Source organism: Antarctobacter sediminis (assembly GCF_019218285.1).
In the GTDB taxonomy this organism is placed as follows: Bacteria; Pseudomonadota; Alphaproteobacteria; order Rhodobacterales; family Rhodobacteraceae; genus Antarctobacter; species Antarctobacter sediminis.
The window spans coordinates 1,184,680-1,409,718 of record NZ_JAHUZG010000001.1; the positions used below are offsets into that span (position 1 = coordinate 1,184,680).

Consider the following 225,039-nt stretch of genomic DNA (forward strand, 5'->3'; position numbering starts at 1 on the left):
GTTGCACATGGGCCGCCAGTTGCCGTGCCGCGTGACGCCGCTTGGCCGCGTCGAGAAAGTGGAAATGCACATTGTAGACCCGGAAGGCGCGCTGGCCTTGGCCGGGGGCGGAAAACTCGGCCCAAGAGGCATAATACAGCCAGAAGCCACGGCGCTGGCGGTCCCGGGCCACGACCTCGGGCGCGTCGTAGAAGAACCAGCCGTGATCCAGCAGGCGCAGTCGGTCCTGCCGGTAGAAGATCGGCTGCCGCGTGGGGAAACTGCGCCAGTCGCCCGTCGCCGCCAGCCCGTACCCCGGGTTGCGCGCCAACAGCCAGTCACGCGCAAGGTTCACGTCGCGGTTTTCGTCCGGGCCGATGCTGACCATTTCCTGAAAGGCGATCAGGTCCGCGCCAGCCTCTTTGAACACCGCGTCAAGCGCGTGTTTGCGGCTGTGCCAATCGGCCACCGACCAAGGGCCGCGCGCCTCGGTCATGCGAATGAAATGGACGTTATGGCTGGCCACGCGCAGGGCATCGGGGGCGGGTCGCGGCAGAGATACGGGCCGCGCGCATCCCGCCAGCAGGGCGGCCATCAGCATCAGCAAGACAGCCGCGTGGCGCATTCCCTCTCTCCGTTCAGTAACCGCTGTCGGTGGTCAGCACGAAATGGCCCGGGCTGACCTCGTTGTATTCCGAGGGTGCCGGTTCATAGCCCACCGGGTGGATCGGCGAGGGAATCGGTTTGAAGTTCAGATCCTTTTCCGACTTGCGCTGGCGCGGGTCGGCGATGGGAACCGCCTTCATCAGGGCGCGGGTATAGGGGTGCTGCGGATCTTCGAAAACCGCGCGGCGCGGGCCAAGTTCGACGATGCGGCCAAGGTACATGACCCCGACCCTGTGGCTGACCCGTTCGACTACCGCCATGTCGTGACTGATGAAGAGATAACCCAACCCAAGGTCCGATTGCAGTTCCATCATCAGGTTGATGACCTGCGCCTGCACCGAAACATCCAGCGCCGAGACGGCCTCGTCTGCCACGATCAGCCGGGGCCGCAGCGCCAGCGCGCGGGCGATGGCGATCCGCTGCCGCTGACCGCCCGAAAGTTCATGCGGATAGCGGCGCATGAAGCTGCGCGGCAATTCCACCCGGTCGAACAGTTCTGCCACGTGGTCATGAACCGCACTGCCGGTGTCGATGCCGTAATTGTGGATCGGTTCGGCCACCTGATCGGCAAGCTGCAACTGCGGGTTCAGCGAGGCAAAAGGATCCTGAAAAATCATCTGCATGTCGCGCCGCGCCTCGCGCAGCCCGCTGGGCGACAGGGCCATGACATCGGTTCCGCCAAGGTCGATCTTGCCCTTGAGCGGTTCGACCAGCCGCAGGATCGACCGCCCGGCCGAGGATTTGCCACACCCCGATTCGCCGACAAGGCTGAGCGTCTGGCCCTTGTTGAGCGTGAAGGAGACATCTTCGACCGCATGGACATTGGCCACCGTGCGACGGAAGAAACCGCCCTTGACCGGAAACCGCGTGGTCAGCCCCTCGACCCGGAGCAGCGGTTCATCGGTGCCGGGGATCGGTGCGATCTTCTGATCGTCGCGGCCCACCAGTTTCATCGGTTCGGGCAGGTCCGTGCCCGTCATCTCGCCCAGCTTGGGCACCGCCGCCAACAGCGCCTGTGTATAAGGATGCTGCGGGTTTTCGAAGATCTCTTCGACCGTGCCTTCCTCGACCTTGTTGCCGCGGAACATGACGACAACGCGGTCGGCCATCTGGGCCACGACGGCCATGTCGTGGGTGATGAACATCACCGCCGTACCGGTTTCGCGTTTCAGGCGATCCATCAGTGCAAGGATTTCCGCCTGAATCGTCACGTCCAGCGCAGTGGTCGGTTCATCAGCGATCAACAGGCGCGGCTTGCAGGCCATGGCCATGGCGATCACCACCCGTTGACGCATCCCGCCAGAAAGTTCGTGCGGATATTGTTTCAGGCGCCGCTCCGGTTCGGGGATGCGCACCTCGCGCAGCAATTCGATGGCGCGGGCCTCTGCCTGTTTTCTGGACATGCCGCGATGCACGCGCAGGCCCTCGGTCAGCTGCCGGCCCACGGAAAAGACAGGGTTCAGCGCGGTCATCGGCTCTTGGAAGATCATGCCGATCTCATTGCCGCGAATGTCGCGCATGTGTTTCTGATCCATGGTGCGCAGGTCGACCTGCCCGCCCTCCTTGCGGTCGAACAACAACCGTCCGCCCGCAATATCGCCGCCGCCATATTCCACCAGCCGCATCAGCGACAGCGAGGACACCGATTTGCCCGAGCCGGATTCGCCCACCACGCAAACGGTTTCCCCCGGTCCGATGTCGAAACTGACATCTTCCACGCCCACCACCGGGCCATCCTTGGTCTGGAACTCGACCCGCAGTTTCTCGATCCGGGCGATGGGCCCGGCGGTCGCGGTGTTCGGTGCACTGTCCAGCATATGCGCTCCCCTTCGTCTTGGGGGATGAGGCTAGGGGCTGCGGGAAGCCCCTGTAAAGACCTGCCGTGCTTTTACGCTAGGCAATGCTTGCTTTTTGCGCAGCGTCACGCTTCGATGGGGTCAGAGTGGGGGGAACAGATCAACTTTGCCCGGTTCGGTATTGAAATCGCCGGGACGAGTGTCCGACCATCCCACCGAAACCAAAAAGGACCGGGGCTTACCTGGTCCACCCAACATGGAGAATTAGCATGAAGCTCAAGACCCTGATGCTCGGGGCCGTTGCCACGTTTGCACTGGCTCCCGCCGCTTTTGCCGAGCGGGCGTCGGACGGCGACGTCAAGATCCTGTATTGGCAGGCACCGTCGATCCTGAACCCGTTCCTGTCGGGCGGCACCAAGGACGTTGAATCCTCGTCCATGATCATCGAACCGCTGGCGCGCTACAACGAAAAGGGCGAACTGGTGCCCTGGCTGGTGGACGAAGTGCCAACCGTGGCCAATGGCGGCGTCTCCGAGGATCTGACCACCATCACCTGGAAAATCACCCCGGGTCTGAAATGGTCGGACGGGTCGGATTTCACCTCCGAGGACGTGAAGTTCACCTATGAATATTGCACCCACCCCGAAGGCGGCTGCGCCCAGTTGACCAAGTTCGAAGGTGTGAAATCCGTCGAAACCCCGGATGCGCTGACCGTCGTGGTCACCTTCGAAGGCGCGACCCCGAACCCCTATGGCCCCTTTGTGGGCGGTGAAAGCCCGATCCTTCAGAAGGCCCAGTTCGAAAGCTGTGTCGGCGCAGCGGCCTCGACCTGCACCGAGCAGAACTTTGGCCCCATCGGCACAGGCCCCTTTGTCGTCACCGAGTTCAAGCCGAACGACGTGATCACCATGAAGGCCAACGACAACTATCGTGACCCGGCCAAGCCGGCCTTTGCCACCGTGACCTTCAAGGGCGGCGGTTCGGCGGCTGCGGCGGGCACAGCCGTGATGGAAACCGGCGAATTCGATTACGCCTGGAACCTTCAGCTGGCGCCCGATGTCATCGCCAAGATGGAAGAAGGCGGCAAGGGTGTGCCGGTCGCAGGCTTTGGCCCGCTGCTGGAACGCATCATGCTGAACAACACCAACCCCGATCCGGCGCTTGGCCCGGACGAACGCTCGGTCGTGCGCCCGCACCCCTTCCTTGGCGATCCGGCGGTCTACAAGGCGATGTCCATGGCCATCGACCGTCCGCTGCTGGTGGAAATCGGCTATGGTCAGGCCGGCAAGATCGGCTGTTCCTGGGTCCCCGCACCCGAAGCCTTTGCCTCGACCTTCGATGGCTGCGACGTGCAGGATCTTGAAGGTGCCAAGGCGCTGCTGGACGCGGCGGGCATCGTCGACACCGATGGCGACGGCGTGCGTGAAAAGGACGGCGTGCCGCTGTCGATCGTTTACCAAACCTCCGTCAACGCCGTCCGTCAGGACTTCCAGGCGCTGATCAAGGACTGGTGGGAACAGATCGGCATGGAAGTCGAGCTGCGCTCGATCGACGCCTCGGTCTTCTTCGGTGGGGACGCCGGTTCGCCCGACACCTTCCAGAAGTTCTATGCCGACGTGGAAATGTACGCCAACACCTTCAACGGCACCGACCCGCAGGCCTACCTGGGCAACGGTCTGTGCGACAAGGCTCCGCGTCCGGAAACCCAGTGGCAGGGTGAAAACATCAGCCGCTTCTGCATGGAAGAATACGATGCCCTGCACAAGAAGCTGTCGGAAACCGCGGATATGGCGGAACGCCAGCGCATCGGCCGCGAGCTGAGCGCCATGGCGATCGAAAACGGCGCGATGATCCCGCTGGTTCACCGCGGCCGTCTTTCGGCGCATTCCAACAGCCTTGGCGGCGTTGTCCTGAACGTCTGGGACTCCGAGCTGTGGAACGTTGCCGACTGGTACCGGATCGACTGATCGCGTGACAGCCGGGGCGCGCCCGTCGCGCCCCTTCCGCAGGCCGGACCCACTCCGGCCCGGCCTGCCCCCGGCCCCAAGCCGCAATAATCAGAGGCGCTAGATGCTCTCCTATGCGACGCGACGTCTGATCCTTTCGATCCCGACGCTTCTCTTCATCAGTTTCGTCATTTTCATGCTGCTTCAGCTCGCCCCCGGCGATCCCATGGCGCAGGTTCCGCTGACCGTTCCGCCGGAAGTGAAACAGAAGATGCGCGAGGCGCTTGGCCTGGGCGAACCGCCGTTGGTCCAATACTGGAAATGGCTGGTTCAGGTCTTCTGGACGGAACCCAAGGTCTTTATCGACTGGGCCTTTGGCACGAACATGACAGAGGGCGCGCAGCGCGTGATCTCTTGGCAGACCCGTTCGCCGGTCATGGACATCATCATCCAGCGCATTCCCCAGACGCTGTGGGTGGTGGGCACCGCCTATGTGGTGGCCATCCTGATCGCCATTCCGGTCGGGGTTTATTCGGCCTACAGGCAGTATTCGGTCTTTGATCAGGCGGGCACCTTCGTGACGATGATCGGGTTCTCGATCCCGCCCTTCTTCACCGGTCCGCTGCTGATCGTGATCTTTTCGGTCCAGCTTGGCTGGTTCCCCTCGATCTACGACACCACGCATCAGGTCACCGACTGGGCCAGCTTCAAGGTGCAGCTTTTGCAGATGGTCATGCCGGTGATGGTCCTGGCCTTGCAGATCACCGCGCAGCTCAGCCGCTACATGCGCGCCTCGATGCTGGACAACCTCAATCAGGACTATGTGCGCACCGCCCGCGCCAAGGGCCTGAGCGAAGCCATCGTCGTCAACGTCCACGTGGTCCGCAATTCGATGATCCCGGTGGTCACGGTGATCGCGCTGGGGATCCCGTCGATCTTTGGCGGCGCAATCATCACCGAAAACGTGTTCAAGGTGAACGGGATCGGCCAGTTGCTGATCACCGCGCTTTTTGCCAACGATCTGCCGATGGTCATGACGCTGACCTTCATCTTTGCCGTGCTGATCGTGCTCTTCAACCTGATCGCCGACATCCTCTACGGCCTGCTTGACCCGAGGATCCGCTATGACTGAGACAAACGCATCCATTCAGGCCATCGAGGCGCTTCAGGACAAGGGCCCGTCGAAACCGCCCCGCTCTCGCGGGAGGGACGTCTGGGACCAATTCCGCAAGCACAAGGGCGCGATGTTCGGCCTTGGTTTCCTGATCTTCATCACGCTGGCGGTGCTGGTGGGGCCGTGGCTCTATCAGGTGGATCCGCAAAAGATCGACATCCGCAACAAGGATTATCGCCCGATTTACGTGGCACTCTGGGATTCCGATGCCAAGACCGGGTGGATCAAGCCCTTCGGCTCGGACCAGCTGGGCCGGGATCAGCTGGCGCAGATGATCGCCGGGGGCCGCGCCTCGATGGCGGTGGGCTGGGCTGCGATGATCCTCAGCCTTGTGATCGGCACGGCGGTCGGCGTCATGGCCGGCTATTTCAAAAAGCTGGACGGCATCCTGATGCGGACGACGGACCTGTTCCTGTCGCTGCCGATCCTGCCGCTGCTCTTGCTGGCCGTGACATTGTTCCGACAACCGCTAAGGGCGAATTTCGGGCCAGAGGGCGGGATGTTCATCCTGATCGTCACCATGATCGCCATCACGTCATGGATGCCCACGGCGCGGATTGTGCGCGGCGACATCCTTGCCATCAAGGAACGCGAGTTCGTGCTGGCGGCGCGGTCCATCGGCACCACGCAGGGCAAGATCATCCGGCGGCACCTGCTGCCCAACGTGCTGTCTCCGATCATGGTCTCGGCGGCGCTGGGTCTGGCCACGGCGATCATCACGGAATCGGCGCTGAGCTTCCTTGGCGTCGGCTTTCCGTCGGACTTCCCCACCTGGGGCAAGATGCTGGCCGACGCGGTGGTGCGGATGGAGGAATTCCCCGAACGCGTCCTGCTGCCCGGCATCGCCATCTCGCTGACCGTCTTGTCGGTGAACTACCTCGGCGACGGTTTGCGCGACGCGCTGGATCCGCGCATTCGCGGCCGCTGAACACTCCCCCGCCCGGTGCCCGCGCAGGGCATCGGGCGCGGTTCGGGCCTTGGCCCTACCCTTCTCCCGTGCATCGACATCCCGCCAAAACCCGTGCCGCACGGGCCTTGTCGGCCATGATGGTAAAAAAAGGATAAGCCGCCCGCGGCCCGGCCCACGCCCCGAACAGGCGCATGGCCCGACGCAAGGCGTGTGGTCAGGTTGTTCCACTCCCAAACCCTGTTTCGGAAAAGCGTTCCGGCAGGACTCCGCACCCCTAAAGAACCAGTGCTTGCAAGCCGGCAACTTCGCCCTCATTTGGAAAAAAATTCCTGAATCGCGGAGTCTGCCATGTTTGAAACCCTCGGCTTTGAAGAGCTGACCGCCCCGCAGGTGGTGGTCTGGTTCGCCCTGATCCTTGGCGCGGTCTTCGGCCTGCTGGCCGAGCGCACGCGGTTCTGTTTCCGGCGCGGGCTGGTGGGCGAAGATCGACGCGCCGCCATGGGCGTCTGGCTGACTGCGCTGGCCGTGGCCGTTCTGGGCACCCAAGGCGCGGTGGCGATGGAATGGATCACCTTCGAGGATCACCGGTTCTTCGCCCCTGACCTGCCGATTGCCGCGATCCTCGTGGGCGGTGCGCTGTTCGGCGCCGGCATGGTGCTGACACGCGGATGCGTCTCGCGGCTGACGGTGCTGACCGGCTCCGGCAACCTGCGGGCGCTGACGGTGCTGGCGGTCTTTGCCGTGGTCGCCCATGCCACGCTGAAAGGCGTGCTGGCACCGCTGCGCGTGACGCTTGCGGAAACCACCGTTCCGCTGGGCGACAACGTCAGCCTTGCCGCCCTGCCCGGTGGCGCGACGCTCTGGGCGGCAGTGATCGCCCTTGCCGCGCTGGCATTTGCGCTGCGCTCGGGCAACCGCTGGCAGGCGCTGGTGGGCGGCGCGCTGATCGGCGCGCTGGTGCCCTTGGGTTGGGTCGGTACCGGCTTTATCCTCTACGATGATTTCGACCCGATCGCGATGGAAAGCCTCGCCTTCACCTCGACCTGGGCCGATACACTGTTCTTCACCGTCGCTTCCACCTCGATCCCGGCGAACTTTGGCGTGGGTCTCGTGGGAGGCGTGCTGCTGGGCGCCTTGCTCTCTTCGCTGGCGGCGCGCCGCTTCCAGTGGCAGAGCTTTACCAGTCCGGCCGAAACCGGTCGCTACCTTGCCGGGGCCGCTCTGATGGGCGTGGGCGGTGTGCTGGCCGGTGGCTGCACCGTGGGCGCGGGTCTCTCGGGCGTGCCGACCCTCTCGGTCGCGGCCCTTCTGGCGCTGGCCGCCATCGCCGCCGGCGGCCTGCTAACCAACGCGCTGCTGACTGCGGCCCCGCGTGGGGCCGCACTGCAACCGGCCGAGTAACACAAACGCCCCCCAAGACAAACGGCCCCGGATTTCCGGGGCCGTTTTCCTTTTCCCCACAGGGCCCTGTCCCTCGGAGGACCAGTGCTCCCTTCGGGCCAACCCCGCCCCTCCTCGCACCTCTTGGGCTCCGCCCGTTGCCCGCTCAATCTGTCCCCCGGACAGATTGCCACCTTCGGTGGACCGGTGCTCCCTTCGGGCCAGGGCTCCGCCCCTTCGCACCTCAATCTGTCCCCCGGACAGATTGCCACCTTCGGTGGACCGGTGCTCAGCCATGTTCCCCGGAGCCATCTCTCGCTTGAGGCCGATCAGGGCCAGACCGGGGCGCGATGCAAGGAGGCGCAGCCCCACGCATCGCGTGGCTTGTCCTTGCATCGGGGCACGGTCTGGCCCAGGCCCTCAGAAAAGCGAGGGTTGGGTCCGGGGATCATGGCGCGCCTGTTCCCTGGTGAATCCCGAAGCAGCAAACGGCGCCGAAGGCGCCGCGCAAAGGGCCGGCGGGCGGGCGCCTTTGCGGCAAAGCCGCAAACAGTCCCGTCCCGCCGGGCCCCTTACAAATCCGGGCCCGTGCCTTCGACGTGGTGGCGGATCCGGCGGATCATCAGCCAGACAATCAACACCACGGGCAGCGTGACCAGCGCCGTCATCATGCCTTTGCTCATCGCCATCAGTTCCGCCACCGGGTACAAAAGGTATCCCGCCAAAGAGACCGCGTAATAGCTGATCGCCACCACCGACAGGCCCTCGACCGTCTTTTGCAGCTGCAACTGCAACTCTGCCCGCCGGTCCATGCTTTCCAGCAATTGCTGGTTCTGCGCCGACCGGCCAACCTCAACCCGGGTGCGCAACAGATCCGCGGCGCGGGTGGCCCGGTTGGTCATGCTCTCCAGCCGCAACTCGGCGCTCTTGACCGTGCGCATGGCCGGATCGTAACGCCGCATCATGAATTCCGAGAAGGTCTGCCGCCCCTGGAACCGTTCCTCCCGCAAGACTTCGATCCGCTGACCGACGATGGCCTCATAGGCCCCTGTCGCGCCCAGGCGAAAGGACATCCGCGCCGACAGGCTTTCCAGCTCGGCCGAGACCTTGAGCAGCGATTTCAGCGTGCTTTCCTCCTGCCCTTCCTCATCGGTCATGACCTGCATCAACCGCGTCAGCTCGTTGTCGATCTGCCCCATGCGGGCCGAGATCTCACGCACGCGGGTGAACCCCAGCATCGACATGGCCTTGTAGGTCTCGATCTCGCACAGGCGCTGCACGATACGTCCAATGCGCCGCTGGCCGATGCCTTCGCGGGTAAAGACGGCAAAGCGCTGATGGCCGGCCGGGTCGATGCGGAAATCCCCGGCGATGACCGCATCGCCGTCGATCACCTCGCTGACCGCGATGCTTTCGGGCACCAGCCAGTCATTGAGTTGACGGCTGATCGTGGCGTCATCTCCCTCGGCGCGGGTGTCGATCCGCAACATGGCCGATGTCACACGCACGCCGGGTGCGCGGGCCAGCCAGTCTGCCGGGAAAACGTCAAAATCCATCGGGTCAAAGGGCCGCTCACCCAGACCGGGAAGAAACACCGTGTAGGTCACAAATTCGGTGTGCTGTTCCCATTTCAGGCGGTACTGGCCAATCTGCCCCTGATAATGCGTGGCCCCCGGTTGCGGATGCGGGGCTTCGTGACGGTCCAGAAGATCGGTCAGATGGGCCAGATCGGCGCTGCGATCGCGTGAGGCCGCGTCCCGCGGTTGTTTGATCGCCAGATAGATCGCCCGGCAAGGCGCCGTCAGCGACGGAAAGGGACGCGCGTGCAGTTCATTTGCCAGCTTGTAGCGCAGCGGGTGGTCCTGGATCGGGGGCATGGGCGTGGGCTCCGGCGTGTCGGGCGCAACATCTTATGCTGCGACTGCAAAGTAAAGGGCAAATAACTTGCCTTTTCAACATCTTACGGGGATACCACCGTATACCGACAGGTTTCCCAGCCGAATCATGTGGTTGCCCCTTACGTAGGGGAATAGGTGGTGAAGCTTTCGTAGGCCTTGCGGGGCCCCTGCACCCGCCAACGCACCCGCCAGACCGGCCAATCGGTGAAGTCATAGGCCCCGTCATATTGATCCGGCGGGCACCAATGGCCAACCTCGCCGCCGCCGGGCGGCACGTTGTGGAACAGGCGCCCGTCTTCGAAATACACCGTCAGATCCGGACCCCAGCGATAGCACCGTTCGGCCAGAAACGGCCCCTGCCCGGCCAGCATGAACTGGCCTTTTTCGGAATAGACCGCGCCTTCGGGAACTGCGCGCCAGTTGGCGCTGCCGTCAAAGCGCCCCTCGGTGCCGTCATCCTGTCGGATCTCGCGCGCGACGGACCATGTCCCGATGAAGTCTCGTAATTCTTTGCCTGGCACGCCTGCCCCCTGTCGACGGCCCCCAGAATCGCGAAAGACGGCACCCCGGTCAAGGGCACCGTCCGGCCTGTGTCAGCAGCGTTCGGGTCAGACCGCCGTCACACCCCAGCCCTGAAAGATTCCGCGGACCTTGGGCGTCAGGAACCCCTTGCCGCTGGCATATTGCGGCAGGCTGAAGGACGATCCGGCGTTGACTTCGACAACCACGGGACCGTCATCGGTGATGCAGATATCGGTGCTCTGATACTTGAGCGGTGTGTGCAGTTCAGTCACCCGCGCGTTCACCTCCAGCACCCGATCCCAATGCGGCAGGGTCTCGCCCACCAGAGGGGCGTCGGTTTCGGGGTGGGTCTTTAGCTCTTTCAGGCCGGGACCGTCATGGGCCACCAGCCGCAGCACCTGGCCGGTTTCCGGGTCGATGTTGCACAGCAGGTTGCCGGGACGCCAGAAATTGTCCGCAAGGTTGCGCGAGGTGGGCAATTTCAAAACTGCGGAGGGCACGTACAAACCGTCGTCGCTCAACATGCTGACCATGCGGACCGTGGCCGCGGCGCTGGTGAACTGACGGATGAACGCGCAGTTTTCGACCACCTCTTGCAGCAGGAACGCGTCCTTGCCGATCACATGTTCAAAGAACTTGTGATAGGTCATGCCGCCCTGTTCGCGCAGGTAGACCATCTCTTGGTCCGCGTTTTCGATCATAAAGACGCCGACGCTCATCAGCCCGCGGTTGTGCTTGCCGAACAGGGGCAGTTCGACGCCGCCCAGCAGGAAGTCACGCAGATCCTCCGCCGACCGCAGCACCGTGCCGCCGGCGTATCGCCGTGTGCCGGGATCGACGATGGCGCGGGTCTGGGGGGCGGCGATGCCGTCCTCGGCCAATACGCGGCCGCTGAGCCACTTGTCCTCGGTCACGGCAAACCACGAGGTGTCATTGCACTGGTGGATGACATCGTTCTGGACACGGGCCCCGACAAAGGCTTCCCGGGCCTCGCCCTGGATCGCCTTGTCGAAGAGGCCGAACTTGACGTATTCGTCGAAAAAGATGCGCGCCTTGCCGCGTTTCGCCCGCATCATCTCCAGCGCGATACCGGCCGGGTTACGGCCGCTCTGCCGCGACGCATGCAGGATCAGACCCGACACATTGGCGTCCAGCTTTTTGGACCATTGTGCGCGGTCACGCTGAACGATGGAGGTGGGGCTTGCGACGGCTGTGGTCATTGAACTGCTCCGAATTTTATCTTCTTTCCTTCGAAGTGCTGCCGAATTGAGGCAAATCCTTGGCGCAGTCAGAACAATTTTCGGATAAATCGCGTTTTCGTTTCCGATCAGGGGACAATTTTGCACCGACAATTCGTCGCGACAGTCCATGTCGCATTGTAGCGCGGCCTGTCCTTGCCTATGAGCGGGCTGATCAAGAGTCACCGCAAGAGGCTGCCCATGATCCCCCGCTATTCCCGCCCCGAGATGGTCGCCATCTGGAGCCCCGAGACCAAGTTCCGCATCTGGTACGAGATCGAGGCCCATGCCTGCGACGCGCAGGCCGAGCTGGGCGTGATCCCCAAGGAAAACGCCGAGGCCGTGTGGAAGGCCAAGGACGTGGAGTTCGACATCGACCGCATCGATGAAATCGAACGCGAGACCAAGCACGACGTCATCGCCTTCCTGACCCACCTCGCCGAACATGTCGGCAGCGACGAGGCGCGCTTCGTCCACCAGGGCATGACCTCTTCGGACGTGCTGGACACCTGTTTCAACGTGCAACTGGTGCGCGCCAGCGACATTCTGATCAAGGATCTCGAAGGCCTGCTGGAGGCGCTGAAGCGCCGCGCTTACGAACACAAGGACACGGTCCGCATCGGGCGCAGCCACGGCATCCACGCCGAACCCACCACCATGGGCCTGACCTTCGCGCGCTTCTACGCCGAGATGGACCGCAACCTGTCGCGGATGCGCGATGCGCGGGCAGAGATCGCAACAGGCGCGATTTCCGGCGCCGTGGGCACCTTCGCCAACATCGACCCGGCGGTCGAGGAACATGTCTGCGACAAGCTGGGCCTTGTGCCCGAACCGATCAGCACGCAGGTCATCCCGCGTGACCGCCACGCCGCCTTTTTCGCCACGCTGGGCGTGATCGCCTCGTCGATTGAAAACGTCGCGGTGGAAATCCGCCACATGCAGCGCACCGAGGTGCTGGAAGCGGCGGAATTCTTCTCGATGGGGCAAAAGGGTTCGTCCGCCATGCCGCACAAGAAGAACCCGGTGCTGACCGAGAACCTGACCGGCCTTGCCCGCCTTGTGCGCATGGCCGTGGTGCCGGCCATGGAAAACGTGGCTCTCTGGCACGAGCGCGACATCTCGCACAGCTCGGTCGAACGCAACATCGGCCCCGATGCGACGATCACGCTGGATTTCGCGCTGGCGCGCCTGACCTCGGTGATCGACAAACTGCTGGTCTATCCGCAGAACATGCTGGACAACATGAACAAGTTCCCCGGGCTGGTCATGTCGCAGCGTGTGCTGCTGGCCCTGACGCAGGCCGGTGTCAGCCGCGAGGACGCCTATCGGCTGGTGCAGCGCAACGCCATGAAGGTCTGGGATCACCGCACCGATTTCCGCGAGGAACTGCTGGCCGACGAAGAGGTGCGCGCCGCGCTCTCCGAGGAAGAGATCAACGAGAAATTCGACCTTGGCTATCACACCAAGCATGTCGACACGATCTTTGCCCGCGTTTTTGGCGACTGAGTGACACGGCCCGCCAAACAGGCGGGCCGGTTCGCATTGCCGGTGGCGGGGGCCTCCGCCGCAAGTTTGTTTTTGTCGTGTTCCTGTTGCGTGCTACCTTTCCGGGTATTCGCAACAGGAGGACTTTGAAGATGACGCTGAAGACCATTCTTGCCGCGGCCGCAATTGCCCTCTCTCCGGCGCTGGCGATCGCAGCCTGCTTTGACCATACCGAACAGGCCATGAGCTGTGCCGACGGCATGACCTACGACACCGAAAAGAAAGCCTGCGTGCTGGTGGCAAGCTGATCCACCTGCGCCCCGCATGCACAATTGGTCACACGACCCGGGCGGCCCTCTGCGGCTGCCCGTTTTTATTCGCGATTATGCGCGGCTATCGGGCGCGGCGGTGCTCCCCGGCCCCATCGGCCATGTCAGACAAGGCCAGCAGCATCTGTTCCAGCTTGTCGAGTTCATCCTGCGCCTGTTGCGGATCGCGCCGGGACAGCCGCGCGCGGGCCATGCGCAACGTTCGCAGCATCCGAGACACCGCCGGCGCAAGATCGGTGCTGATGCGGTCGCTGAAATCGCTGACCAGTTGCGCCGCCTCGCTGTCCTTGAGGATCCGGCGCTGGGACAGAAAAGCGCCGGTCATATCCCAGATCGACCGCGCCGAGAGATGATCCTTGGACAGCGCCGCCACGGACCCGTCCAGTTGCCGCGGATCGTCATTGGTCACCACACAGATCATCGTGTCCGATAGTCGGCGGTCGGCGCGCAGTTCGCGGGCAAATTCCGATCCCAGCCCGTCAGGCATGCGGTTGTCGATCAGGATCAGGTCAGCCCGCCCCTGATCCAGAAAGGCCCGTGCCTCGGCCAGAGTGGCGCATTCATACATCCGCAGCCCCGGCCGTTCGCGGCTGACGCAGCGTTTGATCATGTTACGGTCAAACGTATCGTCATCGACCACAAGACAGGTCGCAACCGCCTGCTCTGCCCCCGGGTCCTGCATCATGGTCCGCATCCGTCCATCTTTTGCATCCTTGCCGGTCAGGCTGCGCGCCCACGATTGACGGGCGCTTAACCTGTCGGGGAAATTTAGCAACAATTGCAGATATTTCGCACCGCCTTTCCGGGCATCAGGCTTAACGGGCCGGAAACCTTGTCGCGCTAACCCTGTCTTCAATACCCAACAACATGGTCGGAAAGAAACGCATGTCTGCCCTCGCTGCCCTGCCTGCTCCTGCCGCCGCCGTTCCCGGTGGCAAGCCGCGTCTCAGCCGCAAGGCCAAGGCCGCCATCATCGTTCAGTTCCTGCTGAACGAAGGGGCCGATGTCCCGCTGTCCGCCTTGCCGGATGAATATCAGGCCGAGCTGACCATGCTTTTGGGCAACATGCGTTACGTCGACCGCGAAACCCTGAACGCCGTGGTCGAGGAGTTCTCGAACGAACTGGAATCGGTCGGCCTGTCCTTTCCCGGTGACATGGCGGGCGCGCTGTCCGCGCTGGATGGCAAGATCAACCCCCACACCGCGATGCGCCTGCGCAAAGAGGCCGGCGTCCGCCAGACCGGCGATCCCTGGGCCCGGATCAACGCGCTGGACATCGACCGGATCAAGGATCTGGTGATGTCCGAAAGCACGGAAATCGCCGCCGTCATGATGTCCAAGATCGACGTGGGCAAGGCCGCGCAGGTGCTGGCGAAACTGCCCGGCGACAAGGCACGGCGGATTTCCTACGCGGTGTCGATGACAACCGGTGTCACCCCTGATGCGGTGGACCGGATCGGCCTGTCGCTGGCCGCGCAGGTGGATGCCGAGCCGCCCAAGGCCTTCAAGGCACGGCCCGACGAACGGCTGGGCGCGATCCTCAATTATTCGAACACCAATGTCCGCGAAGAGCTGTTGCAGAACCTCGAACAAGAGGATGCCGTCTTTGCCGAGGCGGTGCGAAAGGCGATCTTTACCTTCGCCAACATCCCGGAACGGCTGAACCCGATTGATGTGCCCAAGATCACGCGCGACGTGGCCCCCGACATGCTGGCCATGGCGATGGCGGCGGCGGGGAATGGCGCCCCCGAAGAACAGAAAGCGGTCGAATTCCTCTACGACAACATGTCAAAACGCCTTGGAGAAAACATCCGCGAAGAGGCCGCGGCACTGGGTGAGGTCAAGGCCAAACCCGGGGAGCGGGCCATGGCCGCGGTGGTCGGCGCGATCCGAGATCTTGTCTCGGTCGGCGAAATCGAACTGGTCAACCCGGACGAAGAATAGGCGCGCCGCTTGCCGCGCCGCCGGTCGGGGCGTACATAACCCCCGGACCACAGCGGACAGCGGGCGTGACGAACAAAGGCAAGACAAAAGAGCAGAAACCCCGCGTGGACTGGCAGGATCGGGCAACCGACCGCGCCATCCGCGCACTGATCTGGTGCGCCCTGCGCCTGCCCCTGCGGGTGCGACTGGGCCTGATGGGCGGGATGATGGCGCGCGTGGTGGCCCCGCTGGCGGGCTGGCAGGCGCGCGCCATGGCGAACCTTGGCCACATCTGGTCCGACATGCCCGAGGACGAACGCCGCCGGATCGCCCGCAAGGTGGCCGACAACGCCGGCCGCACCATGATCGAAAACTACGATCCGCAAGGCCTGCTGGCCCGGATGAAGGACGCGCCCATCACCGGCCCCGGCCTGCCCGCGATCGAAGCCGCCCGGGCCGAGGGGCGCCCCATCCTCTTTGTCACCGGGCATTACGGCAATTTCGAAGCGCCGCGCGCGGCGCTGGTGGCGCGGGGCTGGCGGATTGGCGGGCTGTATCGGCCCATGGCCAACCCCTATTTCAACAGCCACTATGCGGCCAACATGCACGCGCTCAGCGATCCGGTCTTTGAACAGGGGCGGCGTGGCACCATGGGCTTGCTCAAACACATCAAGGCGGGCGGCATGGGCGTGCTGCTGTTCGACGTCTACGACAGCGCCGGGCTTCCCATCGACTTTATGGGGCAACCCGCGCCGACACTGACCTCGGCGGCCGAAATCGCCCTGAGGACCGGTGCGCTGATGGTGCCGTTCTTCGGCATCCGCCGGGCCGATGGCATCAGCTTTGACGCGATTTTCGAAGAGCCGATCCCCGAGGCCCCGCCCGAGGACATGATGCGCAGCCTCACCGAAAGGCTGGAGGCACGAATCGAGGACGATCCCTCACAGTGGTTCTGGATTCACCGCCGCTGGAAACCCAAGCGCCAGATGAAACGTCAGCGCAAGCGCGCCGCCGCCACGATGTGACCGTTCTTGGGGTCCTGCACCAGCACGACCACGGGCGCGCCCTCCCCCACCTTGACGCGGCCTTCGTAGGGGGCCTGACCGTCCCAACGTGTCACCACCGTCCAATCGCGGGCGATATTGGTATAGGTCAGCGTCTGCCCGGCGTTTTCGCCCCGCGTGATCGCGACCTTCTGCGCCGGATCATAGCGCACCACGTGAATGTCGCAGGGGCGCAGGGCGTCCAGTGCCGTGGCCTTGATTACGATGTCATCCCCGTCGCGGGTGACGGCCAGATCCACATGCGACGGTTTCGCCGCATGTTTGCTGATCAACTTGGACAGTTTCATGGGGCGCGAGCCGACAACGTCATCCTCGCCGTTCACCACCATCTGAGGCGTGTAGATCCGTTTCCAGCCGCCGGTGCGGGCGTAGTTTTTTTGCCGCAGCGTAAAGGCACGCTGGGCAAAGGCATCTTTCCAACCGATGTAATCCCAGTAATCCACATGCAGCGCCAGCGCGATCACATCGTCCCGTTCACTGAGTTCGGCAAGGATCGCGTCGGCGGGCGGGCAGGAGGAACACCCCTGCGAGGTGAAGAGTTCGACCACAACCGGCGATTCCTGGGCGCCGACCGCCCCTGCCAGCGCGATCCAGCCCGCCGCCAAAACTCCCGCAATTCCCCGCATCCAGTCCGTGCCTTTGTCAGTTCATCCCCTCACTCGTCTACCCAAGCCTGTTCTTCAACGCCAATCAAGGTTTTGGGAGATAACGTGACAGTTTTCGCACGGCGCCAGCCCACGATCGACCGGCCGCCGTCACTTTATGCCAGCGTCGCATCTCCGGCCACGCGCCGCCTGCGCGGCCCCGAAGGACAAGCATCGGCAGCAGGCCGCGCCAAAGCGGGGTGAAAATTGTGTGCAACGGTATACAAAAACGACGCACCCCCCTTGATTGACTCACCTGCTTTCGGCAAGAGGGGGCCAAGAACCCAATTCGTCACCCCATCGGAGGCATTGCCCATGACCATCACCGTAGGCCATGACAGCGCGGGCACGCGCAAGACGCTCGAGGCCGGCGGCCAGACCGTCGCCTATTACTCGATCCCGGCAGCCGAGGCCGCGGGCCTTGGCGATTTCTCGAAACTGCCCGCCGCGCTGAAGGTGGTGCTGGAGAACATGCTGCGCTTCGAGGACGGCAAGACCGTCACCGTCGACGACATCAAGGCTTTCAGCGACTGGGCCAAGAACGGCGGCAAAGGCGACCGTGAACTGGCCTATCGCCCCGCACGCGTTCTGATGCAGGACTTCACCGGCGTTCCCGCCGTGGTCGACCTTGCCGCGATGCGCGACGGCATCAAGGCGCTTGGCGGCGACGCGCAAAAGATCAACCCGTTGAACCCGGTCGATCTGGTCATCGACCACTCGGTCATGATCGACGAATTCGGCAACCCGCGCGCCTTCCAGATGAACGTGGACCGCGAGTATGAGCGCAACATGGAGCGTTACACGTTCCTCAAGTGGGGCCAGACCGCGTTCAACAACTTCCGCGTGGTTCCCCCGGGCACCGGCATCTGTCACCAGGTGAACCTGGAATACCTCAGCCAGACCGTCTGGACCGATGAGGACCAGAACGGCGAAACCGTCGCCTATCCCGACACGCTGGTCGGCACCGACAGCCACACCACCATGGTCAACGGCGCGGCCGTTCTGGGCTGGGGTGTGGGCGGCATCGAGGCCGAGGCCGCGATGCTGGGTCAGCCGATCTCGATGCTGATCCCCGAGGTCATCGGCTTCAAGCTGACCGGCGCCATGGTCGAAGGCACCACCGGCACCGACCTTGTGCTGAAGGTCGTGGAAATGCTGCGCGCCAAGGGCGTTGTCGGAAAGTTCGTGGAATTCTACGGCGAAGGCCTGGACAAGCTGCCGCTGGCAGACCGTGCCACCATCGCCAACATGGCCCCGGAATACGGCGCCACCTGCGGCTTCTTCCCGATTGACGGCGAAACCCTGCGTTACCTGCGCAACACCGGCCGTGACGAGGCGCGCATCGCGCTGGTCGAAGCCTATGCCAAGGAAAACGGCTTCTGGCGCGGCGACGATTACGCCCCGGTCTACACCGACACGCTGGAACTGGACATGGGCACGATCGTTCCGGCGATCTCGGGCCCCAAGCGTCCGCAGGACTACGTTGCCCTGACCGCCGCCGCCCCCGCCTTTGAAAAGGTCGTGGCCGATTTCCGTGGCATCGACATCTCGGGCGACGCCAAGGACATGGCAGCCGAAGGCCCCGCCACCGCCAAGCCCGTCAACATCCACAAGACCGCCAAGGTCGAGGGTGAAGACTATGAACTGCGCGACGGCTCGGTTGTGATCGCTTCGATCACCTCCTGCACCAACACCTCGAACCCCTACGTGATGATCGGCGCGGGCCTTGTGGCACGCAAGGCCGCGGCCCTTGGCCTGACCCGCAAACCCTGGGTCAAGACCTCGCTGGCACCGGGGTCGCAGGTTGTGTCCGCCTACCTCGAGGCCGCTGGCCTGCAAGAAGATCTGGACAAGGTCGGCTTCAACCTCGTGGGTTACGGCTGCACCACCTGCATCGGCAACTCGGGTCCGCTCCAGCCGGAGATCTCGAAGTCGATCAACGATAACGACCTGATCGCCACCTCGGTCCTGTCGGGCAACCGCAACTTCGAAGGCCGGATTTCGCCGGACGTGCGCGCCAACTATCTGGCGTCGCCGCCGCTGGTCGTGGTCTATGCGCTGGCCGGTGACATGAACATCGACATCACCTCCGAGCCGATCGCCCAGACGCCGGACGGCAAGGACGTCTATCTGAAAGACATCTGGCCGACCACGCAGGAAGTTGCGGATCTGGTCGAACAGACCGTCACCCGCGAGGCGTTCCAGTCCAAATATGCCGACGTCTTCAAGGGCGACGAGAAATGGCAGGGCGTCGAAGTTCCGCAGCAGGAAGTCTATGACTGGCCGGCGACCTCGACCTACATCCAGAACCCGCCCTACTTCCAGGGGATGGGCAAGGAAAAGGGTGAGATCACCAATATCGAAGGCGCCCGCGTCCTCGCCCTGCTGGGTGACATGATCACCACCGACCACATCTCGCCGGCCGGTTCCTTCAAGGAAACCACACCCGCCGGTCAGTATCTGGTCGAGCGTCAGGTTCCGGTGCGCGAGTTCAACTCCTACGGGTCGCGCCGCGGCAACCACGAAGTCATGATGCGCGGCACCTTTGCCAACATCCGCATCAAGAACGAGATGCTGGACGGCGTCGAAGGTGGCTACACCAAGGGCCCCGACGGCAACCAGACCTCGATCTACGATGCCGCGATGGCCTACAAGGACGCCGGCACCCCGCTGGTGATCTTCGGCGGCGAACAGTACGGCGCGGGCTCCTCGCGTGACTGGGCGGCCAAGGGCACGGCGCTTCTGGGCGTCAAGGCGGTCATCGCTGAATCCTTCGAGCGGATCCACCGGTCCAACCTCGTCGGCATGGGCGTCATCCCCTTCGAGTTCACCGGCGGCGATACCCGCAAATCGCTGGGCCTGAAGGGTGACGAAAGCGTGTCGATCTCCGGTCTGGACACCGTGCAGCCGCTGCAAGAGGTGCCCTGCACCATCACCTACGCGGATGGAACGTCGAAAGAGATCACGCTGAAATGCCGGATCGATACCGCCATCGAGGTGGAATACATCGAGCACGGCGGCGTTCTGCACTACGTGCTGCGCAACCTCGCGGCCTCCTGAGACCGCATGTGACCCCGAGCCGGGCTTGACCCGGCTCCTCCAAAGCGCCCCTTCGCGGGGCGCTTTTTCTTTGTCCGCGCCCCTGCGGATCAGGAAACAGGCAGCGATCCGCCTCTTGATTGGGCACCCACGCCGATTTCCGCGCAAATGCCTCTCATTGCGGGTTTTCCTGACCTGCGCGACGGATCTTTCCCCGTGTATTTCATCCTCGTGGCCCCATGTCATAGGTCACAAAGAGACACGAGGCAGAGTCATGAAAACACTTACCGTTATCCAGGCCGCCGTCCTGTTGATGCTGGCCGTGATCGGTGCCTACGCCGGGCAGGACACGACCGCACCGGATTGCGCGAAAACCGCCGCCGCGATGGAAAGCTGCGACCTCTGACAGGCCGCAGCTTGCCGGGCGATCAGCCTTCGTCGGGCAGTGCAGGCAGGCTGCGCAGATACATGATGACCGCCGCGAGGTCATCCGAACTCATCTGCGCAAGGTAACCATAGGGCATGGGCGGCATCATCGGCGCCCCGCCGGGTCGCATGCCCTTGGTGATCATATCCGCCAGTTCCGCGTCCGTGTAACCCGCCAGACCGTCTTCGTGGCTTGTGAGGTTCGACGCCACCGAAGTGCCCCAGGGGCCGTGGAATTCGAACCCGCCCGCGCCAAGTCGACTGTCCAGCATCGGGCCTTTCTCTCCCATCGGCGTATGGCATTCCATGCAATGGGCCACCGGCCCGGCAAGATAGGCACCATAGGCCACGCTGACCCCCTGTTCGGGATGCGGCACGCTTTCGACCGGCGGGCCATAGGCAGGCGGCAGCGGGATGTTATAGCTGCTCTGCCCCGGATCATTGTCGACGGCCGGAACGCTGCGCAGGTACAGGACCATGCTCATCACATCGTCATCCGACAGGCCACGATACATGGCAAAGGGCATTGGCGGGCCGATCAACGATCCGTCCGGGCGCAGCCCTTCACGGATCGCCCGCACCAGTTCAGCATCCGTCCAATCGGCAATGGCGCCCGCCGGGGTGATATTCGGCGCAATGGCGGTAAAGGCGGGGTTCTTTTCAACCAGCCGTCCGCCAAGGTTCTGCGCCATGACCGGGCCATCCGGTCCCATCGGTGTATGGCAGTTTCCACACCCCGCCGGCCCTTCGACAAGATAGCGGCCCCGGTCAAGGCTGGGTTCGGCCTGCACAGCCGCGCCAGTCAAGGCCAGCGCCGCGCAAAGCGTTGTCAATCTGGGGATCATATCCCTCTCCCTGAGAAATCTTTTTGTTGAACCACTTGTTCACTGGCACCTGCCGCCAGTGTAGCGCGATTCAAACCGGTCTCTCAGGGAAATCTTTTTGTCCGCGTCAGCGCGTCAGCGCCCCAGCGCCTCGTTCAGCTTCGGGACAAAGCGCTGTTCATAATCCGAGCCCACCAGCGGACCAACGAATTTGAACAGAACGGTGCCGTCCCCGTCGAGGATGAAGGTTTCCGGCGGCGCGGTCACCCCCCAGTCAATGGCCGTGCGCCCGGCGGGATCAAAAGCCACCGCCATGAAGGGATTGCCGTCGTCGGCCAGGTACTTCGTGGCGTTGCCGGCCTGATCCTTCATGTTCACGCCGATGATGCGCACACCTTCTGCCTGCATCTTGAGAAGCACGGGATGTTCGACACGGCACGGCGGACACCAGCTGGCCCAGAAATTGACCAGCGTCACCTCGCCCGAGGTCAGCATCTCGGGTGTGACGGCGGCATAACCCGGCAGCGCGGCATCGGTCATTGCGGGGGCCGGTTTGCCGTCGAATACGGATTCCAGCCGGTCGGGATCTTCCCGCCCAAGGCCCAGATAGGCCAGTAGGCCAAAGGCCGCAAAGATCAGCGGCGGTGCCACCATGAGAGGGGACAGCTTAGCCATTCTTCTGACGCTCCTCTATGCGTTCCAGTTCGGCTCGGATCCGGCGGGACCGCCAGACGCTGGCCACGATCAGCACCACCAGCAACAGCAACGACACCGCGTATGAGGACAGCACCGTGCCCGCGTATTTGCCAAGTTCCGGCATCATGCCATGCGCTCCCGTGCCAGCAGGGCACGCGCGCGGCGCGCCCGGATTTCCGTCTGCGTCCGCAACAGCACCAGTGCGATGAACAACAGCACAAAGCCGATGCCGGAGACCATGAGCGGCATGAAATAGACGTTCGACACTTTCTCGGTCGTGTCTGTCCCGGTCACCGCCCCGGCCCGCAGCACCGAGGACCCCTGGTGCAGACCCTGGTTCCAGAATTGCACCGCATAGCGCGACAGCAGTGCAAAGACCGATCCGACAAGGCACAGGATCGAGGTCAGGTCGGCGGCGGTATCGTCATTCTCGATCGCCTCCCACAGGGCCATGTAGCCGAGGTAGAACAGGAACAGGATCAGAAAGACGGTCAGGCGCGGATCCCATGCCCACCATGTGCCCCACATCGGCTGCCCCCAGATCGCACCGGTCACCAGCCCGATCAGCGTCATGACCGCACCGATAGGCGCAGCAGCGCGGGCCGCCAGCGCGCTGACATGATGGCGGCGCACGATCCAGATCAACGAGGCGATCAACATCATCATCCATGCATTGATCGCCATCATGGCCGCGGGCACATGCAGGTAGATGATCTTGACAGTCGACCCTTGCCGGAAATCATCCGGCGTAAAGAAGAACCCCCAGACCAGCCCGGTGACAAGGCAGATCACCGCGGCAACCGACACCCAGGGCAAAAGCTTGTCCGCGGTGCGGATGAACTTGACCGGATTGGCGTATTCCCAGATCGACATAGGTCCTTGGCCTCCCTTTCCAGCGGTTACAGCGCAAATATCGCGCGGGTGCAATACGTCACCCCGGCGCGCTCACCGCAGGTTGATCCGCAGGACGGCGGCGCTGGCAAAGGGCAACAGCGCCGCAACCCCGAAACTGATCCCCGCCAGCATCAATAGCGGCGTTTGAACAGCCAGCCCCTCGGCCCCGCGCCGCGCCACCTCGGCCCCAAAAATCAGCGTCGGCACGTAGAGCGGCAGCACCAGCAGCGACATCAGCAGACCGCCCCGTTTCAGGCCTACGGTCAGCGCCGCGCCAAAGGTGCCGATCACCGACAGCGCCGGCGTGCCAAGCGCGAGACTGATGAACAGCCACAGATAACCCGGTCCGGCAAGGTTCAGCAGCACTCCAAGCAAGGGCGCAGCAAGAACCAGCGGCAGCCCGGTGGTGATCCAGTGGGCCAGCGCCTTGATGCTGACGATGCCTTCCATCGGCAGGGGCGCGGTGGCCAGCAGGTCCAGCGAGCCGTCCTCCCAGTCCAGCGCAAAGATCCGGTCCAGCGACAGCAGGCAGGCCAGCAGCGCACCGATCCAGAGAATGCCCGGCGCGATGCGGGTCAGCAGATCGGTCTGCGGGCCGACCCCGAAAGGCACCAGAACGGTCACGATCAGGAAAAACGCCAGCCCAAGGCCAAAGCCGCCGCCCGCGCGCACCGCAAGGCGCAGGTCACGTGTCAGCAGCGCGATCACAGGAAAGCCTCGTCCTGAATGGCGGCCCGCGGCGTTGCGCGAAAAGGGGCGATGTCCAGCACCTCTGCCTCGATCCCAAGATCGATATGCGTCGCCATCAGCGCCGATCCCCCCTGCCCCAGATGCCGCCGCACCGCCTCGGCGAACAAGGCGACCGACGCCGTATCCAGCGACACCGTCGGCTCGTCCAGCACCCAGACAGGCCGCCCCGTCACCATCAGACGCGCCAGCCCAAGCCGCCGTTTCTGCCCCGCGGACAATGTGCCGGCCAGCCGGTCTTGCAGTGCGGTCAGGTTGAAATCACGCAAGGCATCGTCAATGCCGCTGGTACCAAAGACCTGTGCCCAGAAATGCAGGTTCTCGCTGACACTGAGCATGGATTTCAGCCCGTCGGCATGGGCCGCATAGGCGATACGTTCGCCCGCGCCGGAAATCTCTCCGGCCAGCGCCGGTTGCAGCCCGGCTACTGTCCGCAAAAGCGTGGTCTTGCCCGCGCCATTGGGGCCACGCAGAACCAGTGCCCGCCCCGGCGTCAGCGCGAAACCGACCCCTTCAAGCACCGGCACACCGCCGCGCGCCACCGTCAGATCCTTGACCGTCAAATCCATGTCTTGCGGCTTAGCGCAGGCGGCGCGCCCGCAAAAGCCCCAAGCGTCTGCCGCGACGCGATGCCCTGATGCTGTGTCAGACCGGCAGCGCCGCAAGGGCGACGCGACGCCCTTCGCTCAACAGCACATTGTAGGTGCGGCATGCCGAAGGCGAGTTCATCGCCTCGACGCCCAGCCCCGCCTCTTCGAGACGATCACGCAACCCCGAGGGCAGATGCGCCGTCTCGGCCCCTGTGCCGACAAAGACCACGTCGACCAGACCGGCCATGCTCAGCAGACTATCGGAATCTTCCAGCCCGCCCCAATCGGCGCGGCCCTTGTCCCAGACCAGAAGCGGCCCCTGATGCACTTCTCCGCCAACGCGGAAGAACCCCGGGCCATAGCCGTCCACCGGCACGGCATCGTCATATGTGATCTCGTTCAGTCGCATGGCGCGCTTTTACCGCCAGACCGGCAGCGCCGACAAGGCCGATGTGGCGATCAGCACATAGGCCGCCACGCGGTAGGCCGCTTCCCATTCGGGGCGGAACAACCGGGCGCCCAGCCAGTTGCCCAACATGTTCGGCACCGACAGCGCCAGCCCCAGCCAGAGGAACTCGGTCATGAAACGGCCCATGGCCGCCATATAGCCCATCAGCAGCAGGTCATAGGCCAACAGGAACAGCAGGATCGTTGCCCGGATCGTGGCAACCGGCAGTGGCCGGGACATGTAGAACAGGATCACCGGCGGTCCGGGCAGACCGGCCATGCCCCCCAGCAACCCGGCCAAGCCGCCGATTCCACCGACCATGCCGCGGCTTATCCGTCCGCGATAGCGCAGGCCAAGCGACAGCACCGCCAGCATTGCCAATGCCAACAGCGCAACTCCAATGCGAAAGATCTCGGGCGCGATCCGGGTCAGGACCCACATGCCCAGCGGCAACACAAGAGCGCATCCAAGGACCAGTCTGCCCAGATCGCCCTTTTCGACCGCTGCCCAGGCCCGGCGCAGAATCGGCGCGGGACCAAAGAGGTCCATCACGGTCATTGTCAGGATGGCACCGAATGGCGGCAAGAGTTGCGCCGCCACCGGCAAAAATACAAGGCCCGAGCCAAAGCCGGTGAACCCGCGCACCAGCCCCGCTGCAAGCCCTGCAAGGATCAACCAGCCAATCCCCTCGATCCCGAGGAGACTGGCCAGAAAATCAGGCATCGATGTCGCCGAACTGATTGCCGGTCGTATCGCTGGGCTTGGACCAGTCGCGCTTTACGCCGAGGCGCAACAGCATGGTCGAGGCCACGAAGATCGACGAATAGGTGCCGACGATCACGCCCCAGATCATTGCAAACACAAAGCCCCGGATCACGTCGCCACCCAGCACGAACAGCGCGATCAGCGCCAGCAGCGTGGTGACCGAGGTCATGAAGGTCCGGCTGAGCGTCTCGTTGATCGAGAGGTTCAGCACCTCCTTGAGGTCCTTGGACTTGTACTTGATCAGGTTCTCGCGCACCCGGTCAAAGACAACCACGGTATCGTTCAGCGAATAGCCGACGATGGTCAGAAGCGCGGCAATGATGGCAAGGTCGAACTTGATACCCACCTCGGAAAACACACCGATGGTCAGCACCACGTCATGCACCAGCGCGACGACCGCCCCCAGCGCAAACTGCCATTCGAACCGCAGCCAGATGTAGATCAGCACCGCCCCGATGGCGAGCGCGACGGCGATGGCCGCCGTGCGGATCAACTCTCCCGAAACCTTGGGACCGACGGATTCGACCGAGACGAACTTGATGTCCGGCGCGATCTCTGCCAGCGCAACCCGCGCCTGTTCGATGACCTCGACGCTGACGGCCTCTTCGCCGTCCTGCGCGCCGATGCGGATCATCGCCACGTTCTGATCGTCGCGGAAATTCGGGTCAAAGACCTCGGAGATCACAACGTCGCCCAGTTCCAGTGCGGCCAGCGCATCCCGATAGGCGCCCACATCCACGGTCTGCGCGCTTTCGGTCCGGATCGTGGTGCCGCCACGAAAGTCGATGCCATAGTTCAGCCCGCGCAGGCCAAAGCTGGCCAGCGCAAGCACGATCAGAAGGGCCGAGATACCCAGCCACAGCACCGGTTTGGAAAAGAAATCGAAATTGGTCTGTTGGGGAACCAGCTTCAGGCGCATGTCAGACCTCGATCGTTTTCGGACGGCGGCGTTCGAACCATGTGACGATCAGCAGCCGCGTGACGAAGATCGCCGTAAAGACGGAAGTCAGGATGCCGAAGCCCAGCGTAACCGCAAAGCCGCGCACCGGACCCGAGCCCATGACATAAAGGATGACCGCCGTGATGAAGGTGGTGATGTTGGCGTCGATGATCGCCGAGAGCGCTTTTTCATAGCCCAGCTCGATGGCCCGCGCCGGCCCGCGCGCGGTGCGCAGTTCCTCGCGGATCCGTTCAAAGATCAGCACGTTGGCGTCAACGGCCATACCCACGGTCAGAACGATCCCCGCGATCCCCGGAAGGGTCAGCGTTGCGCCGATCAGCGACAGCAGGCCAAAGATCATGCCGATGTTCAGGATCAGGGCGATATTGGCGAAGATGCCAAACAGGCCATAGCTGAGCGCCATAAAGACCAGCACCGCCACAAAGGCCACGATGGTCGCGATCTTGCCGGCGTCGATGCTGTCCTGCCCCAGTTCCGGGCCGATGGTCCGCTCTTCGAGGAAGACCATCTTGGCCGGCAGCGCACCGGCGCGCAGCAGAACCGCAAGACGGGTCGATTCCTCGACCGTGAAGTTGCCGGTGATGATGCCGGAACCGCCCGCGATATGGGCCTGAATGACCGGGGCCGAGATCACCTCGCCGTCAAGCACGATGGCAAAGGGCGAACCGATATTGTTGGCGGTGTAATCGCCAAACTTGCGCGCGCCCGAGGGGTTGAAGTTGAAGTTCACCGCCGGACGGCCGTTCTGGTCGAAACTGGGCTGCGCGTTGGTCAGCTGTTCACCAGTGACCACGGGAGCCTGTTCGAGGATGTAGAACACCCCGTCCTGATCGCCTGCGGGCAGGATCTCGTTGCCGACGCCCGGACGTTCGGTTCCGTCCGAGGTGCGGCTGACCACCGGCTGAAAGGTCAGCTGGGCCGTGGTGCCGATAATCGCCTTGAGTTCGGCGGCGGACCCGATGCCCGGCACCTGAATCAGGATGCGGTCAAAGCCCTGACGCTGGATCGTCGGCTCGCGCGTGCCAACCTCGTCGATCCGGCGGCGAATGATCTCGAGGCTTTGCTGCATGGTGCGGTCGTCCATGGCATTGCGCTCTGCCTCGGACAGGGTGACGACAATCTCATCGTCTTCGGACCGCACTTCGAGATCGGTGGAACCGGCCCCGGTCAGCGAGACCACGGGCTGCGCCAGACCGCGCACCAGTTCGATGGCGCGGTCCATGCCGCCGGGTTCCGAAATCCTGACGCGCAGTTCGCCCTGTGTCGACGACGGTTGCAGGCGGATCGTGCCCACGGTGTCGCGCGCGTCGCGCAGCACGTCACGGACCTCGGGCCAGAGCGCCTCCATCCGGGCCTGATAGACTTCGTCCACCTGAACCTCGGCCAGAAGATGCGCGCCGCCGCGCAGGTCGAGCCCGAGGTTCACCAGCCCCGAGGGCAGGAACGACGGCCATTCGGCGGCAAGATCCCGGTTCTCGGAGGTGTCGAACCCCGCTTCGATGGCCTTGACGGCATCGTTATGGGTTTCGACCCGGCTGTAGAAGGCGTTGGGCAGGGCGAGCAGCAGGCCGACAACGACGGTCGCCCAGATCAGCACGCGTTTCCAGAGATCGACCTGCAACATGAAGGATCAGCTTTCGGCCGGTTCGGTCTTGGACAGGACCTGCGCAATGGTCGACTTGACCACGCGGACCTTGACGCCCTCGGCCACTTCGACCTCGATTTCCTTGTCGTCCTTCACCTTGACGACCTTGCCGATCAGCCCGCCCTGGGTGACGACCTGGTCACCGCGGCGCAGCGCGCTGACCATGTTCTGGTGTTCCTTCATCTTCTTCTGCTGCGGACGGATCAGCAGGAAATACATGATCGCGAAGATCAGAATAAGCGGAAGAAACTGGCCGACGGCTTCCATAGGGACGATGCTCCTGTTCAGAGAGAGCGGGGCACCCCCCGCGAAATTGCGCGGAACCTATGCGCGGCGCGGGCCAGATGCAAGGCAAGGCCATGGCCCTGCGCCGATTTGTTCGGCTTTGCAGGGCTGGAGGCCGTGGCCTGGCCGGTTCCGGTGCCGGGCCTTGCCCGCCCCTGCCCCGCGCCCTAGGGTTTTGCCTGCGAACAGGGCCCAACCGGAAAGGCCCCCAAATGCTGCGCCTGCTGCTGCTTGTTGTCTTGTTGTTTCCCTTCGCGGTCCATGCCGACGAGCCCGCCATCGGACGGCTGAACACCGCTGGCTATCGCATGTCGGAAATGTGCACCGCCACGCTGATCGCCCCGGCGCTGGCCCTGACGGCCGCCCATTGTGTCACCCGCCCCGAGGACGGCTATCTGAAACGGATCGCGGACATGGTCTTTGTCGCGGGCTGGAACGGAAGCGAACACAGCGGCGCCGCCCGCATCAAAGAGGTGCGCGTCCACCCCAGGGCCTATGCCGGCGGCCGGTTCGACCTGCGCCACGACATCGCCCTGATCGAACTGGAAGACCCGCTGCCCCCGGCGCCCCAGCGCATCGGCAGCGCAATCCTGCCCGGTCCGCTGGAACTGTTGGGCTATCGCCGTTCGCGCCCGCATCGGCTGACAGTGACGCCCCTGTGCTACGGTGCCGAGGCCGGTGGCCTCTGGCGGATCGGCTGCCGCGTCGAACCGGGGCAGAGCGGCGGCCCCGTCATGGCAGGCGAAGGCAGTGCGCGGCGGCTGGTCGCGGTGATCGTCGCCGTCACCCGCGACGAAGAGGCGCTGGCGGTTCCGGTGGATGCATGGGTTCGGCAACAGTTCGCAGGCCAGCCATGAGAAGGCGCCGCATCCCGCCCGGTCCCCCTACCGTCCTGTGAAAAGATGGGGCATAACCGCCCCGACTCGTTCAATGATTGGAGAAAGTGATGCACGACATCCGCGCCATCCGTGAAAATCCCGAAGCCTGGGATGCGGCCCTCTCGCGCCGCGGGGTGGAGGCGATGTCGTCACAGATCCTCGATCTGGACAAGGCACGCCGCGCCGCCATCACCGCCGCCGAAGAGGCGCAGGCGGAACAGAACCGCGCCTCCAAGGACGTGGGCAAGGCCAAGGCCAGCGGCGACGAGGCCGAATTCGAACGCCTGCGCGCGCTGGTCGCCGCGAAAAAGGCCGAAGTGGCCGAGATGCAGGACAAGGCCAAGACACTGGACACCCAGTTGACCGACCTGCTGATGGGCGTGCCGAACCTGCCGCTGGATGACATCCCCGACGGCGCGGACGAAAACGACAACGTGGAAATCCGCCGCTGGGGCAGCCCGCGCACCTTCGATTTCACTCCGAAAGAGCACTATGATCTCGACGGCGTGAAACCGGGCATGGACTTCGAAGTGGCGGCCAAACTGTCGGGTTCGCGTTTCGTGGTGCTGTCGGGCGGGGTGGCGCGCATCCACCGCGCGCTGGCGCAGTTCATGCTGGACACCCATACCGAAGAACATGGCCTTGCCGAAACATGGACCCCGGTGCTTGTGCGCCCGGAAATGATGTATGGCACCGGCCAGTTGCCCAAATTCGGCGAAGACAGCTATGAAACCACCAACGGCTGGTGGCTGATCCCCACCTCCGAGGTGACGCTGACCAATATCGTCAACGGTCTGACGGTCGAGCAATCCTACCTGCCGCGCCGCTATACCGCGCATTCGCAATGTTTCCGCTCCGAGGCGGGCAGCGCGGGCCGCGACACCGCCGGGATGCTGCGCCAGCACCAGTTCGAAAAGGTCGAGATGGTCACCGTCTGCCACCCGGACGAGGCGCTGGCCGAACATGACCGGATGACCAAATGCGCCGAGGCGATCCTTGAAAAGCTGGGCCTGCCCTATCGCACCGTGGTGCTGTGCACCGGCGACATGGGCTTTGGCGCGCAAAAGACCCATGACATCGAGGTCTGGCTGCCCGGTCAGGACAGCTACCGCGAGATCTCGTCGGTCTCGACCTGCGGCACATTCCAGGCGCGGCGCATGAACGCGCGGTTCAAACCCGCCGAAGGCGGCAAGCCCGGCTTTCTCGCCACGCTGAACGGATCGGGCCTTGCGGTGGGCCGCTGCCTGATCGCCGTTCTGGAAAACGGCCAGCAGGCGGATGGCTCGGTCGACCTGCCCGAGGCGCTGCACCCTTACCTGCGCGGCAAGACGCGGCTCTCGGCCGAGGGTGTATTGGAATGACCCGCCTCTGGGCCCTGTTCTGCTTTGTCGCGGCGCTGGCCTTTGCGGCCTCGCCCTGGCTGGCGCCGGGGTTCAACGGCTTCGAGCCTTCGCAATTTCCCGTCGTGATCGAAAACCCGCCGGTGCAACCGGCGGGCTATGCCTTTGCGATCTGGGGCCTGATCTATGTCTGGCTGATCATCGGCACCGGCTTCGGCCTGCTGCGTCGGGGCGATGACATCGACTGGGCGCCCATGCGCCCACCACTGCTGATCAGCCTTGCGGTGGGGACGGTCTGGCTGCCGGTGGCACAGGTTTCCCCGGTATTGGCGGTTGTGCTGATCTGGGTGATGCTGATCACCGCGCTGGTGGCACTCTGGCGGGCGGGCGATACTGACCGCTGGCTGCAACAGGGGCCGGTGGCGGTCTACGCAGGCTGGCTGACCGCGGCGTCTTGCGTCGGCACCGGCGTGGTGATCGGCGGTTATGGCTGGCTGCTGCCGACACCGGCGGCGCTGGTGTCGCTGGCCGCCTGCATGGCGCTGGCGCTGATCATGCAATACCGCCTGCACCGCGCGCCGGAATACGGCATGACAGTGATCTGGGCACTGGTGGGGGTCGTCGTTTCGAACTGGCAGCCCTTTAACGCCGCGGTGACCGGGCTGGCACTGCTTGGCATGATCGCAATTCTTGGCGTGCGTGGCACGGACACGGAATAAGGCGGCGCTGGACAGGGCCGGGCGCGCGCCCTAGGCTTTCCGCCATTCCAACGCCAAGGATTTTCACATGCGCGCCCTGATTTTCTCTGCCTGCCTTCTGGCCTCCCCGCTCGTCGCACAGGAAAGCCTGCAACTCGAAGGCAGCCCGGACCTCGCGGGCCACTACCGTGTCGACGGACGCAACCCCGACGGATCCGCCTATAGCGGAACCGTGGACCTCCGCGAAGACGGCGGCCAATATGCCGTCACCTGGACCATCGCCGGCCAGGTCTATCGCGGCACCGGTCGGCTACAGGGACGCCTGCTGACGGTGGATTGGCAAGGTGACAGCGACCCCGTCTTCTACGTTCTGATGCCGGATGGCGACCTGCACGGCACATGGGCCGACGGTCGCGGCCTTGACCGCCTGGAACGCGCGAACTGATCCGGCCCAGCCATTCCATCCCCGGCGCTCCGCCCTCTTCACGCCCCGATCTCTCCGGCCGACCGGTGCTCAGCCATTGTTCCCTGGTGAATTCCGAAGCGAAAAACGGCGCCAGGGGCGCCGCTTTCCTTTCCAGATCTTCAGTCCTTTTTCGACTGCAATTTGCCGAGATGCTTCTTCAGCGCACCGGCATTTTTCTTCTTGCGCCCCTTGTAGGGGTTGCGATCCCCCTGCCCGCGCATAGTCAGGCGAATAGGCGTTCCGGGCATGTCAAAGTCTTCGCGCAGCCCGTTCACCAGATAGCGCGAATAGCTCTCGGGCAGCTTGTCGGGATGCGAGCACATCACCACGAAACCCGGCGGGCGCGTCTTGGCCTGCGTCATGTAACGCAGCTTGATCCGGCGGCCCTGCGGCGCGGGGGGCGGATGCCTCTGCACCATACCCTCCAGCCAACGGTTCAATTGCGCCGTGGGCACGCGGCGGTTCCACACATCGTAGGCCTGCATCACGGCGGCCTGCAAACGGTCCAGCCCCTTGCCCGTCCGGGCGGAGATTGTCACCAAAGGCGCACCGCGCAATTGCGGCAGAACATGTTCGAACTGCTCGCGCAGCCATTTCAGCTTGTCCTGCTTCTGGTCCTCGATATCCCATTTGTTGACCGCGACCACAACGGCGCGGCCCTCGCGCTCGGCCAGATCGGCGATCTTGAGATCCTGCGTCTCGAACGGGATCGCGGCATCCAGCAGAACGATCACAACCTCGGCGAATTTCACCGCGCGGATGCCGTCGGACACCGACAGCTTTTCCAGTTTTTCCTGAACCTTGGCGCGCCGACGCATCCCGGCTGTGTCAAAGATGCGCATCGGCACCCCGCCCCAGTCCATCTGGACGGAAATCGCATCGCGCGTGATCCCCGCCTCCGGTCCGGTCAGCAGGCGATCTTCGCCAAGAATGGCATTGACCAGGGTCGATTTGCCCGCGTTGGGACGGCCCACAACGGCGATCTGCAAAGGCTTGTCAGCGGTTGGCATCCGCACGGCGCCATCATCGCCTTCCTCGGCCTCTTCCTCGGTCAGCGAGACCTCGGTTTCCGGTGCCTCGGCGGCGGCCCGTTCGGCAAAACCCTCGGACAACGGCACAAGCGCGGAATAAAGCTCGTTCATGCCCTCGCCATGTTCGGCCGACAGGCGCAGCGGCTCACCCAGACCCAGCGCATAGGCTTCGATCACACCGGCATCCGCCGCCGATCCTTCGGCCTTGTTGGCGGCAAGGATGACGTGTTTGGCCCGCTTGCGAAGGATCTCGGCAAAAACCTGATCGTCGGGCAGAATCCCGGCCCGCGCATCGACAAGGAACAGGCAGATATCTGCTTCGTCCACGGCGCGTTCGGTCAGGCGGCGCATACGGGCCGGCAGGCTCTCATCCGTCTCGTTTTCCAGACCGGCGGTGTCGATCACGGTAAACCGCAAATCGCCCAGCCGCGCCTCGCCCTCGCGCAGGTCACGTGTGACGCCCGGCTGGTCATCGACCAGCGCAAGACGCCGCCCGACAAGACGGTTGAACAGGGTCGACTTGCCCACGTTGGGGCGACCGACGATGGCGAGAGAGAAACTCATGTCCCGGCTCCAAAGATCAAGAGCGCCGCTTAGCGCATTTCGGAACAGGGATAAAGGGGGCGCGCCCACCTGTGCCGCGGGTTTCCGGACCCTGCCCTTTCGCGGTTGCCCAAACCCCGAGACCAAGGCCGTCAGGCCGCCGGGCCGAGGATCCTGCGCGCGCCGAAGGCGCGCACAATCGGATCACGCCAGATCAGCGATAGGCGTGCAGGACGCCTTTGCGCGACACGACATAAAGCGTGCCATTGGCCACGATCGGCCGCGTCGTGGCCCCGCCGGCGATGTCGATTTGCTGCAACAGGCTGCCATCGGCGGGATTGAACGCGCGAATCTTGCCGTCCGAACTGGTGACGATCAGCCGTCCGCCCGCAAGAACCGGACCGTGGTTGGCAAACGAGCCGTCACGGCGGCGGTTCGGGTTCCGTGTCGGACGATATCCCGGCAGGTCCCGCGACCAGATTTCCTGACCGGTGTCCGCGTCCAGCCGCACCAGCTGGTTCAGGTCAGACACGAAAAAGACCGAATCACCTGCGGGCCACATCGGCCCCAGGGCGCCCTTCTTGGCGGTCCAGATCCGGTCGCCGTTGTAGATCGACAGCGCTACGACACGGCCCGAGTGGTTGCCGGCATAGACGCGGTCGCCCGCGATTACGGGATCGCCGGTCACGTCGTTGATGCCCGCCAGAGTGACCCCTGTGCGCCGTCCCAGAAGCTCCGCGTTCCAGACTTGCAATCCGCCTTGGCGGAACGCGCCGGACACAGCGCCCGACCCGAAGGCAAAAACCACATATTTGTCGTTGATCGCCGGGGCGGGTGCCCCCGCGATATTGTTGAAATCCTGCGCGCCGTCGAATTGCCAGCGGACGCGACCATCCTTGCTTTCAATCGCCCAGGCCGTGCTGTCGCCGGACACCACATAAACCAGCCCGTCGCGATAGCTGGGCGCGCCGGTGGCCGTGTTGTTCAGATCCTGTTCCCAAAAGACATTGCCCGTGGCCGGGTCCAGCGCGGTCAGCTTGCCGAAACCGGAGGACACGAACAGCTTGCCATCCCCATAGGCAAGCCCGCCGCCCTGTCCTTCGGGAGCCTTGTCACGTTGGGGAATCAGGGCCGCGCTCCACAGTGTCTGGCCCGATGTCGAGGTCGCCCGCACTTGATGGTTGGCGTCCATGGTAAAGATACGCCCGCCAGCCACGATCGGGTCCGCGTTCAGCCGGGTCTTGCGTCCGTCGCCCGCCCCGATCGACACCGCGAACAAAGGCGACAGCGACTGGCCAAGGGCCGCGTTGGCCACCCGTGCCATCGGCGAGACCGGGCTTTGCGCCCAATCCTGGTTGGCCACGGCGGCAGGCGCGCTGAAAGCGCGGGCCTGCGGACCCGCGGCCTCGGCGACCGGGGCCGCGTCGTCCACGTAATCGCCGCTCAGCACGTCACGCACATTCAGGCGTTCGCCCGGCAGGATCTGCTCGCGCTCCGTACAACCGGCCAGCGCCACCGCGGCCAGCGAAATCAGCAGAGAGGTCTTACGCAGCATCCGAATGCCCCTTTCGTCACCATACGGGGCCCTGCCCCCCGCCGTGTGCCCCGACAATACGGGCTCAGTTGCCGGGCGCGTCGCCGCCCAGTGCCACAATCAATTGCGAAGCGCGGCGCCGCAAGCCCTGTGTCGCCTCGGCATCCTCGACCAGCGCCTCGAGTCGCGTCAATGCCGCGTCGCGGTCGCCGGTTTCGATCTCGATCAGCGCCAGTTGTTCCTCGGCCAGCAGGCGCAGCGGTTGGCCGGCCACGGCCAACGCCTCGAACCCGCTGCGGCGCTCCTCGACCGGCAACACCCCGCTGCCGCGGGTCAGCGCCTTGTAGCTGGCGATCTGGCGATAGATGGCGGGGATCTCGGTGTTGTCGGCCACCGCCTGCAAGCGGGCCACGGCGGCGGCATCGTCGCCCTCGGTGCCCTGCTCCGCCGCGGTCAGCATCGACAGAATCGCCGTGCCCGCCGTGGTCGGCGGTTCGATTGCGCCCAGCGCCTCGATCCGCTTGGGCGCATCCTCGGCGTCCAGCGCGTCAAGAATGCTGTCGCCAAAGGCCTGCGCCCGGGATTCGGCGGCGGCGATGCGCCATTCGCGGTAGGCGGTGCCCCCCACGATCAGCAGCACGATCAGCACGCCCACCCAGCCCCACTTGCGCAGGGTCGCATAAAGACGGTCGCGTTTGACCTCTTCGGTCACCTCGTCGATGAAACTGTCGGCGTCGCTCAAACGGGCCCCCTCCGGTTGGTTTTCCCCCTCTTACATGTCCCGTCCTGCGGTGCCAAGGCGCGATGGCATTCGGGTTTTCATGACCCCCGGGGGGCCAACGACGGGCGGCGGGACTTTTCCCGCCCGCCCTATTTTCGTGAAACTCCCATGAAATTGCCGAAAAAGCGCCGTTTTGCGGCGCAAATGCCGGAGGTACGCTTGAAGCTCCCCTTGGTGCCGCCTAAAACTGAACCAAACTGTTCAGCATGGGCGCATCCCGACTCTGCGGATCAAGGTGTGGCTCGGCACATAAGTATTTGACGACACGCGGCGGGCGATTGCCCGGCGCCCAAGGGATGAAGAATATGCGCATCATGTCGATCCTGACGGCCTGTCTTGTGGCAGCCGTGCTTTACGCGGTGGTGATGGAACGGGACCGGCTGCTTGGCTTTGCCCGTGACACCTCTCCCGCCGCGCAGGTGGACGATCCCGCCGCCGACCCGGATGCGGCAGAGGGTGCAGCGCCGGTGGCCGAAGCCGCAGAGCCTGCGGTGATCCCCGAGGGCGCGGTACGTGTCATGGCAAAACGTTCGGTTGCGCAGGTCGTCGACAGCGAAGTCATCCTGCGCGGCGAAACCGAGGCCGTGCGTCAGGTCGAGGTGCGGGCGGAAACCTCGGGCAAGATCGTGTCTGAACCGCTGCGTAAGGGCGCTCTGGTCGAAGCCGGGCAGCTTTTGTGTGAAATCGATCCCGGCACCCGGGGGGTCAGCCTGCAAGAGGCACAGGCCCGACTGGCCGAAGCCAAGGCCCGCCTGCCCGAGGCCAAGGCCCGTCTGGCCGAGGCCAAGGCGCAACTGCCCGCCGCCGAGGCACGCATCCTTGAAGCCGAGGCCGCGGTGCCTGCCGCCGAGGCACGGCTGGCCGAGGCCAAGGCTGGCGTGCCCGCCGCCGAGGCCCTTCTGGCCGAAGCCAAGGCCCGCATTCCCGAAAACGATGCCCGTCTGGTCGAGGCCGAGGCCCGCGTCCCCGAAGCCGAAGCGCGGCTGGCCGAGGCCAAGGCCGCGGTCCCCGCCGCCGAGGCCCGACTGAAAGAGGCCGAGGCAGGCGTCCCCGCCGCCGAGGCCGCCCTAGTCACCGCCGAGGCCCGCATCCCCGAGGCCAAGGCCCGCGTGAAACAGGCAGAGGCGCAGGTGCGCGAGGCCGAGATCAATCTGCGCGCGTCGCAGGAACTGGCCCGTGACGGCTTTGCCGCCCAGACCCGGCTGGCCGGGGCAGAAGCGGCCCATGAAACGGCCTTGGCTGCCGTGCAGACCGCGCAACTTGGCCTGAAATCCGCCACCTCGGGCATTGAGGCGGCCAAATCGCAGTTGCAAGGCGCGCTGGCCGCAGTGCAAACCGCCAAAAGCCAGGTCGCGACCGCCAGGGCCGCAGTTCAGGCCGCCGAAAGCGGCATCAGCAACGCCCGCGCCGGGGTGATTTCGGCCAAGGCCCAGATCCAGAACGCGCTTGCCGGCGTGCGCACCGCCGAAAGCCAATTGCAGGGCGCAAAGGCTGCTGTGGCCTCGGCTCTGTCGGCGGTCGAGGGTGCCAAGGCCGCTGTGATCTCGGCCAAGTCGCAACTGGAAGGCGCGCTGGCCGGTGTGCAATCCGCCAAGACCGGCGAGGAAGGCGCGCTGAGCGCGATCCAGTCCGCCGAGGCCGCCGTCGCCGCAGCCGCCAAGGAGATCGAGCGGCTCAAGGTCCACGCGCCTTTCGCCGGCCTTCTGGAAACCGACACCGCCGAACTGGGCGCGCTGATGCAACCCGGATCGGCCTGCGCCACCGTGATCCAGCTCAACCCGATCAAGATCGTCGGCTACGTGCCCGAAACCACCGTTGCGCGCGTGGATCTGGGGGCCCGTGCCGGTGCCCGCCTGACCAACGGACGCATCGTCGAGGGCAAGGTCAGCTTTGTCTCGCGCAGCGCCGATCCCCTGACGCGGACCTTTGCGGTGGAACTGACCGTCGACAACGCGGATCTGACCATCCGCGACGGCGAAACCGCCGAGATCGCCATCGAGGCCGAAGGCGCCAAGGCGCACTTCCTGTCGCAATCGACTCTGACGCTGAACGACGAGGGCAAGCTGGGCGTGCGCACCGTGACCGATCAGGACAGCGTGCAATGGATGGACGTGTCGATCCTGCGCGATACCCGTGACGGGGTATGGATCACCGGCTTGCCGGACGAGGTCGACGTCATCACCGTCGGACAGGAATATGTCACCAACGGCGTGACCGTGGTGCCGAGTTACGAGGACATCATCCAATGACCGGCATCATCGACTGGGCCGCCGAACGCGCCCGCATGATCATCGCCTTTATCGTGCTCAGCCTTGTGGCTGGGGCCTATTCCTATCTCTCGCTGCCCAAAGAGGGCGAACCGGACATCGAGATCCCGGCGCTCTTCGTGTCGGTCCCCTTCCCCGGCATCTCTGCCGCCGATGCGGAAAAGCTGTTGGTCAAACCGATGGAGACCGAGCTTTCGGATCTGGACGGGCTGAAGAAAATGAACGCCACCGCCGCCGAAGGCTATGCCGGTCTGGCGCTGGAGTTCGAATTCGGCTGGGACAAGACCAAGATCATCGCCGACGTGCGCGACGGCATGAACAACGCCGAGGCAGAGTTCCCCGAAGGCGCCGAGAAGTATTCAATCAACGAGATCAACTTTTCCGAGTTTCCGATCCTGATCGTCAACCTCTCGGGACCTGTTCCCGAACGCACGCTGAACAAGATCGCCAAGGATCTTCAGGACCGGCTGGAGGCGCTGGATTCCGTGTTGGAGGCCGGGATCGCGGGCAACCGCGACGAAATGCTGGAAGTGGTGATCGATCCGTTGCGGCTGGAAAGCTACAACGTCACCGCCGACGAGTTGATCCGCGTCGTCCAGAACAACAACCAGCTGATCGCCGCAGGCGAGGTCGAAACCAACAACGGCACCTTCGCGGTCAAGATTCCGTCCAGCTTTGACGATCCCCGCGATGTCTATGAACTGCCGGTCAAGGTGAACGGCGACCGCGTGGTGACGCTGGGCGATCTGGCCACCATCAACCTGACCTTCGAGGACCGGCGTGGCACCGCGCGGTTCAACGGCGAACAGACCGTCGCCTTGCAGGTGGTCAAGCGCAAGGGCTTTAACATCATCGACACGGTGGCGCAGGTACAGGCCACGCTGACGGTGGCGCAGGATAGCTGGCCCGACGAGTTGCGGGCGGTGCTGGACGTGGGCACCTCGAACGACCAGAGCCGGCAGGTCGCCAGCATGGTCAGCCAGCTCGAAGGCTCGGTTCTGACGGCCATCGCGCTGGTGATGATCGTGGTTCTGGCCAGCCTTGGCCTGCGGCCCGCGTTGCTGGTGGGCTTTGCGATCCCCACCTCTTTCCTGCTGTGTTTCGTGCTGCTGGCGCTGATGGGTGTAACGATCTCGAACATCGTGATGTTCGGCCTGATCCTTGCGGTCGGGATGCTGGTCGACGGCGCAATCGTGGTTGTCGAATATGCCGACAAGCGGATTTCCGAAGGCACCGGCCCGATGCACGCCTATGTCGAGGCCGCGCACCGCATGTTCTGGCCGGTGGTCTCTTCTACGGCGACGACGCTATGCGCCTTCCTGCCCATGCTGTTCTGGCCCGGCGTCGCGGGCGAGTTCATGGGCATGCTGCCGATCACGCTGATCTTTGTTCTTTCGGCCAGCCTTGTCGTGGCGCTGATCTATCTTCCGGTCATGGGCGGCGTTTCGGGCCGCTTTTCACGCAATGTGCACCGCGCCGGCAACTGGCTGCGCGCGCGCCTGCACTGGAGCTTGCGGATCCTGTTGGTGCCGGTCGCGATCCTTGGCCTGTTCATCGGCGCGATGCTGGTGCTCAACCCCGCCTATCTTGGTCCCACCGAGGCCGAAGGCTGGAGCGCGCATCTGCCCGGGGTGATCCTTTTTGTGCTGTTCGCGGTGATTTCCTCGGTTGCAATGGATGCAGTCGAAATCCGCCGCAAGCCGCGCAAGGTCGAACGCAGCAACCGGCGCAATTTCTTTGGCTGGGTGATCAAGGGCATCGCGGGCAACCCGATCATGCCGCTGGTGACCGTGGCCGCCGTGATCTTTTTCGTGATCAACGTCTTTGCCTACTACGGTGAAAACAACAACGGTGTGGATTTCTTTGTCGAAAGCGAACCGGAACAGGCCATCGTCTATGTCCGGGCGCGCGGCAACCTCAGCCTCGCGGAAAAGGACGCGCTGGTAAAACGCGCCGAGGAAATCGTGTTGACCCATCCCGGGATCCTGAACGCCTTTTCCTTTGCGGGCGAAGGCGGGCTGGACAACAACACCGGCGGCGCGATGGCCCCCAAGGACACCATCGGACAGGTGCAGTTCGAAACCATCCCGTGGGACGGGCGCCCGGCCTATGCACGTGAAACCGGTATCCCGCTGGCCAAACTGGACGGCGACGTGATCTTGGATGACCTGACCGAAAAGCTTGAACGCATTCCGGGCGTCGAGATCGAGATCCTCGCCCAGGCCCGCGGACCGGCCAGCGCCAAACCTGTCCACCTGCGCCTGCGCGGCGACGACTGGGATGCCCTTTTGGCCGGGGCGGCCGCCGTGCGCAACAAGTTCGACAGCACCCCCGGTCTGACCCTGATCGAGGACACGCGCCCCCTGCCCGGCATCGACTGGGAAATCGACGTGGACGTGGAAAAGGCAGGCCGCTACGGCGCCAATGTCGCCACCGTGGGCGCCATGGTGCAGCTGGTTACGCGCGGTGTGCTGCTGGACAGCTATACGCCGCAAGGGTCCGACGACGAGATCGAGATCCGCGTGCGCCTGCCCGAACAGGACCGGGTGCTGTCAACCCTCGACAGCCTCAAGGTGCGGACCACCGACGGGCTGGTGCCCCTGTCGAATTTCATCACGCGCCGACCCGTCGCCAAACTGGCCGAGATCGAACGCATCGACCAGACGCGCTTTTTCGACGTCAAGGCGGGTGTGCAGGAAAGCCTGATGGAAATCGGCTGGGACGTGACCACGACGGACCCCGACGGAACAGTGACCACGGAATTCGTGCCGCTGCTGACCGGGGTGGAAATGGACCCCGAGCAAAGTGACGTGACAACCGCCGGCTGGCAGCATGACTTCGGTCGCTCGGCGCATTTCGAATGGCTGATGGGACCGAACATCCGCTACTTTGACGAGGTCCGCTGGCTGACCGATGAAAGCCCCGACGCGATCCTGGCCAAGGCGGGCAGCGACGGCATATCGGACCTGCGGGTCGTGCCGGTAACGGGCAGTGAACGGATCGCCGTGCTGACCGACTGGCTGGAAACCGATCCCCTGCCCGCGGGGTTGGAATGGGAATGGACCGGCGACCAGGAAGACCAGGAAGAAAGCCAGGCCTTTCTGCAATCCGCCTTTGGCGGGGCGCTGTTCCTGATGTTCATCATCCTGCTGGCGCAGTTCAACAGCTTTTACAACGCGGTGCTGGTGCTGTTGGCGGTTATCCTGTCAACCACGGGTGTGCTGATCGGGATGCTGGTTCTGGACCAGTATTTCTCGGTCATCATGACCGGCACCGGGATCGTGGCCCTGGCCGGGATCGTGGTGAACAACAACATCGTGCTGATCGACACGTATCAGGAATACTCGCGCTACATGCCGCGGATCGAGGCGATCACCCGCACGGCACAGGACCGTCTGCGTCCCGTGCTGTTGACCACGATCACCACGATGGCCGGTCTTGCGCCGATGATGCTGGGGCTCAGCCTTGATTTCTTCGGCGGCGGCTATTCCATCGACAGCCCGACGGCCCTGTGGTGGAAAAACCTTGCCACGGCAGTGGTCTTTGGTCTGGGCATCGCCACCATGCTGACGCTGGTCTTTACCCCGGCGATGCTGGCGATCCGGGTCTGGTTCACCACCTACGTGCTGTGGATCGCCCGCCTGCTGGCGCGGCTCAGCTTTGGTCGCGGCAGCCGGGCGGCGCGCGACTGGGCGCTGAACCGGGCCGCAAAACAGGTCAAAGCGCCCGAGATCATCTGGGAGGACGAGCCCGTATCGACAATGGAACTGAGCCCGGAACTGCGCGCGGCGGAATAAGCGGACAGGCGGCGGGGCACTTGCCCCCCGCGTGCCTGCCCGCCGGGTCAAGGCTTGCGATTTCGGCGGCAGCGTTCCGAGCAATACCGGACTTCCCTCCAGACGCGCGCCCATTTCCGGCGCCACGCAAAAGGGCGTCCGCATGTGACGCAGGTCTTGCTGGGCAGATCCTGTTTGCGAGGCTTGCGTGGCATCAGAAATCAAAGCTTTGTTGGCGGTCGTCGGATCGTGAGGCAGCCTTTGGGGCACGATCATTCACGAAATGGCGCTGCGGATCCTTGCGCGAAGCGTGCTTGCGGATGACTCTTTGTGACTCGGCCCTGAACCCGGTGTCCTTGCGCAAGCTCCAGATGGTCTCCCGCGCCCTGCGCGCCGCATCGGCGACATCGACGATGGGTTCCGGATAATCCACCGCTACGTCCCAGCGCCATGGCTCTTGCAACAGGGCATCAGGCACGTCCGCCAGTTCGGGGCACCAGCGCCGGGTGAAGGCTCCTGTCGGGTCCTGCTCGCGCCCCTGTTTGACCGGGTTGTAGATCCTTGGCGTATTGATGCCCGTGGTGCCCGATTGCATCTGGCACTGGCTCCAATGGATGCCCGGTTCGTAATCGGTGAACAGGCGGGCAAGGTGCAGGCCCGTGCGCTGCCATGGCAGCCAGAGGTGGTAGGAGGCAAAGCTCATCAGCATGGCCCGCATCCGAAAGTTCAGCCACCCGGTGGCTGTCAGCGACCGCATGCAGGCATCGACAAAGGGCACGCCGGTTTCCCCGCTTTCCCACGCCGCAAGGCGGGCGGCATCGGGTTCGGCCGGGCGCAGACCGCGACAGGCGCGGTGCATCTCGACCCGGTCAAGATCCGGTTCGTCTTCGAGTTTCTGGATGAAATGGTCGCGCCAGGCCAGCCGCGATTGCAAGCTGTTCAGGCTGCCGGACCATCCATCCCGGGGTGCCGGCGCGCCCCCGGCGCGCCGCGCGCGTTGCCGCGCCGCCGTCCGTGCCGCCACTTGGCGCGGGGACAGAACCCCCAGCGCAAGATAGGGCGACAGGCGCGAACAGGCCTCCGCCCCGGTGAGCGGAGAGGACATCTGTCGGCGATAATGTTGCCCGCGTGTTGTCAGGAAAGAAGTCAGCAGAGCCTCGGCCTGATCACGGCCACCTCGCTGGCGGGCCGGGCACGTGTCAGGCGCAAGACCCAGCGCCGCAGCCGTGGGAACCGGTTGCGACGGCACCGCCACCGGAGGCAGATGCGCCGGCGCGGCCACGGGCGCTCTCGCCATGACCGCGTTGCGATGACGGGACCAGTGATCACGGTCATGGTGCCCGCGGCGGATCGCGCTGTGGGGCATCTCTTCCCATGTCACACCCTGCCCGGCGGCCCAACCCGCCACCGCACGATCGCGCGCAAAGCTCCAACCGGTGCCGGTTTCCTGCGTGCTGACCATGCGCCGGGCGCCGGTTTCCTGACGCAGCGCCTCAAGCTGGTCGACCGCCGCGCCATGGCGGATCACCAGATCACTGCCCAACGCACGCAGATCCCGGCGCAGCTGCATCAGCGTTTCGAAAAGGAAGGCATAGTGCCGGCCCGCGCTTTCAGGCTGTGCCCAAAGCCCCGGTTCGACGACATAAACCGGCACCGGCGCGCCCAATGCGCAGGCGCGGGCCAAGGCAGGATTGTCCGCCAGTCTCAGATCGCGTTTCAGCCACAGAAGGATCGGTTCCATGCCCCAGAGCTAGAACAAGCCCCCCGCCGGAAAAGGGCCTAGCCACAGCGTTCGGCCTCCATCCGTTCATAGAAATCCGCCAGCCGTTGACCGCGTTCGTGGCGAAACCGGCCCGCCTCTTGCAGCGCGGCGATGCGATCCAGCCGGAACATGCGGAAATCCTCACGCAGCTCACACCAGGCAACCAGTGTCCAGGCCGGTGCCCAGAACCAAAGCCCCAGCGGACGCACGATGCGCGTGGTCCCCTGCCCTGCCTCGTCGCGATATTCCAGCTGTAGCCGCTCGCGCCGGTCGACGGCGCTTTCGATGGCATCGATGCAGGCGCGCAGATCGTCCGTCACCCCAAGCCCCAGCGAATGCACCTGCACCGCGCGGGCCCGGGCGCGGGCATCTTCGGGCAGAACCGCGTCGATCTTGGCCAGCGCCTCTTCGGCGGCGCGCGCCATGGTCGCCCCGCCCCAAGCGCGCACCAGCCGCGCCCCCGCCACCAACGCCACGATCTCGTCCTTGTCGAACATCAGCGGCGGCAGATCGAACCCTTCCTGCAAGACGTAGCCGAACCCGGCCTCGCCATCGATCGGAACGCCGGTGGATTGCAGATCGGCAATGTCGCGATAGATCGTCCGCTGTGAGACTTCGAGCCTGTCGGCAAGCTGTGCCGCCGTGGTGCGCCGACCGCCCCGCAGGGCCTGAACGATCTGGAACAGGCGGTCGGCGCGACGCATCAGCGGGTCTCGAAAAAGCCGACGGAATTGCCGTCGAGGTCCAGCGCATAGAAGAACCGGCCTGCCGGGATCTCGATCACCGGAGAGACAACCTTGCCGCCTGCGGCCTCGACCCGTTTCATGGTGTCCTCCGCCGTCCCCGGAGCGGCCAGATGGATCGTCGGGCCGGTGCCATCACCGGCGGGTTTGCCGGGATACAGGTGCCCGGCCACGCCGTTGCCCGTGTCCAGCGGTTTGAACATCGCCATCGGGTTCGGGCCACTGGTGTCCAGTTCCAGCCCCGCATCCGTCACGGCATTGTAGAAGGCCATGGATTTTTCCATGTCGGTCACCGGGATTTCGGCCCAGACGGTGAAATTTTCAGGTACGTAGGTCATCGTGTCATCTCCATGAGTAAGCGATGATCCCTGTTTCGCACAGCCCTGCTGACAGCGTTTTGTCAGCAGGATGTCAGGGGGACCGCTTGCAGGTGGCGCGCGCCCTGCTACACCTTGGCCAAGCCCGAGATGGAGAGCCAGATGAAAGACGCCGCGCCCAAGACGATCTACCTCAAGGATTACACGCCTTTCGGCTGGCAGGTCAGCGATGTGCACCTGACCTTCCGCCTTGCACCACAGGCCACGCGGGTGATCGCCAAGATCCATTTCGCCCCCAACCCCGAGGCCCCCGCGCAAGAGTTCTTTCTGCACGGCGAAGAGGTCAAGCTGATCCGCGCCGCCATCGACGGGGCCGAGGTCACGCCCGACGTCACGCCCGAGGGCCTGCGCTGTGATGTGCCCGAGGGGCCGTTCCTTTGGGAATGCGAGGTCGAAATCGCCCCCGAAGGCAACACCGCGCTGGAAGGCCTGTACATGTCCAGCGGCATGTATTGCACTCAGTGCGAGGCCGAAGGCTTTCGCAAGATCACCTTCTACCCCGACCGCCCCGACGTGATGAGCGTCTTTACCGTGCGGGTCGAAGGCGATCTGCCGGTGCTGCTGTCCAACGGCAACCTTGTCGAAAAGGGCGACGGCTTTGCCGTGTGGCACGATCCCTGGCCCAAACCGGCCTATCTGTTCGCGCTGGTCGCGGGCGACCTGGTGAACCACCCCGACAGCTTTACCACGATGAACGGCCGCAAGGTCGAATTGAACATCTGGGTCCGCCCCGGTGACGAAGGCAAATGCGCCTTTGGCATGGAGGCGCTGAAGAAATCGATGAAATGGGACGAAGATGTCTATGGCCGGGAATACGACCTGGACATTTTCAACATCGTGGCCGTCGATGATTTCAACATGGGCGCGATGGAGAACAAGGGGCTGAACATCTTCAATTCGTCCTGTGTCCTTGCCTCGCCCGAAACCTCGACCGATGCCAATTTCGAACGTATCGAGGCGATCATCGCGCATGAGTATTTCCACAACTGGACCGGCAACCGCATCACCTGCCGCGACTGGTTCCAGCTGTGTCTCAAGGAAGGGCTGACCGTCTTCCGCGATCAGCAATTCACGGCGGACGTGCGCTCGGCCCCGGTGGCGCGGATCGACAATGTTTCGATGTTGCGCGGTCGCCAGTTCCCCGAGGATCAAGGCCCGCTGTCGCACCCCGTGCGGCCCGAGAGCTTTCAGGAAATCAACAACTTCTATACCGCCACCGTCTATGAGAAAGGCGCCGAGGTGATCGGCATGCTGAAACGTTTGGTGGGCGATGCGGATTACGCCAAGGCGCTGGATCTGTATTTCGACCGCCACGATGGCGATGCGGCCACGATCGAGGATTGGCTCAAGGTTTTCGAGGATGCCACGGGCCGCGACCTGTCGCAGTTCAAACGCTGGTACAGCCAGTCCGGTACGCCCCGGGTCGAAGTCACCGAAGATTGGGCCGATGGCGCCTATACGCTGACCTTCAAACAGCACACGCCGCCCACGCCGGGACAAGACAGCAAGCAGCCACAGGTGATCCCCATGGCCGTGGGCCTGTTGAACCCCAACGGCGACGAGATCGTGGCGACCCGCGTTCTGGAGATCACCGAGGCCGAGCAGAGCTTTGCCTTTGACGGGTTGGCCGCGCGCCCGGTGCCGTCGATCAACCGCGAGTTTTCCGCCCCAGTGGTGCTGGAACGCCAGCAAAGCCGCGAGGAACGCGCCTTTCTGCTGGCCCATGACACCGATCCTTTCAACCGCTGGGAGGCCTCGCGCCTGCTGGCCCGGGAAAGCCTGATCGCCATGATCACCGAAGGTGCCGGCCCGGACGAGGCATGGTTGGACGGGTTGGAACAGTTGCTGCGCGACCGGGAGCTTGATCCCGCTTTCCGCGCGATGATGATGGGCACGCCCACGGATTCGGAACTGGCACAGGTGCTGTTCGAACGCGGCGTGACACCGGATCCCGATGCCATCCACGCCGCCAAGGAAACGCTGGCGCAGGTCAAGGCCGAACGCTGGGCAAACCTGTTGCCCGGCCTCGCCGCCGAAGGCAGCGTCGATGCGCCCTACCGCCCGGATGCGGAACAATCGGGCCGCCGCGCTCTGGGCGGGGCCGTATTGGCGCTGACCTCGCGTCTGGATGGCGGCAAGGCCGCGCAGGCGCAATTCGACAGTGCCGACAACATGACCTTGCAACTGAATGCGCTGGGACAGCTGGTGCGCGTGGGCAAGGATGCCGAAGCCCTCGCCGCCTTCGAGACGCAATGGCGCAATGACCGGCTGGTGATGGACAAATGGTTCGGCCTGCAAGTTGCTGCCACCGCGCCCGAAAACGTCGTGCCCAGAGCGGAGGCCTTGACTGGCCACGCCGATTTTGACTGGAAGAACCCCAATCGCTTCCGTGCGGTCATGGGTTCGCTGGCGATGAACCATGCGGGTTTTCACCGCAAGGACGGCGCGGGGTATCGCTTGCTGACGGACTGGCTGATCCGGCTGGACGATCTCAACCCGCAGACCACCGCGCGGATGTGTTCCTCGTTCCAGACGTGGAAACGCTATGACGCGGATCGACAGGACCTGATCCGCGCCCAGCTGGAACGGCTGCGGGACAAGCCCCGGCTCAGCCGCGATACCGGGGAAATGGTGGGGCGGATACTGGGGGCGTAACAGAGGATCGCGCCTGGCGCTTGCCGCCCGGCGCGAAACCGCGATAGCGTGTCGCCGATGATTTTTCCGGAGCCGTCCATGCCCAGATCGAACCGCCCCCGTGGCCCCAAGCCCGCCCGGTGCCCTGCCCCTGTGCGAGGCTGGACATGAACGGCGTTCTGATCGTCACCGGAGCCAGCGCCGGGATCGGCGCGGCCACCGCCCGCATGGCCGCCTTTTCCGGCTGGCAACGGATTGTCGTGCATTACGGCAAGGACAAGGACGGCGCTGAGACAACCGCCGCCATGGTCGAAAGCATGGGCGCGCAGGCCTATCTGGTGCAGGCCGATGTGGCCAAACCCAAGGCCATCGAAAAGATGTTCGCAAAGCTGCGCGATCTGAAACCGGGCCCGGTTGGGCTGGTGAACAATGCGGGCATCGTATCCCCTCATGGCAGCATCGCGGACCTGACGCCGGATCGCGTGGAAAAGGTTTTTTCCGTCAATGTGTTCGGCGCGATCGAGGTGGCACGCCAATCGGTCATGCTGATGCGCGAATGGAACCAGGGCGGATCCATCGTGAATGTTTCATCCGCGGCCGCGCGGTTGGGTTCGGCCAATCAATATGTCGATTATGCCGCCACCAAGGGGGCCATCGACACTTTTACCGTGGGCCTTGCCGATGAACTGGCCCCGGAAGGGATCCGCGTCAACGGCATCCGCCCCGGCCTGATCGAAACCGACATCCACGCCAAGGGCGGCGAACCCGACCGTCTGGACCGGCTGGCACCATCGACACCGATGGGCCGGGCCGGAACCGCCGAGGAATGCGCCGAAGCCATCCTGTGGCTGCTGTCGGAACGGGCCTCTTACGTGACCCGGTCGATCCTCGATGTGGCAGGCGGGCGGTGACCCCGCTGGAACACGCGTCCACGGGGCGCAGCCTGCGCGCCTTTCTTGTGCTGATGCTGGTCTGGCTGGCCGCGCTGACACTGTGGTTCGCGCTTCACGCGTCGGTCTGGGTGGTCAGTTTGCTGATCGCCGCCAGCCTTCCGGCGCTGATCGACTTTGCCACCGGGCGCCGCGCATGGTTGCGGTTGGATGATAAAATGCTGCGCTGGGGATCGGGCGGCGCGGAGGGCGAAGTGGCGCTGGCACGGATCGACCACATCCGCTTTGAAACGCGACTCGATTTCTCGATCCGGGCGCGACTGGTGCTGGATGACGGCCGCCGGATCGCCCTGCCGCAGGATTCGCTGCCGCCTCATCCGCGGCTTCAGGACGCGGCCGAAGCGCGCGGTATCAAGACTGAGCGCCACCATTTCGGCCTGATCTGACCGACGTCTTAGCGACTTTCAAGATATTGAATAAAAACAGAATAACCTGCGAAACAGCAGATGTCTGACGGCACCCGAAACTGCATGTCCCCCGACGGCCACCGCCGTTGGCGCGGCATTTTTGACACGGACCGATGGCAAGCCATCGCCGAGACCATATGTCAGAGAGGTGCACCCGCCGAGACTGTGGTGTAGACTGTCAATCGAAACGGCGCGCCCGTCATGGAAGTGTCACGAAATTATGATCTTGGGGCTAGAATGAAAGACCGCATCGACCCGCTGATCGCCGAGCGCGCGCCCTGGCTGTTCTCGACCTCGCCTTTGGTCCGCCCTGTCCGCGCGGTGCTGGACCGGATGCTGGGATATGAGAAAACGATTGAAGTCGGCACGCTGGTCAAGGACATGTCCGCCGACCAGATCATGATGGTCATGGCCGAGATGCTGGCCAAGGATCTGGAAGTTTCGGGGCTGGAGAACCTGCCTCGGCAAGGCCCTGCGCTGATCGTTGCGAACCACCCGACCGGCATCGCCGACGGCATCATGCTGCATCACGCCTTGGGCCGGGTCCGCCGTGACACCTATTATTTCGCCAACCACGACATCATGCGCGTCCTGCCACAATACGGCGAGATGATCGCCCCAGTGGAATGGCGCAAGGAAAAACGCAGCCATGGCAAGACCCGCGAAACCATGGCCTATACGCGCAAGGCCGTGGACGAAGGCCGCCTTGGCGTGATCTTCCCCTCGGGGCGTCTTGCCAAACGGCGCGGACTGTCGCTGCATGAACGGCCATGGATGGCCAGCGCGGCCATGATTGCACGCAAGTTCGACCTGCCGGTGATCCCTGTGCATATCCGCGCACGCAACTCGGTGCTGTTTTATCTTTTTGACCTGCTGCACCCGACGCTGCGCGACATCACGCTGTTTCACGAAACACTCAACAAGGCCCGCCAGCCCTATCGCATCACATTGGGTGAGGCGATTTCACCCAAGGCGCTGCCTGCGAAGTCCGAGGAAGGCATCGAAATGCTGCGCCGGGCGACACTGGCCCTTGGCGGTCCAAAGGCCCCGGCCGTTTCGCTGGTCGACGCCACGCGCCGGCCCAGTTGGCTGAAGGCCTGAACAGGGCCCGCATTTCAGGGAAGAGCCATTTCGGGGATGAACAAAGAGGCGCGCCAGTGGCGCGCTTTTTCGCGTTCAGGCCCGCCAGCAAACAGGCCCGTGGCAGTTACGCGCATCCTCCAATGCGCTGATTGATGCCCAATCGCGTATCGACCCCGGTCAAGGGCACGCCGCATTCGGCGCGGCATAGCCCCCTTGACCGCGCCCGCGCCCCGCACCTCTTTCCGGCATCAGCAACGGGCGACCCTGGGAAACAGGCATCTTGACCGGCAGGTTGGATCTCAGCCCTCGGACAGAGGCGCGGCGGTCTTTTCGGCGTCGGGGCCAAGGTCGGTGGGGCGCAGCACAGGACGCAACGAACGCGCAAGGCCGGTGCAATATTTCTGCGAACGGGTCCATTGCATGATGTCCTCACGCTTGCGGCGGGAATGGAACGGCCCCCAATCCGCAGCGACGCCGCGCATGCCCTTGCTGATGACCTTGTCGCGCGGCACCGTGACCGCCATGATCCGCAGCGCGCAAGAAAGGTTGTCCTCGGGATCCTTGAGCGCAGCCCCGTTGCGCGCCTTGCATTGATAGAACCGCGCGGTGGGCGGATAGATCTGTACCAGCCCGTACCAGCGCCCGCCGCCCCCGACGGCCCCGGGGCGATGGGTGCTTTCGTGCCATGCCAGTGCCGAGATCAGCCCGACCCAGAAAGCCTCGCGTTGCGCGCGGCCCGCGCTTGGATAGGCCGGGCAATAGTCGGCTATGTCGCGCGGCACGAGGTCGGGCAGCATGTCGGCCTGTGCGCGCAGGCCTTGGAGCACGGCAAGGCTCCAGCTGCGGCTACCCTTGATATTGTCCCAGCGCGCCTTGGGCACCACGATCTTTTTGCGCGCCTTGGGTCGCAGCGACGTGGCCACGGCAAGATCAGAGGTTTCGATCACCGGCGGCGTGATCGGCACCGGCGCGGGCACGGCAATGGCTCCGGCGGGATCCGGATTGGCAAGGCTGGCTTGTGCCAGCAAGGCGAGGCCGCAAAACAAGAGCGCAGATATCTTCATTTGGCGCGAAATTTCGCGCAAGGCCCGAAACGATGCAAGCCGGGTGGCTGCGGCACGGGCCGGACGACGCCGAAACACCAGCAAAACATTGCCCGATGACCATTCGTGGCGGTGCATTGTTCTCGGGGCCGCAACATCTTGTCAGCGGATAATCACCAAAGCCCGGTGAGCGCCGGCAGAAAGCCAGCGCAATTCCCGCAAGCCGCCGGAATTTGGCCTCGAATCGCGGGCAGATTGGGGCCTATGACCCTGCGTGACCTGTTACCCAGCATGCGCCACCTGAGCGCCCGAATTTCGCCCCGCCGCCCGCGCCTTTCCGTGGTGGCCGGGCAGCCCGTCGATACGCCGCCATCCCCGGCCCTGCCGCCGCAGGTCCAGATCCCCGTGGCCACAACAGAAGCCGGCGCGGAAGCCGCCGAGACTTTGCGCGCGCGCGGTCAGTTCCTTGCCCGTCAGGAGGACTGGGAGCAGTTGGCCGTCGAAATCACCCGCGCAGAACAGGCACGTGCGCTGACACCCGGCCTGCACTCACAGGCAGCCCTGATGAGCGAGGGGGCACGGCGCGACATTTCAGAGGCGATCCGGGACGCTGTCGCGCGCGGAGAGCCGCGCATGGTGCAGGCGGCCATAGCCTCCCTGGAACCGTTGCTGAATGACTATCCCGGCTGCCCGGTCATTGCCCAGATCGTCGCGATGGCGCATGTGGATGCGGCCCGTGCATGGCGTGAGGCCGATACCGCTGACCGGCACGAAGCCTATGCACGCCACATGGCGGCGGCGGCCCGGCTGAACGACCGTTTCGACCCTTTCGAACATGACATGCCGCTTTGGGCGGCGGTGCGCTGCGCCGTGCTGGAGGCCGATCCGCATCCGCAGGCCCGCGTCGCCGATGATTTCGAGGACCTGATCGACCTGGACCCCGGTAACCCGCATCACCTGTTGGCGTTTGGCTGCGCCCTGCGCCCGACCCGCTTTGGCAGTTGGGAAATGCTGGACACCCAGGCGCGGCGCGTGGCGGCACGAACGGCGGACGTCTGGGGCTGCGGCGGCTATGCCTGGGTCTATTTCGGGGCGCTGGGGACGGATGCCGGGGCTTTCGGCCGGCTGGACGCCGAGCTTTTCGCCGAGGGTCTGCATGACATCCTCACCCGGCATCCATCGCAGGACATGGCCAACCGGCTGGCAGCCCTGACCGGCCATACGCTGGGCGGCCCGACCGAAGCGGGCAGCGCAAGGCGTCGCGTGGCCGATTGCCTTGGCTGGATCGCGCAGGACCACCTGCGCGAAATCCACCCGCTGATCTGGGCCGGTGTTCCGGCGCGCAACCATGTCGACCTTTTGGACCGCCGTGACGCAGATCCGCAGCGCGTCGGACGGGCCCGGGCGCTTTCGGCACTTGGAGAGTTCTATGCGCCACTGCTGGACGGCGGACGGCGGCTTGTCTTTGGTCCCGAAGGGATGCGGATGCAGGGGAACAGCTGAACATCAGGTCTTTTGGCAAGACATTCCCGACTTTGTCCGACGCAAAACGCCTGCTAGCCTGCCCGGACGACGGAATTGACGGGAACCGAATTGATGCAGCGCCTTCTTTTGCTTTTGGCCCTTTCCCTGCTTTCGACCGCTTCGGCGCGCATGGCTGGCGCGCAGGGGGTGGCGGATTGTCCTTTCGGGTTCTCGGTCAACGCGGAATCCTCGGCGCTTCAGGCGCTGGTGGAAAAGGCGGCGGGCAAAGGCGGGTTCTGGCTGTCGATTGCCGAGGCACCGCCGGATGTGCGCCGGATCGCCCGCCATGTCGGGCGGTTGCAGGTCTGCCTGACCACGCCGGACGGCAAGCCCCGCACGATCGCGCGCGGGGGCCAAACCGTCACGTTGAACTCCCCCTTTGTCACGAATTGCACCGCGACGCTGCTGCCAGAGAACCGGCTGTTGACCAATCATCATTGCTATTACGATCCCGATCTTGTGCGGGCGGGTTTCAGCATCGTCCAAGAGGCGCGGGTCAATTTTGAATACACCTCTCGGGATCTGACCGAACTGGTGCGGACCTACCGCGTGGCCCCCCGCGAGCTGGCCGTCAACCAACAGGTTGATGCGCTGGTCTTGCAGGTGATCGGGGACGCCAACAGCGATCTTGGCGGCCATTTCCCGCTGCGCATGACCACCAGCGTGGCGCCTTTGCAGGAACTGGTGATGATCCATCACCCGGGCGCGCAGCCGCAACAGTATTCCACCGGCACCTGCAAGGTGCACCGGCGACAGACCGAGGTGGATGGCCGCGTTTCCGCCCTGCGTCATACCTGTGAAACCACTGGCGGATCTTCGGGGGCGCTGTTGCTGGATGCACGGACGCTGTCGGTTGTGGCCCTGCACAATCAGGGCGGGCTGCGTTCGTCCGGGGATGGGTTCAATGGCGGCCACAAGATCGCCTCGGTGAACAAGGCGCTGGATCTCGGCTTTACCGAGGCCGCCGCGACCCCCGGGCCGGGCCCGGAATTTGCCGCGAACCGTGCACTGGCCGACGCGCTGCTGGTGGCCGATCTGGCCGACCGGCTGGCGGCGCTGCGCGCGGTGGAAGCCCGGTTTGCCGGGACAGAGATCGGCGAAAAAGCCCGCACCGCCGCCGCCCGTACCGAAGCCGCGCTGAGGCAATCGCGCGAAGCCGAGGAAACCGTGCGGCGGCAACAGGCGCTGGATGCGCTGGCCGCGGCGCTGGAATTGCCCGAGCGCCCCGACCGGATCGCCGCGCTGGAAGCCGTTGAGGCGCAATTCCCCGCCACCGGGGCCGCGCAGCGCGCCGAACAGGTGCTGCTGCGCGAACGCGCCGCGGCCGAACGCGAACAGGCCGACCGCAAACGCGCCGAGGCCGAAGCCGCCGCCAAGGCCGATGCCGACCGTCTGGCCGACGCGCGGCAAGCCCTGACAGAGGCCCTGCTGATCACCAGCCCCGAAGCCCGCCGTAGCGCCCTGCAAGCGGTTGTCACTGCTTTCGCCGCAACACCTGCCGCAGAACGGGCCGCCGAAGCGCTGGACCGGCTAGAGACCAGCCTGCGCGACCGCGCCCGCACCGATGCCGATGCGGAACGGCTGGCTTCGGCCCGGCAGGCCCTGACAGAAGCCCTGCTGATCCCCGAGCCCGAGGCCAAGCGCAGCGCGCTGGAAGCGGTGATTGCCGACTTCGAAGCCACCCCGGCGGCCTTGCGGGCGGGCGAGGCGCTGGACCACCTTGCGACCACGCTGCAAGAACGCGCCCGCGCTGAGGCGGTTCGGGTCGAACAGGCCGCCATGGCCGCCTTGACCGAGGCGCTTCTGATCCCTGACCGCAGCGCGCGCGAGACCGCGCTTGGGTCCGTGACCGCCGATTTCCCGGACACCGAAGCCGCCCGCAGGGCCGCGCTGGCGCTGGATCAATTGGCCGCCGCCCCTCTCCCCAAGGCTCTGGACCGCGCGGCGGTGATCCAGCAGGCGCGGTTGCGCTGTGCCCTGCGCGCCGCCAGCCCCTTTGACCCCGACCGCCCTGATACCCTGCCCGGAATCGCGCTGGAACGGATCGAAGCGGAACAGGCCATTGCCGCCTGTTCTGCCCTGGACACGCAGATCGACGGTTCACCTGCCACAGGCTTTGCCCTTGCCCGCGCCTACGAGGCCAAGGGCGATTTCGCCGAGGCACTGGGGTATTACCGGCTTGCCCATGCCGCCGGATACACTGCGGCAACAACCGCCCTTGGCCGTTTTGCCCGCGACGGGCTGGGCATGGAGGCCGATATAGAACAGGCCATCGGGTTCCTTGAAACCTCTGCCGAGTCCGGCGACCCGGTGGCGATGACCTTTCTTGCGACGATCTATGAACGTGACGGCGGCGCGGTCCTGCGGGACTTTGCCACCGCGCGGCGTTATCTGGATCAGGCGGTGGCACTGAACCATCCGCACGCGCTGTTCGCCAAGGCCGAGGCCTATCGGAACGGATCGCTATATCAAAAAGACCTGCCCAAGGCGCTGGACTTCTACCGGCAGGCATCCGCCGCGGGGGACATGCGCGCCACCTACGAAGAGGCGATGATCTACTGGCGCGGCGAAAACGGCGTCATCGAGGCCGACAAGCAGCGCGCGCTGGACCTGTTGATGCAGGCGGCAGAGGCCGGAAACCTCAGCGCTCAACACCGCATCGGCAACACCTATCTTTATGGTCTGAACGCAAAGGTGGCCGGGGCCGATATCGCGCCGGACTTCGTCAAGGCCAAGCGGTGGTTGGCCCAAGCGGCCGAAAACGGATTTGTTCAGGCGCAGATGCAACTGGGCAAGATCTTTGCCCAGGGGTCTTACGGGGTCGAAAAAGATCCCGCCGAGGCGCTGCACTGGTACGAAATGGCCGCCAAACAGGATTTTGTGCGTGGCCTCGTAGAAGCCGCTCGGCTGTATGAAACCGGCACCGGAACCGAAAAAGACCCAAGACAGGCCGCGGCCTATTGGTTCCGCACGATGGAACTGCGCGCCAATGTCGCCCGACAGCGCCCGGACCCTTGGGATCGTGACACCGCGCGCGAGTTGCAGCGCCTGTTGCGCGATGCCGGCGTCTATCGCGGCGGGCTGGACGGCGCGATTGGTCCCGGATCGATCGACGCGATGAAATCCCTGATCGGTCGTTATTCGCGCAACATCACCTATTTCAAGCCGGGTGTGCGCATTCCGGTTCAGCACGCGGGCTGGCTTTGTCAGTGCTGACCGTAGCCTGACTTGCCCTTGCGCGCGGGCTGAATTAGACCCATCGGGAACGCCTGCACGCCAAGGAGCCGCCATGCTGGATCTGAGCTTTGAGACCCCCAAACCCAAGGTGATCGCCGGGGCCAAGCACGATTGGGAACTGGTCATCGGGATGGAGGTCCACGCACAGGTGGCCTCGGAAGCCAAGCTCTTTTCCGGGGCTTCGACCAAGTTCGGCGCCGAGCCGAATTCCAACGTGTCTTTCGTTGACGCGGCCATGCCCGGCATGTTGCCCGTCATCAACGAATATTGCATCGAACAGGCGGTGCGCACCGGTCTGGGCCTGAAGGCCGAGATCAACCTTGTCAGCGCCTTTGACCGCAAGAACTATTTCTACCCCGACCTGCCGCAGGGCTACCAGATTTCGCAGCTGTATCACCCGCTGGTCGGCGAAGGCGAAATCATCGTCGACATGGAACCGGGCATCGCCCGCAAGGTGCGCATCGAACGCATCCACGTCGAACAGGACGCGGGCAAGTCGATCCATGACATGGACCCGCACATGTCCTTCGTCGACCTGAACCGGACCGGCGTCGCGCTGATGGAGATTGTCAGCCGCCCCGACATCCGCGGCCCCGAAGAGGCCGCCGCCTATATCGCCAAGCTGCGCCAGATCCTGCGCTACCTCGGCACTTGTGACGGCAACATGCAGAACGGCAACCTGCGCGCGGACGTGAACGTTTCGGTCTGTCTGCCCGGACAGTACGAGAAATACCAGGAAACGCAGGATTTCGGCCATTTGGGCACGCGCTGCGAGATCAAGAACATGAACTCGATGCGCTTTATCCAGCAGGCCATCGACTATGAGGCCAAGCGCCAGATCGCCATTCTGGAAGCAGGCGGCAAGATCGATCAGGAAACCCGCCTGTACGATCCCGACAAGGGCGAAACCCGGTCGATGCGCTCCAAGGAAGAGGCGCATGATTACCGCTACTTCCCCTGCCCTGACCTCTTGCCGCTGGAAATCGAACAGGGCTGGGTGGATGACATCGCCAACACTCTGCCGGAGCTGCCGGACGAAAAGAAAGCGCGGTTCGTCAAGGATTTCGGCCTGTCCGAATATGACGCCAGCGTGCTGACCGCCGAAGTGGTGAACGCCGCCTATTTCGAAGAGGTCGTGACAGCCGCCGGTGATGGCAAGCTTTCGGCCAACTGGGTCATCAACGAACTGTTCGGTCGTTTGAAAAAGGATGATACCGACATCACCGACAGCCCGGTATCGCCGGCGCAACTGGCCGGGATCATCAAACTGATCAAATCGGACGCCATCAGCGGCAAGATCGCCAAGGACCTGTTCGAGATCGTCTATACCGAAGGCGGCGACCCGGAACAGATCGTCGAAGACCGCGGCATGAAACAGGTGACCGACACTGGCGCCATCGAAACCGCCGTGGACGAGATCATCGCCGCCAACCCGGCGCAGGTCGAAAAGGCCAAGCAGAACCCGAAACTTGCGGGTTGGTTCGTGGGTCAGGTCATGAAGGCCACCGGCGGCAAGGCCAACCCCAAGGCTGTGAACGAAATCATCAGCGCCAAGCTGGGTCTCTGACGGGACGGCCTATAAAGGCGCCTCCGACGCTCTCGGAAACCGGGCCGGTTGCAGCAACCGGCCCGTTTTCTTTTGTCCCCGCACCCCGTTCGGCCCAAGGGGTATGGAATCCCTGACTGCCGTTGCGTCACCCGAAAATGTTAACGTTCTGTTACCGGGAGTTGATACTCACCCGATAGCGCCAGCATTGATCGGTGTGACACGCAAATGATTGTAAACGGGGGGTTTCATCCGTTTGTTCATAGAATGTCGGGGCGTGGTCCAGCAGGACCCGCCCCTTTTTCCTGCGCCTATCCGTCAAGGTCCAGCGACAGCGCGTGGATGGCACTTACGAGGTCCGGCCCCAATGCCTTGTGAACCGCACGGTGCCGTGCGATCCGGCTTTGCCCCGCCAGTTCCGGCGCCCGCAACACCACGTGGAAATGGCTTTCGCCGCTGCCGTCGTCACCGCCATGGCCAGCGTGGCGGGCGCTGTCGTTGCGAATTTCAAGATGGCTTGGCTGAAAGGCTGTCTCCAGCTTCACCCGGATTTCTTCGGCTCGCGACATTTTTCGCAGGACCCCCTGTAACTCGTTCCGCGATAGTCTATGCTCCGGTGTCCGAGTCGAGAAGAGGTCCGAGATGAGCAAACCTGATCCCTTCGGTTTCGACATGTCCGTAAAGTCCGCGAAAAAGAAAAACCCGCGTGGACGCAAGGGCATGACCGGCGCGCAGGAGACATCCACGCGCATTTGTGACCATGAAGGTTGTGAGGAACCGGGCAAATTCCGTGCGCCCAAGGCGCCTGACGTGCTGGATGATTTCTATTGGTTCTGCAAAGAGCACGTCCGCGAATACAACGCCAAGTGGTCGTTCTTTGACGGCAAGACCGAGGCCGAGATGAACGCCCAGGAATCGGCGGACAAGGTCTGGGAGCGCAAGACCAAGGACTGGCGTGACCCCGAGGCAAAGGCCTGGGCCCGGTTGGGGATCGAAGATCCACACCAGGTGCTGGGCGACAAGGCCACGCGCAACCCCGGGCGCAACAAGGGCGGTGGCGGCCGCAAACTGCCCCCGACCGAGCGCAAGGCGCTGGAGATCCTCGATGCCAAGGACAATATGACCAAGGCCGAGATCCGAAAGGTCTACAAGTCGTTGATCAAGGTGCTGCACCCTGACATGAACGGCGGAGACCGAAGCCAGGAAGAACAATTGCAGCAGGTGGTCTGGGCCTGGGACCAGATCAAGGACAGCCGCAGCTTTAAATGACAAAGACGGGCACGGGTCATTCCCCTGCCCGTTTTTCTTTTGTGGGCCGTATCCCTAGGGATCACCCGCATCAATAAACCTAAAGTTGCACAAAAGCGTAGACATACAACCTGACGTGACTTAACGTCAGAAATGGGATTAATTCCTGGTCCCATTTACCCCCCACTCACGGGAACGGGCGCCCGCCATGGTCAGGCTGGGCGCCCGTTGTCCCGTCAGGCGGGGCGGAACTTCAGGCTGACGCCGTTGATACAATGGCGTTTTCCGGTCGGCGGCGGGCCATCGTCAAAGATATGCCCAAGGTGCGATCCGCAGCGGCGACAGTGGCATTCTGTCCGTGTATAGAACAGCTTGCGGTCCGCCTTGGTTTCCACCGCACGCGGCAAGGCCTGGTAAAAGGACGGCCAGCCGGTGCCGCTGTCGAATTTGGTGTCCGAGGCATAAAGCGGCAGATCACAGCCCTTGCACAGAAAGGTGCCTTTGCGCTTTTCGTTGTTCAGTGGCGAGGTAAAGGCGCGTTCCGTCGCCTCTTCGCGCATGACGCGATATTCCGCATCCGTCAGCATGGCCCGCCATTCCGCCTTGCTGCGCGTGACTTCAAATTTGCCACCTGCGGCGGTGGCGCGTCCCGCCAGAAAGGACAAGGCAATACCGGCACTCAGAAAATGACGTCGGTTCATCGGGACCTCCTCCCATGATCGGTTCAAGGATGCGTGCCCCGAGGCACGGGGGCAAGCGCGGGGCACGCACGATTGCGCGAGCGGCACTGGGGACCGGCAGCGCGCAATCGCCTCTGGCACAGGTCTTACTGCTTGGGCAGCAGAACCCGGTCGATCACATGGATGACGCCGTTCGACTGTTTGACATCCGCGATCGTCACCGTAGCGACGCGACCGTTTTCATCGGTCAGCGTGATTTCGTCGCCGTCCATCTTGGCCTGAAGCGTGCAGCCGCCCACGGTGGGCACCGGATGCATGCCGCCATCATCGGCGATCATGCCCGCAATGGCATCCGACATGGCATTGGCCGACACCACGTGGCAGGTCAGGATCTGGGTCAGCTGCGCCTTGGCTTCGGGCTGCAACAGCGCATCAAGGCTTTCTTTCTTGATCATGCCAAAGGCTTTGTTGGTCGGCGCAAAGACGGTGAACGGCCCCTCACCCGACAGGGTTTCAACAAGGCCAGCGGCCTTGACCGCGGCGACAAGCGTCGTGTGATCGGCCGAATTCACGGCGTTTTCGACAATGGTCTTGTCCGCGAACATCGGCGCGCCCCCGACCATCGGATTGCCGGTATCGGTCGCAGCGAATGCGGGAACCGTGGCAGTCAGCGTTGCAAGGATGGCGAACGGCTTGAGCGTTTTCATTTGGGTGTCCTTCCCCTGTTGTCGTCGTTTCAGGGCCTGCACCGTTTCGGCGCGGCTGTTTACAACCACGAGCGGGTCTCGGGAAAGTTTCGGGTTTTTCCATCACCCTTCGATCACGGATACGCGAGCAGCAATCAAGCGCGCCTTTGATGGCCCGTATGTCGTTTTCGGGGGCCACAGTCGCTGGCCGCTGCGGTAAAGGAGGGCGCAAACCCAAGGAGCGCGCATGTTTCTTTCCGTCTTCGAAATGTTCAAGGTCGGCATCGGGCCGTCATCTTCGCATACCATGGGCCCGATGGTGGCCGCCGCGCGTTTCCTTGACAGGCTGCGGGCAGCCCCGTTTGCCGTGCATGGTCTCAGGGCGTCGCTGCATGGGTCGCTGGCCTTTACCGGCGTCGGCCATGCCACGGACCGGGCCACGGTTCTGGGGCTGGCCGGCTTTGTCCCGGAAACCTACGACCATGCCAAGGCCGAGGCCACGCTGGATGAAATCCGCAAGACCCATCGGGTGACCCCGTCGGGCCTGCCGCCACTGGTCTTTGATCCCACGACCGATCTTGTCTTTGACTTTGAACAGGCGCTGCCCGGCCATGCCAACGGTATGATCCTGCGGGCGACTGACGCGCAGGGCGACGTGATCCTGCAAGAAACCTATTATTCGGTCGGCGGCGGCTTTGTCCTGACCGAGGCCGAACTGGCCGCGGGCAAGGACACGGATGAGGGCGCACCCGTCCCCTTCCCCTTCAAGACCGCTGCGGAAATGCTTGAAATGGCAAAGACTTCGGGGCGCAGCATCGCGGCGATGAAACAGGCAAACGAGGTCTCTCGCGGCTGCGCCGACAGTCTGGACAAGGGCGTTGCCCGGATCTGGGAGGTGATGGAAAACTGCATCGACCGGGGTCTGGAAAACGAAGGCGTGCTGCCCGGCGGATTGAACGTCAAACGCCGGGCCAAGGGCATTCATGATCAACTGCTGGCGGAACGGGGCATGAATCTGAGCGCGCCGCATACGATCAATGACTGGATGAGCGTCTACGCCATGGCAGTGAACGAGGAAAACGCCGCCGGTGGCCAGGTGGTGACAGCGCCGACCAATGGGGCGGCGGGCGTCGTGCCTGCGGTGATCCGATATTGGCTGGACCATGTGCCCGGTGCCAGCCGTTCGCGCATCCCGGAATTCCTGCTGACCGCCGCCGCGATCGGTGGGCTGGTGAAATATAACGCCTCGATCTCGGGGGCCGAGGCGGGGTGCCAGGCCGAGGTCGGCAGCGCCAGCGCAATGGCGGCCGCCGGGCTGTGCGCCGTCATGGGCGGAACACCGGAGCAGGTTGAAAACGCAGCGGAAATTGCGCTGGAACATCACCTTGGCATGACTTGCGACCCGGTCAAGGGGCTGGTTCAGGTTCCCTGTATCGAACGCAACGGGTTGGGCGCGATCAAGGCGGTGTCGGCGGCATCCCTGTCGCTGCGAGGCGACGGCACGCATCTTGTGCCGCTGGACGCCTGCATCGAAACCATGCGCCAGACCGGCCATGACATGAGCGAAAAATACAAGGAAACCTCATTGGGCGGGCTGGCAGTCAACGTCCCCAATTGCTGAGGCTGTGCCGGGCATTGCCCGGCGCGGATCGGCCCCCTTCGGATCGGCCCCCTTGGGTCAGGTGGTAACGCTGACCAGCATGAATTTGGCGCCCTGTCCGCGATCCGTGACCAGCCGCACCTCGCCATGTTCACGATAGCGTAGCGCGTCGCCTGCACCCAGATTATAGCCGGATCCGTCAAGATTTACATGCAGATAGCCGCTTAGCAGGATCAGGTGATGTTCCTGCCCGACAACCTCGGGCGAGTCCTGCACCATTTCGGAATTGGGGGTCATCTTGCATTCGACCACCTCCCCGGCAAGCGCCGCCGCCGCCGGTGAAACGAACCGCTTGGCCAGACCGGTTTCGCCATCCCGCCAGACCGCCTGTTCATCGCGGGTCACATGCGCGGAAAACCCGTCCTCGATCATGGCAAAGAGGCGCGACAGGGTCATTTCATGCGCCGCCGCCAGACGCGAAAGAACATCCGCCGAAGGACTGACCTCGGCATTTTCCAATCGCGACAGCGCCGCGCGACTGACACCGCTGGCAGCGGCAAGTTGATCCAGCGTCCAGCCACGGGCAGCCCGTAGCGCCGACAGGCGCCCGGCGAGGCGGACCGTCAGATCGCTTTTCATTACTATCCCCCCGGGAAACTATCCCGTATCTCGAATTAGATACAGATTCCCGCACAAACGCAAGTTTCGCGCCTGTTCCCGATGCAGGGAATTTTCCGAAGTTTCGCCGCCAGATCAGCAAGCTTAAGGCGCTTCAAAGGGTTTTTCGACGGGATTTCAGTACGAAATCAACCGTTCTTCATGTGCCCGCTCAGGCGTTCCAGCGGATCTCTCCCAAAGTGGCGATGTCGTAGCCGCCCAACCGTTCCGCCTGCTCGCGCAGAACATCCCCGCGGCAAAAGTCCAAAAGCGCCTGAACCGGCGCCTCGAAATAGTCGCGGCGGTCGATCAAGAGGTCGAAACATTCTTCGACAAGCGGCAGGAACCGCAGGCCAAAATCCCGGGCCAGCGTTTCCAGCCCAAAGGTGGCATCGGCCTCGCCCCGCGCGACAGCCTGCACCGCCTCTGTTTCGGTGCGCGACACCGGGGTAAGCGACAGGTCGGCATCGCCCAGCCCCGCGTCCCCGGCAAGGTGCCGGAACAGGGACGCCGTGCCGGATAGCGGCTGACGCGGTGCAAAACGTCGCCCCTTGAGATCCTCCAGACGCTCGATGCGCTCTTCGTCCGGGCGCAGGACAAGGCCGCGACGGCGGCGCGCAAAGCTGACCAGAACCGCGTCCGCACTGTCGGCCACGCTGGGCAGGTTCCAAAGGTCATCGCCGGCATGATAGACATGCAGCCCGCAGGCCACGCCCTCGCGCGCATGGAACCGCTGTAACCCGTCCAGCGATCCGTCGAAATAGGTGGCAAGGTTGCACCTGCTTTCCCGCACCGCCCAGTCCAACAGGGGATCATGGCTGCCCAGCAGGATCGGTGGGCGCGGGTCGGCCTGCCGCGTCCCGGTGGTGTGTTCCGCAATCCAAGCCCGGATTTCGCGTTCGGGGAACAGCAATTTGCCCGTCGCCCGCGAACAGGGCACGTCACCCGAGGCGGCGAGATCATAGATCTTGCGCTCTTTCAGCCGCAGCAATTCGGCAAGTTCGGCAACGGTGAGAAATTCGGGCATCGGGTCACGGGGTCAGCGAAGGTCCTGACCCCGTGACCTAACTTATTGCGGCGCGTTGGGGAAGAACAGTTGCTGACCGTCCACCGCGTAGGCCGCAATCGCGGCTTGCCCGTCCGCGGACAGCAGCCAATCGGCAAAGCCCTGCGCGGCCTCGATCTTGACCGAGGGGCATTTCTCGGGGTTCACCGGGATCACTCCGTACTGGTTGAACAGATCCGCATCCCCCTGAACGACGATCTGGTAATCCTGCTTGTTCTTGAAGCTGATCCAGGTTGCACGGTCGGTCATGACATAGGCCCCCATACCGATACCCGCGTTCAGCGTCGCGCCCATGCCGGACCCGGTTTCCCGATACCAATCCCCGGATGCGCTGGCCGGATCGACCGAGGTCGCCCCCCAGAGCGCACGCTCCTTCTTGTGCGTGCCCGAGTCATCGCCGCGCGACGCAAACAGCGCCTGCGCCGCCGCGATCTTTTCCAGCGCCGGCTGGATGTCGTCCATACCCGCAACACCGGCCGGGTCCGAGGCCGGGCCAACGATGATAAAATCGTTATACATCAGATCCGTGCGCAGCGTGCCATACCCGTCGGCGACAAAGCTTTCCTCGGCCGGTTTCGCATGCACCAGCAGGACGTCACCGTCACAGTTGCGCGCGTTGCGGATCGCCTGACCGGTGCCCACGGCAACCACGTTGACCTCGGTGCCGGTGGCTGCGGTGAAGATCGGCAAAAGGTGATCATAGAGGCCCGAATTCGCGGTCGAGGTGGTCGACTGCACGATGATGCTTTCGGCCATTGCGGACACGGGGAAAGAGACGGCGCAAAGCAGCGCCGCCAGCGTCAGCGGTTTCATGGAAAAGGTCCTTCCGGTCTGGTTGTTATGTCATGGAAATCAAAGCACGAGCCCACCCGAGACAAAGGCGCGCGCGGCCGGGGTGCGTTGCTTGGCAAAGAAACGGGTGGCCGGCCCCTGCTCGGCGACACGGCCACCGTGCAGAAAGACGACCTCATCCGCCAGACGACGCGCCTGACCGATGTCATGGGTGACAAGGATCACGCGGGTGCCTTGCTGAACGGCTTTGCGGATGATGTCCTCGATCCGGTAGACAGAGGTCGGGTCAAGGCTGGCTGTGGGTTCGTCAAGGAACAGCACCTCGGGATCGGTGGCCAGCGCACGGGCCAGTGCAAGGCGCTGTGCCTCGCCCCCCGACAGCAGGCGCGCGGGTTGCCGCGCCTTATGCGCCAGCCCGACGTGTTCCAGCAACTCGGTACGACGCGCCCGCGGACGCCGGCGCGATTTCAACACGAAATCCACGTTGGCCGCCACCGAACGGCGCAACAAGACCGGTTTCTGAAACACCAGAGCCTGCCGCGCGATGGCCTGCGCCGGGGATGTGCCGTTCCAATCCACCGTTCCGGACGTCGGTTGAAGAAGCCCGTGCAACAGCCTGAGAAGCTGTGTTTTCCCCGCCCCATTCGGCCCCAGAAGCACAGTGCAGCCAGTCTGTCCCAGTGTCAGGTTCAGCCCGTCAAGGATACGCCGACCGCCAAGATCCAGCGTCAGCCCCTCGACCCGGAGCGGCAAGAGGTTCGAGGCCGGAACAGCGCCCCGCGTCAGGGCTTCGGGTCCGTGGATGATGGCTTCACGCATAGGCTTGTCTCGTGGCGGTCAGGCGCAGGCTGTACACAAGGGCATTGACGCCAAGGGCGATGATCATCAGCACGATGCCCAACCCCAGCGCCAGCGGCAGGTCGCCCTTGGATGTCTCCAGCGCGATGGCGGTGGTCATGACCCGGGTCAGATGGTCGATATTGCCGCCGACGATCATGACCGCGCCCACCTCGGCCACGGCACGGCCAAACCCGGCCAGTGCAACGGTCATCAGCGCATAACGCGCGTCCCACAGCAACGCCTGTACGGTCTGACGCGCGCTCAGGCAGAGCGAGCGGAAGTGATCGGCATATTCGGCATGCATGTCTTCGATAACCTGCCGCGACAGGGCGGCAACGATCGGGGCAATCAAGATGGTCTGAGCGATGATCATCGCCGTGGGCGTATAAAGCAGGCTCAGAAAGCCCAGCGGACCGGCGCGCGACAGGTGCAGATAAACGATCAGCCCCACCACCACCGGCGGCAGTCCCATCAGCGCATTCATGAGGACCAGAACCGCCCCCCGCCCGGCAAAGCGCGTGGTCGCGATCAATGCGCCCAGCGGCAGACCGATGGCACAGGCTGCCAGCGTCGCCGACAGGCTGACGCGCAGCGACAGACCCACGATCTCAAGCAGGTCGGCATCGCCCGAGAGGACGAGCATCATCGCAACGCCCAGTGCTTCCCCCATTCGATCCCTGCACCCTTATGCAAAATTTCCGGGACCAAGGCCCCTCCCTGGTGGCAGGGTATGAAATGCAGCCCGCTGTTCGCAAGTGAAATTGCGGGACAGAATGACCCTTTTTGCAAAAACATGTGGCAAGAGGTGGGTCAAACTGACCCGCCCTGCCCGAAAAAAATACATGATTATGCACAATTTAGGATCGGGCACGGAAAGGCACCGCGCGGGGTCACTCCCCCCAGCTGGCCACTTTGCGATCCACGGTCTTGCGCGAAACCCCCAATCGCCTTGCCGCCTCGGCGCGATTGCCCCCCGACAGCTCCAGCACGTGCATAATGTGGCGCTGCATCACAAGATCGAGGTTTTCGATCGCCTGCACCCCGGTCACGGATCCGCTGCCTGCGAATTCATCCGGGAAATTTCCAAGGATTATGGACCGTTCCACGAGATTGCGCAGTTCGCGCACATTGCCCGGCCACGGATAGCGGCTAAGCTTCATCAACGTTTCATCGTCCAGTTTCAGCGCCGGAAGCCCCAGTGCCGTCGAAAAATGCCCGATGAACAGCGCCGCCAGTTCGACAATATCCTCGGATCGTTCGCGCAACGGCGGCATCTCGATCCGCAGGATATTGATGCGGTGATACAGGTCGGCACGGAACCGTCCTTCGGCCACTGCCTTGTCCAGATCCGTGTTGGTCGCAAAGGTCAGGCGCAGGTTCAGCGGCATCTCGCGTTCGGCCCCGATGGGGCGCACGCGCTGATCTTCCAGCACGCGCAGTAGCGCGGCTTGCAGGGTTTCCGACATCTGCGCCACCTCGTCGAGGAAGAGCGTTCCGCCATCGGCCAGCATGAACAGACCGGGGCGCAGGCGGTCGCCTTCGACCTCGCCAAACAGTTCGGCGGCGATGCGGTCCGGTGCAATGGCCGCACAGTTGACGGCAACGAAAGGCCGGTCAGACCGCCCGCCCATCTGGTGCAGGGTGCGGGCCGCCAGCTCCTTGCCCGTGCCGGTTGCGCCAGTGAACAGCACCGGTGTCGGCAGCGGCGCCAGCTTTTCCAGCATGGCCCGCACCGCCTGCATCGGCGCTGAACGTCCCAGAAGGCGGGTTTCTCCTTCGGCCCCCAACGCATGACGCAGCAGCCGGTTGTCCCGCCGCAAGGCGCCGCGGTCCAGCGTCCGGGCCACGGCACCGACCAGTTGATTGGCGCGAAAGGGTTTCAGGACAAAATCGCTGACACCGGCGCGCAACGCGGCGATGGCTGTTTCCAGATCCGCATAGGCCGTGATCAGCACGGTTTCGGAATACAGCCCCTTGCGGCGCTGTTCCGTCACCCAGTCTATGCCGGATCCGCCCGGCATCTTGTTGTCGACCACGATCACGTCGAACTGTGCCTCGTCCAACCGTTCGGTCGCCTCACGGGCCGAGCCGGCCTCGGCCACGCGGCGCACGCGCGGCCCAAGCGTTTTGGCCAGGAAATTACGCATCCCCGGTTCGTCATCCACCACAAGCACCGAAGCGCCCGCGAGGGTCTGACCGTAGTCGTCCAGTGGTGTCATGAAGGTCAGTCTACCCGGTGCCGCGGCTCAGTCGAGCCGGACATTGGCACCGCTGTTGCGGTCCGCCGACGAAAAGCCCAGTTCGTTCAGTCCGTACCAGGCGCCGACGGCCAGCAGGATCATCGCGGTAAACCCCGCGAGCATGGCTTTCATTTCGTGTCTCCTTGCGTTGCAGATTTGAGGAAGGCGATCAGATCCGCCCTGTCCGAGGGCTGGGCGATCACCTGCATCGGCATCTTTGATCCCGGTATGTAATGATCAGGCCCCTCGTCGAAAAGCGCATCAATGGTCTGATCCGTCCATGTGAATTCCGCCGATTTCAGCGTGTCCGAGTAACCGTATCCGGGCAAGCTGCCTGCCTTGCGGCCAAAGACACCGAACAGGGTCGGCCCGGCACGGCGCGACGGGCCCTTTGTCAGTGCATGGCAGATCGAACATTTGCGCATGAACTGGCGTTCGCCGTTCGACATGGTGGCCGGGTCTCGCAGAAAGCTGCGCTGGCCCGAACCGTCGGGCGCGTCCAGTTCATCCAGCAGCGCAACAGGCCAAGCATAAACCACATCGTCCAGCCCACCGGCATAGATCGTCTGCCCATCCGGCGAAAAAGCCAGCGCCCAGACCGGCCCGTGCCGCATCGCGCGGAAGTCGCGGGTGATGCGCCACGCCCCTGTGTCCACCATCATGATGTAGCCATGCCCATCCCCCACGGCCAGTTGCCCCGTGGGCGCGTGCCATGCCAGCGCAAGGATCGGTCGCCGGTCCAGCGTGAAATCCGCGATCTGCGCGCCGGTCTCTGCGTCGATCACCCGTGTGCCGCCATCCACCGCACCATAGGCGATCCAGCCGTCCCCGACGCTCAGCCGGTTGATGCCAAATCCATGTTCGACCAGAGGCAGCGGTGCGCCCCCCTTTTGCAGGTCGTATTGCCACAGCACCCCCTTGGAGGTCGCCGCGTACAGATGGCGTCCATCCGCGGAAAAGCCGAGCGCGTTCACGCCCGCTCCGGGATAGGCCAGTTCGCCCTCGCGTCCTGCCGGGATCAGCGGCCACAGGCGGATGCTTCCGTCCCAACTGCCGCTGGCGACAAAACCGCCGTCAGGCGAGACGGCAAGCGATGTGACCTTGCCCTTGTGCCGCCCCAGCAACCGTTTGACTGGTTGCCATTGCCGGACGGCGAAATCGTCCCCCCCGGACACCAGCGCACCGCCCGCGCCCCATGTCAGCGCCGTTACCGCAGCGTCATGACCTTCCAGCCAATCGGCCTGCCGCCCGGACCACAGCCCCAGCGAGTTGTCGAAACTGGCGCTGGTCACCGCCCCCCCCGGTGCGATGGCCAGCGCCATGATCGGGCCGCCATGGCCCTTGAGCGTGGTGAACTCCTCCGCCGATGCGGGCGGCACCAGCAGCCCAAGGAACAAGAGGAGCGCGGCGGCCCGCATCATTCCGCCGGGGTGGCCCCGGCATCCGGGGTCTTGCCAGCCTTGGCGTCGCGCGCCTTGACCTCGTCCAGCCAGATCGAGTGGTGCTGATGCGCCCATGCCTCGTCGACCTCGCCCGAGCCCATGGCGTCGAACGCGCCCTCCATCCCGATCGAGCCGATGTAGATATGCGCGATGATGATGGCCATGAACAGGAAGGCCACGATGGCGTGCCATGCCTGCGCCAGCTGCATTTCCTCTTGCGGTGCAAGATCGGTCGGCAGCACGCCGAATCCGATCCACTGCGGCAGGCCGGTGTCGTTCAGGATCGCAAAGGTCTTGGCAAACAGCGGCAATTCAAAGGGAAACAACAGCGAAAGCCCCGAAAGCGAGATCGACACACCCAGCAGGATGACCGACCAGAAGATGATCTTCTGACCGCCGTTGAACTTCTTGGCCGGGGGGTGGTTCTTGCCGATGATGCCGCCCGCCTGCTTGAACCAGGTGATGTCGGTGCGGTCGGGAATATTGTGCCAGACCCACATGACGAACACCATCGTCAGGCCCAGCATGAAGGGCCACGCAAGGTTGTTGTGAATGAATTTCGACGCGATCAGCAGTTGTGAGTTCACCTCTGGCCCCAGTGTCGGCAGGATCACGAACCGGCCGAAAAGCACCAGCAGCCCGCTGAGGCCCAACAGCACGAAAGACCCCGCCAATAGCCAATGGGCAAACCGTTCGATCGCCTGAAAGCGAGTCACCGTGCGGCCCGTCATGGGTTCGTCGACCCTGATCCGGCCACGGAACAGGAAGAACAGCACCAAGGCGCCGATGGTGCCCAGCAGCAGCCAGCCGCCATAGGGTGCCAAGGTATTCTTGCGGAAGCTGTACCAACTCATACCGCCGTCCTGCACCAGCACCTTTGCGACCTCGCCACCGGCAGAAACCTTGATGTCCGCCGCATCATAGCGCAGCGCGCGCCAGAGGTCAGGATCAGAGGCACCGCCCACCGGGCCAAGCTGTCCGGGCAGGCCTGCGGCCGCCTCGGGGGCGCCGAATTCGCGCCGGAAACTGAGATCAACCTTCTCGCCACGCTGGCGTGCAAGGATGTCTTCCAATGTCTGCGCGCCGCCGGTGGCCTTGCGCGCCTCGGCCAGCACATCCGGATCGGGGCCCGACACGGCGGGCGGCTTGAAGAAGAAGGCAAGCGCCGCAAGCGCGGCCACCAGAACCATGAACCAACCGAAACCGCTGGATCGTTTTGACATGACTGTCCCCGTCGAAGAGTCACGCCGGGGGCACGGCGTCCGAAAGCGCGGCACCGAATACCCAAGGCGTCATGAAGCTGCATCGGCGAGAGGCCCGGACATGCCGGGCCCCTGCCCTGATGAAAAAGGATAGGGCGGGACAAGGCCCCGCCCAGCGGGCTCAGCCGCCTTTCTGGTCGTAGGCGGTGCCCCAACCCCAGGCGCCCGAGCCAAAGCCGCGCGCTACGACGCGTTCGCGGTAGATGGCCGAGACAACGTCGCCGTCACCGGCCAGCAGCGCCTTGGTCGAGCACATTTCGGCGCAGATGGGCAGTTTGCCCTCGGCGATCCGGTTGCGCCCGTATTTGGCGAACTCGGCGGTGGAATGCGTTTCTTCCGGGCCACCGGCGCAGAAGGTGCATTTGTCCATCTTGCCGCGCGAACCGAAGTTGCCCGCCTGCGGGAACTGCGGCGCGCCGAAGGGGCACGCATAGAAGCAATAGCCGCAACCGATGCAAAGATCCTTGGAGTGCAGGACCACGCCTTCTTCGGTCTGGTAGAAGCAATCCACCGGGCAGACGGCCATGCAGGGCGCATCCGAACAGTGCATGCAGGCGACCGAGATCGACCGTTCACCCGGAGAGCCGTCCTGGATCGTCACCACCCGTCGGCGGTTGATCCCCCACGGCACCTCGTGCTCGTTCTTGCAAGCCGTGACACAGGCGTTGCATTCGATGCAGCGCTCGGCGTCACAGAGGAATTTGGATCGTGCCATGTCTGTTTCTCCTTACGCTGCGGTGATCTTGCAGAGAGTACATTTCGTCTCCTGCATCTGGGTGACCGAGTCGTAGCCGTAGGTCTGTGCGGTGTTGGTGCTTTCGCCCAGAACGTAGGGGTCCGCGCCATCCGGGTACTTGGACCGCTGGTCCTCGCCCTGGAAATGACCGCCAAAGTGGAACGGCATGAAGGCAACGCCTTCGCCGACCCGTGGTGTGACCATGGCCATGACCTTGACCTTGCCGCCTTCCGGGCCTTCGACCCAGACATCTGCACCGTCACGGATGCCAAGGTTGTTGGCGTCGCGCGGGTTCACCTCGACGAACATGGTCTGCTGAAGTTCCGCAAGCCATGGGTTCGACCGGGTTTCGTCCCCGCCGCCCTCGTATTCGACCAGACGGCCGGAGGTGAGGATGATCGGGTAATCCTGGCTGAAGTCCTGCTTCTGGATCGACGCATACATGGTCGGCAGACGATAGAACTTGCGGTCCTCGTAGGTCGGATAATCGGCCACAAGGTCGCGACGGTTGGTGTACAGCGGTTCGCGGTGGATCGGCACCGGGTCCGGGAAGGTCCAGACAACCGCACGGGCCTTGGCGTTGCCGAAGGGGGCGCAGCCATGTTTGATCGCAACCCGCTGGATGCCGCCCGAAAGGTCGGTTTTCCAATTGGTCTTGGGCCCGGCGACACCGTCGATCACGGCGCGCTCTTCCTCGGTCAGGTCACCGTCCCAGCCAAGATCCATGAGCATCTGCATGGTGAATTCCGGGTATCCGTCCTGGATCTCCGAACCCACCGAATAGACGCCGTCCGCCAGAAGGTTGTCGCCATTGCGTTCCACCCCGAAACGGGCGCGGAAGGTCAGGCCGCCCTCGGCAACAGGCTTGGACATGTCGTAGAGGTTCGGCGTGCCCGGGTGCTTCATGTCCGCAGTGCCCCAGCATGGCCACGGCATACCGTAGTAATCGCCATCCGCCGGGCCACCCACGGCTTGCAGCGTGGTACGGTCGAAGGTGTGCTGGTTTTCCATGTGCAGCTTGATGCGTTCCGGCGACTGGCCGGTATAGCCCACGGTCCACATGCCCCGGTTGATCTCGCGCAGCGTGTCTTCGATGTTCGGCGTGATGCCGTCATCTTCCAACGCGATGTTGCGGAACAACCGGTCGTGAAAGCCGAATTTCTGCGCGAACAGGCCGATGATCTCGTGATCGGGCTTGGATTCGAACAGCGGCTTGACCACCTGCTGACGCCACTGGATCGAACGGTTGGATGCCGTGACCGACCCATAGGTTTCGAACTGGGTCGACGCCGGAAGCAGGTAGACGCCATCCTCGCGGTCATGCAGCACGGCAGAGACGGTGGGGAACGGGTCGATCACGACCAGCATGTCCAGCATCTCCATCGCCTTTTTCATCTCGACCATACGGGTCTGAGAGTTCGGCGCATGCCCCCACAGGACCATGGCGCGGACCTTGTCCGGGTTGTCCATGTTGGCAGGGTCTTCAAGAACACCGTCGATCCAGCGCGACACCGGGATGCCGGTCTCGAACATCAGGTTCTTTTCCTTGCCGTCGGCACCGGTGGTCTTGGCGAACTGACCTTCAAGCCAGTCGAAATCCTCGTCCCAGACGCGCGCCCAGTGCTGCCAGGACCCTTTGGCAAGGCCATAGTAGCCGGGCAGCGTGTGCGACAGCACGCCAAGGTCGGTTGCCCCCTGCACGTTGTCGTGGCCGCGGAAGATGTTGGTGCCGCCGCCAGAGGTGCCCATGTTGCCCAGCGCCAGTTGCAGGATGCAGTAGGCACGGGTGTTGTTGTTGCCGTTGGTGTGCTGCGTGCCACCCATGCACCAGATCACCGTGCCGGGACGGTTGTTGGCCATGGTGCGCGCCACGCGGCGCAGCTGGCTGCCGGGAGTGCCGGTGACACGCTCGACCTCTTCGGGCGTCCACTTGGCCACTTCTTCCTTGATCTGGTCCATGCCCCAGACACGGGTGCGGATGAACTCCTTGTCCTCCCAGCCGTTCTCGAAGATGTGCCAGAGAATACCCCAGACCAGCGCAACATCGGTGCCCGGACGGAAGCGGACATATTCATCGGCATGGGCCGCGGTACGGGTAAAGCGCGGATCGCAGACGATCAGCGGGGCGTTGTTCATCTCCTTGGCGCGCAACACGTGCAGGAGCGAGACGGGGTGCGCCTCGGCCGGGTTGCCACCGATGATAAAGATGGCCTTGGAGTTGTGCATGTCGTTGTAGCTGTTGGTCATGGCGCCGTAGCCCCATGTGTTCGCAACACCCGCAACGGTGGTCGAGTGACAGATCCGGGCCTGGTGGTCGACGTTGTTCGTACCCCAGTAGGCAGCGAACTTGCGGAACAGGTAGGCCTGTTCGTTGTTATGCTTCGCCGAACCCAGCCAGTAAACGGAGTCAGGTCCGCTTTCGTCGCGGATCTTCATCATGCCGTCACCGATCTCGGTGATCGCCTGCTCCCACGAGATACGGACCCATTCGCCGTTCTCTTTCTTCATCGGGTACTTCAGGCGGCGTTCGCCATGGGCGTGTTCGCGGACCGAGGCCCCCTTGGCGCAATGGGCGCCCAGGTTGAACGGGCTGTCCCAACCGGGCTCCTGCCCGATCCAGACGCCATCGCTGACTTCGGCAACCACGGTGCAGCCCACAGAACAATGGGTGCAGACTGATTTCTTGAGCTCGACCGCGCCAAGGGCGGCGGCAGAGGCGGCGCTGGCCGGTTTCACGGTGCCGCCGGTGGCGGCAATGGCGGCGATGCCACCGATGGCCAGACCAGAGCCGCGCAGGAACGCGCGGCGGTCAACCGAGGCATTGGCGGCCTCGGAAAGGATACTTGTCCGCTGGGGGCGTCGCGCAACCCCGTTGGTCTTTTTCCTAAGCATGGTTCTCTCTCCCTGACGCGCCTGTTTGACGGGCGCAGGACTGTGACGATGGCCTTGGGCAGTCGGGCGTCACGCAACCAGTCGCCTTTGGCCGTTGGATGCCTCGTCCGGAAATTCCGGGCGCTGCGGCGCGCTTCAGAAGCGCGCGGTCTCGTAAAAGGCGCGGGTGTGCGCGGTGTCCTGCATCTTTTCCGATGTCAGGTCGGGCTCCGCCGGGCCGGCTTCGGCGGCGGTGCCGCTGGCGATGGCCACAGCGGCCGCAGGGGCCGATACGCTTGCCAGCTTGAGGAAAGTCCGGCGCGAAGCCTGGGTTTCCTGGGTCATGAAAGTCTCTCCTTTCACGGGTTGAGGGAGGATCGCTCCTCCCGGGGACAGGTGCGCGCCGGGGCGCCCACCCTGCGAAACACGGATCACCGGGCGCTCATGCGGAAGGCCTCGGCCTCGATCTCCATGAACAGCCGCCCGACGGTGCCGACCGGGGCGTAGAAGACCGAGTTCTTGGCGGTTTCGAGATCCGAGAAGAAATGCCCGGCCCAGGGACCGATGTGCTTGTTGAAGAACTGTTTCTGCGTTTCGAGGCTGGCGGGCGCGCCAAAACGGCCCACGATCATCGCGCCCGTCATCTCCATCAGACTGGCGATGTTGTCCTCGGGTTCAAAGACGTTGTCCGCCCGTTCCAACCCTTGCCGCGCCATGTCCTGCCGCAGGACGGCCAGCGGCTTTTCGTTCAGGAAACCGGTGAGATAATAGCTGGCATAGGGCAACAGTTCGCCCCGGCCCAGCCCGATGAACAGCTTGTTGTACTCGCTGCTCACCGTCTTGGGTTTGCTGACCTTGCCCAACTTGGCCAGCGTACCGATGGCCTGCCCCATCTCGGTATCATCGCCAGAAAGCCCCGCCGTCTGCGCCAGCAGCATCTCGTCCGGCGGCCCCGATAGCAGCAGCCCGAGGAAATTATAGAGATCGGCGCGCAGGCGGTCCTCTTCGGCGATCTGGCGGGTCTCGGCTGTATTGGTCATCTGGTCCTTGTCCGTCGTCATGTGGCGGTCTCAAAGCGAAAGCGCATCCGGCGCGATGCGGAGGCGGGGGCCTCTGGTTCGGTCGGCGCGCCGATCTCGGCCAAAGGCCCCGGCTCGGGGGCCGGGGCAGGTCCCGCTGCGCCGGGATCTGCCGTATCGGGGGGCGCGCCCCGGACTTGATCCGGGGCCTCATCGGCGGTCTGCGCGGTGCCTTCCGCCTCTGAGGCCTCCGCCTCGGGGGGTTCTGCGTCCCGGGCAGCAGCAGCGCGCGCCTCGGCTTCGGCCTGTTCAGCGGCCTTGTCGAACATGCCCTTGCCAACCTGATAAACGGTTTGCAGCTTCTCGACCGCCAGCGCCGCATCGGTGAAATCCTCACCGTAATCGACCAGACCGTCCACATTCGCCAGCACCGGGTTCAGCCGCCAAAGGCGGCGCAGCGCGCGGGTCCGCAGGCGTTGTGGCACCACCGAACGCAGCAGTTCCTGCACCTGCGCCGGATCCGTCATGTCCTCCGGCGCGGGCAGGCCAAGCTCCTCAAGAACCTCGTCATCGCTCTGTTCTTCGATGGCCGCGGCCTCGGCTGCGCGCGCCTCGGCAACCTGCGCCAGCGCTTCGGCCTGTTGCTCTGCCGCGACCGCCGCGCGCCGGCGCGACCAGAAATTCCCGCGCGTGTCGCTCAATGCATCCGCCTCCGCTGTTGCGCGGGCGAGGCATAGACGTCCTCCAGCTTGCCGATGCGCGGATCGCCCACACCATCCTGTTCAAGGTCGATGCGCTTCTTGTCGCGCTTGCGCTTGATAAAGACCTGCTCCTCGTGGAAGGCCTCGACGAAGTCGGCCACCATGGCAAAGAGCGCTGGCGGCATCGGCACCTTTTCGATGATCTCTTCGCCACTGTCGGCGTAGTCCTGTGCCTCGTAGGGCGAGGCGGTGACAGTCAGCACCTGCAAGGGGCAGTCCCCCTCACCTTCTTCACGCAGGATCACGTAGACACTGGGCACCTGCGCGCTCAACTCGTGCAGGTAGGCCTCGGTGTCGGCCCCGTGCAATTCCATCGGGTACGTGGCGGCGTGGTACTCGGTGACCTCGTCTTCGGATCGCATCACGCGCCAGTCGGCAGGTCCGGCCCCCGGCAGCACGGCCGAGGCCGTCCATACCCATTTGGCCCAGCGCGTCACGCCAGGGGCCCGCCGCATCACGATGCCTAGCGGCACGGTCCGGTACGCCTTCGGGTTATGGATCACAGTGTCTCTCCTTTCGTGGATTAAGCGACAGCAGGGCCCCGGGACGAAAGCGAAAAACGGCATACGACGGCATTCAAGGTCCGGATCGGACATTTTGGGCAGGTCACGACAGGGCGCTGCGCGGCCTCGGACGAATTGTCCAACCTGACTATTTTTATTGGAAAAGCCGTGCTGCACCTGCCACCGAATCAGCCGCATTGCAGCATTGAAATTTACGCCCCGCTGGTCCGATCCGGGACCTCGTTATCCGGTTGTGAAGGGCGGCGAATCGTGGCTAGGCTTTGCCCGCATGACGCCGAACGGGCGTCGTCAACCGGGCTTTGAAGGAAGGGCGAAACCATGGTCAAGTCGTTGATAACATGTGACTGTCTTGGCACACAGCAGATCGAGTCGCAGGCCCTGTCCGACACCACCGGCCTAGAGGTCCTGCCCCCCTGTTCAGCCCTCTGCACCCGGCAGATCGACCGCGCCGCGGCGGCCCTTGAACAGGGTGACACAATTTTTTGCTGCTCACAGGAGTCGCGCGTCTTCGAGGCCCTTGCCGAGGAAATGGGCCTGCCCGCCCCGCCGGTAATGGATCTGCGCGACCGCGCCGGGTGGAGCGCCGATACCGCCTCGGCAGTACCCAAAATGTCCGCCCTGATCGCCGAGGGGCTGCTGCCGGCGGCCCCGGAAAAGACGGTGGATGTGATCTCGGAAGGGCTGTGCCTGATCCTTGGCGCACCCGAAATCGCCCTGCCCGCCGCCGAACAGCTTGCCCCACACCTAGGCGTCACAGTGCTGTTGCCCGAAGGGGCCGACGTGCCGGACAGCCGCGCCTTTGACGTCATCACCGGCCGGCTGCGGCAGGCGCAAGGCGCGCTGGGTCAGTTCAAGGTGACCATCGACGCCTTGCGGCAAGTCGAGCCCGGCGGGCGCGGCGCGCTGACCCTGACCGAACCGCGCGACGGCGGGGTTTCGGATTGCGATGTGATCCTCGACCTGCGCGGAGGGCCCCCGCTGTTCCCGGCACATGAAAAGCGCGAAGGCTATTTGCGCGCCGAACCGGGCCACGCGCCTGCCGTGGCGGCGGCGGTCATGGCGGCCTCACACCTTGTAGGCACTTTCGAAAAGCCGCTTTACGTGCGGACCGAGGCCCTGCTTTGTGCGCATTCCCGCGCCGGTCAGACCGGCTGTTCGCGTTGTCTGGACCTTTGCCCCACCGGGGCGATCTCGCCGGATGGCGACCACGTGACGGTGGACCCGATGATCTGTGCGGGCTGTGGTGCCTGTTCGGCGGTCTGCCCCTCGGGCGCGATCAGCTATGACGCACCGCCGGTGGATCACACGCTGCGCCGGGTACAGACATTGGCCAAGGCCTACCTTGACGCGGGCGGCACCGCGCCGCGCCTGCTGGTGCATGACAGCCACGGGGCCGAGATGCTGCGCCTGTCGGCCCGGCACGGGCGCGGCTTGCCGCGCGACGTGATCCCGATGGAGCTGCCCGCCCTTGGCGCATTTGGCCATGCCGAGGCGGTGGCGGCGCTGGCGGCTGGTTTCGCTTCGGTCACGTTGCTGCCCGGCCCGGCCACCGACCGCGACGCGCTGGCCGCGCAACTGGCGCTGGCCTCTGCCATCGGAGGCGCGGCGCGCGTGGTGCTGTTGGACACGACCGACCCGGATGCCATGTCAGACGCGCTGTACGATGAAACGGCCCCTGCCCCGGTGGCCCAGCCCGTGCGCCCTCTGGGCACCCGGCGACAGGTCACGCGTCAGGCCGCCCGCGCCCTGCACGGGGCAGAGGCAACGCTGCCCCTGCCCGCAGGCGCGCCTTATGGGGCCGTGCTGGTGGACACGGATGCCTGCACGCTCTGCCTGTCCTGCGTGTCGCTCTGCCCCTCGGGCGCGCTTGGCGACAACCCGGACCTGCCGCAACTGCGTTTCCAAGAGGACGCCTGCCTGCAATGCGGCATCTGCGCGACCATCTGCCCGGAAAAGGCGATCAGCCTCGAACCTCGTCTCGACCTGACCGAAACGGCCCTGTCGCAGCAGGTTCTGAACGAGGAAGAACCCTTTGCCTGTGTCGACTGCGGAACGCTCTTCGGGTCGAAATCCACCATCGAACGGATCACCGAAAAACTGACCGGCCACGCCATGTTTCAGGACGAAAGCAAGCTGCGCATGATCCAGATGTGCGACGATTGCCGCGTCAAGGCGCAGATGGGTGCCGCGGACAACCCCTTTGCCGTGGGCGACCGGCCCAAGGTGCGCACGACCGACGACTACCTGTCAAAGCGGCGCGATCATTGACCGGGTCCGGCCCCAGCCTATTGATGCTGCAACGGCGCGCCGAGGTCGGCGGCCTGCAAGGCCGCGACATAGGCCACGATGGCCTCGACCTCTTCCAGTGTCATCCGGACCGGCGCGATGGGCGACGGGCGGTTTTCAGGAAAGGGCAAGGTCAACCCGTCCACCACGGTAAAGGCCGGGTGCGGGTTCAGCACGTAAAAGGCATAGAACCGCTCTTCCCAGTCGGGAAGCGCGCGCAGCACCATGAAACTGGGGGTCGATCCGATGCCAAAGCCGCGCGTCGCCTCGTCGATGACGTGGCAACGGATGCATTTGGCGCGGCTGATCCTGTGCCCCAGCTTGGCGTCGCCGTCGATCTCGACCGCCTCGACAACCGCCTCGACCTCAGGGGGCGGACCGAACAGCGCGGTGCCCTCGGGCGCAAAGCTGGCCACGGTATTGGCCCCCACCTCCGAGAGCAGCCAGTCCGCGAGTCGGCCGGTCCCCGCGTGGTCGGGCGAGGCAACCGACATGTGCCAGACCGCCCTTGGCCCGGCAAAGAGCGGCTTGCCCGTCTCGCCCAGCGTGATATCCGCCTTGGACGGGTCATCGACAAGCGTGACGCGAACGCGCGTCTTGAGCGTGAAGCGCGGCAGGATATGTTTCAGCAGGCCGGTGTCAACCAAGGCCTGCGGCGCGTGCAATTGCACCGGACGCGGGCCATCCTGGGCGGCAAGCGACAGGGGAACAAGCGACAGGCCGATGGCCAGTCCGCAAGAGATGAACGAAAGGCGCAGGGTCATCGGGTCATGCTAGGCCCCCGCCCCGCCAAAGGTCAAATGAAAGGAACCAGACCATGAGCGACGATTTCAACATGTCGATGCGCAAGTTTCTGAAGCAGGTCGGCGTGACCTCGCAGCAGGCCATCGAAGAGGCGATGCGCGGTGCGGAAACCGCCGGCAAGAGCTATGAGGTCAAAGCGGTGGTCACGATCCCCGAACTGGGTCTGACCCATGAGATCACCGGCGAGATCAAGGGACAGGAATGAGCCAGATGACCATCGGGCGCGAAACCGTTCTGGAGGCGCTGAAGGCGATCAAGGACCCGGTGGCCGGCAGCGACATCGTCGCCAGCGGCGTCATGCGGGCCTTGAACGTGGATGGCGGCACCGTTCGTTTTGTCATGGAAATCGCCCCGCAGCACGCCAAGGCCTATGAGGCCGTCAAGGCCGAGGCCGAGGCGAAACTGGGCGCATTGGATGGCGTCGAAAAGGTTGCCATCGTGCTGACCGGCCATTCGGAAAAGGCCCCGCCAGACCTTGGCATGAAGAAAAAGGCCGAACCGCAGGGACCACAGAAGATCCCCGGCGTGGATCACATCATCGCCATCGCCAGCGGCAAGGGCGGTGTTGGCAAATCGACCGTATCGTCGAACCTTGCCTGCGCGCTGGCCGCGCAGGGCCGCCGCGTGGGCCTATTGGATGCCGATGTCTACGGGCCCTCGCAGCCGCGTATGCTGGGCGTGTCCGGTCGGCCCGCCTCGCCCGACGGCAAGACCATCCTGCCGCTGCGCAATCACGGCGTCACCATGATGTCCATCGGCCTGATGACGAATGAGGATCAGGCCGTGGTCTGGCGCGGGCCGATGTTGATGGGCGCGCTGCAACAGATGATGATGCAGGTGCAATGGGGCGCACTGGACGTGCTGCTGGTCGATCTGCCGCCGGGCACTGGCGACGTGCAGATGACCCTGTCGCAAAAGGCCCATGTGGACGGCGCCATCGTGGTCAGCACACCGCAGGACGTGGCCTTGCTGGACGCGCGCAAGGGCATCGACATGTTCAGGCAGCTAAATGTCCCGATCCTTGGTATGATCGAAAACATGAGCACGCATATCTGTTCCAACTGCGGACATGAGGAACATGTCTTTGGGCACGGCGGTGTCGCCGCCGAGGCCGCCAAGCTGGGTGTTCCCCTGTTGGCCGAAGTGCCGCTGGATCTTCAGATCCGGCTTGCCTCGGACGGTGGTGCGCCCATCGTCACCAGCCAACCGGACAGCCCGCAGGCACAGGCCTTCCACGCCGTCGCAAGCGCGCTGGTGGCACGAGGCGTCGCATGAGCAAGATCGCCGAACCGCTGACCTTCCCCCCCGCCATGAGCGGCGAAGAGGTGGGCGGCGATCCCTTCGATGGCGCGGTGATGCGCGCCATCCGGGGCTGTGACGCGGGACTGGTCTGTTACCGCGTTGCCGCCGACCGCATGGGCGCGGCTCTGGTGATGACGCCCGAGGTCCCGCTGGCCAAGGCGATGACCATGCTGCCCCTCTGCGGCGTGGGTTTTCAGAACGCGCTTGGCGCGCTGGCCCCGCCCGAGGTAGCGGTTCACCTTGCATGGGCCGGGGGCATCCTGATCAACGGCGCGGCCTGCGGTGCCTTCCGTTCCTGTGCCTCGGCGCAGGAGGAATCCGACGTGCCCGACTGGCTGGTGGTGGGCTTTGACCTGCCGCTGACGCTGGCCTCGGTGCCCGGCGACGTACCCGACCAGACCGCGCTGTACGAAGAAGGCTGCGCAGACGTACAACCCGAACGGTTGATCGAAGCATGGGCGCGGCACACGCTGAACTGGATCGCGCGTTGGGAATCCGAAGGCGCGAAACCGCTGCATACCGAATGGCGCGGATTGGCCCACGGACTGGGCGAAACCGTGGTGCAGGACGGCTGGTCCGGCACATTCCTTGGTGTCGACGAAGACTTTGGCATGCTGCTGCGCGATGCCGAGACAACCCATCTTATCCCGCTGACCCACCTGCTGGAGGAAGCGCCATGAAACTGGCTCGCGCCATCCATTTCGACGAAAGCGACATGAACGTCTTTGCCAGCCCGGCCCGCACCGGCGAATGGTGCATATCGGGCGGGTTCGAGTTTTCCAACTGGACCGAGGGCGACCTTGCCGGCAAGGCCCGCCAGGCCTTTGCCAACGGTTGGCTGGGGCTGGAAACCGGCGGACGTGTGACCTTTGTCGCCGTGACCGAAGCGGAACCCGCCGAAGTCGAAACCCTGACCGACCTTCTGGCCCGGCATTTCGTCACCTATTACGGTGCGCCCTCGGTCGAGGCCGCCCGCCCGGTCGCCGCCGAAGAGATCTCGCACATGGCCGATCTTTGCGAGGATCACCCCGCCAATACCCTGCTGACCGTCGCGCGCGAACTGACCGACTCTGGCGTGCGCGAGGCTTTCCGCGTGATCGAGGCACAGGCCGCCGGGCTTGAGCAATTCGCGATCCATGGGTCGCTCGACGACTGATCGGGCCCGGCGGGCGCTGCGGCGCGCGCCCTCGGTGCGCCTGCGCCTGCTGGTGCTGGCGCTGGCCCCCTTGACGGTGCTCATGCCGCTCTTGCTGATCCTTGGCATGACGCGCTGGACCGCCGATTACGACGCGCTGCTGATCGGAAACGTGGAATCCGACCTGCGCATTGCCGAACAATATCTTGCGCGGATCATGGAGACCACGGGAGAGGAGCTGCGCGGGGTGTCGGAAAGCGCCGAGTTCGGCCGTGTGCTGGACGGCGCGCCGCACCTGCTGAACAGCTATCTCGCGGAAAAACGCGAGGTTCTGGCGCTGGATTTCCTCTATTACCTGCCCGAAGAGGCCGCGCTTGGCGATCCCTCGCGCTGGCCAGTGATCGTGGCCGGGCTGAACGGCACGCCAGCCACCGAGATCGACATCTTCTCGGGTCAGGATCTTGCGGCCTTTCCGGGGCGTCTGGATACCATCGCCCGCATTCCCCTGATCGAGACAGAGGCCGCCGTTCCCACCGAACGCACCGCCGAGGATCGCGGCATGGTGGTGCATTCGGCGGCCCCGGTTCAGCTGGATGGCCACACCGGCGTGCTGGTCGGCGGGATTCTTTTGAACCGCAACCTGCAATTCATCGATACGATCAACGCGCTGGTCTATCTCAACGCCGTCACCGGCGGCGAACGGCAGGGCACCGCCACGCTGTTTCTTGACGATGTGCGGGTCTCGACCAACGTGCGGCTGTTCGAAGATGTGCGCGCCTTGGGCACACGGGTGTCTGCCGTGGTCCGTCAGGCCGTGTTGGGCGACGGGCAGACGTGGCTCGACCGCGCTTTCGTGGTCAATGACTGGTACATCTCGGGGTATCTGCCGCTGACCGACAGTTTTGGCGAGCGGGTCGGAATGCTTTACGTCGGCTTTCTGGAGGCCCCGTTTACCGCGGCCAAGCGGCGCGCCGTCCTGTGGATGCTGGCCGCCTTCGTCGGAGTTCTGGTGCTGTCGGCCCCGCTGTTCCTGACCATGGCGCGCGGAATCTTTGCCCCGCTGGAGCGCATCAACCAGACCATGCGCCGGGTGGGCCGCGGCGACCTGTCGGCGCGTTATGGCGATGTCGGCGCACGGGACGAAATCGGTCAGGTCGCGGCGCATCTGGACGACCTACTGGGACAGGTGCAGGACCGCGATGCCCGCCTGCGCGCTTGGGCGGACGAACTGAACCAGCGGGTCGAGGAACGCACCGCCGAACTGCGCGAGGCCAATGCCAAGCTGGAAGAAACCTATCGCCAGTTGGTGATGAACGAGAAACTGGCCTCGATCGGTGAAATCACCGCCGGTGTCGCGCATGAGATCAACAACCCCGTGGCGGTGATTCAGGGCAATGTCGACGTGATCCGCGAAACGCTGGGCGCTCGGGCCGAACCGGTCAGGACCGAACTGGATCTGGTTGACCGGCAAGTGGCGCGCATTGCCGCCATGGTGGGCAAGCTGTTGCAATTCGCCCGTCCCGGCGAGTTTCACGGCTACGAGGACGTGGTGTCTCTGACGCCGCTCGTCTCGGATTGCCTGCTGCTGGTGGAACATGTGCTGTCGAAAAGCGCCATCACCGTGGAAACCCGGCTGGAGGACGCGCCCGAGGTCCGCGCCGACCCCGGCGAAATGCAGCAGGTCATCATCAATCTGATCATGAACGCGCTGCAAGCCATGGGACATGACGGGAAACTGACGCTTGGCCTGTCGGCCGAAACCCGTAACGGGCGGCCGGGTGTCTGCCTGAGTGTGCAGGACAGCGGCCCGGGCCTGTCCGAAGGCATGGCCGAGGCGGTCTTTGATCCGTTTTTCACCACCAAGCAGGGCGAAGGCACCGGGCTGGGTCTGTCGATTTCGCAAACGCTGGTGCAACGTGCCGGCGGGCTGATTTCGGCCGGGAATGCGCCCGAGGGCGGCGCGCTGTTCCGCGTCTGGCTGCCTGCGGCGTGACCCCTGCCCGCGCCGATTCCATCGAAAACGCGCCTTGCTGCCCAAGCCCTGCCATCTTCGCATGGCCCAGTGACCGGGCAAACCACCCGGTGACGACCCGATGACCACTCAGGATGCCCCGCCCCTCGCGCCCCCGGGCGCAGGCCACGCCGGCCCGGCGCTGGCGGCGGATCTGCGCAGCCTGACCGCCTTTCGCTTTTTCGCGGCCTTCTGGGTGTTCCTTTTCCACGTCAAGGCCCGCACGGGCGCGGACGGCGGTCTGTTCTGGGACATCGTGGAAAACGGTGCCCGCGGGGTGGATTTCTTTTTCATCCTCTCGGGTTTCATCATCCTGCATGTGTACGAACGCCAGATTGCCGAGGGTCGGTTTTCGCTGCGCCGTTTCATGGTCAAACGGCTGGCCCGGATCTATCCGCTGCACCTTGTGATGCTGTTGCTTTTCCTTGCACTGGCTGTCGCGGGCGGCCACGGCCATGACGGCGCGCTTGCTTCGGTTTTGCTGGTACATGCCTGGGCCGTGACGGACGGGCTGGTGCTGAACGGGCCAAGCTGGACGATTTCGGCCGAGTTCTTTGCCTACCTGTTGTTCGGGCTGCTGGCGGTGCGGGTCTATCCGACGTGGCTGCTATGCCTTGCCTTCGCGGCCAGCGCGCTGGCGGTGCATCTTTTCGCGGTATCGCTGGGCAAGACCGCCTTTCTGCACCTGACATGGGATTTCGGGGCCCTGCGTATCCTGCCGCTGTTCGTGCTGGGCATGATCCTGCGCCGGGTGGCCCCCGGCGTATCGCCTTCGCTCGCGCTGGGGGCCGGACTGGTGGGGGTGCTGACCCTGCCGGTAATTGTGGCGCAAAGCGATCCGGGCTATGAATTGCTGCTGCCCTTCTGCCTGCTGATCGTGGCGGGGGCCTGCCTGTCGCGCGCCGCATGGTTGCCCACCAACAGCCGCGTCATGGTCTACCTGGGCGAGATTTCCTATTCCACCTACATGATCCATGTCTTTGTAATCGTGCTGTGTTACGACCTGCTGCCCAAGCTGGGGATCCCTGCGCCGGGCTGGCCCATTGTCGGGCTGGTGGTGCTGGCAGGGTCCGTATTGGGCTATCACCTTGTCGAACGTCCGGCCCGCGATTGGCTGAACCGTTTCGCCTGAGCCCCGCTTTACCCACCTCCTGAACACCTCGCCGCAAAATCCGATTATTTTTGTCGGATTGACAAACCCTACTAAAAAAGTCAGCTTAAAGCCATCCTAGCCAGCCCGGTCGAATCCGGGCCAAGCCAACCCTGCAATCCGGCACGCGGAGACCCAAGATGCTGAACGCCAGCGACACCGCCGCAGATCACCGGACCCCGGGCGAAGGCGACCGGCGGCCGGCCCCGATCGGCTTTTCAACCCTGTTCCAGATCGAACGCCTGTTCGACCGGCTCGAAGGCAAGACCGGGGGGCGGACATGGGACTGAACAGCCTGCCACACACCGCCGACGCCGAGCCGCTGCCCGTCTATGACGCCCGCGACCTGACCGAGGGCGGAGACCTTGCCCGCATCCGGCTGGCCGACCAGTTGTATGTCCTGCGCATCACCCGCGCCGGCAAACTGATCCTCACGAAATGAGCGGTATGGTCCAGAGAGGCGGTGCGCCCGTCGGCCATCTGTCGGACCTTGGTCCGGTCGAAACCGGCGCGGTCCTCTACCTGCGCCTGTGGAACGACGGCGCTGCCGCCCGGGCCGAGGTATGGAACGACTTTGCCCGCCACCTTGGGTCGGAACAGGGACGGCAGGCCCTTGGCGCCTTTGAATCGCTTTGCGATCTCTGTGCCCGCCATGGCCGCCGCCCGCTGATGCGCCACCATGTGACCTGCAAATGCCTTGGCGCCGACGAAAGCTGTTTCGCCACGCTGATCGGCTACGCCAGCGAAGGCGCGCGCGAAGACGCCCAGCTGCTGGCCATGACACTGGTGCGGCCCGACATGGCCGGAATGCTGGCCGGTCTGGCCGAGGATTTCGGGCTGGCCCTGCGCCGGATGACCGCCATGGCCCCGCGCAGGACGGCCCCCACCCATCCCCATAACAAAACACTGCACTAGCAAACGCCAAAAGGACCAAAGACAGTGAAACGCAAGACAACCCTGACCGCCGCAACCAGCGTGCTGGCCCTGACACTGGGCACCGCCGCCTTTGCCGAGGTCAACAAGGCCGACGTTCTGGACACCTACGCCGACATCGCCGAAGCGGTCTATAGCGACAGCCTGATCGCCGCCCAGCGCCTGCAAACCGCGGTTGACGCCCTGATCGCCGCCCCCTCGGCCGAAACCCTTCAGGCCGCGAAAACCGCATGGCTCGCCGCCCGCGTGCCCTATCAGCAATCCGAGGTCTTTCGTTTTGGCAATGCCATCGTCGACGACTGGGAAGGCAAGGTGAACGCATGGCCGCTGGACGAAGGCCTGATCGACTATGTCGACATGACCTATGGCGGCCCCAGCGACGAAAACGCGCTGGCGGTGCTGAACGTCGTCGCCTCGCCCGCGCTGAGCATTTCGGGCGCCACCGTGGACGCGACCGAAATCACCCCGGCGCTGCTGGCAGAAACGCTGCACGAGGCCGACGGGGTCGAGGCCAATGTGGCCACCGGCTATCACGCGATCGAATTCCTGCTTTGGGGGCAGGATCTGAACGGCCATGCCCCGGGCGCAGGCAACCGCCCCTGGACCGATTACGCGCAGGGCGATGCCTGCACGGGCGGCAATTGTGACCGCCGTGGCGATTACCTCAAGGCGGCGACCGACCTGCTGGTCTCGGACCTTGAATGGATGGCCGCGCAATGGGCCGAGGGCGGCGAGGCCCGCACAACCCTGCTGGCGGACGAACCCGCCGGGATCACCGCGATCCTGACCGGCATGGGGTCGCTTTCCTACGGCGAACAGGCAGGCGAACGGATGCGCCTTGGCCTGATGCTGAACGACCCCGAAGAAGAGCACGACTGCTTTTCCGACAATACCCACAACAGCCATTACTACGACGGGCTGGGCATCCAGAACGTCTATCTTGGCGAATACGTCCGGATCGACGGCGCGCTGGTCTCGGGGCCTTCGCTGTCGGACCTCGTTGCCGAAACCGATGCCGCCCTCGATGCCGAAATGAAGGGCAAGCTGGCACATACCATGATGGCGCTTGGCCGGATCAAATCCGCCGCCGAGGCGGGCTTTGCCTATGACATGATGCTGGAACGCGGCTCTGCCGCCGGCGAGGCGCTGGTCATGGGCGGCGTCAACGGCCTAATCGACCAGACCCGCAGCATCGAACGCGTGGTCGCCGTGCTGGGCGCCAATGGCATCGTCATCGAAGGCTCGGACAGTCTCGACGACCCCGACGCCGTTTTCCACTAAACCCCGAAAAGGTCCGCCGCCATGATCGTCTGTCATTGCCAGAACATCACCGATCACGACATTCATTCCGCCATCGACTGGATGCGGGCGGCGGACCCCTCTACGCTCATCACACCGGGCAAGATCTATCACGCGCTGGGAAAGGCCGCCGATTGTGGCGGCTGTATGCCGCTGTTTCTTGGCACCATGCGCAAGAACCCGAACCTGGAAGTCCCCATGCACCTCCGTACCCTTCGGGACGGAGCAACACAGGAAACCCGACCATGCAAGGTGATCTCAAAGTCATCGACTACCTGAACCGCGCCCTGCGCAGCGAATTGACCGCGATCAGCCAGTATTGGCTGCACTACAAGCTGCAAGAGGACTGGGGCCTTGGCCACATGGCCAAGAAAAGCCGCGAGGAAAGCATCGAAGAGATGAACCACGCGGACAAGCTGATTGCGCGGATCATCTTTCTCGAAGGGCACCCGAACCTTCAGAAACTGGACCCGCTGCGCATCGGTCAGACGCCCAAGGAAACGCTGGAATGCGACCTTGCCGCCGAACAGGAAGCGCGCGAGATGTACAAGGAAGCCCGGGAATATTGCCACGAGGTCGGCGACCACGTGACCAAGTTCCTGTTCGACGAACTGCTGGCCGATGAAGAAGGCCACATCGACTTTCTCGAAACGCAACTTGACCTGCTGGAACGTGTCGGCCCGCAGAACTATGCCCACCTCAATGCATCGAAAATGGATGAAGCCGAATAACTTCGCCCTTCTGGCCGTTTTCATCGGGCCCGCCGCCTTGGCGGGCCCTTTGGATGAACCGCATCTGACCATCGCCCCGCGCACCCCGGCAGAGACCGCGCGGATTGCCCGTGTCATGGCCCCGCCCAAGGATTTCGACGCCCCCGAACCGTTCGAGGCGAAACCAGCAGGCAGCGCCACGGTGCGGGTGACCCCCGATGCCAATGCATTTTCCCTGCCGTCTGCCAGTCTGGATTTCGAGGGTGAACTGACCTTCAAGGTCGGCAACGGCATGTTCCGCAAGATCTGGGTCTCGGCTCCCTCGTCGACGCTGGCCTCGGACGGGCTGGGGCCGCTGTTCAACGCGCGGTCCTGCCAGCGGTGCCACATCAAGGACGGGCGCGGCCACCCGCCCGCAGGACCGGCGGACAAGGCGATTTCCATGTTTCTGCGCGTTTCGGTGCCCGGCGGACCGGATGACCAGATCCCCCAGATCGAGGACTATATCGCAACCGCGCCGGAACCGACCTACGGTGGCCAGATGCAGGATTTCGCCCTGCCCGGTCATGCGCCCGAATACCGCTTGCAGATCACTTACGAAGACATCGCTGTGCCGCTTTCAGGTGGTGAAACCGCCTATCTGCGCAAACCCACCTATGCCGCCGCAGATCTTGGCCACGGCCCGTTGCACCCGGATGCGATGCTCAGCCCGCGCGTGGCGCCGCAGATGATCGGCCTTGGCCTGCTCGAGTCGATTCCGGCGGCCGATATCCTTGCGCTGGCCGATCCCGAAGACGCCGATGGCGACGGGATTTCCGGGCGTGCCAATATCGTCTGGTCGGTGGAATACGACATGCCGCTTCTCGGGCGCTTTGGCCACAAGGCCGGGATGCCGACGATCCGCGAACAGACCGCCGCCGCCTTTGCCGGTGACATTGGCATTTCCACGCCGCTTTTTCCGGCGGCTGCGGGGGATTGCACGGCGCGCCAGCCGGATTGCCTTGCCGCGCCGCATGGCGACGGCGATGCCCGCGTGACCGAGGTCGACGCCGAGGGACTGGACCTGACAAGTTTCTACAGCCGCAATCTTGGCGTGCCTGCGCGGCGGCGGGTCGACGATGCACAGGTTCTGCGCGGCAAACAGGTTTTTCACGCCACCGGCTGCACCGCCTGCCATCAGCCGAAATTCGTCACTCACCGGATGCCCGACCGACCCGAACACAGTTTCCAACTGATCTGGCCCTACACGGACATGTTGCTGCACGACATGGGCGAAGGACTGGCCGACAACCGCCCCGAAGCCCGTGCCACCGGCCGCGAATGGCGCACCGCGCCGCTATGGGGGATCGGTTTGACGCGGCAGGTGTCGGGGCATACGACCTTCCTGCACGATGGTCGCGCGCGTTCGCTGCTTGAGGCGATCCTCTGGCACGGTGGCGAGGCCCAGCCCCACCGCGACGCCGTGATCGACATGCCGCCGCCTGATCGCCAAGCCCTGATAGCCTTCCTCGAAAGCCTGTGACCATGCGTTTTTGCCTGACCGCCCTCATCCTTGCCGCAACCCCTGCGCTTGCCGCCGGCCCCGATGTTGGCGCCATCGTCGATGGCCACGTTCTACCGCGTTACCGGACCCTTGTCAGCGAAAGCGCCGAACTGGCCCGCATCGCGCAAAGCCATTGCGCCGCGGACAGCACCGAACTGCGCGCCGCCTATTCCGATGCCTTCGACGCTTGGATCTCGGTCAGTCACCTGCGCTTTGGCCCTTCTGAACAGGGCGATCTTGCCTTTGCGCTGGCCTTTTGGCCGGACAGCCGGGGATCGACGCCCAAGGCATTGGCCCAGTTGATCCGGGACGAGGATCCGGTGGCCGCCAGTCCCGACAGCTATCGGGACGTGTCGATCGCCGCGCGCGGGTTCTATGCGATGGAATATCTGCTGTACGATCCGCAGGTTTCGACCGCTGGCAGCGACAGCTACCGCTGTCAACTGGTGCAGGTGCTTGGCGCGGACATCGCGGCAACCTCTGCGGCGATCCTCGACGGGTGGGAAACCGGCTATGCCGAGCTGATGCGCCACCCCGGCAACGAGACCTATCGCTCTGACGAGGAGGCGGCCAAGCAGTTGTTCACCGCGCTCGCCACCGGGCTGGAATTCACCGAGGACACGCGCATGGGCCGCCCGATGGGCAGCTATGACAAGCCGCGCCCGATGCGGGCCGAGGCGCGCCGGTCCGGCCGGTCGCTGCATCACGTCCTCCTGTCGCTGCAATCCCTGCGCGACCTTGGCGCGCGTCTTTCGGGCGATGACCCCGCGCTGGACCGCGCCTTTGCCATCGCGCTGGAGCGGGCCGAGGGACTGGACGATCCGGTCTTTGCCGGAGTTGCCGACCCGCAGGGGCGCATCCGTATCGAGGCGCTGCGCCAGCGCATTGCCGAGGTGCGCGAGGTCGTGACACAGGATCTTGGCCCCCGGCTGGGCATCGCCGCCGGGTTCAACTCGCTGGACGGAGACTGAGATGGCAAACCGCAGGCATTTCCTTGCCGGGCTTCTGGCCGCCAGCGCCTGTCCGCAGCCCACATGGGCCAATGCGGGCGGCCCTGCCTTTCTATCGGCTGCGATGACGCGGGATGGTCGCTATCAGCTGTGCGGCCTTGGCGCGGACGGCCAGATCACCTTTGCCATTCCGTTGCCTGACAGGGGCCATGCCGCCGCTGCCCATCCCGAACGCCCGCTGGCGGTGGGTTTTGCGCGGCGTCCCGGGCGGTTTGCCGTGGTGCTGGATTGCGCCACGGGTCAGGAGATCGCCCGGTTCGACGCGCCCGAGGGCAGGCATTTCTACGGTCACGGGGCGTTTTCCCCCGACGGCACCCGCCTGTTCACCGCCGAGAATGACTTTGACGCGGCACGCGGTGTGATCGGCATCTGGTCGCTGGAGGACGGCGGTCAGAGGATCGGCGAATTCGACAGCCACGGCACCGGACCGCATGACATCAAACTGATGCCCGACGGCAAAACGCTGGTTGTCGCCAATGGCGGGATCGAAACCCACCCGGACTCGGGCCGGGTCAAGCTGAACATCCCGGTCATGGCCCCCTCGCTGGCCTTCCTTGGCCTCGACGGCCGGCTGCTGGATCAGCAACGCCTTGACCGCAGCCTGCACAAGAACTCGATCCGCCATCTTGCGGTCGGTCCCGACGGTACGGTGGGCTTTGCGATGCAATGGCAGGGCGACCTGTCCCAGTCACCGCCCCTGCTGGGCCTGACACGACTGGGCCAGACGCCCCGCCTGCTGACCGCGCCGCCGGACCAACAAGCCCGGATGCAGGGCTACGCAGGCAGCATCGCGCTGTCACCCCACCGCCAAGAGGTGGCCATCACGTCGCCCCGCGGGGGGCTGGCGCAGGTCTTTGACACGGCCAGCGGTCTGCTCAGGCGCAGCATCCACATGCCGGACGTCTGCGGCATCGCCGCACGTGACGGGGATTTCCTGCTGACGGCAGGCACGGGAGAGGTCAGGGGCACGCGGACCGCGACCCATGACCTGCACTGGGACAACCACCTGATCCCGGTCTGACTACAGCGCCATCTCTGGCACGACCCCGTCATGCAGCAGTGTTGCCTCGGTGGCGGCAAGGATTTCGTCCAGCGTTACACCGGGGCCACGCTCCAGCAGGTGCAGCCCGTCCTCGCGCGGTTTGATCACCGCAAGTTCGGTGACGATCAGATCGACCCGTCGCGCCGCCGTCAGCGGCAGCGTACATTCACGCACGATCTTGGGCGCACCCTTGGCCGTATGCACCATCGAGACAATCACCCGTTTGGCCCCGGCCACAAGATCCATCGCCCCGCCCATGCCCGGCACCATCTTGCCCGGCACCATCCAGTTGGCCAGAAACCCGCGTTCATCCACCTGCAAGCCGCCCAGCACTGTCATATCCAGATGCCCGCCACGGATCAGGCCAAAGCTCATGGCGCTGTCGATCGAGGCCGCGCCCGGAACTGCCGTGACAAAGCCGCCGCCGGCATCGGTCAGGTCCGGATCCTCCATGCCTTCGGGCGGGCGCGCGCCCAAACCGATCACGCCGTTCTCGGCCTGGAAAAAGACACCGGCATCACGGTCGACAAACCCCGCCACCAGCGAAGGCAAGCCGATCCCGAGGTTGACCAGCGACCCCGGCGTGACCTCCTGTGCCACGCGGCGCGCGATGATTTCCTTGGCATCCATTATTGCGCCCTCCGCTCCAGCAGGTGATCAACCAACACGCCCGGTGTCTTGACCGCATCGGGCGGGATCATCCCAACGGGAACGATGCCCTGCGGCTCGGCGATCACCGTTTCGGCGGCCAGCGCCATGATCGGATTGAAGTTATGCGCCGTCAGCGCGTATTCGAGGTTGCCCACGTAATCCGCCTGATGCGCCGCGATCAGCGCGAAATCGCCCCGGATCGGCTTTTCCAGCAGGAAATCGCGCCCGTCCACCGTGACGACCTGCTTGCCCTCGGCCACGGCGGTGCCGACACCCGTGGGGGTCAGCACGCCACCCAGACCGACGCCGCCCGCCCGGATGCGTTCGACAAGCGTGCCCTGCGGCACAAGGTCGACCTCGATCTCTCCGGCGATCATCTGGGCCTGCGTTTCCGGGTTCAGCCCGATGTGCGAGGCGATGACACGGCGCACGGCCCGCGCGGTGATCAGATGACCGATCCCCTTGCCCGGCATCGCCGTGTCATTGGCCACCACCGTCAGGTCGCGCGCGCCCCGCGCCACCAGCGCCTTGATCAGGCGGATGGGGGTGCCCACCGCCATGAACCCGCCGATCAACAAGGTCGCCCCGTCCGGGATCAACGCCGCCGCATCTTCGGGGCAGATTGCATGTTTCATGTCAGGTCTCCGATCTCCTGCATCGCCGCCCGCGCGATCACCAGTTCCTCGTTGGTCGGTATGACCAGAACCCGCACCCGCGACATCTCGGTGCTGATGACCGTATCATTGGCAGCGTTGCGGTCGTCGTCCAGTTCGATCCCGACCCAATGCAGCCCGCGACAGACCTGCGCGCGGATCGAAGCGGCGTTTTCACCGATGCCCCCGGTAAAGACCACCGCGTCCAGCCCTTCCAGCGCGGCGGCCAGCCCACCCAGCTCGCGCCGGATGCGGAAACAGAAATAGTCGATGGCCTGCCGCGCGCCCGGCGCGTCCGAGGCCAGCAGCGTCCGCATGTCGCTGCTGATCCCGGACAGGCCCAGCAGACCCGATTTCCGGTACAGCAGATCCGAGATCTCCTCAGCCTTCATGCCTTCGCTCTGCATCAGGTACAGCACCGCGCCGGGATCAAGCTGTCCGCTGCGCGTGCCCATGGGCAACCCGTCCAGCGCCGAAAACCCCATGGACGAGGCAATCGACCGCCCCGCCGACAGCCCGCACATCGACGCGCCATTGCCAAGATGCGCCACCACCACACGGCCTGCGTGCAAGGTTGGCGCCATCTCGGCCAGCTTTCCGGCGATGTAGTCATAACTCAGCCCGTGAAAGCCGTAGCGCCGCACGCCCTTGTCGTAATAGGCGCGCGGCAGGGCGAAAGTGTCGTTCACAAACGGGTGGTTGCGGTGAAACCCGGTGTCGAAACAGGCCACTTGCCGCGCCTCGGGAAAGGCTTTCAGCGCGGCGCGTATCCCGGCTAGGTTATGCGGCTGGTGCAGCGGCGCAAACGGCTCCAGCTTTTCCAGCGCGTGCAGGACCTCGGGGGTGATGCGCGTTGGTTCGGCATAGTCCATGCCCCCATGGACAACACGATGCCCCACGGCGGCGATCCGGGCATCGGGGAAACGGCCGGTTATTTCGTGCAGAACGGCGGCCAAAGCGCCCGCGTGGTCGGCGGCGGCATGGTCGGGCAGCGCGGTGTCCACCAGATGCGTGCCCGCCCCGTCCCTGAGGTGCAGAACCGCCGCGCCGCCGATCCGTTCCACCTGACCGCCCGCCATCAACCCCGGGTGCCGCCCCCGGAACAGGCCAAATTTCAACGAGGACGAACCCGCGTTCAAAACCAGTGCGTGGCTCATCCCCTGCCCCCCGTGATGCGGGCGTGATGCAAGGCCGCCACCGCGCAGGAGGCCAGCCGCGACATGTCATCGTCGGCCCGGCTGTTGAGGATGATCGGCACCCGCGCGCCCAACACCAGCCCGGCACCTTCGGCGTGGCTGATATAGGTCAGCTGCTTGGCCAGCATGTTGCCCGCGTCGATATTCGGCACCACCAGCACCTCGGCGCGGCCCGCCACGGGCGAGGCGATCCCCTTGGTGCGTGCGGCAGCGATATCGACCGCATTGTCCATCGCCAAGGGTCCGTCCACCAGCCCGCCGGTGATCTGCTTGCGGTCGGCCATTTTCGACAAGAGCGCCGCATCGACCGAAGACGGAATGTCCGGGTTCACCGTTTCGACCGCCGAGAGCACCCCGACCTTGGGTTCCTCGATCCCGATGCTGATGGCGATGTCGATGGCGTTTTGCACGATGTCCATCTTGGTCTTGAGGTCCGGCGCGATGTTGATCGCCGCGTCCGTCACCAACAAGGGATGCGCCAGCCCCGGCACATCCATGACAAAGACATGGGTGAACCGCCGCCCGGCGCGCAGGCCCGCCTGTTTGTCCAGCGCGGCGCGCAGCAGGTCATCCGTGTGCAGGTGCCCCTTCATCAGCGCCCCCGCGCGCCCCTCGTGCACCAGCGCCACCGCCTTGCGGGCGGCTTGGGCGTGGTTCGGTTCGGCGATGATCTCGACCCCGGCAAGATCGCGGCCAAGTTCCGCGGCGGTGGCGGCGATCTTGTCCGGGCACCCCACAAGGATCGGCGTGATCAGCGTGTGGTCCCGCGCCAAAAGCGCCCCGCCCAGCGAGTTCGGCTCCTCGGGCGCGACCACAGCCGTCACCAAGGGGGGCAAGGGCGCGGCCTTGACCAGCAGTTTTTCGAAATGGCGGTGCCGCTGCACGATCAACCCGGGCAGGTCATGGCTGGAATAGCTGACCTTGCGGCGCGGTGCCTCGACCTCGGCTACACCGGACAGGATCAACACGCCGTCGGCGGGGCGCGTGACCTCGGTTGCCAGCGTGACGATACCCGTCTGTTCGTTACGGTCGGTGACGGTTACGCGGCTTTCCAGTTCGTCCCCCGCATGAGCCCGGTTGTGAAAGGAAAAGCTTTGCGAGTGATACAACGTCCCTGCCCCGGGCAGCATGTTGCCCAAGACGGCCGAGATCAGCGAACCGACGAACATCCCCGGCGCCACAGCCTCGGGCGTGCCGTCCCCGTCGCCATCGACGTTGAAAACATGCATCGGGTTATGATTGCCCGAGACATTGGCAAAGACGATCAGGTCATCCTGCGTGCACAGCCGCCGCAACGAGGCCGTGTCCCCCGGCTGCAATTCGTCGAACACCTTGTTTTCGATCTTCATGGCATCGGGTCCTTCGTTCCGTTTCGCGCGGCGGCGGGTCTGCCGACATCAGAGCCTGCGGTCTTGACGGCTTTGTGACAATGGCTGCGGCGCATTGTCCAAACGGCGCAGCCGGTTCCGCCCCGGTGAACCCTGCCCCGTTCCGCTCCGCCTTGATGCGGATCAAACCGGCACCCGTGGCACCGGCCTGACCTTGGGGCAGGCCACGCCCGCCCACCGGCCTATCGGCTGGCCATTGCGCCCGCCCCGGTCCAATCTGCGCGTAACCCCGTCATCGGGGCAACCGCAGGACAAGGATCTGGGAATTGACCGCAACCCACTGCCCGCCATCTTTCACCGTCACCCGACCCACCACATGACCGGGGCCGATATCCTTGTGATCGGCGGCGGCATGGCAGGCGTCAGCGTCGCCGCCCGCATGGCAGCCGAGGCGCGGGTTGCCCTGCTGGAGGCCGAAGCGAACCTTGGTTATCACGCCACGGGACGTTCGGCGGCGATTTTCATCCGCAATTACGGCAATGCCACATTGCGCGCCCTGAACGCGCATTCCGTCCCTTTTTTCGAAGCCCCGGACGAAATCGACGAAGCGCCCCTGCTGACCCCGCGCGGCGAGCTGTTGCTGGCTGGCGAAGACGAGATGCCGGCGCTGGAATCCTATGCGCAGGGCGCCGAGGGGCTGGAGCGACTGACCGCATCCCAAGCGCAAGACCTGGTGCCGATCCTGCGACCGGACCGCATCGCCGCCGCGATTTACGAATCCGACGCACAGGACATAGACGTGGACCGCATGTTGCAGGGCTTTGCCCGGTTGCTGCGGGCACGCGGCGGACAGATCCGCACCGGTGCCCGGATAACGGCCATGTCCCGCGACAAGGGCCTGTGGACCGTAGAAACCGATCAGGGCCGCTTTGCCGCGCCGATCGTCGTCAATGCGGCGGGCGCATGGGCCAGCCCGGTGGCCCGCATGGCCGGGGCGCTGCCGATCCCGGTCACGCCCTGCCGACGCTCGGCCGCGCTGTTGCCTGCGCCCGAGGCAATGGACGGCGGACGCTGGCCCCTGTTCGGCTCTGTCAGCGAGACATGGTACGCCAAGCCCGACGCCGGTCGCCTGATGGTCAGTCCCGCCGACGAGGACCCGGTCGAACCGCAGGACGCATGGGCCGATGACATGGTGCTGGCCGAGGGACTGCACCGATACGAACAGGCGGTGACCGTACCTGTCACGCGGGTCGAACGCAGTTGGGCGGGATTGCGCAGCTTTGCCCCCGACCGCACGCCCGTCGTGGGCCCTGACCCGCTGGCCGAAGGCTTTTTCTGGCTTGCCGGTCAGGGCGGCTATGGCATCCAGACCGCGCCCGCGCTGTCGCGGATCGCGGCAGAGATCTGTCTGGGCCGGACGGATGACGGCCTGGCACCGCTGGCCGCCGCGCTCTCTCCGGCGCGCTTTGCCTGAACGGCTATTTGCCCCAGTTCAGGGCAACAAGATCAAGCTCACCGGCCAGTTGCAGCAGGCGTTCACGCGTGCGCGCCGTCATCGGTTTCAGAGGGTGGCGCACGTGGTCCGATCCGATCACGCCGCCCTCTTTCATCACCACCTTGCAGGCGCGCAACCCGCACTGGCGGTTTTCGTGGTTGATCAGCGGCAGGCAGCGGGTCCATTGCGCCAGCGCCGTCTGTTTGTCCCCCGCCAGATAGCTGCGGATGATGACGCCGATCTGGTCGCATTGCAGCCCCGAGGTCATCGTCCCGGTACAGCCCGCATCCAGATCCGCCAACAAGGTCGCCGCTTCTTCGCCATCGAAGGGACCGACCACATGTTCGCCGCCCGCCTCGATCAGCGCCGCCAGCTTGTCGGCGGCAAAGGGCATTTCCATCTTGAAATAGCTGACGTTTTCCAGCTCGCGCGCCATGCGCGCCAACAGCGGAACCGACATCTGGCAGCCTGACAGCGGCGCGTCCTGCACCATGATCGGGATCGAAATCGCATCGGACACGGCGCGGAACTGTTCATAGATGCCCGCCTCGGACGGGACCAGCCCGACACCATGATAGGGCGGCATCATCATGACCATCGACGCGCCCAGCGCCTGCGCCGCCTTGGCCCTTTCGACCACGATCCCGGTGTAGAAATGACTGATCGTGACGATCACCGGCACCCGGCCCGCCACATGCTCCAGACTGATCCGCATCAGACGCGCCCGCTCCTCGTCGGACAGCACGAACTGTTCCGAATAATTGGCAAGAATGCAGATCGCATCGACACCCTGGTCGATGATGCAGTCCAGAACGCGGCGCATCCCTTCTTCGTCGACCCGGCCATCATCGTGGAAGGGGGTCGGGGCAACGGGCAGGATACCGGTCAGCGGCGTTTTCATGGCGGGTCCTTTCAGGGCGTCGGTTCGTTCAGTCAACAAAGGGGGCGGTCAGCACACGCCGCCCCAGCAGAAATGCATCGGCCACATGTCGCAGCGGCGAAAGATCGGTGTCGCTTTGGCCGCTGGCGACCAGCTCTGCCATGCGGGCGTAAAGGCGCGGGTATTCGCCCGTCAGCGCCGGGCCGTCGGCGCTTTGCTCCACACCGTCCACGACCATGCGCGCCCCGCCGTCATGCAGCGCCAGCACGCCCTGATCGGTTTCGACCTCGATGCTCCATGTCTGGTCGCCTTCTTGCCGCCAGTCAAAGACAGCGCTGACATCGGCACCGCCGGGATGGGCAAAGCGCAGCGCCGCCGCGATCGGCCCCTGCTTGTTTTCCGGCACCTCCAGCGTGGCCTCTGTCAGGTGGATCGGGTCGGGCAGGATCTCGGTCACGATGGACAGCGCGTTGATGCCGGGATCAAAGACCCCAAGACCACCCGGTTCCCAGATCCAGTCCTGCCCGGGATGCCAGCGGCGCACGTCTTCTTTCCAGATGACGGACAGGCGGCGCAGGGTCTTGTCCGCCAGCCAGGCCTTGGCCGGGGCCACCATGGCCGCCTCGCGCGAATGCCACGTGGCGAACAGCGACACCCGCTGCGCCCGCGCCATTTCGCTCAGCCGGTGACATTCGGACAGCGACGCGCCGGGCGGTTTTTCCAGCATCACGTGACGGCCCGCCGCGATGGCCGAGGCGGCATAGTCAAAGCGCGGCACCGGCGGCAGGCAAAGCGAAACCACGCGAATGTCGCTGCGCCGCTCCAGCATCTCGGCGAAATCGGTATAGCTTTCGACACCGTCCACACGGCCCCGGCGCGACACGGTGGCTGCCAGAGACCAGTCCGGCGAACCGGCAATGGCCGGGACATGCTGATCGACGGCGATCTTGCCGATGCCAACAAGTGCAATTTCCATCAATGCGAGTCCTTTCCGACGGGTGCCCCCCGGCACCCCTTTAGAAAATCGAGATCGGCGCCGGTGTCGGCGCCCTGAACATGCTGCTGGTGCAACCATGCATAGCCGCTGCGGGCTTGTTCGTGTACCGGCGTCCAATCCGCCAGTCGCGCCGCCAGTTCATTGTCCGAAATGTCGAGGTGCAGACGGCGCGCAGGCACGTCGACCTCGATCATGTCGCCACTGCGCACCACCGCCAGCGGCCCACCCGCCGCTGCCTCGGGCGAGGTGTGCAGGATCACCGTGCCGTAGGCGGTGCCCGACATGCGCGCGTCGGAGATGCGGATCATGTCCTTGATCCCTTTCTTCAACACCTTGGGCGGCAGACCCATGTTGCCCACCTCGGCCATGCCGGGATAGCCCTTGGGGCCGCAGTTCTTGAGCACCATGATGCAGGTTTCGTCGATGTCCAAAGCATCGTCATTGATCCGCGCCTTGTAGTCGTCGATGTCCTCGAAGACGACGGCGCGGCCCCGGTGCTGCATCAGCTGCGGCGAGGCGGCAGAGGGTTTCAGCACCGCCCCCTTGGGCGCGAGGTTGCCCTTGAGAACCGCGATCCCGCCCTGCACGGTCAGCGGCCTGTCAACCGGCAGGATCACCTCTTCGTTCCAGTTCTTGGCGTCCTTGACCTCGTCCCAGATGGTCGTGCCCGATACGGTCAGGGCCTCCTTGTGCAGCTTGCCGCCCTCGCCCAGCCGTTTCAGCACCACGGGCAGCCCGCCTGCGTAGAAGAATTCTTCCATCAGGTAATCGCCCGAGGGCTGAAGGTTGAGGATCGTCGCCACGTCGCGGCCACAGCGGTCCCAGTCATCCAGAGTGATGTCGACACCCACACGGCCCGCGATGGCCAGCAGATGGACTACCGTATTGGTGGATCCGCCCACAGCGCCATTGGTGCGGATCGCGTTTTCAAAGGCATCACGGGTCAGGATGTCCGAAGGTTTGAGATCATCCTTGACCATCTGCACGATCCGCCGCCCGGTCAGTTGCGCCATGACACGGCGCCGCGCGTCCACCGCCGGGATCGCCGCATTGCCGGACAGGGCCATGCCCAGCGCCTCGCACATCGAGGCCATGCTGGACGCGGTGCCCATGGTGTTGCAGGTGCCCGAGGACCGTGTGACCGCCGCCTCGGCATCCAGAAACTCCTGCTGGGTCATCTCGCCGGCCTTCACCGCTTCGGAAAAGCGCCACAGATGCGTGCCCGCGCCCACCCGTTCGCCCTGAAACCAGCCGTTCAGCATCGGCCCGCCGGTCACGACGATAGACGGCAGATCGCAAGAGGCCGCCGCCATCAAAAGCGAGGGCGTGGTCTTGTCACAACCCACCATCAGCACGCAGCCATCCATGGGCTGACCACGGATCTGTTCCTCGATCGACAGGGCGGCGAGGTTGCGGAACATCATCGCCGTGGGGCGAAAGGTGTTTTCCGAGGCGCTGAAAACAGGCACTTCGACCGGAAAGCCGCCTGCCTCCCAGACGCCCGCCTTCACCTTTTCCGCCAGTTCGCGCAGGTGCCCGTTGCAAGGGGTCAGTTCGGACCATGTGTTCAGGATGCCGATCACCGGACGCCCATCGAACAGGTCGTCCGGATAGCCCTGGTTCTTGAGCCAGCCGCGATGATAGATCACGTCCTTGGTGCTGCCACCGTACCATTCCTGACTGCGCAGCTTGCGCGGCCACCGGGCGGGTTTGAACGCCATCCGCTTGCCTCCCTTATGGTCAGATGCGCCGGAATCCGCGCCCTACGTGCTTGCGCAGGGCGCGCATTCGCTGTGCACCATCACCCCTGTTTCGATTTGTTGTAGACGTCGAAGATCACCGCGGCGAGCAGGACCAGCCCCTTGATCATCTGCTGATAGTCGATGCCAATGCCAAGGATCGACATGCCGTTGTTCAGCACACCCATCAGGAAGGCGCCGACCACGGCGCCGACGATCTTGCCCACCCCGCCCGACATGGACGCACCACCGATAAAGACCGCCGCGATCACGTCCAGTTCCAGAGCAAACCCCGCCTTGGGCGTGGCCGAATTCAGGCGCGCGGCAAAGACCATGCCCGCGATCCCTGCCAGCACCCCCATGTTGACGAAGGCAAGGAAGGTCAGCCGTTCCGTCTTGATTCCCGACAGCTTGGCCGCCTTTTCGTTGCCGCCCAGCGCATAGATCCGCCGCCCGGTCACCGTGCGTTCGGTGAAGAAGGCATAGATGATCGTCAGCACACCCATGGTGATCAGCACGTTGGGCAGACCGCGAAAGGTGGACAGCTTGAACAGGATAAAGATCAACGCGACCGAAATGATGCCGATGCGGGCAAGGAAAAAGGCCTGCGGTTCTCCGGCCATGCCATAGGCCTTGTTCTGGGCGCGGGCCTTGAGTTCCATCCAGACAATCAGTGCCGCCGCCACGATCCCGGTGCCCAGCGCCAGAACATTCACGCGCTTTTGCCCCAGCAGGTTCGCCACGCTGTCGCCTACCCCTTTCGGAAAGAGGTCGGGTACAAACCCATTCGCCAGCATCTGGAATTCACGCGGGAACGGGCCCAGCGACTGTCCTTCAAGCAGCCAGAGCGAGGCTCCGCGGAACACCAGCATTCCTGCCAGCGTCACGATGAAAGACGGGATCCTCCAGTAGGCGATCCAATAGCCCTGCGCCGCGCCGATCAGCCCGCCCGCCACAAGGCATGTGACCATGGTGACGCCGGTGGATTGTTCCCACTCCACGATCATCACCGCCGCCAGCGCGCCAATGAACCCCATGACCGACCCGACCGAAAGGTCGATATTGCCCGAGACGATGACGATCAGCATCCCCAGCGCCATGATGACGATATAACTGTTCTGCAACAGCAGGTTGGTCACGTTCACCGGCTTCAGCAGCGTGCCGTTCGTCACCACCTGGAAAAAGACCATGATCGCGATCAGCGCGAAAAGCAGCCCGTATTCCCGAAGGTGCCGGACAAGGTATTCACCGATCCCCTGCTTTTCGGGCGCCTCGGCCCCGTGTTCTGCAAAGTCCATCAAGAGGCCCCCTATTCGGTCACGATGAGCGACATGATGCGCTCCTGACTGGCGTCTTCGGCGCTCAACTCGCCCACGAAAGCGCCTTCGTTCATCACGTAGATACGGTCACACATGCCCAGCAGTTCGGGCATTTCAGACGAGATCATCAGCACGCCTTTGCCCTGCGCAGAGAGGTCGTTGATGATTCCGTAGATTTCGAACTTCGCGCCCACGTCGATGCCGCGCGTGGGCTCGTCAAGGATCAGCACCTCGGGTTTGGCGAAAAGCCATTTCGACAGGACGACCTTTTGCTGGTTGCCGCCCGAGAGGTTCATGACCTTCTGGAAAACACCCGGCGTGCGGATGTTCAGGGCGCGGCGGTAGTCCTCGGCCACCCGCGTTTCGGCCCCTTCGTTCAGAACCTGCCCGCGCGAGACCTCTTCGAGGTTGGCCATGGTGATGTTGCGCTGGATCGTTTCTTCAAGGATCAGGCCCAGCGATTTGCGGTCCTCGGTCACATAGGCCAGCCCGGCGTCGATGGCGCGGCTGACGGTGCTGACATCCGCCGGCGCGCCGCCGATGCGGACCGTGCCGCTGATGTTGCGTCCATAGGACCGGCCGAACAGGCTCATGGCCAGTTCGGTGCGCCCCGCCCCCATCAGCCCGGCGATGCCCACGACCTCGCCTGCGCGGACCGTCAGGTCAACGTCCCGGATCACCTGCCGGTCGCCGTGCAGCGGATGCCAGACGTTCCAGCCTTCGACCTCCATCAGCAGATCGCCCGCCCGCCGTTCCCGCGCCGGATAGCGGTTGGCCATGTCGCGGCCCACCATGTCACGCACGATGCGGGCCTCGGTGATCTCTTGCGTGCCCGCCTGCATGGTTGACACGGTGGTGCCGTCGCGGATCACCGTCACCGTATCGGCCACGCGGCGCACCTCGTTCAGCTTGTGGCTGATGATGATCTGCGTGACGCCCTGCGCCTTGAGTTCCAGCATCAGGTCCAGCAGTGCCTGACTGTCTGCCTCGGACAGCGCCGCCGTCGGTTCGTCGAGGATCAGCAGGCGCACTTCCTTGGACAACGCCTTGGCGATCTCGACAAGCTGTTGCTTGCCCACCCCCAGCTTGTCGACCAGCGTGCTGGGCGGTTCTTTCAAGCCGACCTTGCGCAGCAATTCCTCGGTGCGCCGGTTGGTTTCGCGCCAGTTGATGACACCACCGCGGGCCCGTTCATTGCCCAGAAACAGGTTCTCGGCAATCGACAGCAGCGGCACCAGCGCCAGTTCCTGATGGATGATGATGACGCCCTGCGCCTCGGAGTCCGAGATATTGCCGAATTCCGCCAGCGCGCCGTCATAGTGGATTTCGCCGTCGTAGCTGCCCGCCGGATAGACGCCAGAGAGCACTTTCATCAGGGTCGATTTCCCGGCGCCGTTCTCACCGACCAGCGCGTGGATCTCGCCTTCTTTCACTGTCAGGTTGACCGTGTCCAGCGCCTTGACCCCAGGAAACTCCTTGGTGATCCCGCGCATTTCCAGAAGCGCCGTCATCGCCTCTCCCAATCCCATGCGTGCCAAGGACCGCCCGCCAGATGCGACAGCGGACGGCCCCCGGGAGACACCTGCCTTACTTGACCTGATCCATCGTGTAGTATCCGGATCCGATGATCACATCTTCCCAGTTGGAGAGATCGACCGAAACCGGCTCCAGCAGGTAGGACGGCACCACCTTGACGCCATTGTCATAGGTCGTGGTGTCGTTGATCTCGGGCTCGCCACCTTTCAGCAGCGCCTCGACCATGCCCACGGTCACGCGCGCCAGTTCGCGGGTGTCCTTGAAGACGGTGGAATACTGTTCGCCCGCCAGCATGGATTTGACCGACCGGATTTCGGCATCCTGCCCGGTGACGATCGGCATTTTCAGATCGCCCGAGCCATAGCCCACGCCCTTGAGCGACGAGATGATGCCAATGGACAAACCGTCATAGGGGGCCAGAACGCCATGCACCTGCTTGTCGGTGTAATGGGCGGACAACAGGTTATCCATCCGCGCCTGCGCCACCGCGCCATCCCAGCGCAGGGTGCCGACGGTGTCCATGCCCATCTGGCCCGACACGATGTTGATGGTGCCCGCGTCAATCAGCGGTTGCAGCACCGACATGGCCCCGTCGTAGAAGAAATAGGCGTTGTTGTCGTCGGGCGAGCCGCCGAACAGTTCAACGTTGTACGGGCCGTCCCCGAAACGTTCCTTCAACCCGTCCACAAGGCTCGACGCCTGCTGCACCCCCACCTTGAAGTTGTCGAAGGTGGCGTAATAGCTGACATATTCGCTGTCCCGGATCAGCCGGTCATAGGCGATCACGTGAATGTCGGCGTAATAGGCGTTTTCCAGCGCGCTCGACAGGGTGGTGCCGTCGATGGCGGCAATCACCAGAACGTCGACCCCGTTGGTGATCATGTTCTCGATCTGCGCCAGCTGGTTGGGAATATCATCCTCGGCATATTGCAGGATGGTGTCATAGCCGGCTGCCTTGAACTGGGCCACCATGGATTCACCGTCCGAGATCCAACGCGACGAGGATTTGGTCGGCATGGCAATACCGACGGTTTCGGCCCAGGCGCCATGGCACGACAGCGCCAGTGCCGCCGAAGCGAGCAGAAGTTTCGTTTTCATGTGTAGCCTCCCAAGGTCGGCGCCTGCCCTCCCCGGCGGCGCCTGAACGATGTTGCGGATCCAGCGGACCCGCCCAAAACCTATGAAAGATGCACATACCTGTAAAATTCTGATATGCGCATTTCACATACCGTTTTTGATAAGAGGCCGGGAATGGACATTGCCCGCAGGATCAAACCCGCGCATCTGGACCTGATCTTGCGGATCGCGGAATCCCGACAGTTGCAGCTGGCCGCGCAGGCCATGGCGATCTCACAGCCCGCCGCCTCGCGCATCCTGGCCGAGATCGAGACCAATATCGGCAGTCCGCTGTTCACCCGTCACCCCAAAGGAATGGAAGTCACCGCCGCCGGGGCCGCCTTTGTGCGTCATGCGCGGGTGATTCTGTCCGAGGTTCACACGCTGGAACATGAGCTGCGGCACCTGCAATCCGGTGCGCTTGGAGAGGTGCGGGTCGGCTCTGTCACCGGTCCCACGGTCGGCTGCCTGATGCCGGCGGTGCAGGCGGTTCTGCGCGACAGCCCCGAATTGGAAATCAGCGTCGATGTCGCGCCGTCACGCCTGTTGATCCGCGATCTGGAGGAAGGGCGCTATGATTTCGTACTGGGCCGCATTCCGCCCGGACACGACAGCCTGCTGTTCCACGTTCACCCCGCCCGGACCGAAGACGTGGCCCTGCTGATCCATGCGACGCATCCGCTGGCCGGGCAGCGCGACGTCGAGATGCAGGCGTTGACGGGCTTTCCCTGGGTCATGCAGGAACGCGGGATGCCGATCCGGCAAGCTGTCGAAGAGGCTTTTCACACCGAAGGCGTGCCGATCCCTTCGCGCATCCTCAACAGTTCCTCGCTTCTGGTGGCGCTGTCCCAACTGGCACGGGCCGAGGCGATCGTGCCGCAGACCAACGAGGTCAAGGGCTTGCTGACACATTCCGACATCGGAGCCAACCTGACCGCGCTGCATCTGCGCCGCCCGATCGTGGTGCCGCCCTATTTCGTCCTGCGCGACGGCAGCCGCAAACTCTCGCGCGCCGCCGAACGCCTGCTGAACGAGGTGCTTAGCCGGCTGTAAGGCCGCGACATGCCCCGAAACGGGGAAAGCATCTGATTTTCCGGAGAGAATGGTGCGGTCGAGAAGACTCGAACTTCCACGGGAGTTACCCCACAGCGACCTCAACGCTGCGCGTCTACCAATTCCGCCACGACCGCACTGTCTTGACTTGGTGGGAGGCTCTCTAGCGAAGCCCGAAGCGGATGTGAAGAGGAAAAAACACCAAGGCGCAGTTTCTTCTGTCCGGGCACCCGTGCTGGACAATTCCCCCGCCGTCGTGGCATTCCCCGACATCGGAACAAGGAGGCGGGGCACTCTCCCGGTGGCGCCATGGAATGGAAGATCAGCGACGGGTTGACCAGCTACGAAGAGGCGCTGGCCTTCATGGAAGACCGCGCCGCCGCCATCGCAGAGGGCCGCGCCGAAGATTGCATCTGGCTGCTGGAACATCCGCCTTTGTACACCGCCGGCACCTCGGCCAAGGTCGAAGACCTGAAGGATCCCGACCGCTTTCCCGTTTACCCCTCCAAGCGCGGCGGGCAGTATACCTATCACGGCCCCGGCCAGCGGGTGGTCTATGTCATGATGGACGTCGCCAAGCGCGGGCGCGATGTGCGCTGTTTCGTTCAGGACCTTGAAAAATGGGTGATCGCGACGCTGGCGCAGTTCAACCTGACCGGACACATCCGCGAAGGGCGCGTCGGTGTCTGGATCGAACGGCCCGACCGTCCGCCCCTGCCCGATGGCCGCGTGGCCGAGGACAAGATCGCCGCCATAGGCATCCGCCTGCGCAAATGGGTCAGCTTTCACGGCATCTCGATCAATGTCGAACCCGACCTGAGCCACTTTGACGGGATCGTGCCTTGCGGCATCACCGATTACGGCGTGACCTCTCTGGTGGATCTGGGACTGCCGGTGACCATGGATGATCTGGACGTGGCGCTGCGGGCAACCTTTGACGAGGTCATGCTGGCCCCCGCCTGTGGCGACACGGCGGGCTGACCCCGCCCCGGCGCCAAACCGGCGCCAAACCGGCCACGAACGAAAAGGGGCAAGGACCGTTGTCCTCGCCCCAGGGGGCAGATGAAATTTCCCCCGCGCTTGCCTTAAATGGTCTGGTACTTGCAAAACATTCCGCAGTCCGGCGTCGGGTGGTGGCGTGCGCCGGACCGGTTGTCTCAGAGCTTGCCGGAAAAGACGTGGAACAGGATGTCTTCGCGGGCGATGCCGCGTCGGGTCAATTCCGCATCCGACAGGGACCGCAGGGCCTCGATCCGGGCGGTGCGCTGACGATAGCGACGATCAAAGGGCGTTTCGAACACGCGGGCGATCCGCTGACGCAGGCTGGCGCGGTTGGACACGAAGTTGTTGTCGAAATAGGCCATTTTGCTCTCCCCCCATCGGGAACTGGTGTTTGGCAGATGAGCCAAATCTAGGCAAAGCGCGCCGGCGTCATAAGTCGGGCATTCATGACCGTCAGGGAATCCCGACCTCTGTCCATGCCGCCGGAGACACGAAAAAAGGGGGGCGCACTCACAACGCCCCCCTTCTACAATCATGGAAAGAATACTGGGCCGAGGCCCGACAAAGATCTTGGTGATAAAAACCGTGACCGCGTAACGCGGTGTTGCGATCTCAGGCCTTGCCCGAGAAGACGTGAAGCAGGATGTCCTCGCGGGCGATGCCCCGCGCAGCGAGTTCGCCGTCCGACAGGGCGCGCAGCGCCTCGATCCGGGCGGTGCGTTGCTGATAGCGACGGTCGAAAGGCGTTTCGAACAGGCGCGCAATCCGCTGGCGCAAAGTGACGCGGTTGGAAATCAGGTTGCTGTCGAAGTAGGCCATCGTGTTCCCTCCCCGGGACGTGGTGTCGTCGTCGTTGAACAGAAATTAGCCAAAGCCGCGGCGCGCCACAGGTCCGGAAAGCCCGACCTAAGGTATTCCCGACCCGGGGCTGTCAAAGCCGGCGGACCATCCCACGCCCGATACAAGCCTCTGCGACAAAAAGGTTTGATCTGCGTCAAATCCGGCCATTGCCGCCCATGGGGTCACATTCTAGAACGTGAAAGGAACTTTGGGCGCGGACGGATTCCCGATCCGTGCCCTCTGCATAGGATCAGCAGGAGGCAAACAATGGCAGATGCAGCCATTCACGGCCACGAGCACGAAGACAACCGCGGGTTCTTTACCCGCTGGTTCATGTCGACGAACCACAAGGACATCGGGATTCTGTACCTGATCGTCTCGGCGCTCGCGGGCTTCATTTCGGTGGCTTTCACCGTCTACATGCGGCTCGAGCTCATGGAGCCGGGCGTGCAGTACATGTGCATGGAAGGGATGCGCATGTTCCCGACCGCGGTCGAGAACTGTACCCCCAACGGGCACCTCTGGAACGTGTTGATCACCGGCCACGGCATCCTGATGATGTTCTTTGTCGTGATCCCGGCGCTGTTCGGCGGTTTCGGCAACTATTTCATGCCCTTGCAGATCGGCGCGCCGGACATGGCCTTCCCGCGCATGAACAACCTGTCGTTCTGGCTGTATGTTGCCGGCACCACGCTGGCGGTTTGCTCGGTCTTTGCTCCGGGCGGCAATGGCCAGCTTGGATCGGGTGTGGGCTGGGTGCTTTATCCGCCGCTGTCGGTCAACGAAGCCGGCATGTCGATGGATCTGGCGATCTTCGCGGTCCACGTATCGGGTGCCTCGTCGATCCTTGGCGCGATCAACATGATCACCACCTTCCTGAACATGCGGACCCCGGGCATGACCCTGTTCAAGGTCCCGCTGTTCTCCTGGGCGATCTTTGTCACCTCGTGGCTGATCCTGTTGTCGCTGCCCGTTCTGGCCGGCGCGATCACCATGCTGCTGACCGACCGTAACTTTGGCACCACCTTCTTCGACCCCGCAGGTGGCGGTGACCCGATCCTGTACCAGCACATCCTGTGGTTCTTCGGCCACCCCGAAGTGTACATCGTGATCGTCCCCGGCTTTGGCATCATCAGCCACGTCGTCGCGACCTTCTCGCGCAAACCGATCTTCGGCTACCTGCCGATGGTCTGGGCGATCATCGCCATTGGCGCGCTGGGTTTCGTCGTCTGGGCGCACCACATGTACACCGTCGGCATGTCGCTGACCCAGCAGAGCTACTTCATGCTGGCCACCATGGTGATCGCGGTCCCAACTGGGGTGAAGGTCTTCTCGTGGATCGCCACGATGTGGGGCGGCTCGATCGAGTTCAAGACACCCATGCTCTGGGCCTTCGGCTTCCTGTTCCTCTTCACCGTCGGCGGCGTGACCGGCGTGGTGCTGAGCCAGGCAGGCGTGGACCGTGCCTACCATGACACCTACTACGTGGTCGCACACTTCCACTACGTGATGTCGCTGGGTGCCGTGTTCGCGATCTTCGCGGGGATCTACTTCTACTTCCCCAAGATGACCGGCCGCATGTACTCGGAATTCTGGGGCAAGATCCACTTCTGGACGATGTTCATCGGTGCGAACCTGACCTTCTTCCCGCAGCACTTCCTGGGTCGTCAGGGTATGCCGCGCCGCTACATCGACTACCCCGAGGCCTTTGCCACCTGGAACTATGTCTCCAGCTGGGGTGCCCTGATCTCCTTCGCGTCCTTCGTGCTGTTCTTTGGCATCATCATCCACGCCGTCACCCGTGGCGCCCGCGTCACCGCGGCGAACCCGTGGAACGAATATGCCGACACGCTGGAATGGACCCTGCCCTCGCCGCCGCCCGAACACACCTTCGAGCAGCTGCCGAAGCAGGAAGACTGGGACAAGGGCCACGCGCACTAAGCGCAACGGTCTGATCAAAACCAGAAAGGCCCCGTTCACGCGGGGCCTTTTTTCATGCAAAGGGGAGCACATGATATTTTACTACACCCTGCTATTCGCCTTTGGCATTATCCCCTGCGCGCTCTTCCGGCATCGCTGGCCGCATGTCCTGGTGTTCTGGACAGTGGGCGTTTCGCTGGTTCTGGCGGGTCTGTTGCTCATGGGGGCACCGATCGTCCCGCAATTTATCGTCGACGGCGGCTTGATCGTTCCACAGGATACCGCGCTGCTGCAACCGGTCCTCATGCGCAACGCCATGCTGACCGTGGCCGGTGCCGCGATCTACGTGGGACTGGCACAGTTTCAGGCCCTGCGCATGCCACATGCGCTCGCGCTTTTGTTGCTCGGCACGCTTTACATGCTGACGCAACATGACCTTTTGTTTGGCGACGGCATCACGATATTCACCGGTTTTCCGCCGGAATTGCAGGACGGGTTCGGCGAGGACTTCGCCCAACGTATTGCCGAACAGACCGCCAAACAGGCTCAGGCAACCCGCATCATCGGCTTTATCGGAGTTGCCGCGTTCCTTGGCCTTGCCGCCTATCAGCTTTGGCTGCGCCTGACCCGCGGGCCAGCGGGACACTGACCCCGAACCTGGCCACGACCTGCGGAAAGCTCGCGCGCCGCGCGCTGGTCACTCGCGCCATTCATAGACATACCGGTAGCACCCCAGCGGTTGCAGGACATAGGTGATCTGGAACCGTCCGTCCTTGAACCGGCTGCCAGCAGGCGGTTCGAAGATACCGCTCCAACTGGCGGAATGCGCCTGATTATAGGCAGTGCCGATAAAGCCATCGGGCCTGTCCTTGACGATCTTGACCGTGCCGCTGGATCCCTTGGCACAGCTTTCGCCCTCGGTCCCGTAATAGGGCATCAGGCCGCCGTGCCCCCAGTTCGCGGAATACTCCCCGGTGACGCTGGCCGACAGGGCCACCTCTTGTCCCGGGACAAGAAAGGCGGGCGGTGCGGACCATGCAAAGTTGACCACATAGGCCTCCCACGGATCGCCGCAGCGTGGCTTGCTGCGCGTGAATTGTGCGCTGCCCGCGCCGACAGTGCCCCGCGGTTCGTAACAGCTGTTATTGTCGATAAAGGTGGTCATGCCGTCCTGCCCCACCATCGCCCAATGCCCTGCGGTTGGGGCCTGAGGTTGGGGGTCGGCCTTCGGGCGCTCTTTGGGCACCTCAAGGGACATGCGACGGCCAATCTGCGCACAGCGACCTTCGAGCATGGGCAACACATAGTGCGCCAGCGCCAGACTTTGCAGCCGCGCCTGCGCGATCTCTTGCAGGTCGATGCCCACTTCGCGGTTGCGGGACGCGAGGATCGGTGACAACGCCGCGTCAAGCGCGCGATCCGCCTGTGTCTTGGCATCCTCGCGCACTGCTTCGAGGATCTTGAGCCGGGGGTCGTTGCTGTTGTCCTGATCCATTCGCGGCACATTCGGATCCTCGGGTCCGAAATGCTGAATGTAGGATAGCCGGAACTGCGCATCCGCCTCGGCATGGGCCTTTTCCCACGCGGCATAAGGCGCACGCATCGCCTCGGCTGCGCGGGCCATCGCGGCCTTGATCTCTTGGACATTTCTGTCGGCCTTGTCGCGCAGCATGTCTTGCGCGCGGCCCAGAACCGCCGCGTCCCATTCGTTCAGCACCGCATGCTGGACAATCTCCTGCACCCATCGGGCCCGGTTTTCGGCGACCCGCTGGCGGTTGGCCTCGATAATCGCATCCGGCGTCATGGCGATCTTGCGGCCGGTGTTGGCACCGTCCAGAACCACCTTGGTCCAGCCCGACGCCAGCATCAGCATCAGGTCCCATTCGTCCGGCATCTTCCAGATGGTCAACAGGGACATGGCGTAATCGTCGAACAGCTGATCCACCGTCGGCGGCAGATGGGCATCAAGATACAGCGCCGTCAGCACCGCCTTGCGGCAGTCACCGCCGCCCGCCGCATCCAGTATCTGTTGCAACTCCAAAAGATCGGATCCGTGGTAGCGATCCAGATCACGCGAGGCAGGAACCACCCAGCCTGCCTCTTGCGCCCGCGCGATATGGCGGTCGATCTCGCGCCGTGCGTCAAGGACGTCGGCAAAGGCGCTGCCTGCCACCGCACAAAAGGCCAGCACCGCCAGCCCCTGCGCCCTTCCCCGCCGCCCGGACGGCCATCGAAAAGTCTTGCTCATGAAACATCCTCCGCAAACTCTGGCTCGATGGTAGCAAGGTCCGGGATCACCCACTTTGACCCCGGACAATTCTGCTGTATATCCAACGGGATGAATTCCGCTGGCAGCTGCTGCCGGCGCCGGATGCCACGGACATATGCCTTACCACTGGACCACGCCTCCTCGCGAAACGACCCAGGAGTTGCAGCTCTGGCCGCATAACTCGCTGCCGCCGAAAGGCTTTGCCGCGATGATCCTCGGGTTTTTCCTGTTCGCCTCGGTGCCGCTTTACGGGGTGATCGGGACGGCGGTGCTGTGGGGGTTGCTGCCTTTCATGCTGGCGGCCACGGCGGCGCTGTATTTTGCGCTGCGTCGCAACCAGAGGGATCGCCAGATCCTTGAGGTGCTGACGCTTTCGCCCGAGGTCACCCATCTGACCCGGACCAATCCAAAGGGCGACCGGCAGGATTGGGAAAGCAACACCTATTGGGTCAAAGTGGCCTGCCATGAAAAGGGTGGCCCGGTGCCCTTTTACGTAACGCTCAAGGGCGACGGCCGCGAGGTCGAGATCGGCGCCTTCCTGAGCGAGGAAGAGCGCCGCGCGCTCTATAGTGACCTGACCGACGCGGTGCGCCGCGCGGCCCATCCCTGAAGGACACGGCCATGGCGCAGGCCCCTGCAACTCCAAAATGGCACCGCGCCGCGATGCGGCTGTCGGCGGCGCTGGACCGCGAAGGCTGGATCGACCGGCTGACCCCCGCCCCCAGCGAGGCCGCCGCCCTGCGGTTGCGCGATGTTCTGTCCACCCGGGTGCCGCCACTGCGCAAGCGGGTGGTCTTTCTGATCCCGCTGGTGGGGCCGGACAATGTGGGTGACTGGGATTCCGTCGCGGCGCGGTTGTCGGCCACGCTGGACTGTTTCATCGCGCAGGACGATCCCAACTGGCAGGCGGTGATCTGTTGTCAGGAGCGTCCGCCCCTGCCCGATGATCCGCGTATCAGCTTTCTACCGTTCAACGCGCCAGAGCCGGGCAATGACAAATGGCTGAAACTGGCGGCGCTGACGGCCCATCTTGACGAGATGACCCTACCGCCCAGCTATGTCATGAGCTTTGATGCCGACGATCTGCTGCGACAAGGCACCGTGCGCGAGATGCTGCGCCGGCAGGCTCCGGGCGGCTATCTCGTGCAGTCCGGGTTCGTGATGGACGACGCCACCGGGACGATCGCGCTGGCCGACAGCCCGACGTTCCGCCAACCGATGCGCAAACCTTTCTGGAAGCTCTGCGGGTCTTGCGCGGCACTGGCCCATGACCCGGACCTGCCGCAAAGCACCGCTTTCCTGCAAGCGATGACCCAGCATGAACATCGCATGTTTCCTTATCTGGCCGCGCTGGCGGGCCGCCCGTTGGCCGCCTTGTCGCAACCCTCGGTTCTCTACGTGCTGAACCACGGCGAAAATTTTGGCGCGCGTCGTGGCCGGGTCAGCTTCAAGACGCGTTTTGTCGAACGTTTCCGCATCGAGGACGCAGCGGAACTGGCCGCCATTGCCGATGGCTTTCCCATGCCTGCCGCCGAGTCCGAGCTGTCCGACACGGTCCCCGCCGCCCCGCAGGACGATCCGCAAACCGGCACCTGAAAGACCGGGCCCTTGGAAAACCCAGGGCCTGAGCCAAACGAAAAACGCCGCCCCAAGGGGACGGCGTTCAACAGATCACGGTGTCCGATTCAGGCTGACAGCCGGTCCTTAACCTTCGGCCCGACGGCGGCAAAATCCATCTGGCCGGTATATTTCGATTTCAGCACGCCCATGACGCGCCCCATGTCGCGGATCGATTCCGCGCCGACCTCGCTCATGGCCGCATCAATGGCCGCCGCGACTTCTTTGTCGTTCAGCGCACGCGGCAGGAATTCCTCGATCACCTCGATCTCGCCGGTTTCGCGTTCGGCAAGGTCCAGACGGCCTGCTTCTTCATAGCTTTTGGCGCTTTCGCGGCGCTGCTTGACCATCTTGCCAAGGATCGCCAGCACCTCGGTGTCATCGACACCGGTTTCGTTTCCATCGGCCCGGACGGCGATGTCGCGGTCCTTGATGGCGGCGTTGATCAGGCGCAGCGTCGACAGGCGGGCCTGGGCCTTGTCCTTCATCGCCTGTTTCACCGCCGCGTTCACCTTTGCACGCAGTTCCATGACCTAATCCCCTCTCGGTTCATGAAATTGTGACCCTACTTCAGGACGCCGCCTGTTGCAAGCGCAGCAATTTCAAGTCAACCCATTGAAAACGCTACATCTTTGATTTCAGAGAGAGTCTTGACCACGGCACCGCCCGGCCTTAGGTTCCGGCCAATTTGCCGCCACCGGAGTTCTGCCCATGCCTGCCGATCACGCACGCCCGACCGCCTGCCTTGCCCTTGCCGACGGGACGTTGTTCTATGGAACCGGTTTCGGCGCCACAGGGCAGACCACGGCAGAGCTCTGCTTCAACACCGCCATGACCGGCTATCAGGAGATCATGACCGATCCCTCTTATGCTGGCCAGATCGTGACCTTCACCTTCCCGCATATCGGCAACACCGGCGTAAACCCCGAGGACGATGAAACCGGCGATCCGGTGGCCGCGGGCATGGTCGTGAAATGGATGCCGACGCAAAGCTCGAACTGGCGGGCGGCACAGGAACTGGGCGACTGGCTGGCCGCACGCGGCCGCATCGCCATCGGCGGCATCGACACCCGTCGCCTGACCCGCGCCATCCGGCAGTTGGGCGCGCCTCACGTCGCGCTCGCCCATGACCCCGAGGGCAATTTCGACACCGATGCGCTGGTCGCGGCGGCACGCGGTTTCCCCGGTCTCGAGGGGCTGGACCTCGCGCTGGATGTGACCTGCGCGCAAAGCTATCGCTGGGACGAGATGCGTTGGGCATGGCCCGATGGCTATCAGCGCCAGACCGAAGCGCGGCACAAGGTTGTCGCGGTCGATTACGGCGCCAAACGCAACATCCTGCGCTGCCTTGCCTCGGCGGGTTGCGAAGTGACCGTCCTGCCCGCCACCGCCACCTTCGACGAGGTCATGGCGCATGATCCCGACGGGGTCTTCCTGTCGAACGGCCCGGGCGATCCGGCGGCCACCGGTGCCTATGCCGTGCCGATGATCCAACGTCTGCTCAAGGACACGCAATTGCCGATCTTCGGCATCTGCCTCGGGCACCAGATGCTGGCGCTTGCCGTTGGGGCCAAGACCATCAAGATGAACCACGGCCATCACGGTGCCAACCATCCCGTCAAGGAACTGTCGACCGGCAAGGTCGAGATCACCTCGATGAACCATGGTTTCGCCGTCGACAGCCAGAGCCTGCCCGAGGGTGTGCAGGAAACCCATGTTTCGCTTTTTGACGGGTCGAACTGTGGCATCCGCCTCGCTGACCGCCCCGTCTTCAGCGTGCAGCACCACCCCGAGGCCAGCCCCGGCCCGCAGGACAGCTTTTACCTGTTCGAACGCTTCGCGGCCTCGATGGACGATGCGGCCTGACCATTGATGTGCTGGCCGGACCTGTGTCCGGCCAGCACGGGTCCATCAAGTTTTAGCCAGTGGCTTAAGACTTCATTTACCTCTTGAGTGTCAACGTTCCGGTAATTATCGCAACCGGGACGCGGCATGTCCGACAATCGTCTCCATCTTGCCGAGGCCAAACTGGCCCAGGCCAAGGCCCGGCGAGGCCAGCCCATCAGCCATATCCTGATGGACGAAGGGCGGGTTGCGCCGACGGAAATGCTGGGCGCAATGGCCGAGGCAAGCCGCATCGGCCAACCGGTGCCGCAGGTCGTCGTGGCCGAGGCCATCGCCTCTCGCGAGGATGTTCTCAACGCGCAGGCCCAGCACTTCGGTGCCCTCGTCCTGCGCCGCAAGGACAGCCCGCCAGATCCCGATCTGACCGACGTGCTGCCTGCCGCCTTTTGCCTTGAGCACGGCGTGCTGCCATGGATGCGGGTGGGCGAAACCCTGTTCCTTGCCACCTCGCGCCCCGAGGACTACCCGAAACTTCTGCCGCAACTGCCACCGGACATCGGACCGGTGGTCATGGCGCTGGCTTTGGAATCCGACATTCACGCGGAAATCTCGGCCCGCGCCGGGGCCCAACTTGCCGCCGAGGCCGAAACATGGGTTCCCGCCGAAGACAGCTGTCGCGACCTTGGGCAGGTGACGCCGCGCACGCGGTTGCTTGCAACCGGTGCCGGGCTGCTCTGCCTGTTGTTGTTGATCTTCGCGCCGCGTCTGCTTTTTGCCGCTGCCCTTGGCCTGGCGCTGGGGTCGCTCTTGCTGGCGCAGGTGCTCAAGCTGGCGGCGCTGACAGCCCTGCCCAGACGGCACGTCCCGATGCGGGCCGAACTGCCCGATGACCCGCCGCTGGTGTCGATCCTCGTGCCGCTTTACCACGAGGAAGACATTGCGCAGACGCTGGTCGCGCGGTTGTCGCGCCTGACCTATCCCAAGGCCCTGCTGGATGTGGTCCTTGTTCTGGAAGCGGGAGACGAGCTGACACGGGAAACGCTTGCCCGCACGCGCCTGCCCGCCTGGATGCGCACGATCACCGTGCCGCCCGGTCAGATCACGACCAAACCCCGCGCCTTGAACTATGCCTACCGGTTCACCCGGGGCCAGATCGTCGGCATCTATGACGCCGAAGACGCCCCCGCCCCCGATCAACTCACCCGCGTCGTGGGCCATTTCGACCGCGCCCAGCCCGAGGTCGGCTGCTTGCAAGGGGTGCTGGACTATTACAACCCGCGCGCCAACTGGCTGTCACGCTGTTTCACCATCGAATACGCAAGCTGGTTCCGCATCATGCTGCCGGGACTGTCCCGGCTGGGCCTCGTGGTGCCGCTGGGCGGAACCACGGTGTTTTTCCGCCGCGATGTGCTGGAAAAGGTCTCCGGCTGGGATGCGCACAACGTCACCGAGGACGCGGATCTGGGCGTGCGGCTGGCCCGCCACGGCTACCGCACCGAACTGATTGCCTCGGTCACGCGCGAAGAAGCGAACAACCGGTTCTGGCCGTGGATCAAGCAACGCTCGCGCTGGCTCAAGGGCTATGGCATCACGTGGTGGGTGCACTCGCGCCGCCCGGTCCGGCTGTGGCGCGATCTGGGGCCGAAACGCTTTACCGGCTTTCAGATCCTTTTTCTGACAACCCTCGTGCAATTCGCGCTGGCACCGGTGCTCTGGTCCTTCTGGCTGATCCTGTTTGGCCTGCCGCATCCACTGGACCCGGTCCTGACACGCCCGTTGATCCTTGGACTGACCGCGCTGTTCCTCAGCGCCGAAGCGGTGTCGATTGTCATCGGACTGGCCGCACTGGCCCGCAGCCCGCACCGCGCGCTGTTTCCATGGGTGCCAACGCTTTTCGCCTATTTCCCGCTGGGCACTGCGGCGATCTACAAGGCGCTATGGGAAACCGCGAAAAGCCCGTTCTACTGGGACAAGACCCAGCACGGCAAATCCGCCCCCGACCGCCCCGGCACCGACACCCCGCCCGAGGGCTAGGCGCATAACCGGCGGTCAGATCGACATGTGTTCGGCGTTGTCCTGTTTCAGGCGGGTGATGAAGGCAACCGAGATATGGTCCCGCAGCGCCTTGTAGGCCGCATCCTCATCCCGCTTGGAAATCGCTTCGACGATGGCGTCATGTTCGCCAAGGGCAATTTCGCCCCGCCCCTGCACCGCCAGCGAGGTCGTCGCCATCAGCGCCATGGACCGATAGACAAGGTCCAGTTGCTGCACCAGATAGCGGTTGTGCGAAGACAGGTGAATCATGCGGTGAAAACGCCGGTTCGCCCGCGCCATGGCCGCCGGATCATTCAACAGCGCACGATCCTCCTCGATCATGTCGCGCAGGACGCGCACTTCTTCCTCGGTCGCATGGCGCGCCGCCAGCCGCGCCGCCAGCCCCTCCAGTTCAGAGCGCACGGCATAAAGCTCGGCCATCTGGTTGTGATCCAGCGAGGCGACAATCAGCGACCGCCCGTCACGCGCCAAGAGCGATTGCGTTTCCAACCGCTGCAATGCCTCGCGGATCGGCGTCCGCGACACGCCGAAACGGTCCGCCAGTTCGCTTTCCACCAGGCGGTCCCCCGGCTTGTAGATACCTGAATCGATCGCTTCCAGGATCATCGTATAGGCATCTTTTTGTGCCGGTTTGGCCTCGGCCATCGGAACCCTCCCTGCGTCCATCGCGTCACGATAACGTCACCGATGCAGGGGGTTCAAGCGGCGCGGATTGCCGCGCGCCCGCAAACACCCTAGCTAGACGCCATGACCAAGGACAGATTTGCCCATGTAAGGGCCTGGGTCTTTGACCTGGACAACACGCTCTACTCTCCGGCGGTGCGGCTCTTCGACCAGATCGAAGCCCGCATGAACGCCTATGTCATGCGCGTCACCGGCGCCGCCGCCGAAGAAGCCGCGCATCTGCGCCGCGACTACTGGGCGCGCTACGGCACCACGCTGGCGGGCCTGATGACCCACCATGAAATCGATCCCGAAGATTACCTCGTGGACGTACATGACATCTCGTTCGACGCACTGACACCGGACCCGCATCTTGCCCGGCTGATTTCGGATCTGCCCGGCCGCAAGATCGTCTATACCAACGGCAGCGCGCCCTATGCGGCACAGGTCCTCAAGGCGCGCGGACTGGATGCGGCATTCGATGCGATCTATGGCGTCGAGCACGCCGATTTCGCGCCCAAACCCCAGGCAGAAGCCTTTGAACGCGTCTTTGCCCGCGACGGGTTGACCCCGACCGAGGCCGCCATGTTCGAGGATGACCCCCGCAACCTGGCCGCCCCTCATGCCATGGGCATGCAGACGGTCCACGTGGCGCCAGAACCTGTCCCCGCGCCGCATATCCACCACCATACCGACGATCTGGGCGGGTTCCTGCGCCACCTGCGCTAAGCACCGGGCGGCTGGAACACGTCCTCCGGCATGCGTCATTTCGCACCTGTTCGCTGCACCGCAGAATGCTAAATCAAACGCAGCTCGAATAAGGAGACGCGAATATGACCATCGCCGAGACAACCACCACCGACACCGCGCCGAAACAGGCGCTCTCGGGCGAACAGACCTTCTTTCTGATCGCTCTCGTGCTGGTCGCCCTCGGCGCGGGCATGACGATTCTCTTCGGCCTGCCGGGTCTTGCCATGACGGCGCTGGCGCTTGTGCCCGTGGCCTATGCGCTGCTGATCCTGATCAGCGTCGGCAAGTAAGCCGCATGGAACATGGCACCGCCCCGCCCTAGATTGCCGGGAAAAGGAGGCAGAGCCATGGATTACGACATCGTCATTTCGGGCGGCGGCATCGCGGGACTGACCGCAGCCGCCGGTTTTGCCTCGGCCGGGTTCAAGACCCTCTGCGTCGATCCCTCGCCGCCCGTCACCGATAGTGCCGCCGAAGGCGCCGACCTGCGCACCACCGCCTTTCTGCAACCCGCGCAGGCCTTCCTTGATGAGATCGGCCTCTGGCCGCGCCTGGCCGATCACGCCATGCCATTACAGGTAATGCGCATCGTCGACGCCGGAGGCCCCGTGGCCGAACCCCGCGTGACCAAGGATTTCGACGCCGGAGACATCTCGGACAAGCCCTTCGGCTGGAACCTGCCGAACTGGTTGCTGCGCCGGGAAATGGCCGCGCGACTGGGCGAACTGGCCAATGTAGACTTCCGCCCCGGCACCGGCACAACGTCGCTGTTCACCCGCGACGGCGAAGCCCGCGTGACCCTCTCCGATGGCAGCCGCCTGCGCTGCCGGCTGGTGATCGCGGCCGACGGCCGCAACTCGCCCATGAGACAGGCCGCAGACATCGGCGTCCGCACCACGCGGTTCGGACAAAAGGCACTGGCTTTCGCGGTGACCCACCCGATCCCGCATTGCAATGTCTCGACCGAGATCCACCGCACCGGCGGCCCTTTCACCCTTGTCCCCCTACCCGACCATCAAGGCATGCCCTGCTCGGCCGTGGTTTGGATGGAAGACGGCCCCAAGGCCGAACGCCTGCGCAGGCTCGACACAGACGATTTCGAAGCAGAAATGTCCGACAGATCCTGCCGCCTGTTCGGCCCGCTGAAACTGGCCTCGCGTCGGACAATCTGGCCGATCATCGCGCAAGAGGCCGAACGCCTGAGCAGCCAGCGACTGGCCCTGATCGCCGAAGCCGCGCATGTGGTGCCACCCATCGGCGCCCAGGGGTTGAACATGAGCCTGAACGACATCGCCGCCCTGCGCGACCTCGCCATGGAAAACCCCGAAACGCTTGGCAATCAGCAGATGCTGGACACCTACCATGACGCCCGCATGCCCGATATCCGCACACGCGTTGCCGGCATCACAACACTGAACCGGATCTCGCAACTCTCGGCCGAACCACTGCGCGATATCCGCGCCAAGGGCCTCGATGCGCTCTACAGCCTTAAGCCGGTACGCAGAACGCTGATGCAAATGGGCCTTGGCGCGCGCAGTTAGAAAAAGAAAAAAAGGGGGCGCTGCCCCCTCTTGGCCTATTGGCCAATTCACCCCAGGGATATTTTCAGACAGAAGAAACTCAAAGCGCGCGTTTTTCGGCTTCTTCTTGGGAAAAATACTCCGGGGGAGTCGACCGAAGGGAGACGGGGGCAGAGCCCCCTTTTTTCGGTCCGCCTCAGAGGACCTCGTCAACCACCTTGCGCAAGCGTGCGACAGTCCCGTCGACGTCATAGAGCTTGTCGAGACCGAAAAGACCGATGCGGAAGGTGGAAAACTCCGGCGGCTCATCGCATTGCAGCGGCACGCCTGCTGCGATCTGCATACCATGGGCGGCAAAGGCCTTGCCTGTCTTGATCTCGGGATCCGCCGTATAACAGACCACAACCCCCGGCGCGCCGTAGCCTTCGGCGGCGACGGATTTCACACCGTTTTCAGCAAACATCGCGCGCACGGCATTGCCCAGGGACCATTGCGCCTCTTTCAGTTTGTCAAATCCGTAGTCCCGAGTTTCCGCCATGGTATCGCGGAAGGCGCGCAGTCCGTCCGTCGGCATGGTGGCGTGGTAGGCGTGGCCGCCATCCTCGTAGGCCCGCATGATCTGCGTCCATTTCTTGAGATCCACGGCAAAGCTGTCCGAGGTTGTTTCCTCAAGCCGTGCCAGCGCCCGCTCGGACATCATGACCAGACCGGCACAGGGCGTGGCGGACCAGCCTTTTTGCGGCGCCGAGATCAGAACATCGACGCCCGTCGCCTTCATATCGACCCATGCGCAACCCGAAGCAATACAGTCCAGCACCATCAGCGCACCGACCTCGTGTGCAGCTTTGGCCAGACGTGTGACGTAATCGTCAGGCAGGATCACCCCGGCCGAAGTTTCCACATGCGGTGCAAAGACGACATCGGGTTTGACCTCGGCGATGCGGGCCTCGACCTCTTCGATCGGCGCAGGTGCAAAGGGTGCGTCCACCGCATTTCCGGCACGCCGGGCCTTCATCACTGTTGTTTCACCGCCAAAGCCACCGGCTTCGAAAATCTGCGACCAGCGGTAGGAGAACCAGCCATTGCGGACCACCAGAACATCGGCGCCCTTGCCGAACTGGCGCGCCACCGCTTCCATGCCATAGGTGCCTCCGCCGGGCACCACCGCCACGCCATCGGCCTTGTAGACCTCGCGCAGCATTCCTGAAATATCGCGCATCACCTGCTGAAAGGTGGCACTCATGTGATTGAGCGAGCGGTCCGTGAACACCACCGAGAATTCTTCCAGACCCGTCGGGTCGATATCGTCACGCAAGGCCATCGCGTTTCCTCCAAGTTTTGCCCAGTGCTAGCCCGTCGGGCAGCCCGCGGAAAGCCCGTCAGCGACCCGCGGAACGAAAAAAGGCGGCGCATCGGGCGCCGCCTGTTTCCTTTCCTCTCCCCTCTTGGGAGAGCCGGGCCTGCCCCTCAGTGGGTCACGGCCTCGTTATAGCGATAGCTGGACACGGAAACCGCGTCACCCGCGCGGGCAAAGCTGAAATGATAGCCGGGCGCACCGGGCAGGCCCAAAACGACCTTCTCGCCATCTGCCAGGCGCATCACCAGGCGGGCGGGTCCTTCCTTGGGTTTCCCCGTGACATAGGAGGCGACCAGCTGAACATCGTCAGCGTCTTCCACCAGGAACAGGTTCATGTTCACCGGGCCTTCGTGCAGGGCGGCTCCGGACAGGGTCTTTGTCAATACGACGTCGTCGGCAAGGGCGGCGCCAGAGGTCGCAGCCAGCAGGGCCGCGGCAAGGATCGTCTTCATTGTAGTCCTCATGGCATTCATCATGTGCAGTACGCCCCCATCATCGGGGAACGCTTCTGTCTGCGGGGCGAGATATGATGTGCCTGCCGCGTCTCTTAAACGGCCAAGATTGCATAGCCGCCATGAGTTTCGCGACGTCACCCCCGGAAAAGTCTTGCCAGCGCTTACAGCGGCCCGGGACGGCGCTCCTCACTCAACAGGACATTGGCGTCCAGATTGCCGACACCCGGCAAAGTCATGATGCGCCGCCGCAGCACCCGTTCGAAATCCGGCAGGTCGCGCGCCACGACGCGCAGGCGGTAATCATAGGCCCCCAGCACGTGTTCCACGGTCTGCACCTCGGGAATGGCCGAAACGGCGCGCTCGAAATCCTCAAGGCTGACTCGCCCCTTCGTCGCCAGTTTCACGCCGAGAAAGACGGTCACTCCGAACCCAAGCGCCGCAGCGTCCACTTCCAGCCGGGCACCGCGAAACACCCCCGCCTCGCGCAACCGCTTGATCCGCCGCCAACAGGCGGGCTGCGACAGGCCCAACTGCCGCCCCAGCGCCCCCGCCGAGGCCCCCGCATCCTGCGCCAGCGCCCGCACCAGCGCGCGGTCGGTCTCGTCCAGTTCGATCACAGCGGCAAGGCCTCCTGCTCCTTGACCCGCGCCACATGCATCAATGCCTCGATGTCCGAGATATGCGGCAGGGTCAGCAACTGTTCGCGATAAAGCTGCTGGTAATGGGCCATATCGCGCGCGATCACCGAAAGGCGCACATCCACCTGTCCCAAAAAGGTCTGGATCTCCAGCACCTCGGGCACCTCGCGCGCGGCGGCGATGAATTCGTCAAAGGCGCGCGCCTGCGTCTTGTCCAGCGTCACCCGCAGGCTGACCTCAACCTCGTATCCCAGCGCGCGCCAGTCGATCACCCCGCGCACCGCCGTCAGCACGCCGGAGGCGCGCAACCGGTCCAGCCGCCGCGCCAGTGTCGAGGCCGTGACCCCGGCCCGTTCCGCCAGCGCGCCGCCGGACATCTCCGGCTCGGCCATCATGTGGCGCAGGATGCGCCGATCCGTGTCATCCAGCATGATTTCTCCACTGCACCCCAACTTGACGAATGATTTCGCTTCTTCTTGGTGAAAATACTCAAAAAACGCAACCACTCTCACTGCGCGGGGCGTAGATTGCCGGGCAGAACAACAAGACCAAGGAAGGAGCGCCGACATGCGCGTCTACTACGATCGCGATTGCGATGTGAACCTGATCAAGGACAAGAAAGTCGCCATTCTGGGTTATGGCTCGCAGGGCCACGCCCACGCGCTGAACCTGCGCGACAGTGGCGCCAAGAACGTGGCCATCGCGCTGCGCGAAGGATCGCCCTCGCGCGCCAAGTGCGAAGCCGAAGGCCTTCAGGTCATGGGCATCTCCGAAGCCGCAGCATGGTGTGACGTGATCATGTTCACCATGCCCGACGAACTTCAGGCAGAGACCTACAAGAAATACGTGCACGATCACCTGCGCGAAGGTTCGGCCATTGCATTTGCACACGGTCTGAACGTGCACTTTGGCCTGATCGAACCCAAGCCCGGCGTCGACGTCATCATGATGGCGCCCAAGGGCCCCGGCCACACCGTGCGTGGCGAATACACCAAGGGCGGCGGCGTGCCCTGCCTCGTGGCCGTTCACAACGACGCCACCGGCAAGGCGCTGGAAATCGGCCTGTCCTATTGCTCGGCCATCGGCGGCGGCCGCTCGGGCATCATCGAAACCAACTTCCGCGAAGAATGCGAAACCGACCTCTTCGGTGAGCAGGCCGTTCTCTGCGGCGGTCTGGTCGAACTGATCCGCATGGGCTTCGAAACCCTGGTCGAAGCCGGTTACGAACCGGAAATGGCCTATTTCGAGTGCCTGCACGAGGTGAAGCTGATCGTGGACCTGATCTACGAAGGCGGCATCGCCAACATGAACTACTCGATCTCGAACACCGCCGAATACGGCGAGTATGTCTCGGGTCCGCGGATCCTGCCCTACGAAGAAACCAAGGCGCGGATGAAAGCGGTCCTGACCGACATCCAGACCGGCAAATTCGTGCGTGACTTCATGCTGGAAAACGCCGTGGGCCAGCCGTCGTTCAAGGCGACCCGCCGCATCAACGACGAACACCAGATCGAAGAAACCGGCGAAAAGCTGCGGGCCATGATGCCCTGGATCTCGGCCGGCAAGATGGTCGACAAGTCCAAGAACTGATCTCCGCGCCCCGGTCCGGGGCCGGTCGGAACATGGAAACGCCCCCGTTCGCGGGGGCGTTTTTCTTTGGCCGGACTGTGCGGCGGCGGCCCCCGGCTGTGCGGTCCCGCGGATTGTTATACCATAACGTTCCGCCCATTTCCTGCCCATGACCCAGACAATCGAAACCCGCAGCGGTCTGCCCGAAGAGATGCAGACGCTGCTGCGGACCTTGCCACGCGATGGCTGGCACAGGCATCCGCATCTTGCCGACAGCACCCGTAACTGGATGCGCGCCCATCAGGGCTTTCGCCAACTGGCCGAGATCGTACAGGAGGACAGCGAAGCCTTCCTGAACAAGGATCTGTCCGAAGATGCCTATGCCGGTCGGCTGGCCCATTTCGGCAACCTTCTGGTGCGCAACCTGCACGGCCACCACACATGGGAAGACCGCAAGTTCTTTCCCGAACTCGAAGCCGCCGATCCGCGCTTTGCCGAGGGGCTGGAGATGCTGGAAAGCGATCACCTCGCGCTGGACGACCTGCTGGACCGTTTCACCCGCGGGGCCAACCGCACGGTCCAGCTTGCCACACTGGACCCGCGCCAGATGGCCGAAGAGGCGCGCCCGGTGCGCGATCACGCCGAAAGGTTGCGCGGCTTTCTGCATCGCCACCTGACCGACGAAGAGGATCTGGTGGTGCCGATCCTGCTGCACCACCGGTTGCGGGGATAGCCCTGCGCACGGTGCCGCAAGCAAACGTTAACCGCCGTGGGGCAAAACCTGCGGCGGTCGACCAGTAATCCGGATCAGCACCCCTCCCTCGGGGTCCGTTCGATCTGCGCAGTACGGGGCACATGATGCCTCCAGGGCCGGGATTGGCACTCCGGCGCTTGCGATCCGTTTCCGGCGGCCGCCGGCCTTTCATCCCGCCCGTTCCGGGCAAAGGCACAAAGAAAACCGCCCCGGTCAGACGACCGGGGCGGCGATTGGGCTGTGATCGGCGCGGGGTTATTCCCAGCAGCTGACCAGAACGGTCATTTCCGCCGCCTGCGCGGTCAGATCCTCGGGGGCCAGCGGGCTCAGCCCCCCGCGCGAGACCGGCTGGATGCCGTTGTTGCGCAGGAAATCAAGGATCATGTCCCCCTTGGCGGCAAAGCTCACCTCTTCGGGCAGGACGCGGCCACCGGGGGTTTCCTTGGGCAGCAGCATGCCCAGAACCGTGCCACCGGCATCAAAGACCGGGCCGCCCACGTCACCGGGCAGCGCCGACAGCGCCAGCCGCTTGACCTTGTCCTCGCCGCCCAGACCGCGCAGATCCTCCAGCGTGCCAAAGGTCAGCGTCGGCGCGGTCAGGACCCCGCCAAAGGAAAATCCGGCCACGGCCACTTCGGATTGCAGGCGCAACTCACCCGAACGGAACTGCGCCACCCGGCGCGGCGCAAGCCGGTCGCGCGGGGTCAGCACGGCAATGCCAAGGGCCTCGTCCACGGCCAGTACGCGCGCGTCATGCACCCCGTTCAGCGTCACCCGCTCACAGCCCGCGATCAGCGCCGCCGAGGTCAGCACCGTGCCGCGTGCTTCGATGAAAAAGCCGGTGGCGCTGGCCTTGGCGGTGCGCACCTTCAGCCCCGACACCAGATCCACCGCCTGACCATCGTCGGTCACCTGCGCCGGGTCCAGTACCCCGTCCAGCCGGGCATAGCTGTCCTGCATGATCTTCAGCACGCGCGAGCGGCGCTCTTCGTCACCGGCGGGCCAGACAAGGCCAAAGCCCTTGATCTCGCCGTTTTGCAGGCCGACCTCGAAATGCGAAACGATCCGGTCGTTGGCCCCCGTGATGTTGAAGCCGCGCGCATCACGCTTGCGTTCGCCCTCGACAGGGATGATTTCCAGCGTCTGCATGATCTCGTACAGACCAGCAAGGCTGGTGGAATCGCCCGGCTGGCTGACAAGGATCACCCGCGCGCCCATGTCCGTCTTGGGTTTGTAGATCGCAAAAGGAGATTCATAGCGGTCGAACGCGACCACACCCAGCGGCATCTGCATCGCGATCCCGGCCTGCGCATCCTGCACCAGCTGCATGTCCATGCCTTCCAGCACGGCATTGTACTGCCGCAACAGCTCGGCCCGCTGGCGCGTGCTCAGCACACCGGTCGGGTCAAAGTTGTTGGCCTCTTGCCAGCGCGACATCGAGGCGCGCGTCCCCGGGCCAAAGGCGCCGTCGATGCCGCCATCATAGAACCCCGCCCATTTCAGGGCGATCTGCAACATGTCGCGTTCCTCGCGGGTCAGCGCCCGTTCCGAGGCGCGCGCCTCCTGCACGGTTTCCTCGGGGATCTCCGGCGCAGCGGGCGCGGGATCCACCTCGGCGGCCTCGGCCACGGGATCGGCCTGCGGCACCGGTTGCGGGGTTGGTGCCGGTTGCGCTGCCGGGTCGCTGGTAACCTGCGGAACGGGCACCACGGGCGCGCCGTCATTGCGGGCCCCCACCGGCCAGAACTGCTGGCCAAAGGCGGTGTAGACCTCAAGATAGCTGTCCGCGGGAATGCTGCCCGACTGCAACAGCGCATTCAGTTGCGCCTGCGCCTGTGCCCGCGTGTAGGGGCCAAGCGCGATGCCGTACCAACCGCCACCCAACGCAAAACCGTTCACATCGGGCAAACGGCCGGCGTAATCGCGCACACTGTCCTGCGCGCTGGCCAGAGAGGTCCGCGCCTCGACCTGGATATAGACGATGTCATCTGCTGCCTGCGCTGCCGGACCATCCTGTGCCAGTGCGGCTGCCACGACCAGCACAAAAGCGATGAAGACCGAAAATAGTCTTTTTTTCATGGGAGTTATGGACCCCTTGGGTTTACAATCTCAACCTTATCCACCGACCGAGTCTTACCAGAAGCCGGGCCACATGCACGCAAAAAGGGCGTGAGGCGCGCCTCTCCTATCAGATTGACCCCGCCCGCGCACCGCCCTAATCAGGCGCCAGCCGAAAAAAGGGAGCCCTGACATGGCCGAGAGCCTGCAGACGCCACGCAGTTTCCAGGAGATCATCCTGCGCCTTCAGACCTATTGGTCCACCAAGGGCTGCGCGATTCTTCAGCCCTACGACATGGAAGTGGGCGCCGGCACCTTTCACCCGGCTACCACCCTGCGCGCGCTGGGTCCGCGCCCCTGGGCCGCCGCCTATGTGCAGCCCTCGCGCCGTCCGACCGATGGCCGCTACGGTGAAAACCCAAACCGGCTCCAGCATTATTACCAGTACCAGGTGCTGATCAAACCCTCGCCGCCGGATCTTCAGGCCCTCTACCTGGGCAGCCTCGAAGCGATCGGCATCGATATGTCGCTGCATGACGTGCGCTTTGTCGAAGACGACTGGGAAAGCCCGACACTGGGCGCATGGGGGCTTGGCTGGGAAGTCTGGTGCGACGGTATGGAAGTCAGCCAGTTCACCTATTTCCAGCAGGTCGGCGGGCATGATTGCACCCCCGTCTCGGGCGAACTGACCTACGGTCTGGAACGTCTGGCCATGTATGTTCTGGGCATCGACCACGTGATGGACATGCCCTTCAACGATCCGCAAAGCCCGCAGCCGCTGACCTATGGCGATGTCTTCCGCCAGACCGAAGAGGAATTTTCGCGCTGGAACTTCGACGTGGCCGACACCGACGTGCTTCTGCGTCATTTCGAAGAGGCCGAAGCAGAATGCGCCCGCATCCTGTCGCAGGAGCCGCAGGACCCCAAGATGGGCCGCCGCATCGTCATGGCCCATCCCGCCTATGACCAGACCATCAAGGCCAGCCACATCTTCAACCTGCTGGACGCGCGCGGCGTGATCTCGGTCACCGAACGCCAAAGCTATATCGGCCGGGTGCGCGCGCTGGCCAAGATGTGCGCCGATGCTTTCGTGATGACCGAGGCCGGCGGCCATTCGGCATAACCGCGCCAGTCAGGGGGCAAAGATGACCGCAGGCAAATTCATGGCGGTGGCGATTGTGGCCGTGGCGCTGATCTTTGGCGCCGTGGTCTATTACGCCCAGGTCTACTACTTTTACGAAACCCTCGACGCCACCGGCCCCGAGGATGTCATGCTGACAACGCTGCAAGGCGACCGCATCGCCCTGCCCCACAGCGATTTCCGCGCCATCGACGCTGACAGTTCGCCGATCCGCTTCCGGGCCTGTTTCACGACGGATGTGACCCCGGCCGAGGCCGCCCAAACCTTCGAACCCTACGAAGGCAGCCAGCCACGCAACGCGCCGGGCTGGTTCGACTGTTTCGACGCCGAAACGCTGGGCGATACCATCGCCGCAGGCAAGGCGCAGGTCTTCACCGGCCAGCGCAACCTCGAATTCGGCATCGACCGCGTGGTGGCGATCACCGACGACGGTCGCGGCTATATCTGGCACGAGATCAACGAATGTGGCGACAAGGCCTATGACGGCACGCCGCTGGGCGACGACTGCCCGCCACGCAACTGAACGCGCGGGGCCGATCCCGGCCCCACGCCGCCCCTCACGCGATCCACGGCGGAACCACGCCCAGGATTATCACCGGCACAAAGACCAGCGCCGCGACCGAAACCAGCTTGACCAGCCCGCGCCGGTCACGGGTCTTTTCGGTTCGATAGGCGCGTAACCCGCCGGGGCTGGCCGCGCGTTCCACATCCTTCAAATAACGCTTGTGGGCGAGGAAAGCAGGGTCCTGCATGTCGGTCTCCTTTTCAAATCTGGATGCCTGACAGACTGCCGGACCGCGCCCCCTTGCAGGGAGTGCAGAAGCTGAAGCGCCCCCGGTACAGAATGTGAACTGGATCGCCCGGGCCCCGGTTTGCTAGGCTTGTCCAAACAGGAGACAGGCCATGAACTCCAAGCCCTACGGGTTGCTCTGCGCCATGACCCATGCCTGCGAGGTGCTTGAACCGCGCTGGACCATCCCCATCCTGTCAGAGATGTGGGGCGGCTCGACCCGGTTCAACGACATCCGCCGCGGCGTCGGCAACATCTCCCCGGCGCTGCTGTCGAAACGTCTCAAGGAACTGGAAGCCCAAGGCCTGATCGAACGGATCGAGGATCCGGCCAGCGGACAGGTCGACTACCTGCGGACCGAACGCGCAATCGCCCTCGAACCTGCACTGGACGCGCTGGCCGCCTGGGCGCAATGCAACCTAGAAGCCCGCGTCGCCCTCTCGGACCTCGACGTCTCCAACCTCATGTGGAGCCTGCGCAAGCTGATCCACGTCGACCAGTTGCCGAACCGGCAGGTGGTGATCCAGTTCCGGTTCAGCGACCCCGGACTGGAATACGACACCTATTGGGCGCTCAGCCGCCCCGGCTTCCCGGTCGAGATCTGCTCGACCAACCCCGGCCATGAGGTCGACCTTTTCGTGGAAACCGACCGCGTATCCTTCGCCTCGATCCTGCTCAGCCGCACAACCATCCCCCGCGAACTGGACGAAGGCCGCCTGTTCCTCAGCGGCAACGCCCTGCTGGCGCGCACCATGGACAAATGGCTCTACCACCGCATCAAGGAAGACCGCCGCAATATCCGCCAACTGTGACCCCAACCAGCGGCAACACTGCGCATCCCGCCCCACCAGAACCACCGTCCCCCCTTCTTCTGTCCAGAAATATCCCGGGGAGCGCGAGGGGCTGGCCCCTCGCTTTTTTCTTTGTGCTCGCCTTCGGCGAGACGGGCTGGCCCCTCGCTTTTTTCTTTGTGCTCGCCTCCGGCGAGACGGGCTGGCCCCTCGCTTTTTCTTTGTGCTCGCCTTCGGCGAGACGGGCTGGCCCCTCGCACATTCCCCACGCTCACCACCAGCAAGGCGGCCCGGCCCCTCGCACATTCCCCATGCTCACCACCCGCAAGACATCCCGGCCCCTCGCGACCTCCACACACCCGCCTGCCCCGCCCCCGGACACGACCACCGCTTAACCGCTTGCCGCCAAGGCTCCGGGCAGGTACTCACCCGACGACCCCGCGCAGACGCGGATCTTCAGACTTCTGCTGGTGACACGATGCCCGACCTCCTGATCGAACTCTTCTCCGAGGAAATTCCCGCCCGCATGCAGGCCAAGGCCGCGCAGGACCTCAAGAAGCTGATGACCGATGGTCTGGTCGAGGCCGGCCTGACCTATTCCGGGGCCGAAGCCTTTTCGACCCCGCGCCGCTTGGCGCTGACCGTACACGGGCTGTCGGGCGAAAGCCCCACCCTGCGCGAGGAACGCCGCGGCCCCAAGGTGGGCGCGCCGGACAAGGCGCTCGAAGGTTTCATGCGCGGCGCGGGCGTCACCCGCGACCAGTTGGAAGAGCGCGAAGAGAAAAAAGGCGCCTTCTACTATGCCACCGTCGTCACTCCGGGCCGCCCGGCGGCACAGATCGTGGCCGAGGTGCTGGAAAAGACTGTCCGCAACTTCCCATGGCCGAAATCCATGCGCTGGGGGGCCGGAACCCTGCGTTGGGTGCGCCCGCTGCACCGCATCCTTTGCCTGATGTATGACGAAGGCGGCGACCACCCGATCGACGTGACCATCGACGGCATCGCCGCCGGTCAGACCACCGAGGGCCACCGTTTCATGGGATCTGGCGCCTTCGACGTGACCAGTTTCGAAGATTACGAAACCCGGTTGAAACGCGCCTTCGTGATCCTCAACCCCGAAGAACGCGCCAACACGATCTGGCACGACGCCACCAACATGGCCTTCGCCCAGGGGCTGGAAGTAGTCGAGGACAAGGGCCTGTTGCAAGAGGTCGCCGGGCTGGTGGAATGGCCCGTGGTGCTGATGGGGGACATCGGCGAGGAATTCCTTGGCCTGCCGCCCGAGGTGCTGCAAACCTCGATGAAAGAACATCAAAAGTTCTTCTCGGTGCGCAACCCGGCCACCGGGCGGATCGAGAAATTCATCACCGTCGCCAATATCGAAACCGCCGACAACGGCGCGACGATCCTCGCCGGCAACCAGAAGGTGCTGGCCGCCCGCCTGTCCGATGCGCGGTTCTTCTGGGAAAACGACCTGCGGGTGGCCAAGGAAAAAGGCCTGTCCGCATGGACCGACCGCCTGGGCAACGTCACGTTCCACAACAAACTGGGATCGCAGCGCGACCGGATCGCGCGCATCACCGCGCTTGCGCGTGACATCGCCCCCGCCGCGGGCGCCGACCGCCACCTCGCGGGCGAAGCGGCGGATGTGGCCAAGGCCGATCTTTCGTCCGAAATGGTCTATGAATTCCCCGAATTGCAGGGCCTCATGGGCCGCTACTATGCCGAGGCCGCAGGCCTGCCCGCCGAGGTGGCCGCCGCCTGCGAAAACCACTATGCACCGCTGGGCCCTTCCGATGACGTGCCCACCGCGCCGGTCTCTGTCAGCGTGGCGCTGGCGGACAAGCTGGACACGCTGACCGGCTTCTGGGCCATTGACGAAAAGCCCACCGGGTCCAAGGACCCCTACGCACTGCGCCGCGCCGCCCTTGGCGTGATCCGGCTGGTGCTGGAAAACGACCTGCGCCTGAACCTCGACCGCTACATCGACGCGCAACTGGTGCGCCACAAGATCGCGCTCCGGGACGGCGATCTGGCCGATGAACAGCGCGCCGAACTGGAACAACTGGTGGACGAGATCGCCGACCACGGCGTTTTCGGGGCCGCATGGGAGGTGCTGCGCGACAAGCTGAAAGCCCCCGAAAAGGTCGAACCGGTGGTCGCCCCGGTGCCGGATCTGTCGGAGGATCTGCTGGGCTTCTTCCATGACCGGCTCAAGGTCTTCCTGCGCGATCAGGGGATCCGCCACGACGTGATCGACGCCTGCCTTGCCATGCAGAGCCGCGACGACATCGCGCTGGTGGTCAAACGCGCGCGCGCGCTTTCGGCCTTCCTTGGCACCGAGGATGGCGAGAACCTGCTGCAAGGGTTCAAACGCGCCAACAACATCCTGACCCAGGCCGAGGATAACGACGGCGTCGAATACAGCTTTGGCGCAGACGTGAAATTCGCCGAGACCGAAGAGGAACGCACCCTTTTCACCGCGCTCGAATCCGCCGAGGCACGCATCGCCCCGGCAATGAAGGCCCAAGATTTCGAAACCGCGATGGAGGCGATGGCCGCTCTGCGCGCGCCCATCGATGCCTTCTTCGAAGCGGTGCAGGTGAATGCCGACAACCAGGTGGTGCGCCGCAACCGCCTGAACATGCTGGGCACGATCCGCAAGACCTGCCTGCAAGTCGCCGACCTGACCAAGGTCGAAGGCTGATCCAGCTTCCCCCTCCTTCCGGAGGGGGCCGTCCTTTCCCGGACAGCGCCGGACACACGCGCCGCCGATTCGCGCGCGGCCGGTTGGGGACAAGCGCGCACCGGCTCGGCCCGGCCGCAACTCTGCGCCCATGGTGGCAAACGCCCGCTGCCACGACGCCCCTGTTCACCGCGCCCAAGCCACTGGCCCAAAGGGGGGCGGTGCGGGGTGGGCGGGTGGGAGCGCCGCCCCCCTTTTCCACGCTTGCCAAGCGGGCATCAGCGCTTATTCTGCACCCCACCCCGGAGGCGCTGCAGTGCAGAAACCCGATAGCCAGAACCCGAATGTCACGGTCATCACCCCCGATGCGCCGATGTCGACCCCGACGCATGGGGGCCGCGCCAAATGCCTGCAACGGCTGGTGCGCCTGCACATGCCCGTGCCGCGCACCGTGGCGCTGTCCTTCGACGCGGTGCACCGCATCGCCGCCGGCAAGTTTCCCGACACCGATGCGCTGATCGCCGCCTTCGATCCCGGCGCTCTGCTCTGCGTGCGCCCCTCCTCCGAAGACCCCGACTGGGGCGGCCCGGGTGCGATCCTCAACATCGGCATGAATGACGCCCGCTTTGTCGAAATGGCCGACGAGATCGGCAAGGAAGCCGCCGCCGGGCTCTACCTGCGTTTCGTGCAGGCCTATGCGATTCATGTCGCCCGCCTTGACCCCGATCTTTTCGACGAGATCGAGGACACCGGCTGTGCCGGTCTGTCCGCCGCTCTGCGCGCCTACGAGGAAGAAGCCGAGGAACCCTTTCCACAGAATCCCGCCCGCCAGCTGCGCGAGGTCCTGCGCTCCATGGCCCGCGCATGGGAAGGCACCTCCGCCCGCCTCTTGCGCCAGGCCAAGGGCGCGCCGGTCGATGCGGGGCTTGGCCTGGTGGTGCAGGAAATGGCGCTGGGGCTGGGCCATGGCGAATGCGGTTCGGGCGTGCTGCAACTGGTCAACACGGACACCGGCCTGCCGCAGATCACCGGGCGCTACCTGTCGCAAAGCCAGGGACGCGAGGCGCTGCACGGCGGCAATGCCAGCCTGTACCTGACCCGCGATCCCCGTGGCCCCTCGCTTGAGGAACTGGCCCCCGAGGCCTTTGCCGATCTCACCCGGCAGGCCGATCTGATGCGCCGCCGCCTGCGCGCCGAGATGCAGATCGAATTCACCATCCAGAACGGCCAGGTGCATATCCTTGACGGGGTGCGCGTCAACGCCAGTTCGCGCGCCGCGCTGCGCATCGCGGTGCGACTGGCGCAGGACGGTATCATCTCGCCCGAAGAGGCGGTGCTGCGCATCGAACCGCGCGCCATCAGCGAACTGCTGCACCGTCAGGTGGCCCCCCATGCCAGGCGCGAAGTCATCGGGCGCGGCATCGCCGCCAGTCCCGGGGCCGCCACCGGCAAGATCGTCTTTTCCGCCTCCGAGGCTCAGGCCAGCGCGGCGCGCGGCGAACCCTGTATCCTCGTGCGCCGCGAAACCTCGCCCGAGGATGTGCGTGGCATGCATGCGGCGGTGGGCGTGCTGACCGAGCGCGGCGGCATGACCAGCCACGCGGCGGTGATCGGGCGCGGGCTGGGCCTGCCCTGCGTCGTGGGCGCGGCACGGATGCGGTTCAACCTGCAACGCAAGACGATACAGGGCGCCGACGGCAAGACCTACCGCGAGGGGGAGACCATCACGCTGGACGGCACCTCGGGCGAGGTGCTGCTGGGCGCGCCCGAAATGGTCGAGGCCGCGCTGGACGAGGCCTTCAACACGCTGATGGGCTGGGCCGACGATGCCCGCGACATCGGCATCCGCGCCAATGCGGACACGCCCGCCGATGCGGCCACGGCGCGCAATTTCATGGCGCAGGGGATCGGCCTGTGCCGCACCGAGCACATGTTCTTCGAAGCCGACCGTATCACCCCCATGCGCGAGATGATCTTTGCCGATACGATTGCGGACCGGCAGGCGGCATTGGCCTTGTTGCTGCCCATGCAGCGCAACGATTTCAAAGAGTTGTTTCAGATAATGGAGGGGCTGCCGGTCTGCATCCGGCTGTTCGATCCGCCGCTGCACGAATTCCTGCCCACCGACCGCGCCGGGCTGCGCGACCTTGCCGAGGCGCTGAACCTGCCGGTCTCCGACGTCACCCGCCGGGTCGAGGCGATGGGCGAATACAATCCCATGCTGGGCCTGCGCGGTGTGCGGCTGGGCATCACCGTGCCCGAGATCTACGACATGCAGGCCCGCGCCATCTTTGAGGCCACGCTGGAGGCCAGTCGCGAAGGCGCCCCCGTGGTGCCCGAGATCATGCTGCCGCTGGTCTCGGCCAAGCGCGAGGTGGAACTGATCCGCACCCGAATCGAGGCGGTGGCCGCCGCGGTGCGCACTGAACGTGGCCGCGATTTCACCTATCGCCTTGGCGTCATGGTGGAAACGCCGCGCTCTTGTCTGCGGGCGGATGAAATCGCGCCCTACTGTCATTTCCTGTCCTTCGGCACCAACGACCTGACCCAGATGACCTATGGGCTGTCCCGCGACGATGCAGGGCGTTTCATGTCCGATTACGTCACCCAAGGGGTCTTTACCGAAGACCCGTTCCACGTGCTGGATGTCGAAGGCGTGGGCGAACTGGTGGCGACTGGTGTGCAGCGCGGCAGGTCGACCAACCACGAAGTCACCCTGTCGATCTGTGGCGAACATGGCGGCAACCCCGAATCGATTGCCTTCTGCCGCTCGGCAGGCATGGATTACGTCAGCTGTTCGCCCTTCCGCGTGCCCGTCGCGCGGCTGGCTGCGGCACAGCTTGCGCTCAAGGACAGGGGCCTTGCCGGCCCGCGCAAACGCTAAGGGAACAAGGGCCAAACCGGGGTCCGCGCGGACTCGTCGACACAGGTCGGTGGCAAACCGCCGCCCTTACTTAACGTCGCCTTTACCCAAAAAGCATTTTTAGATAAGCAGTTCGGCGTTGCGTGACGTGAGGCACCACGCAATGCATGCTCGATTGGGGGATAACTTCGACATGAAAATCATATCCACTGCCCTGCGCCGTGGCCTCGTCCTTGCGGCCCTTTCCCTTGCTGCCGGACCTTTGGCCCTGCTTTCCAGCCCGGTTTCTGCCGACCCGGCGCGAAGCGCGCAGACGCTTTTGACACTTGAAAGCCGCGCCCTTGCGCGCGTCGGAAACAGCCACCTCAAGGGGCTGGTGACACCGGTCAAACCGACGCCCGCAGCGGCGGGCACCGTCAGCGGCGGTTTTTCCTATTCCAAGGACTGGCTGGCCAAACAACCCGCGCCCAAGGGTGGCGCGCAATGGCAGTGCCTTGCCGAGGCACTGTATTTCGAAGCCCGGGGCGAAACGCTTGAAGGTTTGTTCGCCGTTTCCGAGGTGATCATGAACCGGGTCGCGTCGAAACGCTTTCCGAATTCGGTCTGCGGCGTCGTCAATCAGGGCACCGGGCGCAAGTTCGCCTGCCAGTTCACCTATACCTGCGACGGTCGCCCGGAACACATCGACGACAAGCGCGCATGGAGCCGGGTCGGCAAGGTCGCCCGAGCGGTGCTGGACGGCAAGGCAACCGGTCTGACCAAGGGCGCGACGCATTATCACGCCACATGGGTCTCGCCCTCGTGGGCGCGGAAATATACCAAGACCTACGCCCATGGCGTCCACATCTTTTACCGCCACACATGGCGCGGCGAATAACCGGTCGCAAACCGACCGCAACAGGGCGCCTCGCGGCAAACCGCGCGGCGCCCTTTTCCATAGCGTGAAGCACCACGCCAGACGAAAGCCCCTCATGCCCAGCGACATCCGCCTAGCCTTCGCCCACCCTTCGGAACGCAGCATCGCCACCGCCGGCGAAGCGCCGCATGACCGGATCTCGGTCCGCGATCATGTGGTCGAGGTCGACATCGGCGCCTTTCAGGCCGAACGCGGCACCAGCCAGCGGGTCCGGTTCAACGTGGTGGTCGAGGTCATCCCCTTCACCGGTTCGCTGGACGATGACGTGGATCGCATCCTGTCCTACGACCGGGTGACCGAGGCAATCAGCCACGAGCTGGAGGCCGAGCGGCTGAACCTGCTGGAAACGCTGGCCGAACGCATTGCGGAACGTATCCTGCTGGAACCGCAGGCGCTGCGCGCCTTCGTGCGCATCGAAAAGCTGGATCGTGGGCCCGGCGCGCTGGGGGTCGAGATCGTGCGCTCGCGCCGCGACGTGGCCGATCATCTGAACACCAAGGCCGAGGAAGTGGCCCAGGAACGTCCGCACCCGCGGGTGGTCTTTGTGTCGAATGCCGCCATGGCGGATGATCGCCTGCCCCGCTGGCTGGACGAGCTGGAGGCGCGCCGCGCCCCCCTGATCCTCTGCGTCGGTCAGCCTGACCTGCCGATCCCGCAGACCAATCACAAGATGACCCAGCGCCGGGTCGACCTGCTGTCGATCGAACAGAATGCCTGGTGCCTTGCCGCCCGTGACGACCGGGCCAAGGTGGTGGCCACGCGGACGGAACTGGACTGGGCGATGAAGAACGGCCAGATCTGCGTCTGGGCGCCGTCCAAGATCGTGCTCGACGCCACGCAAGGCCCCAAGGTGCAACCGCGCGATTCCGTGGCCCTGGCCAGCTGGTTCGCCGGAGAGATGGACGCCTGCGAATACTTGGTCATCGGCGAAGATCTGCCGGAAGACCCGCCCGTCGCCGCCCGCGCCTTAAGCCCCGGCGAGCCCCTGTTCTGACCGCTTGCCAAACGCGCCCGGATCGGTCAGTCAGACGCCATGAGCGCCTATTACCGACCTATCGTCAGCTTTGACAGCGTGCGCCCCCCCGGGGCGCTGGATCTTGCGGGCGGACCCGGCTGGTTCGCCGAGGCCGTCTGCCATCGCCGCGATGCGCCGCCGCAGATCGTGCCCGCATCGGCCATCCCCGAGGACTGGCGCGACCGCCTTGCATCACGGCGTCCGCCCATGGCCGGGATGGTCTTTGACAGCCCGCGCATCATGGGGATCCTCAACGTCACGCCGGACAGTTTCTCGGACGGCGGCAGCCATCAAAGCGCCGCGCGCGCCGTGGACCGCGCGCGCGAGATGGTCAAGGCCGGTGCCAATATCATCGACATCGGTGGCGAAAGCACCCGCCCCGGCGCGCTGCCCGTCCCGCGTGAGGCCGAGATCGCCCGCGTCGAACCGGTCATCACCGCGCTCTACCGCGAACTGACGGTGCCCATGTCGATCGACACCCGCAAATCCGCCGTGGCCGATGCCGCCGTCAACGCGGGCGCGGCCCTGGTCAACGATGTGTCCGGCTTTACTTATGACCCGATGCTGGCGCGCTATTGTCTCGACAAGGGGGTGCCGGTCTGCGTGATGCACGCCCGCGGCGACCCCGAGACGATGCAAAACGATCCCCGTTATGAGGACGTGTTGCTGGACGTCTATGATTTCCTTGCCGCGCAGGTTGCCATGCTTGAAGAGATGGGCATTCCGCGTGGTCGCATCATCGTCGATCCTGGCATCGGTTTTGGCAAGAATATCGAACATAACCTGACCTTGCTGCGCGATGTGGCCCTGTTTCACGGCATCGGCTGCCCGGTGCTGGTCGGCGCGTCCCGCAAGGGGTTCATCGGCAAGATTACCGGCGCTTCTCCGGCGGTCGAACGTATTTCGGGTTCGGTCGCGGTGGCGCAGGCGGCGGTGGCCCAGGGGGTCCAGATCGTCCGCGTGCATGATGTTTCCGAAACCGCCCAGGCGCTGGCCATGTGGCGGGCCATTTCCAGAGGACAATTTCCATGAGCCGCAAGCTTTTCGGCACCGACGGGGTGCGCGGGACCGCCAATACCTTTCCCATGACGGCCGAGATGGCCCTGATGCTGGGCGCGGCCGTAGGGCGTTATTTCCGCAATGAACATGGCGGCGTTCACCGCGTGGTGATCGGCAAGGACACGCGCCTGTCGGGCTATATGTTCGAAAACGCGCTGACCGCCGGGCTGACCTCGACGGGAATGAATGTTCTGCTGCTGGGACCGGTGCCGACACCCGCCGTGGGGCTGTTGACGCCTTCGATGCGGGCCGATCTGGGCATCATGATCTCGGCCAGCCACAATCCCGCCGCCGACAATGGCATCAAGTTCTTTGGCCCCGACGGGTTCAAGCTGTCGGACGAGGTCGAGAGCGAGATCGAAGCGCTGGTCGAGGCCGGAGTGCGCCCTGCCCAGCCGGAAAACATCGGCCGCGCGCGTCGGATCGACGATGGCCGCTTTCGCTATCAGGAACGGGTCAAAAGCACCCTGCCCTCGGGTCTGCGGCTGGACGGGCTGAAGGTGGTGGTCGATTGCGCCAACGGTGCCGCCTACAAGACCGCGCCCGAAGTCCTGTGGGAACTGGGCGCGGATGTGGTGCAGATCGGTGCCACGCCCAACGGGCTCAACATCAACCAGAACTGCGGTTCGACCAAACCCGATGCCGCCGCCGAGGCGGTGGTACGGCATGGCGCGGACGTGGGCCTGTGTCTGGATGGCGACGCCGACCGGATCATCCTGATCGACCAGAACGGCAAGGTCGCCGATGGCGATCAGTTCATGGCGCTTCTGGCGGCCCGCTGGGCCGAGGAAGACCGGCTGATGGGCGGCACTTTGGTGGCCACGGTCATGTCGAATCTCGGGCTGGAGCGTTTTCTGGGTGATCGCGGATTGCGTCTTGAACGGACCAAGGTCGGCGACCGCTATGTGGTCGAGGCGATGCGCGCCGGCGGATGGAACCTTGGCGGCGAACAGTCCGGCCATATCGTGATGACCGATTACGCCACCACCGGCGACGGGCTGATGGCCGGGATGCAGTTCCTGTCAGAGATGGTCCGCACCGGCAAACCGGCTTCGGAACTGGCGCAAAGCTTTACCCGCGTGCCGCAATTGCTTAAAAACGTCCGCTACGGCGACGGGCAACCGCCGCTGGAGGCGGAAAGCGTCAAGAAGGCCATCGCCGATGCCGAGGGCCTGCTGACGGGCAAAGGCCGTCTGCTGATCCGCAAATCGGGCACGGAACCGCTGATCCGCGTCATGGCCGAATGCGAGGACGAACACCTGCTGAGCCAGGTCGTCAACGGTATCGTGGCCGAGGTCGAAGCGGTCGCCTGACCGCGACCCGCGCCGCCGCCCCGCTTGACGCAGGTCAATAGCGGCACCTCCACCGGTGTGTAAGCTGACAAGGCTTGGACCGTTGGAGGAGGCGAGACCATGCGACATCTCCGGAGCTTTGCGCTGACCTTATGGGTGATCGGGGCCCTGCCCCTGATGGCCGTGGCCGACATGACCGGCACCGCCGACAACGGGCGGCGGGTCCTGTTGCGGGACAACGGCACGTGGAGCTATCTGACCGGCGGCGCTCTGGTTGATCCGGCCTATTGCACCGAATACGCGGGTGCCGCGGTCTGGCAGCAGCAACAGAACCTCACGGTGCCTTGCGGCCAGTCCGGCCCGGATTGGCATCTGGACCGCGACCGCCATTTTGCGTGGTGCATGGCCGCCGCGCCGGGACAGGCGCAGGCCGCCCGTCAGGCGCGCTTTGACGTGCTGACCCGCTGCAAATCGCCCAGCGACGCGAAATACCAGCAATGCCAGACCTATGCCGATCACGCCATGTCGCAGGTCAGGCGCAACAAGGACTGGAACTGTGGGATCGACCCGAATGGCACCAACCCGCAATGGAGCCTGACACGGGCATTTCACGTCGACTGGTGTGTGAAATCCACCGATGCGGCCCGCGCCAAGATCGTGCAGATGCGGGCCGATGCGCTGGCGGCCAACTGCCGCCCTCCGGCCCCCAAGGTCACCTACCTTGGCTGTTTCAAGGACACCGGCAACCGCGACCTCACCGGGGCCTTCATGGCCAGCGCCGAGATGACACCGGCCCTGTGTTTCCAGTTCTGCCGCGACAAGGGCTTTGCCATTGCCGGGCTGCAATACGGTCAACAGTGTTTCTGCGGCAACCAGATCGGCCAATATGGCCGCGCCGAGATGAGCAAATGCGAAATGCCCTGCCCCGGCAACCCAAAGCAGATGTGCGGCGGGTTCTGGACCAACAGCGCCTTTCGGCTGGATGGCGCGGTTCCGTGACCCTGCCGCGCCCGCACGGGGATCGGTCTAGGCGGTGCCCCGCCCGCGCAGGGGCGCCGTCATCAGCCGCCATGACCGGCGCAGGATTGCAAACCCCAGCGCCAGAACTGCCCAGCCCACGACAAACCCGGTTCCGGCAAAGACCGCCCCTTCAAAGGTCGCGGGCACGGCCGGTTTGTAGGTTTCATAGGCCCGCCGGGCGACCTCGCTGTCGGGCATGACATCAAAGGCCAGCTTGGCCCGCATGAAGGGGCCGGCCCCCTCCAGCCGGGTCAGCGCTTTTGACAACCTGTCATGCCGCGCGATGTCCGCCACCATGTTGCCGGCCTGCGTGCGCGCCATCGGTCCTTCTTCGGCCAGGGCGGTCAGGTAGTGATCCAGCGTCATTCCCAGCTGCGCGGCATCGTTTTCATAACGGGTGACCTGCCGTTGCAACTCATCCACCGCGCCGCCCAACCGCTGCATGTACTGTTGCGAGAACTCGGGGAATTGCGACAGGCCCGCCGCCCCGGTCAGCCCGCCCGCCAGCAAGAGTATCCGCAAGATCATCTGCCCCTCTCCCGTCGCTTCTGTGGCGATCTGGGGCAGAGGATGCCAGATGCGGCCCGTTCAGGCGAGCGGATTTGCCCCCGCCCGGATCAATCGGCGAAAACTGCCCGGATCAGCGCATGGTCCAGCGCAACCATGGCGTCGCCGTCGACGCAGGCCCCATAGGCGGCCACGATGGTGTATTTTCCGGCCCAGTTGACAGCATAGGCACCAAGCCCGGCATCCTCGAAACACAGCGCGCCAAAGTGCCAGTGATTGGCCGTATCGCGCGTGATGCGGAACAACATCCCCAGCCCGTAATAGGCTCCGTCGCCCAGATCGGCACGGGGCGACAGGGTCGGGTCCGTCGCCGCAAAGCTGCCGCGCATCAGCCGGGCATAGTCCTGCACCGACATCTGCCAGCCGCCCCATGGGCCATAGCCGCCATATTCGGCCGATAGCCGCGCCGTGGTGATGCCCAGCGGGTCCAGCACCCGGGGTTGGCAAACCTTGTCGTACCAATCACCTCCGACCTCTTCGATCACAAGGCCGAGGATGGCGTAATTTTCGTTGTTGTACTGGTATTTGCCGCGGGTGCCTTGCTGGTGCCGGCGGTCCAGTGCGGTGGCCGTGACCTCTTGCCAGCGGCGGGTGGTGTCCCCGCGCCAGTCCGCCATCGGCCCCTGCGTGCTGTCCGGCCAGATCCCCGAGGTATGGGTGACAAGCTCGCCCAGCGTGATGTCACCGCCGTCTGCGATCCAACGGTCCAGCGGATCGTCCCAGCGCATCAGCCCGTCCTGCACCAGCGAGGCAGCGCAAAGCCCGGTCACCGCCTTGGAGAGGCTAGCCAGCGGCAGCCCCTCGTCCACGCGGCGGCCCTGCTCGCTGCCCAGCAGAACCGTGTCCCCGATCATGAAGACCAGCGCGCCGGGCGGGTTGCCCTGCGCGTCAAGCCAAGTGGTCCATTCCTGCGCCACGCGGCCCGATTGCGCCCAGACCGGCGCGGCGATCAGCGCCAGTGCCGTGGCCAGCGCCCTCAGCACGGGCCAAAGCCCAGTGACCCGGCGATGCCGCCGATCCGCGGATCATAGGTGCTGCGCAGATGTTCGGGATAGCGCAGTTCCAGATAGGCCAGCGCCTCTTCGCCGCCACAGGTTCGGCCCTGTTCGACGCGCAGGTAAAAGATCACATCGCCGTCGTAGCCGGACAGAACGAACCAGTCGCGCCCGCTGGCCTCGTAGGTGACCCGGGCCCCATCGGCGAGGTAAAAACCAAGTCGGCTGCGCCGTTCTGCGGCGAGGCTGTCCATGACCCAGCCGCCCCACAGGCGGATCTCGGCACCGTCGGCATAGAAAAAGGCGCGCCCGTCATCGTTGCCGGGGCGCGGCCCCATGTCGTATCCGCCGGGCAGATCCGCGTGAACACCAAACCGCCCGACCGTTTCGGCCGGGCAGATCGTGGCCAGCATCACACCTGAAGTCAGGGTGGCAAGGGCAGCTCGGCGCATGGGGTTCTCCTGTCAGGGCTGTCGCCCCCGGATCATGCCTCTGGCAGCGCCTTGTTGTAAATCGCCGCGATGCGGGCGATGGCCTGTTCCGGCGGCAGTTCCTCGCTTTCGCCGGTGCGGCGTGAGGTCAGTTCGACCACGCCGTTCTTGAGCCCGCGCGGACCCACGGTGATCCGCCACGGCAAACCGATCAGGTCCATCGTCGCGAATTTGCCCCCGGCGCGTTCGTTTGTGTCGTCATACAGCGGGTCCAGCCCGATCGCGGTCAGCGCGGCATAGATCGCCTCGCAGGCGGCATCGGCCTCGGCGTCGCCCTGTTTCAGGTTGACGATACCACAGTGGAACGGGGTCACCCCCTCGGGCCAGATGATGCCTTTGTCGTCATGGCTGGCCTCGATGATCGCGCCCAGCAGGCGCGACACGCCGATCCCGTGCGACCCCATGTGCACCGGCACCTTGTTGCCGTCCTTGTCCTGCACCGTGGCGCCCATCGGTTCGGAATACTTGGTGCCAAAGTAGAAGATCTGGCCCACCTCGATGCCCCGCGCGGTGCGGCGGCGGTCTTCGGGGATCTGGTTGAACAGCGCCTCGTCGTGGGTTTCATCGGTGCGGGCATAGCGCGAGGTGAATTCCTCCAGCACCGCCTGGCACTGTTCCTTGGAATCATAGTCGATTTCGCGGTCACCGAATTTCAGGTCGGTGATCTGGCTGTCGTAGAAGACCTCGCTTTCGCCGGTTTCCGCCAGCACGAGGAATTCATGCGTGTCGTCGCCGCCGATGGGGCCGCTGTCCGCCCGCATCGGGATCGCCTGAAGCCCCATGCGTTCATAGGTGCGCAGGTAGCTGACAAGGTGACGGTTGTAGGCGTGCAGCGCATCCTCTTTGGTCAGGTCAAAGTTGTAGCCGTCCTTCATGTAGAACTCGCGGCCGCGCATCACGCCGAAACGGGGGCGGATCTCGTCGCGGAATTTCCACTGGATCTGATAGAGCGTCAGCGGCAGGTCCTTGTAGCTGCCCACGTGGCTGCGGAAGATGTCGGTCACCAGTTCCTCGGCCGTGGGGGTGAACAGCATGTCGCGGCCGTGGCGGTCCTGCATGCGCAGCATTTCCTGCCCGTAATCGTCATAGCGGCCCGACTCGCGCCACAGGTCGGCGCTTTGCAGGGTGGGCATCTGGATGGCGATATGGCCGGCCTTGGCCTGTTCCTCGTGAACGATGTCCTCGATCTTGCGCAGCACCTTGAAGCCCAGCGGCAGCCAGGAATAGATCCCGGCGCTGGCCTGCTTGATCATGCCGGCGCGCAGCATGTAGCGGTGGCTGACGATCTGGGCCTCGGAGGGGGTCTCCTTGAGAACGGGCAGGAAATAGCGGGACAGGCGCATCTTGGACCTCTGAAAGGGCTGTTTTGCACCTCGTAGCGGGTTGACCGGAGCCGGGCAAGGGTTGCGCGTTGGTCGCCCAAGAATGCGCACGGCTCCGGCGCGCCAGCCTTGGCGATGCCCGCCGCGACGAATTGACAGGGATCATGTCGCCGCGTCGTGTCCGAGGGCACAGTGAACGCGGAGACGCGATGGAAAGAAGGAGGGATTTCCATGACACGTCCTGTTCTTGCCGCGCTGGGCCTTGCCCTTGTCACGGCCCTGCCCGCTGGTGCCGACGAGGCCGCCGACATCACGGCCATCGAGGCCATCTGGGACAGCTATGAAACCGCCCGCGTTTCGGGCGATGCGGAGGGCTGGCTGGCGCTTTGGGATGCGGAGGGCATCCAGATGCCGCCGGGGGTGCCCGCGCGCGGCTTCGACGCGCTGAAGGTCGCTGTGCCAAAGGGGTTCGCCGCCAAACCCGCCACCGCCATGCAGATCCTGCCCGAGGAAACCGTCGTCATGGGCGACTGGGCCTTTTCACGCGGCACCTACACCGCGACCATCGCCGGACAGGCCGGTCCGGTCGAAGTGGACGGCAAGTTCATGACGATCTTTCGCCGACAGGACGATGGCGGCTGGCGCATCTATCGCGACATCTTCAATTCGAACCGCTGACGCGGGGGCCGCGCGAACGGCCCCGCTTTTCTTTCCTTGCGGACCGCGAGCGCCCGAACGCGCGGCAATTTGATCGCATACCTGCGTCATCCACGAAACCGTCCCCAGAATTCGGCAGGCTGACCGGGCGCAAACTCTTGAATCTCCGCTGTCTCCGCGCAATGACTGAGGCATCCGAGAGGAGTGCGCATGGCCCTGCCCGTGAGGGATCAATTGAAGTACTGGGGGATCGCGGCAGCGGTCTTTTCCGTCGTGCTCTGGTTTCTGGGGGACGTGCTGCTGCCTTTCGTGCTGGGCGGTGCCATCGCCTATTGCCTTGACCCGGTGGCCGACTGGCTGGAACGGGTCGGGCTAAGTCGGGGCGCGGCGACGGCCTTGATCACGGTGGGCACGCTGTTGCTGTTCATCATCATGACGCTGGCGGTGATCCCGCTGCTGATCCAGCAGGCGATCGCCCTGTTCGAGTTCGCCCCGCAACTGTTCCGCGACCTGCGCAGCTTTTTGACCGAACGGTTTCCCAACATCATGGACGAAGGCAGCATCGTGCATTCGACGCTGATCGATCTGGGGGAGACCATCAAGCAAAAGGGCGGCCAGCTGATTCAGGCCGCGCTGGCATCTGTCGGGTCGATCCTGAACCTTGTGACGCTGTTCCTGATCACGCCGGTCGTTTCGGTCTATCTGCTGGTGGACTGGGACCGGATGGTGGCCCGGATCGACGAACTGGTGCCGCTGGATCACAAGCCCGTCGTGCGCCATCTGGCCTCCGAGGTCGACCGCGTGCTGGCCGGGTTCATCCGGGGCATGGGATCGGTCAGCATCATCCTTGGCACCTATTACGCGGTGGCCCTGTGGGTGGTCGGGCTGCAATTCGGCCCCGTGGTTGGGGTGATCGCCGGGATGCTGACCTTTATTCCCTATGTCGGGGCCATCGTGGGCGGCGTACTGGCCGTGGGGCTGGCGCTGTTCCAGTTCTGGGGCGAATGGTGGTGGATCGTGGCGGTCTACGCCATCTTCCAGTCGGGCCAGTTCGTCGAAGGCAACATCCTGACGCCCAACCTGGTGGGCAGTTCGGTGGGCCTGCATCCGGTCTGGCTTTTGCTGGCGCTGTCGGTCTTTGGTTCGCTCTTTGGCTTTATCGGCCTGCTGGTGGCGGTGCCGCTGGCGGCGGCCCTTGGCGTCATCGCCCGTTTCCTGATCCAGCAGTACAAGGGGTCGCGCCTGTTCCTCGGCCTGTCCAGCAACGGCAGCTTCTTCGGAGACGACGAGGAATGAAACCCACCAGCCAGTTGCCCCTGCCCCTGCCGTCGCGGACGGCGCGGGGCCGGGAGGATTTTTTCGTCAGCCCTGCCAATGCGCTGGCCGTGGCACAGATCGAAGGCTGGCGTGGCTGGCCTGCGCACAAGATGATCGTGGCCGGCCCAGCGGGATCGGGCAAGACGCATTTGGCCCATGTCTGGGCGGGCCTGTCGGGGGCCAGCATCGTCAAGGCCCGCGATCTGACCAATGAAACCCTCCCCGATCTGGCAAGCGGACCGGTCTGTGTCGAGGACATCGAAGAGATCGCAGGCGACCGCGGCGCCGAGGAAATGTTGTTTCACCTGCACAATCTTGTGCTGGCCGGGGGCGGTGCGCTGATGGTGACGGCGACCCGTGCGCCGGTGCATTGGCCCTTGGTCCTGCCTGACCTGAAAAGCCGCATGATGGGTGCGCAGGTGGCGCAAATCAGCGAACCGGACGACGCGCTGCTGGTGGCGCTATTGGCGAAACTCTTTGCGGACCGGCAATTGGTGCCCGGTCCCGAAGTCCTGTCTTATCTTGTGCGCCACATGCCGCGCAGCTATGCCACGGCAGCACGGCTGGTGGCGGCGCTGGACGCCGAGGCGCTGGCCCACCAGCGCGACATCAGCCGCCCTATGGCCGTGCGCGTGTTGCAACGACTGGTGCCACCGGGGGCCGAAGATCGCGGGACCTCGCGCAACGATCCCGGAGGCCAGACGACCTGATCCGCGCCGAACCGGGCGCCCCGTCATAACCCTGTTTCAAAAACGGAGGCATAAGCGCCCCATGACACAAGCCGATTTCCTCACCGCCCCGCTTCCGCCCGCCACCGACCTGCCAGAGTTCGACACGACCGGACCGGGGCGTTTTTTCAACCGCGAACTCAGCTGGCTGGGCTTTAACTGGCGCGTGCTGGAAGAGGCCGAAAACCCGCGCGTGCCGCTGTTGGAACGGATGCGGTTCCTGTCGATCTCGGCGGCCAACCTTGATGAGTTCTATACCGTGCGCGTTGCCGGTCTCCGCGAACTGGCGCACGCGGGCAACACCACCCCCGCCGCGGACGGTCTGACGCCCGCCGAGCAACTGGTGCTGATCGACGAAGACGCCCGCAAGCTGATGGCCGAACAACAGCGCGTGCTGGTCGACCTGCGCAAGCTGATGGCCGACGAAGGCATTTCCATCGTCACCCGGCAAGATCTGACCGAGGGGGACGTCAAGTTCCTTGCCGATGCCTTTCTGGCGCAGGTCTTTCCGGTGCTGTCGCCGCTGGCCATCGACCCGGCGCACCCCTTCCCCTTTATCGCGAACATGGGCTTTTGCCTTGCGCTGCAACTGGAGCGGACCCGCGACAAGCGACCCTTGCAGGCGCTGCTGCCGATCCCGGCACAGATCGACCGGTTCATGGAACTGCCCACCGGCGAGGGCGGCCACCGGTTCATCCAGCTTGAAGACGTGCTGCTGCTGCATATCGACAGCCTGTTCCCCGGCTACCGGATCAAGGATCACTTTGGCTTCCGCGTGCTGCGCGACAGCGACCTTGAAGTCGAGGAAGAGGCCGAAGACCTCGTGCGCGAATTCGAGGTGGCGCTGAAACGCCGCCGCCGCGGCGAGGTTGTCCGCCTGACGATCACCAAGGGCGCGCCCGCGGGCCTGCGCAAGATCGTCATGGACGAACTGCATGTCGCCCCTGAAGAGGTCATCGAACTCGAAGGCATGATCGGCGTCGCGGACACCAAGGAACTGGTGATCGACGCGCGCCCCGATCTGCTGTGGAATACCTTTACCCCGCGTGTGCCGGAGCGGGTGCAAGACCACGACGGCAACATGTTCGACGCGATCAAGCAAAAGGACATGCTGCTGCATCACCCCTATGAAACCTTCGACATGGTGGTGCGCTTTCTCAATCAGGCGGCGCAGGATCCCGACGTGGTCGCGATCAAGCAGACGCTGTACCGGACGTCCAAGAATTCGCCCATCGTCGAGGCGCTGTGCGAAGCGGCCGAGGACGGCAAATCGGTCACCGCGCTGGTCGAACTGAAGGCCCGTTTCGACGAGGCCGCCAACATCCGCCAGTCGCGTCGGCTGGAACGGTCGGGGGCGCATGTGGTCTATGGCTTCCTTGACTGGAAGACCCACGCCAAGATCAGTCAGGTGGTGCGCCGCGAAGGCGACCGGCTGGTGACCTACACCCACTGGGGCACCGGCAACTACCACCCGATCACCGCCAAGATCTATACCGACCTGTCGTTCTTTACCTGCGATGCCGAGCTTGGGCGCGATGCGGCCAAGATCTTTAACTACCTCAGCGGTTACGCCATGCCCGAAGGGCTGGAGAATCTGCTGATCTCGCCGCACTCGCTGAAACCCGGCATGATCGCCATGATCGATCAGGAAATCGAACACGCCAAGGCGGGTCGACCGGCGCACATCTGGATCAAGATGAACTCGCTGATCGAGCCGGACATGATCGACGCCCTGTACCGTGCCAGCCAAGGCGGCGTGAAGGTCGACTGCGTGATCCGTGGCATCTGCGGGCTGCGCGCCGGCATCAAGGGCCTGTCCGAGAATATCCGCGTCAAATCCATCGTCGGCCGGTTCCTCGAACATTCGCGCATCGTCTGTTTCGGCAATGGCCACGGGCTGCCGCACAAGCAGGCGCGGGTCTTTATTTCTTCCGCTGACTGGATGGGCCGCAACCTGAACCGTCGGATCGAAACCGGGGTCGAAATCCACAACAAGACCGTCAAGGCGCAGATCGTCAGCCAGGTCATGGCGGCAAACCTTGCCGACACGGCGCAAAGCTGGGTCATGGAGCCTTCGGGCAAATTCACCCGCCACCCGGTGCCGGAGGGTGAGTTCGCCTTCAACTGCCACCGGTTCTTCATGGAAAACCCCTCGCTTTCGGGCCGGGGTTCGGCGGGCGCCTCGGACGTGCCGCAACTGACCCACGGCGAAGACTGACGCCACGCCGCGCTCACAAACGAAAAGCGCCCCTGCGGGGGCGCTTTTGCGTTTTTGGGGGAAATGGCGGGCGCATTCCGAGGCAGGATATCCAAGGCGGGTTTCAGGCTGGAGTCCGGTTCAAGGCCTGCGTCGCCGATGCTGCGGACGACACGAGGGGCGGGTTATCTGAAAGCCCAGGACGCCTGTGCCCGGATGTATTTGCCGCGCAGAACCGCAAAAATGCCTAGCAAGACACTAAATGCCATAAGTGGCCACGACAGAGCAAAGAAGAGTTCTGAACCACTGTTGGGATAACCAGGCAGAGGCCCCTCCAGAACGGTGCAGGCGGAATGACCTTTTGCCAGGATTTCAAAACTCAGGCGTGAAGAAAACCACAGTTGCCAAGGAATGATGGGAAGAATTGGAAGCGACAACAAAACGATAGAGCGGGCTTTCGACGACGACCACAAACAGAGCAACCCAATGCCATAGAGAGCAAGTGATAGGACCACGCCATACAACCTGTCGGCATCGCCCCCGGTACAGGTGCCAGCAACACGCGCGATCACTGTATTCCCTGCCGCGAGGTAAAAGGACGTTATCGAAAGTGGTTGCCATAGGTCCATCTGCCAAGCCTAGCCCCGCAAACGCGATGATCATAGGTCAGACAGCAGATTCAAAAGTGGTCAAATGCACGGATGTGGCGAGTTGGTACTGGGTTGCGCACAGCAGACACCCGACCGCCTGTATCACGCAGAAATTCAGGCGCTGTTCCTTAGTTGTACGCCTTGGCAGTATGACAGCAGCCCGGCCTGCCGAAATGGAAATTGGCGGCACCGTCTTGTTTCGGAATCGGCAACCTATGTTTCCATAACGTCAACAAACCCTGGACAATCCGCGCCATAGTCTTGCCCCAATATCACCGCTGCGGCGCCGCAAATCCTTAAACAGAGGTTAAAGTCGATGACCGCAAACTGCGCGGGCACGGGTCTGTCCCGTGGCGCAGGCCTAGCGATTCGCCTGCAACGTCAGAAAGACGGCCATGCTGCCGGGTGCGAAACGCGCCCTCTGACGAGAAAGGCGAAAGCTAAATGTCGAGTATCAATTCCAATCCCGGGGCCACCGCGGCCCTTCAGACCTTGAAGGCGATCAACGCCTCGATGTCGAATACGCAGGCGCAGATCGCGACCGGCAAGAAAGTGTCCTCGTCGCAGGACAATGCGGCGGTCTGGGCCATCGCCAAGACGATGGAGGCCGATGTCGAAGGCTTCAAACGGGTTTCCGACAGTCTCAGCCTGGGCGAGGCCACGGTGTCCGTCGCGCGTCAGGGCGCCGAGACCGTCACCGACCTGCTGACCGAGATCAAAGGCAAGGTTGTTGCCGCACAAGAGGAAAACGTCGACCGGGCCAAGATCCAGACCGACATCGAAGCCCTGCGCAACCAGATCAGCTCGATCGTCAGCGCCGCACAGTTCAACGGTCAGGGCTTGTTGACCAACACCGACCAGACGGCGGGCAGCGGCGGCATCAACGTGCTGTCCTCGATCGACCGGTCGATGGACAGCGTCGAGTCCAGCGATATCCGCATCGCCAAGCAAGACCTTGGTCAGGGCGCGGCCAGCATCGGCAGCGGGCTGACCGCGCTGGCTGCGGGCGCCAATGACATCACCGGCACCGGCGATGCAGTTGCCGCCACCCTGACCGGCGCGGCCACCGCCCCCACCGGCACCACCACCTTTGGCAGCGGCGCATCCGCCACCGTGGCCGCGGGCACCGGTTTTTCGGTCGAAATCTCAAGCACGGCGGGCGGCGCGCCTTCGAACACCTCTGGCCGCAATGACATCAGCTATGTCGCCCGCGATGGCGACACGATGGCGGATGTGGCAGCGGGGCTTGCGGCGGCTTTCAACAAATACGTGTCCGACGACCTTGGTGCCGGCAACGAAGGCACCATCGACGCCTCTGCCAGCGGCAACCAGATCACCTTTACAGGGGCCGATCAGGGTGGCGACAACTTCTCGATCACGGTGCAGCAATACGCCGCCGACAGCAGCAGCACCATCGGTGGCGGTCTGGCGGAACTGGCCAACATCGACGTGACCACGCAGGAAGGCGTCGACAGTGCCCTGACCGAGATGGAGGGCCTGCTGCAAACCGCCATCGACGCCGCCGCAGCCTTTGGTTCCGCCGAGATGCGGCTGGACACGCAAAAGGAATTCGTGTCGGGCCTGACCGATGCGCTGAAATCCGGGATCGGCACGCTTGTGGATGCCGACCTTGAAGAGGTTTCGGCCAAATTGCAGGCGCAACAGGTTCAACAACAGCTTGCAATGCAAGCGCTTTCCATCGCGAACCAATCGCCGCGTTCGTTGCTGTCGCTGTTCCGCTAAGGGGCCCGGCCCGGCTTGGGCGGCGGGTTGACCACACGCCACCGCCCCAGTCAATCCCAGCCTTTTGATTGACCCCACGCCGTCCGGCGGGCGATAACCCCGGCGGACGGCATCGGGATTCGCATGGACGGTCAAGACGACACTCACGGACACTGGGATCCCTTCGGGCGGCCGCTTTTCAACGATCCGCAGGCGCGGGCGCTCAGCCGGGTGGGCGTGGTCGACATCGGCTCGAACTCTGTCCGGCTGGTGGTCTTTGACGGTGCCGCCCGCAGCCCTGCCTATTTCTACAACGAAAAGATCATGTGCGCGCTCGGCGCGGGAATGGCCGAAACCGGTCGGCTGAACCCCGAGGGCCGCGAACGGGCGCTGCGGGCGTTGCTGCGCTTTCGCGCGCTGGCCGACGGCATGGACCTGCCCGACCTGACCGTTGTCGCCACCGCCGCCATGCGCGATGCCGAGGACGGACCAGAGTTCCGCCGCGTGCTGGAATCGGCCACGGGCCTGCGGGTCTGGGTGATCGACGGCGCCGAAGAGGCGCGGCTGTCGGCGCAGGGTGTGCTGCTGGGCTGGCCCGGGTCGTACGGGTTGGTCTGTGACATTGGCGGTTCCTCGATGGAACTGGCGGAAATCCACGACGGCGAAGTGGGTCGGCGGGTGACTTCGCCGCTGGGGCCGCTGAAGCTCCGCGACATCGAAGGCGGCCGCAAAGGCCGCGACAAGCAGATCAAGCGCGAACTCAAGCGGCTGGCCGATCACATGGGAACCCAACGGGACCGCCTGTTCCTTGTCGGCGGCAGCTGGCGCGCAATCGCGCGGATCGACATGCATCGCCGCGGCTATCCGCTTCAGGTGCTGCATGAATACCGGATGGACGTGGAATCCGTCGCGGACACCATCGCCTATATCGAGTCGCATGAGGATCACGACAGCCTACGCAAGGTCTGTGGCGTGTCCTCGACCCGGATGGCGCTGGTGCCTTTCGCAAGCGAGGTTCTGCTGCGGCTGATGGAGTGTTTTCAGCCCAGCGACATAGCGATTTCCAGCTATGGCATCCGCGAGGGCCTGCTGTACGAACAGATGCCCGACGTGCTGCGCAGCCGCGATCCTCTGGTCGAAGCCTGCCGCTTTGCCGAAGCCAAGGATGCCCGCCTGCCCGGCTTTGGCGCCGCTCTCTATGACTTTGTGCTGCCGCTGTTTCCCGATGCCAGCCCTGCGCGCAAACGGCTGATCCATGCCGCCTGCCTGCTGCATGACGTCAGCTGGCGCGCCCATCCCGACTATCGCGCCGAAGTCTGTTTCGACAATGCCACGCGCGCCAACATGGGTGGGCTGAAACACTGGGAACGGGTCTATCTGGGGCTTGCGCTGATGCACCGCTATCGCAACAAGCGCGAGGGCACCCGCTTTGAGGATCTCTTTGCCCTGCTCGACGGCGCCCATCAGACCGAGGCCGAGGTGCTGGGCAAGGCGCTGCGATTCGGCGCGATGCTCTGGACGCTCAAGGCCGACGGCACCGGTCCGCGCCTGACGTGGGACGCCGAAAGCCGCGCGCTGGAACTGTTGCTGGATGCGGGCACCGCGCCGCTTTATGGCGAAGTGGCGGAATCCCGTCTGAAATCGCTGGCCGACGCGCTGGAGGCAGAAACCCGCGAGGTGCGGATCGCCTGATCCATCCACGCGCGCGTTATCGGGTCAGAGGTCGATCTGCGCGTCCGGGTCTGTCCGGGGCTCGGGCTTGTCCTTGGGGCCGTTTTCGGGCGTTTCCGGGGTCAGAGGCACGCGGCGGCGGATGATGATGTCGCCGTTATCCAGCATCTCGGGAGGGTGGTAGAGCGTCCAGTCCTCCACCTGTTCCAGCAGTTGACCCAGCGCGGGGCCCATCTCGGCGGCGAAGTCGCGCAACAGCGGCTGCATCTCGCGCGCGGTCTTGTCCAGTTCCTTCAGCGCCGGTTCCATTTCGGTCATCAGGCCGCGCAGGAACAGCTTGGCCCCCTCTTCCATCAGGTTCAGACCATCGGTTTCCTCTTCCGCAGCCAGTGGTGCGGCAAGCAGGGAAACCACGAGGGCGGGCATGACAATCTGTCTCATGCCTTGGAATATAGGGGCGCCGGGTAACGCTGGGAAGACGGTCAGAGATCGACATCCAGCGTGACCGGAAAATGATCCGAGGCCACCAGAAGCGCACCGCGCAGCGCCTCGTCCTGCCAGCACTCGGCGTCATCGAAAGGATGCCAGATCCGCCAACTGGGCGCGCAATCGCGCAAGCGGCTGGAAATCATCACGTAATCCAGCAGTGCCTGTAGATAGCGCTTTTCCGAATGGATGTAGAACCGCGCGGTGGTCGGCTGTGCCCCGATCCGCCGTTGCAGTGCCTCGGCTGCGTGGGGATCATAAAGCAGCATCTCCGCGTCGTCGCCATTGCCCAGAAGGATTTCGACCGAACTGCGCCCGAACAGCCCTTCGTAGCTGTCCAGACCGGGACCGTCGTTCAAATCGCCCATGAGGATCAGATCCTCGCCCGCGTGCAAATGCGCGACAATCCGGCGGCGCAGCCAGACCGCCTGTGCCAGTTGCTTGCGCCGGTTGGCGATGGCCAGTTTCATGATCGCGTCGCGCCCCTTGGCCCCGTGCGGCGCCTTGGATTTCAGATGCGCACCGATCATCCGCAGCTTGCGCCCCGACAGGGTTTCCACAGCAAGTTCCAAAGGGGGCTTGGAGAAATTGACGATGTCGGCCCGCGCGTCGATGTCGAGGTCGATGCCGAATTCCATGTCAAAGCGCGGCGCGGCCTCGTCGTCGCGTGGATCATGTCGCACCCGCAGCTTATCGGCGTCGTATAGCAACGCGATTTCCTGCTGGGTGTTGTTGGCGAACCCGGTCACCACGTCGCGGGTGCGCAAACCGGCGGCCTCGGCAAAATTGGCCAGGGCTCGGGTGGTCGACCGGCGGCGATTGGTGTCCGGGGCCTCGATCACCATGATCGCATCGGCATCAATCCGGCGAAATACATGGCCCAGCGCCTCTAGCTGGTCCCCCCGGGTGATCCGATGCCGCCCGCCCGGTTCATCGTCGATCAGCGGCCGCCCCTTGTTGTCGAACAGCGAATCGAACCATTCGACGTTGTAGCTGGCCAGCCGCACGGCGCTAGGCCGGTTCGCGCGCCGAGATCTCTTCCCAGGCGCGGTTGATGTCGATAAGCCGCCGTTCAGCGATCTTGACCGCCTCTTCGGGGACACCACGGGCGATCATCGCGTCGGGATGGCCTTCGCGGACCAACTGCCGCCACCGCTTGCGGATCTCAGGCATCGGCATCTCGGGCGAAACCCCCAGAACCGTGTAGGGATCGGGCGCGGCATCGGGCACAAAGCGCGCGCGCAGGGCGCGGAACTGGTTTTCGCTCAGCCCGAAGATCCGCGCCACATTGGTCAAGAACTCGTTTTCCGCCGGATGGTAACAGCCATCCGCCATCGCGATGTGGAACAGCCCCTCCATCAGGTCGCACAGCGTGCCCGATGTTTCGCTGAACATCGCGGCGATGCGGCGGGCGTAATCCTCATAGCCTGCCACGTCCTGCCGCGCGAGGTTAAAGACACGCGCCGCGCCGGCCTCGTCCTCGGCCGCGATGTGGAAAACCTCGCGAAAGGCGGTCACCTCGTCGCGCGTCACCAGCCCGTCCGCCTTGGCCATCTTGGCCGACAGGGCAATCACCGCGATGGTAAAGGCCACCGACCGTTCCGGCGGCGCGCGCAGGCTGTCAAAGACCGCCGCCAGCCCCTCGCCGGTGGTCAGCGCCTGCAAGGCGCGCGAAATTCGGATCCAGATCGACATGGGGTCAGTCTACGCGGTTCAACGGTTCTCTGTCAGGAGCGGTTCAAGAATTTTCTGCATCAGCACAAGGTCCATCCAGCGGCCGAACTTGTGCCCCACTTGCGGCAGGCGGGCAACCTCGACAAAACCCAAACGTGCGTGAAAGGCGATCCCGTCGGGATTTTCTCCGCTGACCCCGGCCCAAAGGCTGTGAACATCCGCTTGGCGCGCCACCTCCTCCAGCCGCGCCATCAGGGCACGCCCTGCCCCGCGACCCCGCGCCCCGGGCGCCAACTGGATCGAATGCTCCATGGTAAAACGATACCCCGGCCCGCCGCGAAACTGGAAATACGTGGCAAATCCCAGCAGCGCGCCCGCGTCTTCCGCCACCTGAAAGGCATCGCCACGGGCGGCAATATCCCCCCGGATCCCTTCGACGGTCTTCAACTGGGTGGTGAAGGTGGCGGCGCTGGTTTCGATCACGGCGTTCCAGATGGCGCAGATCGCCTGCGCATCTTCCGGCACTGCACTGCGGACCACGAAACTCATAGAACCACCGGCCCGCCGGGGCCGTCGATCTCCGCCACAAGGCGCGGTTCGGGACCGGTTTCGAATCCCACCAGCGGGGCGGCAAGATAGGGGGCCAGCAAGGCCTGCACATCCCCGACCCGCGGGTGAATCACCCGCAAGGCCCGCAGGTACAGCCCGGACGGCGGCAGGCTCTGCCCCGGCGGTTCGGCCACATGCCATTGGATCAGCGCTGGAAACAGCCCGTCAAAAGGCAACTGCCCGTCCTCCGGCACCGCCATGGACCAGCGCAGCCCATCCCGCTCCAGATCCACCCGGCGTCCCGCCATGGGCAGTGCGGCAATCGCCGCATCCATGTCCGGCACGCGGCAGATCCACTTGTCCAGCCGCGCCGGGCCCGCAAACCCGTCCAAACCAAACCAGCGCGGATCAGGCGGCGCAGGGGCCGCCGGGTCAATGGCAATCGCCTCAAGATACAGCTGCGGCGCCAACCCCAGCAGCCGGTTCCATGTGCCATAGCGGGCATGCCGCCCGCCCGGTCCCATCGAAACCCCCAGCGCCGCCTCGCAAAAGGCCACGGCAGAGCCAAGCTCCGTTCCCGCCACGGCGATATGATCGAGTTCCAACATCGCGCTTGCCCTCCGCTGCATCGCGGCGGCGACACTAGCGAGGCCAGCCCGCGATGAACAGAGCCCTAAGCCAGCATCCGCACCGCCTCGCGCAGAACCAGACAGGCCACCAGAACCGTCGGATAGAAACTCGCCGCAAAGCCAAAGGCCCGCAGCGGCGGCGACAGGTGATACCCCAGCCAGAACGCCAGCCGCGCCAGCAGGAACCCCGCCCCCAGCGTCAGCACCGTGCCGCTGCCCAGAACCAGCCCCGCCAACGGCCAGATACAGGCCGCAAGAACACATTGCTCGACGGTATTCCGCAACACGCGGTCATCGATCCCGGCGGCCTCGGACAAGGGCCCGCCATCGATCAGCGCATCGTCGAAAAACCGCCGCTGCGCCAGCCGCCCGATCATCAGCAAAAGGGGCAGTCCGGCGCAAACCCCGGCAACCGCCAGCGCCATCCCCAAAGGCACATCCTTCCAGACTGGCCCCAACCAGACGACCATAACCGCCCAGATGGCGCCAAGCCCCATGCCGATCAGGATCGCGAAACGCTTGGGCAATGCCGGACCTTCAGCTTCTTCTTGGCTCAAATACTCAAAATTCGGGGCGCAGCCCCGGAACGCGCGCCCGTCAGGGCGCGCGCCGGTCGGCCCGCGCAAGCGGGCCGAAACCTGTTCAGGCCGCGTCGGCCCGGGCGTCGCGGATCAGCCGCAGGATATCCTGCGCCGCCTCGGGGATATTGGTCCCCGGACCAAAAATCGCCTTCACCCCGGCATTGTAGAGGAATTCGTAATCCTGGTGCGGTATCACCCCGCCGCAGATCACGATGATGTCGCCCGCACCCTGCGCCTTCAACTCCTGCACCAGCTGCGGCGCAAGCGTCTTGTGTCCGGCTGCCTGGCTGGAGATCCCGATCACATGCACATCGTTGTCGATCGCATCCTGTGCCGCTTCCTCCGGCGTCTGGAACAGCGGCCCCACATCCACGTCAAAGCCGATGTCGGCAAAGGCGGTGGCGATGACCTTGGCGCCGCGGTCATGGCCGTCCTGCCCCATCTTGACCACCAGCATGCGCGGGCGGCGGCCTTCGGCCTCGGCGAAATCCTCGACGGATTTCTGAATGGCGGCAAAGCCTTCGTCGCCTTCATAGGCCGCGCCATAGACCCCGGCCAGTGTCTTGACCTCGGCCCGGTGCCGCCCGAATTCCTTTTCCATTGCCATGCTGATCTCTCCGACAGAGGCCCGTGCGCGGGCCGCTTCGACCGCCGCTTCCAAGAGGTTGCCGCCTTCCTTTGCCCGGCGCGTCAACTCGTCCAGCGCCGCCTGGCAAGCGGCTTCGTCGCGGCTGGCGCGGATGTTTTCCAACCGGGCGATCTGGCTGTCGCGCACCTTCTGGTTGTCGATGTCGAGGATGTCGAGTTCATCCTCTTTCTCGAGCTTGTACTTGTTGACGCCGACGATCACATCGGTGCCCCGGTCGATGTCAGCCTGACGCTGGGCGGCGGCTTCTTCGATACGCAGCTTGGGCATTCCGCTTTCGACCGCCTTGGTCATGCCGCCCATCTCGTCCACTTCCTCGATCAGCTTCCACGCGGCTTCGGCCAGGTCATGGGTCAGCTTTTCGACGTAGTAAGAGCCCGCCAGCGGATCGACCACCTTGGTCACGCCAGTTTCCTCTTGCAGGATCAGCTGGGTGTTGCGCGCAATCCGCGCGCTGAATTCCGTCGGCAGGGCAATCGCCTCGTCCAGCGCGTTGGTGTGCAGCGACTGCGTGCCGCCCAGCACCGCCGACATCGCCTCATAGGCGGTGCGGATCACGTTGTTATAGGGATCCTGTTCCGCAAGGCTGACGCCGGAAGTCTGACAGTGGGTGCGCAGCATCTTCGAACGCGGGTTCTGCGCGCCCAGATCTGTCATGATCCGATGCCACAGCATCCGCGCCGCGCGCAGCTTGGCCACCTCCATGAAGAAGTTCTTGCCAATGGCAAAGAAGAACGACAGCCGCCCGGCGAATTTGTCGATGTCCATGCCGGCATCCATTGCCGTCTTTACGTATTCCTTGCCGTCAGCAAGGGTAAAGGCCAGCTCCTGCACCAGGTTCGCCCCTGCCTCCTGCATGTGGTAGCCGGAGATCGAGATCGAGTTGAATTTCGGCATCTCGTTCGAGGTATACTCGATAATGTCCGAGATGATCCGCATCGAGGGTGCGGGCGGGTAGATATAGGTGTTGCGGACCATGAACTCTTTCAGAATGTCGTTCTGAATGGTCCCGGACAGCACGCTGCGGTCATGGCCCTGTTCCTCACCGGTGACGATGAAAGAGGCCAGCACCGGGATCACCGCGCCGTTCATGGTCATCGAGACCGACACCTTGTCCAGCGGGATACCGTCGAACAGGATCTTCATGTCCTCGACGCTGTCGATGGCAACACCGGCCTTGCCCACATCGCCCACCACGCGGGGGTGATCACTGTCATAGCCACGGTGCGTGGCAAGGTCGAAGGCCACGGAAACGCCCTGCTGACCGGCGGCCAGCGCCTTGCGGTAAAAATTGTTCGACTCTTCCGCCGTGGAAAATCCCGCGTACTGGCGGATTGTCCAGGGTCGGCCAGCGTACATGGTCGCCTTGACGCCGCGGGTGAACGGCTCTGCCCCCGGCAGGGTATTCATGTGCGGCAGGTCGGCGGTGTCCGCCTCGGTGTACAGCGGCTTGACCTCGATGCCTTCGAGGGTCTTCCAGGTCAGATCCTCCAGCGGGCGGCCGCGCAGTTCTTTTTCCGCGTCCTTGCGCCAGCTTTCGGGCATGTCTTGGGTCGGATCACTCATGGTCACTTCCTCTTGTCGTGTCAGCCGCGTCCGGGCGTTGTCCCCGGTTGGCGGTGTCAGGGTCTCTGTCAGTTGGGCCAGCCCGTCCGCGCCCGCGCGCAGCCAGGCAAGGTCCTGTTCGTAGGCAAGGCGCAGGCGGGCGGCCTGCGCGTCGTCGAATGGGGTCCAGCGGGTTGGCACCGGTGCCTCGCGCAGGCCGCGCGTGTCCTCGCCGCGTGCCTCCAGCGTGGCGTGCAGCGTGGCGGCATCCGGACGCCGGTTTTCCAGAAAGCTGCCGGTTTCGGCGCGCGGCAGATCGGCAGCACCGGTCATGGCGCGCAACAACAGGTCGGGCCGGTCAGCGAAACATTCAAATGGCGTGACCTGGATCACCGCACCCGGACAGGCAACTGCAAGATCGGTGATGACAGCGCGCCAGCTGCGCGTGCCACTGGCCAGTGCCTCGATCACCTGCGGATCGGGGCGCGACTGGCCGCGCGGCACAAGAAACGCCACCACCGAAGCCCACCAGTGATCCAGCGAACGGATCTGCAAGGTGATGCGATTCACCCCGTCCATGGCCGTCGCCAGACGCGCCATGCGTTCACCGATGGCGGGGTACAGCGCGCGTTGCCGCAGACAATTGCGGGCGCTGCCGATCATGTTCTCGTCGGTGACGACAAGGTGATCCAGCCCCGATTGGCGGGACTTTTCAAGATTCAGAACAAGGCGGCCAGCGGCGCGGCGCGCAGCCTCGGGCGTGTCGGGACGTTCGACTACGTCGAACAAAAGCCCCTCTTTGCGGGTGCGGCGCGGCCCCCAAAAGCCGATGCCCTGTGCCTTCAACGCCGGGCCATGCGCGCGCAGGTAGGCCTGAAAACTAGTTGTGGCGGTGCGATGCGCGCCCGCATGCAGGATAATATCCATCAAGTCGATGCCCCCCGGCAGGTTCCGGCCGCGTCCATGCGCAGCCCTGCGATTGGTTGGCGGCGATCCTTGCCAGAGGAGCCTTGGCAGGCGGTTAAGGTTAAATTTTTCGACGCCGGGATCGGGCGACCCTGTGCAGCCCGCCACGGCGCGCTTATATCTTGGGTCATGCAAGGATTGACCCGAGTGATTGCCGCGGCCCTTCTGGGCGCATGTGCCAGCCTTTCGGCCGCCCAGGGCGCCGAAACGGGCGAACCGTTCCAGATGATCCATCCCGCCAGCGAAACCGCCCTGGAGGATTGGCTGTGGATCAAACGCCCGGTGGTCGTCTTTGCCGACAATGCCGCCGACCCGCGATATGTCGAGCAGATGAAACTGATCAGCGACCGGCTGGCGGCGCTGGAAGATCGCGACGTGGTTGTGATCACCGATACGGATCCGGCCGCGCGATCCTCGGTGCGGCAGGCCTTGCGTCCACGTGGGTTCATGCTGGTGGTGATCGCCAAGGACGGCAGCATCGTGATCCGCAAGCCCGGGCCGTGGTCCGAACGCGAGATCTCGCGTTCGATCGACAAGCTGCCGTTACGCCAACAGGAAATTCGCGACCGCTGAACCGGATCGCTCAGACGTTGCCCCGCAGGAAAAAGGCGATCTGCGAAGGGCGGTGCAACAGCACCAGCGCATTGCCGGCGGGATCGTAGATCATCACCGTCTCTTCCGACATCAGGGCAAGGTAGATATCGGCCTGAAACCGCTCGTCCATGCAGCTCTGCGACGGCCCGACAAAGGCCGAAATCAGCCCAAGACCACCCGAGAGATCGACAGACATCAACGCCTCGGACACCGCGTTGGGCGAGGCGCCCGCGATTTCGAAGGCAACCGCCTGCCCCTGTTCCAGCCAGCGCTGACCGCTGCGCAGATCCTCGACCCGCCGCAAGGGACCAGAGGCCCGCAATTCGCCCGAAACCGTATCGAAGATGGCCGCGGTGCAGGTGGACTTGGACACAAAGACGCGCGTCTGCGCCAGAAAGAGCCAGCCCTTGAGCTGCGCGCGCACCTCTTCCTCGGTGTCCAGCCGGAGGCATCCAGCCAGCATCGCCGCGAGCAGGACCAGCCCCGTCATTTGCCGCAAGATCCGTGCCAAACCGCCCGGCCCCCATGTCCCCTGAACACGGGCGCAGCTTAGTACGCAGGGGTTTACGATATGTTTCCGGGACTGGCGTCATGACGCGCCCCGGGCTTCGCTCACGTTGGTTTCTTGCCACAACAGTCGGTGGACCACCCCGCCGCCGACCAGATACAGCATCGCATAGCCCAACAGGCTGCCGAACCCCGCCGCCAATACCCCAAGGTAGACCGCAAGGAACACCAACAGCATCACCGCAAGAACCAACAGCGGCCCGCCAAGGTAGAACCCCCAACCGGGCATCACGTCCAGCAGCGCCGCAATCAGCGCAAGATAGATCGCATATCCGATTCCAACCGCGACGATGGACACCGCAAAAGCGCTGCCCGTCAGGATGCCGATGCCCGTTTCCTTGGGCACCAGCGACCAGAGTCCCACCGCCACGACCCCCGACACCACCAGCCCGGCCACGAAGGCCAGGCTGTGCATGAGCCAGATGCGAAGGGCGCGGCGGAACATGCCTTATTCGAACTCCATGATGACATCGTCGACGGCAAGGCTGTCGCCGGGACCGGCGTTGATCTTGGCCACCACACCCTTGCGTTCGGCACGCAGGATGTTTTCCATCTTCATGGCTTCGACGGTGCAAAGCGCCTGCCCTTCCTGCACCTCCTGCCCTTCTTCGACGTCGACCTTCACGATCAGGCCGGGCATCGGGCAAAGCAGCATCTTGGAGGTGTCCGGCGGCAGCTTTTCGGGCATCAGCTTGGCCAGTTCGGCCTGACGCGGCGAACGGACATGCACCTTCAGATCCGCGCCACGGGTCCGCAGGCGGAAGCCATGGGTGATCTTGTCGACTTTGAGCACCAGCGGTTCGCCGTTCAGCGTCATGTGCGCCAGCGTATCTCCCGGGGTCCAGTCGCCTTCGACCCGCAGGCTGCCGCCGTCGGCAAAGCCGATGGTCGAACCGTCATGATCGGCGTCGATGCTGACCGCGAATTCGGCCCCTTGCAGGCTGACCACCCAATCGGTGCCGACGCGGCGTTCGTGGTTGCCCAGACGCCCGGTAACGCGGGTGCGCCGGATCTCTGCCACGCGGTTCATGGCTGCCGCGGCGGCGGCGACGCGCTTCAGTTCTTCCTCGGCGAGGGTCACACCTTCGAAACCGTCAGGGTATTCCTCGGCGATGAAGGCCGTGGTCATATCGCCCGAGATGAATTTCGGGTGATCCATCACGGCGGCGACAAACGGCAGGTTGTGACCGATGCCTTCGACCTCGAAACTGTCGAGCGCGTTGCGCATGACCTCGATCGCGCCCTCGCGGGTCGGCGCCCATGTGCAAAGCTTGGCGATCATCGGGTCGTAATACATGCTGATCTCGCCGCCTTCATAGACGCCGGTATCGTTGCGCACGATTCCGTCGCCCAGTTCGCCCTCGGCCGGCGGACGGTAGCGGGTCAGACGCCCGATCGAAGGCAGGAAATTGCGATAGGGGTCTTCGGCATAAAGACGGTTTTCAATCGCCCAGCCGTTGATCTGCACGTCATCCTGCGTGATCGACAGCGGCTCGCCATTTGCGACGCGGATCATCTGTTCCACCAGATCGACGCCCGTGATCAGTTCGGTCACCGGGTGTTCCACCTGAAGGCGGGTGTTCATTTCGAGGAAGTAGAAGTTCTTGTCGCCGTCGACGATGAATTCCACGGTCCCGGCGCTGGCATAGCCCACCGCCTTGGCCAGCGCGACGGACTGGTCGCCCATGGCCTTGCGGGTTTCGGGATCAAGGAAAGGACTGGGCGCCTCTTCGACAACCTTCTGGTTGCGACGCTGGATCGAACATTCACGTTCGTTCAGCCAGATGCCATTGCCATGCGCGTCACACAGAACCTGAATTTCGATGTGGCGCGGCTGTGTCACGAATTTCTCGATAAAGATCCGGTCGTCGCCAAAGCTGTTCGCGGCCTCGTTCTTGGACGACTGAAAGCCCTCGCGCGCTTCTTCGTCGTTCCACGCGATGCGCATGCCCTTACCGCCGCCCCCGGCAGAGGCCTTGATCATAACCGGATAGCCGATCTGGTTCGAGATCTTCACCGCCTCGTCGGCATCCTCGATCAGGCCCATGTAGCCGGGAACCGTGTTCACCTTGGCCTCTTGGGCGATCTTCTTCGAGGTGATCTTGTCACCCATGGCCTCGATCGCGCCTTTGGGCGGTCCGATAAAGGCGACGCCGGCGGCTTCGAGCGCCTCGGCGAACTTGGGGTTTTCGGACAGGAAACCATAACCCGGGTGCACGGCCTGCGCGCCCGACTGCTTGATGGCCTCCATGATCTTGTCGATCACGATATAGGACTGGTTGGCCGGCGGCGGGCCGATATGGATGGCCTCATCCGCCATTTCCACGTGCAGCGCGTGTTTGTCCGCATCCGAGTAGACGGCGACCGTCTTGATGCCCATCTTGCGGGCGGTCTTGATGACCCGGCAGGCAATTTCGCCCCGGTTCGCGATCAGGATCTTGTCGAACATGTCTGTCCCTTCTTCTTGGCCCCCTCGCGGGGCGCGTCTGCACATGCAAACGCCGCCCGGAGCGCAAACTCCGGGCGGCGTTTCATTTCAACGGGGGCGGCGCCGGTCAGGCGCGCGCCATGGAACGTGTCAGCGGCGGCAGAACTGCGGCGCGACGTCGTCACAGACGACACCGGCTGCGCCACCAATCGCGGCACCGGCCGCGACATTGCCACCGGTCGCAGCGGCACCGGCCGCGCCGACACCTGCGCCAAGCACGCCGCGTTCAAGATCGGTGCCTTCGCAAGCTGCAAGGCCAAGTGTAGCGACGAGCGCCGCGGAAATCGTAAGGATACGCATGAGGATCTTCCCTTCTCCCATGTCAGTGTTTGGGCGTTATTGCCTACCAACGTTGCAGGGGGAAGATCGTTCCGGAAGCGTTTGAAAAGACCGGCAAGAACCGGCGCAGCATGGGCGGCAAGCCGCCGAACACATGGGTCAGCAGCGCGCCGGATAGGTGCTGCAATAGGCCATGTTCGTGGCCGCGCCCGCAGCGGCACCGGTGAGAAGGTTGACGTCCAGCGCAACGGCACCGGCCGCACCTGCCCCGGCACCAAAGGCGGCTTGCTCGGCCAGGTTGTCCCCGCAGGCCGCAAGCGCAAGGAGGGCGGCGATGGATACAGGGGTCTTGATGGCCGGAATGATCTGTCTGCGCATGTGAGGTTCTCCCCATCTGACTTCGACTGCTCAAGCCTCACTGAACAGCATGCCAAGGGGAAAATCCAGTCCGATTTCCCCGCGCCCGATTCAGGGCGCGGATATCCGCCAAGCCTTTGATTTATCGCAACTTTACCAGGGGATACACCCAAGTGGGGCGGTCTGGCCGGGGACAGACCGGACCGCCCCGAGGGGGGTTGGGTTTCGCGGGGACGCAGGGACGAAAAGGGACCACTGCCGCGACCCGCGTTCACGCTTGCAGAAAGCTGTCGATCTGCAAAGCCCGCATCGGCTGCAAAATTTCCGTCGGCAACCGCCCGCGCAATCGGACGGCGAATTGGCAAGAATATGCCCACGCTCATTCCCAGTCCTCCGACATCTCGAAGGCCTCCGGGAAAGCCGCGCGCGCCGCGGCCTCGTCGATGACCAGAAGCGCGTCATAGCTTTCCGGGTCAAAGGGGTCGTCGTAGGGCAGAACCTCGCGGCCAAAGAGCCACGACAGGCGACCGGCATCCAGATTGCCGCGTTCGAACGGGTCCGTGCCGAAATGTTGCCAGAGCGCGGCCATGAAGGCGGTGTCGGCGCGCCGGTCGGCAGGGCGACGGTCGCGATAACGTTCGCGCCGGGTGATGGCCGTCACCCCCTTGGGGTTCGCACGCCGGATCGTGAACTGATAGTCTGTGCCGGTCAGGCGGCCGGGAAATCCGCGATGCTTCAGCATGTGCCGGCCCCCGGCACAAAGGATCGCGCGCCTGAACGGCGCGTGACAATCGCATGGCTCGTGTTATCTCCGCCAACTGCCCCGAACCGGCGGAAAAGCGGGACGGACGTTCGCGCCCGCCCCGATAGGTTCTTACTTGTACTTGCCTGTGTAGACCGGCTCGACCGAGATGGGCTCGGGATCGACCACGATGTACTCTTCTTCTTCCTGCTGCGCGCAAGCGGAAACGCCGGCGATGACAGCAAACATGGCAAGCAGTTTGATGCTCTTGGACATCTTCTACTCCTGTCTAGTGCAACGAAACATTCAGCGCGCAAGCGCCCTGCCTGTCCCCGTTCAGAGGTTTCGATTGCTTGGGTGCAATCAGTGACGAACCTACCTGAGCGCCATGGAAAAAGATATGCCGACCGTGCCAACGAATCGGCCTGTGACTCAGAAGTCGCAGAAACTTGTCCACATGAGAGTCTCATCGCAAGATATTGTGGAGTCATTAAAAAGCCTCCCAGATGCAGAGGTCGTTTTCGACGAGAAAGCTCTCGAAGAACTGGGTGACATTCGGCGTCATTTCGCCGAAGGCCACCGGTTCCGACATCAGTGTGATGACAATACGAACCGGCGCGCTGCCGGTTTCGATGACACGCGGCAGGGCATCCTGCACGCAAAGCTGTTCGATATCGCCGGCCATCGCCTCGTAGGCAAGCCCGCCCCGAGCCAGTTCCGGCACAAGGTAGCGGACCCGCCAATCCGGTGGCTGGGCGATCATGTCGTGATAGGCAAAATCCAGCCCCGTTCCCGGCAAGACATCCGCCAGCGGAATGTCCCGCGCCGCCACCGGAGCGGCGCAGGCCATCGCAAGCAAAATACCGGAAAGAAAGCTGAAATTCAGGCGGCAGCCCCGGCACCGACAGGTTGCCCCATCAGCTCCTCCCACCGGGGCCGCCATGGCATCGGGCGCACCCGGTGCCGAATTCCACAAGCGCCTCATCGGGCGCCCTCCGCCGCCCAGGTCAGCCAGCGTGCGCGATGCGCCGGGCTGTCGAGCAGTTCCTTGATCTGGTTTTCTGCGTCCCGAGGCGCGCGCCCTGTAAGGCGGCCACCGGCGCGAACCGTCATTCCGACTTTCGTCGTAGAAATTTCTACCACCGGGGAGAAACCGCGCAAGTGCTGAAATTTGCGCCAAAGGTCCTGACGCACCTGGCGGGCCAGTCTGGAAGCCTTTGCAGGCGGAAACTCGCTCATCGCGGAAATGTCAAACCGCGGCGGCCACTGGCGGGCCAACACGTAGCTGTCGGTGTTTTCGCTGATATGCCAGCCATTCCGCTTCATGCGTTTACCCATCGTTTAAGCCGCGCGAACAATCCGCGCTGGCGGGCCGCCTCTCGGGCGGCGATCATTTCCAGTTCCGGCTGCGCCTTTTCAAGGAACAGCATCGCATAGGGCAAAAGTGCCTCTTCGGGCCCCTCTTCCAGCCGCTTGAGCACCTTGTCATGTGGCACCGCCCGCAATGCCCCCGCCTTCAGCGAGAGCGGCTCTCGCGGGCCAGCGGCGACCCAGGCCCCCGCCCCGGCGCGGATGATAACCTCGCCGAGATAGCAAGAGGCCGCCACCAGCAGCAGACGGTTGTCGGCCCCACCCCGGTCCGCCCGCCCGAGATCGTCCAGAATGCGGTCGACCTGAGGCAGGCTGTCGAGGCTGTAATCCAGCGCCCGCCCGTAAGCGTCGCGCGCGGTTTTGACAAAAGCCTCCGCCAGTTGCGGCGCCTTATCCGGGCTGGGGACCATGACGGGTTCTCCGACGGGTCAGAGCGGGATGTTGTCGTGCTTTTTCCAAGGCATCGTGCGCTTCTTGTCGCGCAGCATGGCAAAGGCACGGGCCACCCGCCGACGGGTCGAACGCGGCTGGATCACCTCATCGACAAAGCCGCGCTCGGCCGCGATGAAGGGATTGGCAAAGCGATCTTCGTATTCGGCGGCATGGGCGGCGATCTTGTCCGGATCGTTCAGATCCGCACGGAAGATGATCTCGGCCGCGCCCTTGGCCCCCATGACCGCGATCTGTGCCGTGGGCCATGCATAATTGACGTCGGCGCGCAGGTGTTTGGACGACATCACGTCATAGGCACCGCCATAGGCCTTGCGCGTGATGACCGTGACCTTGGGCACCGTGGCCTCGCCAAAGGCGAACAGCAGCTTGGCACCGTGCTTGATGACACCGCCGTATTCCTGCGAGGTCCCCGGCAGAAAGCCCGGCACGTCCACAAAGGTCAGCAGCGGGATTTCGAAACAGTCGCAGAACCGCACGAAACGGGCCGCTTTCTTTGAACTGTCGATGTCCAGAACGCCCGCCAGAACCATCGGCTGGTTGGCGACCACACCCACGGTCTGACCTTCAAGCCGGATGAAACCGGTGATGATATTGCCCGCGTGATCGGCCTGAATCTCGTAGAAATCGCCCTCGTCCGCGACCTTCAGGATCAGTTCTTTCATGTCATAGGGCATGTTGGGGTTGTCGGGGATCAGCGTGTCGAGGCTGGCCTCGACACGATCCACATCGTCAAAGAAGGGGCGCACCGGCGGCTTTTCACGGTTCGACTTGGGCAGGAAATCGACAAGCCGGCGAATCTCGGCCAGCGCCTCGACGTCGTTTTCAAAGGCCCCATCGGCGACCGAGCTTTTCTTGGTATGCGTGCCCGCACCGCCCAACTCCTCGGCGGTGACAACCTCGTTGGTCACGGTCTTGACCACGTCGGGGCCGGTGACGAACATGTAGGACGTGTCTTTGACCATAAAGATGAAATCGGTCATGGCGGGCGAATAGACCGCCCCCCCGGCACAGGGCCCCATGATGACCGAGATCTGCGGAATCACACCCGAGGCCTCGATATTGCGCTGAAAGATCTCGGCATAGCCGGCCAGCGAATCGACACCTTCCTGAATCCGCGCCCCGCCCGAGTCGTTCAGGCCGATGACCGGCGCGCCGTTCTGGATCGCCATATCCATGATCTTGCAGATCTTCTGCGCATGGGTGGCCGAAACCGATCCGCCCAGAACGGTGAAGTCCTGACTGAAGACATAGACCATGCGCCCGTTGATCGTCCCCACGCCGGTCACAACGCCATCGCCATAGGGGCGGTTCTTTTCCATGCCGAAATCGGTGCAGCGATGGGCGACGAAAGTGTCGTATTCCTCGAAACTGCCCTCATCGACCAAAAGCTCGATCCGCTCGCGCGCGGTCAGCTTGCCCTTGGCGTGTTGTGCGTCGATCCGCTTTTGCCCCCCGCCCAGGCGGGCATTCTCACGGCGGTCGTGCAGTTCCTGAATGATGTCTTTCATCTGCGGCCCCTTTTCGGTTTGTCGCGAAAATACAGGGGAAACCGCGCGCCTCAAGGATTTACTCGCAAATTTGCAAATTCAGAAAACAATCCGAAGTGAAAAATGCAAATCTTCAAATTACATGCTGTCAGCACGTAATGCATGGACATTTGCGCCGCAGCCCCCTACCCGTGTCGCATGAGCCCGCATTCTCCGGCTCGGTTTCTGGACCGAAGCACACCGCCACATATAGCCACACTTGTTCTGCTGGCCGGCATGTCCGCGCTGGTGATGAATATTTTTGTGCCGTCGCTGCAAATCATGGCCGATTGGTTCCAAACCGATTACGCGCTGATGCAGGCCTCGGTCTCGGGCTATTTGCTGGGCAACGCGGTGCTGCAACTGTTCATCGGGCCTGTTTCGGACAAGCTTGGACGGCGGCCGGTGATTCTTGGCGGGGTCGCGATCTTTATCCTTGCGACCATTGGCTGCCTGCTGGCCACCAATGTCGGGCTGTTCCTGTTCTTCCGCCTGATCCAGGCCTTCATCGTGGTTGCCATGGTCCTGAGCCGCGCCGTCGTGCGTGATCTCTATCCGCCGGACGAGGCCGCCTCGATGATCGGTTATGTCACCATGGGCATGTCCATCGTGCCGATGCTGGCCCCGGTTCTGGGCGGCTGGCTGGCCGAACAATTCGGCTGGCATTCGAATTTCTGGCTGATGCTGGCGCTTGGTATTGCAATGTACTGGCTGTGTCACCGTGATCTGGGGGAAACCAAGGCCCGCAGCGGCCTGACCATGGCACAGCAGTTTCGCGAGTACCCCGAACTGTTCCGCAGCCCGCGATTCTGGGGCTATGCACTGGCCTGCGCCTTTTCCTCGGGCGCGTTCTTTTCCTACGTGGGCGGTGCGTCATATGTGGGGATGGAAGTCTTTGGCCTCTCACCCACCGTCCTTGGGTTCCTCTTTGGCGCGCCCGCCGTGGGTTATGCGCTTGGAAACTACCTCTCGGGACGCTTCTCGGCGCGGATCGGCATCAACCGCATGGTTCTTTGGGGCGGGATGATCGTGACCGGCGGTATGGCGCTGTCACTGCTGGTCTTTGCCGCCGGTTTTGGCACCGCCTTCACCTTTTTCGGCTTCATGACCTTCGTCGGGCTGGGCAACGGGTTGACCATCCCCAATGCCACTGCCGGGGCGCTGTCGGTGCGCCCGCATCTGGCGGGCACCGCCTCGGGCTTGTCCGGCGCGATCATGCTGGGCGGTGGTGCGGCCCTATCGCAGCTTGCGGGAATGCTGCTGACCGATGGCGCCGGTGCCTGGCCGCTGTTGTGGATGATGTTCGGGTCCGGTCTCGCCTCGGTCATCGCAATTCTCGTGGTTATCCGACGGGCACGACAGCTCAAGGGGCTGGACGTGGCCTGACAAAGTTTGCATCTTTGCGAAATCAAATTCGCAAGACGCAAACCATGGCCACCCAGAAACTCTATGCCGGCGCCAAGCTGCGCGACATCCGCACCCGCCTGAACCTCACGCAGAAGGATTTCGCCGCCAAGCTGGGAATCTCGCTGCCCTATCTCAACCAGATGGAAAACAACAACCGTCCGGTCAGCACCACGGTGGTGCTGGCCCTCGCGCAAGAGTTCGGGTTCGACGTGACCGAACTGGGCCAGGGAGATGCGGAACGGCTGGTGACCGATATGCGCGAGGCGCTGGCTGATCCGGTCTTTGGCGAGACCTCGCCGCAACTGGCGGACCTGCGGCTGACCGCTTCGAACGCACCGGTGCTGGCGCGGGCCTTCCTTGCCTTGCACCGCGCCTATCGGCAGACCCATGAACGTCTGGCCTCGCTGGACGAGGCGCTGGGACGTGAAGGGGCGCAATTGCAACCCAGCCCTTGGGAAGAGGTGCGCGACTTCTTTCACTACTGTGATAACTATATCGATGCGGTGGACCGGGCGGCAGAACATTTCGCCAAGCTGCACGGGACCGAGGCGGACATGCGTGGCGCGGCCATCGAACGGCTGGAGGCGCGCGGGATCACCGTTCGCCTGTCACAGGGCGCGCCCATGCGCGCCTTTGACGAAGAGCGGCAAGAGCTTGTGCTGTCCTCGCTTTTGCCGGTCGAGACCCAGACCTTTCAGTTGCTGGTTCAGGTGGCCCTGTTACGACAGAACCAATTGCTGGACGCCACGCTGGACCTTGCCCGGTTCCAGTCAGACGAGGCACGCGCCATCGCCAAGCTGGGGCTGGCCAATTACTTCGCCGGCGCCGCGATGATGCCTTACAAGGCCTTCCTCTCGGCCGCGCAGGAAACCCGGCACGACCTTGAACTGCTGGCCGCGCGGTTTGGCGCGTCGATCGAACAGGTCGCGCACCGCCTGTCGACGCTGCAACGGCCCGGGGCCAAGGGCGTTCCGTTTTTCTTTGTCCGCGTCGATCAGGCTGGCACGATCACCAAGCGCCACTCTGCAACGCGGCTGCAATTTGCCCGCTTCGGCGGGGCCTGCCCGCTGTGGAACGTCCACCGCGCCTTTGAAACGCCGGGGCGCTTCCTACGCCAGCTTGCCGAAACACCGGATGGTGTCCGCTATATCTCGCTGGCGGTGGATGTCTCGAAAACCGGAGGCCATTTCGGCGCGCCGGTGCGCCGCTATGCGATCTCTATTGGCTGCGAAGTGCGCCATGCCGCGGCGCTTGTCTATGCGGATGACATGGATTTCACCCGCGCCAGCGCCTTTGAACCCATCGGCATCAGTTGTCGAATCTGCGAGCGGACCAATTGCCACCAGCGCTCGGTCCCACCGCTGGAAAAGCGCCTGACCACCACGCCCAACCGCCGCGACGTGCTGCCCTACCGGCTGGACTGACGCTGATCTTCGTTCCAGCCTGTCCGGAAACGCGCCCGCGCTGCCGTGCCCTCAGGCACAAGAATGCCGGTTGGCGAGGTCTGCCATGACGGCGCAATCATCCCCGTTCAGCGGCCCCTGCCCCCATGGACGGAACCGCAGGCGCACCGCGTTCAATACGTCATCTGCCCTTTCCAGTGTAGAATCATAGCCGAAACGCCTGCAATCGTCGCGAAAACGCCCCGCGTCCACATCCTCGCCTCGCGCGTCCGACCAAATGGCAAGGCCCTGACGCGCCAGCCTTTGCCAATCGAAACGACCTCCCGGATCGGTCTTGCGCCCAAGCGCCGTGTCGGAATGGCCGACAACGCGTTCGGGCCGGATCGCCCAGCGCGACATGATCCCAGCCAGCAGCGCCTCCAGCGCGGCGATCTGCGGGTCCGGGAAAGGATGAAACCCGGTATTCGCCAGTTCGATACCGATCGAGTGCGAGTTCACATCGGTCACAGCGCCCCAAGACCCGCGCCCGGCATGCCATGCCCGATGATCTTCGTGCACCAATTGCCACAATCGCCCGTCTTCGGCGATCACGTAGTGGCAGGACACTTCGCTTTCGGGGGCGCACAGCCAGTCACGCGCCGCTTCGGCGCTGGTCATGGCCGTATAGTGCAGAACGATCATGTCCGGCGCGGCCACACCGCGCCGGTCCCCGAAGTTCGGAGAGGCAAACCAAAGGGGTTCCGGCGTCACGGGGCGGCTCAGCCGCCGCGCACCGCGCGGAACGGTGCCGGATTCCACGAGCAGGCGAAACCGTCACCGTCCGGATCAAGACCTTTGCGGTCTTTCTCCGGCCCGCCGAGCGCAAGGAAATCCTCCTGCGCAAGATCAGCCGAGGTATAGGCAGAACAGGCCCGCTGATACCGCGCCTGCGCGTTAAAGCTCGACCGTTTGTACAGCGGCGTGCCCACCGGGTTGGTGGTCCGCAACGCGTATTCCACGATGTTCGGCGCATCGCTGCCGGGACGCTTGGGCAGCGCCTCTGGCTGAACCACGGTATACTGCGCGCGGTTGCGTTCGATCAGCCGGGCGTCATCGGCAATGTCACGGGTGCGCGACACAGCGGTAAAATCGTTCTCGCCCGAGATGCCGCGCGCATTGGCAACCAACTGCGGCGGCGGGTTCGAGGGGTCCGCCTGAACCGGATCGACGCCGGAATTGTCCAGTCGCGCGGCGGCGGCAGCGCGTGCCTCATCCCCGTCGATCGGGCCGGACTGCACGTCCGGCGCAACCGGGATCGGCCCCGCTTCGCCGTTCAACTGGGCGTCACGCCGGGCGGCATAATCGTCGTAGTTGCCGAACCCGACCCCTGCCCCGGGATCGGGCACACCCGCCCCGCTGTCGGGCACAGCCGGTTCACAAGCCGCCACGGCCAAGGCCGCCACAACCAAAAGATAGCTCCGCATCGTCTGTCCTGCCTGTTCTTTGACGACAGGCCTTACCACCATTTCGCGGGCTTTGCCACAAATCCGGCGGATTGCTCGAGCGCATAGGCGCAATTCAGCAGATCGCCTTCTTCCCACGGGCGTCCAATCAGTTGCAGCCCCAGCGGCAGCCCTTGCTTGTCCAGCCCGGCGGGAACCGAAATCCCCGGCAGCCCGGCAAGGTTCACCGTCACGGTAAAGACGTCGTTGAGGTACATCTGCACCGGATCGGCATCCTGCATCTCGCCAAGACCAAAGGCCGCCGAGGGCGTCGCGGGCGTCAGGATTGCATCCACACCCTGCGCGAACACATCCTCAAAGTCCTTCTTGATCAGCGTCCGCACCTTGCGCGCGCGGTTGTAATAAGCGTCGTAAAAACCTGCCGACAAAACATAGGTGCCCACCATCACGCGGCGCTTGACCTCGTCACCAAAGCCCTCGGCACGGGTCTTTTCGTACATTTCGACGATGCCGTCGCCCTGGCTCAGCTTGGCACGGTGGCCATAGCGCACCCCGTCATAACGGGCGAGGTTGGACGAGGCTTCGGCCGGCGCGATCACGTAATAGGCCGGCAGGGCGTATTTCGTATGCGGCAGGCTGATATCGACGATTTTCGCGCCCGCATCCTCCAGCATCTTGCGGCCCTCGGCCCAAAGCGCGTCGATCTCTTCGGGCATGCCGTCCATACGGTATTCACGCGGAATGCCGATGATCTTGCCCTTGATGTCTCCGGTCAGCATGGATTCGAAATCCGGCACGGCCAGTTCGGCGCTGGTCGAATCCTTGGGGTCATGGCCGCACATGGCTTCCAGCATGATCGCGGCATCGCGCACATCCTTGGCCATCGGCCCCGCCTGGTCCAGCGACGAGGCAAAGGCCACGATGCCCCAGCGCGAGCAACGCCCATAGGTCGGCTTGATTCCGGTGATGCCGGTAAAGGCCGCAGGCTGGCGGATCGATCCGCCGGTGTCGGTGCCGGTGGCGCCAAGGCACAGATCCGCGGCCACGGCCGAGGCCGACCCGCCCGAAGACCCGCCCGGTGTCAGTTGCGCATCGTCATTGCCGCGCCGCCAAGGGTTCACCGCATTGCCATAACACGAGGTCTCGTTCGACGACCCCATGGCGAATTCATCCATGTTCAGCTTGCCCAACATGACCGCGCCCGCATCGAACAACTGGCTGGTCACGGTGGACTCATACTCGGGCTTGAACCCGCCAAGGATGTTGGACGCCGCTTGGCTCGCCACCCCCTTGGTGCAGAACAGGTCCTTGATCCCCAGCGGGATACCGCAGAGCGACGGCGCATCGCCCGCCTTGATCCGTGCATCCGCCGCAGCGGCCTGTTCGCGCGCGATCTCGGGCGTTTTGTGCACGAAAGCGTTCAACGCATCGGCCTTGTCGATGGCCGTCAGACAGGCCTCGGTCAGCTCGGCCGAGGTCACATCACCCTTGCGCAGCGCATCGCGCGCCTCGGCGATCTTCAGTTTCGTGAGATCCGTCATTCCACCACCTTCGGCACTGCGAAAAAGCCCTCGCGCGCGTCGGGCGCATTGGACAGAACCTTGTCCTGCATGCCACCATCGGTGACACCATCCTTGCGCCGCTTCAGCCGCATCGGCGTGACCGACACCATCGGTTCCACACCTTCGACATCCACCTCGTTCAACTGCTCGATAAAGCCGAGGATGTCGTTGAAGGATTGGGCCAGCGCCGGCAGATCTTCTTCTTCCACCTTGATACGGGCCAGGTGCGCCACGCGCGCCGCGGTCTCGATGTCGATCGACATGGGGGCCTCTTAAACTGTGAATTCAGCGCAGGCTTTACCGCTCTGCCCCGCGCGCCGCAAGCACATGCCGCGTCCAGACATGGATCATCCAGCCCAACATCACCGCGTTCAGCAGGTGCCAAAGGAAATGCGTGCCCATCGGGAACAGGCTGCACAAAGGATCATCCATGGTCCGCGCGGCCATCGACAGCAGCAGGATCACCACCCCGATGGCCAATCCCCGCGCGGTCGCGGGCGCGCGGTGGCGCAACAGCACCGCATAGATCGCGATCAACAGGGGCACCGGCGCATAGCTCGCCGTCCCGCCCAAACCGGGGATCATCCCGAACAGGGGCACAGTCAAAGCCGCGAAGGGAAAGAACAACACGGTCCCCCCCAAAGACACCCAGCGCCCCATCCGCCAGAAATCCCGGTTGGCGGCATAGATATAGACCAGCACATAGACCAGGATCGGCAGCACATCGGCCACCCCGGCCCAGGGCTGCGCGAAGGTGTGAAACAGGAATGATCCGATCCCGATCACGCCCAGAATCGCGCATAGCACCCGGCCCAGCCCAAAGCTCCGCCGCCACATGAAAACCGCCGCAAGAACAAAGGCGGCATTGGTCACCGCGTTCACCGGCTCCGACCAGAATTCCGGCCCCAGCCTTTCGCAATACCCGTCGACGGCGCGCGTCCAGTCCATGTTTCTTCTTGGTCCAAGTACTCAAAAATCCGACACCGCCACCGGACGGCATGTCCTGCATCTAGCCTCGGAACAACATCATGCTAGGGTCGACCCGACCAAATCAGGGAGTTTCTCATGCAAATCATCTGGCTGGGCCACGGATCTTTCCGCATCGAGATCGGCGGCGAAGTGCTGTTGATCGACCCGTGGATCAACGGCAACCCCATGATGCAAGGTCACGACGCCGGGGCCGCCATCACGGGCGCAACGCAGATCCTCGTCACCCATGGCCATTTCGACCACACCAATGACATTGTCGAGGTCAGCCAGAAGACCGGCGCGCCGGTTTCGGGCATGTTTGAACTGGCAGCGGCGCTGATCGCACAGGGTGCCAAGGAAGGGCATAGTTTCAACAAGGGCGGAACGATCACCTTTGGCGAGGTTTCGGTGACCATGGTGCCCGCCTCGCACAGTTCCTCCATGTCGGTCGACGGCACCGCGCGCTACATGGGCATGGAAACCGGTTTCGTGATCCAGGGCGATGGCCACACGATCTATCATTCCGGCGACACCGGCATCATGGCGGACATGGCCTGGATCGGTGCCTATTTCAAACCCGACATCGGCATCCTTTCGGCCGGGGGCTATTACACGATGGACATGAAACAGGCAGGCTGGGCGGCCCGCGAATATTTCGATTTCAAAACAGTGATCCCCGGCCATTACCGCACCTTCCCGGCGCTGGAGCAATCGGCCGAGGCACTGGCCGAGGCGCTGCCCGGCGTCGATGTGATCGAACCGCAGGTCTTGCAGCCCATCACCCTGTAACGCCCCTGGGGCGGCGCGCGTCCAGATGCGCCGCCAGCCCTTCAAGAAAGCCGTTCGCGATGCTCAACTCGGCGTTGCGGGCGGCGAGGATGCCGAACAATCCGCGCTTGCCCGCGTGCCAGTCCGGCACAAGGTCGATCAACCGCCCCTCCGCCAGCGCCTCGCGCACGGCAAAGGCGGGATAGACGGCAAACCCCATGCCCTTGTCCACCAGCGCCCGCACCAGTTGGCCGCTGTTGACCGGCACCTGCTCGGTCGGTGCAAGGGTGACGCCATCTCCGCCGCCACGCGGCCAAAGCGTCAGCGGGCCCGACATGATCGGCGTGCGTATCCAGCACATCCCTTCCAGCGCGGCGGGGTCTTTCATCGGCGCAACCGACGGCGCGGCACAGACCACGCCCCGGGTTTCGAACAACAGCCGCGCGCCCTTGGCCGGCTCGTCCAGCCCCGAGATTCGCAAAACCAGATCATAGCGTTCGTCGATCAGGTCGCGGTGTTCATCCGTCAGGTCGATCTCCAGCGCGACCCCGGGAAAGGCGGCGCGATAGGCCTGCACGAAAGCGGCGAAGTGATGCGAGGCAAGCACCGTCGGCCCCGACAGGCGCAACCTGCCCCGCAGGTCCTTGCTGCGGGCTGAAACCTCGGCCACGGCGCTGTCGAACCCTTCAACCATACCGGCAATCTGGCGGAAATATCGCTGCCCGCTTTCGGTCAGAGCCAGCTTGCGCGTGGTCCGGTACAACAACTGCGCGCCAAGTTTCGCCTCCAGATCGCTTACTGACTGGCTGACCACCGGGGCCGAAATGCCCAGCGCCTTTGCGGCTGCATTGAAAGACCCTTCGCGCACCACCGCCACGAAGATCACCGAGGGCCGCAACAGGGCTAGATTACGCATGTTTTTCGAAGAGTATTTTTGGTCATACGCAGATTATAAACAATCAGCCGGCGGCGTACATCCGGGACATCGCATAGAAAAGGACCTGCGCCATGCTCAAACCTGCCCTGACCGCCCTGCCCCTGATCGCCGCCGCCTTGCCCGCAATGGCTCAGGACGCGCCCTATGACCGTCACTTTCTGACAGTCTCCGACGCCGAGCGCGCCTATACCGCCGAAAACGTGGAAACACTTGGCAAGATTTTTGACGAGGCCATCATGCCACGCGACTGGGATCGCCTGCGCGCGCTGTATTCCGACAACTACGTCCAGCATAACCCGGACATGCCCGACGGTAACGAAGGCGTAATCGCGCTGTTCGACCAGATCGACTATGCCCAGTTTCTTTACGAACGGGTGATGACAATTGCCGAAGGCCCCTATGTGATCGCCGTGTCCAAGCTGCGGTTCAATGCGCAGGCCCCCTTGATGTTCGTGGTCGACATCAACTTCATCACCGACGGCAAAAGCCGCGAGCATTGGGACATCCTGATGCCCGTGGAGGACGCCGAGAAAGCCTTTGCCATGGTTCACCCCGCCCGCGAGGAACCGCAGGAGGTGACCGAAGCCAACAAGGCCCGCGTGGCCGAGTTCATGAACGTGGTCTTCAACAAGGGTCAGGCCGACCGCGTGCCCGAATACGTCGCCGCGGATTACGTTCAGCACGGTGTCGGCAAAGACGGCCCCGCCGCGCTGATGGCCGACGTCAAGACGCGCTTTGCCGGGATCGAAGTCGACATAAAACGTATCGTCGCCCAAAACGACCTTGTGCTGGCCCATAGCCGCGTCTTTGTCGCGGGTCAGCAGATCGCCCGCACCGACATCTGGCGTCTGCGCGACGGCATGTTGATCGAACATTGGGCAGCACAACAGCCGGTCCCGGCAGAGATGGCCCATCGCAACGGCATGTTCTGACGCGCTACGGCCCCGCCTTCCGCAAGGGGCGGCGGGGCCGGCACGATCAGGGGATCAGCGCCCCCAGACGGTTAAAGGTGGAAATGTCGATTTCGAGGTCGTCATAGACGATTTCCACCGTCACGGTCTCGACCGAGCCCAGCGGGAAAGCCCGATAGGGCAATCCATCGTCGGGCAGCATGGCGTTGGGCGTCGGGCTGTCCTCGTGGCAGGCGGGCAGCGGCCAGGGTTCGACCTCTGCGCCATTGATGCCGATATGCAACCCCACCAGCCCGCAACGCCATGACCACAGATGCGTGACATAGACCAGATCCTGCCCGTTGAACTCGCGCACGGCGATCCAGTTGGACCGGGTGGCATTCAGGATCGGCTTGACCTCGACCGCAGTGGTGAACCGGCCCGAGGGCACCTGTTGTTCGGCGGTATAGGGCAGTACACGCTGGGGCGCGGGATCGGCCTCGGCACTGGGCGGCGGGGCCTCGGGTGTATAGGTCCGCGCCTCGGCGGTATCGGCCTCCGGCGCTTGGGTCGGGGCCGCGGCGGGGGCCTTGGCGGTCTCCAGCCGGGCCTCGCTGTCCGGCGCACCGGTGGCCATTGCAATGACGATCAGGATGAGATCGAGCATAAGATGCTCCCTTTGTGAAATTCCCCGGGATTGCGCGGCTTTCAGCGCCTTCCCTGCCCGCCTATAGTGCCTGCAAACAGGTCACGGGCAGGATCACCATGGCACGCGAGGGCAGCGCGGCTCAAACTGTAAATCTTCTCATCGTGGCGCAGGCGGGCCGCCTGTCATACGAGGCCGTGCTCTTTGCCGCCTCGCTGAAGGCGCAGGGCGGCGAAGGGCTGCGGCTGATCGTGGCGGAACCGGCCCCCGGCCCGCTCTGGCCCGAGGACCCAACCATCCACCAACCCGAGATCCGCGCCCTGCTGGCCGAGCTTGGGGCCGAGATCCGGCGGTTTGACAGCCGGCATTTTGGGGCCGCATATCCCTATGGCAACAAGATCGAGGCGCTGTCCGTCCTGCCCGAGGGGGAACCCTTTGTCTTTTTCGACACCGATACGCTGATCCTTGACCGGCTGGACCGGGTGCCCTTCGATTTCGACCGGCCCACCGCATCGCTGCGGCGCGAAGGCACATGGCCGCAGATCGAACTGTACGGCCCCGGCTACACCCGGACGTGGAAGGCGCTTTATGACCGTTTCGGCCTTGATTTCGGGTCCAGCCTGGACCCGCGCTGGCCCGAGGAATACTGGCAGCATTACCTCTATTTCAACGCCGGGTTCTTCTTTTACCGCTGCCCGCGCTTCTTTGGTCAGCGCTTTCTGGACTATGCGCTGTCGGTGCGGGACGACCCGCTGCCGGAACTGGTCTGTCAAAGCCTTGATCCATGGCTGGACCAAGTGGTTCTGCCGCTGGTGATCCACGGCTTGGGCGGCGGGCGCGACACGCTGCCCGAGGGGCTGCTGGACGGTCAGGTCTCTTGCCACTACCGGATGCTGCCGCTGCTTTATGCCCGGGAAAGCGACCGGGTGGTCGAGGTGCTGGAAGAGGTCGCCGCCCCGAATCGTATCAAGAAGGTGCTGAAAGGCCATGAGCCGTTCAAGCGCATGATCTATCAGGGCCGTGGCCAAAAGGTGCGCGCGCTGTTCGACCGCGAAAACCTGCCCCGCAAGGAACAGGCGATCCGCAACAAGATCAAGCGCAACGGTTTCTGGATGCGCTGAGCGGCGAATTCCCAACCAGTGACGCCTTTGCCATGCTATCCTGAACCGGCGTTCAGGATGAGGTATGCCATGTCTGGTGTCATTACGGTGCTCGTGGGCACCACCAAGGGATTGTTCCTGCTGCAATCTGATGCGGCGCGACAGGACTGGACCGTCAAGGGGCCGCTTTGCGACGGCTGGGGCATCAACCACGCGATCGGCGATCCCCGGACCGGCACGCTTTGGGCGGGCGGCGGCGGCGAATGGTCCGGCGCGGGTGTCTGGCGATCGACCGACGGCGGCGAGACATGGCAGTTGGCCAAGCTGGCTGATGGCACGGTTGACGAATGGATTCGCAACGACCCTGAAACAGCCGCTTTTTTCGGGTCGGAACCAAAGCCGCCAGCCGAGTTCACCGGCCGGGTCGAGGCGATCTGGTCGCTGGGACAGGTGGGCGGCAAGCTTTACGCCGGGGCCAAACCCGCGACGCTCTTTGTCAGCGAGGACGGCGGCGAAAGCTGGGGCGCGGTCGAAAGCCTGACCGATCACCCCTCGGCGGACAGTTGGCAACCGGGGGCGGCAGGGCTGACCCTGCACACCATCGTCGGAAGCCCCGGAGACGCGGACAAGATCTGGCTGGGCATTTCCGCCGCCGGGGTCTTTGCCAGCGAGGATGCTGGCGGCACATGGGAACGGCGCAACCGGCTGTCCAATGCCGAGGCCTGCGGCCATCACCACCACCCTGCCGCGCCCAAGGACGGCGAGACCGGGCATTGCGTTCACAACATGGTCCGCGCGGGCGGCGATGGCGACCTTCTGTACCAGCAGAACCACCACGGGGTCTGGCGGTCTTCGGACGGGGGCCGCAGCTGGGACGACATTACCGAGGGGCTGCCTTCGACCTTTGGCTTTCCCATCGCGGTGCACCCGGATCAGCCGCGCACGCTTTGGACGCTGCCGCTGAACGGGGACAGTGCCGGGCGTTATCCGCCCGAAGCCTCGGCGGCGGTCTGGCGGTCGCGGGACGGCGGCGACAACTGGGAAGCCTGCCGCGAAGGCCTGCCGCAACAGCACTGTTTCTTTACCGTGCTGCGGCAGGCGATGGCCACGGACCGGGCCAAGACGCCGGGGGTCTATTTCGGCACCAATTCGGGTTCTGTCTTTGCTTCGGTGGACGAAGGCGACAGCTGGCAGGAGATCGCCCGCCATCTGCCGACGGTGCTCTGCGTGGAAACCGTGATGACCGCCTGAGCGGGGTCAGATCCGCATACGCGGCACGTCGTTCGGATCAAGCCGCAAGTCGATCAGCACCGGCGTGGTCCGGTTGTCCAGCGCCGACAACGCCAGTTCCAGATCATCGGCCGAGCGCACCTCGATCCCCTGCCCGCCCAGGGCGGTGCCGACCTCGGCAAACGACGGCCAGTCAAACTCCGTCAGGCTGGGGTCCATCTGCCGGTCGAGGAACTGGATATGTTCCGCACCATAGGCCGAGTCATTGGCGACGATCACGATCAGGTCCAACCCCAGCCGCACGGCGGTGTTGAACTCGTTGATACCGCCCATCATGAAACCACCATCGCCGGTGAACATGACCACGGGCCGGTCGGGGGCGGCAAGGCCCGCGCCAATGGCCTCTTGCAGGCCCAGCCCGATAGAGCCGAAGTTGGCCGTGACAACAAAACTGCGCGGATCGGGGGCGGAAATCCGGCACCAGACCTCGGTCATGAACCGCCCGCCATCGGTGACCAGTACGCGATCCTTGGGCAGCGCCTCTTCCAGCCGGTCCAGCGCGTGAACGTAGTTCACACAGCCAGCGGCAGTCCGGTCCGACCCCAGCGGATGCGCGGTCAGGTCGACGCCGTCCAGTTCCTTGGTAAAGCCGCTGCCGGGAATTTCGGCCTCGTCCAGCCAGTAAAGGATGGTTTCAGCGGTCAGCCCTGCGTCAGCCACCAGCGCGGCATCGGGGTGGATGCTGCCACCGATGGCGGTGGCCTCGATGTCCACCTGCACGATGCGCTTGCCCTTCATCAGCTTGCCGCGATCCGAGGTGAAATCATGCAGGCCGGTGCCAAAGCAGACGATACAGTCCGACTGGGCGATCAGATCATAGGCCGCAGGCGTCGAGAGCGTGCCGAAAATGTCCATGTTATAAGGGTGGTCGTTAAACAGCCCCTTGGCCTTCAACGTTGTGGCCAGAGGGGCCTCCAGCCGGTCAGCCAGCCGGATCAGGGTGTCCCGCGCCGCCACGGCCCCGCCCCCGGCAAGGATGATCGGGCGGCGGGCCGAGGCAATCATGCCGATGGCCTGATCCAGCGTGTCGCCTTCGGCCACGCCGCCGGGTGTGGTAAAGACATCCAGCGGGCGGCAGTCATGTTCGACCTCCTGCCACATGAAGTCAGCGGGCATGTTCAACACGATGGGACGACGTTCGACCTGCGCCCGGTAAAAGGCGCGGGCCACGTCCGCCCCTGCGGTTTCGGGCGCGCGCAGCTGGACAAAACCGGCGCCGGTGGCCTTGACCAACTCGCGCTGATCTATGCCTTGCAGATGGCGAGGGTTGGCGACGGGTGTGTCGCCGGCCAGCAGGACCATGGGGATGTGGCCGCGCGCGCCTTCGGTCAGGGCCGTGGTGCAATTGGTCAGCGCCGGACCATGGGTGACGGTGGCCACGCCCACCTGACCGGAAACATGCGCATAGGCCAGCGCCATCAGGACCGAGCTGCCCTCATGCGCGGCAGGAACGAAACGCCCGCCACAGTCGCGGACGTAGCTGTCCACCATAAACAGGTTGGCATCGCCCATCAGACCGAACATCGTCTTGACGCCATGGTCACAGATGGCGCGGGCAATGGATCGAAAGACTTGGATCTGGTCGGGCATCGGGGACTCCTGTCGCGTGGTTGCGTCAGGAATAGCGCAAGCCCCATGCGTGTTTTGCGCAAAGTTAAGTGAACCGCCCCAGTTCGCGCGCAAAATTCGCACATCTTCACCGTGCCGCGCGGAATCTTGACAACCAATCGCAACCGGACGGCCATCCCCCGCATGGCAACACCCGACACCTGCCAGAATCTGAATGTTGCCACTGGCCGTTCGCCCGCACTGGCCCCTCTTGCGGCAATCGCCTACTCCTATGGCCGAGTTACGCAGAGGAGACCCGAGAATGACCCAGGAAGAGCCCAGCTACGGCTTTGATACCCTCCAGATCCACGCAGGCGCGCGGCCCGATCCGGCCACCGGCGCGCGGCAGGTGCCGATCTACCAGACCACGGCCTATGTGTTCCGCGACGCCGAACACGCCGCCGCTTTGTTCAACCTGCAAGAGGTCGGCTATATCTACTCGCGCCTGACCAACCCGACCGTGGCCGCCCTGCAAGAGCGTGTCGCGGTACTGGAAGGCGGCGTTGGCGCGGTCTGCTGTTCCTCGGGCCACGCGGCGCAGATCATGGCGCTGTTCCCGCTGATGGCGCCGGGGCGCAACATCGTTGTGTCCACCCGGCTGTACGGCGGGTCGATCACCCAGTTCAGCCAGACGATCAAGCGCTTTGGCTGGTCGGCAAAATTCGTCGACACCGACGATCTGGCCGCGGTCGCGGCGGCGATTGACGAGGACACGCGCGCGGTCTTTTGCGAAAGCGTCGCCAACCCCGGCGGCTATGTCAGCGACATTCAGGCATTGGCCGCGATTGCGGACAAGGCAGGCCTGCCGCTGATCGTCGACAACACCTCGGCCACGCCCTACCTCTGCCGCCCGATCGAACATGGCGCGACGCTGGTGGTGCATTCGATGACCAAGTACCTGACCGGCAACGGCACCGTGACCGGCGGCGTGGTGGTGGATTCGGGCAAGTTCGACTGGTCCGCCAGCGACAAGTTCCCCTCGCTGTCCGAACCGGAATCGGCCTACCACGGCTTGAAGTTCCACGAGACCTTTGGCCCGCTGGCCTTTACCTTCCACGGGATTGCCATCGGTCTGCGCGACCTTGGCATGACGCTGAACCCGCAGGCGGCGCATTACACGCTGATGGGCATCGAGACGCTGAGCCTGCGGATGCAGCGCCATGTGGAGAACGCCCAGAAGGTCGCGGAATGGCTGGAAACTCACGACGCGGTCGAGGCCGTGACCTATGCCGGTCTGAAATCCTCGCCCTACCGCGAGCGGGCCGAGCGCATCTGCCCCAAGGGCACCGGCGGTCTGTTCACCGTGGCGCTGAAGGGCGGCTATGACGCCTGCGTGCGTTTCGTGGACTCGCTGGAGATCTTCAGCCATGTGGCCAACCTTGGCGACACGCGCAGCCTTGTGATCCACTCGGCCTCGACCACGCACCGCCAGTTGACCGAGGAACAGCAGGTGGCGGCGGGTGCCGCGCCGAACGTGGTACGGATTTCCATCGGCATCGAAGATGCGGATGACCTGATCGCGGACCTGAATCAGGCGCTGAACAAGGCCGGTTCTTAAACTTCCCGGTCCGGGAAATGGAACGGCGCGGCGAGAAATCGCCGCGCCGTTCTGTTTTGATACGCGACGGTGCGCGGGGACCGCGCACCCTACGCCTCATTCACCGATGGAAAAGACCATGGTGACCTCGGCGCGCACCTCGATCTCGCCCGCGGCCACCGGCACGTCGCGGGCCGCCGGGGCCTCTTCGAGCATCATCGGTTCCGGTTGCACGATAGAGGAGACCAGCGGCTCGGCCGTATCGCGCAGTTCCTGAAGCGGGCCAAGCGCCACGCCGGCGGCCTCGGCATAGAGTTTCGCCTTGGCCATGGCATCGGCCACCGCACGGCGGCGGGCCTCATCCTCGACCGCGCGCGGATCCTGCACGCCAAAGCTCAGGCTCTGAAGCTGGTTCGCGCCATCGTCCAGCACGCCCGAAAGCAACGCGCCGATGCCGTCCAGATCGCGCACCCGCACGCGCACGGTGTTCGAGGCGGCGTAGCCGATAAAGATATCCTCGTTCCGCTCGCGGTCCCACCGGGTCTGTTCGCCCACCCGCAACTGGGTGGTCTGGATATCGCGCGCCTCGATCCCGAGATCGCGCAATGTGGTGAGAATCGCGTCCACCGCGCCCGAGGTCGCGTTCATTGCCTCGACCGCCGTCTTGCCCCGCCCGGTAGCCCCAAGCGAGATCGTCGCCATGTCGGGAACCGCCGCCACGCGTGCCTCGCCAGAGACGGTCAGACGGCCCTCTGCCAGCGCGCCCAGCGGCGCGGCCAGCATCAGGGCGGTCATGAATGCCAAAATTCGCATAAATTGCCTCACAATCCGTTGGAATCTGAATGGACTGTCTCGTGACGCGCGCCAATCGGCAAGGGTGCAACAGCCGCTTTCTTTTCTTCGGCAAAGAGTTGCCTTATATAATTAGGGCACTGCGTTAGGACTCCCGCAGTGACGGATGGGCTGATAAGAACCGCTGCATGATACCCAGTTTCGCGCTCTCGCTCTCTTTTGAAGGCATTTCCCTGCTGCGGCGGATGGGTCCGCGCTGGGCCCGGATCGACGATGTTTCGCTGGATGACCCGGATTTCGACGCGCAGGTGATTGCGCTGCGCGACCGGGCAGAAAGCCTTGATCCAAACGGCGCGCAGGTGGCGTTGATCATCCCCAACGAACAGATCCGCTATATCGACCAGCCGGATCTTGGCGGGGATGAAACCGCCCGCGACGTGGCCATCCGGGCCTCGCTGGACGGGGCCACCCCCTATGCCGTGGACGAACTGCGCTATGACCACAAGGTCAGCGATGGCCGCCTTCAGATCGCCGCCGTCGCCAAAGAGACCCTGGACGAAGCGCATGGTTTTGCCGTGGAGCACGGGTTTGTTCCGGTGTGCTTTCTGGCCAAGGCACCGGAAGGCAGTTTTGACGCCGCCGTGTTTCTGGGCAAGGCCAAAGGGTGGACCCGCGCGGTGTCGCGCCCCGGCCGCCCCATTGAAATCGTCGCCGCGGATGCAGCGGCCCTGCGCCCGCTGCCAGAGCCTGCGCCAGAACCAAAGGCTGCGCCCGCCGACGCCCCCGCAAAAGACAAGGCCACCGAGGCAAAGCCAACCCCTGCGGCAGAGCCGGTTGCCGAAGCCACTCTGAACCCAGCGCCAAAGCCCAAGCCGACCCCCAAGGCCGAACCACAGCCCGCACCTGCCGTTCAGGCGGCGAAAGATGCAGAGCCTCCCAAAGCTCAGCCAACGCCGACACATGCCCGCAAACATGCCGCACCGGGCCCGCAGCGGCCCGCCGACACGCCGAGGCCTGCGGCAATGCCGCCCAAGGCACCTGCCGCATCGCGTGAGACGCCACCCGCCCCCGCAAAGGCTCCGCCCGTCAAGGCCCCGCCCCCGGACAGCGCGCCTGTGGCCAAGGCCGCATCACCCGAACCGCCGGTCAAGGCTCCCAAGCCGCCCGTGCCCGATGCCGGGCCCGTACCACTCACGGCTACCGAACCGGACGAGACGCCCGAACGGCCCTTTACTTTCTCAACCCGGCGGCCCAGCCGAGACCTGTCGGGTGACGGCGCGCCGCCTTTGGGGCCCGCGGTTTCCGACGGATTCAAGCCACGTTTCACGCCCGTAGCCACCGACCCAGAACCTGTGGTCGAACCAGCCAAACCCGCGCGGACGGGCTTTTTTGCCACGCCGTCGGCCTCGGCGCTGCTGGCACAGGCTTCGGCTGCGGCGGATGAGGCCGAAGCCGCCCAATCCGGGCGTCCGGCCACAGCCAAAGCGCCTGCCGCCAAACCCGGACCATCGGCCCCGAAGCCCGACGCCACGGCGGTGCGCAAACCCGCCCCGGCCGCGCCACAGCCGGTGGGCCGTCCCCCGGCTGCCGAACCCTTGGCGGCAGAGCCGAAACCTCAGAAGCGTGGCGTGCTGCCGGGACGGTTGAAACCCAAGGGCAAGGCCAAACCTCCTGCCAAACCCGCGGTGAAGCCGATCCCGAAACAGGCCGCAGCGCGCGCCGCGGCCTTGGCGGCCACGCCTGTGCGTGGGGCAAAAGAGGACGAATATCTTGCTGCGCCCTCTGCGGCACGCGTGACCGCCCCCGCGGCGCCTGCAAAGAAACCCGCCTCGCGTCCCAATCCGCTGGCGAAACTTGCCGCGCTGCGCGGACCGCAAGGCAATGCCGGTATGGGCGGCCCCGCCCTTGCCGGGGCCAGTGCAACCGCCGCCGCCACCGCCGCGCCTGCGGGCAAAGCCTATGGCCAAACGCCCGAGGAAAAAGACCGCCTGACCGTTTTCGGCGCGCGTGACCGGGACGACACCGGTGGCAAGCCCAGACATCTTGGACTGATGCTGACCGCGCTGCTGTTGCTGTTCCTTGCCGGAGTGGCCGCGTGGTCGACTGTCTTTCTGGACAATGGTCTGGCGCAACTGTTCCGCTCTGGCGGCGACGAACCGGCCTCCGCCGTGGCCGCCCTGCCCGAAAGCGCCGATCTGCCTGCCCCCGCGACCGAACCTGTCCCCGGCGACGACGGGCTGATCCTCGAAAGCGCGGCCCCGGCGGCAGGCAGCGCCGCGCCGGGGATTTCTGCCCGCCCCGTGGCGCGGCCCGAAGGCGAAGACATCGCGCTGGCCGCTTTTGATACGCCCGAGGTCGACCCCGGCAGTCTGGTTGCGCCTTTGGCGGTGCCCACCGATCCCCGCCAGTTGACGCCGGAAGAAGCCGCGGCAACCTATGCCGCCACCGGGATCTGGCAACGGTCCCCCACCAAGCCGCATCAACCGCCCGCTGACGGTGTGGATGATGTCTATGCCGCCTCGATCGACCCGAACATCCGCATCTACGATGCCGTTGCGCTGCCCAACGCCAAGGATCTGGCGCGCGAGCCCGGGATGCAGGACCCTGGCCTGCCGCCGCCTGCCGGCCTGACCTTTGATTTTGACGCGCGCGACCTGATCCGCGCCACGCCCGAGGGCGCGCTGTCGCCCGACGGGCTGCGTATCTTCACCGGCCGCCCCCCGGTCATTCCGCCGCTGCGCGGGGAAACCGGTACTGGTGCCGCGCCCGCCCCGTCGGACCCGGATTCGGTCACCGACCGGATCGACAGCGCGCCTCGGGTTCGCCCGCGCCTGCGCCCCGACGACCTTGTGGAACAGCGTGAGCGGACGCAGTTGCGCGGTGTCACCCGCTCGGAACTGGCGGCATTCCGACCGGTTGCCCGCCCGCAAACGGTGCAGGAACTGGCCGAGGTCGACGCGCCGGAAGCCACCGATCAGGCCGTACGCAGTTCGCTTGTGCCGGTTGGCCGCCCACGCAACATGGCAGCCCTTGTGGACAATGCCGACCGTAGCCTTGCCCCCGCGGAACCGGTTCAGACCGCCGCCGCCGTGGCCCCCCGGACCATCGCGCCGCAGGTGCCGTCCAGCGCCAGTGTCGCCCGCGCCGCCACCACCGACAATGCGATCAATCTGAAGGCCATCAACCTGATTGGCGTCTATGGCACCTCTGACAATCGCCGGGCTCTGGTCCGCCTTGCCAATGGCAAATACCAGAAAGTTAAAGTCGGCGACCGGCTGGATGGTGGCCGGGTTACCGCCATCGGCGAAGAAGAACTGCGTTACTCCAAGGGAAGCCGCAACCTGACGCTGAAGATGCCGCGCACCTGACGCAGGCGGCGCGGCATTCACTCTTTACCCCAGCGGCACGATGCGCATACCCTGCGCAGAACGTCCGCCACGCGCGGCATCCCCGCAGCGAGTCCCGCAATCATGCCTGATCAGCGCGCCGATCTTGACCAGAATGACATCGCTCTGCTGGACGCGGTCCAACGCGACGGCCAGGCCACCGCGCAACAGTTGGGGGACCGCCTGAACCTGTCGCCCAGCCAAGCCGGACGCCGCCGCCAGCGGCTGGAAGAGACCGGAGTGATCTGCGGCTATCGCGCCCGGCTGGATCCCGTCAAACTGGGGCTGGATGTACAGGCCTTTGTTCAGGTGCAACTGGCCCGCCATGGCGCGGAAGAAGGCGCAGCCTTTAGCCGCCTGCTGCGCACCCGGCCCGAAATTGTTTCGGCCTGGACCATGACCGGAGAGGCGGATTACCTGTTGCGGATCTATTGCTCCGACCTGCCCGCGTTGAACCGGCTGATCCACGAGGTCCTGCTGGCGCATCCAGTGGTGGCACGGGTGCACAGCCAGATCGTCATGGATCAGCCCAAGGCCGACGCCCCTTTGCCGATCGGCTGAGGCAGGGATTGCGCAGGTCCCTGTTCCGTGGAACGAGGCGCCGAGCAGAAAACACAGGGTTCCCAATGAGGCCCATGGCGTTGCCCCGCGTCACGTTCGCGGCAATGGCGGCCCTGCCTCGGACCGCAAGAAACCGGAGCAGACCGGTAAGACGTGCCTTCAGAAAGGCACGTCGTCCGAGGCATGGATAAAGCGGGCAACCACCTTTTTCGTGCCCGCCTTTTCGAAATCGATTTCCAGCTTGTCACCTTCGATCCCCAGAACCTTGCCGTAGCCGAATTTCTGGTGGAACACGCGGTCGCCGATGGTGTGGGCCGACACGGCCTCGAGGTCGATGACCTGCGACCGGCTTTCGCGCGGCTGGCTGACCGGGCGATGGCCCTGCCGCTCTTGCAGGCGTTTCCAGCCCGGCGAGTTATAGACATTGGCTTCGGAGGCGCGGGTTTCCAGCGTGGAATTCAGCCCGCCCATGCCCGCCGCCTGCCCACCACCGTAGAGCCCCGGCGGGGTCAGCACCTCGACATGCTCTTCGGGCAGTTCGTCGACAAAACGCGAGGGCATCTGCGATTGCCACTGGCCAAAGACACGGCGGTTGCCCGCGAAGGAAATGGTACAGACCTCCTCGGCGCGGGTGATGCCCACATAGGCCAGGCGGCGCTCTTCCTCCAAACCCTTGACGCCGCTTTCATCCATGCTGCGCTGCGAAGGGAACAGTCCGTCTTCCCAGCCCGGCAGGAAAACGGCGGGAAATTCCAGCCCCTTGGCCGCGTGCAGCGTCATGATCGAAACCTTGGCCCCCTCGGCGTCGGATTCATTGTCCATGACCAGGCTGACGTGTTCCAGGAAACCTTGCAGGTTCTCAAAGCTTTCCAGCGCCTTGACCAGTTCCTTGAGGTTCTCCAAGCGGCCCGGCGCCTCAGGCGTCTTGTCGTTCTGCCACATCGTGGTGTAGCCGGACTCATCCAGGATGATCTCGGCCAGTTCCATGTGGCTGACATCCTTGTCCCCGGTCATGCGGCCCCAGCGGGCGAAATTGGCGACCAGTTCGCCCAACACCTTCGCTGCTTTGCCAGTAATCGCACCCTGTTTGATTGCCAAAGCCGCACCGTCCAAAAGACTGACATTGTTGTCACGGGCAAACCGTTGGATTGTTTGGTGTTTCTGGTCGCCCAGACCGCGCTTCGGAGTATTGAAGATGCGTTCAAAGGCGAGGTCATCGCTGGGCGAAACCACCAGCCGGAAATAGGCCATGGCATCGCGGATCTCCATCCGCTCGTAAAAGCGGGGGCCGCCGATGACACGGTAGGGCAGACCGATGGTCAGGAAGCGATCCTCGAAAGCGCGCATCTGGTGCGAGGCGCGCACGAGGATGGCCATTTCGTCCAGACCGTAGGGCCGCATCCCACGTGTGCCGCCCTGCATCGATTCGATTTCCTCACCGATCCATCGGGCCTCTTCCTCGCCGTCCCAATGGCCGATCAGGCGGATTTTTTCGCCCTCCTGCGACTCGGTCCACAGTTCCTTGCCAAGGCGGCCCCGGTTGCCGCGGATTACACCGGACGCTCCGGCCAGGATATGCGGGGTCGAGCGATAGTTCTGTTCCAGACGTACCACATGCGCGCCGGGGAAATCCTTTTCGAACCGCAGGATGTTGCCCACCTCTGCGCCGCGCCAGCCATAGATCGACTGGTCATCGTCGCCCACGCAGCAGATATTCTTGTGTCCCGAGGCCAGCAAGCGCAGCCAGAGGTACTGCGCCACGTTGGTATCCTGGTATTCGTCCACAAGGATGTAGCGGAACCAGCGTTGATACTGGGCCAGGATGTCCGGGTGGGACTGAAAGATGGTGACCATGTGCAAAAGCAGATCGCCGAAATCCACCGCGTTCAGTTCCAGAAGGCGGCGCTGGTAGGCGGCGTATAGCTCGGGTCCGCGATGGTTATAGGCACCGCCATCGGCGGCGGGGATCTTGTCCGGGGTCAGCGCGCGGTTCTTCCAGTCGTCGATGATATTGGCCAGCTGACGCACCGGCCACCGCTTGTCGTCAATGTCTGCGGCCTGCACCAGTTGCTTGAGCAGGCGCAACTGATCGTCGGTGTCGAGAATGGTGAAGTTCGATTTCAGGTGTGGCCCGCGCGGTGCCCCCGCCCCTTCAACGACCGAATCATCCTCGACGCTGATGAGTTCCGCATGGCGGCGCAGCAGTTTCACGCAGATCGAATGGAAGGTGCCCAGCCACGGCATGCCCTCGACCGTCTGGCCCAGCATTTTCGAGATGCGCGACTTCATCTCGCGCGCGGCCTTGTTGGTGAAGGTCACCGCAAGGATTTCATTCGGTCGGGCGCGGCCGGTGTTCATCAGGTGGACGACGCGGGCGGTCAGCGCCTTGGTCTTGCCCGTGCCGGCCCCGGCCAGCATCAGGACCGGCCCGTCAAGGGTTTCCACCGCCTCACGCTGGGCCGGGTTCAGGTCATCCAGATAGGGCGCGGGGCGCGCGGCCATGGCGCGCGCCGACAGCGAGGACGCCTCAAACGCGTCGAATTCATCGAAACTGCTCATGGCGCCAATCTAGCGCCTTTGGATCAGCAGGGAAAGCCGTGTTCGCCTTGTGTTCCACCGCCCGAAGGCGATTTTGCCGAAGGCCTGCCGGGTCAGGCGGGGACGGCAAGGTCGGCGGGCATCACCGGCTTGCGGCGCGTGGTCGAAAACACCGGCAGCGGTGCCGCCGGGGCCGAGGGCGTGCTGTCGGACCGGGTGGGCGCGATCTTGCACGCTGCCCGACCTGCCAGAGAGGCCTGCGCCATGCGTGCGACCATGCGGGGCGCCACGCGCCCGTCCAGCACACAATGCAACGAGGTCACGGCGTCGGAATAGAGATCGGTCGCCTCTGCCACGTCATGGGCCAGCATCAGCGTCACAAGCCGCGGGTTGCGCCGCTGTGCCAGCGACGTCAGCGCCACGATCTGTTCCGGGCCGCAATCCGCATCCAGAACCAGCACGTCGATCATCGCGCGTTTCAGGCAGGTTTCAGCCACGGCGTGACTGCCCGAGCCTGTCACGTGAATGCCCGCCTCCAGAAAGGCGATCTGGCTGCGTTCAAGGCGGGTGGCATCGTGGTCGACGATCATCGCGTGCATGGGCTGTCCTTTCGTGTCGATGGCGACAGACTCTGTGAAGGCGCTTAAAATATGCTGAAGATTTGAGGCGAATGCGGCTCAGCCCGCTTGCAGCCGGGCACGATCCGGCGCCAGATGCGCCCATGGACCTGCACAGCCAATACCTGACCGTTGCCGATCTGCGCCGCGCCGCGCGCGCCCGGGTGCCGGGATTCGCCTGGGCCTATCTGGACACGGCCACCGGGACAGAGGCCACCGCGCGCCGCAATCGAACCGCGTTGGATTCGGTGTTGTTTACACCCTCGATCCTCGACGGTGAGGTCGCGCCGGACTTCTCGACCGCCCTGTTGGGAGAAAAATATGCCCTGCCCTTTGGCGTTGCACCGGTGGGGCAATCGGGCCTGTTGTGGCCGGGGGCCGAGCGTTTGCTGGCGCGCGAGGCGACCCGCGCGAGCCTGCCCTATGCGCTGTCCACCGTTGCAAACGCCACGCCCGAAGAGGTCGGCCCCGAGACCGGCGGCAAGGGCTGGTTCCAGCTGTATCCCCCGCGCGACCCCGAGATGAGGCGCGACATGTTGGCGCGCGCCAAGGCCAGCGGCTTTCGCGTGCTGGTGTTGACGGTGGATGTGCCGGTTGCCTCGCGGCGGGAAAAACAGGTGCGCGGCGGGTTGGTACAGCCGCCCCGGATCACGCCGCGAATCGCCCTGCAATGTGCCCTGCGCCCGGCATGGACGCTGGCCCGCTTGCGCGCCGGGATGCCCCGCATGAAGACGCTGGACAAATATTCGCAGGACATGGAGGCGCGCGATCCGACCGCCCATATCGGCTATCTGCTGCGCACCGCGCCCGACTGGGACTACCTGCGCTGGATCCGCGAGGAATGGGACGGGCCACTGGTGGTCAAAGGTGTCCTGCGCCCCGAAGATGCCCAACGGTTGGAGGCAGAAGGTGTAGACGCGATATGGGTTTCCAACCACGGCGGGCGCCAGTTCGATGGCACACACGGCGCGGTGGAGTTCCTGCCAAGTGTCCGCGCCGCCACGCACCTGCCGGTGATTTTCGACAGCGGGATCGAGGGCGGACTGGATATTCTGCGAGCCATCGCGCTGGGGGCGGACTTTGTCATGATGGGCCGCGCCTGGCACTACGCGGTTTGTGCCCTGGGCTCCCAAGGCCCCGCCCATCTGATCGAGATGCTGCGCCGCGACATGGTCGCCAACATCGGCCAACTGGGCCTGTCGCGCCCTGTCGACCTGCGCGGTTCCGCCACGTTTGCAAACGCGACCGTCGCGCAAGAATAGTTTGCAAACCCCTCTTGCGCTGCGTCGCGGCACAGCCTCAAAGTAACAATATTGCGTAAAACCGCGCATCTGTGCCGGAGAAGGACCCTCGACACATGGCTGATTTCGAAAAGATCCTGGTCGCCAACCGGGGCGAAATCGCGATCCGTATCATGCGGGCCGCCAACGAAATGGGAAAGAAGACGGTTGCCGTCTTCGCGGAGGAAGACAAGCTGGGGCTGCACCGCTTCAAGGCGGATGAAGCCTATCGCATCGGCGAAGGATTGGGGCCGGTTCAGGCCTACCTGTCGATCGAGGAAATCATCCGCGTGGCGAAAGCCTCGGGTGCGGATGCGATCCACCCCGGCTATGGCCTTTTGTCCGAAAACCCCGATTTCGTTGATGCCTGTACCGCGGCCGGGATCACCTTTATCGGCCCGAAGGCCGAAACCATGCGCGCCCTTGGCGACAAGGCCAGCGCCCGCAAGGTCGCCATCGCGGCCGGCGTGCCCGTCATCCCCGCGACCGAAGTGCTGGGCGATGATTTCGAAGCCATCACCAAGGAAGCTGGCGAAATCGGCTATCCGCTGATGCTCAAGGCATCTTGGGGCGGTGGCGGTCGCGGCATGCGCCCGATCAACGGGCCGGACGAACTGAAGGACAAGGTGCTGGAAGGTCGGCGCGAGGCCGAGGCGGCTTTTGGCAACGGCGAAGGCTATCTTGAAAAGATGATCACCCGCGCCCGTCACGTCGAGGTTCAGATCCTCGGTGACAAGATGGGCAACATCTATCACCTCTATGAGCGTGACTGTTCGGTCCAGCGCCGCAACCAGAAGGTCGTGGAACGCGCCCCCGCCCCCTACCTGTCCGAGGCGCAGCGCGAGGAGCTTTGCGAATTGGGCCGCAAGATCTGCGCCCATGTGAATTACGAATGCGCGGGCACCGTCGAATTCCTGATGGATATGGAATCGGGCAAGTTCTACTTCATCGAAGTGAACCCCCGCGTGCAGGTCGAACACACCGTCACCGAGGAAGTGACCGGGATCGACATCGTTCAGGCACAGATCCTGATCGCCGAGGGCAAATCGCTGGCCGAAGCCACCGGCAAGGCGTCGCAATACGATGTGCGCCTGACCGGCCATGCGCTGCAAACCCGGATCACGACCGAAGATCCGTCCAACAACTTCATCCCCGATTATGGCAGGATCACCGCCTTCCGCTCGGCCACGGGCATGGGCATCCGTCTGGACGGCGGCACTGCCTACGCGGGCGGTGTCATCACCCGCTTTTACGATTCGCTGCTGGTGAAGGTGACGGCCAAGGCGCCGACGCCCGAAAAGGCCATCGCCCGGATGGACCGTGCCCTGCGCGAATTCCGCATTCGCGGTGTGACCACGAACATCGAGTTCGTCATCAACCTGCTCAAGCACCCGACCTTCCTGAACAACCAGTACACGACGAAGTTCATCGACACGACGCCGGAGCTGTTCGACTTCAAGAAGCGGCGCGACCGGGGCACCAAGGTGCTGACCTATATCGCGGATATCACCGTGAACGGCCACCCCGAGGTGCAGGGCCGCGCCATGCCCCATCCGGATCTGAAACCGGCCCGGGCGCCGCAGGTGCCGCTGGAAACGCCGCCCGCAGGCACCAAGACCCTGCTGGATGAAAAAGGCCCGCAGGCGGTGGCCGATTGGCTGGCGGCGCAGAAACAGGTTCTGATCACCGACACCACCATGCGCGACGGGCACCAGTCGCTGCTGGCGACACGGATGCGCAGCCTCGACATGATCAAGGTGGCCCCTGCCTACGCGCATAAACTGCCGCAGCTGTTCAGCGTGGAATGCTGGGGCGGGGCGACCTTTGACGTGGCCTATCGCTTTTTGCAGGAATGCCCGTGGCAGCGCCTGCGCGACCTGCGCGCCGCCATGCCGAACCTGATGACCCAGATGCTGCTGCGCGGGGCCAATGGCGTTGGCTACACCAACTACCCCGACAACGTGGTCCAGTTCTTTGTCAAACAGGCGGCCGAGACAGGCGTCGATGTCTTCCGCGTGTTCGACAGCCTCAACTGGGTCGAAAACATGCGCGTGGCAATGGACGCGGTGCTGGAGAACAACAAGGTTCTCGAAGGCACGATCTGTTACACCGGTGACATCCTCGATCCCGACCGCGCCAAGTATGACCTGAAATACTATGTCGCCATGGGGCAGGAGCTGAAATCCGCGGGCGCGCATCTGCTGGGCCTCAAGGACATGGCGGGCCTTTTGAAACCCAATGCGGCGGCCATGCTGGTCAAGACGCTGAAGGAAGAGGTCGGCCTGCCGATCCACTTCCACACGCATGACACATCTGGCGCGGCGATTGCCACGATCATGGAATGTGTGCGCGCGGGCGTCGATGCGGTTGATGCCGCGATGGACGCGCTGTCGGGCAACACCTCGCAGCCGACGCTGGGCTCTATCGTCGAAGGCCTGCGCTTTACCGAGCGCGACACCGGGCTGGACATTGCCGCGATCCGCGAGATCAGCAACTATTGGGAAGCCGTGCGCGGCCAGTATGCGGCCTTTGAATCCGGCATGCAGGCCCCCGCCTCCGAGGTCTACCTGCACGAGATGCCGGGCGGGCAGTTCACCAACCTCAAGGCGCAGGCACGTTCGCTGGGGCTTGAGGAACGCTGGCACGAGGTGGCCCAGACCTATGCCGATGTGAACCAGATGTTCGGCGATATCGTCAAGGTCACGCCCTCGTCCAAGGTGGTCGGAGACATGGCGTTGATGATGGTCAGCCAGGGTCTGACCCGCGCCGATGTCGAAGACCCCAAGAAGGATCTGAGCTTCCCCGACTCGGTCATCGACATGATGAAGGGCAACCTTGGCCAACCGCCGGGTGGCTGGCCGAAGAAGATCCAGAAGAAGATCCTCAAGGACGAGAAGCCCTTTACCGATCGTCCCGGCCTGAAAGCCGCGCCGATCGACATCGACGAGGCCCGCAAGGAGCTTGCCGCCAAGTTCGACGGCGTCCAGTTCGACGATGAGGACCTGAACGGCTACCTGATGTATCCCAAGGTCTTTACCGATTACGCCGCGCGCCATGAAACCTATGGTCCGGTGCGGACCCTGCCCACGCGGACCTTCTTTTACGGCATGGAGCCGGGCGAAGAGATCACCGCCGAAATCGACCCCGGCAAAACGCTGGAAATCCGGCTGCAAGCGGTGGGCGAAACCCATGACGATGGCGAGGTACGGGTCTTTTTCGAACTGAACGGCCAGCCGCGCACCATCCGCGTGCCGGACCGCAAGGCACAGGGCACCAGCGCCGCGCGCCCCAAGGCGGAACTGGGCAATCCGAACCACGTGGGCGCACCCATGCCGGGTGTGGTCGCAACCGTTGCTGTGTCGGTCGGGCAAGAGGTCAAGGAAGGCGATCTGCTGCTGACCATCGAAGCGATGAAGATGGAAACCGGCCTGCACGCGGAACGCGACGGTACGGTCAAGGCGGTCCATGTGATGCCGGGCGGCCAGATCGACGCCAAGGATCTGCTGATCGAGCTGGAGTAACCCGGCCTGACGCAAAACATGAAGGCAGCCCCGCAAGGGGCTGTTTTCGTTTTTGGAACGCCTTTTGGGCCAAGCTGGCGCAAAGGACAGCGCCGCCTGTGGACAAGGTGCCTTTCCCGTTTCCTCGCAATGCGTTGCCGCAGCGTGCTGCGATGGCTATGCTTGGCCTGCTGCCAGTTCCAGAATCGGGAAGGATTCCCGGATGCCCATTCGCCGGATCACCGCCCTGTCCTGCGCGCTCTGCGCCGTGGCCCTGATGGCCGTGGGCCAGCCGCTGGTGGATCCGGATGCCGATACGCTGGAGGAGGCCCGCCAACAGGCCCTGTCGCGGATCTACGACCATCCCGGTCCGGTGCATATCATCCCCGAGGCTGCGCTGCCGCCCGGAATGTTGCCAACGCTGCACGTACGCAGCAGCGATCCGGCGCTGAACCGCGCCTTCGCCGAAGCGCGCAAATCCCTGCCCGCCGCGCTTGCCGCCACGGAAAAGCGCAACGGCTGGTTCTCGCCCTCGCTGGCCTTGTACGTGGCCGTCTTTGTGAATGCGCCGGACAAACCGATCGAGTTCGTCTGGGTCGACAACATCCGCCGCGAGGGCAAAGGCTATCGCGGGACGCTGGCCAGTCACCCGCGCCTTATGCCGGGCAAGCGCCTGCGCACCCGCATCCAGTTTCTCAACCCGCAAATAGCGGATTGGGCGGTGCAGGCCGAAGACGGACGCTATTACGGCTATTTCACCACTCGCGCCCGGCTGCCCGGGATCGAGGAACCGCTTGCCAGCGAATTGCGCGCCTTGCTGGTCGGCTCTCCTGTTCCGGCGCTTTGGCGATAACCCATGCATCTGGCCCTGATTTCCATTCTTGTCCCGTCTTACGAGGCGGGACTGACGTTTTTCGTCGACGGTCTTGGCTTTGACCTGATCGAGGACAGCGACCTGGGAAATGGCAAGCGATGGGTCCGCGTTGCGCCTGAGGGGGCCCAGACCCAGTTCCTGCTGGCCCGCGCCGTCGGCGACCAGAGCGAGATGATCGGCAAACAGGGCGGAGGACGCGTCTGGCTTTTCCTTCATACACCTGACTTTGCCCGTGATCGGCAGAAACTGATCGCCGCCGGCGCTGTTTTCGAAGAGGATCCACGCCAGACCCCCTATGGAACCGTGGCCGTTTTCAACGATCCTTTCGGCAATCGCTGGGACCTGATCCAGCCTGCCACTGCGGGCTGAAACGGGCGACGCAAGGGTAAGCACGAAAATCCGCACGCAAAGCGCATTTTCCTCTTGCCCCCCTCCGTCGCATTAGCTAAATCCGCCCTCACCATTTGGCACGCGGGCGTAGCTCAGGGGTAGAGCATAACCTTGCCAAGGTTAGGGTCGGGCGTTCGAATCGCCTCGCCCGCTCCAAATGGCCGGATCTTCAGGGGGTTACCCGCCTCCGCTGAACGAAGACCGGGACGACAAGATGGTTTCGCGGGCGTAGCTCAGGGGTAGAGCATAACCTTGCCAAGGTTAGGGTCGGGCGTTCGAATCGCCTCGCCCGCTCCATCTGTCACTCTCTTCGGTTTACAGGGTTGCCGTCGCTGGTTAGCGTCGTTTCCAGTTGATCCCGGAGTTACGATCATGAAGTCGCTTGTTTGCGCCGCCCTGCTCAGCCTTTTCCCGGCCCTTTCATCTGCGGAACCCATGTGGTTCAAATCCGTCTCCAACGGAGGAAACTGCGCGGGGTGCGGATGGACCATCGCCGAGGGCGAAATCACGTCCGATACCCCGGACGTCTTTCGCGCCATTGTCGACGGAGATGACTTTTACAGCAGGGAGATCGTCTTCAATTCTCCCGGCGGCAACCTGGGCGCTGCGCTGGAACTCGGACGGATCATCCGCGAACGCGGCCTTGCAACAGGCATTGGCCGCGCTGTGCCGATGCCGGGAACCCCTTGGTATGAGATGACCGAAGGAGGCGCGTGCAATTCGGCTTGCGCCTTTGCCTTTTTCGCCGGCGGCGCACGAGCGGCCTATCAGGACGAAAACGAAGGGTTCGCACCACGGCAAGGCACGTTGGGGATGCACCAGTTCTACACACCGACCGGGCAAGAGATCCCGAGCGCGCAGACCCAACAGATCATGGGGCAGGTTCTGTTGTATGTGCTCGAGATGGGGATCAACGCCGAGGTGCTTTCTATCGCCTCGCGTACTCCGGCCAGCGATATGTATGTGTTTGACAGGGAGGAATTGGCTGAGTTGGATTTGCTCACCACCGCAAAGACCTTGCCGGTGGACCTTGTCGTCGACGATGCAGGGGCCCTTACCGCTCTTTGGCGGGTCTTCAGCCCGGACGGCAAGCCCGAACGCGACGTGCAGTTGTCGTGCCGCGGCGGGAATTGGCATGTCCGGACGACACAGCACCAGCGCGGGGGTGCCACTCTTGTCGGCCTGGATCTGCTGAGGACAAACGGGGTTCAATTTTCGGTTGGAGACGAGACACACAGCATTTCCGGCAACGACGTTCTGAGCTACGCTGGCGATGGTGCCGCGCACGTCCTCGAGGTTCGGTTGCCGACCGATCCGACACAATACCCCGGTCAGGTCCTCAACCTGTATCCCTTCAGCGGGCGCAACTTCTGGATGGAAAACGCCGCGACAGAGCCCCTGCCCGATGCGCCGACACTCGCCATCCTGAAAAGGGCGTGCCTGCCGTGACTCAACTGCCCGTTTGACGCATCCGCCCCCGCGCCTATAAGGGGCGGTGTTCAAGGGAAAAAACAGATGCGCACCGCCACAATCACCCGCACCACTGCCGAAACCGATATCACCGTCGAACTGAACCTCGACGGCACCGGCACATACGACAACCAGACCGGCGTCGGCTTTTTCGATCACATGCTGGACCAGTTGTCGCGACACGCGCTGATCGACATGACCGTGCGGGCCAAGGGCGACCTGCACATTGACGATCACCATACGGTCGAGGATGTGGGTATCGCGCTGGGTCAGGCCCTGACGCAGGCCATGGGCGACAAGAAAGGGATCGTGCGCTACGGCTCGTGTCACCTGGCGATGGATGACACTCTGGTGCGGGCGGCGCTGGACCTTTCGGCGCGCCCCTACCTGTGCTGGGAACTCCCCTTCCCTACCCACAAGATCGGCAGTTTCGACGTGGAACTGGTACGCGAATTCTTTCAGGCCTTCAGCACGCACGGTGGGATCACCCTGCACGTGGACCTGATCCGCGGCCTGAACAGCCACCACATTGCCGAAGCCGCCTTCAAGGCGGTGGCCCGTGCCCTGCGCGACGCGCTGGAAACCGATCCGCGCAAGGCGGATGCGATCCCCTCGACCAAGGGCGCGCTTTAAGCGGCGTTGGCGCGGAACGAACGCGCCAGCATCCATTCCGCGACCAGAAAATTCGGAACCCAGCACAGCCACGCGACCATGGGATAGCCGGTGTCAAAGCCGAAGGCCCCCGCCAGCAGCGGCAGGTAGAGCCGCAGCGTCACCGCCGAGAGGGTCAGCGCCGCAGACCGGACCATCCAGCGGCGGTGCTCGCCGATCCGCCGCAGCATGGCCAGTCGCACGGCCTGCGCCGTGACGCCCAGCCACAGGATCGCCAGCATGGCAAAACCTGCCGTCGCCATGGCCCCGGCCTTGGTCCCGAAGGCAAGTGCCAGACCGGCCACGCCCGAAATCAACACGCCCAGCGCATACAGCCGCCCCAGCCAGCGGTGCAGCCCCGGCCGGCCCTGCCGGAGCCTGTCGCTGAACTGGAAGGGCAATAGCGCAAGCACAAGCGGCGCCAACCCGATATGGGCAAACAGCGCTATCGACCGTGTTTCAAGGTGATGCACCATGAAGGGCATGGTCAGGTCGACGCCTCCCAACAGGAACCGCCACGAGACCAGCGCGACCCCCAATGACAAGATCCAGAATACCCATCGCTTTGTGTGAGCCATTTGCCCCCCTGTCCCAAAACCTGACAGCGTAAAATTGACAGTGTAAACTTTACATCGTAAATATCGCGCCAGCTTGACGCTGTCAAGAAGAGCGGCTAGGCCGATCTTCATGTCGGAAACCACGGATAAGCCCCGCCACCACCACGGAAACTTGCGCAACGCCTTGATCGAGGCCGGGATCGATCTGCTGCGCGAAGGCGGGCTTGCCGCGCTTAGCCTGCGCAAATGCGCCGCGCGGGCCGGTGTGTCCCACGCTGCCCCCGCCCATCATTTCGAAGGTGTCGAGGGGCTGCGAGCCGCCATCGCACAAGAAGGGTTCCGCCGGTTCGAGACCTCGATGCGCCGCCATGCCGACGCCGGGGACCAAAGCCCCCGTGGCCGCCTGCACGGCATTTGCCGCGGCTACCTTGCCTTTGCGCGCGACGAACCAGCCCTGTATGACCTGATCTTCAGCTTTCGCGCCGGCAATCCCCACGTTCGCCACGGCGATGCCGCCAAGTCACCCGCCTATCGGCTGCTGCGCGAAACCTGCGCGCCCTTCGTCCCGCCCGGGGTCGACCCGGTGGTCGTGGAAACGCAGGTCTGGGCCTTGGTCCACGGACTGGCGATGCTGACCCTGACCGGACGGTTCCAAGACATGACGCCCCCTGTGGATGGGGTCCTTAGCCTGCTGGACCGGATCGGCGCACCGCCAATGGCGTCTTGACCTCCCCTGTCCTTTGGGCGACCTAGGCCGCATCCGACCAGAGGAGGCCGCCTTGCTGACTGCAATCATCGATTACGAAAGCGGCAACCTGCATTCCGCCGAAAAAGCCTTTCAGCGTATGGCGCAGGAAACCGACGCCGGCGACGTTCGCGTTACGGACGATCCTGAAATCGTCGCGCGCGCCGACCGCATCGTCTTGCCCGGCGACGGCGCCTTTCCGGCCTGCGCCTCTGCGCTGCGGGCCTCTGGCTGTTTCGACGCGATGATCGAAGCGGTACAAAGCCGCGGTCGCCCCTTTCTTGGCATTTGCGTCGGCATGCAGCTATTGGCCCGTGTTGGACATGAATATGCCGAAACGCCCGGGCTTGGCTGGATCGACGGCGAAGTCGAACGCATCGCGCCCGCGAACCCCGCGTTGAAAGTCCCGCACATGGGCTGGAACGATCTGGTGATCGACCGTCCGCACGCGATCCTCGACGGCATCGACAGCGGCGAACACGCCTATTTCGTGCATTCCTACCAGATGCGCATGACCGATCCGTCGCAACGGATTGCCCACGTGGACTACGGCGGTGATGTCACCGCCATCGTGGCGCATGGAAACAAGGTCGGCCTGCAATTCCACCCGGAGAAAAGCGCCGGGCCCGGCCTGCGGATGATCGCCAATTTCCTGAACTGGCGCCCCTGAGGGAATGCGGGGGGCAAGCCCCCCAACATGGTTTTTCAGTTGGCGCGCGTCCAGGTCTGCCCGTCACAGACAGCGCCCTTGCAACCAGTGACCCGCAGGCTGTTGCCAGACAACGTCGCCTTGGCGTTTGCCTTGACGTTCAGCAACGGCACCTGAACGGTGCCGCCACCGTAATTGCCCGCACCCACCGGCTTGAGATCCCAGAACAGGCGCTTGCCCACATTGGCGGTCTGCACCTCGCGCCCCTGCGCATCAAAGGCCTTCAGCACCGTACCGCAAAGCGCAGACCCGCAGGTCTCGATACGGATGAGGCTGGTCAGGTTCTTGCGGTCCGGCTCGGTCCGCCACAGACCCAGGGCCGGGTCAGCAAAGGCCGGGGCGGAGAGGCTGCCCAGAAGGGCAATCAGGAACAGGCGAGAGCGGGTCATGGGCGTGCATCCTTTGGCACGAGGGTCAAAACTCGCTCGCATATGGCCCCGCCGCCCCCCCGCGCAAGGGGTCAGCCCCCGGCCTGCGCAAATATTTTTGGCGCGCTCAGTTGACCCGGCTCCAGACCTGTGAGGAACACAACAGGCCACCGGCCACGCACCCCTTCAATTTCAGGCTGTTACCCTTCAGTTCCATCTTGCCGAGATAGACTTTGTTGTTGGACGGACGCCAGACCTTGCCCTCGTATTTTCCTGCCGCCGTTGGCGCCATATCCCGAACCAGCACCTTGCCCTTGTTGGGTGAGGCATATTCCCCCTGCGCGTTGAAAGTCCGCGAAATCACCCCGCACAGTTTGGCCCCGCAGGACGCCATGGTCACATGGGCATAGCTGCCGTCATCGGTTTCGGTCTTCCAGACACCTTCGATCGGATCTGCCGCCGCCCCCGAGGCAACCAGAACAAGACCCGCCAAAAGACTGCGCATTTTCATGTCAAACTCCTCCCTTTCTGACGCAGATCAGCATGACGAACGGGCAAAGCCGCCATCAAGCGTGACGCAAGGTCGGCTTGCGTCTGTCGTTGCGTCATAATAAGGCGCGCCAAAAGACTGGAAGGACGGCTGGAAATGATCCTGTACCCCGCGATCGACCTGAAAGACGGCAAAGCCGTGCGCCTGCTGCGTGGCGACATGGACAAGGCCACGGTCTTCAATGACGACCCCGCGGCGCAAGCGCTGGAATTCGTGGCCAAGGGCTGTGAGTGGCTGCACCTCGTCGATCTAAACGGGGCCTTCGCCGGAGAGCCGGTCAATGCCGCCGCCGTCGAAGAAATCCTGCGCCAGACCAAGACCCCCACCCAGTTGGGCGGCGGGATCCGCGACATGGCCACAATCGAAATGTGGCTGTCCAAAGGGCTGGCCCGCGTAATCCTTGGCACCGTTGCCGTGGAACGCCCCGAATTGGTGCGCGAAGCCGCCCGCGCCTTTCCCGGTCAGGTCGCCGTGGGCATCGACGCCAAGGACGGGCGTGTCGCCACCAAGGGCTGGGCAGAAGTCACGCAGGTCGACGCCGTTGAACTGGCCCGCAGCTACGAAGACGCGGGCGTCGCGGCGATCATCTATACCGACATCAACCGTGACGGCGCGATGCAAGGTCCCAACGTCGAAGCGACCGCCGCAATGGCCAACGCGGTGACCATCCCGGTGATCGCCTCTGGCGGCGTTTCCTCGATCAAGGACCTCAAGGCGCTGCGCGATTGCGGTGCCTCGCTGAACGGCGCCATTTCCGGCCGCGCGCTCTATGACGGCGCCATCGACCTCGCCGAAGCCCTGAACGTCCTCAAGGACTGAAACCTCCCCCGCCAACAGGTCAGGACATCCTGACTGCGCCGCCTCCTCAGGGCTTGGTAGACTTGTTGGCCAGGACTCGTTCCACAAAGGACCCATTCATGTTCATGGCCGCGATCTGGATCGTAAACGTGATCTTTTCCGTGTTGGAAAACCCGGAAAAAGGCGGCCCCTTCCGCCCGAACGACCTGTTGTGGAACGCGCGCCTGCCCTTGGGCTACTACCTCGTCCCGGCAACCAGCCTGCACCGCGCCGCCCGATCGCGGGTCGGTGGCGTTTCGCCATGGGCCTCCCACCGGATTCAGCCAGCGTGAGCACCCGCTCCTTCTTCTGTCCTCAAATATCCCGGGGGTGAATTGGCCGCCAGGCCAAGAGGGGGCCGCGCCCCCCCCCCCCCTTTCCTCGCCCGCCAAATCGCGCTAGGGCAAGCCCATGCTCAAGACCCGCATCATTCCCTGTCTCGATGTCGCCGATGGCCGTGTGGTCAAAGGCGTCAATTTCGTCGACCTGCGCGATGCAGGCGATCCTGTCGATGCCGCGCGCGCCTATGACGCCGCAGGCGCGGACGAGATCACCTTTCTCGACATCCACGCCACCCATGAAAACCGGGGCACCATGTTCGATGTGGTCACCCGCACCGCGGAACAGTGTTTCATCCCGCTGACCGTGGGCGGCGGCGTGCGGACCGTGGCCGATGTCCGCGCCCTGCTGCTGGCAGGTGCCGACAAGGTCAGCTTCAACTCGGCCGCCGTTGCCAATCCGGACGTCGTGGCAGAGGCCGCCGATCAGTTCGGCAGCCAGTGCATCGTCTGCGCCATCGACGCCAAGACCGTCGAACCCGGCCGGTGGGAGATTTTCACCCACGGCGGGCGAAAGCCCACGGGCATCGACGCGGTGGAATTCGCCCTGACCATCGCCGCCAAGGGGGCCGGGGAAATCCTGCTGACATCGATGGACCGCGACGGCACCAAAGCGGGCTTCAACCTGCCCCTGACCCGCGCCATTGCCGACGCAGTGGACATTCCCGTGATCGCCTCGGGCGGTGTCGGAACGCTGGATCACCTTGTCGAAGGCGTGACCGAAGGCCATGCAAGCGCCGTTCTGGCCGCGTCGATCTTTCACTTCGGCACCTACACCATCGGCGAGGCCAAGGCGCATATGGCCGCCGCGGGTATTCCGGTCAGGCTGTAAGGGGGCGCGGCGTGTATAGCGACGGCTCTGACATCAGCCTCCGCGAAGGCGAGATCGAACAGAGCGCCTGCACTTGCTGCGCCAAGTCCGTGACCGTCGTGACAGGCTATCTTGAGGTCGGTGAGATGTCGGCCGGCTGGTATACGGTCGGCGTCACGCACGGCGCGCCGGATCACCTGCCCCTGGTGCGGCTCTATATCGGCGACTGGACCGAAGGTGCCGGGCCGGGCGAACGCTGGGGTCTGCGGATCGGGATTTCCAAAGACGGGCCCAGCCTTCTGGATTGGCCAGACAAGGACGTGGCCGAGGCGCGCCCCGTCTTCACCCCTCTGAACCGCGCGCAGGTTCTTGGCACCCCGATGGAGCCACAACTCTGGACCCTGCTCGACACCATCCTCACTCAGGACAGCCGCCTGTAACGGAGCCGCCATGACCCTCGAAGACCTGGAACAGACCATCGCCGCCCGCGCTGCCGCCTCTCCGGACGAAAGCTGGACCGCCAAGCTTCTGGCAAAGGGGCCAGAGAAATGCGCCGAGAAATTCGGTGAAGAGGCAATCGAAGCCATTATCGAGGCGATCAAGAACGATCGCGAAAAGCTGGTTTCGGAAACCGCTGATGTGCTGTTTCACCTTCTGGTCATGTTGAAATCCCGCGACGTGGCCCTGTCCGAGGTCATGGCCGAACTGGCCCGCCGCCAAGGCACGTCCGGCATCGCCGAAAAAGCCGCGCGTTGACCCGGAGCCACTGCAACATGATGACATTCGCCGGAACGATCCGTGATCTGAACCACGCCAAGATCTGCGCGCGTTTGCGCCGCCGTCATCAGCCATGGTTGATGCGCTGGGGGCTACTTGTGGCGGTTGTGGTCTATTTCACCGCGCTCTTTGGCCTGTTGACAGTTGCCAATGCCACCAGCGCGCGGCTGCCCGGCTGGTCGTCTTACCTGCCCTTTGCGGCCTTTGTCGCCGCCCTGATCGCGCTGATGATCTGGCGCCGCCGCCATGTCTGGGATTCGGTTCGCGATGCCCCTGTGCGGCAGGCGGTGCAGCACTATGATCTGTCCGAGGACGGCCTGCGCGTCACCGGAGAGTTGAGCGAAACCCTGATCCGCTGGCCGGGCGTGCTGGAAGTGATCGAAGATCCCGAAGGCCTGCTGTTTCTTACCGGCCAGATGGAATACATCGCGATCCCCAAATCCGCCTTTCTCGAAACCGACATGCAGGCAGCCCGCGCGCAATGCCTTGAGTGGATCGAGGCCGCGAAACCCCGGACCTGACAGGCCGAAGGGCGCAACCTTTGGCCACCTTGCGGCGTTCCCCCCTGACAATTGCGAAAGGTGGGTCATGCAGGTTTTTCATTGCCCCGGATGCAAGGGGCCACTCTGGTTCGACAATGACCGATGCGCCTGCGGCCAGACGGTTGGTTTCGACCCCGAGGCGCAGGCCATGGTGGCCACGGACGCCAGATGCGCCAACCATGCGCTGATCGCCTGCAACTGGCTGCCCGAGCCCGATTCCGGGGGGCTTTGCCGTTCCTGCGCGATGACAGACATCCTCCCCGACCTGCGCGAGCCGGCGAACCTGCCACATTGGGCGCGCACGGAAACGGCGAAACGCTGGATGCTGGCCAATCTTGGACGCTGGGGTTGGTTCTCATCCCGGGATTCGGGCCCGCGCCCGGTGTTCCGTCTGCTGTCCGAAGAGACCGCGACAGGGGAGGTGCCCGTCACCATGGGCCATGCGGGCGGCATCATCACCATCAACGTGTCCGAGGCGGACGAGGCCCGGCGCGCCGACCGTCAAACCCGCATGGGGGAATTTTATCGCACCATGCTGGGTCATATGCGGCACGAAATCGGGCATTTCTTGTTTGACCGCCTGATGTCACGCGGCGGTTTCGCCGCAGAGTTCCGCAATATGTTCGGGGACGAACGGCAGGATTATGCCGCGGCGCTGGAACGCCACTACGATGCGCCGCGCCCTCCGGGCGAAACCCATGTCACCAGCTATGCCACCGCCCATCCCCACGAGGACTGGGCCGAAACCCTCGCGCACCTGCTGCACCTCGTCGACAGTGCCGACAGCGCCGCCGCCGCCGGCCTCAGCGGCCCGGACGGACCGCCTCCGGGCTATGACGCCTACGCCGATCCCGATACGGATCACGTGCTGGACCATGCCATTGGCCTGTCCATTGCCGTCACCCACGTGAACCGCGCGCTGGATCTGCCAGACCTCTATCCTTTTGTGCTGACACCCGCCGTGCGTGAGAAAATGGCCTTTGCCCACGCAGCCCTGTTTGCACCATTGCCGCCACAGGCGTAGCGCCCAAGGGATGGTGGGCGGGGCGTCTTTCGCACCGCAGGCGCGGAACAGCGTCCGACCAGCATTCCTAGAGCTTGGACGAAATGATCCCGGTGTTGAATCCGCCCATGCGCAACTCACCGAACAGGCGCTGATATTCGATCTTGGGACAGCGATCCATAACCAAGTCTACGCCGCGCGCCTCGGCCAATGCCGCGGCTTCGTGATTGACGACGCCGATCTGCATCCAGACCGTGCGCAGCGCCGGAAAAACTTCCAGCGCCTCTTCGACGATGGGCTGCACATGCTCCGGACGCCGAAAAATGTCGACCATGTCCACGTCCGCGGGGCAATCCGCCAGAGATCCGCGCACGCTTTGCCCAAACAGCACCTTGCCCGCATGCCCCGGATTGACCGGGATCACCTTGAAGCCCTTGAGCGACAAGTAGCGCGCAACATAATAGCTGGGCCGCACGGGATTCATCGACACCCCGACCACGGCGATCACCTTGGTGCGGGTCAGGATCTCTTTCAGATGGGCATCAGAATGACTCATGCCTTTGCATAGCGCGCCTGCACGCAAAGAAAAAGCGCCCGGGGCAATACCCGGGCGCAAGTCACGGAACGAGGGACAGTGAAGGTCTCACGGGGGTTCCGGCCCCGCGATCCTGACAAAGAGATAGGCGCAAAAGCCACAGTTCCAAGGTATGTAAAGAAACTGTGAACGTTTTTCCTTGACCACTCCTCAGCCGGTCACCGGAGCACCATCCGCCATGCGATGTGCCGCCAGACTGGGATGCAGGCTTTCCGAAGGATCTCGGCCGACCCGGCGAGGGCTGCGCAGGATAAACAGCTTGCTGACCCCCATCCACGTCCCGACCGAAGGCGCATTGGCATCGCAGGGAAAACGGGTACGCCATCCCTCCGGCAAGGCAACACCGCAGGTTTCCAACCGCTCCAGCATCCAGACCAGCGGGATATTGGCCAGCGGACGCGCCTCGTTGAACCCGCCCAACTGTCCGCCAATGTCGCCATGTGTGCCGCGGAACCAAACCTGCTCGACTTTGCCTGCCCAGCCCGGCGGGCAGTCCCACATGACCGGCGCATAGGCGGCGCGCGTCTCGTCATGGGCCAGCGCATGGAAACCGTGCCGGATCGACGGGCCCAATTGATGGTTGTGGAACTCATGCTCGGACTCGGTCAGGCGCCAGAGCAGTGGCAACCGCACTCCCAGCGCCTTGACCGTATCCCAGACACCGACCATCTCGACCGGCGCCTCGGGATGGCAGGTACGGGCGGCAAAGGCCCGCGCGGCCTCTCCGCCGGGGGCATATTGATACAGGCGATAGATCTGGCGGATGTTGCGTTCCGTCGCGCAATCTGCGCGCAGCAGGCCCACCATGTCGATGATCCCGGCCAAAGACCGCACCGCGTAGGCACCGCGCGAATAGCCCATCAAAAAGATCCGGTCGCCTTCGCGATAGCGCGAGGCAAGGTAGCCGTAGGCGCGCCGGATCTGGCGATTGATGCCCCGGCCAAGCGCAACGTCGGTGGTCGCGCTCCAATCCTTCCACTGGACACCCGCCTCGTAATACAGCGACGGATGCCCGGTTTCCTTCAACAGCAGATAGGTCAAACCGGCGTTGGTTTCCTCGCCCGGTTTGAGCGAGGACATGGTGCCGTCAAGGATGAGAACATGATCGACTGGGCCGCGCCGCCGCGCATAGGCGGAATGATCCGCCTGCGCCCGGCGCCGAAACCAGCCTAATACAATGTCACTCAGCCGCGATCGCATCACCTTCCAGCATGGCCCAGACACGCGACGGCGTGAAGGGCATGTCCACTTGTTTGATTCCGCGCGCCCAAAGCGCATCCTGCACCGCGTTCGATACCGCGGCCATCGACCCGACCGTCCCGGCCTCGCCACAGCCTTTCATACCCATCGGGTTGGCGGTGGAGGGCACCGGTTCGGTTTCAAAGCCGATCATGGGCACATCGTCGGCGCGCGGCATGGCATAGTCCATGAACGTCGCCGTGAGCAGCTGCCCCTCTTCGTCATAGACCACGCGTTCGGTCAGCGCCTGCCCCAGCCCCTGCACCACCCCGCCATGCACCTGACCTTCGGCCAGCATCGGGTTGATGAGATTGCCGAAATCATCGACCACATTATAGCGGTCACAGGTCACTTGCCCGGTTTCCGGGTCGATCTCGACCTCGGCAAGGTGGCAGCCGTTGGGATAGGACCGGCCCGGCAGCGTCGCCGTCGCCTTCCACGTCAGAAGATCCTCGCGCCCGGCCTCGCGTGCCATCTGCGCGGCCTCCAGCATGGTGGGCGTAACGTTCGACCCTTCGGCGCGGAAGGTTTCATCGTCAAAGCTGATCGACCCGGCATCGACACCCATTTCGCCGGCTAGAAACTCTGAAAAGCCTGCAACCATGTCGTTGACCGCCTGTAGCGTCACGTTGGTCTGCACGGTCACAGAGCGCGACCCGCCGGTGCCGCCACCCGAGGCGATCAGGTCACTGTCGCCCTGCACAACCTCGATCCGGTCGGCAGGAATGCCGGTCTGGTCAGAGAGGAACTGCCGGAACACGGTTTCGTGGCCCTGCCCGTTCGACTGGGTGCCCACATAGATCCTTGCGCCGCCATCCTCGGTGAATTCCACCTTCACGTCCTCATTCGGGGCGCCCAGGATAGATTCGATGTAATAACAAACTCCCAAGCCACGCAATTTGCCTGCCGCCTCGGAGGCTGCGCGCCGCGCGGCGAACCCGGACCGATCGGCCAGGTTTTCCGCATGGCCCATGACCCGGCTGAAATCGCCCACGTCATAGTTTTCGCCCGTCACGGTCGCGTAGGGAAACTGATCCGGCTTGATAAAGTTGATGCGGCGCAGTTCCAGCGGATCGACATCCAGCTCGCGCGCGGCACGGTCCATCAGGCGTTCCAGCACGTAGATCGCTTCGGGGCGGCCGGCACCGCGATAGGCATCAACCTGCGCGGTATTGGTGAAAAAGCCTTCACAGCGATACCAGGCGTTCTGGATGTCATAGGTTCCGGTCAACACGCGCGCAAAAAGGTTGGACTGGATCATCTGCGCGTATTGCGAGCTATAAGCGCCAAGGTTCGACCGCGAGTGCAGCCGGTAACCGATAATCTTGTTATTCGCGTCAAAGGCGAATTCGGCCGTTGTTTCCAGATCGCGTCCGCCATTGTCGGACAGCATCGCCTCGGTCCGGTCGGACATCCAGCGCACCGGGCGGCCGGTTTCGCGCGCGGCAAAGGCCAGCACGAAATATTCCGGGTAGGGAAAGCTTTTCATGCCGAAACCGCCGCCTACGTCCGGGTTGGTGATCCGAACCTGCTCCGCGTCGATGTGGAAGGCACGCGCCAGTTCGCCTTTCATCCCCCAGACACCCTGCCCGCCAAAGGCAAGGTGTACACGACCGTCCTGCCATTCGGCATAAGCGCCGCGCGGCTCCATCGAATTGACGATGACACGGTTGTCACCGACCTCCAGCTTGACCGTCTTGGCTGCGGCCGCAAAGGCGGCATTTGTGGCGTCTTCGTCACCGATGCCAAAGTCAAAGGCACGGTTTTCCGGCGCTTCGGGGTGAATGACGGACTCACCCGGCCCGATTGCCGTCACCACCGGCAGTTCGTCATAGTCGAACTCGATCAACTCAGCCGCGTCGCGCGCCTGTTCCATCGTTTCGGCCACGACAACCGCCACCGGCTCGCCCACAAACCGAACGCGCCCTTCAGCCAGAACCGGACGTTTCGGCGCTGCGCCCTTGCTGCCATCGCGGTTCGGTGCCTGGGTAAAGCTCATGCCGGTGTCGATCCCGGCGGTCAGCATGTCGTCCGAGGTCACCACCAAGTGGACACCCTCTGCCTCGCGCGCGGCGCTCACGTCCAGCGTGGTGATCTCCGCGTGGGCCACCGGCGAGCGAAAGACAAAGGCCCGCAGCGAGCCCTCGGGGGCGACGTCATCGACGTAACGCCCATGTCCGGTCAGGAAACGCACATCCTCGACCCGTTTCACCGGCTGGCTCTTGCCGAACTTGTCCATGGCGATCTCCCTCGCATCTGTCCTGTCGCGGCGGAGATTAGACGTCATGACGCGAGTGTCCAGAGGCCGCGCCGGTCCTGACGCGAGGAATCTCCCGGCGCGGCGTGCCCTCGGGCGATTATCGCGCCAAAGTGACGATCCGGCGCGCGCCATACCCGTTAAAACGTGTGGACAGCGCGGTGGAATAGGCTCCGCAAGCGTGGAACAGCAGGAAATCACCCTCGGCCAGATCCCCGGGAAGGTTCACCCGGTCAGACAGCCGGTCAAGACTGTCACAGGTCGGGCCAAACACCACCGTGGCGCGGGATGCACCCCGGCGTGGGCGCCCGTCCGGACCAAAGGCGCTGATCCGCGTCGACGGTCCCAGATCGCGCCATTCGCTGAGTCCGCCGTAAATCCCGTCGTTCAAAAAGATCGCATCGCCGTCACGGGTCTTGACCTGCAAGGCCAACTCAAAAGCCTCGGCCACCATGGCGCGGCCGGGTTCGCACACCAAGGCCGGACGCTTGGCCCCAAAGGCCTCGTCAACGGCCTGATCGATGGCCGCAAACAGCGCAGGCAGATCCGGTGCGGGATCCTCGCGATGCGCGGGAAAGCCACCCCCCACATTCAGCCGATGCAGGCGCACACCCGCACCCTGCGCGATCTCTGCCGCGGCGCGGATATAGGACACCCATGCGCCCGCCGCGCGGCATTGCGTGCCGGGATGAAAGGTCAGCGACGGCTTGCCGCCACGCGCCACCACCTTGCGCAGCAGGTCCGCACAAGCCGCCGGACCTGCGCCGAATTTCGAGCCGAAATCATAGACGGCACCGGCCACCGGAAGCTTTAGCCGCACGGCGACCTCGACGCCCTCCAGCGGACCAAGCTTGTCCAGTTCGGCCATACGGTCGACCGACCACGACGCGGTGCCAAACCCGCGGGCCGCCTCGATCTCGGACCGGGAGCGAACCGGGTTGTGGTAGTGCAACCGCGCCATCGGCGCCTCTTGCCGGATCAAGGCCATTTCTTCGGGGGATGCGACATCGAAAGCGCCCAGATCGGAGGCGGCCAAGGCCTCGATCACCAGAGGATCGGGGTTCGCCTTGACCGCATAGGTCACTTCGCCGGGGAAATGGTCCTTAAAAACCGTGGCCGTTTCGCGCAGCTTTTTGGGATCAAAGAAGAAAACCGGATCTTCGGGGTGTTCGCGCGCCAACCAAAGCGCGGGATCGCGTTGAAATGCCTCGTGCAGCACCATGCTTGTGCCTCCTGTTCGCCTGTAGGTCCAGCCTGAGGCTTGCCGTCCTGCGTTTCACCTGTCACTCTGCGCAAAATGCGGTTTCGGAATGGCAATATGGCGAAATGAGCGAACAGATCGACGAAACGGACCGCGCGCTGATCGCTGCGCTGGCGGAAAACGCCCGCGTGCCGGTGGCGGATCTGGCCCGTAGGCTTGGGCTTGCCCGGACCACCGTTCAGGCACGTATCGACCGGCTGGAGACGCGCGGCGCGATCGCCGGGTACACGCTCAAACGCGGCCCCGGCTTGCGCCCCGCCCTGCGGGCGACGGTGCTGATCTCGGTCGAACCGCGCGCCACAGCCGCGGTCCTCTCTCGTCTGAAACTGCTGACGGCGGTGGAAACCGTGCACACGACCTCTGGCCGCTTTGACCTGATCGCGCAGGTGACAGCCGACACGACCGAAGCGCTGGACCGCACGCTTGACGCCATTGGCGAGGCCAAGGGCGTGAAAGGCTCGGAAAGCCTGATCCACCTGAGCACCAAGATCGACCGCGCCGGCTAATGCCCGTCAGAACAACCGCAATGCGTCCGTATAGCGGTCAAAACTGCTGTCGTCGATCGCGGGCACAGCAGCGCCCAGCCTTTCAGCCCTTTCGTCAAAGGCTTGGAGGTTGGCGTTCAACTGGCGCAATTCACGCTCCAGCGTGGGGTCGTCCATGATGCCCCCCACCGGAGCACTGGCAAAGACGTCGGACGCGATGCTTTCGAAACCGGGCAGCTTTCCCGCCTCGGCCCGGGCAATACGCAGAAACAGGTCGTCCCCCCGGCTGGTACGTTCCGCGTTGAAGCTGACCAGATGCGCCATCAGCGAGGCATTGTCGCTGATTTCCGGGCCAAAGCTGCCCGATATGGCCACGCGCTTGGCCATCGGCGTCGTGGTGGTGGCCGCCGCCACGGTCACGAAATCCGCATCTGGCGGCGTGCTGAGGCCCGCGAGGATGTCATCCTGCGCATAACGCGCCTGAAGATGATCGTTCAAATGACCCAGCGCGATGTCCAGTTGCGCCCCCGTCATGGTGGCCGGACCGGTGCGCCCGTCCATCTGGGCCAAAGCGGAACCGGCAACTGCGGTCATGATGAATGTCGAAAAAACGAAACCAGGAAAATTCATTGCACTCTCCTTTTCGCGATTTGCGCCGCGGCAAGGCAAAGTCGACTGTCGCGACAGATCGGCGCAAAATACGCGCCGACTACGACCAAAGTAGCATGAATGGGCCGAGTCGGGGAAACTCAGGCAGATTCGTCGTCGCCGGTGCCGTAGCGCTTGAACAAACCGCCTTGGAACAGGAAGAACAGGAAGATCGCCGCAGTCAGGCCGAAGGTCTTGAAATAGACCCAGATCTCGGTCCCCATGGTACGCCAGATCACCTCGTTCATGATGGCCAGACCAAGGAAGAACAGCGCCACGCGCTTGGTCAGGATCATCCATCCTTCCTGTTCCAGCGGCACCAATCCTTCCATCACGTATTGCAGCCAGCTTTCGCCACGCAAAAGTCCGATCCCAAGGGCACCGCCGAACAGCAGATAGATCAGGGTCGGCTTCATCTTGAAGAACCGGTCGTCGTTCAACCAGACGCTGAGACCGCCAAAGAAAACGATCAGAACGGCCGTAACCACCTGCATCCGGCTAAGATGCCCGGTCAGCCACCACAGCGCGCCCATGCACAGCAGGAACACCGGGATGAACCCGGCTGTGACCACGATGAAACCATCGTAGTCGGTTCCGCCGATGGCAAAAACCTCGTCCTTGAGCCAGAGATAGGCCACGAAGAAGGCAAGGAGCGGACCGAACTCCAGCGCCGTTTTCAGCATCGGGTTGACCTGCCGTTGTTCCATTGTGCGCTCCTTCTGCACCATCGTGGGCGTCACTTAGGCGTTTCAGCCGCCAATCTCAACGATGACCGCACCGATTGCGATCAGCGCCATCAATGCTATTCGCCGGGGGCCGACGGTTTCACGCAGCACAAGCCAGCCGATCACGGCGGCAAAGACGGTCGAGGTTTCGCGCAGGACGGCGGCCTCGCCCACCTTGTCCAGCCGCGTCGCCATCATGACCGACCCAAAAGAGCCGAAAGCCACCACCGCCCCGATCAACCCGCGCGTCAGCAGGGGCCGCATCTCCAGATCGCGCATCCGGTGGCGCAGGGGCGTCAGCGCCATCATCAGCGGGAAATCCAGCGCCGAGAGAAAAAAGAACCATGCTAGGAAGGTGAAGGGATCCGCCGTGGCGCGGATGCCGTAAGCATCGTAGGTCGTGTACAGCGCCACGAATAAACCCGTCGCCACGGCATAGGCCAGCGCAGGGCCAAGCGTGTCGCGCGCGGTTTCAAGGAAGATCAGGTTATAGACCGCAAGCCCGAAGATCCCGGCCAGCAGGACGCCCAGTCCCAGCCATTGAACGACATTAAAGGTTTCGCCAAAAATCAGCCATGCGCCGATCACCGCGAACAGGGGACCCGTGCCGCGCACCACGGGATAAACCACCGTGTAGGCCCCTCTTGTGTAGGCCATGGCCTGCAACAGCTTGTAGCCGAAATGGATCAACACCATACCCGCAAAGATCGGCCACATATGCGGTTCAGGCCAAGGCACGAGGAAAATCAGCGGCAGACTGAGTGTGACCAGCCAGACGTCAATCGCCACGCGTGAAACCCAGGGATCATGCCGCCCCTTCTGTAAGGCCCCAAAGACCGCGTGCAGAAAGGCCGCCGTCAGCGCCAGCATCAGCGCCGCGCGATGTCCGGCCTCAGTGCTTTCCAGCGCGATCAGCCAGTCGCTCATGCCATGCGGCGGGCCATGCCCGTGCGGAAGTCAAACCCGTGTTTCTGATACAGGGCTTCGGCGCCGGGATCCGCGATCAGACTGATGTAGCAGCCAGAGGGCAGTTGCCCGGCCGCCCAATCCATCAGCGCCGTCATGATCCGACCGCCAAGGCCCCGCCTTTGCCAGTCGGGATGAACAGCAATATCCGTCACTTGCGCAAAACAGCCGCCATCCCCGACAAGGCGCCCCATGCCGATCAGCCGCCCGGCTTCGTCACGCAGCCAGACGGCGTGCAGGCCATTTGCCAGACCGATCCGTGCGGCCTCGGGTGTATAGGCGCCCATTCCGGCAGCGGCGCGCAGACCAAGGTATTCGTCAACACTGGCCGCGCGGTCTGAAAATGCCGGTGCCTCAGGCATCTCCTGCCAGGCCTGTCAGTGCCGCGGCGAATTCCTCGGGATCGAAGGGGGCCAGATCGTCGATCTGTTCGCCCACGCCGATCGCGTGGATCGGCAGGCCGAACTTATCCGCCAAGGCCACTAGGACGCCGCCCTTGGCGGTGCCGTCCAGCTTGGTCATCACAAGGCCGGAAACATCGGCCAGCTTGCGGAAGGTTTCGACCTGGCTCAGCGCATTCTGGCCGGTGGTCGCATCCAGAACCAACAGCGTGTTGTGCGGCGCGTCCGGGTCTTTCTTGCGGATCACGCGGACGATCTTGGCCAGCTCTTCCATCAGGTCGGCACGGTTCTGCAACCGCCCTGCCGTGTCGATCATCAACAGATCGGCGCCATCCGCCTGTGCGCGGGTCATGGCGTCAAAGGCAAGGCTGGCGGGGTCGCTGCCTTCGGGCGCGGTCAGAACCGGCACATCCGCGCGCTCTCCCCAAACCTGAAGCTGCTCAACGGCTGCCGCGCGAAAGGTATCGCCCGCGGCGATCACCACCTTCTTGCCCGCCGCCTTGAACTGGCTGGCCAGCTTGCCGATTGTGGTCGTCTTGCCAGAGCCGTTCACCCCGACCACCAGCACAACCTGCGGTTTTTTCGGATACAGCGGCAGCGGACGGGCCACCGGTTCCATCACGCGGGCGATCTCTGCCGCGAGGGCCTGTTTGATCTCTTCGGTCGAAAGCCGCTTGCCAAAGCGTCCCTCGGCGATGTTCGCCGTCACGCGCAACGCGGTATCCACCCCCATGTCCGATGCGATCAGCAACTCTTCGAGTTGTTCCAGCATCTCGTCGTCCAGAACGCGGCGCACCACGGGAGCGCCGTCCGCCTGACGGCCCATCAAACGTCCGATCAACCCTGCCTGCGGCTTGGGCGCCTCTGGCACGGGGTCCGGCTCTGGTGTGGAGGCCGGCAAAGGCGTCGGCGTGGCAGGGGGGGCCTGCGTCGCGACAGGCGCAGATGCAGGCGCAGGTGCAGGCGGCGGGCCGGGTTCGGCGGGGGCTTCCTCGCCGCCGTCCTGAACGATGGCATCCAGCCCCTCGTCCAGCTTCGAGGAGGATTTGAACAATCGGTTCTTGAGCTTGCCGAAAAAGGACATGGATGCTGCCTGGTATCTGAGTTTCCTTCACCTAATACGCAAAACCGCTCAAGAAAAGGTGGCTTGGCCCTGCGCGGCACCGGCTGGGGCCGTTTCGCCCTGTGCTGGGGCGCACGTACGAAGACCCCGTCGCGGCCCGCGCCCCGAAAAACCCACTGTCTCGCCCGATCCGGAACCGAAACTTCCGATATGTTAAATTCCGGATCGTATTGGAGCGGTGATGCTGCGTTTCACTCTGGCAACCCTTGGCATGGTCGTTTTGCTGGCGCTTGCGCTGGCGGTGGGGGGCGTGTTCCCCGCGCTGGCGCTGTTTTATGTCACGGTCTTTGCCTATATCATGGACCGCCTCAAGGCGCTGGCCGCGCCCGATCATCCGGGGTCGGAGTTTCCGGCTGGCGACGGCCTGTCGGTCTTCCTTGCGCTGGTCCATCTGCCGCTGTTGTACGGCGGGGTTCATGTCATTGCCTCTGACATTGCGTCGACAGCCGAGAAAACCTTGATTTTTTTGGCTCTTTCCCTTTTCATCGGACAGGTTGGAAACTCCAACGCGCATGAACTGATCCATCGTTCGAACCGATGGCTGCGGCGGCTGGGTGTCACGGTCTATGTTTCGATCCTGTTCGGGCACCATGCCTCGGCCCATGTCCGGGTGCATCACGTCCATGCCGCCACCCCCCGCGACCCGAACAGCGCCCGCACCGGTGAGAGCTTTTATGCCTTCGCCCTGCGCGCGTGGATCGGGGCGTTACGCGCGGGGTATCGCGCCGAATCGCGACTGCGCCGGGGCAAGGGGTTGCATCCCTACGCAGGCTACATGGCGGGTGCGGCTGTCTCCTTGATGCTGGCGGCGGTGATCGGCGGGCTTGGCGGTCTGGCCGCCCTTCTGGCCATTGCCGTCTATGCGCAGGCCCAACTGTTGCTGAGCGACTATGTCCAGCACTACGGGCTGCGCCGCCGCGAAGTCTCGCCCGGAAAGTTCGAACCTGTCGGCCCCCAGCACAGCTGGAACGCGCCCCATGGGTTCTCTTCGGCGCTGATGTTGAACGCGCCACGCCATTCGGATCACCATGCACATCCCGCCCGACCTTATCCGGGGTTGGATCTGAACCGCCAGACCATGCCGATCCTGCCCTATTCGTTGCCCGTGATGGCCGTCATCGCCCTGATACCGCCGCTGTGGCGGCGCGTGATGGACCGGCGCGCGCGCCGCTGGCGCGACCGGCCAGACCCCGCCTATGGTTAACCATTCATGAAAACCTGACTTCCGACCGCCTGCCCCTTCTGGCATTTTGCGGAGCATGAAACAGATCCTCGCCCTTTCACTGACCTGCGCCCTGACCTGCCTGCCCGCCTTTGCGGCAGAGCCGATGTCGGCCTCTGATTTCGAAAGCTATGTCACCGGCAAGACGCTGTATTTCGGCCTCAACGGAGAGGCCTACGGGGTTGAGAAATACCTGCCGGACCGTAAGGTTCAGTGGTCCTTCCTCGACGGCAAATGCAAGGACGGCATGTGGTACGAACAGGCCGGACAGATCTGTTTCGTCTACGAAGACAACCCCGAGCCCCAGTGCTGGAGCTTTTTCAAGGAAGGCAGCGGATTGCGCGCCGTGTTTGAAAACGACCCCGCCAGCACAGTCCTTTACGAGGCACAGCAAAACGACGACCCGATGCTGTGCTACGGGCCGGACGTAGGTGTCTGACCCCTATAACGCCGACATGCTCTGCCGAATGTCCTCACACAGGGCGAGCGTATAGGCCTTGGCCCCGCTGCCGACGTACAGGTTGATTTTCATCTTGCCCAGATCCGGCAGACCCGCATCCTCGACATAGGCAAGGTAGGGTGCCAGATGCCCTTCCAGGCGCGCGGTGATCGCCAGATCGGCGCTGACAGAGGCGTCGATGGTGGTTTCGCTGTCCGAATCCACGGCCAGTTCCCACGGGATCCCGGCCTCGTCCAGCCGTCGCATACATTCGTCGCGAAAGATACACGTGCGGGCCATGGCCATGCGCACCGGCCTTTCGCGCCAGACCTGCCCCTCTGGTGCGCCGACCCAACGCACCGGCACGTCCAGCAATGTCTCTCCGCCCGGATCGACACCGGTTTCCGTGGTCAGGATGGCGTCCATCTCGCCCCGGGCGAATTGCGCCTTGAGCACGCGCGTGAACGAACTGAACAACTGCACTTTTACACGGGGATGCGTGCGCCCCATGCGCGACAGCACCTGCGGAATGACCGGATAGACGATGTCCACCGGCACGCCCAGACGGATCTCACCCTCCCATTCCTTGTCGGTCAGCCGCGAATAGGCCTCATCGTTCAGATCGACGATCCTTTGGGCATAGGTCAACAGTTGCGCGCCCGACGGTGTCAACGTCACCCCCCGCCCCGAACGGTCCAGCAATTGCAGATCCAGCATTTCTTCCAGCCGCTTGATCTGCATCGAGACCGCTGATTGCGTCAGGTTCAAAAAACCTGCCGCCCGTGTAACCCCGCCCGATTGCGCCACCGCGACGAAAGAGCGGAGCGTCGTGACATCCAGATTGCGCATATATCACCCCTTGTGATGGCAAGCCTCACATACATTCACTTTCAATATGAACCACGAGGACGCACATTCATCAACAAGAAAGATGCATTACCCGCCCCACATCAACCTTTGTGAAGGATGTCCGCCATGATCCGCGCCCTTGACCCGCTGTTTCCCACCCATTTTCTGCGCGCCGCCCGCGACAGCCGGGTATTTACTTTTGCGCCCGACGGCCCGGTTCAGGCCGAAAACGCCGCCAAATCCAACGCGGACCGCCCTCGCTGGGATGCGCCCTCGCATTGGATCGAACCGGACCGCTATTGGTGACAAAAAGAGGCATCTTATCGCGCCAACCGGGGCGCGAACTTCTTGAAATTCCCCTCCGAACCGCCAATATTTCAGCCGAGTTCCGGGCGCGCCCGCGCCCTGGGAGGAATCCAACTATCGGAGGCTTACATGGCAGAATTTGATACAGTCCGGGCAGCTGGCGTCTCCGGCGCACGCGCTGCCCAGATTGACGAGGGGCTGCGCGCCCACATGAACAAGGTCTACGGCACGATGTCCGTGGGCACTTTCATCACCTTTCTCGCCGCTTGGGCGATTGCCGGACTGGCGGTCACGACCGACCCCACCGGCGCCAGCGCCATGGTGCGCGACGGCCAGTACCTGACCGGCTTCGGCGAAGCGATCTACATGTCGCCGCTGAAATGGGTGATCATGTTCGCGCCGCTCGCCTTCATCTTCTTCGGCTTCGGCGCAGCGGTGAACCGCCTGCCGTCCGCTGGCGTACAGCTTGTCTTTTACGCCTTCGCCGTTCTGATGGGCCTGTCGCTCAGCTCGATCTTCCTGGTGTTCACCGGCTTCTCGATCATCCAGGTTTTCCTGGTGACGTCGATCGCCTTTGCGGGCCTGTCGATCTGGGGCTACGTGACCAAAAAGGACATCTCGGGCTGGGGTTCGTTCCTGATCATGGGTGTGATCGGCCTGCTGGTGGCATCGATCATCAACATCTTTGTCGCCTCCAGCGCGATGAGCTTTGCGATCTCGATCCTTGGCGTGCTGATCTTTGCCGGCCTGACCGCCTATGACACGCAGAACATCAAGAACACCTACATCGCCCATGCCGCGCATGGCGATAAAGAGTGGCTGGCCAAGGCCGCGATCATGGGTGCGCTTAACCTGTACCTCGACTTCATCAACATGTTCATGTTCTTGCTGCAACTGTTGGGCAATCGCGAATAACCGCGCAACACCAACGCGTCACAAACATGCTATAGGAAAAGGGCCGGTCATCTGACCGGCCCTTTTTTCGTGTTGGGCCGTGCAGGCCATGGGGGACAACATGCCGATTATCACCGAAGAGTCCGTCCAGCGTCGTTCCGGCGACGGCGCGCTTGGCGCCCATGAGCTGCTGTTGTTCAGCGATACCGGCGGGCTGACACAGTTCGGCGCGCTGGTCGAGGTGCTGGCCCCCGGAGCGTCCTATGCCTATCCGCATTGGCACGAATCCGAGGATGAGATGATCTATGTCCTCGAGGGCACCCCGACGCTGATCGAGGGGGACAGCGAGGAGGTCATGCAGCCCGGGACCGCCGCAACCTTTCTGGCCGGGGTCGAAACCCCTCACAAGCTGGAAAACCGGGCCGATGTCCCGGCCCGCGTTCTGGTGATCGGCACGCGCGCACCGCGGGACCGGGTCCACTATCCTGCACAAGACCGGGTGCAACTGATCGAACGCAGCGGTGAGGAAGAACGGCGCTGGACCCGATTGAACGGTGCCCCGGCGGAACCGCTCTAGACTAGGCTACAAAGCGCGCGTCATGAAAACAGCCGGAAAGTTCAGCGCGGGCCCCAAGGGCACGGTGATGGTGTGCTGTGCCGCGAATCCCATCGACTCGTAGAATGGCCGCGCGGTCAGTGTGCTTTGGCAATGCATGACTGTCAGCTCGGCGGCCCGCGCCTCGTTCAGGATATGCGATAAAAGGCACCGCCCGACACCGCGCCGCGTGGCATCGGGATCGGTGGCGACATGGCGGATATGGCCCACACCCGGCGTGGCGGGCCGACCGCCCGGCGCGCTGACCGACCAGCCCCCCGCCCCCAGCACGCGCCCCTCCGCATCCTCGGCCACATAGAACAGACCCGAGGCCAACAAGGCAGGCTGCGCCCGTCCGATCATGGGAACAGCAGAAACAAGCACCGATGGCGGATAGTCCGCAGCCAGCAAACGTGCGTAGCTGCGCTGGAACAGGTGATCCAGCGCACCGATGTCGTCTTTCGCAGCGACTCGCAAACGTATCGGATCAACCATGCGCTGTTTCTCTCAGGACCGGCCGCATTGGACGCGCCCGCAGCCGCAGGGAATCGGATACCGACACGGCAAAAAGCCGCGTGGGAACCCCCGCGCGGCCTTTGCAGAACAGTTAGCCAAACTGGCTTACTTGATCTTGCCTTCTTTGTATTCCACGTGCTTGCGCGCAACGGGATCGTATTTCTTGATGACCATTTTCTCGGTCATGGTCCGAGCGTTCTTTTTGGTCACGTAGAAATGGCCGGTGCCCGCGGTGGAGTTCAGGCGGATTTTGATTGTGGTCGGCTTCGCCATGGGTCGTCTCCTGCAACACAGGGCCCCAGCCCAGTGTGAAATCTGTATGAAGCCCGCCTTTTACCGTCTATCGCCAGCGAGTCAACACGGCATTGGGGCAAAAACTCATGCGCGGAAGGCCTGTAAGCCGGATTCTGTTCTTGGGAGGGTTTCCCCGCCCTCAGACGACCATTCCTCTGGGCCGCGCGTTGCCACGCGGCTCTAGCTGCCAACCCGGATCGCCAAGGCCGAAGCAGCCCTGCGCCCGAAGGCGCCTACGATCCCTATTCGGCATTGCTCCCGGTGGGGCTTGCCATGCGGGCGCTGTTGCCAGCCCCCCGGTGGGCTCTTACTCCACCGTTTCACCCTTACTGCCGCAGTCTCCATTGGCGCACCTCCGGTGCGACAGCGGTCTGTTTTCTGTGGCGCTTTCCGTCAGGTTGCCCTGCCCGGGCGTTACCCGGCACCGGTGCTTCGGTGAGTCCGGACTTTCCTCTCGCCAATGGCAAGCGGCCGCCCGGCCTTCCGCGCCCGCCCCACATAGGGACGCCACGCGCGGCGGTCAATCCCGCAGGTTCAGCGCAGCAGCAAGGGTTTCGACAACCAATCGCGCAGCGCCCGGATCACGTCGGCGGGCTGTTCCAGCGTCGGCAGGTGCCCCGCCTCTTCGATGATACAGAGGTGCGCCTTGGGAATCATCTCGGCCATAAAGCTATGACGCTTGATCGGACAGATGACATCCTCGGCCCCACAAAGCACCACCGTGGGCACGTTGATCCGCCGCAAGGTGCTTTGTTGATCGCGGCGGCGCTGAAGCGCCCGGGTCTGGCGGGCAAAGACCTCGGTCCCCAGCCCCAGCGCCATGTCCACCACCAGCGCCGCGATTTCATCGTGGTGCGGGCCAGGGACAAGGTATTGCGGCACAAAATCCCGCTCCACCACGTCGCGCAGTCGGCCGGACCGGGCGCGGATCACCAGCGGATCGCGTTGCGCGGCCAGTTGGGGCGGTTCGGCCAAGGGGCTGGTATCCATCAGCGCCAGTCGCGTCACCCGCTCGGGTGCGCGGCGATACAATTCCATCGCCACCATGCCGCCCATGCCCAGACCGGCCAGCGCAAAGCGCATCGGTGCCACGTCCAGAAGGCCCGAAGCAATTTCCTCGACCCGTTCGCCATGGGTGACTGGCGCGGTCATCACCGCGTAATCCCGCGACAAATCTGCAATCTGCGGGCCGAACACCCGCGCGTCGCACATCATGTCCGGAAGGAACAGAACCGGTTCGGTCATGAGGGACAGTTGTCCAAGATCCGGCGCCCTGCCTGCATTCCGTCTACCCTACACCTGAGATGCCATGATCCCGGCACCCTAGGATCACGACGGGCGGCGCGCAAGCAACAGCGAATGCCCGTTGCAGTCCGGATCTTCGGGCACGAAATCCTCGACCGGGGCCCCTGCCTCTTGCAGCACGTCGGCATAGTCTTGGCTGGAAAGCGAGGCGTGAAAGACCCGCTCACCACCAACGCGTCCCCATGCTTCGCCCGCCGATGGGCCGACGGTCAGCAACACCCGTCCGCCCGGCGCCAGATGCGCCGCGATCCGTGGCAAGGCCGCGCGTTGCTCTGCCTCGGTCAGGTGAAAGAAACTGCCCCAGCCGATTATCGCATCAAAAGACTTGTCCAGCGCAAGCGCGCGCATATCCGCTTCGACGCATTGCGCCGTGGGCACGTGCTGCGCGTATAACGCCAGCATCGACGGCGAGAAATCCACCCCGGTCACGGCAAACCCGCCCGCAGCCAGATATTGCCCGATGGGACGACCCGCGCCGCAGCCCAGATCCAGAACGGTGCCCCCCTGAGGTACATCCGCAAGCGCGCGATCCAGCCAGGCTTTCTCGAACAGGGATTTCCCGCGGCCCGCGTCATAGCGCGCCGCCTGCCGGTCATAGGTCTCGCGCAGGCTCACCCGGTCTGCGCCACGATCTGTGTCCAGACCGCAGCCTCGTCATACAGCGTCCATTCGCTGCGCACGCCCCATGGACCGAACTCGGCATGGCTGATCCCCATGACGAACAAATCGGCACCGGTCGGTTTTCCGAACGCGCCCCAGCCCTCATGCCGCCCTTTCAGTGACCAGCGCAGCGCCGCACGAGGGGGCATCAGCGGTTCTTCCATGCCGATCCGGTGATGGATTTCGAACCGGGCCGACGGCAGCGCCGCGCGCAGTCCCAGCCAAAAGCGATCAGCAGCCTCGCAGCCGTGCGCCTGCACGCCGCCGGGGTAATGCAATTGACAGGCGCGGTCGTACTGGTCCGGGATGATCGACAGATCCCCCTCCATGACGCGCGTCAACAGGTTGCCAAAACCTTCGCCCCACTGATCGGCGTTGCCCTGCCCGGTATAGGGGCCGGTCACGTCCACACGCGGCGAAAAAGGCTGTGTCTCGGGGTCGAGATCGGGCAGGCGCGACCGCGCCCACTCTTCTGCCGTGCGGCCCAACTGGCGCAACAACGCACCGCTGTCGATCACCCGCCAGACATCGCAGATCTGGTCACGCTTGGCATAGCTGTCAACGATCTCGCGGTATTGCAGGCTGCGCCCCGTGGCCGGTCCAAGGGGGCCGTCGCCGGTATGGGTCGCCAGTGTCAGGATACGCTGCGATCCCAGCATCCCGACCCGTTCATGCCCCGACCAGATCACATCCTCCCCCAAAAGCCGCCGGTCCGGCAGGCTGACCAGCGTCGCCATCGCGTCTTCGGCCACCGCCCGCGCGCCGAACTGGATGCCTTCGGCGCCGCGCAGGATGACCTCGGGGTGATAGACTGCGCGCGCCCGCGCGGTCAGCCCGCGCCCCTCCCAGATCTCACGCGTCGCACCAAGAAGGAAGGCCGGGAAATCCTGGCTTTCAGGGGTAAATCCGTGCATCAGGCAAGGCCCCCGAGATGGGCACCCGAGCAGCAACACAGCGGGGAGAGCGGCATGGCAAGTCTCGCAAAGGTTGTTTTCCCTGCAAGCTAGACGCCGCCTGCGGCAGTGTCCAGCGCGGCTCAGCCCGGGCGGACAATACCGCGGAACTGTGGGAAATCGGCATAACGCGCTGCTCTTTCTTCAAGCGTTTCCCGTGGCTTGTCACCGGGTTTTAACAGGCAGCCACGCGGCGCGATATAGCTGTCGATCCGCCGTTGCGGGACCGGTCGCCACGCGATGTTAAACGCACAGAGTTTGGGGAAAAACCAAAGCTCGGAATAGTCGAGGTGATCGTGCAGCCACCACGCAAGGTCGCGCCAGTCGCGCCCCTGCGCATACCGGTCGGTAAACCACGGAATGACGATCGAAGCCCCGGCAACGGGCCGGTCAGGCAGATCCCAGATGTGGCATTCCAGTGGGTAATCATTGCGTGCACAGTTCAACCTGTGCGCGTTGCCAAAGGCGTTCAGCCGCGCCGACCGATACCCCGACCTGACAAAGATCCTGCCAAAGCTGTCTTCCAAAGGGTCCAAGAGCGTTTGGGCAAAGGCCCGCCCACGTTCAAGCGCCAGATCAGGATCGTCTGGTATATTGCTGATTTCGTGAAAGTTTCCGATTTCGGAATACAGGAACTCGCGCATCCAGAAATGCCGCGACAATCGTTCACGCCCCAGGGTTTCCAGCGACCACATGGAACGCGGTCGCCTCATGCCGAGGCATCTCCATAGCCACCCCAGCGGAACTCCCCATTGGGGCCAAGCGCCGAAAACGGGTTATGGGCCACTTCCCAGACATGGCCCTCGGGGTCGGCGAAATAACCGATATGCCCACCCCAGAAAACATCATGCGCGGGTTTGAGGATATGCGCCCCAGCCGCCTCGGCTGCCGTCAGAATGCGCGCCACCTCATCCCTGTTTCGCACGTTGCAGGACAGCGTGGCCGCGCCGGTTCCCAGATCCTCTGTCCTCCGCCCCATGTCGCGCGCCAGTTCCCCAAGCGGATACAGGCCCAGCGCCTGCCCGATCAGGTCAAAGACAACGATCCCTTCGGGACTGTCCACCTTGCGCCACCCCAGCTCGGCATAAAATGCCTCGGCGCGGGCCATGTCCCGGCACCCCAGCGTGATCAGGCTTACCCTTTGATCCATAGCCCCTCCTTCGGGTTACAGTTTCCGCGCCCAAGCCAGAATGGCCTGCGCCACCGGTTCCGACCGGCCCGGCGACAGAACCGCCCCCGCCACAAGGTGGCGCGACGGATCATCTTCCGGACCAAGGTCCAGCTCAAGCA

Annotated in this window: 222 protein-coding genes, 3 tRNA genes, 1 other RNA gene and 1 pseudogene (2 of these 227 cut by a window edge); 104 read left to right on the plus strand and 123 right to left on the minus strand. The window is 64.1% G+C overall.

What is annotated here, in order from left to right; genetic code table 11:
* Both KJP30_RS05720 and KJP30_RS05725 read right to left on the minus strand, forming a co-directional pair.
* Window positions 1-604, minus strand: the 5' portion of a protein-coding gene (locus KJP30_RS05720) for an endonuclease/exonuclease/phosphatase family protein (protein WP_218448020.1). It extends 284 nt beyond the left edge of the window; the window shows 604 of its 888 coding nt (coding positions 1-604); the start codon lies at window positions 602-604; its stop codon lies off the left edge, out of view.
* A 13-nt stretch (window positions 605-617) separates the two neighbouring features.
* On the minus strand, window positions 618-2,462 hold the full coding sequence (locus tag KJP30_RS05725; protein ID WP_218448021.1) for an ABC transporter ATP-binding protein: 1,845 nt from the start codon (window positions 2,460-2,462) through the stop codon (window positions 618-620).
* A gap of 248 nt (window positions 2,463-2,710) precedes the next feature.
* Here KJP30_RS05725 and KJP30_RS05730 point away from each other — a divergent pair, with 248 nt between their 5' ends.
* The 4 genes from KJP30_RS05730 to KJP30_RS05745 all read left to right on the plus strand — a co-directional run bounded on the left by KJP30_RS05730 (window position 2,711) and on the right by KJP30_RS05745 (window position 7,872).
* On the plus strand, window positions 2,711-4,408 hold the full coding sequence (locus KJP30_RS05730) for a peptide ABC transporter substrate-binding protein (RefSeq protein ID WP_218448022.1): 1,698 nt from the start codon (window positions 2,711-2,713) through the stop codon (window positions 4,406-4,408).
* A gap of 103 nt (window positions 4,409-4,511) precedes the next feature.
* Window positions 4,512-5,519 carry an ABC transporter permease gene (locus KJP30_RS05735; RefSeq protein WP_218448023.1) on the plus strand — a complete coding sequence of 336 codons (1,008 nt, stop codon included), beginning with the start codon at window positions 4,512-4,514 and terminating at the stop codon, window positions 5,517-5,519.
* The gene (locus tag KJP30_RS05740) at window positions 5,512-6,489 is read left to right on the plus strand and encodes an ABC transporter permease (protein ID WP_218448024.1); all 978 of its coding nucleotides are present in this window, start codon (window positions 5,512-5,514) and stop codon (window positions 6,487-6,489) included. Before KJP30_RS05735 ends, KJP30_RS05740 begins: the two co-directional genes overlap by 8 nt.
* Window positions 6,490-6,819: 330 nt before the next feature.
* Window positions 6,820-7,872 carry a YeeE/YedE family protein gene (locus KJP30_RS05745; protein WP_218448025.1) on the plus strand — a complete coding sequence of 351 codons (1,053 nt, stop codon included), beginning with the start codon at window positions 6,820-6,822 and terminating at the stop codon, window positions 7,870-7,872.
* A gap of 551 nt (window positions 7,873-8,423) precedes the next feature.
* Here the strand turns inward: KJP30_RS05745 and KJP30_RS05750 are convergent.
* From KJP30_RS05750 to KJP30_RS05760, 3 genes are all read right to left on the minus strand, one after another.
* Window positions 8,424-9,728 (minus strand): DUF3422 family protein, encoded by a 1,305-nt coding sequence (locus KJP30_RS05750; protein ID WP_218448026.1) that lies wholly within the window; start codon window positions 9,726-9,728, stop codon window positions 8,424-8,426.
* 140 nt (window positions 9,729-9,868) lie between these two features.
* Entirely contained in the window at window positions 9,869-10,270 is a 402-nt protein-coding gene (locus KJP30_RS05755) for a DUF6314 family protein (RefSeq protein ID WP_218448027.1), read from the minus strand.
* Between the two features lie 87 nt (window positions 10,271-10,357).
* Entirely contained in the window at window positions 10,358-11,491 is a 1,134-nt protein-coding gene (locus tag KJP30_RS05760) for a sugar-transfer associated ATP-grasp domain-containing protein (protein ID WP_218448028.1), read from the minus strand.
* Between the two features lie 219 nt (window positions 11,492-11,710).
* Here KJP30_RS05760 and purB point away from each other — a divergent pair, with 219 nt between their 5' ends.
* On the plus strand, window positions 11,711-13,015 hold the full coding sequence (gene purB / locus KJP30_RS05765; protein WP_218448029.1) for an adenylosuccinate lyase: 1,305 nt from the start codon (window positions 11,711-11,713) through the stop codon (window positions 13,013-13,015).
* A gap of 131 nt (window positions 13,016-13,146) precedes the next feature.
* The gene (locus KJP30_RS05770) at window positions 13,147-13,302 is read left to right on the plus strand and encodes an adenylosuccinate lyase (RefSeq protein ID WP_218448030.1); all 156 of its coding nucleotides are present in this window, start codon (window positions 13,147-13,149) and stop codon (window positions 13,300-13,302) included.
* Window positions 13,303-13,387: 85 nt separating this feature from the next.
* Here the strand turns inward: KJP30_RS05770 and KJP30_RS05775 are convergent, their stop codons facing one another.
* A complete protein-coding gene (locus KJP30_RS05775; protein ID WP_218448031.1) occupies window positions 13,388-14,008 on the minus strand; it encodes a response regulator in 621 nt (206 codons plus the stop codon).
* A 200-nt stretch (window positions 14,009-14,208) separates the two neighbouring features.
* Here KJP30_RS05775 and KJP30_RS05780 point away from each other — a divergent pair, with 200 nt between their 5' ends.
* Together KJP30_RS05780 and KJP30_RS05785 are read left to right on the plus strand one after the other, a co-directional pair.
* Window positions 14,209-15,267, plus strand: a complete 1,059-nt coding sequence (locus KJP30_RS05780) for a FliG C-terminal domain-containing protein (RefSeq protein ID WP_218448032.1) — start codon at window positions 14,209-14,211, stop codon at window positions 15,265-15,267.
* A gap of 65 nt (window positions 15,268-15,332) precedes the next feature.
* A complete protein-coding gene (locus KJP30_RS05785; RefSeq protein ID WP_218448033.1) occupies window positions 15,333-16,271 on the plus strand; it encodes a lysophospholipid acyltransferase family protein in 939 nt (312 codons plus the stop codon).
* Here KJP30_RS05785 and KJP30_RS05790 read toward each other — a convergent pair.
* Window positions 16,241-16,936: a DUF1223 domain-containing protein gene (locus KJP30_RS05790; protein ID WP_218448034.1), complete on the minus strand. Its 696-nt coding sequence runs from the start codon at window positions 16,934-16,936 to the stop codon at window positions 16,241-16,243. The two genes, KJP30_RS05785 and KJP30_RS05790, sit on opposite strands and share 31 nt — an antisense overlap.
* A 333-nt stretch (window positions 16,937-17,269) precedes the next feature.
* On the opposite strand from KJP30_RS05790, the gene acnA reads away from it, so the two are divergent.
* Together acnA and KJP30_RS25035 are read left to right on the plus strand one after the other, a co-directional pair.
* Window positions 17,270-20,014 carry an aconitate hydratase AcnA gene (gene acnA, locus KJP30_RS05795; protein ID WP_218448035.1) on the plus strand — a complete coding sequence of 915 codons (2,745 nt, stop codon included), beginning with the start codon at window positions 17,270-17,272 and terminating at the stop codon, window positions 20,012-20,014.
* 253 nt (window positions 20,015-20,267) lie between these two features.
* Window positions 20,268-20,399, plus strand: a complete 132-nt coding sequence (locus KJP30_RS25035) for a hypothetical protein (protein WP_261332020.1) — start codon at window positions 20,268-20,270, stop codon at window positions 20,397-20,399.
* 22 nt (window positions 20,400-20,421) lie between these two features.
* On the opposite strand, the gene KJP30_RS05800 is transcribed toward KJP30_RS25035, so the two are convergent.
* The 11 genes from KJP30_RS05800 to yajC form a co-directional block, all read right to left on the minus strand.
* The gene (locus tag KJP30_RS05800) at window positions 20,422-21,264 is read right to left on the minus strand and encodes a c-type cytochrome (protein WP_218448036.1); all 843 of its coding nucleotides are present in this window, start codon (window positions 21,262-21,264) and stop codon (window positions 20,422-20,424) included.
* 114 nt (window positions 21,265-21,378) lie between these two features.
* Window positions 21,379-21,918 (minus strand): DsbE family thiol:disulfide interchange protein, encoded by a 540-nt coding sequence (locus KJP30_RS05805; protein ID WP_218448037.1) that lies wholly within the window; start codon window positions 21,916-21,918, stop codon window positions 21,379-21,381.
* Window positions 21,911-22,066, minus strand: coding sequence for a heme exporter protein CcmD (ccmD, locus tag KJP30_RS05810; RefSeq protein ID WP_218448038.1), 156 nt, complete (start codon window positions 22,064-22,066; stop codon window positions 21,911-21,913). The genes KJP30_RS05805 and ccmD overlap by 8 nt, the downstream gene beginning before the upstream one ends.
* Window positions 22,063-22,812, minus strand: coding sequence for a heme ABC transporter permease (locus KJP30_RS05815; RefSeq protein ID WP_218448039.1), 750 nt, complete (start codon window positions 22,810-22,812; stop codon window positions 22,063-22,065). Before KJP30_RS05815 ends, ccmD begins: the two co-directional genes overlap by 4 nt.
* Before the next feature lie 72 nt (window positions 22,813-22,884).
* Window positions 22,885-23,541 (minus strand): heme exporter protein CcmB, encoded by a 657-nt coding sequence (gene ccmB / locus KJP30_RS05820; protein ID WP_218448040.1) that lies wholly within the window; start codon window positions 23,539-23,541, stop codon window positions 22,885-22,887.
* Window positions 23,538-24,149 (minus strand): heme ABC exporter ATP-binding protein CcmA, encoded by a 612-nt coding sequence (gene ccmA, locus KJP30_RS05825; RefSeq protein ID WP_218448041.1) that lies wholly within the window; start codon window positions 24,147-24,149, stop codon window positions 23,538-23,540. The genes ccmB and ccmA overlap by 4 nt, the downstream gene beginning before the upstream one ends.
* 76 nt (window positions 24,150-24,225) lie before the next feature.
* Window positions 24,226-24,579 carry an Mth938-like domain-containing protein gene (locus tag KJP30_RS05830; protein ID WP_218448042.1) on the minus strand — a complete coding sequence of 118 codons (354 nt, stop codon included), beginning with the start codon at window positions 24,577-24,579 and terminating at the stop codon, window positions 24,226-24,228.
* A gap of 9 nt (window positions 24,580-24,588) precedes the next feature.
* The gene (locus tag KJP30_RS05835) at window positions 24,589-25,341 is read right to left on the minus strand and encodes a TSUP family transporter (protein WP_218448043.1); all 753 of its coding nucleotides are present in this window, start codon (window positions 25,339-25,341) and stop codon (window positions 24,589-24,591) included.
* Entirely contained in the window at window positions 25,334-26,302 is a 969-nt protein-coding gene (gene secF, locus KJP30_RS05840) for a protein translocase subunit SecF (protein WP_218448044.1), read from the minus strand. The genes KJP30_RS05835 and secF overlap by 8 nt, the downstream gene beginning before the upstream one ends.
* Before the next feature lies 1 nt (window position 26,303).
* Complete coding sequence (gene secD / locus KJP30_RS05845) at window positions 26,304-27,968, minus strand: protein translocase subunit SecD (RefSeq protein ID WP_218448045.1); 1,665 nt, start codon at window positions 27,966-27,968, stop codon at window positions 26,304-26,306.
* 6 nt (window positions 27,969-27,974) lie between these two features.
* Window positions 27,975-28,256 carry a preprotein translocase subunit YajC gene (gene yajC, locus KJP30_RS05850; RefSeq protein WP_218448046.1) on the minus strand — a complete coding sequence of 94 codons (282 nt, stop codon included), beginning with the start codon at window positions 28,254-28,256 and terminating at the stop codon, window positions 27,975-27,977.
* Window positions 28,257-28,486: 230 nt separating this feature from the next.
* Here yajC and KJP30_RS05855 point away from each other — a divergent pair, with 230 nt between their 5' ends.
* The 4 genes from KJP30_RS05855 (at window position 28,487) to lfb1 (ending at window position 31,635) form a co-directional block, all read left to right on the plus strand.
* On the plus strand, window positions 28,487-29,131 hold the full coding sequence (locus KJP30_RS05855; RefSeq protein WP_218448047.1) for a trypsin-like serine peptidase: 645 nt from the start codon (window positions 28,487-28,489) through the stop codon (window positions 29,129-29,131).
* Window positions 29,132-29,220: 89 nt separating this feature from the next.
* Window positions 29,221-30,513: a serine--tRNA ligase gene (gene serS / locus KJP30_RS05860; RefSeq protein WP_218448048.1), complete on the plus strand. Its 1,293-nt coding sequence runs from the start codon at window positions 29,221-29,223 to the stop codon at window positions 30,511-30,513.
* A complete protein-coding gene (locus KJP30_RS05865; RefSeq protein WP_218448049.1) occupies window positions 30,510-31,211 on the plus strand; it encodes a TspO-related membrane protein in 702 nt (233 codons plus the stop codon). Before serS ends, KJP30_RS05865 begins: the two co-directional genes overlap by 4 nt.
* Window positions 31,212-31,278: 67 nt before the next feature.
* Window positions 31,279-31,635, plus strand: coding sequence for an LIC10280 family protein (gene lfb1, locus KJP30_RS05870; RefSeq protein ID WP_218448050.1), 357 nt, complete (start codon window positions 31,279-31,281; stop codon window positions 31,633-31,635).
* A 140-nt stretch (window positions 31,636-31,775) separates the two neighbouring features.
* Here the strand turns inward: lfb1 and der are convergent, their stop codons facing one another.
* The 3 genes from der to KJP30_RS05885 all read right to left on the minus strand — a co-directional run bounded on the left by der (window position 31,776) and on the right by KJP30_RS05885 (window position 35,506).
* Window positions 31,776-33,251, minus strand: coding sequence for a ribosome biogenesis GTPase Der (der, locus tag KJP30_RS05875; RefSeq protein ID WP_218448051.1), 1,476 nt, complete (start codon window positions 33,249-33,251; stop codon window positions 31,776-31,778).
* 193 nt (window positions 33,252-33,444) lie between these two features.
* Entirely contained in the window at window positions 33,445-34,785 is a 1,341-nt protein-coding gene (locus KJP30_RS05880) for a PQQ-like beta-propeller repeat protein (RefSeq protein ID WP_218448052.1), read from the minus strand.
* Between the two features lie 64 nt (window positions 34,786-34,849).
* Window positions 34,850-35,506 carry a hypothetical protein gene (locus KJP30_RS05885; RefSeq protein ID WP_218448053.1) on the minus strand — a complete coding sequence of 219 codons (657 nt, stop codon included), beginning with the start codon at window positions 35,504-35,506 and terminating at the stop codon, window positions 34,850-34,852.
* A 353-nt stretch (window positions 35,507-35,859) separates the two neighbouring features.
* Between KJP30_RS05885 and KJP30_RS05890 the strand changes: the two genes are divergently transcribed.
* Window positions 35,860-37,794 carry an efflux RND transporter periplasmic adaptor subunit gene (locus tag KJP30_RS05890; protein WP_246594359.1) on the plus strand — a complete coding sequence of 645 codons (1,935 nt, stop codon included), beginning with the start codon at window positions 35,860-35,862 and terminating at the stop codon, window positions 37,792-37,794.
* Complete coding sequence (locus KJP30_RS05895) at window positions 37,791-41,609, plus strand: efflux RND transporter permease subunit (RefSeq protein ID WP_218448054.1); 3,819 nt, start codon at window positions 37,791-37,793, stop codon at window positions 41,607-41,609. The genes KJP30_RS05890 and KJP30_RS05895 overlap by 4 nt, the downstream gene beginning before the upstream one ends.
* Before the next feature lie 47 nt (window positions 41,610-41,656).
* Here KJP30_RS05895 and KJP30_RS05900 read toward each other — a convergent pair whose 3' ends face one another.
* Genes KJP30_RS05900 through KJP30_RS05915 form a run of 4 tightly spaced genes read right to left on the minus strand, consistent with a single transcriptional unit; the run spans window position 41,657 to window position 44,431 of the window.
* Window positions 41,657-41,803: a DUF2256 domain-containing protein gene (locus KJP30_RS05900; protein ID WP_218448055.1), complete on the minus strand. Its 147-nt coding sequence runs from the start codon at window positions 41,801-41,803 to the stop codon at window positions 41,657-41,659.
* Complete coding sequence (locus tag KJP30_RS05905; RefSeq protein WP_218448056.1) at window positions 41,803-43,329, minus strand: FAD-binding domain-containing protein; 1,527 nt, start codon at window positions 43,327-43,329, stop codon at window positions 41,803-41,805. The genes KJP30_RS05900 and KJP30_RS05905 overlap by 1 nt, the downstream gene beginning before the upstream one ends.
* A gap of 38 nt (window positions 43,330-43,367) precedes the next feature.
* A complete protein-coding gene (locus KJP30_RS05910; RefSeq protein WP_218448057.1) occupies window positions 43,368-44,054 on the minus strand; it encodes a helix-turn-helix transcriptional regulator in 687 nt (228 codons plus the stop codon).
* Window positions 44,054-44,431, minus strand: a complete 378-nt coding sequence (locus KJP30_RS05915; protein WP_218448058.1) for a VOC family protein — start codon at window positions 44,429-44,431, stop codon at window positions 44,054-44,056. Before KJP30_RS05915 ends, KJP30_RS05910 begins: the two co-directional genes overlap by 1 nt.
* Window positions 44,432-44,572: 141 nt before the next feature.
* On the opposite strand from KJP30_RS05915, the gene pepN reads away from it, so the two are divergent.
* The 4 genes from pepN (at window position 44,573) to KJP30_RS05935 (ending at window position 49,562) form a co-directional block, all read left to right on the plus strand.
* Window positions 44,573-47,125 (plus strand): aminopeptidase N, encoded by a 2,553-nt coding sequence (pepN, locus tag KJP30_RS05920; RefSeq protein ID WP_218448059.1) that lies wholly within the window; start codon window positions 44,573-44,575, stop codon window positions 47,123-47,125.
* Between the two features lie 146 nt (window positions 47,126-47,271).
* Window positions 47,272-48,015, plus strand: a complete 744-nt coding sequence (locus KJP30_RS05925; protein WP_218448060.1) for an SDR family oxidoreductase — start codon at window positions 47,272-47,274, stop codon at window positions 48,013-48,015.
* Complete coding sequence (locus tag KJP30_RS05930) at window positions 48,012-48,440, plus strand: hypothetical protein (RefSeq protein ID WP_218448061.1); 429 nt, start codon at window positions 48,012-48,014, stop codon at window positions 48,438-48,440. The genes KJP30_RS05925 and KJP30_RS05930 overlap by 4 nt, the downstream gene beginning before the upstream one ends.
* Window positions 48,441-48,698: 258 nt before the next feature.
* Window positions 48,699-49,562, plus strand: a complete 864-nt coding sequence (locus KJP30_RS05935) for a lysophospholipid acyltransferase family protein (RefSeq protein ID WP_218448062.1) — start codon at window positions 48,699-48,701, stop codon at window positions 49,560-49,562.
* A gap of 281 nt (window positions 49,563-49,843) precedes the next feature.
* Here the strand turns inward: KJP30_RS05935 and KJP30_RS05940 are convergent, their stop codons facing one another.
* The gene (locus KJP30_RS05940) at window positions 49,844-50,572 is read right to left on the minus strand and encodes a transglycosylase SLT domain-containing protein (RefSeq protein WP_246594360.1); all 729 of its coding nucleotides are present in this window, start codon (window positions 50,570-50,572) and stop codon (window positions 49,844-49,846) included.
* A gap of 306 nt (window positions 50,573-50,878) precedes the next feature.
* Here KJP30_RS05940 and KJP30_RS05945 point away from each other — a divergent pair, with 306 nt between their 5' ends.
* The 3 genes from KJP30_RS05945 (at window position 50,879) to gatB (ending at window position 56,915) form a co-directional block, all read left to right on the plus strand.
* Complete coding sequence (locus tag KJP30_RS05945) at window positions 50,879-52,090, plus strand: hypothetical protein (RefSeq protein WP_218448064.1); 1,212 nt, start codon at window positions 50,879-50,881, stop codon at window positions 52,088-52,090.
* A 93-nt stretch (window positions 52,091-52,183) separates the two neighbouring features.
* Window positions 52,184-55,327, plus strand: a complete 3,144-nt coding sequence (locus KJP30_RS05950; RefSeq protein WP_218448065.1) for a trypsin-like peptidase domain-containing protein — start codon at window positions 52,184-52,186, stop codon at window positions 55,325-55,327.
* Window positions 55,328-55,400: 73 nt separating this feature from the next.
* Window positions 55,401-56,915 (plus strand): Asp-tRNA(Asn)/Glu-tRNA(Gln) amidotransferase subunit GatB, encoded by a 1,515-nt coding sequence (gatB, locus tag KJP30_RS05955; protein ID WP_218448066.1) that lies wholly within the window; start codon window positions 55,401-55,403, stop codon window positions 56,913-56,915.
* Between the two features lie 290 nt (window positions 56,916-57,205).
* Here the strand turns inward: gatB and KJP30_RS05960 are convergent, their stop codons facing one another.
* On the minus strand, window positions 57,206-57,463 hold the full coding sequence (locus KJP30_RS05960) for a BolA family protein (RefSeq protein ID WP_218448067.1): 258 nt from the start codon (window positions 57,461-57,463) through the stop codon (window positions 57,206-57,208).
* Window positions 57,464-57,536: 73 nt separating this feature from the next.
* Here KJP30_RS05960 and KJP30_RS05965 point away from each other — a divergent pair, with 73 nt between their 5' ends.
* The gene (locus KJP30_RS05965; RefSeq protein WP_218448068.1) at window positions 57,537-58,163 is read left to right on the plus strand and encodes a J domain-containing protein; all 627 of its coding nucleotides are present in this window, start codon (window positions 57,537-57,539) and stop codon (window positions 58,161-58,163) included.
* A gap of 215 nt (window positions 58,164-58,378) precedes the next feature.
* Here KJP30_RS05965 and msrB read toward each other — a convergent pair whose 3' ends face one another.
* Entirely contained in the window at window positions 58,379-58,843 is a 465-nt protein-coding gene (gene msrB, locus KJP30_RS05970) for a peptide-methionine (R)-S-oxide reductase MsrB (protein ID WP_218448069.1), read from the minus strand.
* 125 nt (window positions 58,844-58,968) lie between these two features.
* Window positions 58,969-59,529, minus strand: a complete 561-nt coding sequence (locus tag KJP30_RS05975; RefSeq protein ID WP_218448070.1) for a fasciclin domain-containing protein — start codon at window positions 59,527-59,529, stop codon at window positions 58,969-58,971.
* Window positions 59,530-59,755: 226 nt separating this feature from the next.
* On the opposite strand from KJP30_RS05975, the gene KJP30_RS05980 reads away from it, so the two are divergent.
* Window positions 59,756-61,129: an L-serine ammonia-lyase gene (locus tag KJP30_RS05980; RefSeq protein ID WP_218448071.1), complete on the plus strand. Its 1,374-nt coding sequence runs from the start codon at window positions 59,756-59,758 to the stop codon at window positions 61,127-61,129.
* A 57-nt stretch (window positions 61,130-61,186) separates the two neighbouring features.
* Here KJP30_RS05980 and KJP30_RS05985 read toward each other — a convergent pair whose 3' ends face one another.
* The 15 genes from KJP30_RS05985 to KJP30_RS06050 form a co-directional block, all read right to left on the minus strand.
* Window positions 61,187-61,747, minus strand: coding sequence for a helix-turn-helix domain-containing protein (locus tag KJP30_RS05985; RefSeq protein WP_218448072.1), 561 nt, complete (start codon window positions 61,745-61,747; stop codon window positions 61,187-61,189).
* 190 nt (window positions 61,748-61,937) lie between these two features.
* Entirely contained in the window at window positions 61,938-62,792 is an 855-nt protein-coding gene (locus KJP30_RS05990) for a substrate-binding domain-containing protein (RefSeq protein ID WP_218448073.1), read from the minus strand.
* Between the two features lie 42 nt (window positions 62,793-62,834).
* The gene (locus tag KJP30_RS05995; RefSeq protein ID WP_218448074.1) at window positions 62,835-63,644 is read right to left on the minus strand and encodes an ABC transporter substrate-binding protein; all 810 of its coding nucleotides are present in this window, start codon (window positions 63,642-63,644) and stop codon (window positions 62,835-62,837) included.
* 39 nt (window positions 63,645-63,683) lie between these two features.
* Window positions 63,684-64,442, minus strand: a complete 759-nt coding sequence (locus KJP30_RS06000; RefSeq protein WP_218448075.1) for an ATP-binding cassette domain-containing protein — start codon at window positions 64,440-64,442, stop codon at window positions 63,684-63,686.
* A complete protein-coding gene (locus tag KJP30_RS06005; RefSeq protein ID WP_218448076.1) occupies window positions 64,435-65,133 on the minus strand; it encodes an ABC transporter permease in 699 nt (232 codons plus the stop codon). The genes KJP30_RS06000 and KJP30_RS06005 overlap by 8 nt, the downstream gene beginning before the upstream one ends.
* A 220-nt stretch (window positions 65,134-65,353) precedes the next feature.
* Window positions 65,354-66,682, minus strand: a complete 1,329-nt coding sequence (locus KJP30_RS06010) for a sigma-54-dependent transcriptional regulator (RefSeq protein WP_218448077.1) — start codon at window positions 66,680-66,682, stop codon at window positions 65,354-65,356.
* Window positions 66,683-66,709: 27 nt separating this feature from the next.
* The gene (locus KJP30_RS25040; RefSeq protein ID WP_261332018.1) at window positions 66,710-66,835 is read right to left on the minus strand and encodes a hypothetical protein; all 126 of its coding nucleotides are present in this window, start codon (window positions 66,833-66,835) and stop codon (window positions 66,710-66,712) included.
* Window positions 66,832-68,121: a c-type cytochrome gene (locus KJP30_RS06015; protein WP_218448442.1), complete on the minus strand. Its 1,290-nt coding sequence runs from the start codon at window positions 68,119-68,121 to the stop codon at window positions 66,832-66,834. The genes KJP30_RS25040 and KJP30_RS06015 overlap by 4 nt, the downstream gene beginning before the upstream one ends.
* Entirely contained in the window at window positions 68,121-69,368 is a 1,248-nt protein-coding gene (locus tag KJP30_RS06020) for a formate dehydrogenase subunit gamma (protein ID WP_224874499.1), read from the minus strand. The genes KJP30_RS06015 and KJP30_RS06020 overlap by 1 nt, the downstream gene beginning before the upstream one ends.
* 160 nt (window positions 69,369-69,528) lie before the next feature.
* Window positions 69,529-70,122: a formate dehydrogenase FDH3 subunit beta gene (gene fdh3B, locus KJP30_RS06025; RefSeq protein WP_218448078.1), complete on the minus strand. Its 594-nt coding sequence runs from the start codon at window positions 70,120-70,122 to the stop codon at window positions 69,529-69,531.
* 12 nt (window positions 70,123-70,134) lie between these two features.
* The gene (locus tag KJP30_RS06030) at window positions 70,135-73,035 is read right to left on the minus strand and encodes a formate dehydrogenase subunit alpha (RefSeq protein ID WP_218448079.1); all 2,901 of its coding nucleotides are present in this window, start codon (window positions 73,033-73,035) and stop codon (window positions 70,135-70,137) included.
* Between the two features lie 135 nt (window positions 73,036-73,170).
* Entirely contained in the window at window positions 73,171-73,359 is a 189-nt protein-coding gene (locus tag KJP30_RS06035; protein ID WP_218448080.1) for a twin-arginine translocation pathway signal protein, read from the minus strand.
* An 86-nt stretch (window positions 73,360-73,445) separates the two neighbouring features.
* Entirely contained in the window at window positions 73,446-74,075 is a 630-nt protein-coding gene (locus KJP30_RS06040; protein WP_218448081.1) for a TorD/DmsD family molecular chaperone, read from the minus strand.
* A complete protein-coding gene (locus KJP30_RS06045) occupies window positions 74,072-74,734 on the minus strand; it encodes a DUF3306 domain-containing protein (protein WP_218448082.1) in 663 nt (220 codons plus the stop codon). The genes KJP30_RS06040 and KJP30_RS06045 overlap by 4 nt, the downstream gene beginning before the upstream one ends.
* Entirely contained in the window at window positions 74,731-75,267 is a 537-nt protein-coding gene (locus KJP30_RS06050; RefSeq protein WP_321206950.1) for a DUF3305 domain-containing protein, read from the minus strand. Before KJP30_RS06050 ends, KJP30_RS06045 begins: the two co-directional genes overlap by 4 nt.
* A gap of 369 nt (window positions 75,268-75,636) precedes the next feature.
* On the opposite strand from KJP30_RS06050, the gene KJP30_RS06055 reads away from it, so the two are divergent.
* Window positions 75,637-77,586 (plus strand): 4Fe-4S binding protein, encoded by a 1,950-nt coding sequence (locus KJP30_RS06055; protein WP_218448083.1) that lies wholly within the window; start codon window positions 75,637-75,639, stop codon window positions 77,584-77,586.
* A 17-nt stretch (window positions 77,587-77,603) separates the two neighbouring features.
* Here KJP30_RS06055 and KJP30_RS06060 read toward each other — a convergent pair whose 3' ends face one another.
* Window positions 77,604-78,368, minus strand: coding sequence for a cytochrome c family protein (locus KJP30_RS06060; protein ID WP_218448084.1), 765 nt, complete (start codon window positions 78,366-78,368; stop codon window positions 77,604-77,606).
* 53 nt (window positions 78,369-78,421) lie between these two features.
* Here KJP30_RS06060 and KJP30_RS06065 point away from each other — a divergent pair, with 53 nt between their 5' ends.
* The 15 genes from KJP30_RS06065 (at window position 78,422) to KJP30_RS06135 (ending at window position 90,522) form a co-directional block, all read left to right on the plus strand.
* Complete coding sequence (locus tag KJP30_RS06065; RefSeq protein WP_218448085.1) at window positions 78,422-78,613, plus strand: DUF6494 family protein; 192 nt, start codon at window positions 78,422-78,424, stop codon at window positions 78,611-78,613.
* 5 nt (window positions 78,614-78,618) lie between these two features.
* The gene (locus KJP30_RS06070) at window positions 78,619-79,683 is read left to right on the plus strand and encodes an Mrp/NBP35 family ATP-binding protein (RefSeq protein WP_218448444.1); all 1,065 of its coding nucleotides are present in this window, start codon (window positions 78,619-78,621) and stop codon (window positions 79,681-79,683) included.
* Window positions 79,680-80,390 carry a biotin/lipoate--protein ligase family protein gene (locus tag KJP30_RS06075; RefSeq protein ID WP_218448086.1) on the plus strand — a complete coding sequence of 237 codons (711 nt, stop codon included), beginning with the start codon at window positions 79,680-79,682 and terminating at the stop codon, window positions 80,388-80,390. The genes KJP30_RS06070 and KJP30_RS06075 overlap by 4 nt, the downstream gene beginning before the upstream one ends.
* Window positions 80,387-80,866 carry a DUF6505 family protein gene (locus tag KJP30_RS06080; RefSeq protein WP_218448087.1) on the plus strand — a complete coding sequence of 160 codons (480 nt, stop codon included), beginning with the start codon at window positions 80,387-80,389 and terminating at the stop codon, window positions 80,864-80,866. Before KJP30_RS06075 ends, KJP30_RS06080 begins: the two co-directional genes overlap by 4 nt.
* Window positions 80,847-82,838 carry a sensor histidine kinase gene (locus KJP30_RS06085; protein WP_218448088.1) on the plus strand — a complete coding sequence of 664 codons (1,992 nt, stop codon included), beginning with the start codon at window positions 80,847-80,849 and terminating at the stop codon, window positions 82,836-82,838. The genes KJP30_RS06080 and KJP30_RS06085 overlap by 20 nt, the downstream gene beginning before the upstream one ends.
* 100 nt (window positions 82,839-82,938) lie before the next feature.
* Window positions 82,939-83,988 (plus strand): acyltransferase family protein, encoded by a 1,050-nt coding sequence (locus tag KJP30_RS06090; protein ID WP_218448089.1) that lies wholly within the window; start codon window positions 82,939-82,941, stop codon window positions 83,986-83,988.
* Window positions 83,989-84,146: 158 nt separating this feature from the next.
* A complete protein-coding gene (locus KJP30_RS06095; RefSeq protein ID WP_218448090.1) occupies window positions 84,147-84,296 on the plus strand; it encodes a hypothetical protein in 150 nt (49 codons plus the stop codon).
* Window positions 84,287-84,448 (plus strand): hemin uptake protein HemP, encoded by a 162-nt coding sequence (gene hemP / locus KJP30_RS06100; RefSeq protein WP_218448091.1) that lies wholly within the window; start codon window positions 84,287-84,289, stop codon window positions 84,446-84,448. Before KJP30_RS06095 ends, hemP begins: the two co-directional genes overlap by 10 nt.
* Window positions 84,445-84,921 (plus strand): hypothetical protein, encoded by a 477-nt coding sequence (locus KJP30_RS06105; RefSeq protein ID WP_218448092.1) that lies wholly within the window; start codon window positions 84,445-84,447, stop codon window positions 84,919-84,921. The genes hemP and KJP30_RS06105 overlap by 4 nt, the downstream gene beginning before the upstream one ends.
* Window positions 84,922-84,945: 24 nt before the next feature.
* On the plus strand, window positions 84,946-86,220 hold the full coding sequence (locus tag KJP30_RS06110; protein ID WP_425515698.1) for an imelysin family protein: 1,275 nt from the start codon (window positions 84,946-84,948) through the stop codon (window positions 86,218-86,220).
* Between the two features lie 21 nt (window positions 86,221-86,241).
* Entirely contained in the window at window positions 86,242-86,517 is a 276-nt protein-coding gene (locus KJP30_RS06115) for a (2Fe-2S)-binding protein (protein ID WP_218448093.1), read from the plus strand.
* Entirely contained in the window at window positions 86,484-86,969 is a 486-nt protein-coding gene (bfr, locus tag KJP30_RS06120; RefSeq protein ID WP_218448094.1) for a bacterioferritin, read from the plus strand. The genes KJP30_RS06115 and bfr overlap by 34 nt, the downstream gene beginning before the upstream one ends.
* A complete protein-coding gene (locus KJP30_RS06125; protein WP_246594362.1) occupies window positions 86,956-88,470 on the plus strand; it encodes a di-heme oxidoreductase family protein in 1,515 nt (504 codons plus the stop codon). Before bfr ends, KJP30_RS06125 begins: the two co-directional genes overlap by 14 nt.
* A 2-nt stretch (window positions 88,471-88,472) precedes the next feature.
* Window positions 88,473-89,462 carry an imelysin family protein gene (locus KJP30_RS06130; protein WP_218448096.1) on the plus strand — a complete coding sequence of 330 codons (990 nt, stop codon included), beginning with the start codon at window positions 88,473-88,475 and terminating at the stop codon, window positions 89,460-89,462.
* Window position 89,463: 1 nt separating this feature from the next.
* Entirely contained in the window at window positions 89,464-90,522 is a 1,059-nt protein-coding gene (locus tag KJP30_RS06135) for a DUF1513 domain-containing protein (protein WP_218448097.1), read from the plus strand.
* Here KJP30_RS06135 and KJP30_RS06140 read toward each other — a convergent pair whose 3' ends face one another.
* The 4 genes from KJP30_RS06140 to KJP30_RS06155 are packed head-to-tail and all read right to left on the minus strand — an operon-like array spanning window position 90,523 to window position 94,392.
* Window positions 90,523-91,173 (minus strand): 3-oxoacid CoA-transferase subunit B, encoded by a 651-nt coding sequence (locus tag KJP30_RS06140; protein ID WP_218448098.1) that lies wholly within the window; start codon window positions 91,171-91,173, stop codon window positions 90,523-90,525. It abuts the gene before it with no gap.
* Window positions 91,173-91,829 (minus strand): 3-oxoacid CoA-transferase subunit A, encoded by a 657-nt coding sequence (locus KJP30_RS06145; RefSeq protein ID WP_218448099.1) that lies wholly within the window; start codon window positions 91,827-91,829, stop codon window positions 91,173-91,175. The genes KJP30_RS06140 and KJP30_RS06145 overlap by 1 nt, the downstream gene beginning before the upstream one ends.
* Complete coding sequence (locus KJP30_RS06150) at window positions 91,826-93,004, minus strand: acetate/propionate family kinase (protein WP_218448100.1); 1,179 nt, start codon at window positions 93,002-93,004, stop codon at window positions 91,826-91,828. The genes KJP30_RS06145 and KJP30_RS06150 overlap by 4 nt, the downstream gene beginning before the upstream one ends.
* Window positions 93,001-94,392: a bifunctional enoyl-CoA hydratase/phosphate acetyltransferase gene (locus tag KJP30_RS06155; RefSeq protein WP_218448101.1), complete on the minus strand. Its 1,392-nt coding sequence runs from the start codon at window positions 94,390-94,392 to the stop codon at window positions 93,001-93,003. The genes KJP30_RS06150 and KJP30_RS06155 overlap by 4 nt, the downstream gene beginning before the upstream one ends.
* 355 nt (window positions 94,393-94,747) lie before the next feature.
* Here KJP30_RS06155 and KJP30_RS06160 point away from each other — a divergent pair, with 355 nt between their 5' ends.
* Window positions 94,748-95,845: an NAD(P)/FAD-dependent oxidoreductase gene (locus KJP30_RS06160; RefSeq protein ID WP_218448446.1), complete on the plus strand. Its 1,098-nt coding sequence runs from the start codon at window positions 94,748-94,750 to the stop codon at window positions 95,843-95,845.
* A 4-nt stretch (window positions 95,846-95,849) separates the two neighbouring features.
* Here KJP30_RS06160 and KJP30_RS06165 read toward each other — a convergent pair whose 3' ends face one another.
* From KJP30_RS06165 to chvE, 6 genes are all read right to left on the minus strand, one after another.
* Window positions 95,850-96,767 carry a dihydrodipicolinate synthase family protein gene (locus tag KJP30_RS06165; RefSeq protein ID WP_218448102.1) on the minus strand — a complete coding sequence of 306 codons (918 nt, stop codon included), beginning with the start codon at window positions 96,765-96,767 and terminating at the stop codon, window positions 95,850-95,852.
* 28 nt (window positions 96,768-96,795) lie between these two features.
* Window positions 96,796-97,722: a Gfo/Idh/MocA family protein gene (locus KJP30_RS06170; RefSeq protein ID WP_218448103.1), complete on the minus strand. Its 927-nt coding sequence runs from the start codon at window positions 97,720-97,722 to the stop codon at window positions 96,796-96,798.
* The gene (gene araD, locus KJP30_RS06175; RefSeq protein WP_218448104.1) at window positions 97,722-99,464 is read right to left on the minus strand and encodes an L-arabinonate dehydratase; all 1,743 of its coding nucleotides are present in this window, start codon (window positions 99,462-99,464) and stop codon (window positions 97,722-97,724) included. Before araD ends, KJP30_RS06170 begins: the two co-directional genes overlap by 1 nt.
* An 80-nt stretch (window positions 99,465-99,544) precedes the next feature.
* Entirely contained in the window at window positions 99,545-100,780 is a 1,236-nt protein-coding gene (mmsB, locus tag KJP30_RS06180; RefSeq protein WP_218448105.1) for a multiple monosaccharide ABC transporter permease, read from the minus strand.
* Window positions 100,781-100,791: 11 nt separating this feature from the next.
* The gene (mmsA, locus tag KJP30_RS06185; RefSeq protein ID WP_218448106.1) at window positions 100,792-102,312 is read right to left on the minus strand and encodes a multiple monosaccharide ABC transporter ATP-binding protein; all 1,521 of its coding nucleotides are present in this window, start codon (window positions 102,310-102,312) and stop codon (window positions 100,792-100,794) included.
* A 76-nt stretch (window positions 102,313-102,388) separates the two neighbouring features.
* Window positions 102,389-103,435 carry a multiple monosaccharide ABC transporter substrate-binding protein gene (chvE, locus tag KJP30_RS06190; RefSeq protein WP_218448107.1) on the minus strand — a complete coding sequence of 349 codons (1,047 nt, stop codon included), beginning with the start codon at window positions 103,433-103,435 and terminating at the stop codon, window positions 102,389-102,391.
* Window positions 103,436-103,588: 153 nt separating this feature from the next.
* Between chvE and KJP30_RS06195 the strand changes: the two genes are divergently transcribed.
* Window positions 103,589-104,506: a LysR family transcriptional regulator gene (locus KJP30_RS06195; RefSeq protein ID WP_218448108.1), complete on the plus strand. Its 918-nt coding sequence runs from the start codon at window positions 103,589-103,591 to the stop codon at window positions 104,504-104,506.
* A 50-nt stretch (window positions 104,507-104,556) separates the two neighbouring features.
* On the opposite strand, the gene KJP30_RS06200 is transcribed toward KJP30_RS06195, so the two are convergent.
* Window positions 104,557-104,643: transfer RNA gene (locus KJP30_RS06200), tRNA-Leu, on the minus strand.
* Window positions 104,644-104,815: 172 nt separating this feature from the next.
* Between KJP30_RS06200 and lipB the strand changes: the two genes are divergently transcribed.
* Complete coding sequence (lipB, locus tag KJP30_RS06205; protein WP_218448109.1) at window positions 104,816-105,487, plus strand: lipoyl(octanoyl) transferase LipB; 672 nt, start codon at window positions 104,816-104,818, stop codon at window positions 105,485-105,487.
* 176 nt (window positions 105,488-105,663) lie between these two features.
* On the opposite strand, the gene KJP30_RS06210 is transcribed toward lipB, so the two are convergent.
* A complete protein-coding gene (locus KJP30_RS06210; protein ID WP_218448110.1) occupies window positions 105,664-105,870 on the minus strand; it encodes a hypothetical protein in 207 nt (68 codons plus the stop codon).
* 250 nt (window positions 105,871-106,120) lie between these two features.
* The gene (locus KJP30_RS06215) at window positions 106,121-106,327 is read right to left on the minus strand and encodes a hypothetical protein (protein WP_218448111.1); all 207 of its coding nucleotides are present in this window, start codon (window positions 106,325-106,327) and stop codon (window positions 106,121-106,123) included.
* 288 nt (window positions 106,328-106,615) lie between these two features.
* On the opposite strand from KJP30_RS06215, the gene ctaD reads away from it, so the two are divergent.
* Together ctaD and KJP30_RS06225 are read left to right on the plus strand one after the other, a co-directional pair.
* Entirely contained in the window at window positions 106,616-108,289 is a 1,674-nt protein-coding gene (ctaD, locus tag KJP30_RS06220) for a cytochrome c oxidase subunit I (protein WP_218448112.1), read from the plus strand.
* Between the two features lie 70 nt (window positions 108,290-108,359).
* Window positions 108,360-108,917 (plus strand): hypothetical protein, encoded by a 558-nt coding sequence (locus tag KJP30_RS06225; protein WP_218448113.1) that lies wholly within the window; start codon window positions 108,360-108,362, stop codon window positions 108,915-108,917.
* A gap of 48 nt (window positions 108,918-108,965) precedes the next feature.
* On the opposite strand, the gene KJP30_RS06230 is transcribed toward KJP30_RS06225, so the two are convergent.
* The gene (locus KJP30_RS06230; RefSeq protein WP_218448114.1) at window positions 108,966-110,516 is read right to left on the minus strand and encodes a hypothetical protein; all 1,551 of its coding nucleotides are present in this window, start codon (window positions 110,514-110,516) and stop codon (window positions 108,966-108,968) included.
* Between the two features lie 136 nt (window positions 110,517-110,652).
* Here KJP30_RS06230 and KJP30_RS06235 point away from each other — a divergent pair, with 136 nt between their 5' ends.
* Window positions 110,653-111,147, plus strand: coding sequence for a DUF2244 domain-containing protein (locus KJP30_RS06235; protein ID WP_218448115.1), 495 nt, complete (start codon window positions 110,653-110,655; stop codon window positions 111,145-111,147).
* 11 nt (window positions 111,148-111,158) lie between these two features.
* Window positions 111,159-112,133 carry a hypothetical protein gene (locus KJP30_RS06240; protein WP_246594364.1) on the plus strand — a complete coding sequence of 325 codons (975 nt, stop codon included), beginning with the start codon at window positions 111,159-111,161 and terminating at the stop codon, window positions 112,131-112,133.
* An 89-nt stretch (window positions 112,134-112,222) separates the two neighbouring features.
* Here the strand turns inward: KJP30_RS06240 and KJP30_RS06245 are convergent, their stop codons facing one another.
* Window positions 112,223-112,684, minus strand: a complete 462-nt coding sequence (locus KJP30_RS06245) for a GatB/YqeY domain-containing protein (protein ID WP_218448116.1) — start codon at window positions 112,682-112,684, stop codon at window positions 112,223-112,225.
* Between the two features lie 181 nt (window positions 112,685-112,865).
* Between KJP30_RS06245 and carA the strand changes: the two genes are divergently transcribed.
* On the plus strand, window positions 112,866-114,020 hold the full coding sequence (carA, locus tag KJP30_RS06250; protein WP_218448117.1) for a glutamine-hydrolyzing carbamoyl-phosphate synthase small subunit: 1,155 nt from the start codon (window positions 112,866-112,868) through the stop codon (window positions 114,018-114,020).
* A 126-nt stretch (window positions 114,021-114,146) separates the two neighbouring features.
* The gene (locus KJP30_RS06255) at window positions 114,147-116,033 is read left to right on the plus strand and encodes a glycosyltransferase family 2 protein (protein ID WP_246594365.1); all 1,887 of its coding nucleotides are present in this window, start codon (window positions 114,147-114,149) and stop codon (window positions 116,031-116,033) included.
* A 15-nt stretch (window positions 116,034-116,048) separates the two neighbouring features.
* Here the strand turns inward: KJP30_RS06255 and KJP30_RS06260 are convergent, their stop codons facing one another.
* Window positions 116,049-116,699, minus strand: a complete 651-nt coding sequence (locus KJP30_RS06260) for a GntR family transcriptional regulator (RefSeq protein ID WP_218448118.1) — start codon at window positions 116,697-116,699, stop codon at window positions 116,049-116,051.
* Window positions 116,700-116,801: 102 nt separating this feature from the next.
* Between KJP30_RS06260 and KJP30_RS06265 the strand changes: the two genes are divergently transcribed.
* The 3 genes from KJP30_RS06265 (at window position 116,802) to KJP30_RS06275 (ending at window position 119,008) form a co-directional block, all read left to right on the plus strand.
* Window positions 116,802-117,446 (plus strand): pyrimidine 5'-nucleotidase, encoded by a 645-nt coding sequence (locus KJP30_RS06265; protein ID WP_218448119.1) that lies wholly within the window; start codon window positions 116,802-116,804, stop codon window positions 117,444-117,446.
* A 104-nt stretch (window positions 117,447-117,550) separates the two neighbouring features.
* Window positions 117,551-117,757 carry a hypothetical protein gene (locus KJP30_RS06270; protein ID WP_218448120.1) on the plus strand — a complete coding sequence of 69 codons (207 nt, stop codon included), beginning with the start codon at window positions 117,551-117,553 and terminating at the stop codon, window positions 117,755-117,757.
* Window positions 117,758-117,814: 57 nt separating this feature from the next.
* The gene (locus KJP30_RS06275; protein WP_218448121.1) at window positions 117,815-119,008 is read left to right on the plus strand and encodes a UbiH/UbiF family hydroxylase; all 1,194 of its coding nucleotides are present in this window, start codon (window positions 117,815-117,817) and stop codon (window positions 119,006-119,008) included.
* A 175-nt stretch (window positions 119,009-119,183) separates the two neighbouring features.
* Here the strand turns inward: KJP30_RS06275 and KJP30_RS06280 are convergent, their stop codons facing one another.
* The 4 genes from KJP30_RS06280 to KJP30_RS06295 all read right to left on the minus strand — a co-directional run bounded on the left by KJP30_RS06280 (window position 119,184) and on the right by KJP30_RS06295 (window position 121,868).
* Window positions 119,184-120,308 (minus strand): aminotransferase class V-fold PLP-dependent enzyme, encoded by a 1,125-nt coding sequence (locus KJP30_RS06280; RefSeq protein WP_218448122.1) that lies wholly within the window; start codon window positions 120,306-120,308, stop codon window positions 119,184-119,186.
* A 146-nt stretch (window positions 120,309-120,454) separates the two neighbouring features.
* On the minus strand, window positions 120,455-120,808 hold the full coding sequence (locus KJP30_RS06285) for a hypothetical protein (protein ID WP_218448123.1): 354 nt from the start codon (window positions 120,806-120,808) through the stop codon (window positions 120,455-120,457).
* A gap of 152 nt (window positions 120,809-120,960) precedes the next feature.
* The gene (locus KJP30_RS06290; protein ID WP_218448124.1) at window positions 120,961-121,416 is read right to left on the minus strand and encodes an Lrp/AsnC family transcriptional regulator; all 456 of its coding nucleotides are present in this window, start codon (window positions 121,414-121,416) and stop codon (window positions 120,961-120,963) included.
* Window positions 121,413-121,868, minus strand: coding sequence for an Lrp/AsnC family transcriptional regulator (locus KJP30_RS06295; RefSeq protein ID WP_218448125.1), 456 nt, complete (start codon window positions 121,866-121,868; stop codon window positions 121,413-121,415). Before KJP30_RS06295 ends, KJP30_RS06290 begins: the two co-directional genes overlap by 4 nt.
* Window positions 121,869-121,989: 121 nt before the next feature.
* Here KJP30_RS06295 and ilvC point away from each other — a divergent pair.
* Together ilvC and KJP30_RS06305 are read left to right on the plus strand one after the other, a co-directional pair.
* Window positions 121,990-123,027: pseudogene (ilvC, locus tag KJP30_RS06300) on the plus strand (ketol-acid reductoisomerase); the annotation flags it as partial.
* Window positions 123,028-123,175: 148 nt separating this feature from the next.
* A complete protein-coding gene (locus KJP30_RS06305; RefSeq protein WP_218448127.1) occupies window positions 123,176-123,739 on the plus strand; it encodes a hemerythrin domain-containing protein in 564 nt (187 codons plus the stop codon).
* A 276-nt stretch (window positions 123,740-124,015) separates the two neighbouring features.
* On the opposite strand, the gene KJP30_RS06310 is transcribed toward KJP30_RS06305, so the two are convergent.
* On the minus strand, window positions 124,016-125,839 hold the full coding sequence (locus KJP30_RS06310; RefSeq protein ID WP_218448128.1) for a serine protease: 1,824 nt from the start codon (window positions 125,837-125,839) through the stop codon (window positions 124,016-124,018).
* Between the two features lie 172 nt (window positions 125,840-126,011).
* Here KJP30_RS06310 and KJP30_RS06315 point away from each other — a divergent pair, with 172 nt between their 5' ends.
* Window positions 126,012-126,941 (plus strand): glycine--tRNA ligase subunit alpha, encoded by a 930-nt coding sequence (locus KJP30_RS06315; protein ID WP_218448129.1) that lies wholly within the window; start codon window positions 126,012-126,014, stop codon window positions 126,939-126,941.
* 22 nt (window positions 126,942-126,963) lie between these two features.
* Complete coding sequence (locus KJP30_RS06320) at window positions 126,964-127,482, plus strand: DUF6446 family protein (protein WP_218448130.1); 519 nt, start codon at window positions 126,964-126,966, stop codon at window positions 127,480-127,482.
* A gap of 34 nt (window positions 127,483-127,516) precedes the next feature.
* Here the strand turns inward: KJP30_RS06320 and KJP30_RS06325 are convergent, their stop codons facing one another.
* Window positions 127,517-127,711, minus strand: a complete 195-nt coding sequence (locus KJP30_RS06325) for a hypothetical protein (RefSeq protein WP_218448131.1) — start codon at window positions 127,709-127,711, stop codon at window positions 127,517-127,519.
* A 151-nt stretch (window positions 127,712-127,862) separates the two neighbouring features.
* On the opposite strand from KJP30_RS06325, the gene KJP30_RS06330 reads away from it, so the two are divergent.
* The 8 genes from KJP30_RS06330 to KJP30_RS06365 all read left to right on the plus strand — a co-directional run bounded on the left by KJP30_RS06330 (window position 127,863) and on the right by KJP30_RS06365 (window position 139,370).
* Window positions 127,863-128,561 (plus strand): winged helix-turn-helix transcriptional regulator, encoded by a 699-nt coding sequence (locus tag KJP30_RS06330; protein WP_218448132.1) that lies wholly within the window; start codon window positions 127,863-127,865, stop codon window positions 128,559-128,561.
* Window positions 128,562-129,018: 457 nt separating this feature from the next.
* Entirely contained in the window at window positions 129,019-131,247 is a 2,229-nt protein-coding gene (glyS, locus tag KJP30_RS06335) for a glycine--tRNA ligase subunit beta (RefSeq protein WP_218448133.1), read from the plus strand.
* Between the two features lie 352 nt (window positions 131,248-131,599).
* Window positions 131,600-134,110, plus strand: a complete 2,511-nt coding sequence (locus KJP30_RS06340) for a putative PEP-binding protein (RefSeq protein ID WP_218448448.1) — start codon at window positions 131,600-131,602, stop codon at window positions 134,108-134,110.
* Between the two features lie 172 nt (window positions 134,111-134,282).
* On the plus strand, window positions 134,283-134,966 hold the full coding sequence (locus KJP30_RS06345; protein WP_218448134.1) for a cell wall hydrolase: 684 nt from the start codon (window positions 134,283-134,285) through the stop codon (window positions 134,964-134,966).
* A gap of 94 nt (window positions 134,967-135,060) precedes the next feature.
* The gene (locus KJP30_RS06350; protein WP_218448135.1) at window positions 135,061-135,999 is read left to right on the plus strand and encodes a dihydroneopterin aldolase; all 939 of its coding nucleotides are present in this window, start codon (window positions 135,061-135,063) and stop codon (window positions 135,997-135,999) included.
* Window positions 136,000-136,038: 39 nt separating this feature from the next.
* Window positions 136,039-137,052: a dihydropteroate synthase gene (gene folP / locus KJP30_RS06355; protein ID WP_218448136.1), complete on the plus strand. Its 1,014-nt coding sequence runs from the start codon at window positions 136,039-136,041 to the stop codon at window positions 137,050-137,052.
* A complete protein-coding gene (glmM, locus tag KJP30_RS06360; protein ID WP_218448137.1) occupies window positions 137,049-138,392 on the plus strand; it encodes a phosphoglucosamine mutase in 1,344 nt (447 codons plus the stop codon). The genes folP and glmM overlap by 4 nt, the downstream gene beginning before the upstream one ends.
* 99 nt (window positions 138,393-138,491) lie before the next feature.
* Entirely contained in the window at window positions 138,492-139,370 is an 879-nt protein-coding gene (locus KJP30_RS06365) for a WSC domain-containing protein (protein ID WP_218448138.1), read from the plus strand.
* A 27-nt stretch (window positions 139,371-139,397) separates the two neighbouring features.
* Here the strand turns inward: KJP30_RS06365 and KJP30_RS06370 are convergent, their stop codons facing one another.
* From KJP30_RS06370 to proS, 4 genes are all read right to left on the minus strand, one after another.
* Complete coding sequence (locus KJP30_RS06370; RefSeq protein WP_218448139.1) at window positions 139,398-139,919, minus strand: DUF2937 family protein; 522 nt, start codon at window positions 139,917-139,919, stop codon at window positions 139,398-139,400.
* Window positions 139,920-140,008: 89 nt separating this feature from the next.
* Window positions 140,009-140,941, minus strand: coding sequence for a serine hydrolase domain-containing protein (locus tag KJP30_RS06375; protein WP_218448140.1), 933 nt, complete (start codon window positions 140,939-140,941; stop codon window positions 140,009-140,011).
* Window positions 140,935-141,405 carry a hypothetical protein gene (locus tag KJP30_RS06380; RefSeq protein ID WP_218448141.1) on the minus strand — a complete coding sequence of 157 codons (471 nt, stop codon included), beginning with the start codon at window positions 141,403-141,405 and terminating at the stop codon, window positions 140,935-140,937. The genes KJP30_RS06375 and KJP30_RS06380 overlap by 7 nt, the downstream gene beginning before the upstream one ends.
* Before the next feature lie 32 nt (window positions 141,406-141,437).
* Window positions 141,438-142,787, minus strand: a complete 1,350-nt coding sequence (gene proS / locus KJP30_RS06385) for a proline--tRNA ligase (RefSeq protein ID WP_218448142.1) — start codon at window positions 142,785-142,787, stop codon at window positions 141,438-141,440.
* Between the two features lie 210 nt (window positions 142,788-142,997).
* Here proS and KJP30_RS06390 point away from each other — a divergent pair, with 210 nt between their 5' ends.
* From KJP30_RS06390 to KJP30_RS06405, 4 genes are all read left to right on the plus strand, one after another.
* Window positions 142,998-143,444, plus strand: a complete 447-nt coding sequence (locus KJP30_RS06390) for a YybH family protein (RefSeq protein ID WP_218448143.1) — start codon at window positions 142,998-143,000, stop codon at window positions 143,442-143,444.
* A gap of 189 nt (window positions 143,445-143,633) precedes the next feature.
* On the plus strand, window positions 143,634-144,719 hold the full coding sequence (locus KJP30_RS06395; protein ID WP_218448144.1) for an AI-2E family transporter: 1,086 nt from the start codon (window positions 143,634-143,636) through the stop codon (window positions 144,717-144,719).
* A complete protein-coding gene (locus tag KJP30_RS06400) occupies window positions 144,716-145,450 on the plus strand; it encodes a P-loop NTPase family protein (RefSeq protein ID WP_218448145.1) in 735 nt (244 codons plus the stop codon). The genes KJP30_RS06395 and KJP30_RS06400 overlap by 4 nt, the downstream gene beginning before the upstream one ends.
* Window positions 145,451-145,511: 61 nt before the next feature.
* Window positions 145,512-147,686 (plus strand): RNA degradosome polyphosphate kinase, encoded by a 2,175-nt coding sequence (locus KJP30_RS06405; protein WP_218448146.1) that lies wholly within the window; start codon window positions 145,512-145,514, stop codon window positions 147,684-147,686.
* A 164-nt stretch (window positions 147,687-147,850) separates the two neighbouring features.
* Here the strand turns inward: KJP30_RS06405 and KJP30_RS06410 are convergent, their stop codons facing one another.
* Entirely contained in the window at window positions 147,851-148,237 is a 387-nt protein-coding gene (locus KJP30_RS06410) for a hypothetical protein (RefSeq protein ID WP_218448147.1), read from the minus strand.
* 522 nt (window positions 148,238-148,759) lie between these two features.
* On the opposite strand from KJP30_RS06410, the gene KJP30_RS06415 reads away from it, so the two are divergent.
* Together KJP30_RS06415 and KJP30_RS06420 are read left to right on the plus strand one after the other, a co-directional pair.
* Window positions 148,760-150,058 (plus strand): flagellin N-terminal helical domain-containing protein, encoded by a 1,299-nt coding sequence (locus tag KJP30_RS06415; RefSeq protein WP_218448148.1) that lies wholly within the window; start codon window positions 148,760-148,762, stop codon window positions 150,056-150,058.
* Window positions 150,059-150,181: 123 nt separating this feature from the next.
* Window positions 150,182-151,729, plus strand: a complete 1,548-nt coding sequence (locus KJP30_RS06420; protein ID WP_218448149.1) for a Ppx/GppA family phosphatase — start codon at window positions 150,182-150,184, stop codon at window positions 151,727-151,729.
* A gap of 24 nt (window positions 151,730-151,753) precedes the next feature.
* On the opposite strand, the gene KJP30_RS06425 is transcribed toward KJP30_RS06420, so the two are convergent.
* From KJP30_RS06425 to scpA, 7 genes are all read right to left on the minus strand, one after another.
* Complete coding sequence (locus KJP30_RS06425) at window positions 151,754-152,149, minus strand: hypothetical protein (protein WP_218448150.1); 396 nt, start codon at window positions 152,147-152,149, stop codon at window positions 151,754-151,756.
* Between the two features lie 41 nt (window positions 152,150-152,190).
* Window positions 152,191-153,201, minus strand: coding sequence for an endonuclease/exonuclease/phosphatase family protein (locus KJP30_RS06430; protein ID WP_218448151.1), 1,011 nt, complete (start codon window positions 153,199-153,201; stop codon window positions 152,191-152,193).
* A gap of 4 nt (window positions 153,202-153,205) precedes the next feature.
* Complete coding sequence (locus KJP30_RS06435) at window positions 153,206-153,889, minus strand: molecular chaperone DjiA (protein ID WP_218448152.1); 684 nt, start codon at window positions 153,887-153,889, stop codon at window positions 153,206-153,208.
* An 18-nt stretch (window positions 153,890-153,907) separates the two neighbouring features.
* Window positions 153,908-154,417, minus strand: a complete 510-nt coding sequence (locus tag KJP30_RS06440) for a GNAT family N-acetyltransferase (RefSeq protein WP_218448153.1) — start codon at window positions 154,415-154,417, stop codon at window positions 153,908-153,910.
* Window positions 154,414-155,025 carry a VOC family protein gene (locus KJP30_RS06445; RefSeq protein ID WP_218448154.1) on the minus strand — a complete coding sequence of 204 codons (612 nt, stop codon included), beginning with the start codon at window positions 155,023-155,025 and terminating at the stop codon, window positions 154,414-154,416. Before KJP30_RS06445 ends, KJP30_RS06440 begins: the two co-directional genes overlap by 4 nt.
* Before the next feature lie 65 nt (window positions 155,026-155,090).
* Window positions 155,091-155,573 carry an MAPEG family protein gene (locus KJP30_RS06450; protein ID WP_246594366.1) on the minus strand — a complete coding sequence of 161 codons (483 nt, stop codon included), beginning with the start codon at window positions 155,571-155,573 and terminating at the stop codon, window positions 155,091-155,093.
* A 115-nt stretch (window positions 155,574-155,688) separates the two neighbouring features.
* The gene (gene scpA, locus KJP30_RS06455) at window positions 155,689-157,818 is read right to left on the minus strand and encodes a methylmalonyl-CoA mutase (RefSeq protein WP_218448450.1); all 2,130 of its coding nucleotides are present in this window, start codon (window positions 157,816-157,818) and stop codon (window positions 155,689-155,691) included.
* A gap of 1,095 nt (window positions 157,819-158,913) precedes the next feature.
* Here scpA and KJP30_RS06460 point away from each other — a divergent pair.
* Window positions 158,914-159,357: a DUF4174 domain-containing protein gene (locus KJP30_RS06460; protein ID WP_218448155.1), complete on the plus strand. Its 444-nt coding sequence runs from the start codon at window positions 158,914-158,916 to the stop codon at window positions 159,355-159,357.
* A 10-nt stretch (window positions 159,358-159,367) separates the two neighbouring features.
* Here the strand turns inward: KJP30_RS06460 and KJP30_RS06465 are convergent, their stop codons facing one another.
* The 11 genes from KJP30_RS06465 to KJP30_RS06515 all read right to left on the minus strand — a co-directional run bounded on the left by KJP30_RS06465 (window position 159,368) and on the right by KJP30_RS06515 (window position 167,143).
* Window positions 159,368-159,868, minus strand: coding sequence for a hypothetical protein (locus tag KJP30_RS06465; RefSeq protein ID WP_218448156.1), 501 nt, complete (start codon window positions 159,866-159,868; stop codon window positions 159,368-159,370).
* Window positions 159,869-159,967: 99 nt separating this feature from the next.
* Complete coding sequence (locus tag KJP30_RS06470; protein ID WP_218448157.1) at window positions 159,968-160,360, minus strand: hypothetical protein; 393 nt, start codon at window positions 160,358-160,360, stop codon at window positions 159,968-159,970.
* A gap of 33 nt (window positions 160,361-160,393) precedes the next feature.
* The gene (locus tag KJP30_RS06475) at window positions 160,394-162,394 is read right to left on the minus strand and encodes an acetyl-CoA carboxylase biotin carboxylase subunit (RefSeq protein ID WP_218448158.1); all 2,001 of its coding nucleotides are present in this window, start codon (window positions 162,392-162,394) and stop codon (window positions 160,394-160,396) included.
* 129 nt (window positions 162,395-162,523) lie between these two features.
* A complete protein-coding gene (locus KJP30_RS06480; protein WP_218448159.1) occupies window positions 162,524-162,733 on the minus strand; it encodes a hypothetical protein in 210 nt (69 codons plus the stop codon).
* A 138-nt stretch (window positions 162,734-162,871) separates the two neighbouring features.
* Entirely contained in the window at window positions 162,872-163,090 is a 219-nt protein-coding gene (locus tag KJP30_RS06485; protein ID WP_218448160.1) for a hypothetical protein, read from the minus strand.
* A gap of 358 nt (window positions 163,091-163,448) precedes the next feature.
* A complete protein-coding gene (locus KJP30_RS06490; protein ID WP_218448161.1) occupies window positions 163,449-163,811 on the minus strand; it encodes a hypothetical protein in 363 nt (120 codons plus the stop codon).
* 132 nt (window positions 163,812-163,943) lie between these two features.
* Complete coding sequence (locus tag KJP30_RS06495; RefSeq protein WP_162846276.1) at window positions 163,944-164,087, minus strand: hypothetical protein; 144 nt, start codon at window positions 164,085-164,087, stop codon at window positions 163,944-163,946.
* A gap of 214 nt (window positions 164,088-164,301) precedes the next feature.
* Window positions 164,302-164,661 (minus strand): DUF6497 family protein, encoded by a 360-nt coding sequence (locus KJP30_RS06500; RefSeq protein ID WP_218448162.1) that lies wholly within the window; start codon window positions 164,659-164,661, stop codon window positions 164,302-164,304.
* A gap of 131 nt (window positions 164,662-164,792) precedes the next feature.
* Window positions 164,793-165,137: a hypothetical protein gene (locus KJP30_RS06505; protein ID WP_218448163.1), complete on the minus strand. Its 345-nt coding sequence runs from the start codon at window positions 165,135-165,137 to the stop codon at window positions 164,793-164,795.
* Entirely contained in the window at window positions 165,134-165,592 is a 459-nt protein-coding gene (locus KJP30_RS06510; protein ID WP_218448164.1) for a hypothetical protein, read from the minus strand. The genes KJP30_RS06505 and KJP30_RS06510 overlap by 4 nt, the downstream gene beginning before the upstream one ends.
* An 18-nt stretch (window positions 165,593-165,610) precedes the next feature.
* On the minus strand, window positions 165,611-167,143 hold the full coding sequence (locus KJP30_RS06515) for an acyl-CoA carboxylase subunit beta (RefSeq protein WP_218448165.1): 1,533 nt from the start codon (window positions 167,141-167,143) through the stop codon (window positions 165,611-165,613).
* Window positions 167,144-167,320: 177 nt separating this feature from the next.
* Between KJP30_RS06515 and KJP30_RS06520 the strand changes: the two genes are divergently transcribed.
* Window positions 167,321-168,547 carry a multidrug effflux MFS transporter gene (locus KJP30_RS06520; RefSeq protein WP_218448166.1) on the plus strand — a complete coding sequence of 409 codons (1,227 nt, stop codon included), beginning with the start codon at window positions 167,321-167,323 and terminating at the stop codon, window positions 168,545-168,547.
* Between the two features lie 44 nt (window positions 168,548-168,591).
* Entirely contained in the window at window positions 168,592-169,992 is a 1,401-nt protein-coding gene (locus KJP30_RS06525; protein WP_218448167.1) for a helix-turn-helix domain-containing protein, read from the plus strand.
* A 51-nt stretch (window positions 169,993-170,043) separates the two neighbouring features.
* Here the strand turns inward: KJP30_RS06525 and KJP30_RS06530 are convergent, their stop codons facing one another.
* From KJP30_RS06530 to KJP30_RS06550, 5 genes are read right to left on the minus strand one after another with little or no spacing between them, the layout of a single operon-like run.
* A complete protein-coding gene (locus KJP30_RS06530; protein ID WP_343222746.1) occupies window positions 170,044-170,721 on the minus strand; it encodes an N-acetylmuramoyl-L-alanine amidase in 678 nt (225 codons plus the stop codon).
* 8 nt (window positions 170,722-170,729) lie between these two features.
* A complete protein-coding gene (locus tag KJP30_RS06535) occupies window positions 170,730-171,434 on the minus strand; it encodes a hypothetical protein (protein ID WP_218448168.1) in 705 nt (234 codons plus the stop codon).
* 32 nt (window positions 171,435-171,466) lie between these two features.
* On the minus strand, window positions 171,467-172,954 hold the full coding sequence (gene gatA / locus KJP30_RS06540) for an Asp-tRNA(Asn)/Glu-tRNA(Gln) amidotransferase subunit GatA (protein ID WP_218448169.1): 1,488 nt from the start codon (window positions 172,952-172,954) through the stop codon (window positions 171,467-171,469).
* On the minus strand, window positions 172,951-173,238 hold the full coding sequence (gatC, locus tag KJP30_RS06545) for an Asp-tRNA(Asn)/Glu-tRNA(Gln) amidotransferase subunit GatC (RefSeq protein ID WP_218448170.1): 288 nt from the start codon (window positions 173,236-173,238) through the stop codon (window positions 172,951-172,953). Before gatC ends, gatA begins: the two co-directional genes overlap by 4 nt.
* A gap of 34 nt (window positions 173,239-173,272) precedes the next feature.
* Window positions 173,273-173,923 carry a ceramidase domain-containing protein gene (locus KJP30_RS06550; RefSeq protein WP_218448171.1) on the minus strand — a complete coding sequence of 217 codons (651 nt, stop codon included), beginning with the start codon at window positions 173,921-173,923 and terminating at the stop codon, window positions 173,273-173,275.
* Between the two features lie 117 nt (window positions 173,924-174,040).
* On the opposite strand from KJP30_RS06550, the gene KJP30_RS06555 reads away from it, so the two are divergent.
* The gene (locus KJP30_RS06555; RefSeq protein WP_218448172.1) at window positions 174,041-174,733 is read left to right on the plus strand and encodes a metal-dependent hydrolase; all 693 of its coding nucleotides are present in this window, start codon (window positions 174,041-174,043) and stop codon (window positions 174,731-174,733) included.
* On the opposite strand, the gene KJP30_RS06560 is transcribed toward KJP30_RS06555, so the two are convergent.
* Complete coding sequence (locus KJP30_RS06560) at window positions 174,723-175,628, minus strand: LysR family transcriptional regulator (RefSeq protein ID WP_218448173.1); 906 nt, start codon at window positions 175,626-175,628, stop codon at window positions 174,723-174,725. The two genes, KJP30_RS06555 and KJP30_RS06560, sit on opposite strands and share 11 nt — an antisense overlap.
* 92 nt (window positions 175,629-175,720) lie before the next feature.
* On the opposite strand from KJP30_RS06560, the gene KJP30_RS06565 reads away from it, so the two are divergent.
* The gene (locus tag KJP30_RS06565; RefSeq protein ID WP_218448174.1) at window positions 175,721-176,581 is read left to right on the plus strand and encodes a nuclear transport factor 2 family protein; all 861 of its coding nucleotides are present in this window, start codon (window positions 175,721-175,723) and stop codon (window positions 176,579-176,581) included.
* 46 nt (window positions 176,582-176,627) lie between these two features.
* Here KJP30_RS06565 and KJP30_RS06570 read toward each other — a convergent pair whose 3' ends face one another.
* On the minus strand, window positions 176,628-177,206 hold the full coding sequence (locus tag KJP30_RS06570; protein WP_218448175.1) for a hypothetical protein: 579 nt from the start codon (window positions 177,204-177,206) through the stop codon (window positions 176,628-176,630).
* Between the two features lie 98 nt (window positions 177,207-177,304).
* Here KJP30_RS06570 and KJP30_RS06575 point away from each other — a divergent pair, with 98 nt between their 5' ends.
* Both KJP30_RS06575 and KJP30_RS06580 read left to right on the plus strand, forming a co-directional pair.
* Window positions 177,305-178,306: a GT-B fold glycosyltransferase domain-containing protein gene (locus KJP30_RS06575; RefSeq protein ID WP_218448176.1), complete on the plus strand. Its 1,002-nt coding sequence runs from the start codon at window positions 177,305-177,307 to the stop codon at window positions 178,304-178,306.
* A 69-nt stretch (window positions 178,307-178,375) separates the two neighbouring features.
* Complete coding sequence (locus tag KJP30_RS06580; RefSeq protein WP_218448177.1) at window positions 178,376-179,536, plus strand: beta propeller repeat protein; 1,161 nt, start codon at window positions 178,376-178,378, stop codon at window positions 179,534-179,536.
* A 6-nt stretch (window positions 179,537-179,542) separates the two neighbouring features.
* Here KJP30_RS06580 and KJP30_RS06585 read toward each other — a convergent pair whose 3' ends face one another.
* Window positions 179,543-181,165, minus strand: coding sequence for a thiamine pyrophosphate-binding protein (locus KJP30_RS06585; RefSeq protein WP_218448178.1), 1,623 nt, complete (start codon window positions 181,163-181,165; stop codon window positions 179,543-179,545).
* 280 nt (window positions 181,166-181,445) lie between these two features.
* On the opposite strand from KJP30_RS06585, the gene KJP30_RS06590 reads away from it, so the two are divergent.
* Complete coding sequence (locus KJP30_RS06590; protein ID WP_218448179.1) at window positions 181,446-182,741, plus strand: O-acetylhomoserine aminocarboxypropyltransferase/cysteine synthase family protein; 1,296 nt, start codon at window positions 181,446-181,448, stop codon at window positions 182,739-182,741.
* A 96-nt stretch (window positions 182,742-182,837) separates the two neighbouring features.
* On the opposite strand, the gene KJP30_RS06595 is transcribed toward KJP30_RS06590, so the two are convergent.
* Complete coding sequence (locus tag KJP30_RS06595; protein WP_246594367.1) at window positions 182,838-183,515, minus strand: SIMPL domain-containing protein; 678 nt, start codon at window positions 183,513-183,515, stop codon at window positions 182,838-182,840.
* A 185-nt stretch (window positions 183,516-183,700) separates the two neighbouring features.
* Between KJP30_RS06595 and KJP30_RS06600 the strand changes: the two genes are divergently transcribed.
* Window positions 183,701-186,880, plus strand: a complete 3,180-nt coding sequence (locus KJP30_RS06600; protein ID WP_218448181.1) for a hypothetical protein — start codon at window positions 183,701-183,703, stop codon at window positions 186,878-186,880.
* A 102-nt stretch (window positions 186,881-186,982) separates the two neighbouring features.
* Window positions 186,983-187,459, plus strand: a complete 477-nt coding sequence (locus tag KJP30_RS06605) for an Lrp/AsnC family transcriptional regulator (RefSeq protein ID WP_218448182.1) — start codon at window positions 186,983-186,985, stop codon at window positions 187,457-187,459.
* A gap of 159 nt (window positions 187,460-187,618) precedes the next feature.
* On the opposite strand, the gene KJP30_RS06610 is transcribed toward KJP30_RS06605, so the two are convergent.
* A complete protein-coding gene (locus KJP30_RS06610) occupies window positions 187,619-190,018 on the minus strand; it encodes an ATP-dependent helicase (RefSeq protein ID WP_218448183.1) in 2,400 nt (799 codons plus the stop codon).
* 92 nt (window positions 190,019-190,110) lie between these two features.
* Window positions 190,111-190,596, minus strand: a complete 486-nt coding sequence (locus KJP30_RS06615) for a hypothetical protein (RefSeq protein WP_218448184.1) — start codon at window positions 190,594-190,596, stop codon at window positions 190,111-190,113.
* Between the two features lie 122 nt (window positions 190,597-190,718).
* Here KJP30_RS06615 and KJP30_RS06620 point away from each other — a divergent pair, with 122 nt between their 5' ends.
* The 8 genes from KJP30_RS06620 (at window position 190,719) to hisB (ending at window position 198,761) form a co-directional block, all read left to right on the plus strand.
* Complete coding sequence (locus KJP30_RS06620; protein WP_218448452.1) at window positions 190,719-191,876, plus strand: alpha-hydroxy acid oxidase; 1,158 nt, start codon at window positions 190,719-190,721, stop codon at window positions 191,874-191,876.
* A 95-nt stretch (window positions 191,877-191,971) separates the two neighbouring features.
* Window positions 191,972-195,415, plus strand: coding sequence for a pyruvate carboxylase (gene pyc, locus KJP30_RS06625; protein WP_218448185.1), 3,444 nt, complete (start codon window positions 191,972-191,974; stop codon window positions 195,413-195,415).
* Between the two features lie 202 nt (window positions 195,416-195,617).
* Window positions 195,618-196,247 (plus strand): YegJ family protein, encoded by a 630-nt coding sequence (locus KJP30_RS06630; protein WP_218448186.1) that lies wholly within the window; start codon window positions 195,618-195,620, stop codon window positions 196,245-196,247.
* Between the two features lie 3 nt (window positions 196,248-196,250).
* Window positions 196,251-196,637, plus strand: a complete 387-nt coding sequence (locus tag KJP30_RS06635; protein ID WP_218448187.1) for a VOC family protein — start codon at window positions 196,251-196,253, stop codon at window positions 196,635-196,637.
* A gap of 102 nt (window positions 196,638-196,739) precedes the next feature.
* A tRNA-Gly gene (locus tag KJP30_RS06640) sits at window positions 196,740-196,814 on the plus strand.
* Between the two features lie 66 nt (window positions 196,815-196,880).
* A tRNA-Gly gene (locus KJP30_RS06645) sits at window positions 196,881-196,955 on the plus strand.
* A gap of 75 nt (window positions 196,956-197,030) precedes the next feature.
* The gene (locus KJP30_RS06650; protein ID WP_218448188.1) at window positions 197,031-198,107 is read left to right on the plus strand and encodes a COG3904 family protein; all 1,077 of its coding nucleotides are present in this window, start codon (window positions 197,031-197,033) and stop codon (window positions 198,105-198,107) included.
* Between the two features lie 66 nt (window positions 198,108-198,173).
* A complete protein-coding gene (hisB, locus tag KJP30_RS06655; protein ID WP_218448189.1) occupies window positions 198,174-198,761 on the plus strand; it encodes an imidazoleglycerol-phosphate dehydratase HisB in 588 nt (195 codons plus the stop codon).
* On the opposite strand, the gene KJP30_RS06660 is transcribed toward hisB, so the two are convergent.
* Window positions 198,758-199,357, minus strand: a complete 600-nt coding sequence (locus tag KJP30_RS06660; RefSeq protein ID WP_218448190.1) for a DUF2306 domain-containing protein — start codon at window positions 199,355-199,357, stop codon at window positions 198,758-198,760. The two genes, hisB and KJP30_RS06660, sit on opposite strands and share 4 nt — an antisense overlap.
* 109 nt (window positions 199,358-199,466) lie before the next feature.
* On the opposite strand from KJP30_RS06660, the gene KJP30_RS06665 reads away from it, so the two are divergent.
* Together KJP30_RS06665 and hisH are read left to right on the plus strand one after the other, a co-directional pair.
* On the plus strand, window positions 199,467-200,063 hold the full coding sequence (locus KJP30_RS06665) for a TetR/AcrR family transcriptional regulator (RefSeq protein ID WP_218448191.1): 597 nt from the start codon (window positions 199,467-199,469) through the stop codon (window positions 200,061-200,063).
* Between the two features lie 52 nt (window positions 200,064-200,115).
* A complete protein-coding gene (gene hisH, locus KJP30_RS06670; protein WP_218448192.1) occupies window positions 200,116-200,751 on the plus strand; it encodes an imidazole glycerol phosphate synthase subunit HisH in 636 nt (211 codons plus the stop codon).
* A gap of 35 nt (window positions 200,752-200,786) precedes the next feature.
* Here hisH and KJP30_RS06675 read toward each other — a convergent pair whose 3' ends face one another.
* Window positions 200,787-201,179 carry a DUF2147 domain-containing protein gene (locus KJP30_RS06675; RefSeq protein ID WP_218448193.1) on the minus strand — a complete coding sequence of 131 codons (393 nt, stop codon included), beginning with the start codon at window positions 201,177-201,179 and terminating at the stop codon, window positions 200,787-200,789.
* Between the two features lie 106 nt (window positions 201,180-201,285).
* On the minus strand, window positions 201,286-201,663 hold the full coding sequence (locus KJP30_RS06680) for a DUF2147 domain-containing protein (protein ID WP_218448453.1): 378 nt from the start codon (window positions 201,661-201,663) through the stop codon (window positions 201,286-201,288).
* A gap of 141 nt (window positions 201,664-201,804) precedes the next feature.
* On the opposite strand from KJP30_RS06680, the gene hisA reads away from it, so the two are divergent.
* The 7 genes from hisA to KJP30_RS06715 all read left to right on the plus strand — a co-directional run bounded on the left by hisA (window position 201,805) and on the right by KJP30_RS06715 (window position 206,037).
* Complete coding sequence (hisA, locus tag KJP30_RS06685; RefSeq protein ID WP_218448194.1) at window positions 201,805-202,527, plus strand: 1-(5-phosphoribosyl)-5-[(5-phosphoribosylamino)methylideneamino]imidazole-4-carboxamide isomerase; 723 nt, start codon at window positions 201,805-201,807, stop codon at window positions 202,525-202,527.
* 98 nt (window positions 202,528-202,625) lie between these two features.
* Window positions 202,626-202,838 (plus strand): hypothetical protein, encoded by a 213-nt coding sequence (locus KJP30_RS06690; protein ID WP_218448195.1) that lies wholly within the window; start codon window positions 202,626-202,628, stop codon window positions 202,836-202,838.
* A 118-nt stretch (window positions 202,839-202,956) separates the two neighbouring features.
* Window positions 202,957-203,715: an imidazole glycerol phosphate synthase subunit HisF gene (gene hisF / locus KJP30_RS06695; RefSeq protein ID WP_218448196.1), complete on the plus strand. Its 759-nt coding sequence runs from the start codon at window positions 202,957-202,959 to the stop codon at window positions 203,713-203,715.
* 11 nt (window positions 203,716-203,726) lie between these two features.
* A complete protein-coding gene (locus KJP30_RS06700; RefSeq protein WP_218448197.1) occupies window positions 203,727-204,134 on the plus strand; it encodes a hypothetical protein in 408 nt (135 codons plus the stop codon).
* Between the two features lie 10 nt (window positions 204,135-204,144).
* Window positions 204,145-204,450, plus strand: a complete 306-nt coding sequence (locus tag KJP30_RS06705; protein WP_218448198.1) for a phosphoribosyl-ATP diphosphatase — start codon at window positions 204,145-204,147, stop codon at window positions 204,448-204,450.
* A 17-nt stretch (window positions 204,451-204,467) separates the two neighbouring features.
* On the plus strand, window positions 204,468-204,992 hold the full coding sequence (locus KJP30_RS06710) for a YcxB family protein (RefSeq protein ID WP_218448199.1): 525 nt from the start codon (window positions 204,468-204,470) through the stop codon (window positions 204,990-204,992).
* A gap of 67 nt (window positions 204,993-205,059) precedes the next feature.
* Window positions 205,060-206,037 carry a zinc-binding metallopeptidase family protein gene (locus KJP30_RS06715; protein ID WP_218448200.1) on the plus strand — a complete coding sequence of 326 codons (978 nt, stop codon included), beginning with the start codon at window positions 205,060-205,062 and terminating at the stop codon, window positions 206,035-206,037.
* Window positions 206,038-206,104: 67 nt separating this feature from the next.
* On the opposite strand, the gene KJP30_RS06720 is transcribed toward KJP30_RS06715, so the two are convergent.
* From KJP30_RS06720 to KJP30_RS06735, 4 genes are all read right to left on the minus strand, one after another.
* Window positions 206,105-206,572, minus strand: a complete 468-nt coding sequence (locus KJP30_RS06720; RefSeq protein ID WP_218448201.1) for a CoA-binding protein — start codon at window positions 206,570-206,572, stop codon at window positions 206,105-206,107.
* Window positions 206,573-206,761: 189 nt separating this feature from the next.
* Complete coding sequence (locus KJP30_RS06725; protein WP_218448202.1) at window positions 206,762-207,814, minus strand: T6SS phospholipase effector Tle1-like catalytic domain-containing protein; 1,053 nt, start codon at window positions 207,812-207,814, stop codon at window positions 206,762-206,764.
* Window positions 207,792-210,089: a xanthine dehydrogenase family protein molybdopterin-binding subunit gene (locus KJP30_RS06730; RefSeq protein WP_218448454.1), complete on the minus strand. Its 2,298-nt coding sequence runs from the start codon at window positions 210,087-210,089 to the stop codon at window positions 207,792-207,794. Before KJP30_RS06730 ends, KJP30_RS06725 begins: the two co-directional genes overlap by 23 nt.
* Before the next feature lie 118 nt (window positions 210,090-210,207).
* Entirely contained in the window at window positions 210,208-211,329 is a 1,122-nt protein-coding gene (locus KJP30_RS06735; protein ID WP_218448203.1) for a type III PLP-dependent enzyme, read from the minus strand.
* A 104-nt stretch (window positions 211,330-211,433) separates the two neighbouring features.
* Between KJP30_RS06735 and KJP30_RS06740 the strand changes: the two genes are divergently transcribed.
* Window positions 211,434-211,874, plus strand: coding sequence for an Lrp/AsnC family transcriptional regulator (locus tag KJP30_RS06740; protein ID WP_218448204.1), 441 nt, complete (start codon window positions 211,434-211,436; stop codon window positions 211,872-211,874).
* 6 nt (window positions 211,875-211,880) lie between these two features.
* Here the strand turns inward: KJP30_RS06740 and KJP30_RS06745 are convergent, their stop codons facing one another.
* The 5 genes from KJP30_RS06745 to ftsY form a co-directional block, all read right to left on the minus strand.
* On the minus strand, window positions 211,881-212,483 hold the full coding sequence (locus KJP30_RS06745) for a hypothetical protein (protein ID WP_218448205.1): 603 nt from the start codon (window positions 212,481-212,483) through the stop codon (window positions 211,881-211,883).
* A gap of 119 nt (window positions 212,484-212,602) precedes the next feature.
* Window positions 212,603-213,208 (minus strand): inner membrane-spanning protein YciB, encoded by a 606-nt coding sequence (locus KJP30_RS06750; protein WP_218448206.1) that lies wholly within the window; start codon window positions 213,206-213,208, stop codon window positions 212,603-212,605.
* A gap of 42 nt (window positions 213,209-213,250) precedes the next feature.
* Window positions 213,251-214,153 carry an EamA family transporter gene (locus KJP30_RS06755; RefSeq protein WP_218448207.1) on the minus strand — a complete coding sequence of 301 codons (903 nt, stop codon included), beginning with the start codon at window positions 214,151-214,153 and terminating at the stop codon, window positions 213,251-213,253.
* Window positions 214,150-214,554 carry a GNAT family N-acetyltransferase gene (locus KJP30_RS06760; protein ID WP_218448208.1) on the minus strand — a complete coding sequence of 135 codons (405 nt, stop codon included), beginning with the start codon at window positions 214,552-214,554 and terminating at the stop codon, window positions 214,150-214,152. The genes KJP30_RS06755 and KJP30_RS06760 overlap by 4 nt, the downstream gene beginning before the upstream one ends.
* The gene (gene ftsY, locus KJP30_RS06765) at window positions 214,547-215,677 is read right to left on the minus strand and encodes a signal recognition particle-docking protein FtsY (protein ID WP_218448209.1); all 1,131 of its coding nucleotides are present in this window, start codon (window positions 215,675-215,677) and stop codon (window positions 214,547-214,549) included. The genes KJP30_RS06760 and ftsY overlap by 8 nt, the downstream gene beginning before the upstream one ends.
* Before the next feature lie 220 nt (window positions 215,678-215,897).
* On the opposite strand from ftsY, the gene KJP30_RS06770 reads away from it, so the two are divergent.
* Together KJP30_RS06770 and KJP30_RS06775 are read left to right on the plus strand one after the other, a co-directional pair.
* Window positions 215,898-216,920 (plus strand): alkane 1-monooxygenase, encoded by a 1,023-nt coding sequence (locus KJP30_RS06770; protein WP_218448210.1) that lies wholly within the window; start codon window positions 215,898-215,900, stop codon window positions 216,918-216,920.
* Between the two features lie 55 nt (window positions 216,921-216,975).
* Window positions 216,976-217,377 carry a hypothetical protein gene (locus tag KJP30_RS06775; RefSeq protein WP_218448211.1) on the plus strand — a complete coding sequence of 134 codons (402 nt, stop codon included), beginning with the start codon at window positions 216,976-216,978 and terminating at the stop codon, window positions 217,375-217,377.
* 3 nt (window positions 217,378-217,380) lie between these two features.
* Here KJP30_RS06775 and KJP30_RS06780 read toward each other — a convergent pair whose 3' ends face one another.
* On the minus strand, window positions 217,381-218,226 hold the full coding sequence (locus tag KJP30_RS06780; RefSeq protein ID WP_218448212.1) for a LysR family transcriptional regulator: 846 nt from the start codon (window positions 218,224-218,226) through the stop codon (window positions 217,381-217,383).
* A 126-nt stretch (window positions 218,227-218,352) separates the two neighbouring features.
* Between KJP30_RS06780 and KJP30_RS06785 the strand changes: the two genes are divergently transcribed.
* The 3 genes from KJP30_RS06785 (at window position 218,353) to KJP30_RS06795 (ending at window position 220,003) form a co-directional block, all read left to right on the plus strand.
* Window positions 218,353-218,532, plus strand: coding sequence for a hypothetical protein (locus KJP30_RS06785; protein ID WP_218448213.1), 180 nt, complete (start codon window positions 218,353-218,355; stop codon window positions 218,530-218,532).
* 129 nt (window positions 218,533-218,661) lie between these two features.
* Entirely contained in the window at window positions 218,662-219,447 is a 786-nt protein-coding gene (locus KJP30_RS06790) for a Bax inhibitor-1/YccA family protein (protein WP_218448214.1), read from the plus strand.
* A 100-nt stretch (window positions 219,448-219,547) separates the two neighbouring features.
* A complete protein-coding gene (locus tag KJP30_RS06795) occupies window positions 219,548-220,003 on the plus strand; it encodes a cupin domain-containing protein (RefSeq protein ID WP_218448215.1) in 456 nt (151 codons plus the stop codon).
* 6 nt (window positions 220,004-220,009) lie between these two features.
* On the opposite strand, the gene KJP30_RS06800 is transcribed toward KJP30_RS06795, so the two are convergent.
* From KJP30_RS06800 to KJP30_RS06840, 9 genes are all read right to left on the minus strand, one after another.
* Window positions 220,010-220,516, minus strand: a complete 507-nt coding sequence (locus KJP30_RS06800; RefSeq protein ID WP_218448216.1) for a GNAT family N-acetyltransferase — start codon at window positions 220,514-220,516, stop codon at window positions 220,010-220,012.
* Between the two features lie 126 nt (window positions 220,517-220,642).
* A complete protein-coding gene (rpmG, locus tag KJP30_RS06805) occupies window positions 220,643-220,810 on the minus strand; it encodes a 50S ribosomal protein L33 (RefSeq protein WP_218448217.1) in 168 nt (55 codons plus the stop codon).
* Between the two features lie 107 nt (window positions 220,811-220,917).
* An RNA gene (rnpB, locus tag KJP30_RS06810) (RNase P RNA component class A) lies at window positions 220,918-221,318 on the minus strand.
* Window positions 221,319-221,365: 47 nt separating this feature from the next.
* On the minus strand, window positions 221,366-222,076 hold the full coding sequence (locus KJP30_RS06815) for an alpha/beta fold hydrolase (RefSeq protein ID WP_218448218.1): 711 nt from the start codon (window positions 222,074-222,076) through the stop codon (window positions 221,366-221,368).
* Between the two features lie 84 nt (window positions 222,077-222,160).
* Window positions 222,161-222,751 (minus strand): class I SAM-dependent methyltransferase, encoded by a 591-nt coding sequence (locus KJP30_RS06820; protein ID WP_343222747.1) that lies wholly within the window; start codon window positions 222,749-222,751, stop codon window positions 222,161-222,163.
* Window positions 222,748-223,710 carry an ester cyclase gene (locus KJP30_RS06825; RefSeq protein WP_218448219.1) on the minus strand — a complete coding sequence of 321 codons (963 nt, stop codon included), beginning with the start codon at window positions 223,708-223,710 and terminating at the stop codon, window positions 222,748-222,750. The genes KJP30_RS06820 and KJP30_RS06825 overlap by 4 nt, the downstream gene beginning before the upstream one ends.
* 122 nt (window positions 223,711-223,832) lie before the next feature.
* Window positions 223,833-224,444, minus strand: coding sequence for a hypothetical protein (locus KJP30_RS06830; protein WP_218448456.1), 612 nt, complete (start codon window positions 224,442-224,444; stop codon window positions 223,833-223,835).
* Window positions 224,445-224,458: 14 nt separating this feature from the next.
* Window positions 224,459-224,899 carry a VOC family protein gene (locus tag KJP30_RS06835; RefSeq protein WP_218448220.1) on the minus strand — a complete coding sequence of 147 codons (441 nt, stop codon included), beginning with the start codon at window positions 224,897-224,899 and terminating at the stop codon, window positions 224,459-224,461.
* 15 nt (window positions 224,900-224,914) lie between these two features.
* Window positions 224,915-225,039 carry the end of an alpha/beta hydrolase gene (locus KJP30_RS06840; protein WP_218448221.1) on the minus strand. It continues 841 nt past the right edge of the window, so 125 of the gene's 966 nt are visible here — the last part of the coding sequence; its start codon lies off the right edge, out of view; it ends in the stop codon at window positions 224,915-224,917.

Bases quoted from the DNA above. Each gene is read 5' to 3' on its own strand.
- KJP30_RS06445 (WP_218448154.1), bottom strand. From the start codon at position 155,025: ATGTTGGAACTCGATCATATCGCCGTGGCGGGAACGGAGCTTGGCTCT.
- KJP30_RS06245 (WP_218448116.1), bottom strand. From the start codon at position 112,684: ATGGAACTGCGTGCAAAGGTGAACGCGGCGGTGAAACAGGCGATGAAG.
- KJP30_RS06155 (WP_218448101.1), bottom strand. From the start codon at position 94,392: ATGAAGATCGAAAACAAGGTGTTCGACGAATTGCAGCCGGGGGACACG.
- folP (WP_218448136.1), top strand. From the start codon at position 136,039: ATGAGCGCCTATTACCGACCTATCGTCAGCTTTGACAGCGTGCGCCCC.
- KJP30_RS06490 (WP_218448161.1), bottom strand. From the start codon at position 163,811: ATGCTGAAGCATCGCGGATTTCCCGGCCGCCTGACCGGCACAGACTAT.
- KJP30_RS05975 (WP_218448070.1), bottom strand. From the start codon at position 59,529: ATGAAAACGCTCAAGCCGTTCGCCATCCTTGCAACGCTGACTGCCACG.
- KJP30_RS06170 (WP_218448103.1), bottom strand. From the start codon at position 97,722: ATGGAAATTGCACTTGTTGGCATCGGCAAGATCGCCGTCGATCAGCAT.
- acnA (WP_218448035.1), top strand. From the start codon at position 17,270: ATGACCATCACCGTAGGCCATGACAGCGCGGGCACGCGCAAGACGCTC.
- KJP30_RS06630 (WP_218448186.1), top strand. From the start codon at position 195,618: ATGCCCATTCGCCGGATCACCGCCCTGTCCTGCGCGCTCTGCGCCGTG.
- KJP30_RS06210 (WP_218448110.1), bottom strand. From the start codon at position 105,870: ATGGCCTATTTCGACAACAACTTCGTGTCCAACCGCGCCAGCCTGCGT.
- glyS (WP_218448133.1), top strand. From the start codon at position 129,019: ATGCCCGACCTCCTGATCGAACTCTTCTCCGAGGAAATTCCCGCCCGC.
- KJP30_RS06560 (WP_218448173.1), bottom strand. From the start codon at position 175,628: ATGCGTAATCTAGCCCTGTTGCGGCCCTCGGTGATCTTCGTGGCGGTG.
- KJP30_RS06055 (WP_218448083.1), top strand. From the start codon at position 75,637: ATGGTCAAGTCGTTGATAACATGTGACTGTCTTGGCACACAGCAGATC.
- KJP30_RS06105 (WP_218448092.1), top strand. From the start codon at position 84,445: ATGAGCGGTATGGTCCAGAGAGGCGGTGCGCCCGTCGGCCATCTGTCG.
- KJP30_RS05830 (WP_218448042.1), bottom strand. From the start codon at position 24,579: ATGCGACTGAACGAGATCACATATGACGATGCCGTGCCGGTGGACGGC.
- KJP30_RS06095 (WP_218448090.1), top strand. From the start codon at position 84,147: ATGCTGAACGCCAGCGACACCGCCGCAGATCACCGGACCCCGGGCGAA.
- KJP30_RS05750 (WP_218448026.1), bottom strand. From the start codon at position 9,728: ATGCCCCCGATCCAGGACCACCCGCTGCGCTACAAGCTGGCAAATGAA.
- KJP30_RS06505 (WP_218448163.1), bottom strand. From the start codon at position 165,137: ATGAAGCGGAATGGCTGGCATATCAGCGAAAACACCGACAGCTACGTG.
- KJP30_RS06440 (WP_218448153.1), bottom strand. From the start codon at position 154,417: ATGAGTTTCGTGGTCCGCAGTGCAGTGCCGGAAGATGCGCAGGCGATC.
- KJP30_RS06760 (WP_218448208.1), bottom strand. From the start codon at position 214,554: ATGCCTGAGGCACCGGCATTTTCAGACCGCGCGGCCAGTGTTGACGAA.
- KJP30_RS06500 (WP_218448162.1), bottom strand. From the start codon at position 164,661: ATGGCCTGCGCCGCTCCGGTGGCGGCGCGGGACATTCCGCTGGCGGAT.
- KJP30_RS06005 (WP_218448076.1), bottom strand. From the start codon at position 65,133: ATGGGGGAAGCACTGGGCGTTGCGATGATGCTCGTCCTCTCGGGCGAT.
- KJP30_RS06085 (WP_218448088.1), top strand. From the start codon at position 80,847: ATGGGTCGCTCGACGACTGATCGGGCCCGGCGGGCGCTGCGGCGCGCG.
- mmsA (WP_218448106.1), bottom strand. From the start codon at position 102,312: ATGACGGCGCTTCTGGAAATGCGCGGGATCACCAAGGAGTTTCCTGGG.
- KJP30_RS06555 (WP_218448172.1), top strand. From the start codon at position 174,041: ATGCAAATCATCTGGCTGGGCCACGGATCTTTCCGCATCGAGATCGGC.
- KJP30_RS06325 (WP_218448131.1), bottom strand. From the start codon at position 127,711: ATGCAGGACCCTGCTTTCCTCGCCCACAAGCGTTATTTGAAGGATGTG.
- KJP30_RS06390 (WP_218448143.1), top strand. From the start codon at position 142,998: ATGACACGTCCTGTTCTTGCCGCGCTGGGCCTTGCCCTTGTCACGGCC.
- KJP30_RS05995 (WP_218448074.1), bottom strand. From the start codon at position 63,644: ATGAAACCGCTGACGCTGGCGGCGCTGCTTTGCGCCGTCTCTTTCCCC.
- KJP30_RS06745 (WP_218448205.1), bottom strand. From the start codon at position 212,483: ATGAATTTTCCTGGTTTCGTTTTTTCGACATTCATCATGACCGCAGTT.
- KJP30_RS06230 (WP_218448114.1), bottom strand. From the start codon at position 110,516: ATGAGCAAGACTTTTCGATGGCCGTCCGGGCGGCGGGGAAGGGCGCAG.
- KJP30_RS06710 (WP_218448199.1), top strand. From the start codon at position 204,468: ATGATGACATTCGCCGGAACGATCCGTGATCTGAACCACGCCAAGATC.
- ccmA (WP_218448041.1), bottom strand. From the start codon at position 24,149: ATGGATTTGACGGTCAAGGATCTGACGGTGGCGCGCGGCGGTGTGCCG.
- KJP30_RS06585 (WP_218448178.1), bottom strand. From the start codon at position 181,165: ATGCCCGACCAGATCCAAGTCTTTCGATCCATTGCCCGCGCCATCTGT.
- KJP30_RS06135 (WP_218448097.1), top strand. From the start codon at position 89,464: ATGGCAAACCGCAGGCATTTCCTTGCCGGGCTTCTGGCCGCCAGCGCC.
- KJP30_RS06675 (WP_218448193.1), bottom strand. From the start codon at position 201,179: ATGACCCGCTCTCGCCTGTTCCTGATTGCCCTTCTGGGCAGCCTCTCC.
- scpA (WP_218448450.1), bottom strand. From the start codon at position 157,818: ATGCCCGAAAGCTGGCGCAAGGACGCGGAAAAAGAACTGCGCGGCCGC.
- KJP30_RS06080 (WP_218448087.1), top strand. From the start codon at position 80,387: ATGAAACTGGCTCGCGCCATCCATTTCGACGAAAGCGACATGAACGTC.
- KJP30_RS06225 (WP_218448113.1), top strand. From the start codon at position 108,360: ATGATATTTTACTACACCCTGCTATTCGCCTTTGGCATTATCCCCTGC.
- KJP30_RS05835 (WP_218448043.1), bottom strand. From the start codon at position 25,341: ATGCCTGATTTTCTGGCCAGTCTCCTCGGGATCGAGGGGATTGGCTGG.
- KJP30_RS06830 (WP_218448456.1), bottom strand. From the start codon at position 224,444: ATGTGGTCGCTGGAAACCCTGGGGCGTGAACGATTGTCGCGGCATTTC.
- rpmG (WP_218448217.1), bottom strand. From the start codon at position 220,810: ATGGCGAAGCCGACCACAATCAAAATCCGCCTGAACTCCACCGCGGGC.
- KJP30_RS06365 (WP_218448138.1), top strand. From the start codon at position 138,492: ATGCGACATCTCCGGAGCTTTGCGCTGACCTTATGGGTGATCGGGGCC.
- KJP30_RS06130 (WP_218448096.1), top strand. From the start codon at position 88,473: ATGCGTTTTTGCCTGACCGCCCTCATCCTTGCCGCAACCCCTGCGCTT.
- KJP30_RS06620 (WP_218448452.1), top strand. From the start codon at position 190,719: ATGGACCTGCACAGCCAATACCTGACCGTTGCCGATCTGCGCCGCGCC.
- KJP30_RS06610 (WP_218448183.1), bottom strand. From the start codon at position 190,018: ATGAGCAGTTTCGATGAATTCGACGCGTTTGAGGCGTCCTCGCTGTCG.
- KJP30_RS06605 (WP_218448182.1), top strand. From the start codon at position 186,983: ATGCCTGATCAGCGCGCCGATCTTGACCAGAATGACATCGCTCTGCTG.
- KJP30_RS05910 (WP_218448057.1), bottom strand. From the start codon at position 44,054: ATGCGTCGCGCCGACCGCCTGTTCCAGATCGTTCAGGCCCTGCGGGGC.
- KJP30_RS05915 (WP_218448058.1), bottom strand. From the start codon at position 44,431: ATGACCTACGTACCTGAAAATTTCACCGTCTGGGCCGAAATCCCGGTG.
- msrB (WP_218448069.1), bottom strand. From the start codon at position 58,843: ATGAACCGACGTCATTTTCTGAGTGCCGGTATTGCCTTGTCCTTTCTG.
- KJP30_RS06775 (WP_218448211.1), top strand. From the start codon at position 216,976: ATGAAACAGATCCTCGCCCTTTCACTGACCTGCGCCCTGACCTGCCTG.
- KJP30_RS05865 (WP_218448049.1), top strand. From the start codon at position 30,510: ATGACCCGCCTCTGGGCCCTGTTCTGCTTTGTCGCGGCGCTGGCCTTT.
- bfr (WP_218448094.1), top strand. From the start codon at position 86,484: ATGCAAGGTGATCTCAAAGTCATCGACTACCTGAACCGCGCCCTGCGC.
- KJP30_RS06790 (WP_218448214.1), top strand. From the start codon at position 218,662: ATGGCAGAATTTGATACAGTCCGGGCAGCTGGCGTCTCCGGCGCACGC.
- KJP30_RS06815 (WP_218448218.1), bottom strand. From the start codon at position 222,076: ATGACCGAACCGGTTCTGTTCCTTCCGGACATGATGTGCGACGCGCGG.
- KJP30_RS06495 (WP_162846276.1), bottom strand. From the start codon at position 164,087: ATGTCCAAGAGCATCAAACTGCTTGCCATGTTTGCTGTCATCGCCGGC.
- KJP30_RS06465 (WP_218448156.1), bottom strand. From the start codon at position 159,868: ATGACGGGGCTGGTCCTGCTCGCGGCGATGCTGGCTGGATGCCTCCGG.
- KJP30_RS06030 (WP_218448079.1), bottom strand. From the start codon at position 73,035: ATGCTTAGGAAAAAGACCAACGGGGTTGCGCGACGCCCCCAGCGGACA.
- KJP30_RS05980 (WP_218448071.1), top strand. From the start codon at position 59,756: ATGTTTCTTTCCGTCTTCGAAATGTTCAAGGTCGGCATCGGGCCGTCA.
- KJP30_RS06835 (WP_218448220.1), bottom strand. From the start codon at position 224,899: ATGGATCAAAGGGTAAGCCTGATCACGCTGGGGTGCCGGGACATGGCC.
- hisB (WP_218448189.1), top strand. From the start codon at position 198,174: ATGCGCACCGCCACAATCACCCGCACCACTGCCGAAACCGATATCACC.
- KJP30_RS05890 (WP_246594359.1), top strand. From the start codon at position 35,860: ATGTCGATCCTGACGGCCTGTCTTGTGGCAGCCGTGCTTTACGCGGTG.
- KJP30_RS06260 (WP_218448118.1), bottom strand. From the start codon at position 116,699: ATGGCCGAGGCCAAACCGGCACAAAAAGATGCCTATACGATGATCCTG.
- KJP30_RS06000 (WP_218448075.1), bottom strand. From the start codon at position 64,442: ATGCGTGAAGCCATCATCCACGGACCCGAAGCCCTGACGCGGGGCGCT.
- KJP30_RS05960 (WP_218448067.1), bottom strand. From the start codon at position 57,463: ATGTCGCGAGCCGAAGAAATCCGGGTGAAGCTGGAGACAGCCTTTCAG.
- KJP30_RS05855 (WP_218448047.1), top strand. From the start codon at position 28,487: ATGCTGCGCCTGCTGCTGCTTGTTGTCTTGTTGTTTCCCTTCGCGGTC.
- KJP30_RS06125 (WP_246594362.1), top strand. From the start codon at position 86,956: ATGAAGCCGAATAACTTCGCCCTTCTGGCCGTTTTCATCGGGCCCGCC.
- gatB (WP_218448066.1), top strand. From the start codon at position 55,401: ATGCTGGATCTGAGCTTTGAGACCCCCAAACCCAAGGTGATCGCCGGG.
- KJP30_RS06740 (WP_218448204.1), top strand. From the start codon at position 211,434: ATGAGCGAACAGATCGACGAAACGGACCGCGCGCTGATCGCTGCGCTG.
- KJP30_RS06340 (WP_218448448.1), top strand. From the start codon at position 131,600: ATGTCGACCCCGACGCATGGGGGCCGCGCCAAATGCCTGCAACGGCTG.
- KJP30_RS05815 (WP_218448039.1), bottom strand. From the start codon at position 22,812: ATGTCGATCTGGGAATACGCCAATCCGGTCAAGTTCATCCGCACCGCG.
- KJP30_RS06345 (WP_218448134.1), top strand. From the start codon at position 134,283: ATGAAAATCATATCCACTGCCCTGCGCCGTGGCCTCGTCCTTGCGGCC.
- serS (WP_218448048.1), top strand. From the start codon at position 29,221: ATGCACGACATCCGCGCCATCCGTGAAAATCCCGAAGCCTGGGATGCG.
- proS (WP_218448142.1), bottom strand. From the start codon at position 142,787: ATGCGCCTGTCCCGCTATTTCCTGCCCGTTCTCAAGGAGACCCCCTCC.
- KJP30_RS06730 (WP_218448454.1), bottom strand. From the start codon at position 210,089: ATGGACAAGTTCGGCAAGAGCCAGCCGGTGAAACGGGTCGAGGATGTG.
- lfb1 (WP_218448050.1), top strand. From the start codon at position 31,279: ATGCGCGCCCTGATTTTCTCTGCCTGCCTTCTGGCCTCCCCGCTCGTC.
- KJP30_RS06240 (WP_246594364.1), top strand. From the start codon at position 111,159: ATGGCGCAGGCCCCTGCAACTCCAAAATGGCACCGCGCCGCGATGCGG.
- KJP30_RS06470 (WP_218448157.1), bottom strand. From the start codon at position 160,360: ATGCACAGCCTGGCCTTCGTGGCCGGGCTGGTGGTGTCGGGGGTCGTG.
- carA (WP_218448117.1), top strand. From the start codon at position 112,866: ATGCCTGCCGATCACGCACGCCCGACCGCCTGCCTTGCCCTTGCCGAC.
- KJP30_RS06070 (WP_218448444.1), top strand. From the start codon at position 78,619: ATGACCATCGGGCGCGAAACCGTTCTGGAGGCGCTGAAGGCGATCAAG.
- KJP30_RS05805 (WP_218448037.1), bottom strand. From the start codon at position 21,918: ATGGCTAAGCTGTCCCCTCTCATGGTGGCACCGCCGCTGATCTTTGCG.
- secF (WP_218448044.1), bottom strand. From the start codon at position 26,302: ATGCGCCTGAAGCTGGTTCCCCAACAGACCAATTTCGATTTCTTTTCC.
- KJP30_RS06660 (WP_218448190.1), bottom strand. From the start codon at position 199,357: ATGGCTCACACAAAGCGATGGGTATTCTGGATCTTGTCATTGGGGGTC.
- KJP30_RS06065 (WP_218448085.1), top strand. From the start codon at position 78,422: ATGAGCGACGATTTCAACATGTCGATGCGCAAGTTTCTGAAGCAGGTC.
- KJP30_RS05790 (WP_218448034.1), bottom strand. From the start codon at position 16,936: ATGCGGGGAATTGCGGGAGTTTTGGCGGCGGGCTGGATCGCGCTGGCA.
- KJP30_RS06825 (WP_218448219.1), bottom strand. From the start codon at position 223,710: ATGCACGGATTTACCCCTGAAAGCCAGGATTTCCCGGCCTTCCTTCTT.
- secD (WP_218448045.1), bottom strand. From the start codon at position 27,968: ATGTTGCAGGTCGATCTCTGGAAACGCGTGCTGATCTGGGCGACCGTC.
- KJP30_RS05925 (WP_218448060.1), top strand. From the start codon at position 47,272: ATGAACGGCGTTCTGATCGTCACCGGAGCCAGCGCCGGGATCGGCGCG.
- KJP30_RS06750 (WP_218448206.1), bottom strand. From the start codon at position 213,208: ATGGAACAACGGCAGGTCAACCCGATGCTGAAAACGGCGCTGGAGTTC.
- KJP30_RS05745 (WP_218448025.1), top strand. From the start codon at position 6,820: ATGTTTGAAACCCTCGGCTTTGAAGAGCTGACCGCCCCGCAGGTGGTG.
- KJP30_RS06060 (WP_218448084.1), bottom strand. From the start codon at position 78,368: ATGACCCTGCGCCTTTCGTTCATCTCTTGCGGACTGGCCATCGGCCTG.
- KJP30_RS06415 (WP_218448148.1), top strand. From the start codon at position 148,760: ATGTCGAGTATCAATTCCAATCCCGGGGCCACCGCGGCCCTTCAGACC.
- KJP30_RS06570 (WP_218448175.1), bottom strand. From the start codon at position 177,206: ATGCTCGATCTCATCCTGATCGTCATTGCAATGGCCACCGGTGCGCCG.
- KJP30_RS25040 (WP_261332018.1), bottom strand. From the start codon at position 66,835: ATGAAAGCCATGCTCGCGGGGTTTACCGCGATGATCCTGCTGGCCGTC.
- KJP30_RS06330 (WP_218448132.1), top strand. From the start codon at position 127,863: ATGAACTCCAAGCCCTACGGGTTGCTCTGCGCCATGACCCATGCCTGC.
- KJP30_RS05730 (WP_218448022.1), top strand. From the start codon at position 2,711: ATGAAGCTCAAGACCCTGATGCTCGGGGCCGTTGCCACGTTTGCACTG.
- KJP30_RS06020 (WP_224874499.1), bottom strand. From the start codon at position 69,368: ATGTCAAAACGATCCAGCGGTTTCGGTTGGTTCATGGTTCTGGTGGCC.
- KJP30_RS06520 (WP_218448166.1), top strand. From the start codon at position 167,321: ATGAGCCCGCATTCTCCGGCTCGGTTTCTGGACCGAAGCACACCGCCA.
- KJP30_RS05900 (WP_218448055.1), bottom strand. From the start codon at position 41,803: ATGCCACGCAAGCCTCGCAAACAGGATCTGCCCAGCAAGACCTGCGTC.
- KJP30_RS06535 (WP_218448168.1), bottom strand. From the start codon at position 171,434: ATGCGGAGCTATCTTTTGGTTGTGGCGGCCTTGGCCGTGGCGGCTTGT.
- KJP30_RS06035 (WP_218448080.1), bottom strand. From the start codon at position 73,359: ATGACCCAGGAAACCCAGGCTTCGCGCCGGACTTTCCTCAAGCTGGCA.
- KJP30_RS06460 (WP_218448155.1), top strand. From the start codon at position 158,914: ATGCAAGGATTGACCCGAGTGATTGCCGCGGCCCTTCTGGGCGCATGT.
- KJP30_RS06565 (WP_218448174.1), top strand. From the start codon at position 175,721: ATGCTCAAACCTGCCCTGACCGCCCTGCCCCTGATCGCCGCCGCCTTG.
- KJP30_RS06280 (WP_218448122.1), bottom strand. From the start codon at position 120,308: ATGGCCTTGCGTGACGATATCGACCCGACGGGTCTGGAAGAATTCTCG.
- KJP30_RS05735 (WP_218448023.1), top strand. From the start codon at position 4,512: ATGCTCTCCTATGCGACGCGACGTCTGATCCTTTCGATCCCGACGCTT.
- KJP30_RS06715 (WP_218448200.1), top strand. From the start codon at position 205,060: ATGCAGGTTTTTCATTGCCCCGGATGCAAGGGGCCACTCTGGTTCGAC.
- KJP30_RS06090 (WP_218448089.1), top strand. From the start codon at position 82,939: ATGACCACTCAGGATGCCCCGCCCCTCGCGCCCCCGGGCGCAGGCCAC.
- KJP30_RS06195 (WP_218448108.1), top strand. From the start codon at position 103,589: ATGGACATTGCCCGCAGGATCAAACCCGCGCATCTGGACCTGATCTTG.
- KJP30_RS05935 (WP_218448062.1), top strand. From the start codon at position 48,699: ATGAAAGACCGCATCGACCCGCTGATCGCCGAGCGCGCGCCCTGGCTG.
- KJP30_RS06735 (WP_218448203.1), bottom strand. From the start codon at position 211,329: ATGGTGCTGCACGAGGCATTTCAACGCGATCCCGCGCTTTGGTTGGCG.
- lipB (WP_218448109.1), top strand. From the start codon at position 104,816: ATGGAATGGAAGATCAGCGACGGGTTGACCAGCTACGAAGAGGCGCTG.
- KJP30_RS06485 (WP_218448160.1), bottom strand. From the start codon at position 163,090: ATGCGCAGACAGATCATTCCGGCCATCAAGACCCCTGTATCCATCGCC.
- KJP30_RS06680 (WP_218448453.1), bottom strand. From the start codon at position 201,663: ATGCGCAGTCTTTTGGCGGGTCTTGTTCTGGTTGCCTCGGGGGCGGCG.
- KJP30_RS06515 (WP_218448165.1), bottom strand. From the start codon at position 167,143: ATGAAAGACATCATTCAGGAACTGCACGACCGCCGTGAGAATGCCCGC.
- KJP30_RS06400 (WP_218448145.1), top strand. From the start codon at position 144,716: ATGAAACCCACCAGCCAGTTGCCCCTGCCCCTGCCGTCGCGGACGGCG.
- KJP30_RS06160 (WP_218448446.1), top strand. From the start codon at position 94,748: ATGACCGGGGCCGATATCCTTGTGATCGGCGGCGGCATGGCAGGCGTC.
- KJP30_RS05800 (WP_218448036.1), bottom strand. From the start codon at position 21,264: ATGATCCCCAGATTGACAACGCTTTGCGCGGCGCTGGCCTTGACTGGC.
- KJP30_RS06475 (WP_218448158.1), bottom strand. From the start codon at position 162,394: ATGTTCGACAAGATCCTGATCGCGAACCGGGGCGAAATTGCCTGCCGG.
- KJP30_RS06615 (WP_218448184.1), bottom strand. From the start codon at position 190,596: ATGCACGCGATGATCGTCGACCACGATGCCACCCGCCTTGAACGCAGC.
- KJP30_RS06635 (WP_218448187.1), top strand. From the start codon at position 196,251: ATGCATCTGGCCCTGATTTCCATTCTTGTCCCGTCTTACGAGGCGGGA.
- KJP30_RS06665 (WP_218448191.1), top strand. From the start codon at position 199,467: ATGTCGGAAACCACGGATAAGCCCCGCCACCACCACGGAAACTTGCGC.
- KJP30_RS06425 (WP_218448150.1), bottom strand. From the start codon at position 152,149: ATGAGACAGATTGTCATGCCCGCCCTCGTGGTTTCCCTGCTTGCCGCA.
- KJP30_RS06015 (WP_218448442.1), bottom strand. From the start codon at position 68,121: ATGCGGGCCGCCGCGCTCCTCTTGTTCCTTGGGCTGCTGGTGCCGCCC.
- hemP (WP_218448091.1), top strand. From the start codon at position 84,287: ATGGGACTGAACAGCCTGCCACACACCGCCGACGCCGAGCCGCTGCCC.
- gatC (WP_218448170.1), bottom strand. From the start codon at position 173,238: ATGTCGATCGACATCGAGACCGCGGCGCGCGTGGCGCACCTGGCCCGT.
- KJP30_RS06380 (WP_218448141.1), bottom strand. From the start codon at position 141,405: ATGCGCCGAGCTGCCCTTGCCACCCTGACTTCAGGTGTGATGCTGGCC.
- mmsB (WP_218448105.1), bottom strand. From the start codon at position 100,780: ATGGACTTTGCAGAACACGGGGCCGAGGCGCCCGAAAAGCAGGGGATC.
- gatA (WP_218448169.1), bottom strand. From the start codon at position 172,954: ATGACGGATCTCACGAAACTGAAGATCGCCGAGGCGCGCGATGCGCTG.
- KJP30_RS06550 (WP_218448171.1), bottom strand. From the start codon at position 173,923: ATGGACTGGACGCGCGCCGTCGACGGGTATTGCGAAAGGCTGGGGCCG.
- KJP30_RS06600 (WP_218448181.1), top strand. From the start codon at position 183,701: ATGATACCCAGTTTCGCGCTCTCGCTCTCTTTTGAAGGCATTTCCCTG.
- KJP30_RS06595 (WP_246594367.1), bottom strand. From the start codon at position 183,515: ATGACCGCCCTGATGCTGGCCGCGCCGCTGGGCGCGCTGGCAGAGGGC.
- KJP30_RS25035 (WP_261332020.1), top strand. From the start codon at position 20,268: ATGAAAACACTTACCGTTATCCAGGCCGCCGTCCTGTTGATGCTGGCC.
- KJP30_RS06795 (WP_218448215.1), top strand. From the start codon at position 219,548: ATGCCGATTATCACCGAAGAGTCCGTCCAGCGTCGTTCCGGCGACGGC.
- KJP30_RS05780 (WP_218448032.1), top strand. From the start codon at position 14,209: ATGTCTGCCCTCGCTGCCCTGCCTGCTCCTGCCGCCGCCGTTCCCGGT.
- yajC (WP_218448046.1), bottom strand. From the start codon at position 28,256: ATGGAAGCCGTCGGCCAGTTTCTTCCGCTTATTCTGATCTTCGCGATC.
- hisA (WP_218448194.1), top strand. From the start codon at position 201,805: ATGATCCTGTACCCCGCGATCGACCTGAAAGACGGCAAAGCCGTGCGC.
- KJP30_RS05880 (WP_218448052.1), bottom strand. From the start codon at position 34,785: ATGCTGCGTAAGACCTCTCTGCTGATTTCGCTGGCCGCGGTGGCGCTG.
- KJP30_RS06235 (WP_218448115.1), top strand. From the start codon at position 110,653: ATGCCTTACCACTGGACCACGCCTCCTCGCGAAACGACCCAGGAGTTG.
- KJP30_RS05985 (WP_218448072.1), bottom strand. From the start codon at position 61,747: ATGAAAAGCGATCTGACGGTCCGCCTCGCCGGGCGCCTGTCGGCGCTA.
- KJP30_RS06010 (WP_218448077.1), bottom strand. From the start codon at position 66,682: ATGACACCACTGGACGACTACGGTCAGACCCTCGCGGGCGCTTCGGTG.
- KJP30_RS06580 (WP_218448177.1), top strand. From the start codon at position 178,376: ATGTCTGGTGTCATTACGGTGCTCGTGGGCACCACCAAGGGATTGTTC.
- KJP30_RS06690 (WP_218448195.1), top strand. From the start codon at position 202,626: ATGTTCATGGCCGCGATCTGGATCGTAAACGTGATCTTTTCCGTGTTG.
- KJP30_RS06150 (WP_218448100.1), bottom strand. From the start codon at position 93,004: ATGAGCCACGCACTGGTTTTGAACGCGGGTTCGTCCTCGTTGAAATTT.
- KJP30_RS06075 (WP_218448086.1), top strand. From the start codon at position 79,680: ATGAGCAAGATCGCCGAACCGCTGACCTTCCCCCCCGCCATGAGCGGC.
- pepN (WP_218448059.1), top strand. From the start codon at position 44,573: ATGAAAGACGCCGCGCCCAAGACGATCTACCTCAAGGATTACACGCCT.
- KJP30_RS06115 (WP_218448093.1), top strand. From the start codon at position 86,242: ATGATCGTCTGTCATTGCCAGAACATCACCGATCACGACATTCATTCC.
- KJP30_RS06780 (WP_218448212.1), bottom strand. From the start codon at position 218,226: ATGCGCAATCTGGATGTCACGACGCTCCGCTCTTTCGTCGCGGTGGCG.
- KJP30_RS06525 (WP_218448167.1), top strand. From the start codon at position 168,592: ATGGCCACCCAGAAACTCTATGCCGGCGCCAAGCTGCGCGACATCCGC.
- KJP30_RS06435 (WP_218448152.1), bottom strand. From the start codon at position 153,889: ATGTCGATCTGGATCCGAATTTCGCGCGCCTTGCAGGCGCTGACCACC.
- KJP30_RS06480 (WP_218448159.1), bottom strand. From the start codon at position 162,733: ATGCGTATCCTTACGATTTCCGCGGCGCTCGTCGCTACACTTGGCCTT.
- KJP30_RS06755 (WP_218448207.1), bottom strand. From the start codon at position 214,153: ATGAGCGACTGGCTGATCGCGCTGGAAAGCACTGAGGCCGGACATCGC.
- KJP30_RS06295 (WP_218448125.1), bottom strand. From the start codon at position 121,868: ATGCTGGATGACACGGATCGGCGCATCCTGCGCCACATGATGGCCGAG.
- KJP30_RS06590 (WP_218448179.1), top strand. From the start codon at position 181,446: ATGACCCAGGAAGAGCCCAGCTACGGCTTTGATACCCTCCAGATCCAC.
- KJP30_RS06510 (WP_218448164.1), bottom strand. From the start codon at position 165,592: ATGGTCCCCAGCCCGGATAAGGCGCCGCAACTGGCGGAGGCTTTTGTC.
- KJP30_RS06315 (WP_218448129.1), top strand. From the start codon at position 126,012: ATGGCCGAGAGCCTGCAGACGCCACGCAGTTTCCAGGAGATCATCCTG.
- KJP30_RS06285 (WP_218448123.1), bottom strand. From the start codon at position 120,808: ATGAGGACTACAATGAAGACGATCCTTGCCGCGGCCCTGCTGGCTGCG.
- KJP30_RS05770 (WP_218448030.1), top strand. From the start codon at position 13,147: ATGACGCTGAAGACCATTCTTGCCGCGGCCGCAATTGCCCTCTCTCCG.
- KJP30_RS05905 (WP_218448056.1), bottom strand. From the start codon at position 43,329: ATGGAACCGATCCTTCTGTGGCTGAAACGCGATCTGAGACTGGCGGAC.
- chvE (WP_218448107.1), bottom strand. From the start codon at position 103,435: ATGAAAACGAAACTTCTGCTCGCTTCGGCGGCACTGGCGCTGTCGTGC.
- ctaD (WP_218448112.1), top strand. From the start codon at position 106,616: ATGGCAGATGCAGCCATTCACGGCCACGAGCACGAAGACAACCGCGGG.
- KJP30_RS05725 (WP_218448021.1), bottom strand. From the start codon at position 2,462: ATGCTGGACAGTGCACCGAACACCGCGACCGCCGGGCCCATCGCCCGG.
- pyc (WP_218448185.1), top strand. From the start codon at position 191,972: ATGGCTGATTTCGAAAAGATCCTGGTCGCCAACCGGGGCGAAATCGCG.
- KJP30_RS05945 (WP_218448064.1), top strand. From the start codon at position 50,879: ATGCGCCACCTGAGCGCCCGAATTTCGCCCCGCCGCCCGCGCCTTTCC.
- KJP30_RS05950 (WP_218448065.1), top strand. From the start codon at position 52,184: ATGCAGCGCCTTCTTTTGCTTTTGGCCCTTTCCCTGCTTTCGACCGCT.
- glmM (WP_218448137.1), top strand. From the start codon at position 137,049: ATGAGCCGCAAGCTTTTCGGCACCGACGGGGTGCGCGGGACCGCCAAT.
- KJP30_RS05965 (WP_218448068.1), top strand. From the start codon at position 57,537: ATGAGCAAACCTGATCCCTTCGGTTTCGACATGTCCGTAAAGTCCGCG.
- KJP30_RS06310 (WP_218448128.1), bottom strand. From the start codon at position 125,839: ATGAAAAAAAGACTATTTTCGGTCTTCATCGCTTTTGTGCTGGTCGTG.
- KJP30_RS06420 (WP_218448149.1), top strand. From the start codon at position 150,182: ATGGACGGTCAAGACGACACTCACGGACACTGGGATCCCTTCGGGCGG.
- KJP30_RS06650 (WP_218448188.1), top strand. From the start codon at position 197,031: ATGAAGTCGCTTGTTTGCGCCGCCCTGCTCAGCCTTTTCCCGGCCCTT.
- KJP30_RS06265 (WP_218448119.1), top strand. From the start codon at position 116,802: ATGACCAAGGACAGATTTGCCCATGTAAGGGCCTGGGTCTTTGACCTG.
- KJP30_RS06405 (WP_218448146.1), top strand. From the start codon at position 145,512: ATGACACAAGCCGATTTCCTCACCGCCCCGCTTCCGCCCGCCACCGAC.
- KJP30_RS06165 (WP_218448102.1), bottom strand. From the start codon at position 96,767: ATGAAAACGCCGCTGACCGGTATCCTGCCCGTTGCCCCGACCCCCTTC.
- KJP30_RS06320 (WP_218448130.1), top strand. From the start codon at position 126,964: ATGACCGCAGGCAAATTCATGGCGGTGGCGATTGTGGCCGTGGCGCTG.
- ftsY (WP_218448209.1), bottom strand. From the start codon at position 215,677: ATGTCCTTTTTCGGCAAGCTCAAGAACCGATTGTTCAAATCCTCCTCG.
- KJP30_RS06305 (WP_218448127.1), top strand. From the start codon at position 123,176: ATGACCCAGACAATCGAAACCCGCAGCGGTCTGCCCGAAGAGATGCAG.
- KJP30_RS06215 (WP_218448111.1), bottom strand. From the start codon at position 106,327: ATGGCCTACTTCGACAGCAACCTGATTTCCAACCGCGTCACTTTGCGC.
- KJP30_RS06255 (WP_246594365.1), top strand. From the start codon at position 114,147: ATGTCCGACAATCGTCTCCATCTTGCCGAGGCCAAACTGGCCCAGGCC.
- KJP30_RS06040 (WP_218448081.1), bottom strand. From the start codon at position 74,075: ATGACGACGGACAAGGACCAGATGACCAATACAGCCGAGACCCGCCAG.
- KJP30_RS06770 (WP_218448210.1), top strand. From the start codon at position 215,898: ATGCTGCGTTTCACTCTGGCAACCCTTGGCATGGTCGTTTTGCTGGCG.
- KJP30_RS06705 (WP_218448198.1), top strand. From the start codon at position 204,145: ATGACCCTCGAAGACCTGGAACAGACCATCGCCGCCCGCGCTGCCGCC.
- KJP30_RS06800 (WP_218448216.1), bottom strand. From the start codon at position 220,516: ATGGTTGATCCGATACGTTTGCGAGTCGCTGCGAAAGACGACATCGGT.
- KJP30_RS06140 (WP_218448098.1), bottom strand. From the start codon at position 91,173: ATGGATGCCAAGGAAATCATCGCGCGCCGCGTGGCACAGGAGGTCACG.
- KJP30_RS06785 (WP_218448213.1), top strand. From the start codon at position 218,353: ATGATCCGCGCCCTTGACCCGCTGTTTCCCACCCATTTTCTGCGCGCC.
- araD (WP_218448104.1), bottom strand. From the start codon at position 99,464: ATGGCGTTCAAACCCGCCCGGTGGCCGCGCAAGCTGCGCAGTCAGGAA.
- KJP30_RS06395 (WP_218448144.1), top strand. From the start codon at position 143,634: ATGGCCCTGCCCGTGAGGGATCAATTGAAGTACTGGGGGATCGCGGCA.
- KJP30_RS05760 (WP_218448028.1), bottom strand. From the start codon at position 11,491: ATGACCACAGCCGTCGCAAGCCCCACCTCCATCGTTCAGCGTGACCGC.
- fdh3B (WP_218448078.1), bottom strand. From the start codon at position 70,122: ATGGCACGATCCAAATTCCTCTGTGACGCCGAGCGCTGCATCGAATGC.
- purB (WP_218448029.1), top strand. From the start codon at position 11,711: ATGATCCCCCGCTATTCCCGCCCCGAGATGGTCGCCATCTGGAGCCCC.
- KJP30_RS05740 (WP_218448024.1), top strand. From the start codon at position 5,512: ATGACTGAGACAAACGCATCCATTCAGGCCATCGAGGCGCTTCAGGAC.
- KJP30_RS06270 (WP_218448120.1), top strand. From the start codon at position 117,551: ATGACCATCGCCGAGACAACCACCACCGACACCGCGCCGAAACAGGCG.
- KJP30_RS06370 (WP_218448139.1), bottom strand. From the start codon at position 139,919: ATGATCTTGCGGATACTCTTGCTGGCGGGCGGGCTGACCGGGGCGGCG.
- KJP30_RS06575 (WP_218448176.1), top strand. From the start codon at position 177,305: ATGGCACGCGAGGGCAGCGCGGCTCAAACTGTAAATCTTCTCATCGTG.
- KJP30_RS06350 (WP_218448135.1), top strand. From the start codon at position 135,061: ATGCCCAGCGACATCCGCCTAGCCTTCGCCCACCCTTCGGAACGCAGC.
- KJP30_RS05895 (WP_218448054.1), top strand. From the start codon at position 37,791: ATGACCGGCATCATCGACTGGGCCGCCGAACGCGCCCGCATGATCATC.
- hisF (WP_218448196.1), top strand. From the start codon at position 202,957: ATGCTCAAGACCCGCATCATTCCCTGTCTCGATGTCGCCGATGGCCGT.
- der (WP_218448051.1), bottom strand. From the start codon at position 33,251: ATGAGTTTCTCTCTCGCCATCGTCGGTCGCCCCAACGTGGGCAAGTCG.
- KJP30_RS05990 (WP_218448073.1), bottom strand. From the start codon at position 62,792: ATGCCCGAATTTCTCACCGTTGCCGAACTTGCCGAATTGCTGCGGCTG.
- KJP30_RS06275 (WP_218448121.1), top strand. From the start codon at position 117,815: ATGGATTACGACATCGTCATTTCGGGCGGCGGCATCGCGGGACTGACC.
- ccmD (WP_218448038.1), bottom strand. From the start codon at position 22,066: ATGATGCCGGAACTTGGCAAATACGCGGGCACGGTGCTGTCCTCATAC.
- KJP30_RS06145 (WP_218448099.1), bottom strand. From the start codon at position 91,829: ATGAAACATGCAATCTGCCCCGAAGATGCGGCGGCGTTGATCCCGGAC.
- KJP30_RS05775 (WP_218448031.1), bottom strand. From the start codon at position 14,008: ATGATGCAGGACCCGGGGGCAGAGCAGGCGGTTGCGACCTGTCTTGTG.
- KJP30_RS06720 (WP_218448201.1), bottom strand. From the start codon at position 206,572: ATGAGTCATTCTGATGCCCATCTGAAAGAGATCCTGACCCGCACCAAG.